Raw genomic sequence first — 230,686 nt, 5'->3', positions numbered from 1 at the left:
CCAACTCGACGAGATTTTCGCCGGCCTGCAAGGGGAAGTCGACGTCGCCGGTCACGGGCTGCGCATTCAGGCCAGCGGCGGCGCGGTGCTGTCACGGGTCAAGGATACCGATGTCGACGCCATGATCGTCAAGGCGGACCTGGCGCTCTACAAGGCCAAGGAGCTCGGCAAGAACAGCTGGCGGCTGTTCGAAGCCTCGATGGATGCCGCCTTCCGCAACCGTCAGCTGATGAAGGCGGACCTGCGTACAGCCGTGGAAAGCAAGAGCTTGAGGGTGGTCTATCAGCCGATCGTGGCGATGAGCACCATGCGTATCGCCAGCTGCGAGGCGTTGTGCCGGTGGGATCACCCCGATCTCGGGCCGATCTCGCCCAGCATCTTCATTCCTTTGGCCGAGGAAATGGGCATCATTTCCGAGATCAGCACCTTCGTGCTGCAGGCAGCCTGCGCCGAATGCGCCAAATGGCCGGACCAGACCAGCGTCTCGGTCAATCTCTCGGCCAAGGATTTCCACAACCGCGACGTCATCCAGAAGGTTCGCGATGCGTTGGCCGCCTCCGGCCTCGCCGCCTCCCGGCTCGAGATTGAGGTCACCGAAACGGCGCTGCTCGACGACAAGTCGCTGACGCGCCAGTATATCGAGGAGCTGAAGCAGATCGGCGTACGCATCGCGCTCGACGATTTCGGCACCGGCTATTCGAGCCTGAGCTACCTGCACAAACTGCCGCTCGACAAGATCAAGATCGACCGCTCGTTCCTGATGGACGTCACCCAGAACCCCCGTTCGCTCGAGTTGCTCAAGGGCATCGTCAATCTGTCGCGGCCGCTGGGGCTTTCGGTCACCGTCGAGGGTGTAGAGACCTTCGAGCAGCTCAAGATACTGGCGCTGCAGGTCAAGCCCGATCTCGTCCAGGGGTTCCTGTTCGGTTCGGCGCTCAGCGCTTCCGGCATCGAGACCATGTCGAACACGGTATGGCCCTTCGCCAAGGACATCAATACAGCCAAGAGAGCCGCACGTCGCTGACCGGTGCCGGAAGAGCGTCGCCTTTTCATAAAAATTTACGGACCGTTAACGTTAATGATCGGTAAACGACGTGCGCTCCATTTTCATCTTTTACATCTCAGGGTCCCGTCATAGGTTGAACTGCGGCGGAAACTTACGAGGGTTGAGTATGGATGTGCAGTTGGAAGCGCTTGGCCATGTGGCGGGCGGGGGTGAAGAAAATTCGCCCGACAGCATGTCGAGTTTCGCCCGCAATGTTTCAGCGATGCTTGAGCGGACGGAATATCGCCGCTGCGACAAGGGCGAGGATCTCGAAGACATCTATAGGTTGCGCTACAAATCCTATATCTTGAATGATATGGTTCCAGAAAACCCGGAACATATAGTGCATGACGAGCTCGACGAAGCTGAAAATTGTTCCAAGTTCGGCGTCTATATTGACGGAATCCTGGTCTCCACGGTGCGCATTCATCATGCCTGCCGGGCCACGCCGCAATCGCCGTCTACAACTGTCTACGGCGACATCCTGCGCCCGATGCTGGCTGCCGGGGCGCACTTTGCGGATCCAAGCCGCTTTGCCGCCGACCCAGACTGGTCGAAGGTCTATCCGCAGATCCCCTACCTGACGCTGCGCCTTGCCGGAATGGCCTGCTTTTACTTCGACGCACCGTACTGTCTCTCGACTATCCGGCCCGAACATGCGGGTTTCTACCGTCGTATCTACAGTTCTGAGCAGATCGGTGAGCTGCGTGACTATCCGGGCCTGAACTACAAGGTCGTGCTCTATCGCGCCAATGTCGCTGCCATTCGCGAGCGGTCGTTCTCACGCTTCCCATTCTTCCGATCCACATCTCTGGAGCAGCGTATGCTGTTCGAGACACCTGGTGCTGGAGAATTGGCGCCGCTGACCATCCTGCCGACTGCCAAATATTTTCGCGAAGCCGCCTGAGATTAGGCGTTTCGCAGAACCACTGGAGCTTTCCGGCCGGATACGCGTTCTGATGGCTCGGCGCGTTGTCGTCCTCGCTATTGGTCGCCGAATCCACGGATATGCCAAAGGAACTCGTCATGACCATTTCCACACTTGCGCTCACCCCGCTCATCTCGCTGATCGCCGGCGTGCTGATCCTGGTCATGCCAAGGCTGTTGAACTACATCGTCGCGCTCTATCTGATCGTCGTCGGGTTGCTCGGGCTATTTCCGCATCTAGCCGGCTGAGGGATTGCAACCGTCCGCCTTAACCGCTTCTGGGGCATCTTTCCGCGTCACGCATTGAGTTCTGCTCCGGCGCGTTGGCCACCGGCTTCAAGTTTCCGTTGAGGCTGTTGTGCGGCAATAGCGCCATTGCTCTCGGCCCGGCTTTTCGCTATGTGCCTGAAAGATGTCTTCGAAAGGGTATTCCTATGGCTGATCACTCGCCGACCGGTCCTGTCGAACTGGGCGCGAAGATGGACTATGCCGAGCATGACCGCACCTATGCGGGCTTCCTCGCGCTGGCCAAATACGGATCGCTTTTCTGCGGAGCCCTGCTTCTGGCGATGGCCTTCGGCTTCTTCGCGGGCGGCTTCTTCTCGGCGACCATCCTGTTCGTGCTGATTATGGCCGTCGGCGCCTTAATCCTCCGATAGATTTTCCGACACCTTGTCCACGGCGCCGCCGCGAGGCCGGCCGGCGTCTTGCGGGAAATAGCTTCCGGCCGAAAGGATCATGCGGTGGGACAGACGGTTTTCATCCCTCGTGAGCTCGATGCCAACGAGCCGCGCGTCGCGGCTTCGCCCGATACGGTGAAACGGCTGGCGGCGCTGGGCTTCGACGTCATCGTCGAGGCCGGTGCCGGTCTGAAATCGCGCATCATTGATGCCGACTATGCGAGCGCCGGCGCTGCCATCGGCAAGGTCTCCGATGTCGCCAAGGCCGATGTGGTGCTGAAGGTGCGTCGGCCTGATAATGCCGAGCTGAAGAGCTACAAGCCTGGCGCGGCTGTGATCGCCATCATGGACCCCTACGGCAACGATGCCGCCGTGGCAGCCTTTGCCAAGGCCGGCGTCACCGCTTTCTCGATGGAATTCATGCCGCGTATCACCCGGGCGCAGTCGATGGACGTCTTGTCCTCGCAGGCCAATTTGGCCGGCTATCAGGCGGTGATCGACGGGGCTTCGGAATATGATCGCGCGCTGCCGATGATGATGACGGCGGCGGGCACGGTGCCGGCAGCAAAGGTCTTCATCATGGGCGTCGGCGTTGCCGGCCTGCAGGCGATCGCCACCGCGCGCCGGCTTGGTGCGGTCGTCACCGCCACCGACGTTCGCCCCGCCGCCAAGGAACAGGTCGCCTCGCTCGGCGCCAAGTTCCTCGCGGTCGAGGACGAGGAATTCAAGGCTGCGGAAACGGCCGGCGGCTACGCCAAGGAAATGTCGAAGGAATATCAGGCCAAGCAGGCGGCACTCACATCAGAGCACATCGCCAAGCAGGACATCGTCATCACCACCGCGCTTATTCCCGGCCGACCGGCGCCCAAGCTGGTGTCGGCGGCGATGGTCGCCTCGATGAAGCCGGGCTCGGTGCTCGTCGATCTGGCGGTCGAGCGCGGCGGCAATGTCGAGGGCGCTGTACCGGGCCAGGTGGTGACAACGGCCAATGGGGTAAAAATCGTCGGCCACCTCAATGTGCCCGGCCGCATCGCGGCGTCGGCCTCGCTGCTCTATGCCAGGAACCTGTTCGCCTTTCTCGAGACGCTGGTCGACAAGGCGACGAAGACGCTTGCCATCAATCGCGACGACGATCTGGTCAAGGCAACGATGCTGACCGATGGCGGCAAGATCGTGCATCCGGCTTTCATAAAGGCCGACCAGCAGCCCCATGTCGAGCCGGCCGCAATCCCGGCCAAGACCATGGTCGCCGACGCTTCGCCCAAGAAAGCCGCGCCCAAGAAGGCGGCCGCACCCAAGTCGCCCTCGTCGAAGCCGAAAGGGATCGCGTGATGGACCAGACCCTGCAGAAAGCCCTCGACCAGCTCGACCAGGCCTCCGCCGCGGTCCGGCTGGCAGTGCACAATCTGGCGACCGCGCCCGGCGGCACTGACGCGGCCGGCGATGCCGCGCATGCGCTCTCCGGCGGCGCCATCGATCCCTTCGTCTTCCGCTTCGCCATCTTCGTCCTGGCGATCTTCGTCGGCTACTATGTCGTCTGGTCGGTGACCCCCGCACTGCATACGCCGCTGATGGCCGTCACCAACGCCATCTCCTCGGTCATCGTCGTCGGCGCGCTGCTTGCCGTCGGCATCGCCGCCTCCGGCATTGCCGCAGGCTTCGGCTTCGTCGCGCTGATGCTGGTTTCGGTCAACATTTTCGGCGGCTTCCTCGTCACCCAGCGCATGCTGGCCATGTACAAGAAGAAGGACAAGTAGAGCGCCATGAACGCCAACTTCGCGTCCTTCCTCTACCTTGTCTCCGGCGTCCTGTTCATCATGGCGCTGCGCGGTCTGTCGCATCCGACCACCAGCCGGCAGGGCAATCTCTACGGCATGATCGGCATGGGCATCGCCATCGCCACCACGCTGGCGCTGGCAACCCCGTCGGCGGGCCGCTTCGGCCTCATCGTGCTCGGCCTCGCCATCGGCGGCGGTGTCGGCGCCGTCACCGCGCGGCGCATCGCCATGACCTCGATGCCGCAGCTGGTCGCCGCCTTCCACTCGCTGGTCGGCCTCGCCGCCGTCATGGTGGCGGCAGCCGCCATCTATGCGCCGGAAAGTTTTGGCATCGGCACGGATGGTGACATCCACGCCCAGGCCCTGATCGAGATGAGCCTTGGCGTCGCCATCGGCGCCATCACCTTCACTGGCTCGGTCATCGCCTTCCTCAAGCTCGATGGCCGCATGTCCGGCAAGCCGATCATGATCGGCGGACGCCACTTCATCAACGCAGCACTTGCCATCGCGCTCGTCGTGCTGATCGTGCTGCTGGTCGCCACCGAGTCGAAGCTGGTCTTCTGGCTGATCGTTGCCGCCTCGCTGGTGCTCGGTATCCTGCTGATCATCCCGATCGGTGGCGCCGACATGCCGGTCGTCGTCTCGATGCTCAACTCCTATTCGGGCTGGGCAGCTGCGGCCCTCGGCTTCACGCTCGGCAATCTGGCGCTGATCATCACCGGTGCGCTGGTCGGCTCATCCGGCGCGATCCTGTCCTACATCATGTGCAAGGGCATGAACCGAAGCTTCATCTCCGTCATCCTCGGCGGCTTCGGCGGCGAGACGGCAGCTCAGGCCGACGACGGCATCGAGCGCACGGTCAAGCAGGGCTCGGCCGACGACGCCGCCTATCTCATGATGAACGCCCAGAAAGTCATCATCGTGCCGGGCTACGGCATGGCGGTTGCCCAGGCGCAGCACGCGCTGCGCGAAATGGCCGACAAGCTCAAGGCCAATGGCGTCGACGTGAAATACGCCATTCATCCGGTCGCCGGCCGCATGCCCGGCCACATGAACGTGCTGCTCGCCGAAGCCAACGTGCCTTACGACGAAGTGTTCGAGCTCGAGGACATCAACTCCGAATTCGCGCAGGCCGACGTTGCCTATGTCATCGGCGCCAACGACGTCACCAACCCGTCCGCGCGCGACGACAAGTCCTCACCCATCTACGGCATGCCGATCCTCGACGTAGACAAGGCGCGCACCTGCCTGTTCGTCAAGCGCTCGCTCGGCTCCGGCTATGCCGGCATCGACAACACGCTGTTCTACAAGGACGGCACCATGATGCTGCTCGGCGATGCCAAGAAGATGACTGAAGAGATCGTCAAGGCGATGGACCACTGATCGGCGATCGGCACTGAGACAAGCCAGGATGCGCCCGGCCTCGTGCCGGGCTTTTTCTTGGCGTGTCGGCTGTTCGGGGCTACGATGACGAATTCCTGTCCCACCGACAGGATTGTCGTCAACGGAGACGTTGGTGCCCGACCCCATCATCGCATCGCCGCCCGTCGGAAAAGCGTTGCGCAAGCCTGGCCAGGCGGTGGTGATCGTGCATGGCATGGGCGAACAGCGGCCGATGGATACGCTGCGCGGCTTTGTCCAGGCTGTCTGGAGCCACGACCCCAGCCGCGCGCCGTTTTATGCCCATGTCGCCGATCCGGCCGACCCCGCCGGCGCGAAGATCAACCAGAGCTGGATCACTCCCGACAGCCGGACCAATTCGTACGAACTTCGCCGCATCACCACGCCCTACGATGTCGATGGCCGTCGCACCGATTTCTACGAGCTTTACTGGGCCGACATCACGCAGGGCACGACGCGGGGCCGGCTTGCCGCCTGGGTGATAAACCTGCTGTGGCGCAAGCCCGCCGACATACCGCCCGACGCCCGAAAGCTCTATCTGGTCACGCTTCTGGCCGTCATCATCGTTCTGGTCGCGGCTCTCGCGCTTGCGACGTCGGTTTGGCAGCAGCAAATTTCGTGGACCGTCGGCGCGCTCGTCACCATCCTGGCCTCGTTCGTCATCTGGTCAGTGGACCGTTTTGGCCTTCCCTATTTCGGCGATGTCGCGGCCTATGTGCGCGCTGAAGCTGCAACCGTCGAGAAGCGGGCTCTGATCCGCAGCCGTGGTCTGAAGCTGCTGAAGCGTCTGATGATGGACGATACCTACGATCGCATCGTGCTGGTCTCGCACAGCCTCGGGTCGATGATCGCCTATGACCTGCTGCAGATCTTGTGGGCCGATTTCAGGCCCCGAAAACTGGAGGCCATCCGCGACAAGGCGAAACTGAAGGCGATCCACGCCATCGACAAGGCGACGCTCGTCGCCGGCTCGGCATGGCCCGGCAGCCTGGACGATCTTGCCGGCTTCAGGCGCCATCAGTGGGAGCTCTATCGCCAACTGCGCACCAAGGACGACAACCATCGGCCTTGGAAGATCAGCGATTTCGTCACGCTTGGCAGCCCGCTGACCCACAGCGAATTTCTGGTGACGCACAATCTCGCCGAATTCAGACGCGGCATCGCCGAGCGTCTGTTCTCGGCATGTCCGCCGGTCGCCGAGGGAGCGGCGGCCGGTAGCACTGTGCTTTATCAGGAAGGGCGCAACCGCTCTTCGGGCAAGCCGCAGCGCGCGGTGCATCATGGCGCGGTGTTTGCTGCGACGCGCTGGACCAATATCTTCGACCGCGGCAACGGTTGGCTGACGGGGGATCCGATCTCCGGGCCGATGGCGGAGAATTTCGGCCCGGGCGTGGAGAACATCCAGGTCGAGCTACGCGGTTCCCTCGGCCGTGTCTTCACCCACACGCTGTACTGGTCGTTGGCGGCGACCGGTGTCGAGGTCGCCGCCGGCGATCGGCCGCGCTCGCATCTTGCCGTGCTGCGCGACGCTGTCGACCTCGGTCGCAAACTGGAGCCGAGCCAAGCGGAAACACCGACGATTCCTGCCCGAAAATAGGAACAGATTTCAGCGAACGCGGCCGAGGCAGCGCCGCATGACAATTCAGAACAATGTCCACTCCGGGCGGTCCGGAGTGGACTCGCCTTGCAAGTGCACTTCAGCGGCTGGTGAGAAAAACCGCTTCCTCATCGTCGCGCTGCCTGCCTCCGAGGGCTGCGGCGGCACTGGCGATAAAGGCGCCGATGGCCAGCGAGAGCGCACCAAGCAGGGCAAACGTCGCACTGGCCTTCCTGGCGGTGTCGGCGGCCTGCTGCGCCTTGACTTTGGCGTCCTGAGCCCTGGCGATGATCGCATCCACCCGCGCCTTGGCATCTGCTTCCGAAAGACCGGTGCGGGCGGCGACGAGTTGCGACAGATACGTTTTGTCGTCTGCGGAAACCTCGCCTGCCGCTGCACCGGCGATCAGGATGCGCGAGGCCTGCCCGGTCGCAGCCGCATCGCTGTCCGGATTGGCGGCAGCCAGCCTGCCCGGATCAGCCGGACGGAACAGCGAATCCACCAGGTAGGAGGTCGCATTGTCTGCCGATGTGCTGTCGGCATTGGCCGAAGCTCCCGCCGATGCGCCCATGGCCGCGCCAGACGCGATGGTGGACACCGCCTGCACGCCTGAGCCTATCGCAGCGGAAAGCGCGGAGCCAAGCACGCCGACGACGAGCAACGTGGCCAGCGCCCAGGCAAGAAAGCCGTGTGCGGTGTCCCGGAAATAGACTTCATCGGTGTGGATGCCGACCCATTTGGTGCGCAGGCGTCCGGCAAGATAGCCGCCGACGCCGGAGGACAGCCATTGCACGATGACAAGCCAGATCGCGGTGGACGCCGCGAAAGTGGTGACAGATGCGCCCGATCCCGACCATGGCGACACCATGGTCAATCCCAGTCCCGAACCGAGCAGCATGAGGATGAGGGTCAATGTCGAGGCCGCGAAGGCTCCGGCGATGATCGGTCCCCAGCTGACGGCGGTGGAGGAGGACTCGGTTGAGGCGGAAACATCGACCGCCGACAGGGTGGACTGCATGGAAGCCCCCTATCGTACGAACAGCATGATCAGAATGATGATCGGAATCGGAATGCCGAGCAACCAGAGCAAAATGCCACGTCCCATGGAGGCCTCCTGTTAGAATATTGTGAATCGATGTTGTCACAATGTTCCAAGGGAACTTCCGTTCCGGCGCGTTGTAAAATGATTTTCTTGCCGCCAGCGGAACATTGGCGCGCCGCAGCGCGCCAATTCAGATTTGATGTCCAGATCAGATGTCCAGATTGGCGACCGACAGCGCGTTGTCCTGGATGAACTCGCGCCTGGGTTCGACCTCATCGCCCATCAGCCGCGAAAACAGCGAATCCGCATCGGTCGCGTCATTGACCTTGACTTGCAGCAGCGAGCGCACGTTCGGATCGAGCGTGGTTTCCCACAGCTGTTCGGCGTTCATCTCGCCGAGACCCTTGTAGCGTTGCATCGTCAGGCCCTTGCGGCCGGTCGCAAAGACCGCGTTGAGCATCGCCAGCGGGCCCGAGATGGTTTCGGAGACATCCTTGCGGCGCAGCACCGGCGGCGACCCGTAGACCTCGCTGAGGCGCTGTGCGTAGCGGTCGAGCTGGCGTGCGTCGGCCGAATTGATCAGCGCCAGGTCGAGATGCGCGTATTCCTTGACGCTGCGCACCGTGCGCTCGAACACATAGCCGCCGACGCCTTCATTCGAGGTCGACATGCGGCCGGTCCAGCCGCGCTCGGTGTCCTCGGCGATGATGTCGAGGCGTTTTGCAATCCGCTCCGCCATGTCGTTGGCGCGGCCGAGATCGGTGAACACGTCCGGGTTGAGCCCGCCGGCGATCGCCGCCTGCTCGACCACGCCTCTGTTGTAGCGCGTGTGCAGGCCGTTGATCAGCTGGCGCACCGCCAGCGCGTCGTCGATGGCTCCGCGCAGGTCCTGTCCGATGCGAACCTCGCCCGAGCCGAGGGTAAGCGATGCTTCCTCCAGTCCCGAGCCGATCAGGAACTCCTCGAACGCGCTCTCGTCCTTGATGTATTGCGAGCTCTTGCCGCGCGTCACTTTGTAGAGCGGCGGCTGGGCGATGTAGAGATGGCCGCGCTCGATCAGCTCCGGCATCTGCCGGAAGAAGAAGGTGAGCAGCAAGGTTCTGATATGGGCGCCGTCGACGTCGGCGTCGGTCATCAGGATGATCTTGTGGTAGCGCAGCTTGTCGGCGTTGAACTCGTCCTTGCCGATCGAGGTGCCGAGCGCCGTGATCAACGTGCCGATCATGTCGGAGCCGAGCATGCGGTCGAAGCGGGCCCGCTCGACATTGAGGATCTTGCCGCGCAGCGGAAGAATGGCCTGATTCTGGCGCGAACGGCCGCCCTTGGCCGAGCCGCCGGCGGAGTCACCCTCGACGATGAAGATTTCGGACTTCGCCGGGTCGCGTTCCTGGCAGTCGGCCAGCTTGCCGGGCAGGGAAGTGACGCCGAGCGAGCTCTTGCGGGTGATATCGCGCGCCTTGCGCGCCGCTTCACGCGCCGCCGCGGCCTGGATCACCTTGTCGACGACCACCTTGCCTTCGCTCGGATGTTCTTCAAGCCAGGTGCCGAGCGCTTCGTTGACCAGGCCTTCGACGACAGGACGGACTTCCGACGAGACCAGCTTGTCCTTGGTCTGCGAGGAGAATTTCGGATCTGGAACCTTGACTGAAAGCACCGCCGTCAGGCCTTCGCGGCAATCGTCGCCGATCAGCGAGACCTTTTCCTTCTTGGTCAGCCCAGAGGATTCGCCATAGCCGGTGATCTGGCGCGTCAGCGCGCCGCGAAAGCCGGCCAGATGCGTGCCGCCATCGCGCTGCGGGATGTTGTTGGTGAAGGCCAGCACGTTCTCGTGGTAGCTGTCGTTCCACCACATCGCCACTTCGACGGTGATCCCGTCGCGCTCGGCCTTGATGGCGATCGGCTTGTCGATCAGCGGTTTCTTGACCCGGTCGAGATATTTGACGAATTCTTCGAGGCCTCCGTCATAGTGCAGTTCATGGCGCACGACATCGGCGTGACGGGCATCGGTCAAAATGATGCGCACGCCGGAATTGAGGAAGGCAAGCTCGCGCAGCCGGTGTTCCAGCGTGCCGAAGTCGAACTCGACCATGGTGAAGGTCTCAGACGACGGGAAGAAGGTGATCTGGCTGCCGCTGCGGCCCTCATAGGTGCCCGGCTGCTTGTCCTGCTCATAGCTGCCGGTCGCCTTCAGCGGTGCGTCGGCATTGCCATGCGTGAAACTCATCTCGAAGATCTGGCCGTTGCGGCGGATTTTCAGCTTCAGCCACGCCGACAGCGCGTTGACCACCGACACGCCGACGCCATGCAGGCCGCCCGAGACCTTGTAGGAATTCTGGTCGAACTTGCCGCCGGCATGCAGCTGCGTCATGATCACTTCGGCCGCCGAAATGCCTTCTCCGGTGTGGATGTCGGTCGGAATTCCGCGGCCATTGTCGATCACGGTAACCGAACCGTCGGGGTTTAGCGTCACGGTGACGAGGTCGGCGTGACCGGCCAGCGCCTCGTCGATGGCGTTGTCGACCACTTCATAGACCATGTGATGCAGGCCCGAACCGTCGTCGGTATCGCCGATATACATTCCGGGGCGTTTGCGGACAGCATCCAACCCCTTCAAAACCTTGATGGAATCGGCGCCGTATTCGGCTTCAGCGCCGTTGTTGTTGTCGATCTGATCGCTCATGAAAACCTGTTGTCTGGATGCCGCTTGCACAGCGCAAAAAATCCGCGCCGAATCGCGCCTCTGATATCGACTAGATATAGGCGCAAAAGGCGGTTTTTCCAAGGTTTGCAGGCATTTCACGGGGAATCAGCCGGCTGTCCACGACAGGCTCTCGCCAAGCCCTATTTCACCTTGGCCAGCCGGTCCTTGAGAAACTTGATCATGAACCTGTATCGTGGCGCCAGCCGCCCGCTACGGTCGAGCTCCAGCGTCATGTCGAGCGCTTGCGAAAGCACCGTCTTGGGGTTCTTGGCGACCTGAGCGTAGTCGATCATGGCAACCACCAGGTCGCGCTGCCAGGTAGCGTTGTCCGGATCTGCCTCGGCAAGCCGCTGGCGGATGTCCAGGCTGTCCTGGAAAGCCTGCCGCGCGCCTTTGACGTCGCGCTGCTTGGCCTTGAGCATGCCGATCTCGGACAGAGTGATCGACAGGTCGCGTTGCCAGCCGGCATTGGCAGGGTCGAGCTTGGCCAGCCGGTCGGCGATGGCGAAACTATCTATATAGGCCTTGAGTGCTCCGGCGCGGTCGCCCTGTATCGCCCGAATGCCCGCTACTTTTTCCAAGCTGACCGAGAGGTCGCGTTGCCAGTCGGCGTTGGCAGGGTCACTGGCCGCCAGCACGCGGGCTATCGAGAGGGCTTGCCTGTAGGCGGCGAGGGCTGCCGGCCAGTCCTCTTGATCGCTCAGCGCATTGCCGATCTTTGCGTTGCCGACCGACAGGTCGCGCTTCAGCTCACTGTTGTCGGGGTCGCGGCCCACCAATTGTTCGACGATCGCATGGCCCGCTTTATAGGACGCGAGTGCGCCCGCCGCATCGCCGCGCTCGCGCTTGAGGTCGCCGATCGTATCATGGCTGACGGAGACATCGCGTTGCCGCTCGGCGTCCCGCGGCTTCTTCTCGGCCAGCGCCAATCGGACCTTCAGGCTCTCCTCGTAGGCCATCTGGGCGTTGTCCAGTCGCCCCATGACCCGGGCAAGGCCGCCGATCTCGTCATAGGTGATGGTCAGGTCGCGCTGCAGCTCGGCGCGCTCCGGTTCATTATCGGCAAGTTGCTTCTTGATCGACAGGCTTTCCTGGTAGACTTGTGCGGCGCCGGCCAGATCGCCTTGCGTCACCAGCACGTTGCCGATCTTGTCGTCGGCCATGGCGAAGTCCCCGAACCATGGCAGGCGATCAGGCTCGGCCTTGGTCAAATCCCGCAGCATGGTTCTGGCGGTCTGATAGTTTTCCAGCGCTTCCGGCAGGTCCCCTTGCGCCAGCTTGACGTTGCCGAGCTTGATGTGGCTGACGGCAAAATCGCGCTTGACGCTCGTGTCGGTTTCCAGGGCCGAACGCAGCTCGAGATTGGATACCAGCGCTGCAAAGGCGCGGCCTGCCGCATCGGTGCTGCCGACAAGGGTGTAGAGCTTGCCGAGTTCGTCCAGCGTGCGGATCTGGCGGTCGGCCTGGTCCAGGGTCAGATCGGTCTGCCCGGCCTCGCGGTAAAGAGCCAGGACCGATTCATAATCGTTGATGGCCGTGGCGTAGTCGAGGTCGGCGCGCGCCGCACCGCCGGACAGGAAACGCGTCGCCGCCTCGGACAGCGTGCGGCCGACGAAATTGGCCTTCAAGGCGTTGCGCGAAACATTGTCGATGTCGGCGGCCTTTGCGAGGATGGCGCGAGCCCCATCGAAGGCGCCGAGCGAAAGCTGCTCCTCGGCCTGCCGGCGCAATTCCGTCACCTGCGGATCATCGGAGGCCAGCGTCCTCATTTCGCCGCGCACCTTGACGAAAGCGTCGGCCGCCTCGCGCAACCGGGCATTCAGGCTGTCCGCCGAAAGGTGACTGGCGTCGGAGCTGATCAGCGCGCCATAGAGCGGCGCCAGCGGCATGTCGGCATCGCTGGCAACCTGCTCGACCTCACCGCGCATTTCCGGCGTCACGTCGGCCATGGCAAGCAGCAGGCGCTCGCGCTCCGGCAATTGTTCCTTGGCGGCCGCGGCAAAGAACAGCTTCGGCAGGCCGCTCTCGACGTAAGGCAGCTGTTTGCCTCGCGACAAATCGTAGACCTCCTGCTGCACCAGCGTCAGCACCGAGCGGATTTCGAGCCCGCTGGTGCCGAGATATTTGGTCAGCGCCGTGGTGAATGGCGAGTTCTGGCCGGTTCCGTCGGCCGCCGTCTCGCCGGGTGCTGCCGAGAAAGCGAACAGGATGTTTTCGGCGCGGCCAGTCCGGCCGAGACCCGGCTTCACCTTGTCGGCGACATCCTTGGCCAGCGAGATCGCGCCGCGCCCTTCGCCGCTGCTTCCCGAGAAGGGATCGCTGCGGCAGGCATCGAGCATGATCAGGCCGACCTTGGCGGTGGCCGCCACGCTGTCGCGCACCTCCTCCAGCGGCAGGCTGGTCTTCTCCAGCGCATCGAGCGAGGAGGCGTCGGCATCGACCGGGAGCAGCCGGTTGTCGCCAGAGATTTCGACGCCGTGGCCGGAGAAATAGACCAGCGCCACGTCGGCGCCTTTGGCATCCTGGCGAAAATCGTCGAGCGCGCGGCGCATGCGCCTGAGGTCGCGATTGGTTTCGAGGACGACCTCGAAGCCGAGCTTCTTCAGCACCGCTCCCATCGCCTCGCCGTCATGAACCGGGTTGGCAAGCGGCCGGATCAGGCGGTAGTCGTCGTCGGCGATGATCAAGGCCACGCGCCGCTCAGCCGCCGCGGTGGCGGTGGTCATGAGCATCAGCAGCAAGGCAAAAAGCAAACGCAAGTCGAACCGCCCCCCGGCTTGTCCCTTTGCGCGAACATTCCACCTCTTTATGCCATGAGCAAGCCGGGCTTTTTGCGGAAGACCAGCGTTTTCAGGCAGCCCGCATAGGCTTCAAAGCCTCGCTCCAGCGCAACAGCTCGTCGAGCATGGTTTTGGCTCCGCCCTGCACCTGTTCGCCGGCGTTGAAAGCGCCGTTCTCGTCGAGCAGTTTCTGATACATCGGCAGGGCGACGCCTTCCGAGATCGGCATGACACCCACCGAGGTCAGCAGCGGCTTCAGCGCTTGCGCCGCGCGCAGGCCGCCGGAGACGCCGCCATAGCTGAAAATGGCGGCAGGCTTGTACTTCCATTCACGCGAGAGATAATCGATCGCGTTGACGATCGCCGGCGCCACGAAATAATTGTATTCCGGCGCCACGAAGACGAAGGCATCGGCGGCATCGATCGCTTTCGACCAAGCCTTGGTATGGTCGTTCTGGTAATTGCCGAGTCTTGGATGGTGCGGTTCGTCCAGCACCGGAAGCTTGAACGTGTCGATGTCGGTCAGTACCGGCTCGAATTTTCCATGCTCGCGCGCGAACGTCTCCAGCCACTTGGCAAAAACCGGCCCTGCGCGGCCTGGCCGCGTGCTGCCGATGATGATGTTCAACTGGTGCTTCAAGCTGGGCTCCTGCGATAGCGGTATCCATTGGTGACTGCCACCTAGGGCATGCCGCTCGGGGCAACAAGAAGGCACCTCACGGTAACCGGTCACGTTCCGGAGAGCAGGGCCTTGCCGTACGGTCACATGGACGCCTGCTTTGCGGCCCACTACATTGGGTCATCAGCGGAGCACAGCATGGACATCCAGCCCGCCCCCTTCATTCCCCCGGCGCCGAAGCCGCGCACGACGCCGCCCTCGACGCTGGAGATGATCCGCATCGTCTACCGCAACCCGCTCGAATTGTGGGGTGAACACACCTACAACGAGCCTTGGATTTCGGCCAATGGCGTTGGCGGACATCTGATCGTCGCCAACGATCCCGGCCTGATCCGCCATGTGCTGGTCGACAACGCCAGGAACTACAAGATGGCGACGGTGCGCCAGAAGATCCTGCGGCCGATCCTGCGCGACGGCCTGCTGACCGCCGAGGGCGAGGTCTGGAAGCGGTCGCGCAAGGCGATGGCGCCGGTGTTCACGCCGCGCCACATCTTCGGCTTCGCCCAGCCGATGCTGAGACGCACGCTGGACTTCGTCACCCGCTATGAAGACGGCGGCACGTCCGACATCGCTCATGACATGACGCTGCTCACTTACGACATCCTGGCCGAGACGCTGTTTTCCGGCGAGATCGCTGGCGAGCCCGGCAGTTTCGCCAACGAGATCGACCGCCTGTTCGAGACCATGGGACGCGTCGACCCGCTCGACCTGTTGCGCGCGCCCGACTGGCTGCCGAGGCTGACCCGCATCCGTGGCCGCAAGACCATGGCCTATTTCCGCAAGATCGTCACCGACACGGTCAAGATGCGCGAAGGGAAATTCAAGCGCGATCCAGGTGCCGTGCCGCAGGATTTCCTGACGCTGTTGCTCAAGGCCGAGGGCCCCGACGGACTGACGCGGGCCGAGGTCGAGGACAACATCATCACCTTCATCGGCGCCGGCCATGAGACGACCGCGCGGGCTTTGGGCTGGACGCTGTATTGCCTGGCGGAATCACCGTGGGAGCGCAACCGGGTCGAGCAGGAGATTGACCAGGTGCTGGCGTGCGAGCCCGATCCGACGAAATGGCTCGATGCCATGCCGTTCACCCGCGCCGCCTTCGACGAGGCGCTCCGGCTCTATCCGCCGGCGCCGTCGATCAACCGCGAGCCGATCGAACCGGAAATGTGGAAGGATCTTCATATCCCCAAGCATGCCGCCGTGCTGGTGATGCCATGGGTCGTGCATCGCCACAGGAAGCTTTGGGACCGGCCGGATGCCTTCCTGCCGGAGCGCTTCCACCCGGGAAATCGCGAAAAGATCGACCGCTTCCAGTATCTGCCGTTTGGCGCCGGTCCTCGCGTCTGCATCGGCGCCAGCTTCGCCATGCAGGAGGCGATCATCGCGCTGGCGATCATGCTGTCGCGCTTCCGCTTCGACACCACCGCCGAAACCAAGCCCTGGCCGGTGCAGAAACTCACCACGCAGCCACAAGGCGGTCTGCCAATGCGGGTCACGCCGCGATAGGCATGAGACACAGCTTCAGACGGTTGTGATAAATCAAGCCGCAGGCTTGCGTTGCTGGAACTGGCCGGCGGCGCGGTAGCGCCAGAGATAGCTGGGCAGGATCGTCGCGATCGATTGCGGCTGGATGCCGAGCCCTGCAAGCGTCCTGTTGGTCTTGGCGGCCGCGTCCGAAACGACGTTGTGCTCGCGCAACTGCATCACCTGGTCCTTGGTCAGCAGCGGATTGGGCAACAGGCCGAGGATCGAGGCCTGGATGTTGGCCACCCACCACGGCACCGGCACCAGCAGCCGCTTGCGCTCGATCACGTCGAGCAGCTCTTCCATACACTGCTTGAAGGTGAGCACCTTCGGTCCGCCGAGTTCATAGATTTGGCCGCCATCCACCTTACCGTCGACCGAGCGTGCCACCGCTTCGGCCACGTCGCCGACATAGACCGGCTGAAACTTGGTCTGGCCGCCGCCGATCAGCGGCAGCACCGGCGAATAGCGCGCCATGTTGGCGAAGCGGTTGAAGAAGGCGTCCTCGGGTCCGAAATTGATCGACGGCCGCAAGATCACGGCGTCCTTGATCGTCTCCAGCACAGCCTTTTCGCCAAGCGCCTTGGTTCGCGCGTAGTCCGATTCGGAGTCCAGATCGGCGCCAAGCGCAGAAATGTGGGTCAGGCCGGCGCCGACCGAGCGCGCGGCCTCGGCCACTGCGCGGGCGCCGAACTCGTGCACGGCGGAGAATTTCTGCCGGCCGCTCTCATGCAGGATGGCGACCAGATTGACGACATGGTCGGCGCCTTGCACGGCGCGGTCTACCGACCAGCGCACGCGCACATTGGCCTGGACCGGCTGGATCTGGCCGACATTGCCGAGCGGCTGCAGATGGCCGGCGAGATCGGGCCGCCGGCAGGCGACCCGGATGCGATAGCCGCGCTTGGCCAACGCGCGCACGACATGGCGGCCGACAAAGCCTGACCCGCCAAAGACGACGACGAGCTTTGGGGTCTGCAGGATTTCGGTCATGGCTGGCTCCGGCGCTCGCAAGCTTGGCTGAAGCCGTTTCATAATCCGTTTCGTGCCAAAGGCAAAGGGCGACGCGTCGTCGCTATCAGCCTGTCAGAACGCTTTGCCGATACGGGCGTCGACCGAATGGCGGTTGCCGCCGCGAATGACGAAGAAGAGCAGGATCGCCGCCCACAGCAGCGACTTTTCCGCGCCCGAATAACCTTGGCCCATGGTGACCCAGTGGAACCAGACCGTGACCAGCAGCACGAACAGGCCGGCAAAGGCGGCCGGCCGCGTCAAAAACCCGATGGCGATGAAGATGCCGCCGAAGAATTCAGTGCAGGCCAGAAGCAAGGACCACAACGCACCCGGATAAAAGCCGAGACCCTCGACCATCTCGGCGGCGCCGAAAGGATGGGTGATCTTCTGCGAACCGTGGATGGCTAGAAACCCACCGGCGACGACGCGAAGAACCGTTTCGGCACCATCGTGCAGAGCGGCGTAAACCCTGCCAAGGGCCGGAATGATAAGGGCGTTGCGGGGATTGTCCGTGCTTGCCGACATTGTAGCTCCTCTGTTTTGCTTGATCAGCGCAAACGGCCGATCAGGTCGGACGAAGTCAAATAAACAAAAGTTGACCAAACTACGAATGTTTTAACATTGCGCGGCCAAACGCAGAAAACCCCGCAGAAGCGGGGTTTTCCGGGCGACGTCCATGCGAAGCCAGGGGCCGACGGAGCGGCCTGACCTGAGACGGTATCAGGAGGGCGTGAAGCAAGTACGCCCACCCCAGCCCTGAACATCCGACATGGTGCCACCAACCTTCTTGCAGGCGGCGACGAAATCGGCGCTGCAATTGGCGAATTTTGCATGGCCGTTCTTGCAGTAGTGATCTTCGGTGGCCCCGCCGCTCGGGGCAGTGATGACACCCGGGCTGGACGGCTTGGCCGGCGCGGCCTTCAAGGTGGCTGCCTGTGTGGCACCCATGAACGAGCCGAGCAGAAGGACGGCGGTCAGCATGGTGATCTTGGTGTTGGTCATGACAATTTCCTTTGATTTGGGTTGAGTTTCCGAGGCGCGAAGGACCGGCCATCGCGTGATGCAGGCTTTCGATTTCGGTTTGGTGCTTCCCCCGGTGTGGATCGGGCAAGCTCGCCTTGCCCTGGACAAAGCTGTGTCGCAGCAAGGCGCGGAAAGGTTCAGCGGCGCGCAAAGAAAATCGCACCGCACCGCGCCTGGGGCGGGCTGATTTCAGATAACCAATTGATATTTAATTATTATTCAGGAAGAGTAGCGTGCGGCGAATTCGGAAATGCGCTGCACCACCGCCTTGGATGCGGTGATGCCCCGCGCTTGCGCCTTCTCTGCCGCCTCTGCACGGGCGCGGCCCGGCACGTGCACGCCGAAGCGCCGCCGCAGCCGGTCGAGTTGGTCCTTCATCCGCTGCTCGAAATCCGGATCGAGCAGCTTGGGCTCGACGGCAAGCACGAACAGGCCGGTGCCGGGACTGTCCGGCCCGCCGCTGAACCATGGCGCGTCGAGCGACCAGTTGGCGCCTGACAGGCCGGCTGCCAGCACTTCGACCATCAACGCGATGTTGGCACCGCGCTGGCCGCCGAAGGCAAGCATGGCGCCCTTCATGGCGGCGGCCGGATCGGTGGTCGGGTTGCCGCTGGCGTCCAGCGCCCAGCCTTCCGGGATTGTCTTGCCCTCTTCGGCCGCTTTGCGGATGTTGACGAAGGCGGTGGCGCTTGACGACTGGTCGATGACCAGCGGCGCGCCGTCGGCGGCGGGTGCGGCAAACGACATCGGGTTGGTGCAATAGACCGGCTTGACCGAGCCCGAGCCGGCAAGCACGGCCGGGCCGTTGGTGGCGGCGAACGACACCAGTCCAAGTGCTGCCAGCCTTCCGGTGAAATAGCCGAGCGCGCCGCATGTATAGGCGTTCTTCTGCGAGAAGACGGCGACACCGAACAGCTTTGCCGCCTTGGCGAGGTCGTCGATGGTGCGGTCGAAGCCGGTATGCGCCAGCCCGCCGCGTGCATCGGAGAGATAGACCGCAAGCGCCGGCCGGGTGATCACCGGATCGGCATTGCCGTCGATGCGTCCGGCTTCCAGCGCCTCAAGATAGTCGATGAAATGCGACAGACCGACCGAGGAAAGCCCTTCGGCCTCGGCTGATATGATCGAAGCAGCGAGCGATTGTGCCGCTTCCTCATTGGCGCCGGCGCCAAGTGCCGCCATCCGGCACAGTCCTTTTGCCTGGTCGAGACTGAGTTGCATCATGGCCGTCCTAGGGGAGTAAGGGAATAGGGGAGTACGGGAGTAGGGGACAGTGAGCAGTGAATAGCGAATGGGGATGGAAATGTGAATGTGGATAGTAGCCGGATACTCCCCTACTCCCCTACTCCCCTACTCCCCTACTCCCCTACTCCCCTACTCCCCTACTCCCCTACTCCCCTCTAACCAATCTTGTTGGGGATCCGCGCTTCTATCCTGCTGAACGCAAAGACCAGAATACCGGTGATCATCATGTAGATCAGCGCCAGCAGCAGCAGGGGTTCATAGGTGAGATAGGTGTCCTGCCGCACCTTGGACGAAACGGCGAAGATGTCGATGACGCTGATCGTCGCCACCAGCGGCGTCGATTTCAACTGCAGCACGGTCTCCCCGGTCAGCGTCGGCAACGCCCGATAGATGGCTTGCGGCAGCCAGATGCGCCGGAACGCCTTCCAGCGGCTCATGCCGAACGCGCGGGCGGCTTCGAGTTGCCCCTTCGGCACGCCCGCAAAGGCGCCGCGCATCACCTCGCCCTCATAGCCGGCGAACGACAGGGTCAACGCCAGCACGCCATAGGGCCAGGCTTGCCGCAGATATGGCCACATCCAGGATTCGCGGATCCAAGGATATTGCGGGAACAGCGAGCCCAGGCCGTAATAAAGCAGCCATAGCTGGATCAGCAGCGGCGTGCCCCGGATCACCGTGCAGAACACCTTGGCGGGCGCGGCGAACCAGAATGAGCCGGCGGCTTGCGCCAGCCCTAGCGGCACGGCCAGCAGGAAGCCCAGGACGCAGGTGACGGCCAGGATCCACAGCGACCGCCAGATGCCGATCAAGCCCATTTCATAATATTGCGGCAGCCAGTCCCAGCGCATGAAAAAGGCGGCCGACAGAACCAGGCCGAGTGCGATCAGGATCAGCACGATGCGGTGCGGCTGCAGCCACAGCGACGTTCGCGCGACGACATTGATGATGGCGGCCTCGTTGGCCATCAGCGCGCCTCCTTGAGCGAAGGCATGCCGCGCCGCGACCATGCCTCGACCCGGCCGATGATGAGATTGGAGACCAGCGACAGCAGCAGATAGAGCACGCCCGCCGCGAAAAAGAAGGTGAAATAGGCTTTGGTGACGCCCGCCGCCTGCCGCGTCGCCAGCGCCAGTTCGTAGAAACCGACGACCGCCAGCAGCGCGGTGTCCTTGGTGGCGATCAGCCAGAGATTGGCGAGGCCCGGTATGGCGAAGGGCAGCATTGACGGCAAGGTGATGCGCCGCAACATCAGGCCCGGAGACATTCCATAGGCGCGGGCGGCCTCGATCTGGCCCTGCGGAATGGCCAGGATCGCGCCGCGTATCACCTCTGTCGAATAGGCGCCCTGGACAAAGCCGAGCACGGCGATGCCGGCGGCAAGGCCACTCACGTCGACGCGCTGATAGCCCATGGCCGTCAGCGCCTGATTGATCAGGTCGGTTCCGGCGTAATAGAGCAGCAGGATCAGCACCAGTTCGGGCACCGCGCGCACGATGGTGGTGTAGACCGCCAGGAGATCGCGCACCACCGGCCCGCCATAAAGTTTGCCATAGGCGCCGCCGGTGCCGATCAGAAGGCCGAGGCACGTGGCGCCCAGCGCGATCTCGATCGAATGGAGCAGCCCAACCAAAAGAGCCCCGCCCCAGCCTGGCGGGTAGGGCGAGAGAAGCTCGGTGATGCCGGCCGCGGAGGCCGAAAGAAGTGCGTCGATCAGCGTCGCCCCCGAAGTGCTGGCCAACCGCCGACGGCTGCGTCGGCGGCAAACATGCCTGGGAAAGATCGAGCAGGGGGCATGGCGCTGGCGCCATGCCCCACCGCTCATACGAGGATCGTCAGTTCGACTGTGCGCCGCCACCGCCGTAAATGTCGAAATCGAAGTATTTCTTCGAGATCTCGTCATATTTGCCGTTGGCGCGGATCGCCTTGATGCCGGCGTTGATTTTGCCCTTCAGTTCGGTGTCTTCCTTGCGCACGCCGGCGCCGACGCCCGGTCCGAGCACTTCGTCGTCAGGAGCGACCATCCCCTTCAAGTCGCAGCAGGCCTTGCCCTGGTCGGATTTCAGGAACTCGCCAAGCGCGATGGAATCGGCCTGAACCGCATCGAGGCGGCCGGCGGCCAGATCGTTGTTGGCCTCGTCCTGGGTCTGGTATTCCTTGATCTCCGAGGCTGTGCTGCCAAAGTGCTTCTTGGCGTAGACAGCGTGCACCGTCGAAACCTGCACGCCGACGATCTTGCCCTTGAGGTCGTCCGGGGCGGAGCCGAATTTCTGGTCCTTGGGGCCGATGATCGCGGTCGGCGTGTTATAGTACTTGTCCGAGAAATCGATCGTCTTCGCGCGTTCGGCGGTGATCGACATCGAGGAGACGATGAGGTCGATCTTCTTGGTCGTCAGTGCCGGGATGATGCCGTCCCAGGCGACCGGGGTAATGACGCAATCGAGCTTCTCCTCGGCGCAGACGGCATTGATGAAGTCGATCTCCCAACCGACCCACTTGCCCGAAGCATCGGGCGAGGTGAAGGGCGGATAAGGCTCGGCGGCGACGCCGATCTTGACCGGATCGGCCTTGGCCACGCCCATGGCGGCGACGCCGAGCAGCAGCGCTGCGGCGAATGTTTTCAGAACAGTCTTCATGTCACGACTCCCAGTTTGTTGTTGGTTCCCGGTTTTCTTCCGTCCCGGCCTGTCCTAGCCGATGTTGCGGATGAACTGCTTCAGCCTTTCGGATTTGGGAGCGCCGAAGATCTGCTCCGGCGGGCCTTCTTCCTCGACCAATCCATTGTAGAGATAGACGACATGCGTCGCGACCTCGCGGGCGAACTTCATCTCGTGGGTGACCAGCACCATGGTGCGGCCTTCGCGCGCCAGGTCGCCGATCACCTTCAGCACCTCACCGACCAGCTCGGGATCGAGTGCGGAGGTGGGCTCGTCGAACAGCATGACGCGCGGATTGATGGCCAGCGCCCGGGCGATCGCCGCGCGCTGCTGCTGGCCGCCCGACAGATAGGCCGGATAGACGTCGCGCTTTTCGGCCAGACCGACACGGGCGAGCAGTTTCTCGGCCTCGCCGATCGCCACATCGCGCTTGATGCCAAGCACATGTACGGGAACCTCGATGACGTTTTCGATCAGCGTCATGTGGCTCCACAGGTTGAAGTTCTGGAACACCATGCCGAGCTTGGAGCGGATGCGCTCGATCTGCTTGCGGTCGGCCGGGACCGTGTGGCCATGGCTGTCGGCCTTGAGCTTGATCTCCTCGCCATTGACGCGGATGATGCCGCTGGTGGGGTTTTCCAGGCAGTTGATGCAGCGCAGCAGGGTCGATTTGCCTGAGCCCGAGCCGCCGATGATGGCGATGACCTCGCCGTCGCGCGCCGACAGCGAGACGCCCTTCAGCACATGCAGCTCACCGAATCTCTTGTGCAGGTTCTCGACATGGATGGCTTCGGCGGCGCCGTCCTGCGCCGTATGTTTCAATGCGGGTGCGGCGCTTTGCGCTGTCATCCCGGATGCGGCGCTTATGGCCGTCATTCCTTCCACGCTCCGCGGAGCGTTCGAGCTCGTCGCTGCTGGTATCTTTTACCCATTACCCGTCACTGGACAGAGTTCCCATGCTCAGGATGGACCGTTCCGCTTGCCTCCGTCAACCATGGTTTTTGGACTATTGATCACAGCTTGCTGTAGTGGTTAGTGGCGCCAACCGACGTTCAGGGAGAATTTAGTGGGCAAATCATACGGGTCGCAGTCCATGGCCGGACCCCTGAAACGCGTGTTGATGCGATCCGCCACGAGCGCCATGCGTCATGCCAGGGCACAGGAATGGCACTATGGTCCGGGGTTCGATCCGCAGAAGGCGGCGGCCCAGCATGAGCAGTTGACCAGCATGGTCGCGGCTTCCGGCGCCGAGATCGAATGGCTGACGGACGCCGATGACGGGCTGGCCGATTCCGTCTTCACCCATGATCCGTCGCTGATGACCGATCATGGCGCGATTATCCTTTCGATGGGCAAGGCGCTGCGCCGTGCCGAGCCCGGTCTGCACGAGGCAGCTTACAAGCGCATGGGGATCCCCATTCTCGGCCGGATCGACGATCCGGGCCAGGTGGAAGGCGGCGACTGTGTCTGGGTCGACGCAACCACGCTGGCCGTCGGTCGTGGCGTACGCACCAACCAGGACGGCATCCAGCAGCTTTCGAACCTGCTCTCGCCTAAGGGCATTTCGGTCTTCGGTTTCGATCTGCCGCTCTGGCACGGCGAGGAAGCCTGCCTGCATCTGATGTCGGTGATCAGCCCGCTCGCCGACGATCTGGCGCTGGTCTATGCGCCCTTGCTGCCGGCCGCCTTCTACCAGATGCTGCGGGCGCGCGGCATCAAGCTGGTCGAGGGCGATGCCGACGAGTTCTTCGCCTCCAGCGGGCTCAGTCTCAATGTGCTGCCGACCGCGCCGCGCCAGATCATTGCCGTTGCCGGCTTTCCCAGGACGGCGGCCGCCATGGAAGCGGCCGGCTGCACGGTCGCCACCTTCGATGCGGATGCGCTCTGCATCGCCTGCGAGGGCGGTCCGACCTGCCTGACGCGCCCGGTGCTGCGCCAATGATCGCCACTGGGGCCACCACTGGGACGACGGTCGGGGAGGCGTTGATTTCGCTGCTCGAAGCGCATGGCGTCGACACGGTGTTCGGGATTCCGGGCGTCCACACGGTCGAGCTCTACCGCGGGCTGGCGCGCTCGAAGATCCGCCACGTCACGCCGCGTCACGAACAGGGCGCCGGCTTCATGGCCGATGGCTATGCGCGCGCCAGCGGCAGGCCGGGCGTCGCCTTCGTCATCACCGGACCGGGGCTCACCAACACCATCACCGCCATGGGGCAGGCACGCGCTGATTCGGTGCCGATGCTGGTCATATCCGGCGTCAACGCCATGCCGACGCTGGGCAAGGGCCTCGGCCATCTGCATGAACTGCCGGATCAGCGCGGCATGATGGAGAAGGTGGCGCTGTTTTCGAAGCGCGTCACCGAGGCCAGCGAATTGCCCGCTGCTCTGGCGCAGGCCTTCGCCCTGTTTTCATTGGCCCGGCCCGGCCCGGTGCATATCGAGATCCCGACCGACGTCATGGTCAAGCCGGCGGATGGCATCGCTGCCATGCTGAGCAATGTGACGCCACCCGCGCCGGAAGGTGCCGCAATTGCCAGCGCGGCCAAACTCATCGCTGCCGCGCGCCGCCCGCTGATCCTGGTCGGCGGCGGCGCCAAACGCGCCGGGGCGCCATTGCGGCGTCTGGCCGAGCGGCTGGGAGCGCCGGTCGTCCAGACCACCAATGCGCGCGGCCTGCTGCATGGTCATCCGCTTTGCGTGCCGGCCAGTCCCAGCCTGAAGACAGTACGGGCGCTGATGGCCGAAGCCGATCTGGTCATTGCCGCCGGCACCGAATTCGGCCCGACCGACTATGACGGCTACAGCGATGGCGGCTTCGTCCTGCCCGCCAATCTGATCCGCATCGATATCGGCGCGGACCAGATTGCCCGCCGCCCGGCAACCGTTTCGATCCAGGCCGATTGCGCCGAGGCGCTCGAAGCGCTGCTTCTGGAAACGGGCCATGTCCGGGCAAGCGAGGGCGGTCCGTCGCGCGCCGCTACTACACGAAAAGCAGCCTTTGCCGAGCTCAATCCGACCCTGCAGGCGCAAGTGCGTGCCGTCGAGATGATCCGCGACACCTTGCCGGGCGCGCTCATCGTCGGCGATTCGACGCAGCCGATCTATGCGGCCAACCTCTATTACGACCACGACCGCCCAGGCGGCTGGTTCAATGCCGCCACCGGCTTCGGCGCGCTCGGCTATGGCCCGCCGGCGGCGATTGGCGCGGCCCTTGCGATACCCGATGCGCCGGTTGTCTGCCTGACCGGCGACGGCGGCTTCCAGTTCACGCTGCCGGAGTTGGGCGCCGCGCTCGATGCGCGGGCGCCGGTCATCTTCATCGTCTGGAATAACAGAGGCTACCGCGAGATCGAAACCTCCATGCTCGATGTCGGTGTCGAGCCCGTCGGCGTATCGCCGGCGCCGCCCGATTTCTGCAAGCTGGCCGAGGCCTATGGCATCGGCGCCGAACGGCTTGCCGATATCGACGCTCTCGCGGACGCGTTGAAGCGCGCCCGGGCCACCGGACTGCCGCGCGTCATCGAAATCACGGTTGACTGAAGGACGGTGCTACGTATTTCCCGTCTCGACGGCCCTGAACCACGGCCGGCCGGTGGGCGGACGCATGCAAAGACGCGACAACTGCCATGTCGAGATGTCAATTGAGTGATGGCGCAAAAGGCGCGACGCTTCGCGTCGGCGGCACAGAAACGACCTAACGACAAAAAAATGACAGGAGCGTCCAAGATGACGGAAACACTTGAAGGCAAGCATATCGTCGTGACCGGTGGAACCGGTGCGCTCGGCGGTGCGGTTGTCGGCAAACTGCTGAGTGACGGCGCGATCTGCCATGTGCCCAACGCCCATGCTGCCGCCCCCACGCATTTCCCCTTTACCACGCATGACCGTGTCCAGCTGGTGCACAACGTCGATCTCTCGGACCCTGCCAAGGTCGAAGCGTTCTACAGCCAGGTTCCAGGCCTTTGGGGCTCGATCCATCTGGCCGGCGGCTTCACCTCGGCACCTGTTGAAAAGATCGAGTCGGCGTCCTTTGCCGAGATGATGGACACCAATGCGCGCACAGCCTTCCTGTGCTGCCGCGCCGCGGTACGCTCTATGCTCGCATCGGATACCGCGGGCCGTATCGTCAACGTCACCGCGCGCGCCGGGCTCGATCCGCGACGCGGCGCCGGCATGGTCGCTTACGCCGCCAGCAAGGCGGCGGTGGCAGCCATGACGGTGGCGATGGCCGAAGAGCTGAAGCACAAGGGCATCCTGGTCAATGCCGTGGCGCCGTCGACACTCGATACGCCGGCAAACCGCGCCGACATGCCGGATGCCGATGTCACCAGATGGGTCAGCCTCGAAGCCGCCGCCGAGGCCATCGCCTATCTGGCATCGCCGGCCAATCTGGCGATGAGTGGTACGCTGGTGCCGCTTTACGGCAGGGCGTAACCTTCCACCCTTTACCGCGGTCAAAGAAAAACCCCGCCGGATTGTTCCGGCGGGGTTTTGTTTTCGAGCCTGTGCGAAAACTTCGCTTCGAAGGGCTTCGCGGTGCGAAGGGCTTAGCTGCCCTGCTTCTTCAGCGCGGCACCCAGGATGTCGCCCAGCGAAGCGCCGGAGTCGGTCGAGCCGTACTGAGCGACCGCTTCCTTCTCTTCGGCGATTTCCAGCGCCTTGATCGAGACCTGCAGCTTGCGGGTCTTCTTGTCGAAGGCGATGACGCGCGCGTCGACCTTCTGGCCGACGGTGAAGCGCTCGGGGCGCTGCTCGTCGCGGTCACGGCTCAGATCGGAGCGCTTGATGAAGGTTTCGATGCCGCTGTCGACCAGCCGCACTTCCAGACCGCCATCCTTGACGCCGATGACTTCACAGGTGACGACCGCGTTCTTGCGCAGTTCGCCTGAAGTCGCCGCTTCGCCGACCGTATCCTTGGCCAGCTGCTTGATGCCGAGCGAGATGCGCTCCTTGTCGATGTCGACGTCGAGCACCTGCGCCTTGACCATGTCGCCGCGATTGTACTCTTCGATGACCTGCTCGCCCGGACGCGTCCAGTCGAGGTCGGAAAGGTGCACCATGCCGTCCACGTCGCCTTCGAGGCCGATGAACAGGCCGAACTCGGTCTTGTTCTTGACCTCGCCCTCGACCTGGCTGCCGACTGGATGGCTCGAGGCGAAAGCCTGCCACGGATTCTCGAGCGTCTGCTTGAGGCCGAGCGAGATGCGGCGCTTGGCCGGATCGACCTCGAGCACCACCACGTCGACTTCCTGGGTCGTCGACAGGATCTTGCCGGGATGCACGTTCTTCTTCGTCCACGACATTTCCGAAACGTGGATGAGACCCTCGATGCCCGGCTCCAGCTCGACGAACGCGCCGTAGTCGGTGATGTTGGTGACGGTACCCTTGATCTTCTTGCCGATCGGGAACTTGGTGCCGATCTCGGACCACGGATCGCTCTCGAGCTGCTTCATGCCGAGCGAGATGCGGTGGGTTTCCTGGTTGATGCGGATGATCTGCACCTTGACCGTCTGACCGATGTTGAGGATTTCGGTCGGATGGTTGACGCGGCGCCATGCCATGTCGGTGACATGCAGCAGGCCGTCGATGCCGCCGAGGTCGACGAACGCACCATAATCGGTGATGTTCTTGACGACGCCTTCGACAACCTGGCCTTCTTCGAGGTTCTGCACGATTTCCGAACGCTGTTCGGCGCGGCTCTCCTCAAGCACGGTACGGCGCGACACCACGATGTTGCCGCGGCGGCGATCCATCTTGAGGATCTCGAAGGGCTGCGGGTTGTGCATCAGCGGGGAGACGTCGCGGATCGGGCGGATATCGACCTGGCTGCGCGGCAGGAAGGCCACGGCGCCGTCGAGGTCGACGGTGAAGCCGCCCTTGACCTGGTTGAAGATGACGCCTTCGACGCGCTCACCCTTGGTGAACTTCTCTTCGAGACGGACCCAGCTCTCTTCGCGGCGGGCCTTTTCACGTGAAAGCATCGCTTCGCCAAGCGCGTTTTCGATGCGCTCGACATAGACTTCGACGGTGTCACCGACCTTGAGGGTGGTGTCCTTGCCCTTGACGCCGAATTCCTTCAGCGGCACGCGGCCTTCGACCTTGAGGCCGACGTCGATGATAGCCATGTCTTTTTCAATGGCGGTGATGATGCCCTTGACGACCTGACCTTCGCCGGAATGGCCGGCGGTAAAAGATTCTTCGAGCAGGCTCGCGAAATCGTCGCGAGTGGGATTTGCAGCTGACATTGTTTCTCCTGGAGTGCCCCGCATCTAAAAGCGGGACGGGCGCCGTGGGTTAGCGTTGCGTTGGCCTGCCGGCGTTCCGGGCTACAAAAACCCTGGGCCGCTCTTTAAGCGGCAATTCCGGCGCATGAAGAATGCTGGCAGGCTGGTTCGTGCCCGATATGGGTATTTTCTTCGCCTCCGACAACGGAATACGAGGGAAAACCCGGATCAGGCCTTGTCTCTTTTGGCCAGCACGTCGTCTATGATCGCCATGGCTGCAAGAAACGCGGCTTCTATAGCCATTTCGCTGGTATCAAGCAAGTGCGCGTCGGCCGCCGGCTTCAACGGTGAGTCCGCTCGACCCATGTCGCGCTCGTCGCGGCGCACGATATCGGCGAGGATCTCGGTGAAATCAGCGGTGCCGCCGATGCTTTCGATCTCCGACAGCCGGCGCTGTGCCCGCACCTCCGCGCTCGCTGTCACATAGAGTTTGATGTCGGCGTCGGGGCACACGACGGTGCCGATGTCGCGCCCATCGAGCACCGCACCCGGCGGCGTCTTGGCGAAGTCGCGCTGCTTTTCGACGAGGATGCGCCGCACCGTCGGGTACACCGCGACCTTGGAGGCAGCCTCGCCGACGGCATGCGCCGACAGCACCGCGCGGTCGAGCTTCGCCAGATCGACCTGGCGGGCAGCGGTTTCGGCCGCCGAGACATTGTCGAGCGGCAGCGCGTGCTGGATCAGCGCATAGGCGACGGCGCGATAGGTGAGGCCGGTGTCGAGCAGGTTCAGCCGGTAATGGTCGGCGAGTCGGCGGGCGAGGGTGCCTTTGCCGGCGCCGGCCGGGCCGTCGATAGCGATGGTGAAGGTGTGAGTCATTGGCGGGCCGCCGCGATTGACAGGTGCGATGAAGAAGACGGGCGCCGAGATTCTTCACCCCCTCTGTCCTGCCGGACATCTCCCCCGCAAGGGGGGAGATCAGCCATCACCGCTGACTTAGCCAATCGCCAATATTGCAGGATTGAATGGAGCGCCAAAGCCGCCAATCTCCCCCCTTGCGGGGGAGATGTCCGGCAGGACAGAGGGGGGTGCTGTCCCGCCAGCGTTGCAGTCTGGTCCCAAGCCATCGACTAGCCGATCTCCGCGCCCAGCCCCGTCATCAGCCCCATGAACTCCGGAAAGCTCGTCGCAATCATCGCGGCGTCATCGATCGTCACCGGCTTTTCCGTCGCCAGCCCCATGACCAAGAAACTCATGGCGATGCGGTGGTCGAGATGGGTCTGCACGGTCGTGTCCTGGCCGTTCGGATGGCCACCCAGCCCCTTGCCGCCCGGTTTTCCGCGCACGGCGAGCGAGGCCTCGCCCTCGGTGCAGTCGACGCCGTTGAGCTTCAGCCCGTTGGCGACGGCCGACAGCCGGTCGGATTCCTTGACGCGCAGCTCTTCCAGTCCCTGCATCAGCGTTTCGCCCTCGGCGAAGCTGGCAGCGACCGCAAGCACGGGGTACTCGTCGATCATCGACGGCGCCCGCTCGGGCGGCACGGTGACGCCCTTCAACTCGGAGTAGCGCACGCGCAAATCGGCGACATCTTCGCCACCGGCGTTGCGCGGGTTCAAAATGTCGATCTTGCCGCCCATTTCCTGGAGCGTCAAAAGCAGGCCGGTGCGGGTCGGGTTCATCAGCACGTTTTCGATCACAATGTCCGATCCCGGCACGATCAGCGCGGCCACCAGCGGGAAGCCGGCTGAGGAGGGGTCACCCGGCACCGCGATGGTCTGGCCGGTCAGTCTGCCCTGGCCTTCGATGAAGATGTGGCGCACGCCGCGTTCGTCGGTTTCGACCGACAGATTGGCGCCAAAACCCTTTAGCATCTTTTCCGTGTGGTCGCGTGTCATTACCGGCTCGATCACCGTGGTAATGCCGGGCGTGTTGAGGCCGGCGAGCAGCACCGCCGACTTTACCTGCGCCGAGGCCATCGGCACACGATAGGTGATCGGGGCGGCATGCTTTGGCCCATGCAGCGTAATCGGCATGCGGTCGCCCGGCGTCGCCTTCAACACCTGCACGCCCATCTGGCGCAAGGGTTCGAGTACGCGGCCCATCGGCCGGCCGGACAGCGAGGCGTCGCCGATGAAGGTCGTTTCCATATCATAGGTGCCGACGAGGCCCATGGTGAGCCGCGAGCCGGTGCCGGCATTGCCGAAATCGAGCGGCCCTTCCGGTTGCAGCAGCGCGCCGTTGCCGGTGCCGCGGATCACCCACTCGTCGCCGTTCTTCTCGATATGTGCGCCCATAGCCTTCATGGCAGCACCTGTGCGCATCACGTCCTCGCCTTCGAGCAGGCCGGTGATGCGGGTCTCCCCGGAGGCGAGGCCGCCGAACATGAAGGAGCGGTGCGAGATCGACTTGTCGCCCGGCACGCGCGCGATACCGCAAAGGGCTGGGGATTGGCGGGCGGTGGCCGGCTTGGGCGCGGCGGCGTGAGACATGGAAATTCCCTGGACGGAATGCCGGCAGGCCGGCGCTTTTCATTTGTTGCGGCGGTCTCGTATCACGGCGGGCCGAAATGGTCATCCCCCATGGTCGTCACTGACGCGACGCCTTTCAACGTATGGTTTTGTGACGCCGGCTTTTCGCTTTGACAGCGCTGCAAACTGTGGTTAAGGGGACCACTCTTTTATTGACGAGGCTTGCCGTGGCAAAAACCGAACTTGGCACAAAACGTATCGACCCGGAGACGGGCCGAAAATTCTACGACCTGAACAAGGACCCGATCGTCTCGCCCTACACCGGCAAGACCTATCCGCGTTCCTATTTCGAGGAAGGCAAGATTGCCGCCCTCGAGGAGGAAGAGGAAGTGGCCGAGAAGGAAGTGGACGCCGAGGAAGAAGAGGGCGTCGAGGTCGTCTCGCTTGAAGAGGCCGACGAGGACGCCAAGGGCGACGACCTGCCGGATCTCGGCGACGACGAGGATGACGTCGACCTCGGCGACGACGAGGATGACACCTTCCTCGCCGACGAAGAGGAAGAAGATGACGACGTTGCCGACATGATCGGCGTCGGCGACGACGACGACGAGGTCTGATCGGCCTTGAAAGCGGGCGTTTGCGGGCTTTCGTAGCCTGCGAAGAAAAAGCGGCTCTTGAAGGCTTGATATTGACGAAAGGCGGGGTTAGAAGCCGCCTGCACTAACGGCGCGGTCTCCAACCCGCGCCGGATCTCTTCGCCGGAAACGGCGCCGGTTGACTGCCGGAAGTGGGGCCATAGCTCAGTTGGGAGAGCGCTTGAATGGCATTCAAGAGGTCGTCGGTTCGATCCCGATTGGCTCCACCAAACAGTCCCTCTGCAATTCGCAGCCGATGAATGTGTGGTACTGCGGTCATCTGCGTTTGATGGTCAGTTCAGGCAACGCCGCTGAAAGCGCCCCCATCAAACGGAACGAACCAGCCATTTCTCGAGAGCAACTGTTCGCCGGACAAAGTCTTCACTGTTCATGGAGCGCTTAGAGACTGGAAGCCGGCCCGATCACCACTCGGCGAAGGAGCCGTCTTTGTGGCGCCAGACAGGGTTGCGCCAGCGGTGGCCTTCCTTGGCGCGTTCCTTGACATACTCCTCGTCGATCTCGACACCCAGGCCCGGGCCGTCGGGAATGGCGACATAACCATCCTCGTAGCGGAAGACATCCTTGTTGGCGGCATAGTCGAGCAGGTCGTTGGCGGCGTTGTAGTGGATGCCGAGGCTCTGCTCCTGGATGAAGCAGTTGTAGCTGACCGCGTCGAGCTGCAGGCACGCGGCAAGCGCGATCGGCCCGAGCGGGCAGTGCGGCGCCACGGCCACATCATAGGCTTCCGCCATCGCCGCGATCTTGCGGCATTCGGTGATGCCACCGGCATGCGACAGATCAGGCTGGATGATGTCGACGACGCCTTCCTCGAACACGGATTTGAAGTCCCAGCGGCTGTAGAGCCGCTCGCCGAGCGCGATCGGCGTCGAGCCAAGCGCGGCGATCTCCTTCAGCGCCTCGCGGTTTTCGCTGAGCACCGGCTCCTCGATGAACATCAGCCTGTAGGGCTCCAGTTCCTTGACAAGGGCACGCGCCATCGGCCGGTGCGCGCGGCCATGAAAATCGACGGCGATGCCGATGTTGGGTCCGACAGCCTCGCGCACCATGGCGACGCGTTCGACAGCCGCGTCGATCTTGTCGTGGCTGTCGACGATCTGCAACTCCTCGGTGCCGTTCATCTTCAACGCCAGGAAACCGCGTGCAACCATTTCCTTCGCACCAGCGGCCACTTCGGCCGGCCGGTCCCCTCCGATCCAGGAATAGACCTTGATCGTGTCGCGCAGCTTGCCACCGAGCAACTCATGCACGGGAACGCCGAGCGCCTTGCCCTTGATATCCCACAGCGCCTGGTCGATGCCCGCAATGGCGCTCATCAGGATCGGCCCACCGCGGTAGAAGCCGCCGCGATGCATCACCGTCCAGTGGTCCTCGATCAGGCGCGGGTCCTTGCCGATGAGATAATCGCCAAGCTCCTTGACCGCTGCCTCGACGGTCAGCGCCCGGCCTTCGACGACCGGCTCGCCCCAGCCGGTGACGCCGGCATCGGTTTCGATCTTCAGGAACAGCCAGCGCGGCGGGACGATGTAGGTGGTGAGCGAGATGATTTTCATGCGCAGTCTCAGTTGCTTTTGAGTTTCTTGGCGCTGACGAGGTCGCGCGCCGCGAGGTCGAGGATCTTGTTTGCGGCCCCACGCGCCGCCTCGGCATTGCGCATGCGCAGCGCTTCGACCACCTCGCGGTGCGCCGCCACGGCCTCCATGCGCCGGTCGAGCGAAATCACCGCCGTCGCCTCGAGTGAGAATTTCAGCCCGGTGTCGATGAGATTGCCAATCTGGCGAAAGATCGGGTTGTGGCTCGCGGCATAGACGATCTGGTGGAAAGCGATGTCGCTGCGCGAGAAGGCGGCGAGATCCTCGCCGGCGCTGGCCATGCCGCGCCATGCCGCTTCGAGATCGGCTATTTCCTGCAGCGTTGCGCGCGTGGCCGCCAGTTCGGCGACCAGCGGTTCGATGGCGCGGCGCGTTTCAAGAATGGCGTCGAAGAGCTTGTCGTCCAGCGCGTGCGGCGCGTGCCAGGCAAGCACCTGCGGGTCGATGATGTTCCAGTCGTCCTCGTTGCAGACGATCGTGCCAACGCGCGGCCGCGACAGCACCAGCCCCTTTGCCGCCAACACTTTCAGGGCCTCGCGGATGACAGTGCGGCTGACACCATATTCGACGCCGAGTTCGTTTTCGGTCGGCAAGGAGGATCCGGCCGGGTAGCGTCCGGAAAAGATGTCCGAGGCCATTGCCTTGGTCACATCGGGCATGACGCGCGGGCGGCGAGTGGCTGTGTCGCCTTGCGGTTTCTTCAAAGTCCCGGTCACCTCAGCCCTCCTCCAAGGCGGCGAACCGCTAGTTTCGCACAACCGGTCCGGCCTTAACGGATGCGGATCAATTGCGCCAGCGATCACTGGTCAGAGCATGTACATTAATTATCATACCAGATCAATTGACGAGTATGATAAAAGCGATTAGAGACTCCGGCGTCCGGGCTGAGCGCCCGGTCTATCGCTGGGAGGTAATCATGCGACTTTTGAAGACCGCGCTCGTCGTGGGCGCGCTTGCCGTGCTGTCCGTCACGACCATCGCTGCATATGCTCAGGACACCAAGATCGGTTTCATCGTCAAGCAGCCCGAGGAGCCGTGGTTCCAGGACGAATGGAAGTTCGCCGACCAGGCCGCCAAGGAGAAGGGCTTTACCCTGGTCAAGATCGGCGCCGAGGACGGTGAGAAGCTGATGTCGGCGATCGACAATCTCGGCGCCCAGGGCGCCCAGGGCTTCATCGTCTGCACACCGGACGTGAAGCTTGGCCCCGGTATCGTCGCCAAGGCCGCCGCCAACAATCTCAAGCTGATGACTGTCGACGACCGTTTGGTCGGCGCTGACGGCAAGGCGCTGGAAGACGTGCCGCATATGGGCATTTCGGCCACCAAGATCGGCGAAGCCGTCGGCCAGGCGATCGTCGACGAAATGAAGGCGCGCGGCTGGAAGGCCGGCGAGGTCGGCGCGATCCGCGTCTCGTATGACCAACTGCCGACCGCCGTTGACCGCGTCGAAGGCGCCATCTCGGTGCTGAAGGCAAACGGCTTCAAGGCCGAGAACATCTTCGACGCCCCTCAGGCCAAGACCGACACGGAAGCTGCCCTCAACGCGGCGACTGTCGTGCTCAACGCCCATGCCGACATCAAGAAGTGGGTCTCCTTCGGCCTCAACGACGAGGCGGTGCTCGGCGCCGTGCGTGCAGCCGAAAGCGTTGGCATTCCGGCGGACGCCATGATCGGTGTTGGCATTGGCGGCGCGGATTCGGCGATCAACGAGTTCAAGAAGCCGACGGCCACCGGCTTCGTCGGCACCGTGATCATCTCACCGAAGCGTCATGGCTACGAGACGGCGCTCAACATGTATGACTGGGTTGCCAACAACAAGGAACCGGAGAAGCTGATCCTGACCTCGGGTGCACTCGCCAAGCGCGACGACTACCAGAAGGTCCGCCAGGGCCTCGGCATCGAATAATCCTCCCTGTACAAACAGGCGGCGGCTCATCCCGTCGCCTGTTTACCATTCCATAAGAGGATCGCTGCCCGTGTCCTTTCTCGACTTCTCGCACGTCACCAAGACCTATCCGGGCGTCAAGGCGCTGTCGGACGTCTCGTTCGGTGTCGACAAAGGCGCCGTGCATGGCCTGATGGGCGAGAACGGCGCCGGCAAATCCACCCTGATCAAGATCCTGTCCGGCGACCAGCATGCCGATGAGGGCGAGATCCGCATCGACGGCAGGGTTCAGGCCTATACCTCGACCCGGGATGCCTTCGACAATGGCGTCATTGTCATTCATCAGGAACTGCAACTCGTTCCTGAACTCACCGTTGCCGAAAACCTCAGCCTCGGTCGTTTCCCCGCCAACGCCGGCATCATCGCCGGCCGCCGGATGCTGGACGACGTCGGCGCCAAGCTGAAATCGGCGGGTATCGACATCGACATGCGCCGCAAGATCAAGGCGCTGTCCATCGGCGAACGCCAGATGGTCGAGATCGCCAAGGCGGTCATGCTCGACGCACGCGTTATTGCGCTGGACGAACCGACCTCGTCACTGTCCTCGCGCGAAAGCGAAATCCTGTTTGCCCTGATCGACCGCCTGCGCGGCGAGGGCAAGGTCATCATCTACGTCTCGCACAGGCTCGACGAAGTGTTCCGGCTCTGCGACAGCCTGACCGTGCTGCGCGACGGCAAGCTCGCGGCGCACCATGCGTCGCTGAAAGGCGTCACCCGCGACCAGGTCGTCGCCGAAATGGTCGGCCGCGAAATCTCCGACATCTGGGGTTTTCGCCCACGCAAGGCAGGCGATATCAGACTGAAGGTCGAGACCCTGTCCGGAGCCAAGTTGAAGACACCGGCCAGCTTCGAGGCTCGCGCCGGCGAGATCGTTGGTTTCTTCGGCCTGATCGGCGCCGGGCGCTCGGAACTGATGCGGCTGGTCTATGGCGCCGATCCCCGCTCGGGCGGCACCATCACCGTCGACGGCAAGCTGGTCCGCGCCACCGATCCGCGCGGCACGATCCGGGCCGGCATCGTGCTGTGCTCCGAGGATCGCAAGCATGACGGCATCATCCAGGGCCGCTCGATCCAGGAGAACATCAACATCTCGTCGCGGCGCCATCACACGCGCTTCGGCGTGCTCAACCGCGCCAGCGAGATCGCCACCGCCGAAACCTTCATCAAGAAGCTCAAGGTGCGCACGCCGTCGCGCAAGCAGGACATCATCAATCTCTCCGGCGGCAACCAGCAGAAGGTCATCCTTGGCCGCTGGCTGTCCGAACAAGGGGTGCGGGTTCTCATTGTCGACGAACCGACGCGCGGCATCGACGTAGGGGCCAAATCGGAAATCTACGAATTGCTCTACCAGCTTGCGCAGGACGGCATGGCGATCGTCGTGGTCTCGTCCGAACTGCCGGAAGTGATGGGCATCTGCGACCGTATTCTGGTGATGTGCGGTGGCCGCGTCAGCGCTGAACTCACCCGCGACCAGTTCGCCGAAAGGGCGATCCTGGCCGCCGCTCTCCCCGATCAGAAAACTCCCGACGCGATCGCATCCTGAGGACTTTGGCATGACCGACCAGTTGAAAAAAATCCTGCTCGGCGAACAGGGCCTCGTCGTCATCTTCGTCGTCGCCTTCGCGCTGGTGTCGGCTCTGGTGCCGAACTTCCTTACGGACCGCAACATGCTCGGCCTGCTGCAGTCGGTGGTCACCGTCGGCATCGTCGCCTGCACCATGATGTTCTGCCTCGCCGCGCGCGACTTCGACCTGTCGGTCGGTTCGATCGTCGCCTTTGCCGGCATGGTCGCTGTGATGGCGTCGAATTACACCGGCTCGATCCTGCTCGGGTTGCTGGCGGCGGTCGCCTGCGGCGGTTTCGTCGGCTTCATCAACGGCGTCGTCATCGCCAAATTCCGCATCAACGCGCTGATAACGACGCTGGCCACCATGCAGATCGTGCGCGGCCTCGCGCTGATCGCGTCCGACGGCCGCGCCGTCGGCATCAACAGCTCGGATTTCTATCAGCTGGCGCTGTCGAAACTGCTCGGCATACCGACGCCGGTCTGGGTGCTCGCTATCCTGTTTTGCATCTTCGGCTTCGTCCTCAACCGCACCGTCTTCGGCAAGAATACGCTGGCCATCGGCGGCAATCCGGAGGCCTCGCGTCTTGCCGGCGTCAATGTCGACCGGACGCGCATCTGGATTTTTGCGCTGCAGGGCGTCGTCTGCGGCATCGCCGGCATCCTGCTGGCGTCGCGCATCACCTCCGGCCAGCCCAACGCGGCGGTCGGGCTCGAACTCTCGGTCATCTCGGCCTGCGTGCTCGGCGGTGTTTCGCTTGCCGGCGGCCGCGCCACCATGTCGGGCGTCATCGTCGGCGTGCTCATCATGGGCATCGCCGAAAACGCCATGAACCTGCTCAACATCCCGGCCTTCTACCAGTACATCGTACGTGGCGTGATCCTGCTGCTGGCCGTGCTGCTCGACAATCTGCGCTCGTCGGCACTGGGCCGGCGCTAAGCTGGAGGGACAAAAATGGCTGAGCGCCTTTCCGGCAAACGCATCTTCCTGACCGGCGCCGCGCAAGGCATCGGGCTGGCCATCGCCGAGGCCTGCCTTGCCGAAGGTGCAAGACTGTTCCTCGTCGACCGCGACGGCGCACTGCTGGACAAGGCCGTCGCCGGCCTTGCCGCGCCGCACGGCCATGTCGGGCATGCGGCAGCCGACATCAGCGACGGAGCCGCGATTGCCACTGCCGTCGGCCAAGCGACCGACGAAATCGGCCACATCAACGCGCTGATCAACAATGCCGGGGTCAATGTGTTCTCGACGCCGCTCAAGGCGACCGAGGAAGAGTGGAACCGCAATTTCGACGTCAACGTCAAGGGCGCCTGGAATTGCAGCAAGGCTGTGCTGCCGGGCATGATTACAAGCGGCGGCGGTGCCATCCTCAACATCGCCTCGACGCACAGCTTCACCATCATTCCGCACACCTTCCCCTATCCCGTCGCCAAGCACGCGCTGCTCGGCCTGACCAAATCGCTGGCGCTCGAATATGCGGCGCAAGGCGTGCGCGTGAACGCGCTGGCCCCCGGCTATGTCGAGACGCAGAAGGCGATCGACTACTGGAACAGCTTTGCCGATCCGGCCGCAGCACGCGCCAACACCATGGCGCTGCACCCCGGCGGCCGCATCGCCACGGCGCGCGAGATCGCGCGGGCTGCGGTGTTCATGATTTCCGACGAGTGCCCGTTCATGAACGCGGCGACGCTCGTCGTCGATGGCGGGCTGAGCCAGCTGCAGCATCCCGCCTGAACGCCGGAAAGACCATGACCAAGAGACGATCGCAGCACTGGTTCGGCGGGCTGGGCAAGGATGCCTTCATCCACCGCAGCTGGATGAAGAACAACGGCCTGCCCGACGATGCTTTCGACGGCCGGCCGGTGATCGGCATCTGCAACACATTCTCCGAATTCACGCCTTGCCACGTCCATTTCCGTGGCCTGATCGAGCACATCAAGGCGGGCGTCCTGGAAGCCGGCGGATTGCCGCTGGAATTCCCGGTCTTCTCCTGCGGCGAATCCAATCTGCGGCCGACGGCGATGCTGTTTCGCAACCTCGCCTCGATGGATGTCGAAGAAGCGATCCGCGGCAATCCGATGGATGGCGTGGTGTTGATGGCCGGCTGCGACAAGACCACGCCGTCGCTGGTCATGGGTGCGGCATCCTGCGACCTGCCGTCGATCGTCATCTCCGGCGGGCCGATGCTCAATGGCCGCTTCCAGGGCCGCGAGATCGGCTCCGGCACCGATGTGTGGAAATTCTCGGAGGATGTCCGCGCCGGCGTGATGAGCGAGCAGGACTTCGCCAATGCCGAGAGCGCCATGTCGCGCTCGCCCGGTCACTGCATGACCATGGGCACGGCCTCGACCATGGCCTCGATGGTCGAGGCGCTCGGCCTGGCGCTGCCGGGCAACGCCGCCTATCCGGCGGTCGACGCGCGCCGCAGCCGCATCGCCCGCATGACGGGCCGGCGCATCGTCGAGATGGTCGATGAGGATCTCTGCCTGTCGGCCATCCTCAAGAAAGAAGCCTTCGCCAACGCTATCCGTGTCAATGGCGCGATCGGCGGCTCGACCAATGCGGTCGTGCATCTCATCGCCATTGCCGGCCGCGTCGGCACCGAACTGACGTTGGACGATTGGGACAGATATGGCCGCGACGTGCCGACCATCCTCGACCTGATGCCGTCCGGCCGCTTCCTGATGGAGGATTTCTGCTACGCCGGCGGCATTCCGGCCGTCATGAAAGAGATCGCCGATCTGCTCGATCTCGACGCGCTGACGGTCACCGGCAAGACTGTGCGCGACAACATCGCCGATGCCCAAAACTACAATCCGGAGGTGATCCGCCCGCGCGACAAGGCGCTCACTCCCAATGGCGGTATCGCGGTGCTGCGCGGCAACCTGGCGCCGGACGGCGCCATTATCAAGCCGTCAGCCGCTTCGCCAGCCCTGATGAAGCATCGTGGCCGCGCCGTCGTGTTCGAGGACTTCGACGACTATAAGGCGCGCGTTGACGATCCCTTGCTCGACATCGACGAGACGTCGATCATGGTGCTGAAGAATTGCGGCCCCAAGGGCTATCCGGGGATGGCCGAGGTCGGCAACATGGCTCTGCCTCGGAAGCTGCTGAAGCAAGGCGTCCGCGACATGATCCGCATCTCCGATGCCCGCATGTCCGGTACCGCCTTCGGCACCGTCGTTCTGCACGCTGCACCGGAAGCCGCCGTCGGCGGTCCGCTGGCGCTGGTCAGGAGCGGCGACTTCATCGAACTCGATGTCGAAGCAAGAAAGCTGCATCTCGACGTGTCGGAACAGGAACTGGCGCGGCGTCGTGAGTCCTGGCTACCGCCCGTCCCAGCGATGCGCGGCGGCTATCAGGGTCTCTATGTCGACCATGTTCTGCAGGCGGATCGCGGCGCCGATCTCGACTTTCTCGTCGGATGCCGTGGCCATGCTATCCCTCGCGAAAGCCATTGAGGCCGACCTGCATGCCCAATTTCCAGCCTGACGATTTCCACGGCATTCACGCCATTCTCTACGCGCTGTTCGACAGCGACGAAAAACTCGACCGCGCAGCGATGCGCAGGCAGGTCGAGATTTGCCTGGCGAGCGGCGTGCACGGCATGGCGGCGCTCGGCCTGGCGACGGAAGTCGCCAAGCTGACCGACGCCGAGCGCCGGACGATCATGGACTGGACAGCCGAAGACACCGCCGGAAAAGTGCCGCTCGCCTTCACCATCTTTGGCTCTTCGGTGGCTGAGCAGGTGGCACAGCTTCGCCATGCTGAAAGCGTGGGAGCGGATTGGGTGATCCTGCAGCCGCCGCCGGTTGGGTCCTATGGTGCGCCGGAATACATCAAGTTCTTCGGCCGCGTTGCCGAGGCGACCGATCTGCCGGTGGCGATCCAGAACGCGCCGGCGTTTTTCGGGCGCGGCCTTTCATCAGACGAAATCCGTGACCTCGTCACGCTGTATCCCAACGTAAGGCTGATCAAGGGCGAGGGTCCGGTTACCGACATCGCCGGGCTGATCGAGCGCACCGATGGCCGGATACCGGTTTTCAACGGGCGTGGCGGCCTGGAACTGATCGACAATTTCCGCATCGGTTGCCGCGGCATGATCCTGGCGCCGGATTGCGCCGACTATGCCGTGCGCGCCTATCATGCGTTCCGCGCCGGAGGCGAAGCCACGGCCGAGGCTGAATATGCAAGAATGTTGCCGGCAGCGGTCTTCGTCATGCAAGGCATCGAAAACTTGATCTGCTATGGCAAGCGGCTGTTCGGCGCCCGCGCAGGCATCCCGATACACGACCGGGCTCCGGCGATGCGGCCCAGCGAGCCTGGCCTCGCGATGGTGGAGCGCTTTGCGGTTGATCTCGGTCGGTTGCCTGGCTGAACGGCAACTGCCTTTCAATAGGTCGTCCGCCCACCCGACAGGTCGAACGTGGAGGCGGTTGTAAAACTGTTCTCCTTGGAGACGAGCCAGGCGACCATGGCGGCGGCCTCGTCGACCTCCAGCAGGCGGCCGCGCGGAATGCGCGAGCGCATATATTCGATATGCTCCGGCGTCAGCTGTTCGAGAATGCGCGTCTGCGCCGTGGCTGGCGAGATGCAGTTCACCGCGATGTCGTACTGCGCCAGTTCCTTGCCGAGCGACTTGGTCAGGCCAATGACCGCCGCCTTCGAGGCCGAATAGGCTGATGCGTTGGGGTTGCCCTCTTTGCCGGCGACCGAGGCGATGTTGACGATGCGCCCGTAATTGCGCTCCTTCATTCCCGGAACCACCGCCCGGTTGACGTAGAACGTGCCGTTCACATTGACGTCGATGACCTTCTTCCACGTCTCGATGTCGTAGACGTCGAGCGGGGCGGCCGGGCCCGCGATCCCGGCGGAATTGACCAGAATGGAAATCTTGCCGGCGCGCTCTTCGGTCCTGGCGCGCGCGGCATCCACCGACGCCCAGTCGGCGACATCCACCAATTCTGTCGAAGCGGCGCTGCCGAGTTCTTCTCGTGCGGTCTCGAGACGTGCCTCATCGAGGTCCCACAAGCTGACCGTCGCGCCGGAGGCAACGAAGCGTCTGGCCATCGCGAAGCCGAGGCCCTGGGCGGCGCCGGTGACGACAGCGTGCTGGCCGTCAAGATCGATGCTGTTCATGTCGAGCGGTTCTTTCCGTTTGAGATTTTTCGTGGGCGCCCGCCGGCCTGTGCAGGCGGGCGATATCGCTACATGGTCGCGCCAAGGCTCCACGGCACGAACTCGTTGTCGCCATAGCCGAGCGCTTCCGACCTGGTGCGCCCGCCGGATGCCACGCGCAGGATCTCGGCGAAGATTTCCCGGCCCTTCTCGGCCAGCGAGACGCCGTCCAGTACATCCCCGCAATTGATGTCCATGTCCTCGCGCATCTGCTCGAAGATAAAGGTGTTGGAGGCAAGCTTGATCGAGGGCGTCGGCTTGCATCCGAAGGCCGAACCGCGGCCGGTGGTGAAGCACAATATGTTGGCGCCGCCGGCGACCTGCCCGGTGGCCGAGACCGGGTCGTAGCCGGGCGTGTCCATGAAGACGAGGCCGCGCTCGTTGATCGGCTCGGCATATTCCAGCACCGCGCGCAGATTGGTGGTGCCGCCCTTGGCGGAGGCGCCGAGCGATTTCTCCAGGATGGTCGTCAGCCCGCCCAGCTTGTTGCCGGGCGAGGGGTTGTTGTTCATCTCCATGTCGTGCCTGGCGGTATAATCCTCCCACCAGCGGATGCGTTCGATCAGCTTTTCACCCACTGCGCGGCTCTCGGCGCGCAAGGTGAGGAGATGTTCGGCGCCATAGATCTCCGGCGTCTCCGAAAGCACGGCCGTGCCGCCTTGCGCGACAAGCAGGTCCACCGCCGCGCCAAGTGCCGGATTGGCGCTGATGCCGGAATAGCCGTCCGAGCCGCCGCATTGCAGCGCAAGCACCAGTTCGGAGGCCGGCTGCGGCGTCCTTTCGGCAGCGTTCACCGTAGGCAGCATGTCGACGATCGCCTTGACGCCGGCCTCGACTGTCTTTCGCGTGCCGCCGGTTTCCTGGATGGTCATCGTGCGGAAAATCGTGCTCTCCTCGATGTTGTACGACTGCATCCAGCGTGGGATCTGGAACGCTTCGCAGCCGAGTCCGACCATCAGCACGCCGCCGATATTGGGGTTCGTGGCAAAGCCCCATTGCGTCCGTTTCAACAGGTCGTAAGCGGGGCCCTTGGTGTCGATGCCGCAGCCGGTGCCGTGGACGAGGGCGATGATGCCGTCGACATTGGGATAGTCGCGCAGGATGCCAGACCGGTTGACCTCGTCGGCGATGAACCGGGCGACGCTTGCAGAGCAGTTCACCGAGGTCAGGACGGCAATGAAGTTGCGCGTGCCCACCTTGCCGCTCGGCCGGCGGTAACCCATGAAAGTAGCGCGCTCGGCCTCGGCAACGACCTCGGTTTGCCTGGTATTGGTGCCGAAGACGTAGTCGCGTTCGAAATTGCGCAGATACACATTGTGCTCGTGAACCCAGTCGCCGGCGACGATGGATCCCCGCGCAAAACCAATGGTCTGGCCGTATTTCACGATCGGCTCGTCCGAGCCGATGTCGCGGAAGGCCATTTTGTGCCCGCGCGGTATGCGTGCCCTGGCCGCCACGTCCCCGGCTTTTTCGCCGATCTTCAACGGATCGACCGCCAGAAGAATGTTGTCGATATCCGACAGCTTGATGAACCGTGCCATGAACCCAAACTCTGAAAAAGGCCTCCCCGACAAGGAGCGTCGAGAGGCAAAAGTGATTTAGAATACTAATATAACAGAATGTCAGCGGTCAAGGTGCGGTTGCGAAAGGCTTGGACTGCAGGGGCGTAGTGGCGGATCGGTTAGGTGAGCGTGCAATGAGTGCGCCTTGCGGCGCAGTTTGAGGGCGGCAAACGGCTGGATGAAACTACGGACCGCCGCACGCCCGGGACACGGTCAATCGAGATGGAAGACCTCTTGCATGGCCGCCCACCATTCGCCGTCGGCGCGCGTCGGTAGCGGCGTCTGCATGGGGTCGCACAGTTCCCACCATTTGCGCATGGCCGGCGACTCGCTCATCCGCGCCGCATCCCTGGCGAAGTCGGTGCCGTGATACTCCCAGGAGGCGAACAGAAGGTTCTCCGGTTCGCGCAGGAAGATCGAATAGTTGCGGATGTCGGCGCGACTGATGACGTCCAGCACCTCGGGCCAGACGGCGGCGTGGACGCGCTTGTAGTCCGCGATCGCCTCGGCTTTCACGCCGATACAAAGCCCCATTCTTTGCATGCCGGTTGCTCGCGAGGCTTCAGTCGAGAAGGTCGGCGGCGACTTCGAGCGTGTTGCGGAACGACGTCTCGAGATGATGTTCCATGGCCCTTGCCGCCCCCTCGGCGTCGTGGCGCTTCAGCGCGTCGAAAATGGCCTCGTGCTGCTCGATCGTCTGTTCGCCATAACCCGGTCTTGGGATGGCGAGATAGCGTCCGCGGTCCATCTGTGCCTTCGAGATGTCGACGGCTCTCCAGATCATCGGCAGGCCGCAGATCTCGGCTATGGTGCGGTGGAAGACATCGTCGAGTTGTATCGCGGTGGCATATCTGCCGCGCGATATGGCAAGCCGGTGCGCCGCCATGTTGTCTTCCAGCAATTCGCTGGCTGCCGCTGTGAACTTGGCGGCCGCGCGTCGGGCGCTTTCCATCTCCAGGGCCCGCCGGATGACATAGGCTTCTTCCAGGTCGGCCCGGCTGATCGGAGCGACATAGGTGCCGGTCTGTGCCAGGATTTTGACCAGGCCCTCGTCGCTGATGCGCTTGACCGCTTCGCGAACGGGGGTGCGAGACACCCCCAGGGCCTCCGCGATGGCGACCTCGTTGATCACCTCCCCCGGCTTCAGCTGCCCGACGACGATCAGGTTGCGGATCTTGTGGTAGATCTGATCGCGGAGCGGAAGAGCCCGATTGAGCGTCGAAGGATCCAGGTCCATTGCAAATCCGTGTCTTCGTTCACCAGAAATGGCCAGATAATACTAGAATGTCAATTGGAACGCATCCAATGGAAGCGTCGGGTGTCGGTGACACGATGCCCATAACGACCGCCGGAATCCAGCTTGCCAGAACTGTTATATTAGTGCAATAGTCATCGTCCGCGGTGAGAAATTCAATCCGCAACCGAGAGCCTGGACTGAGTCGCGTGTTCAAAAGCCCGGACGTTCAAGCCAGTTCGAAGAGGGGTCGAGCTGCGTTGAAGAAACTATTATACTAACATATCGATGGCCGATACCGAGGACGATCGGCCAGCCGCCAGGAGGAACCTAGCCAGATATGACTGTCGCCGCCGATTGCGCCTTGGACATGCGAGGCATCAGCAAGACGTTCCCGGGCGTGAAGGCTCTGTCCAACGTCAATTTCGCCGTGAAATTCGGTACCGTTCATGCGGTCGTGGGTGAGAACGGCGCCGGCAAATCGACGCTCATGAAAGTGCTCAACGGGTCCTACGCACCCACCAGCGGCACAATCAGGGTCGGCGGCGCCGAAGTGCGCATGCGCCGGCCCGCGGACGCCCAGGCGCTGGGCATCCGCATGGTGCATCAGGAAATCAATCTGGTCCCCGACCTGAGCGTCGCCGAAAACGTCTATCTCGGCCGCATGCCGGGCAAGTGGACCTTTCTGCGCAAGGGCGAGATGATCCGGGCTGCAGCCGCCGTTCTCGATGAGCTCGGAGCGGCCATCAACCCACGTGAACGGCTCGGCAACCTGTCGATCAGCCAGCAGCAGCTCGTCGAGATCGCCAAGGCCTACGCGGCGCAGCCCAGGATCATCGTCCTGGACGAACCGACATCCAGCCTCAGCGAGCATGAGACGGCGGCGTTGTTCCGGATCCTGCGCAAGATGCGCGATGACGGCATCGCCATCATCTACATCAGCCACCGACTGAAGGAGGTGCTCGAAATCGCCGACGAGGTGACTGTGCTGCGCGACGGCTCAATGATCGAGACGCGTCCGATCGAAGGCATAAATGCCGCTCACATGATCAGGCTGATGGTCGGTCGCGAAGTCAGCAATGTCTTCCCGAAAAGCCCGGCCGAGATCGGCAAGTCGGTGCTGCGCGTCGAACGCATCAGCGACGGCACGCGCTTCCGCAATGTCAGCTTCGATGTACGCGCCGGCGAGATACTGGGCTTGACGGGGCTGGTGGGCGCTGGCCGCACCGAGGTCGCCCGCGCAATCTTCGGCCTGTCGCGGCTTGTCGAGGGCTCGGTCAGCGTCAACGGACGCGAGGTCTCGATCAACTCGCCATCCCAGGCGGTCAGGGCAGGCATTGCCTATGTTCCGGAAGATCGCAAGGGCGACGGCGTCGTGCCTGGAATGTCGATCCGGGAAAACATCAGCCTGCCCATACTGCGCCGCCTGAGCCGTTTCGGTCGCATCAGCCGCAGCGCCGATCACTCGCTTGCCGCGGACTCGGTCAAGCAGTTTTCGATTTCACCGCCCGACGGCGAACGGCGCATCAGCCTTCTGTCGGGCGGTAACCAGCAGAAGGCGGTCATCGCCAAATGGCTTGCCGCCAAACCTTCGGCCTTGATCCTCGACGAGCCGACGCGGGGCGTCGACGTCGGCGCCAAGGCCGAGATCCACCACATCATCGGCCAACTCGTCGCCGGCGGCATGGCCGTCGTGATGATCTCGTCGGAGCTGCCCGAAATCCTCGGCGTCTGCGACCGCGTGGTGGTGATGCGCGATGGCTATGCCTCCGAGCCTCTCCTGCGCAGCGAATTGAGCGAGGAGCGCATCATGGCGCTAGCCACGGGGGAGGAGACGGCGTGACCGAAGCTGCCACGGAGATCGGCGGCGTGAACCGCAACGACCGCTTTACGCGTGGCAGCAGGCTTGTCGATGTCCTGTCGAAGGCGGGGCTGGCCTTCGCTATCCTCGCCGTGATGCTCTACGGCTCCTTCGTCAGCCCCGCCTTCTTCACATCAGGCAATTTGCTCAACGTCCTGACCTCGATGTCCATCGTCGGCATCGTCGTCGTCGGCATGACCTTCGTGCTCGTGGTCGGCGGCCTGGCCGACCTGTCGGTGCCGGCCACCATCGCCTGCGGCGCCATCCTGTCGCTCGGGCTGCAGCCGATGATCGGACCGCTGCCGGCCTTCGTGCTGGCGGTTGGTCTCGCGGGCCTCATAGGCCTGCTCAACGGGGTCCTGGTCGGATATGTCGGCATCAATCCAATCATTGCCACGCTCGGCATTGGCACGATCGGACTGGGCATCGTCCAGGCGGCTGTCGGCGGGGTCATCGTCTATGGCAGCAATCCCGCCTCCGCCGAATTCGCCAAGGGCCGGCTGTTCGGCATTCCGGTCGTGGTGCTGATCTTCCTGGTCATTGCTCTTGTCGGCCATTTCGTCCTGTCCCGCTCCTTCTGGGGCAGATGGACGCTCGCCACCGGAGGCAATTACAGCGCCGCCGAGGCGAGTGCCGTTCCGGTGCAGGCCGTGAAGGCCGGCGCTTTCGTGATCACGGCACTCGCTTCCGGCATCAGCGGCGGCCTGCTCGGGCTGACGCTGCAGAGCGCGCGACCGCTCATCGGCGGCGGCTACGAATTCAGTGCCATCACGGCGGTGGTGGTCGGCGGCGTGTCGATCGTCGGCGGCTTCGGATCGGTGCCACGGGCCATCGCCGGCCTCATCTTCGTGCATCTGCTGACCAACGTCATGGTGCTCGACGGTGTGCGCACGCCGATCCAGGGTTTCGTGCTCGGCATCCTGATCGTCGGCGCCGTCGGCATGGATGCGGCGCTGCGCAAGCGGGGCGTGTCGTGATGCGTTTTCTTTCGCTTGTCTCGCAGTATCGCGTCATCGTCATTCTCGGTCTGACGCTGGTCATTTCCGCGCTGGTGGTCCCCGGCTACCTCTCGGCATCGACCCTCGGCCTCGGCCTCGATCGGGCGGCGACAATCGGCCTGATCGCGATCGGCCTGACGGTGCTTTTGATATCGGGCCAGATCGACCTCTCCGGTGGCGCGGTGTTTGCCCTGGCCGGCATCGTATCGGTCATCCTGCAGCGAGAGATCGGCATCCTCCCTGCCGCGATCGTCGGCATCCTGGTCGGTACCCTGGCAGGCGCCGTCAACGGCATGCTGGTCGTCGGCCTGAAGGTGAATTCGCTCGTGCTGACGCTCGCGACGATGCTGATCTTCCGCTCGCTCGCGCACTGGATCACCAACAGCCAGCCGGTGACCGGAACCGACATCATGCTCTCCCTGGCGCTGGCCAAGATCTATCTCGATGTCTTCACCCTCCGTAGCGCGCTGTTCATCGCCCTGATCGTGCTGCTGCATTTCTGGCTGACGCGCACCATACCTGGGCGCAACGTCTTTGCGGTGGGGTCCAACCCGGCGGCTGCCAAGGAAAGCGGTATCGCCTCGGACCGTATCGTCTTTCTCGGCTTTGTCTTTGCCGGCACGCTTGCCGGCCTGGCGGGGGTTCTCCAGAGCCTCGTCACTAACACCGGCTCGCCCGTCTTCGGCTCGGAACTGACGGTCGCCGTCATTGCCGCGGTCGTTGTCGGCGGAACTCGTCTCGAAGGCGGCAGGGGATCCGCGCTCGGCACGCTCGGCGGCGTGCTGACAATCGGCTCGCTGACCATCGCGATGGAGTTCCAGTCCGTTCCCGCATACGTCCAGCAGGTCGTGTCCGGGCTTATCCTGATCCTGCTCGTCGTGCTCGATCGGGCCGTTACCACCAAGGGGAGGGCTCCGGGCACGCGCCCGGCGCTCGTTCGCGACAATCCAATCACTCAAGGAGGAACCACATGATTGGGAGGAAACACATGATTGGCAAGAAAAGCATGCTTCACGTCGCCGCTATGGCGGCTGTGCTGGCATCGACGGGCTGGGCCAGCGCCAAGACGGTCTGCTACGTGACGGCAGCGGATTCGCATGCCTACGCGACGCCGGCCAACAAGGCGCTTCAGGCGCGCGCCGCGGAACTCGGCATCGAGATCCTGAGCCTCAGCCAGGATTTCGACGTCCAGAAAGGCACCGAGCAGCTCAACACCTGCGTTGCGCGCAAGGTCGACGGCATCATCCTGTGGCCGCTCGACCCGCAGGCATACATACCGGGGCTGGCGCGCGCACAGCAGGCGAACATTCCGGCGATCCTCATCAATTCGCCGATGAGCGACGATGCCAAGCCGTTCATCAAGTCGTTCACCGGGCCTGATGTCTACGAGGAAGGCAAGCTGGCGGCGGACTCGCTGAGCAAGGCGCTCGGCGGCAAGGGCTCCGTCGTCATCATCGCCGGCCAGGCCGGCAACGGCACCACGATCGGACGTGTCAGCGGCTTCACCGACCGTCTCAAGGAAACCAATGCCGACATCAAGGTGCTCGACACGGTCAATGCCGACTTCGACCAGCAAAAGGCGCTGGTGGTCAGCCGCGATCTGATCACACGCTTCGGCGACCAGATCAGCGGTGTCTACGCCAATGACGACACGATGGCCCGCGGCTTCATCGACGCATGGAAGGAGGCCAACCCCTCCAAGGCCGCACCGCCGATTGTCGGCATCAATGGCCAGAAGGATGCGTTCGAATCCATCCGCACCAATGAGATGTACTCGACCATCGTCCAGTCGCCCGTCGAGGATGGCCGCCTGGCGATCAACACGATGGCCGAGATCATCGACGGGAAGCAGGTCAAGGACCGGCTGCCCATCCCGCTGACCGTCGTCACCAAGGACAACGTCAACGCGGTCGAACCCGCGTTCTGATACGAAGGGGGCCGGCCCGGTGTATTCGGGCCGGCCCCCTTTCCTTGCCAGAGAGAGAAATTCTAATAGCGGCGACAGAATTGGAATAAACTAACTCTACAGAGTTTGTGGAATAAGCAATCTGCACTGGCGATCTGGTTTCCACCCGGACAGGACCACGCCATGCCCACTCTTTCGCATCAGCTACTCACCAAAGCAGGCATATCCGGCCGCCTTCGCCAGGCAGCGGGAGAAAGGCCATGAGCCGGGTCGTGCCAGACCGCATCAAGGTGCTCTGGTTTCTGCCTACGCATGGCGACAGCCGCTACCTCGGCACGGCCGAGGGCGGCAGATCGGTCGATCTGCCGTATCTGACGCAAGTGGCGAAGGCGGCCGACACGCTCGGCTACTATGGCGTGCTGTTGCCGACCGGCCGCTCGTGCGAGGATTCCTGGGTGATCGCATCGGCTCTTGTGCCGATTACCGAGCGCTTGCGTTTCCTTGTCGCCGTGCGGCCCGGTTTGCAGTCGCCGACGCTGGCCGCGCGCATGACTGCGACGCTGGATCGCATCTCCAATGGCCGCCTGCTGATCAACGTCGTCACCGGCGGCGATCCGCTGGAGAACAAGGGCGACGGCATCTTCCTGTCGCATGCCGAACGCTATGAGGTGACGCAGGAGTTCTTGCAGATCTACAAGCGGGTGCTGAGCGGCGAGACGGTGGGGCACGAGGGCAAGCATTTCCACATCGAGGACGGCCGGCTGCTGTTTCCGCCGGTGCAGACGCCATATCCGCCATTGTATTTCGGGGGCTCGTCCGACGCTGGGTCCGTGGTGGCGGCGCAGGAGATCGACAAATATTTGACCTGGGGAGAGCCGCCAGCCGATGTCGAGCGCAAGCTGGACGGCATGCGTGAACTGGCGCAGAAGGCTGGCCGCAAGCTCTCCTTCGGCATTAGGCTGCATGTCATCGCCCGCGAAACCACCGAGGAGGCCTGGGCCGCTGCCGACAGGCTGATCAGCCGGCTCGACGACGCGACGATCGCCTCGGCGCAGAAGGTCTTTGCCCGCATGGATTCGGTCGGCCAGGCGCGGATGAGCGCATTGCATGGCGGCAATCGCGCCAAGCTCGAGATCGCCCCCAACCTCTGGGCCGGCGTCGGCCTGGTGCGCGGCGGCGCAGGTACCGCACTTGTCGGCGATCCCGACACGATCGCCGAGCGCATCGACGAGTACCGGCGCCTCGGCATCGATACCTTCATCCTTTCCGGCTATCCACATCTCGAAGAAGCCTATCGCTTCGGCGAGCTGGTGCTGCCGAAACTGCCGACCGACCATCCGGTCAAGGCAGCCGGCTCGTCCGTAAACACCGGTCCGTTCGGCGAAACCATCGCCGGCGACCACCGGCCGAAGTCGCTCGCCAGCGCCTCGTGAACTTGCTTCCTGCGTCCTCGCGGTTGCGCGTCGCCATTATTGGCGGCGGCTTTTCCGGTGCGGCGGTGGCGTGGCACCTGGCGCAAATGCCTCGACCGGAGCGCATTTCCATTTCCGTGATCGAGCCGCGACCCTTGATTGGCGGTGGCCTTGCCTATTCCAGCGAGGAACCCTCTCATCGGGTCAATGTTCCCGCGGTCAGGATGAGCATGGCTCCCGACGACCCGCAGCATTTTGCACGCTGGTTGACTGGCAGCGGAGAACTCGAACACGACCCGGATGCGATCTGGATGAACGGCGACGCTTTTCCGCGCCGGCGCGTGTTCGGTCGCTATGTTGCCGAGCATCTGGCGCCGCATCTCAATTCCGGCCTTGTCCATCATGTTGAAGGTTCCGCCACACGCGTGACACGCGATGCCAGTGGCGCGGGCTGGACCGTGCACACCTCTGCCGGACCGGTCGCCTCCGACATCGTCGTTCTAGCAGCAACGCATCCGCAGCCTGCAATTCCAGCCGCGTTGATCCACCTGACGGAAGCGCCGGGTTTCATCGCCGACCCATACGCAGCCGCGGCGCTTGCCGGGATCGGGCCGGACGCCTCGGTGCTGATCGTCGGCTCCGGGCTGACCTCGGCCGACATGGTCGCCGAACTTGACCGTCGTGGCCATCGTGGCCGCATCCTCACGCTGTCGCGCCGCGGCTTACGCTCGCGCGGACACCCCGATGTCAGGGGCGAGCCTTTTGGCGATTTTGCATCCGCGCCGGCGACGACGGCGCTCGGCCTGCTCAGGACCATTCGCGCGACGCTGGCAGCGGCAAGAGCGGCCAATGTCAACTGGCAGTCGGTCTTCGATCAGCTGCGCCTGCAGGGGCCGGTGCTGTGGGCCGCACTTGCCCCGCCGGAGCGGGCAAGGCTGGTCCGCCAGCTGCGCGTGTTCTGGGACGTGCATCGTTTCAGGATCGCCCCGCAGGTCGCCGCCGTGCTCGACCGGCGCCATGCCGCCGGTACAGTCGACACCATTGCCGCCAGGCTTGTTGCGTCGAACGATGAGGACGGCAGCCTGGCTGTCAGCTTTCAACGGCGCGGGCAGACCCGGATCGAGACGGCGCGCTTCGTTGCCGTCATCAACACCACCGGTCCGGCCCATGGGCGGGCGCTGCAGCTGAACCCGGCGCTAAGCTCGCTGGCGGAAACCGGCTTGATCAGGACGGACCAGTATGGGCTTGGCATCGAGACAGGTCTCGACAGCCGCGCGATCGGCCGGGACGGTGAGGCGGTCGCGACACTCCTGGTCGCCGGCCCGCTGGCACGAGGGACTTTCGGCGAGCTCATGGGTCTGCCGGAAGTCGCCCGCCATGCCCAGGCGGTCGCGGTTGAAATTGCCAAGCTGCTGGAAACGCTGCCGTCAGCGCAGGCCATCGGCGCCAATGCCGCGCAGGGTCCGGTCATGAGCTGACACCGGCAAACCGGGTTGGCCGAGCAAAATTGGTATTTCCGTCCCAAGAGGGGCTCAAAAACGGAAAATCCTTCTTTGTATATAGATTCCATAAACATAATAAATACCGACGAAACCGGCTGCGGTCGGATCGATCAACGAGATGGCCTGAATGGGAGACAGTTCATGGCACACGCAGAGACCGACTCGATCAAGTTTGCTTACTGGGTGCCGAATGTTTCGGGCGGCCTTGTGATCTCCAACATCGAGCAGCGCACCAACCATTCGGCCGAGTACAATCGCAAGCTGGCGCAGATCGCCGAGAAGTCCGGCTTTGATTACGCACTCAGCCAGATCCGCTTCACCGCCGGCTACGGCGCCGACGAGCAGCATGAATCGGTGGCGTTCAGCCATGATCTGCTGGCGGCGACCACAACGCTCAAGGTCATCGCGGCGATCCTGCCCGGACCGTGGAACCCGGCGCTGGCGGCCAAGCAGATCGCCACCATCAGCTATCTCACCAATGGCCGCGTCGCGATCAACCTCGTCTCCGGCTGGTTCCGTGGCGAGTTCCATGCCATCGGCGAGCATTGGCTCGACCATGACGAGCGCTATCGCCGCTCGGAGGAATTCATTCGTGCGCTGCGCGGAATATGGACCGAGGACAGCTTCACCTTCCGTGGCGATTTCTACCGCTTCAACGAATATTCGCTGAAGCCGAAACCGCCGCATCCGCTGCCCGAAATCTTCCAGGGCGGCTCGTCGCGCGCCGCGCGCGACATGGCATCGCGGGTCTCGGATTGGTACTTCACCAACGGCAACACGCCGGCCGAAATCGCCAAACAGGTCGACGACATCCAGGCCAAGGCGAAGGCCAACAACCATTCCGTCAAGGTCGGCGTCAATGCCTTCGCCGTCGTCCGCGAGACCGAGGATGAGGCCAGGGCGGTGCTCGCCGAGATCATCGCCAAGGCCAACCCCGAGGCGGTCAACGCTTTCGGCCACGAGGTCAAGAACGCCGGCAAAGCTTCGCCGGAAGGCGAGGGCAATTGGGCGAAATCCTCCTTCGACGATCTGGTCCAGTACAATGACGGCTTCCGCTCGAACCTGATCGGCACGCCAAGGCAAGTCGCCGAGCGCATCGTCGACCTGAAGCGCGCCGGCGCCGATCTCATCCTGCTCGGCTTCCTGCACTTCCAGGAAGAGGTCGAGTATTTCGGCAAGCATGTCATCCCGCTGGTCCGCGAACTGGAAAACGCCGAGGCGGCGGCGTCGCTGGCGGCGGAGTAGCCATCCCGCAGCCTGGCCCGCCACGGTCCGGCCAGCACACGCATGAAGGTTGCCGGCGCGCTCGATCCGTCGAGCGGCAATGAGGTTTTGCGCGCCTAATCAAGGACGATTGGAATGCCGTTGCCCAGTTATACTCTCGGAGTGATGGACGCTTCGGTCTATGCGCCGGAAGTCTTTGCGCGCGGCCTGCCGTCAAGCCCGCGGGAGCAGCAGTCCGAAGCCGGCAGCGAGGCGATCGGCTCCGTTACTGGTGTCGCCGCTCCGCTGCTTTCGCTCCAGGGCATCGGCCTGTCGTTCGGCGGCGTCGTCGCACTGGCCGATATCGACCTGTCGGTTCACCCAGGCGAAATTCGCGCCATCATCGGCCCGAACGGCGCCGGCAAAAGCTCGCTGATCAACGTCATCAGCGGCGTCTATCGGCCGGATCGCGGCCACGTCCGGCTCGACGGCACCTTCTATGCCCAGGTGCCGACGCAGCAGTTGGCTCACCTCGGTGTCGCCAGAACCTTCCAGAACCTTGCACTGTTCAAGGGTCTCAGCGTCCTCGACAATGTCGCTTCCGGCCTCGCCTACAAGGTTCGCTCCAACTTTGCCGGCCAGGTGCTCGGCATCGGCCGCTCGCGCGGCGAGCAGCGCGAAACACGCAGCCGCGCGGAACAGATCCTCGAATTTCTCGACCTCACCGCCATTCGCGACCGTCTTGTCGGCACCTTGCCTTACGGACTGCAGAAGCGTGTCGAACTGGCCCGCGCACTGGTGGCCGAGCCGCGTCTGCTTTTGCTCGACGAGCCGATGGCCGGCATGACCGCGAGCGAAAAGAGCGAGATGGCGGCTTTCGTCCGTGCCGCGCGCGATCGTTTCGCCACCACCGTGGTGTTGATCGAGCACGATGTCGGCGTCGTCATGGGCCTGTCCGACCGCATTGCCGTTCTCGACTACGGCCGCAAGATCGCCGACGCCACGCCAGACGAGGTCAGGAACGACCAGCGCGTCATCGATGCCTACCTCGGCGTCGCCTCGGACAATGAGGACGGGGCAGGCATATGATCGCCGATTTCGACTACCAGTTCTTCATCGAAGTGCTCGTCGGCGGCCTGCTCTCCGGCGTCATGTACTCGCTGGTCGCGATCGGCTTCGTGCTGATCTACAAGACCTCGGGCGTGCTCAATTTCGCGCAAGGCGCGATGCTGTTGTTCGCGGCACTCACCTTCGTCAGCCTTATCGAGCGCGGCATCCCGTTCGCGCTGGCGCTGGTGATCACTTTCGCCATCATGGTCGCCATGGGTGTCGCCATCGAGCGCACGGTGCTGCGGCCGCTGACCAACAAGCCGCCGATCACACTGTTCATGGCGACGCTCGGCCTGTCCTACATCATCGAGGGCGCCGCCCAGCTGATCTGGGGCACGCAGGTCCACGGCCTCGATCTCGGCATCGAGGACGTGCCGCTGGAAATCGGCGGCGTGCTGATCAGCCAGTTCGACATTTTTGCCGCAGTGATTGCCGCCGGCATGGTCCTCTTGCTGTCGCTGTTTTTCCGCTACACCCGCATCGGCCTCTCCTTTCGCGCCGTCGCCGACGATCAGTTCGCGGCCCTCGCGGTCGGTCTCAGGCTGCCGCTGATCTGGGCCACCGTCTGGGCTGCTGCCGGTCTTGTCGCACTGGTGGCGGGACTGCTCTGGGGTGCGCGCCTCGGTGTGCAGTTCTCGCTGTCGCTGGTGGTGCTCAAGGCGCTGCCGGTGCTGGTGCTCGGCGGCTTCGATTCCATCCTCGGTGCCATCGTCGGCGGGTTGCTGATCGGCGCCAGCGAGAAGCTCGCCGAGGTCTATATCGGCGACTATTTCGGCGGCGGCATAGAGAGCTGGTTCGCCTATGTCGTCGCGCTGGTCTTCCTGCTGATCCGTCCTTCCGGCCTGTTCGGCCAGAAGCTCGTCGAGAGGATCTGAGCCATGACCGCCATAACAAGCGATTTCTCGTCCGCGCCGGTGCTGCCGAAATGGGTTGTGCCCGTGTTGCTGCTCGCCTTCGCCTATGGCGTCGTGCCGCTGATCGGCTCGAGCTATCTGTTCGAGGCCATCCTGCTGCCGTTCCTGGCGCTCAGCCTCGCCGGCGTGGGCTTGAACATCCTGACCGGCTATGCCGGCCAGGTTTCGCTGGGTAGTGCTGCCTTCATGGCGGCGGGCGCCTTCGCCGCCTATAATTTCAACCTGCGCGTCGAAGGCCTGCCGCTGATCGGCAGCATTTTCCTGGCCGGCATCGTCGCCGCCGCGATCGGCATCGTCTTCGGCCTGCCTAGCCTGCGGCTCAAAGGCTTCTACCTCGCGGTTTCGACGCTCGCCGCGCAGTTCTTCGTGCAATGGGCGCTGACCAAGTTCAGCTGGTTCTCCAACAACTCGGCTTCCGGCGTCATCGACGCGCCGAGATTGTCGATTTCAGGCTTCGCGCTCGACGGCGCCATCGGCCGCTATCTCTTCGCGCTAACCATCGTCACCGTTCTGACCATCCTCGCCCATCGGCTGGTCTCGTCGCAGACCGGGCGCAACTTCATCGCCATCCGCGACAATGAAACCGCTGCCCGCATCATCGGCATCCCGGTGCTGAAGACCAAGCTGCTGGCCTTCGCCATCTCGTCCTTCATCATCGGCGTTGCCGGCGTCATCTGGGCCTTCGCCTATCTCAGAACCGTCGAGCCGGACGGCTTCGATCTCGACCGGTCGTTCCAGATCCTGTTCATCATCATCATCGGTGGCCTGGCTTCGATCCGCGGCGCGTTTTTCGGCGCCGCCCTCATCGTGGTCTTCCCGCTCGCTCTGTCGCGCCTCGGCGGCTTCCTGCTTGGCGATCTCTTCGATTCGGGCGTGCTCGACATGAGCCAGCGCATCGTGCTGGGCGCGCTCATCATCCTGTTTCTGATCCTTGAACCCGACGGGCTGGTGGCGCTGTGGGACAGGGTCCGAAGACGGCTCGTGTTCGCCTGGCAGTCGACCTGAGCCCATGCATCCACTCCGAACCGACGTTTGAAAATGAACCAGAGGCCGAACCCAAGACGGCCCATACCGGGAGTAACTCAACCATGAATTTCCTGAGCACAATCAAGGCGGCGGCGCTGTCCACGGCGATGATCGTGTCGGTGGCCTTGCCCGCCGCGCACGCCGACGAACAATATTTCCCGCTGCAGAGCTATCGCGTCGGGCCTTATGCGGCCGGCGGCACCGGCTTCTTCGGCGGCTTCATCGACTATCTCAACCTCATCAACATCCGCGACGGCGGCGTCAACGGCGTCAAGCTGACCTGGGACGAATGCGAAACCCAGTACGAGGTCGAGCGCGGCGTCGAATGCTACGAGCGGCAGAAGAGCCATGCCGGCGCCGCCGCCTGGAACCCGCTCTCGGTCGGCATCGCCTATGCCATGATCGACCGCATCACCGCCGACAAGGTGCCGCTGATCACCGTCAACCACGGCCGCACCGACTCCACCGACGGGCGTGTCTTCCCTTACGTCTTCCCGCTGCTGCTCAATCCCTACAGCGAGACGTCAGGCATCGTGAACTACATCGCATCCAAGGAAGGCGGCATCGACAGGCTGAAGGGCAAGAAGATCGTCGTGCTCTATCACGGCTCGCCCTACGGCAAGGAAACCATCCCGATCTATGAATTGCTGGCGCAGAAATACGGCTTCACCGTGCAGCAGATCGAGGTGCCGCATCCCGGCAACGAGCAGCAGTCGCAGTGGCTGACGATCCGCCGCGCCAAGCCGGACTTCGTCGTCCTGCGCGGGTGGGGCGTGATGAACCCGGTGGCGCTGAAAACGGCGGTCAAGGTCGGCTATCCCGTCGATCACATCCTCGGCAATGTCTGGTCGAATTCTGAAGAGGATGTCATCCCGGCCGGCGACGCCGCCAAGGGTTACACCGCCATCACCACGCAGGCTTCCGGCAACTCCTACCCGGTGGTTCAGGAGATCGTGAAGACGGTCTACGGCGCCGGCAAGGGTAACCTCGAAGACAAGGCGCGTATCGGCTCGGTCTACCACAATCTCGGCATCGTCAACGGCATCCTCAATGTCGAGGCGATCCGCGTCGCGCAGGAGAAGTTCGGCCACCGCACGCTGACCGGCGACGAGGTCCGCTGGGGCTTCGAACACCTCAAGCTCGATCCGGCCAAGGTCGAGGCGCTTGGCGCCAAGGACCTGTTCCACTCGATCAATGTCAGCTGGGACAATCACGAAGGCGAAGGCTACGTGACCTTCCAGCAGTGGGACGGCAAGAAGTGGAACGTCGTCTCCGACTGGATCGCGCCGGACTGGGCGCTGCTGCGGCCGATCATCGAGAAGTCCGCCGAGGCCTACGCCGCCGAGAAGGGCATCAAGCTGCGCACCGCGGATGATGCCAACGCAGTGACCACCAACTGATCAGGGCAGAGCCGGGCGCAGCGGATAGGGTTCCGCAGCGCCCGGCCTGTTCGGTTCATCGAACCACAAAATGAGAGCCCCATGCCGGACGATGACGTCATTCTTGCCGTGGATACGGTTCATGCCACCTACAACCACGCCATCACGGCGCTGCACGGCGTCAGCTTCGAACTTCGGCGCGGCCAGATCCTGGCATTGCTTGGCGCCAATGGCGCCGGCAAGACCACGACGCTCAAGGCCGTCTCCAATTTGCTGCCGGCCGAGCGTGGCCAGGTCAATGCAGGCACCATCCGCTATGAAGGCTCGGATGTCTCGCGCCGCAAGCCGGGCGATCTCGTGCGCGCCGGCCTGGTCCAGGTGCTGGAAGGCCGGCATTGCTTCAAGAGCCTCACCGTCGAGGAAAATCTGGTTGCCGGCGGCATTGGCCGCAGTGGCCGCCGCGCCGAGATCAACGAAGATCTCGAGCGGATCTACGGCTATTTCCCGAGGCTCAGGGAAAAGCGCCGGACATCGTCCGGCCTGACTTCTGGCGGCGAACAGCAGATGACCGCCATCGGCCGGGCGCTGATGTCGCGGCCGCGCCTGCTGGTCCTCGACGAACCGTCGATGGGTCTCGCGCCGCTCATCGTCCAGAACATCTTCCAGACGCTCAGAAAGCTGAACCGCGAGACCGGCCTGTCGATCCTGGTCGCCGAGCAGAATTCGGCGGTGGCGCTCCGTTATGCCGACCACGCCACTGTGCTCGAAAACGGCGTCTCCGTTCTCACTGGTGCGGCCGCCGAGCTTCGCCAGCGCGAGGACATCAGGGCCTTCTACCTCGGTCAATCGACCGCCGGGCAACAGCCTTCGCCCGCCGTCAAACCAGCCCATCTCCATGCCGTTGCCTGAAATGAAATCCCAAGGAGCAGTGAAATGACCGTTTCGACCGTCAAGACCGACCAGGCTTCCGCCGCCGTGCCGGCAGTCGCAAGACCGACCGCGCCGGCGCACATCATCAAGGACGCCGCCGAGGCGATTGCTATCGCCCACGCGCTCGCCGCCGAATTCGTCAAGGACTCCTCAAGGCGCGACCGCGAGCGGATCTGGCCGGTTGCCGAACTCGATGCCTTTTCGCAAAGCGGCCTGTGGTCGATCAACGTGCCCAAGGCATTCGGCGGGCCGGAATTGTCCTATGCGACGCTGGCGAAGGTGATCGAGATCATCTCGGCGGCCGATTCCTCGATCGGCCAGATTGCCCAGAACCATCTCGGCGTGGTCGCCGCCATCCGCACCGTGTCCGACGCGGACCAGCAGAAGCTGCTGTTTGCCGAAGCGTTGAAAGGCACGCGGTTCGGCAACGCCTTTTCCGAGTTCGGCTCCAAACGCGCCGCCGATTTCGAAACCCGCTTCACCGATGCCGGCGACCATGTCGTCGTCAATGGCCGCAAATTCTATTCGTCCGGCGCGCTGCTCGCTCATCTCGTGCCGATCGTCGCGCTCGATGACCAAGGCCGTGCCTGGTATGCGATCGCCGACCGCGGCGCGCCCGGCCTGACCGTCATCGACGATTGGTCGAGCTTCGGCCAGCGCACGACGCTGTCCGGCACCGTCATCATCGACAACGTCAAGGTGCCGAAGACGCATCTGGTGCCAGGCTACAAGGGTTTTGACAGGCCAACCGCCGACGGCGCCATCTTCCAGATCATCCAAGTGGCGGTCGACACCGGCATCGCCCAGGCAGCGATCGACGAGACGGTCAATTTCGTCAGGACCAAGAGCCGAGCCTGGATCGACAGTGGCGTCGACAATGCCTGGGACGATCCCTACACCATCCAGGCCATCGGCGACCTGACGCTGCGCCTGCACGCGGCGCAGGCGCTGCTGGAAAAGGCCGGCCTGGCAATCGACCGGGCGGTGATCGAGCCGACCGCCGACACGGTGGCGCACGCCCAGATCGTCACCGCCGAGGCAAAAATCCTGTCGACCGAGATCGCCATTGCCGCCACCAACAAGCTGTTCGAACTTGCGGGGACCCGCTCAACGCTGGCCGAACACAATCTCGACCGGCATTGGCGCAACGCGCGCACGCACACGCTGCACGATCCGGTGCGCTGGAAATATTCGATCCTCGGCAAATATTTCCTCAACGGCGAAAACCCGCCGCTGCACGCCTGGAGCTGATTTCTCACCGGCGGGCGAGAGGCTCGCCACAGCAAAATTTTTCGGCCACTATACCCCAAGAGGTTCACTGCCATGTCAAATCCAACAGTCGTCGGCTTTTCCGGCAACATCACCCGGCCGTCAAAGACGCGCGCCTTCGTCGATCTGGTCACCAGGGACATCGCCGCCAGCCACAGTCTGTCGGCGACCACTTATGATATCGAGGATCTCGGCCCGTCGCTCGGCACGGCAAGATGGGCCCGCGACCTCGATAGCCAGGCCCGGGCGATCCTGGACGAAGTCCTCGCTGCCGACGTGCTCGTCGTCGGCTCGCCGACCTACAAAGGCAGCTATACCGGCCTGTTCAAGCACTTCTTCGACCTGATCGATCCGGCAGCGCTGCGGGGGAAGCCCATCGTGTTGACGGCGACCGGCGGTGGCGAGCGCCACGCCTTGATTGTCGAACATCAGCTGCGGCCGCTGTTCGGCTTCTTCGAGGCCTTTGCGCTGCCCACCGCCGTCTACGCCACCGACAAGGATTTCACCGACGGCGTGCTACACTCCGAGGCGATCCTTAAGCGTGCCGCGCAGGCGGTCGACGAGGTCGGCTTCGTGCTGGCCAACCGCTCGGCAGGCAGGATCGCCGCCGAATAGACGCCGTCGGCGGATTACGCCGCAACCGAAATTCGCGTAATGATTGATCTCGCTTACGCAATTTACGACTGCCCGCTAAAAACGTTCCTGTCTGATTCGTCTGGGACAGGAACGTCATGAGCAAAGCCCTCACATCCTTCGCATTGGTCGCCGTGCTGACCGCCTTGCTCATGGCGTTGAGCCTGGCTGTCGCCAGGCACGGCTATCCCTATGGTGCCATCGGCGTCAGGCGCCTTGACGGCATCGCCGACGCCGGCGTGTTCATCCCGATTGCCGCTGTCTATTTCTTCAGCGCAATGCTGATGATGATCCTGCCGATCAGGGCGGCCGGCATCGTCCTGACCCATGCCGCCGATGCCCTCTTCTGGACCGTGATTGCACTGTTTGCGACCATCGTCGGCTGTCTTGTCGCCAGATGGGCGTTCGGGCAGGGCAGCGCCGTGTGGGCATTGCTGAACTGGCGGTTCCTGTTTGCGGCGGCGATCGTAGGTTGTCACTTCGTCATGAACGAGCTGCGCCGCAACGTGCTGCTGCGCAGCCTGTTCTTCGTGGTCTTTGCCGCCGCGACGCTGGCCTGCCTGTTCTGGTCGTTCACGCTCTGACCGGATCGCACTGCCGCCGGCTAATCGGCTGATCCGGCGGCGATGTTGCCGATGGCAATTTCCATCCATGTCCAGAGATAGGCGGCAAGACCGCGATCGACATGGATGCGCAGCTTGCCGTCATGGCAATAGACGACGGCGCTGATGCCGGCGAAGGAAAGCGCTGCACTGGCACTTGGCTGGCTGGGATCGAGCGTCGTTCCACGCGCGATGAAAGCATCGAGCGCCGTGCCCTCGGCCTCGAATATTTGCAACCCGGCGCTGATCGCCGTCGCCGCGAACCCGTCTGCATGCCAGCCCGTGGGGATGGGGAGCGGGCTCTTCGACACGACGAGCAACCGGTCGCGCGCCAGCCGCGCCGCATAGCGGTCGCCCTGTGCGGTACCAAAAGCACCCACGCCAGTTCCGTCGACACCGGAAGCCCTTGCCCACGCGTCGAGGTCGCCACTGACCAGAAGCTGGTTGAGGCCGCAGATCGCGCTGACCGCAAGGCCCGGCGTGGCGATGACCGCACCCTGCCAGTCCGGTGCAACGGACCATTTTTCCGCGAGATCACGCATGCAGCCGCTCTCCTGCCGGGTCGAAGGCGCAAGGGGCGGTAATCGTCGCCTTGCTGATCTTGCCGAGATGCTGGATGTCGATCGTCTCGCCGTGCCGCGTCGCGCCGCGCTCGATCAGCCCAAGCGCAACCGGGCGGCCGAGCGTCGGGCTCTGGTAGCTCGAGGTGACAAAGCCCTGGCTGCGCAATCTGCCGTCGCTCCGTTTGATGCCGTGCGCGCCGGTCGGCAGCGGCGCTTCGCCTTGCGGCACCGCCAATCCGACAAGCTGCATGCGGTTGTCACGCGAGGCCTCCTCTGTGAACAGCGAGCGGCGGCCGACGAACTCGGTCTGGCGCTTGGCGCGCGGACCGTCGACGCCGAGATCATGCGGCAACGTGGTGCCGTCAGTGTCCTTGCCGATGACGATAAAGCCTTTCTCTGTCCGCAGGATCATCAGCGCCTCGAGTCCGATGACGACGGCCTCGAGCGCCTGGCCGGCCTCGCGCAGATGCGCCCATAACGGCTCGGCGCGATCGGCCCGGATGGAGATTTCGTAGCTCCTGTCGCCAGTGAAGCTGACGCGGGCAATACGGACATCGTCGCCGGCATAGGTGCCATGAGCGATCGCCATATGCGGCAGGTCGGCATCGTCGAGCGAGAGGCCGAGGCCAAGCGTTTCGAGCAGTTTTCGGGAGTTTGGCCCCGAGACGGTCAGCGTCGCCATGTCTGATGTGGCGTTGTGGATGTAGACGGCGTCGCGCCCAAAACGGTCCTGACGCCATTCCTCCAGCCGGGCGTGCACGGCAGCGACATGCGAGGACGAGCACGAGACGACGAAGCGATGCTCGTCCAACCGCACCAGAACGCCGTCGTCGAAGACCACGCCGTTCTCCGACAGCATGAAGCCGTAGCGGCAGCGGCCGGGCTTCAGCGTCGACATGGTGTTGTAGTACAGAAAATCCACGAATGCGGCCGCCTGCGGCCCGATCACCTCGATCTTGCCGAGCGTCGAACCATCGAACAGCGCCACGGATTGACGGGCGCGCCGTGCCTCGTCCGCGATCGAACGCTCCGCGTCCGCATTGCCGCCATAATGAGCCGGGCGCAGCCAGCCGCCATATTCCTGAAAGATGGCGCCGCTGGCGCGATGGACGTTTTCGAGCGGCAACCGGCGCACCGGCGCCATCAATTCGCCGACGTGCGCCCCGGCAAAGCTTGCCAAAGGCACCGGCGTGAACGGCGGCCGATAGGTGGTGGTGCCAACCTCCGGCACGGTGCGGCCGGTGATGCCGGCCATCAGCGCCAGGCCCGGCAGGTTGGAGGTCTTGCCCTGGTCGGTCGCCATGCCAAGCGTGGTGTAGCGCTTCAGATGTTCAACCGAGACGAAGTTTTCGCGCGCTGCCAGTTCGACGTCCTTCACCGTCACGTCGTTTTGATAGTCGATCCAGATGCGTCCCTTCGAGCCCGGCATTGGCCATGCCGCGACTATGCCGTCCGTTGCCTCCGGCCCGGTGCTCCGCGGTAGGGGAGCCTTCGTCTGGCCGAGCGATGCAACGGCGGTGCTGGCGCCAGCAAACACCTCCGACAAGGAAACCGCGCCGGCAGCCGCACCTGCCACCGCGATGTTATCGACCGGATCGCCCGGCAGAAAGGCCGCGCGCGCCTCGCTCCAGGCGAGCTTGCCCCTGGCCTGGCCGAAGAGATGGATGGTCGGCGTCCACCCGCCGGAGACCAGAACGCAATCGGCATCGAACCTCGTGCCGTCGTCGAGCGTTACGCCGTCGACGCGCAGCCTGCCGCTGGCGGATATGAGAGAACGCCCTTTGGCCAGCCGGACATTGGCCGGCGCGGCAGGCGTGCCGTCGCGCCGGATGTCGACAAGCCTGACTTCGGCGCCGGCCTCGGCAAGCGCCCCCGCCACCTCATAGGCGCTGTCATTGTTGGTGGCGACGACGATGCGGCGGCCGACCAGCACAGCGTGGCGCCGGAGATAGGCGAGCGCCGCATCCGCCGATAGGATGCCCGGCAAGTCGTTGTTGGCGAAGGGCAGCGACCGCTCGATGGCGCCGGCCGCCAGCACGATCTGGCGCGGCCTGACCCGCCACAGCGTATCCGGCCGGCCGTCGAGATGACGCTGGTTCAGCCCGACCAGATTGTGGTCGTAAATGCCGAAGGCGGTGGTCGAAGGCAGGATGAGGTGACCGCCAGCGGCAAGCTCGGCAATCGTCTCCTTGACCCATACGGCCGCCGGCTTGCCGTCGATCTCCGCGGCACGATGGCTGAGCGATCCGCCGGGGCTATGCTGGTCGTCAACCAGTGTGACGGTCAGGCCAGCACCAGACGCCAGCCTTGCCGCCGCCAGCCCGGCCGGTCCCGCGCCTACAACCAGCACATCGCAATGATGGTTTATCTGGTCCGCCGTGCCCGGCGAGATCCAGTCGGCCTCGACTGTGCCCAATCCCGCCATGGCGCGGATGCGCGGCTCGAACCTGTGCCAGTCCGGCCACATGAAAGTCTTGTAGTAGAACGCCGCCGGTATGAAGCGTGCGAAACGGTCGAGAAAGGCGTTGCGGTCGGCCAGCGCGCTGGGCGTGGCGTTGACGCTTTTCGCCACCAGCCCGTCGCGCGCCGGCTCGGTCGTGGCGCGCGTGTTGGGCTTCGCTGGCACGCTGCCGCCGAGATCGACCAGCGCGTTCGGCTCCTCGACGCCGGCACCCCAGATGCCGCGCGGCCGGTGATATTTGAAGCTGCGGCCGACGACCGCGACGTCGCCGGCCAGCAGCGCCGAGGCGATGGTGTCGCCGGCAAAGCCATGCACGGTGGCGCCGTCGAAGCTGAAGCGGATCGGGCGCGAGCGGTCGATAGCGCTGCCGCCGGTGGCAAGACGCGAGGCGGTCACGCGGCATGCTCCCCGTCGAGAGCGGCCGAAGACAGCACCTTGTGGGTGATGGTGTCCCGCTCCATGACGAAGAACTCGCCGCAAATCATGTGAACCCAGATCTCGCGCGCCGCGCCTTTCGGGTTGCTGCGCAGATAGAGATAGTTTGCCCAGCGATCGATCGGCACGTCGGCACCGTCAGGCCTGATGTTGCCGGCATCGCCGCCATAGTGGAATTCGGTCTCGTCACGCGGGCCGCAAAATGGGCAAGGGAACAACTGCATGATTGCCTCTAATGCGCGATGCCGGAGCCGGCCGCTTCGTCGATCAGCCGCCCGCTGGCGAAGCGGTCAAGGTCGAACGGACGGCTGATGTCGTTGTGCTTGCCGGTCGCCAGCAGGTTTGCCAGCAGCGTGCCGCCGGCGGGAATGGCCTTGAAGCCGCCCGTGCCCCAGCCGCAATTGAGGAACAGGCCGGGCAGCGGCGATTCGCCGATGATCGGCGAGGAATCCGGCACCACGTCGACGATACCTGCCCATTGCCGCATCAGCTTGAGCTGGCCAAAGATCGGGAACATCTCCAGCACGCCGGCAATCACCGCCTCCAGCGTCGGCAAATTGCCGCGCTGCGCATAGGAAGGAATGCGGTCGAGGCCGCCGCCGATGACGATCTCGCCCTTGTCCGACTGGCTGACATAGACGCCGCAGCCGGGCGACAGCACCACCGTGTCGAGGATCGGCTTGACCGGCTCGGACACGCAGGCTTGCAGCGCGTAGGAATTGATCGGCAGCCGAAAACCGGCCTTTGCCGCCAGCACCGAGGAATGCCCGGCTACCGCCATGCCGATGCGCTCGGCACGGATCGCGCCACGCGAAGTCTGGACGCCGCGGCAGCGGCCGCCCTCGATGATGAAATCGGTGATCTCGCAGTTCTGGATGATGTCGACACCGAGCCGGCTCGCGGCCCGCGCATAGCCCCAGGCGACGGCGTCATGGCGCGCCGTTCCGGCCCTGCCTTGCCAGATGCCGCCGAACACCGGGAAGCGCGCGTCCGGCGAAAAATTGTAGATCGGCGCCACCCGGCGCACATCGTCAGGTGAAAACAGTTCCGCATCGATGCCGTTGATCTGCATGGCGTTGACGGTGCGCGCGCCGATCTCCATCTCGGCGGTCGAGTGGCACAGATTGACCATGCCGCGCTGCGACAGCATGACGTTGTAGTTCAAATCCTTGGCCAGCCCCTCATAGAGCCGGTGCGCCAGCCCGTAGAGCTCGACGCTTTCGGGATAATAATAGTTGGAGCGCACCACGGTGGTGTTGCGGCCGGTGTTGCCGCCGCCGATCCAGCCCTTTTCCAGCACCGCCACCCTGGCGATGTTGTGGTTTTTTGCCAGATAATAGGCGGTCGCGAGTCCATGGCCGCCGCCGCCGATGACGATCGCGTCGTAGGACGGCTTCGGCTCGGGCGAGCGCCAGGCCGGCTGCCAGCCGGTCTGGCCGGCCAAGCCCTCCTTGAAGAGCGACAGAGCGGAATAGCGTCGGGTCATGGCGTGCCGGACAGGCCTGATTTTCGGAAAGGAGCGTGGATCATCGAATGGTCTTTTACAGGGATGGCGCCGGTTCGATCGGTCATGCCCGCATCGCCTTGCCCAGTGGATCGTATGGCGACGAAGCGATGACGCGCGCACCTCTTTCGACGCCGACGATGTGGGTTGTCAACTCAGTATCGATATCGGCCGCCTCGCGCTCGACCAGCGCCATGACGAGGCTCTTGCCGACCGTATGGCCGTAGCCGCCGGAGGTGACGAATCCGGCCAGCTTACCCTTGTTCCAGACCGGCTCGTAGCCGCTGGCATCGGCATCCGCCGCGTCGATTTCGAGCGTCACCAGCGTGCGCCTGGATGGAGCCTTCTGCTCTTTCAGCGCCGCCTCACGGCCGATGAAATCGCCCTTGTCGAAGGCAATCCAGCGGTCCATGCCGGTCTCATCAGGCGTATAGTCCTGCGTGAACTCGCGCGACCAGATGCCAAAGCTCTTTTCGAGCCGCAGCGAATTGACCGCGCCGAAGCCGTATTCGGTGACGCCCAGATCGTTGCCTGCGGCAAGCAGCGCGCGGCGCAGGCCCGCGTGCTCATTGGCCTGGCAATGGATCTCGTAGCCGAGCTCGCCGATGACCGACAGCCGACCGGCCTTGGCCCGCACCAGGCCGACATCGAGCGTCCTGCATGCAAGAAAGCCAAAGGCCTCGTGCGAAACATCCTGATGTGTGAGGCGCTCAAGCAGCATTCGCGCATTGGGACCGGCGAGGGAGAAACCGACTACCGCATCGGAAATGTCGCGGACGGTGACGCCGTCGCCCAGATGCTGTTCGAACCAACGCATATGCCACTGGCGCAGATAATAGGAGCCCATGACCCACCAGGAGCCATCTCCCCAGTTGAAGACGGTGAGGTCGCCCTTGAGCTTGCCGTTCTCGCCCAGCATCGGCGCGAGTTTCGCACGGCCGGGCTTCGGCAGCGCACAGGCAAGCAGCCGGTCGAGCCAGGCCTCCGCCTGAGGCCCAGAAATCTCATAGCGCGAGAAGGCTGATATATCGAGCAGGCCAACGCCTTCGCGCACCTTGCGGCATTCCTGTGCGACGATGTCGAAGGCGTTGGAGCGCTTCAGCGTCGGTGTCTCGACGAAGCCTTGCGGCGCGAAATAGAGCGGCACTTCCATGCCCCATGAATTGCCCCAGCGCGCGCCTGCGGCCTCCATCGCGTCATGCGCCCCGGCCGTCTTCAAGGGCCGTCCCGCCGGCAACTGCTCGTTGGGATAGCTCATGACAAAGCGGCGCGAATAGAACTGCCCGGTGGTCTGCCTGATGTATTCGCGGTTGGAGGCGAAATCGCCATAGCGGGCGATGTCCATGCCGTAGACGTCGGCTTCCGGCTCGCCATGGATCATCCATTCGGCAAGCGATTTGCCGACGCCACCGCCTTGCAGGAAACCGGCCATGACACCGCACGCCACCCAGTAGTTGGGAACGCCGCGCACCGGGCCGACCAGCGGATTGCCGTCCGGCGAGAAGGTGAAGGCGCCGTTCACCCAGCGCTTGATGCCGGCATTCTCCAGGCAGGGGTAACGGCTGAAGCCGAGCGCCAGCTCGTCGGCGATGCGGTCGGTATCTTCCTGGATCAGTTCGATGCCGTAGTCCCAGGGCGCCCCGTCCATGTTCCAGTGCTTGTGGTTGACCTCATAGATACCAAGCAGAAGGCCTTTCTGCTCCTGGCGCATGTAGGTGAAGCCTTCGAGATCGACGATCAGCGGCAATTCCATGTCCAGCGCCTGGATTTCGGGCAATGCCTCGGTGACGAGATAATGGTGTTCCATCGGCGATACCGGCAGGTCGATGCCGGCCATCCTGCCGACCTGCTTGGCCCACAGTCCGCCGGCATTGACGACGTGCTCGGCAATCACCGTGCCCTTCTCGGTGACCACGTCCCAGCCGCCATCGGCGCGGCGGTTCAGTTCCAGCACCCGGTTGTGCTCGATGATGTCGGCGCCGCGCAGCCTGGCTGCCTTGGCATAGGCGTGCACCACGCCTGAGGGATCGATATGGCCCTCGCGCGCGGCATAGAGGCCTCCCAGCATGCCGTCGGTGTTGAGGATCGGGCAGCGCTGCTTGATCTCATCGACACCGACCAGGTGGACATCGTCGATGCCCATGGTCTGGAAGATGCGGTAGGAGGCCTTGAGCCATTCCCAGCGCTCGGGCGCCGAGGCGACCGAGATGCCGCCGGTCATGTGCATGCCGATGCTCTGGCCCGATTCCTTCTCGACCTCGGAGAGCAGGTCGATCGTATAGGCCTGCAGGGCGGCGATGTTGGGATCGGCGTTCAGCGCATGGAATCCGCCGGCCGCATGCCAGCTCGATCCCGCTGTCAGTACCTCGCGTTCGATAAGCGCGACGTCGCTCCAGCCGAACTTCGCCAGGTGATAGAGCACCGAGGCTCCAACCACGCCGCCGCCGATGACGATCGCCCTGTATTGGGATTTCATCCTGTCGCACTCCACCCAGTCAGTGTGGCGTACCCTATCGGTATTGTACATATGTGTCCAGAGCTTGGCGGAGGACGGAATGAACGGTCCATGATGTCGCTTTGCGCCGATGCGGCAGAGGGGCGCCTCCGCTGCTATCGGCAGCAAACGTGCTTGCTATTTGGGCCGATGCGCGCCCGCGAAGTCGCCAGCCGCGGGGGCCGAACGGGCCGTACTATCGGTTGCGCGAAAGCGTTTTCTCGACATAGCGCGAGAAGTCTTCGACATCCTCCGCCGGAGGCTCCTGGCCGGTGAAGCTGCGCAGATAACCGGCGACGTGAGGCAGGCGGCTGCTCATCGGCTCGTTGAGCTCAAGCGAGTAATAGCCGATCTGCATGAAATACAGCACACGGGCTCGCACGAACGCGTCTTCTTCCTCATAGCCGTGGCGCAGGAACATGTCGCGGATGGCGTTGACGCGCTCCTCGTCGGCCTCGTCGAGCGCGCGCCTGATGGCGGGCGAGCGGCGGGCCCAGGCCCTGATCGCGAAATCCAGCTGCGGATCGAACAGTTTTTCGTCCACCCAGCATTCGAAAATGCTCATCACCCCGCGGATGACGGTCGCGGAAGGCCGCCTGGCCCTTTCGACGATGAACCTGGTGTTGGTCTGCCGCCAGTAATCCAGCAATTGATCGAGCAGATCCTGTCGGCTCTTGAAATACCAGTAGAAGCTGGAACGCGACACATCGAGCTTCTGTCCAAGCGTCAGCACGCGGACGCGTTCGACCCCGTCAGAGATCAACGTTTCAAGCGCAAGCTTCAGCCAGTCTTCGCGAGTGGCCTTGATATTGCCGGTGGCGCCGGCGCGCTGAATCGTCGTTTCGAGAGCTGCCATCGACACGACGCATGACACGCTGCCTCAGGCAAATCAAGGCTATGGACATTTGTGTACAGACCAAATCGGCCCCAAGCCGAACGATACATCGTGGCTGTTGGCTGCATCGAGGCTCGATGGGGCATTGTCGTCGCCCGCCATCCGCGCGGCGCAAGCGGGGATTTTTGTCGCGGCTGCTGGTTCACTGTTTGCTTTCCCGCGAGGCAATTGTCTGGCAAATACCAGTTCAGACAGATGCCCGCGCGGCCAACAAGCAGGAACATACGATATGACGCTGTTTCGAAAGAACCTCATCGATGGCGAGTGGGTCGGCGACGCCGGTTCGCGCAACATCAACCCCTCGGATACCGGTGACATCGTCGGCGATTATGCCTCGGCGGGTGTCGAACAGGCCAAGCAGGCGATCGCCGCGGCCAAGGCAGCGTTCCCGGCTTGGTCCCGCTCCGGTCCGCTGGCGCGTCACGCGGTGCTGAAAAAGGCCTCCGACGAGATTTTGGCGCGCAAGGACGAGATTGGCCGCAACCTGGCGCGTGAGGAAGGCAAGACGCTGGCCGAAGGCATCGGCGAGACCATTCGCGCCGCCCAGATTTTCGATTTCTTTGCCGGCGAAACCTTGCGTTTGACCGGAGAGGTCGTGCCGAGCGTGCGACCGGGCGTCGGCGTCGAGATGACGCGCGAGGCGGTCGGCGTGGTCGGCATCATCACGCCGTGGAATTTTCCGATCGCCATTCCGGCCTGGAAGATCGCTCCGGCGCTGACACACGGCAACACCGTCGTCTTCAAGCCGGCGGAGCTGGTTCCCGAGAGCGCCTGGACCATTGTCGACATCCTGCATCGCGCCGGCCTGCCAAAGGGCGTGCTCAATCTCGTCATGGGCAAGGGTTCGGTGGTCGGTCAGGCGATGCTCGACAGTCCCGACGTCAACGCCATCAGCTTCACCGGCTCGGTCGGTACCGGCAAGCGCGTTGCCGCGGCAAGCATCGAACACATGCGCAAGTTCCAGCTTGAAATGGGCGGCAAGAACCCACTGGTCGTGCTCGACGATGCCGATCTTGCGATCGCCGTCGATTGCGCGCTCAATGGCGCCTTCTTCTCGACCGGCCAGCGCTGCACCGCGTCGTCCAGGCTGATCGTGACCGAGGCCATCCATGACCGTTTCGTCGATGCCCTCAAGGATCGCATGAGCAAACTGGTCATCGGCGATGCGCTCGACGCGCAGACCCAGATCGGTCCTGTCGTCGACGCGACGCAGCTGAAGCAGGACGAGGACTATATCGCCATCGGCGTCAGGGAAGGTGCCACGCTCGCCTTCGGCGGCGAGCGGCTCGACCGCAAGACGCCAGGCTTCTATCTGCAGCCGGCATTGCTGACCGAGGCCACCAATGCCATGCGCAGTTCGCGCGAGGAGATTTTCGGACCTGTCGCCAGCGTCATTCGCGTCAAGGACTATGACGAGGCGCTTTCCGTCGCCAACGACACGCCCTTCGGCTTGACCTCCGGCATCTGCACCTCGAGCCTCAAGCATGCCACGCACTTCAAGGGCAATTCGGAGGCCGGAATGGTGATGGTCAACCTGCCGACGGCGGGTGTCGATTTCCATGTTCCCTTCGGCGGTCGCAAGGGTTCGAGCTATGGGCCGCGCGAGCAGGGCCACTATGCGGCGGAGTTCTACACCACGGTGAAGACGGCCTATACGTTCGCAGGCTGATCGGCAGTGACCGATCAGCCTGACTGATCGGTCACTGCCGACCATGCCGGCAACACCGCCATGCACATCTGGATTGGAGGGGCGCGAAAGGATGACAGTGCAAGATCTGATCTGGCTTAACCCGCCGCCGCACCATTCTATCGACGGCGACAGCGTTCGTGTGCGCACCGGTAAGGAGACCGATTTCTGGCGCGAGACCTTCTACGGTTTCTGGCGCGACAACGGCCACTTCCTGCACCGGCCGGTCGAAGGCGATTTCAGCGCCGAAGTCACGGTCAAAGGCGACTACGAAGTCCTCTATGATCAGGCCGGGCTGATGGTCCGGCTCAGCGAAACGCACTGGATCAAGGCCGGTATCGAGTACACCGACGGCCTTGCCTATTTCTCCGTTGTCGTCACCAACGACACGTCAGACTGGTCGCTGGTCGCCATTCATGCCGATCCGAACGGCGTCAGGATCCGGTTGACCCGTCACGCCGAGGCGATCCGCGTCCAGTACCTCGATGCTTCCGACGGCCACTGGAAGCCTGTGCGGCTTGCCTATTTCCCGACCTCGAAGACGGTCGATATCGGCATGATGTGCTGTTCGCCGCAACGCGAGGGCTTTGAGGTAACGTTCTCCGATTTCTCCCTCGGTCCGCCGATATCGCGGGAATTGCACGATTGAGATGTGCGGTCTTGCGCTGAACCGCAAGCACTTCGACCTTTGCCGCGATCAAGTCTGTAGACCGCCGCGTGCTTCCGGCCGTGCCGGGAGTTGGTCGCGGCACTGCAGCCGGCGAGATCGTCAGCCAGTTGCGACGCCGCCAGACGGCTCGAAATTTTTGGCCCGGGTTCGGCTCAAGGCGAATATGCCAGGCAGGACGTTGCAACACTATTGGCATCCGCGCTAGGAGTTGCCGATGGGCAGGTTTCGAAGGGCTGTCAAAAGAGCCGTCTATTCCAGGGCGCTAAGGTTTCTTGACGTTCCGCCCGTGCTGTGGTCGCAGGGCATCGGGCATTTCTGCGATTTCGCCGGGCCGCGCTGGTATCGCAACGCGCCAACTGCATCGACGCAGAGCGAGGCATTTTTCCGCCAACATTACAGCGGCGCGCATGGCATTGTCTGGCTGCGCCTGAGCACCTTGTCCAGGGATGCGCAAACCTGCGACCTCGACACGTTCGTCAGGATCGTGCTGCCGACGATCACGGCACCGTTCACGCTGCTGACGACCGACGGAGATGCTTCGGTGCCGTCGGATCTGGCGAAGGACACCGTCGACCAACTTCTCGCCAACGCTTTCCTGGTCTCCTGGTACAGCCAGAATTGTGACGGCACTCACCCCAGAGTGAAGCCTTTCCCGATCGGGCTCGATCTTCACACGCCTCGGTCCCTTGCCACGCCGGCAGGGCTTGTGAAGCAACTGGAAATCATACGCGCCCGGCAGGATCATGTGGACCGCCGCCCGCCCAGGCTGTTCTCTGATTTCAGCATCAGCAATGGCTCGAGGCAGCGCCGGGAACTGCTTGATGCCCTGGGCGGATGTCCGCACGTCGATTTCCTGACGAAACGGGTCTCGCAGCGCTCGATCTGGCAACTATACTCGCAATACCCGCTCGTGCTGTCCACCGAAGGCAATGGCCTGGACTGCCATAGGACATGGGAGCTGTTTTATCTCGGCTGCATCGTCGTCACCAGGACCTCGCCGCTCGACCCGCTCTACCAGGGCCTGCCTGTCATTATCGTCGACGACTGGCATGAGGTGAGGGACCCCGATGCGCCGAGACGCTGGATAGAGCAGGTCGCGCATCTGACCGACCGTGGCCATGTTTGGGGACGCTTGCATCCGCAAACCTATCTCGGCCCCATTCGGCAAGAGCTTCAGCACGCATCCTGATAGGGCAGACCACGAAATTCCGGCTGGACGTCGTGCGAAGCGGGCTCCTGCAAGCGATGTGGAACGATGTGGCTCCTCCATATCTGGTGGAGGGACGGATCATGTGCCAGCCTCGTCCAGCCCCAGCCCGCCGCGGACGGCATTGCGGATGGCTTCTGGGCCGAACCTTGCCCAAACCGCTTGATGCGCGCGGATGCGCTGCCGTGCCCTGCGGTCGGCATCCAGGCAGAGTCCGACAGCCATTCCGGCAAGCCCTTCATCGGTATCCGACAGCAGCAGTTCCTCCCCGTCGACCAGATCCAGGCCCTCGGCCGCCAGAGGCGTGGCGATCACCGGCACGCCCCACGCCATCGCCTCCAAAATCTTGATGCGGGTGCCGCCGCCTGCCGCAAGCGGGATGATGGTGAGATGCGCTCTCGACAGAAGCGGCGCCATGTCTTCGGGGTCTTCGACGAGCTCCACGCCCCGCAATCCTGCCAGCGCTTGCACGGCCGTTGTCGGGTTGCGCCCAGCGAGAATCAGTGTCGCGGTCGGCAAGGCCAGTCGGATGCGCGTAAGTATGGAGCCGGCTAATCTCTGGACGGCGTCGACGTTTGGCGGATAGCCGAGATGGCCGACGAACAGGATCACCGGAAAGCTTTCGCCGGATCCGGGCTCGTCGGGCAGCGTTTCGGGGCTGTGCCCGGCGTGCGGAATTCCGTTTGGAACGACATCGATCGGCAACTTATGCCGGGAAAGCGCCATCAACCGCTCTCGATCCTGGCTCGAGCAGACCCAGACCCGGTCGACAAGGGCAATCGCTTTTCTCTCGAGACGCCTGATGCCAAGGCCCGCGCTGATCGTCGCCACCGCAGGCCGCTTCACATCGACGTGCCGCAACTGCCCCGCCAAGTCGGACTCGACGTTGTGCATGTCGAGGATGAGATGTTTCGTCAGTGCCCGCAAAGGCCGCAGCAGCTTGAACAGGCCGATGCCCTCGATCAGCACCGTATCGGGGCGGAAGTCCCGAACCAGTGCCTCCAGCCGCGTCAAGGCGACGCGCGAGATGCGACGCTCCGCCCTTATGCGCCACCACCCGATCGAGGCGGAGCGGGCCTCTCCCTTGATCGACAAGGCTTCGGTGCGGATCGACGGATCGGTTGTTTCCGTCGCCTGCGGCAGCACAGACACCAGGCAGACCGGGCCGAATTGCGCAGCAGACTCAGCATTGCGGTAGTTCCGCAAATCCGCGCCGGAGATCGGCGGAAAGGCCGGATCGTGGGACACAACCAGCACACGTCGCCCGGCTTTCGCCGCGGAGACAGCGTCGAGCGGTTGTGCGTCCGCGGGTTTCAAAGCGGACGCTCCGGGCTTTGCGCCTGAGACTTCATTCCAGACGACATGCGCGACGGCCCCAAAACCACAACAATCGGCTTCGACTTGTTCAGCCGAACGCCGCTTTCATCAAGCGCCGCATCGTCGCTGAATGTCAGATGCACCAACTGTGCCAGGCTGCCGGAATATCACCACCGCCTGGACCACGCCAACCAGCGGCCCGCCAGACGCTTCCACGATGAGGTGAGCCTTGTCCGCCGATAGGCGTCACCGGCCATCTTGATGCCTTGCGCCTGCGTCGGGAATGGATGGATGACGTCGGCCAGCGCACGCAGTCCCATGCCCGATTTGATCGCCAGCGACACCGCATTGATCATCTCGCCGGCATGGCTGGCGACGACTGTGGCGCCCAGAATGCGGTCGGACCCCTCCCTGACGTGGATTTTGACAAAACCCTCCTCCTCGCCGTCCATCACCGCACGGGCGACATCGTGCATCAGCACCGTATAGGTCTTGACCGGAATGCCGCTCTGGCGCGCCTCCGCCGGATAGAGGCCGACATGGGCGATCTCCGGATCGGTATAGGTGCACCACGGAATGACCAGTTCGCTCAGTTTCCCGCGTCCGAGAAACAGGGCATTGCGCACGACCATGCGGGCTGTCGCCTCGGCGGTGTGGGTGAATTTGTAGACGAGACAGACATCGCCCGCCGCATAGATGCGCGGATTTGTGGTGCGGAGATAATCGTCCACCTTGATACCGTCGGCATCATATGCCACCCCGGCGTTTTCCAGGTCGAGGCCGTCGACATTGGGCGATCGGCCGATGCCGGTGATGATCTCGTCGACGGAAATCGTCGTCGTGACGTCGTCGCACACCAGGTCGGCGAGCTTCTTGCCGCCTTCCGTCCGCACCGCCACCACCTCGGTGTTGAGGCGAACCTCGACACCTTCGCGCGCCAGCGCGTCCGAAAGAATTTGGGCGGCATCGCGTTCCTCACCGGGCAGGAACATCGGTTCGCGCTGCGCCTGGATGACCTTCGCGCCCAGCAGGCAGAAGGCCTGCGCCGCTTCGCAACCGAGTGGTCCGCCGCCGATGACCAGAAGCCGCTTCGGGCACTCCGTGAGATCGAACATGGTCTCGTTGCTGAGATAGCCGGCGTCGGCAAGCCCCGAGATCGTCGGCAGCCTCGGGCGCGCGCCTGTCGCGATCAGCGCCTTTCTGAAACGCAAGGTTTGTCCGGCGACCGTGACAGCGTCCCTTCCGGAAAACCGCGCTTCGCCGAAATAAAGGTCGATGCCTTCGGAAATCAGGCTATCGGCGGCATCGGCGCGGCTGATCCGCTGCCGGATCTGCCGCATCCGCGTCATGGCGCGCCGAAAGTTGACGTGAAGACGGTCCGGCATGTCGCCGCCGAAATTCTCGGCGTCGCGCATGTCGGCATAAAGCCTTGCGGTGCGGATGATCGACTTCGACGGGATGCAGCCGACATTGACGCAAGTTCCGCCGATCAGGTTGCGCTCGATGAGCGCGACCTTTGCGCCGAGGCCGGCCGCTTCGTAGGCGGCGGTCAGTCCAGCCGGTCCGGCACCGATGACGACGAGGTTGTAGGGACCGTCCGGCTGCGGGTTCTTCCAGTGCGGCGGATGGGCGCCCTTGATCAGCTCAATGTCGTTGTGATCGACAGGAAAGGCGGCAGCCCTGGTCCGGTCACGCGACATCGCCGCCACCCGACGCCGGGCTTGCCGGCTGAGACAGCCAGCCGCCATTGAATCCGGCCTTGCGCAAGCCGTTGCGGATGTGTTGATTTGACCGCATCAGTCTCCAGATCAACCCTGACCGATGATTCTCGATCATCATCACCACGATGCCTTGGTCCAGCCCATAGTGGCCTTCCGACACCCAGCCGTGCCTCCCGAATTTACGCCGGTTCGCCAATGTCGGATTGAAACCGCTCGGCAGTCGGAAATTGTCGATCACCTCGGGGTAGCGATCACCGAGATGGCGCAACGCCGCCAGGCAGATCTCCGGGGCGAAAGGCAGTGATGCCGGATAGGACCAAGGCGCGATCGTCCCGTCATCGGGCCCGAACGGCGCGCCGCGCGCGGCATAGCCGGAAAACCGCCGGCGCTGTCGCTCCACGCTGGTGCGAAAACCGCCTGGCCCGTCGCCCGCCGAAAGACCCCAAAGGTTCTCGTCGTAGCCGCCATAGCCGTAAGGGTTGTGGCGTGCATAGTCGCGATGCAGATAGGTCGAGCGGCGGCTGTTTTCGAAATAGTCCGAGTTCTTCTCGCGCATGAAGGCGTCGCGGATGCCGGCGAAATCGATCCAGGCATGCGAGAACTGGTGCATGAACAGCGGACCGCCATACAGCACGTCGTAGCCGTAAATGTTCTCCCACTGATAGGTCGCCGTCCAGCCCTCGTAGCTGTTGTCCGAGGTCGGGCTGTCGGGCGAGGCCATCGACAGGACGTAGAGGATCGTGGCTTCGTTGTAGCCCTCCCAGCCATAGTGGAGAAAGCCGCTCCTCGGCTTCCAGCCTTGTCGCAAGGTCGGGCTTGAGCCTTGTGCCCACCGCCAGTCGACGCGCCGGTAGAGCGCCTCGGCCAGTTGGCGGATTTCGGCTTCCTCGTCATCATCACCGGAGAAATAGGCGCCCGCCACCAGCATGCCCGATATCAGCAATGCCGTATCCACCATCGACAGTTCGCAGCGCCAGACGCGCAGGCCGGTCCGCATGTCGAGGAAATGGTAGTAGAAACCCTTGTGGCCGGTGACCTCCTCGCCATTGCCTTGCGAGCCGGCCGAGAAGAAACGCAGCGCTGCCAGCGTCAGCTTCGCGGCGGCATCGCGCGCCATCCAGCCGCGCTCGACGCCGACCGGATAGCTGGACAGCGCGAAGCCGACGACAGCGATGCTGGCCGGCGAATTCGGCCGCGAGGTGTCGGCGACCAGTCCGTTTTCGGGGTTCACGTTCTCAAGGAAATAGTCGAAGGCGGCGCGCTGATAGCGGTCCAGAAGCTCGTCGTCGGACAGCGCGCCAGGCTCGGCTCTAAGCAAAGCAAGCAAGCTCCCGCCGGATGGCTGCAGCGTCCGTCAACCGCCAACCAGTTGCCCCGGGCCGGCAGGTCATCACGCATGCTGAACTGTCATGCCGCGTCATAGCTTTCCCGCATAGCTTTGTTGCGTCAACGTCGATTCGACGTCTGGACTATACGCCCCTACGCTCCAGTTCGTTGCGTCGTCACGCGGAATTGAGATGCGTCCTGCCTCAGTAGGTGGCGCGGCCGCCGGAAACGTCGAACACGGCGGCGGTCGTGAACGAACACTCTTCCGAGGCGATCCAGCAGATCAGCGCCGCCACCTCGTCGACCTCGCCGAAGCGCGCCATCGGTATCTTGGACAGCATGAAGTCGATGTGCTCCTGGCTCATCTGCCTGAAGATCGCGGTGCGCACGGCCGCCGGTGTGACGCAATTGACCGTCACCTTGGTCTTGGCCAGCTCCTTGCCGAGCGACTTGGTCAGGCCGATCACCGCGGCCTTCGAGGTGCTGTAGGCCGAAGCGTTGGGATTGCCTTCCTTGCCGGCGATCGAAGCGATGTTGACGATGCGGCCATAGTTGCGCTCGAGCATATGCGGGACAAGCGCCTTGTTGCAATAGAAGACGCCATTGATGTTGATGTCGATGACCTTCTGCCAATCTTCGACCGAGTAATTCCAGGTCGTCATGTTGGGTCCGGTGATCGCCGCACTGGTGACCAGGATGTCGACACCGCCAAGCGCTTCGATCGCCGACTGTTTGGCGCGTTCCACGCCGGCCGCATTGGCGACGTCGATGGCAACACCGTGGAGGCCGGGAAGGGTAGTCCTGGCCTGTTCGATCTGAGCAGGATCGCGATCCCAGACTGAAACCCGTCCGCCCTCTTCGACAATCCTCTGAGCCACTGCCAGACCGATGCCCGATGCGCCGCCGGTGATCACCGCCGCTCGACCGCTGAACCGTCCTGCAAAATTCATCGGCATCTGATTCTCCCCCCGTCACCTGAACCCGATGGACGCCAACCACGCGCGACCGCCATACCATCGACGGCGACTGTGCGGTCACGATCAGGCAAGTTCAAGCCGGCATGCGAGTGCGATCGTCTGGGCCAATCCCGTTACCCGGGACTCCCCTCGAGCTCTCTGCCCAGCGCCTTCACCATCGCCACCAGCGCCGGTCCGATCTCGGCATGCGCGCGCTCTTCCGTGATGATCTCGCCGATGCCGCCGCAGGTGATGGCAACCAGCGGCGAGCCGTCACTCGGACGGAACGGCACGCCGACTGCATGGATGTAGCTGTGCCAGGCGCCGAACGACGTCACATAGCCCTTGTCGGCATACTGGGCGATCGCATCGTCGATCGCCGCCGCGATCATCGCCGCCCTGTCCGGCTCGGCCTCCTGCAAAGCCCCCACAAGGCTGGCACGCTCCTCGGATGAAAGTGCCGCCGCATAGGCCAGCCCCATCGATGTCTTCCAGATCGGCAGATAGGAGCCCGGGTTGAGGCGCAGCGTGACAAGGCTCTCCGACCGGCAGTTGGCGAGATAGACCATGTTGAGGCTGTCGCGGGTGCCGAGCGCCACCGCCGCCCCCGTCAAATCGGCCAGCGGCTGCATCAGCGGCCGGGCGACGTGGACAACCGCACTGGAACTCAGTGCCGAATAACCCAGCGCCACGGTGGCTGGTCCCAGGCTGTAGCGGCCAAGGTCCTTGTCGTAGAGGAGATAGCCGAGCGCGCTTAGCGTATAGGTGATGCGCGAAACCGTGGCCTTGGGCAGGCCGGTGCGGGCAATGATGTCCTGATTGCCGAGTGAGGCATCGCCCGGGCGGAAAGCGCGCAGGATGCCGAGCCCGCGCACCAGCGACGACGAAAGCTGCGCGCCTTCGACTTCAAGCTCCGTCTCGTCCCTGGTGGCTCGCTTGCGCACGCTGAGGTCTTTCTGGCGTCGTCGTCCGCCTGTCGGGCCGGTGTCGCCGGCGCTGTCTCAAAAGTGAAATTAAATTCCATTTATATTGACAGGCGCTTTCACCCACTGTCAATATGCTTCCCTCGATGGCATCTCCAAGCGCCTTGTGCCATCTTACGAAGCCCCTCCTTGTGAAGGTAGCCACGTGTCTCGCTATATTTTGCGCCGGCTTATCGCCATGCCGTTTCTGGTGCTCGGCATCGTCACCATTGCCTTCCTGATCACCACGGTGACCAAGGGCGATCCGCTGACCGCGATTGTCGCCGAACAGCAGATGAGCAACCCCGAAGTGGTGGCCGCCGCCAAGGCGCGCTGGGGTCTCGATCGTCCTTTGCCGGAACGCTATATGATATATCTCAGTAATCTGCTGAGCGGCGATCTTGGCACCTCGTTCATCACCAAGCGCAATGTCGGCACCGACATTCTCTACCGCTTGCCGGCAACGCTCGAACTGGTTTGCGCTGCGATGATCTTCGGCACCACGCTCGGCATTGTGCTTGGTGTGCTGGCCGCCTATTTCCGCAACAGCCTGATTGACCATGGCGCGCGGCTGTTCGCCTTGTTCGGCTCTTCGCTGCCGGTGTTCTGGTCGGGGCTCGGCCTGTTGTTCATCTTCTCCGTCATGCTGAACTGGCTGCCGGGGCCGGGCAGGGTCGATGCCCGCCTGGCATTGCCGCCCGGCATCACGGGCTTCCTGACCATCGATTCGCTTCTTGCTGGCGACTGGACCGTCTTCAAGGACGCGCTCTGGCACCTGCTTCTGCCGGCCTTCGTGCTCGGCTGGACGGTTTCGGGCACCATATCGCGGCTGGTGCGCGCCAACATGCTGGATGTGATGAGCCGCGAGTTCGTGCTCACCGCGCGCGCCAAGGGGGCGAGCGAATTCCGCGTCGTCATTGTCCACGCGCTGCGCAACACCATGGTGCCGACCTTGACCGTCATCGGCTACTCCTTCGCCTATCTGATCACCGGCGCGGTGCTGACCGAGACCATCTTCTCCTGGCCGGGCATGGGTTCCTATGCCGTCGAGGCGGCGCGCGCGCTCGACTTCCCGGCAATCATCGGCGTTACCATCGTTGGCGGCCTCGCCTTCCTGGTCACCAACCTCATCACCGACATACTCTATGTCGTGGCCAATCCGCGGGTGAGATTAAGCTGATGGCAGTCGTCGTCACCAAGTCCCGCTCCTCGACGGTTCCCGAATGGCTGACCGCGCCTTTGGTCATCGGCACGATCGTCATCCTGTTTTGGCTGTTCATGACCGTGTTCGCCAATCTGGTCGTGCAGTTCGATCCGCTCGAAATGGTGGCGCGCCGGCTGCAGCCGCCGAGCTGGGCGCACTGGCTGGGCACCGACGCACTCGGGCGCGATGTGCTGGCCCGCACTCTGCACGGGGCCGCGCATTCGCTGCCTATCGCGGTACTGGTCGTCGTCTCCGCTGTGATCATCGGCTCGCTGCTCGGCGCCATTTCCGGCTTCGTCGGCGGCCTGACCGGCGCGGCGATTATGCGGCTTGTCGACGTCACTCTGTCCTTTCCGCCGATGCTGCTGGCCATGGCCGTCGCGGCGTCGCTCGGCCCCGGCCTCGGCAATGCCGCCATCGCCATGGTGCTGGTCTGGTGGCCGGTCTACGCCCGGCTGATGCGGGCGCAGGTGCTGGAGGTGAAGGAGCGCGAGCACGTCGAGGCGGCGATCGCTGCCGGCGCCAGGCCTCGACGCGTGCTGTTCACGCACATATTGCCGCTTTGCTGGACCCCGGTGCTGATCAGCGCGACCATGGATCTCGGCCAGGTCGTGCTGCTTGCCGCGTCGCTCAGCTTCATCGGGCTCGGCGCCACGCCGCCGACGCCTGAATGGGGGTCGATGATCTCCGATGGCGCCGTCCATTTCTACCAATGGTGGATCGCCTTCGGTCCCGGCGTCGCCATCCTCACCATCGTGCTCGGCTTCAACTTCATCGGCGACGGCTTGCGCGACATTCTCGATCCAAGGTCGGATTAAGCGATGAGCGCACAGATATCTTCAGCGCCACCGGGCGCAGTCGACAAGGCGGGCAGAGGTGAGCCGCTGCTGTCCATACGCGGCCTGCGGGTAGGCTTCCGACGGGCAGGCGATCAGTTCGAAGCGGTGCGCGGCATCGACCTCGACGTCGCCAAGGGCGAAGTGGTCGGCATTGTCGGGGAGTCCGGCTCGGGCAAGTCCGTTGGCATGCTCGCCGCGCTCGGCCTGACGTCGAAGAATGCGGTGGTCACCGGTTCGGTCCGCTTCAACGGCGACGAACTGGTCGGCAAATCGTCACGCGAAATGCGCAAGATCAGGGGCGCGCGGATAGCCATGATTTTTCAGGACCCGCTGTCCTCGCTAAACCCGGTGATGACTGTCGGCGCCCAGATCGCCGAGGCGGTCAGGCTGCATCAGCGCGTCACCCGCAAACAGGCCATGGCGCGCGCGGTGGAATTGCTCAATCTGGTGGCGATCCCGCAGCCGGAGCGCCGGGTGAACCAGTATCCGCATGAATTCTCCGGCGGCATGCGCCAGCGCGCGGTCATAGCCATGGCCGTCGCCAACGATCCCGATTTGCTAATCGCCGACGAACCGACCACGGCGCTCGATGTCACGGTGCAGGCGCAGATCCTGTCGGTGCTGCGTTCGCTGCAGGAGCGGCTCGGCCTTGGCCTGGTGCTGATTACCCATGATCTCGGCGTCGTCGCCGGTCATGCCGACCGCGTCGCGGTCGTCTATTCCGGCCGCGTCGTCGAACAGGCTGGCGTGTCCGAGCTGTTCGCCGACCCGCGCCATCCCTACACGCGCGGCCTCATTGCCTCGATCCCCAACCTCGAGGAAAGCCGCGAGCGGCTGTTCTCGATCGACGGTTCGCCGCCCGCACTTGGCCGCTTGCCGGGCGGCTGCGCCTTCCATCCGCGCTGCATCTATGCCGAGGCACGCTGCCGGACCGAGGATCCGCCTTTGCACGATATTGGCGGCCGGTTCTCGGCCTGCCATTTCGCGACGACCTTGCCGCCCTTCCACAGCGCTGCGCTGGTGGCGGCCAGCCTGGACAATGGAAGCGTGAGCCCATGAGCGCAGCGGAGCAAATTCAAGTCGAAACCAAGCCGGCGGCAGCGCTTTCGGTACGCCATCTCGTCAAGGACTTTCCGGTTCGCGGCGGCCTCGTCTTCGACCGTGCCGTTGCCCATGTCCGTGCGGTCGCTGACGTCTCGTTCGACGTAGCCCCCGGCGAAACGCTGGGCCTCGTCGGTGAATCCGGTTGCGGCAAGTCGATCCTCGGGCGCTGCCTGATGCGGCTGATCGAGCCGACCAGCGGCGAAAGCTGGTTCCGGGGCCAGAACCTGCTCGCCCTCAATCACGAAGACATGCGCCTGATGCGGCGCTACATCCAGCTGGTCTTCCAGGATCCGTACGGGTCGCTGCATCCGCGCATGCGCATCGCCGACAACATCGCCGAGCCGCTGCGCATGAGCGACATGTCGGCGGCCGACCGCCGCGCGCGCGTCGCCGAACTGCTCGAACTCGTCCGGCTCAATCCCGATCACGGCAAGCGCTATCCGCACGAGCTGTCCGGCGGCCAGCGCCAGCGTGTGGTCATCGCCCGCGCGCTGGCCCTCAACCCGCAAGTGGTGATCCTCGACGAACCGGTTTCGGCGCTCGACGTTTCGGTGCAGGCTGGCGTGCTCAATTTGCTTAGGGATATTCAGCAATCCTTCGGCACCTCCTATCTGTTCATCGCCCATGATCTGTCCGTCGTGCGCCACATCTCGCACCAGGTCGCGGTGATGTATCTCGGCAAGATCGTCGAGATCGCGCCCGCGGCCGAGCTCTATTCCAGTGCGCTGCATCCCTACACGCAGGCGCTGCTGTCGGCGGTGCCGCTCGCCAATCCCGAGAAGGAGCGCAGGCGCGAGCGCATCGTGCTGACCGGTGACGTGCCGAGCCCGCTCAACCCGCCGTCAGGCTGCCGCTTCCGCACGCGCTGCTTCAAGGCGCAGGCGATCTGCGCTGCCGTCGAACCGCCGCTCGATCCGCCTGGCGGTTCGCATCGGGTCGCCTGTCATTTCCCGGAGCCGGTCAACACTTTAAAGGCTGTCTGACCGGTCCTCACGATTGCTGTACCCACGAAGGATATTATCGTGACTGAAGCCCAAACTGACGATGCCAGCACGGCGGGCCGTGGGCGCCTGCCGCTCGAAGGCATCAAGGTTCTCGATCTTTCGCGCGTGCTGGCCGGTCCGTGGGCGACGATGAGCTTGGCCGATCTCGGCGCCGAAGTCTGGAAGATCGAGAACATCGACGGCGGCGATGACACCAGGGCGTGGTCGGTGCCGAGCTACAAGGGTGTCTCGACCTACTATCTCTGCGCCAATCGCGGCAAGCAGAGCATCGCGCTCGACATGAAGAGCCCGCAGGGGCTGGCCATCGTGCGCGAGCTGGCGGCGAAGGCCGACATCGTCGTCGAGAATTTCCGCTCCGGCACCGCCGATCGCCTTGGCGTTGGTTTCAAGGAGCTCAGTGCCTCAAACCCACGGCTGATCTATTGCTCGATCTCCGGTTACGGCCAGACCGGCCCCGATGCCGGACGGCCCGGCTATGATTTCGTCATGCAGGCCGAAAGCGGCCTGATGGCCATCACTGGCGAGAGCAATGGCGAGCCGATGCGTGTCGGCGTCGCCATCACCGACATCGTCTGCGGCATGGTCGCCACGCAGTCGATCCTGGCAGCGCTTTTCGAGCGAACGACGACCGGCAAGGGGCAGTTCCTCGACCTGTCGCTGATCGACTGCGCGCTCAGCCTGCTGATCAATGTCGGCAGCGGTTATCTCAACACCGGCCGAGAGGTCGCCCGATACGGCAATGCCCATCCGACGGTCGTTCCCTATCAGATATTCGAAGCCTCCGATGGCAGCTTTGCGCTGGCGGTCGGCAATGACCGCCAGTTCGCGGCGCTGTGCGAGAAGGTCGTTGATCTGCCACATCTGGCTGGGGATGCGCGCTTCATCAAGGCAGGGGCGCGCGCCACCAACCGCGAGGCGCTGATCCCGCACCTCACCGCCGTCTTCAAGACCAAGCCGCGTGATCACTGGATGTCGGCCTGTGCCGCCGCCAGCGTGCCGGCCGGCACGGTAAAATCGATACCGGAAGTCTTCGATAGTCCCAATGTGCGCGAACGTGGCCTCGTTCAGACCTTGCCGCATCCGCATCTCGGTTCCGTCGCCATGGTGCGCCCGGCGCAGGGACTTGCCGCGCAGTTGACCGCCGACTTCACCGCGCCACCGATGCTGGGCCAGGACACAGCTGCCGTGCTGGCCGACGTGCTCGGCTACAGCGCCGAGACCATCTACCAGTTGGTCGGCACTGGGGCTGTCAGCGTCTATGCGCCTGCCGCCGAACCGATCCCCGCCTGATCTTTCACGGAGCGTGACAGCCCTCGTCGCATTTGTGGGGTCGACTGAGTGGTTCTCTACTTCAAGAGCGCGAAGAGCCGTTCCTTGTTTTGGCGCTATTCCCAAGGGAAAGCGCTATGCGGTTTTCCCGGGAAAACCGCTTCACACTTTTCCTGGAATTGCTCGGCCGGTTATTTCTGCTGGCCGTAGCTCTTGTAGCGCCCGCGAATGGCGGCGAGTTCGCTGCCCTCGATGAGCACCGGCGTGCCGGCGCTGCGCGCCAGCAGATATTGCCGCGCCAAGGTTTCGAGCTTGATGGTGCGGATGAGCGCCATGTCGAGATCGCCGCCGAAAGCGATCATGCCATGATTGGCGAGCAGGCAGGCCGACCTGTCCTTGAGCGCGACGACGGCAACCTTGGCCAGGTCGCTTGACGCGAACAGCGCATAGTCCGAACAGCGCACATCATCGCCACCGAAACCCGCGACCATGTAATGGAACAGCGGCAGTCCCTCGCGCAGGCATGATAGCGCCACGCAATGGTCGGGATGGGCATGGACGACGGCGCCGGCCTCGGGAAAGGCCTTGTAGATCTCGGCGTGCATTTCCCATTCGCTCGATGGCCTGAACGCACCGTCCCAGGCTCCATCGAGCTGCATCGCCACCATCTGCTCCGGCCGCAAGGCGCTCGTGGCTATTCCCGTCGGCGTGATCAGCATGCCGGCTGTCGTGCGCACGCTGATGTTTCCGGTGGTGCCGACATTCATCCCACTAGCGTCCAGCGTCTGCGTCGCGGTGATCAGGCTGGCGCGTGCAGTCTCGGTATCCATCACGATGCCTTTCCTGTGGTTGGCCGCATGACAGGTTTTGCCGGTGGCCATATATCGATCGCCGGCGCGACGGTGGTCGCCCGTGTCATGTCTTGCAGGACGTCGGCGAAAATATCCGGGCCGCCGAGCTTTCCCGATTTCAGCATCAGCGCCAGCGGATCGGATGGCAGGTCGGGGAGGTGGGCGATGGCGCGCGACAGTCCCGGGCCCTCATAGGCGCCCATGGCGATCCGGTCGATGCCGAGCGCCTTGACCACCGAACCGGCTGTCTCGCCGCCGGCGACGACGAGCCGGCGGACGCCGAGTTCACGCACCAGAATCTGTGCAATCCCGGCCAGGATCTCTTCCGCCCTTGCTGCCACCACATCGCGGCCGTGCGCCTGCTGCAGCGCTTCGACCGTCGCTTGCGGCGCGGTCGTGGCAATGGCGATCATCGCACCGGGCAAATGCCGCTCGGCAAAGGCACGCGCTTCGGCCATGATATCGGCGCCGGCAAAGGCGCTGGCAAGGTCGATCGTCAGCAGTGGATTGTTGCGCGCAAAACGCTCGAGCTGTTCGATGGTGCGGTCGGCGACGCTGCCGGCCAGCACCGCTGCCGGCCCTTCGACGGCCGGCAGGCTGGCGGCAACGAGATCGCCTGAATTCAGCAGCCCATGCGTGAGCCAGGCCGGCGGCAGATGCGCGGCGACCGAGGAATTGCCGGTCATCAGCGGCAGGTCGAAGGTCGCTTCCGCGGTCGCAACCAGGTCGCGCTCGCGGATCGTGTCGGTGATCAGCAGCGTCTCGCCGCCCGCGCTGTGCTCTCGTATGGCGTTGCGGATGGCCTCCGCCCCGGCATCGACGACGAGATAGGGCACCAGCCCGACCTTGCCCTTGCTCTGCGCCTGCAGCACGCGAACCAGATTGGAATCGGTCATCGGCGTCAGCGGATCGAAGCGCTTGGGCGATTCACCCAGCAATTGGGCGCCGCCGAACATGTGTCCCTGATAGACGGTGCGGCCGGTCTCACACAGCGCCGGGGCGAACAGCGTGACGCCGCCGCCAAGCCGCTCGAGCAGCGCCTCGGCGCAAGGACCGATGTTGCCGGCAGGTGTCGAATCGAAAGTGGCGCAATATTTGAAGAAGATCTGCCGGGCACCAGCTTCAAGCAGCCGGTCCGCCGCCTCCAGAACCTGGCGCACCGCATCGCTGGCCGCGATGACGCGTGTCTTGAGCAGGATCACATGGGCAAGATTGCCTGGTGGGATCGGCGCACTCAGTCCGACCGTGCATCCCGTTGGAATGCCGCGCGCCACCAGCATCGACGCCAGCTCGGTGCCGCCGGTCAGATCGTCGGCTATGGCGCCGAACAGGAGTGAAGGCGTCGCGGTCATGCGCCCCGTCTCATATCCGTCTGCACCATGGCTGCCCATCTCACAGTTGCCTGTCTCATGTCGGTGGTCAGGCCATTCGTGGTATCATATACACAGCCCATGCGACGCAGGCGACGCCTGCGCCACTGCAAGAACGGAGAGCGGATGTGACTGCTTCTATCGCGCCGATCGCGCGCGACAATCTGACGACGCGCGTCTACGAGGAGCTTCGCCGCGCCATGATGGAAGGCCGTTTCTGGCCGGGCCATCGCTTCAAGATCCGCGACCTCGCCGCCAGCCTTCAGGTTTCCGAAACGCCGGTGCGCGAGGCACTGATGCAGCTGGTGCGCGAAAAAGGCCTGGAGATGGAGGCCGGTCGTTCGATCACCGTCGCCCAGTTGTCGCTGGCCCAATATCTGGAACTGCGGAGCATAAGATTGCATCTCGAAGGCATGGCCGGTGCCGCGGCAACGACGCGCATCGAGCCGCGCGAAATCGACCGTCTGGCTGCGGTGCATGAGAAACTGATTGCCAACGAGGACAATGGCCATTGGTTCGAAGCCGTCCGCGACAATTGGGAATTCCACCACTCTATCTACGAGGCGGCGCAAATGCCGGAGCTGCTGGCCATCATCGAGGGCATCTGGCTGCGCAACGGTCCGCTGGTGAACTATCAGTACCCGCACGCGAGGCCGACCTATGACGGCCGCCACCGGCATCTCGACATCCTCGACGCGCTGCGCGCGCGCGACGAGAACGGCGTGCGCAAGGGCATTCAGCAGGACATGATCGAAGGCGGCCGCCTGTTGGTCAAGGTGCTCGAGCGGCTGAACGACGGTGCGGTCACGCCCGAGGAACTGCGCCGCGCGGCGCAGAACGGCCGACTGGTGTCGGCCGCCGGCTGAACGAACTTTTTCTCCGAACCGCATCGGCGCCGGTCACGCCACCTGCGCCGCGGCAGCCATGCCCGCATCGGCAGCCTGCAGGGCGAGATCTATGTCTTTTGCGGTGTGCGCGGCGCTCAGGAACATGTTGTGCCGGGGATGGAAATAGGCGCCTTCGCGCAAGGCGGCCGAGCAGAAGGCATTGGCCAGCTTGAACTCGGCATCGCAATCGAAAAGCACCATCGGCATCGACACCGGGCCGGTCTGGCGAAGCGACAGGCCATGCTTCCTGGCAGCCGCATCGAGGCCTGAGCGCAGCCTGTCGCCGGCTTCAGTCATGCGGGCAATCGCGTCGGTGTCGCGCAGCGTGTTGATGGTGGCGATCGCGGCGGCCATGGCGACGGCGCCGTACCAGAACGAACCCGTCACATAGACCTTGGTCGCGGCCTCGCGGAACCGGTCGGTGCCGGTGATCGCGGCAAGCGGGTAGCCATTGGCGATCGCCTTGGAGAAGGCGGACAGGTCCGGCCGTACGCCGAGTGGCTCCCAGCTGCCGGCGAGGTCGATGCGGAACCCGGCCCTGACATCATCGACGATCAGCGCCGCATCGGCGGCGGTGGTGAGTTCGCGCGCCCGTCTGGCGAAGGCGGCGGTCGGCAATTCCTGGTCGCGGGCGATGTCGTGCCGGAAGGCGGTCACTACGACCGCCGCAAGATCATCCCCGGCCTGCTCGACGGCTGCCTCCAGGCTGGCAACGTCATTGTAGTCGAAATGGATCAGATGGGCGCGGTCTTCGGCGGTGACGCCGGCGAGCGAAGGCGTGCACCACGGCACGGCGCCGTGATAAGAGCCACGCGCGACCAGCACCTTGCGTCGGCCGGTGCCGGCGCGCGCGATCGTCACGCAGGCCGTGGTGGCGTCGGTGCCGTTCTTCTGCAGCATTGCCCAGTCGGCATGCGCGACGGTCTTGACCAGCAACTCCGCCAGCTCGACCAGAACTTCACCCGGGCCGTTCATCGCATCGCCCAGGCGACGTTGCTTCTCGGCTGCCTCTTCGACGGCCTGGTGATGGTGGCCGAGGATGTTGGGACCCCAACTGCACATCAGGTCGATGTATTCGCGCCCATCGACGTCCCAGACCCGGCAGCCGTCGGCACGCTCGAAGAACTGCGGATAGGCGGAGCCGAGATAGCGCGTCGCCATGTGTCCCCACATGCCGCCCGGAATGACCGAGGCCGCACGCTCGCGCAGCAGCTGGTCCTTGGAGTTGATCAGGGAAGGCATAACGAGGTCTCCACGCGTTGATATATCATATATTGGTTTTGGTGCTGGAAGAACAAGATTGCTGATCGTCCAGAATGAAGAAGCGGGAGACGGCTGGCCGCCTCCCGCATCTTTTCGCTCAGTGGCTGAGTTCCGCCAGCGGCAAGTTGCAGCAGGCGCTGTAACGCACGCCCTTGACGTCCGACTTGTAGGCCAGGATCAGGTTCGGGCTGATCAACGGCAGGATGATCCTGTCCTTGATCATCTCCTCGCCGGCCTGATGCCACAGCTTGGCGGCCTCGTCGCCGCTTGCCGCAAGGGCTGCCTTGTAGATATCCGCTTCCTTCGGATTGAGTACCGACGGGTCGCGCTCCGCGCCGGCGCGGCGCGCCCACGGGCTGCCCTTGGTCATGGCGAAATAATCGATGTATTGCGACGTGCCGTAATAGTCCGGCGCGTAGAACACCGCCGTCATCGGGATGCCGTCGCCATTGACGCGTTCGCGCCAGTTGGCGAAGGGGATCGGCTGCAGATCGAGCTTGATGTTGATCTTGGCCAGATCCTGCTGGACCTTCTGCATCAACAGCGAGAGATCGACGCCGTAGACGTTCATGCCGGGAAACGCCGCTTCCATCTCGAAGCCGTCGGCATGGCCGGCCTTGGCCAGAAGTTCCTTTGCCTTGGCGACGTCATAGGGCTGCGCCTCGAAGCCCGAGCCGCCGGGGAAGCCGAGCGGGATCGGCGCGCTGATCAACTGGCCTTCGGAGCCGATGGTGAAATCCAGGATGCTCGGACGGTCGAGACCGAGCGAGATGGCCTCACGCACTTCGGGCGTCAGCGGAACCTTGTTGGCCTTGGCGCCGGGCGACAGCGCCACATAGATGAAGTTGTAGGACGGCACGGTCTCGATCTTCACGTCGCTGCCGGTCATCGTCTTGGCCGTGTCCGGGTCGATCTGCATGGCGATGTCGGCGGTGCCGCTCTGCAGCATCTGCGCCTGCGCCACCGCATCCTTGGTCTGGCGGATGACGACTTCGCTCAGCGCCGGCGCCGTGCGCCAGTATTTGTCGTTGCGTGCCAGCCGCAGCTCCGAATTGGGCTCATAGGATTTCAGCACGAACGGCGCGCTGCCGGCCGAATGCGCCAGGAACCAGGCCTCGGCATTGTCTGTCGTCGAGGCTTCCGCATCGGCCTTGGCGCCGGCTTCGGAAGCAACCTTGCTGTTGACGACCGCTGCGTAGGGCGCCGCCGCGATGTTGAGGAATTCGGAGCTCGGCGCGACCATCTTGACGACCACCGTATGCGCGTCCGGGGTCTCGATCGAGGCGACATTGTCCATCAGGAACGAGGCGCTGCCCTTGAGGTTCTTCAGCCGCTCCCAGGACCATTTGACGTCCTTGGCTTCAACCGGCGAACCGTCCGAGAATTTGGCGGCCGGGTCGAGTGTGAAGGTGAAGCTGCTCTGGTCGGCATTGCCTTCCCACTTCGAGGCGAGCAGTGGGATCAGCTTGTTGTCCTTGTCGAGCGTCAGCAGGGATTCATAGACGCTGGAATTGTAGATCTGGCAGGTGTCGCAGAAGGCGCGGTGCGGGTCGAGCGAGTTGAGGTCGATGTTGCGTGCGATGACCAGCGGCTTGCTGTCCTGCGCGAACGTGGCCGGTGCCCAGAAGGCGCTGGTGGCCAGCAGCACGGCTGCCAGCATCGTCGCTCTGGTCTTGCTTCTCGGTAGGATGGTCATGTCAGTTCTCCCATTTTCTTGTCGGATCTTTGTGGCAATGCGTTCGCTCTATCCGCCCACGCCAGTGAGGGATTGAAGCGCGGCCTTGAGCTTTTCAGCGCCGCCCAGTGCGGCGCGGTTGAGCGGGGCCGATACGACGGGAGCAGAAAGGCTTCCCGTCACATGCAGGATCTCGTGATCGAGATAATCGAACACGCGATCCTGAATCTCCTGTGTCAGTCGTCCGCCAAGCGATAGCCCACGCTGCACCTGCTCGATGACGGCCACTCGGTTGGTCTTGCGGATCGAGGCTTCCACCAGCGGCCAGTCGAGCCCGGTCGGGTCGAGGCTGCGCAGGTCGATGATCTCGGCATCGGCGCCGGTCTCCTCGACCACCTGTCTGGCGACGGCAACCATGCTGGCGCTGGTGAGCAGTGTGCAGGCGCTGCCCGGCCTGACTATCTTCGCCTTGCCGAGCCGCACGCAATAGTCGCGGTCGTCCGCAGGCACAGGGCCTTCGCTCGGGAACAGTTCGACATGCTCGATGACGACGACCGGATCGTCGCATTTCAGCGCTGAATTCATCAGGCCGATATAGTCGAAGGGCGTCGTCGGCGCGACGATGCGCCAGCCGGGAAACAGGGCGAACAGGCCGGACGGATCACCCGAATGCTGCGAGCCGTAGCCGGTGTGCGGCGAGACGCGCACCCTGACCACGATGGGCACCGGAAAACCGCCGCCGAACATGTGACGCACCTTGCTGACCGCGTTGAACAGCTGGTCGGCGGCAACCAGGCAGAAGTCGCCGAACATGATCTCGACGATCGGCCGCAAGCCGCAAAGCGCCGCACCCAGCGCCACCCCGACAAAACCGTTCTCGGCGATCGGCATCGCCAGCACGCGCTCCGGCCAGCGTTCCAGCGCACCTTTTGTGGCGCCCGAAACGCCGCCGCGCAGCCGGTGCACGTCCTCGCCCATGATGATGATGCGCGGATCCTGCTCCATGGCGCGAGCGATGACCTCGGACGCGGCAACCATGAATTTGACCGGCTTGGTCTCGGCCGGCGGCACGTCCTCGATCTCGAGGAAGCGCTCGCTCTTCAGTTCGGAAAGATCGCCGCGGATCTGGTTGTCGACGTCGCTTGGGTCCGGCCACAGATGATCAGGAATGCGCAGCGCGTTGCCGCTCATTTCGGTCAGCGAATCGGCAGCGGTGTTGACCACCTCCATGACGCGCTGGTCGAGTGTGCCGAGGTCCGAATCGTTCAGGATGCCCATCGTCTTCAGGCGAGCCGCCATGGTGGCAAGCGGGTCGCGCGCTTTCCAGGCGTCCTCTTCGGCCCGCGTGCGGTAGCCGAATTCGCTGCCCGGGCGGGCGCCGCTCTGATGCAGGAAGCGGTAGCAGAGCGCCTCGACCAGCACCGGGCCGCCGTCTTCCTCGATCGTCCGGCGCGCCTTGCGCATGGCATGGTGGACGGCCACCACATCCATGCCGTCGCATTCGATGCCGCGAAAGCCGAGCATAGGTCCGCGCGAGGCCAGCCGCGTCTCGCGCGTCTGCTCGTTGATGTGCGTCGAGACGGCATAGAGATTGTTTTCGGCGAAAAAGATCACCGGCAGCCGGTAGAGCGCGGCAATGTTCATTGCCTCGTAGGCCGGCCCTGCCATCATCGTACCGTCGCCGAAGAAGGCGACCGAGATGTTGCCGGTTCCGAGCAGCTTGTCGGCCAGCGCGTAGCCTGCCGCATGCGGCAGGTTGCCACCGATGATGGCGCTGGTGCCAGGAATCCCTGAGCTATCGTCGCGCATATGCATCGAGCCGCCACGGCCGCCGCAATAGCCTGACTTGAGGCCCATGATCTCGGCCATCAGGCCGCGCACCGAGCCCTGCATGTCCGGGTTGAAAGCGTCATGCAGCGGGTCGAATCCGCCGGGCGTCTGCGCGTTGACAAGCTTGGCCAGCACCTGGTGATGGGCGCGGTGGGTGCCGTTGATGCGTTCACCCGTGCCGAGCACGGACATGGCGCCGACCGCCGTCGCCTCCTGGCCGATGCTGGCATGCGCCGGACCATGCACCAGCCCCGCATTGGCGAGATCGAGCACTTTTTCCTCGAAACGGCGGATGAGCAGCATCTGGTGGTACCAGCGCACCAGGCCCGAAACCTCGGCGTCGTTCCAGTCCGAATCGTCAACCTCTAGCCGCAACCAGGGCGCCGATGGCTGGATCGATGTCTGCTGGACCATGTCAGCTATTTCCGTTCTGGTAGATGATATATCAAATATTTTCTCAGTCGATTAGGCCGTTCATTTTTCCTGGGGCACGATGCTGGCTAGAAGGTTTGCACACAAATGGAATTAAATTTCATTTTTGTGACGAGGCAGAGACTAAGCCGGGACGGCGCGGTTCCGCAAGAGGAATTTTGAGACTGCTAGCAGGCCCCATGTCGGTTCTTCGCCCGACAGATTTTCTAACGCTATTTGATATTGGTATGATATAATCACACCGACATTATAGGAGAAATCATGGCTGCCACCGAAAAGCGCACCTTCAGCCTGCCAACAGAGCAGGCTGCTTTCATCGACCGTCTCGTTGAATCAGGAACCTATGCGACCAGCAGTGAAGTGATCCGCGCCGGGCTTCGTGCCCTGCAAGAGCGCGACGCGGCCGTAGAGCGTTGGCTGCGCGAGGAAGTCGTGCCGACCTATGACAGATGGAAGGCAGACCCTTCCCGAGTTATCCCAGCCAACCAGGCTTTTGACGACATCCGCGCTCACCACGCCGCCCGCTTTAAGAGGGATGTGTGAAGCGCCGGCATATTGTTCTGTTGCCGGAAGCCCTAGCGGACTTAAGATGGATATACGACACCATCGAGATCGCCGCCGGCAACGTCACGGCCATACGCTATATCGAGCGTATCGAAGCCTACTGCCAGGGTCTCGACTACGCCTCGGAGCGCGGAACACGCCGTGACGATCTGCGGCCGGGGCTTCGGGTTGTCGGTTTTGAGCGCCGTGTAACGGTGACCTTTACCGTGGAATCCGACCAAGTGGTGATTTTCCGTGTGTTCTATGGCGGCGCCAATTGGGAGGATGAGCTCTAACCTGCAACGGGAAAAAGCGTAAACCGCCTAGCTGTCCGAACCCCGGCTGTCAGTCGACCAGATGCTGGAAGAACTGCAAAAACAATTCCCGCTCGGTGGTGATGTCGAGCTTCTCGTAGATACGCCGGCGGTGGTTCTTGACCGTGCCGACGGTGATGCCGAGGCGCTCGGCGATGTTCGCCGTCGGGTGGCCGGCGAGGATCAACTGGACCAGCTCCCGCTCGCGCAGCGACAGCTCCGGCCACAGGCTGGCCGGAATGGTCGGCTCCTGCCGGGGCGAGGCGCCGGGGCTGGTCGGTGCCGATGTGCGGGAGAATTCGGTTCCGCGCGCCTTGATGTCGAGCGCATGCAGCGCCTCGAACACCGGCAGCCGCTCGTCCAGCAGGGCGATCTCGCTGTCCTTGAAAGAAGCGGTCGAGCGATCGAGGAAGATGCCGAGGCACCAGTCACCGCCATCGGCCAGCATGATGCCGACCTCGTCGCAGATCTCCGACTGTGCCAGGAAGCCGGCAATGTACTGGCCGCGCTTGGCCTCGTCGTCGGCGAGCCGCTTCAGCGGCATGATGCCCAGCCTTCGCTCGCGCCGCCACGAGGCATAGAACGGGTCGAAGACGTAGTAGTTGTCGAGATAGCGCCGGACCATTTCATCCGAGAAGCGCCGGTGCTTGACGAATTCCGGCGTCTGCGTCGCCGAATAGCGCGTCACCGTGACGAGGTCGTGCTCGATGTCGGCGCCGATCAGGTCAATCAGGCAGTCGACATGCCTGTCGGTGCCGGTGGCGGCGATCGCTTTGGCGAGCGGCCCCCAGATATTGTCCATGCGCATGCCCTTTTCTCGGCGATGTCAGCCCAGCCGTCATTATGTCTTTAGGCATATGGCGCGAAGCCGCCTGTCGAATCTAGCCTAGCGTCAACCTAGACCAGATCCCGAGGCGACCGTGACCCAACCCAATCTCACCGCCCCCATCGTCGGCAATCCAATCGTCATCGGTATCGACGCCGGCGGCACCATGACCGACACGATCCTTGTCGATCAGGACGGCCACTTCAAGATCGGCAAGTCGGCGACCACGCCGAAGAACGAAGCCGAGGGCTTCCTCGCGTCTGCTGAGGACGCGGCGGATGCCTGGGGCATCTCGCTGGAATCATTGTTTTCCGGCGTCAACGTCGTGCTCTATTCCGGCACCGGCATGCTCAACACACTGTTGTCGCGCACCGGCCGCAGGCTCGGCCTGATCACCACCAAGGGCCTCGAGGACATGATCCTGATGGGCCGAGGGCTGCAGGCCTGGGCCGACTATTCCTACGCCGACCGGCTGCATGCGGTCACCCATCATCACCCCGATCCGCTGGTGCCGCGCCGCCGCACGCATGGCGTCACCGAGCGAATCGACCAGTTCGGCGACATCGTGCTGCCGCTCTACGAACACGAGGTCTCCATCGCCGCCAAAAAACTGATCGCCGACAAGGTCGAAGCGATCTGCATCATGACCATCTTCTCGCACGTCAATCCCGTGCACGAGAAGCGCATCGCCGAGATTTGCCGCGAAGAGGTGGAGGAGGCCGGCGCTGACATCATCGTCTACACCAGCCACGAGGTTCGTCCGGTCATCCGTGAGCAGTCACGGCTGAACTCGGTGCTGATCGAGGCCTACGCGACTTCGCGTGGCCGCAAGCAACTTAGGGGTATCGAGGACGTCTCGAAGAAATACGGCTTCAAGTATGGCGTGCAGACGCTGCTCTCCTTCGGCGGCCTGACCTCGATCAACCATCCGCGCCTGCATGAAACCATGATCTCCGGCCCGATCGGCGGCATTCTGGGCGCTGCCTATGTCGGCAAGCTGATCGGCAACGACTCACTGATCTGCTCGGATATGGGCGGCACCTCCTTCGACATGGGCGTCATCACGCGCGGCCAGACCCGGATCGAGAACGAGCCGCTGATGGACCGTTTCAAGCTCAACGTGCCGACGTTGCATCTCGACACGATCGGCGCCGGCGCCGGCATGATCCTCAAGGTCGACCCGCTGACCAAGAAAGTTTCGCTCGGGCCTGAAAGTGCGGGCGCCGATCCGGGTCCGATCTGCTTCGCCAGGGGCGGCACCGAACCGACCATCGCCGATTGCGACGCCATTCTCGGCCGGCTGAACCCGCACTATTTCCTTGGCGGCAAGGTCGTGCTGCAGGTCGAAAAGGCCCGCCGCGCCTTCCAGGAGAAATGCTCCGACATCCTTGGCGTCGGGCTGGAGGAAGCCGCCGAAGGCATGATCGACATGTTGGAGTCCGACGCCAACAACGCGTTGCGCCGGGTCATCTCGGGTCAAGGCATCCACCCCTCTGAGTTCACGCTGCTGTCCTATGGCGGCTCCGGCCCGTTGCATCTGGCCGGCTGCTCCAGGGGCATCGGCTTCAAGGACATCATCACCTTCCAGTTCGCGGCCGCCTTCTCCGCCTTCGGCTGCACCACGGCCGATTTCATGCGGCGTCATTCCGTCTCGACGCAGCACGACATCCCGTCACGCCCCGACGAGGCTACGCTGGCCGCCTTCGGCGCCAAGGTCACCACTGTCTGGGACGACCTGACCAGGGCCGCGGTCGACGAGATGATCGCCGACGGCCATGCCAGGGAGAAGATCAGGACCGTGCCGTTCCTGATGATGCGCTACACCGGCCAGCTCGAGGACGTCGAGGTCATGGCGCCGCTTGCCAAGGTCGATTCGGCCGACGAGATGCGCAGGGTTCTCGACGAGTTCGAGGCGGTCTATGCCAAGGTCAACCATCGCGTGTCGCGCTATGGCGAAGCCGGCTTCACCATCACCGAACTCGGGCTGATCGCCACCGCTGACAAGGTCAAGCCGGTGCTGCTCAAGCGACCCCTCGGCGCTTCCAATCCTGCTTCCGCCCACAAGGGTGTGCGCGAGGCGTATATCGGTGGGCGCTGGCACAAGGCCAATCTCTACGAGATGGACCTTTTGCAGCCCGGCCATGAAGTCATCGGCCCGGCCATCATCGAACATCCCGCCACCACGCTCGTCGTTCATCCGCAGGACCGCGTCCATGTCGATGAATGGACGCTGCTGCACTACACCCACGCTTGAGAGGGCGACCGCCATGTTGGATAAACCTGCCTCGGCCCTGCGCCTCCGCGAAAGACTGCTCGATTCCGAGCAGCTGATGGAGGAAACCGGCTGCTATGACGGCATCACCGAACTGACGCTGCGCAACCAGGATCCGCTGAAATTCGAGACGCTGCACACCAAGCTGCGCGCCTATTGCGTCTCGGCCCGCGAAATGGCCCGCCGCATCTCGGCCTCGCCCGGCGTGCGCGAGGTCGGCGAAATGGTGGTCGCCATCTACACGCCCGAGGGCGACGCCATTGCGCTCTCCAACGGCATCATGGTGCATGTCCATACGATGAGCCGCTTCATCAAATGGATGATCAAAAACGGCTACGAGGACAACCCTCGCATCCGCGAAGGCGACATCTTCGCCAACAACGATGCCTTCATAGGCACCGTGCAGGTGCCCGACGTCATGGACGTCGTGCCGATCTTCCATGAAGGCACGCTGGTCGGCTGGGCCGGCGCTGTCTGCCACGAGCTGGAAGCCGGCGGCATCACGCCGGGCGGTGACGTGTGTCTCGCGCAGGAGCGCTTCACCGAAGGCCTGTTCGTCTGCGCCGAGAAGATCGGCGAGAATGACGAGATCCGCCGCGACTACGTCATCCGCTGCGAACGTAATCTGCGCATGCCGATCTACTGGGTGCTGGACGAAAAGGCCAAGGTCGCCTCCTGCATCGACATGCGCGAAAGCGTCAAGCAGCTGATCTCGGAGATCGGCCTAGACTACTGGATGAAGGTCTCGAAGGAGTTCATCGAGGAAGGCCGCCGCGCCCAGCTCGCCCGCGCCCGCCAGCTTACCGTGCCCGGCATCTATCGCGGCCACACTTTTTACGGCCATGTCACGGCGGGAAAGCCCGGCTTCCAGCTGCTCGGCGATCCCGACTGGCTCTATAATATCCCGATCGAGATGGAGATCACCACCGACGGCAAGATCACCATGGACTTCGAGGGCACGCAGCCCTGGGGCTACCATTCGATGAACTGCACGCCGGCCGGCATGGATGGCGGCATGTTCGTGACGCTGACCCAGCACATGAATTTCGAAGGGCTGGTCAATGACGGCGCCTGGATGGCAACCGAACTGAAACTGCCGCACGGGACCTGGACCAACCCCGACAACGAGATGGTGGCGACCGCCACCTCGTGGGCGCTGCTGCTGCCAGCCTATGGCGTCTTCCAGCGCCTGCTGTCGCGCGGCTTCATCGCCCGCGGCTTCGTCGAGGAGGCCTTTGTCGGCCAGGTCAACAGTCCTATGATCGAAATGGGTGGCGAGAGCCAGTACGGCACGCCGTTCGGCATGGCCCATTTTGAATGCGCCGCCGCCGGCTCCGGCGCGCTCGCCATCAAGGATGGTCTCGACACCGCCTATGTCGGCTGGAACCCGGAATCCGACATGGGCAACATCGAGGTCTGGGAACAGTCGATGCCGATGGTCTATATCGGCCGCTCGATCGTGCCGAATTCCGGCGGTGCCGGCAAATATCGCGGCGGCTGTTCCTTCGTCTCGACCTGGCTGATCAACAAGACCTCGCATCTGCGGCTCCACACCTCCGAGCACTCCTCGCGTGTGTTCGACAACGCCGGCATGTGCGGCGGCTATCCGGCGCCGACCTGCCAGAAGCATCGCGCGGTGCGCAACTCAGACATTCACGAACTCGCCGCAAAAGGCGAACCGCTGGCGCATGCGCCCGGCATCGATCCGCATGTCTCCGACTACGAGCGGAACATCGGTGGCGACCATGTCGTGGTCGAGGGCCCCTACATCACCTCGCCGCACAAGTCCGGCGACATCTTCAGCCATTCCTACAATGGCGGCGGCGGTTACGGCGACGTTCTGGAGCGCGATCCGATCAAGACGGCCTGGGATGTCGAGAACGGCTTTCTCACCCGGCAAGCGGCGGACCAGGTGTTCGGCATCGTGCTGAAGGACGATGAGGACGGTTATCCCATCGCCGATATCGACGCCACGGTCGAGCGCCGCGCCGCCATGCGCAAGCAGCGTCTGGCGAAAGCAGTACCGGTGGCGGATTGGATCGCCAAGGAGCGCGGCCGCGTCAAAAAGGCCGATTTCGCCCCCGAGGTGAAGAAAATGTACGCCAGCGCGATCAAGCTGTCGCCGCGCTTCACCAGCGAATTCAGCGAGTTCTGGAACGTCGATGCCAGATCGATCTTCATGCCGGGAGCAAAACCATGACCTCGTACAGCAAGGAAGTCCTGGGCGATCTGGCGGCAGGCAAGCTGCCCTGGCCACAGACAAGGCGGATCATGAGTGCCTACAAGGACGATGACCGTTTCTTCAAGATGGTTGCCGTCTATCAGGATCGCGTTGCCTGGAAGGACCCGATCCTGCTGCCGGTCTCGGACCATCTGTTCATCTGCCAGAGCGGCGATGAGCGGATAACCCGCTGCGAATGCGGCCACTCCTTCGGCGACTATCGCAAGAACTGGAAGCTCAAGGCTGCGATCAACGTGCGCAACACCGAGGAGGCGCTGCGCGAAATCTATCCCAACAGTGATCTCCCCGATCCCGAATGGATGGAAATCCGCGAGTTCATCTGTCCTGAGTGCGGCACGCTGCACGAGGTGGAAGCGGCGGCACCTGGTTATCCCATAGTCCACGATTTCGAGCCCGACCTCGAAGGCTTCTATCGCGAATGGCTGGGCAAACCGCTTGCGCCGGTGTGATTGCCAAATCCGGTCAGGCCTGATTGCCTGTCCGGAACGCAGCGGAGACCGTGCGCCATGAAGAACCTTTCCGGCCGCAGTGCCATCGTCACCGGCGGTTTCTCGGGCATGGGCTTTGCCATTGCCACGGCTTTGGCTGAAGCCGGCGCCAATGTCGCCGTCGGCTCCTACATCGCGCCGTCCGGCGCCGACAGGTCCGACGCCGCTTACTATCCCGGCGCGGACGAAATCGAGCGCGTGCATGCGGCCCTTGCCGCCCACGGAACGAGGGTTCACGCCGCTCATCTCGACGTGCGCGACAGCGACGTCACCAATCGGTTCGCGGCTGACGCCGAGGCGGCAATCGGCCCCGCCGACATCCTGGTCAATGCCGCTGGGACGACCGCGGAGCAGCCGGTCTGCGGTCATCCCGATGCGTTATGGGACAAGATCGTCGATACCAACCTGACGGGCGCCTTCCGCGTCACGCGTGCGGTACTGCCGGGCATGATCGAACGCGGCTGGGGCCGCATCGTCAACATCGGCTCAACCGCCGCCTCGGTCGGCTGGAAGGACAACCCAGCCTACTGCGCGTCCAAGGCCGGCCTTCTCGGCCTCACACGCTGCGTGGCGCTGGAAGGGGCAGCGCATGGCGTCACCTGTGTCATGATCAGCCCGACCTGGGTCGAGACCGAACTGATGCGCCGCAATGTGGCGCAGGTCGTCGAGCGCGAAGGCAAGGGGCGCACCGCTGAGGAAGCGATGGCCGAGATCGCCAAAGGCAACCCGCAGCAGCGCATGCTGCAGCCGCAGGAGATTGCGGCTCTGGCGGTATTCCTGTGCTCGGATCTCGCCAAGGGCATCACCATGGAGAACATCCAGATCACCGGCGGAGCGCTTTGGTAGCGTCTCGGACGCGCAACCAGCCGATCTCTCCGCAGATGCCTCGCTGTAAGACAAGGTGACCGGATTTGCCATTGAGCGCCGGGCGCAATAGGTTATATTGCACTGCACAATGGAGACGCCGTTTATTGCAGGCCCATATTTGCGAAGATTCCGGCCGGCTCATGGCTTGCCGGCCCTGGGTCGTGTCGGCGGGACTCTGAGATGAAGATTCCAAAGTCCCTGCTGATCGATCCCGAGAAGAATTCGGTCTATGGCGCCTTTGCCGTAGTCGTCTCGATCTGGGCGTTTTCCTATTCGGTCATTTTCGGCCAGGTGCTGATCCTGGCCTACTATGCGGTCTGGCTTCCGCTCATCCTGGTCGACTACCGGCGGTTTTTGCGACATCTGTCCAGCGCCTGGCTGCCGCTGCTGTTTGCGGCCTATGTCTGCTTCTCGGTTTTCTGGTCGCAGGCTCCCGGCGTCACCGCAAGGACGTCGGTCCAATATTTTTCCCATATTGCCTGCGCCTACATAGCTGCGCGCACCGTCAGCGTGCGCACGTTGACCATAGGGGCGCTGGTCGGGATATTCGTCGTCCTTCTCTATTCTGTGAAGGTCGGGAATTATTCCGAGGATGTCCTCGACGGCACCGTGAACTTCGTCGGCGCCTTCGCCTCCAAGAATCAGATCGGCTTTGTCGGCTCGCTTGGCATCTATTTCTGCGTTGTCTTCCTTGCATTCTACAGACGCGGCCGGCTGAGCTTCATACTGGCGGTGCCCGTCGTGCTGCTGTCGGCCTATGTACTGGTCGCCTCGCATTCCGCCACCTCGATGGCCTCGATACCCGCGGTTCTGGCGCTGGTGGCGCTTCTTGCGATGAGCAAACTTCTGTCACGCCGCTATCGCCGGGTCATCTTCCTGATCGGCGCCGGCCTGCTGGTCGTGACGGCCTTCGTCGCCTTGAATCTCGGGCTGATGGACTTCGTCCTCGGCCTCTTCGGCAAGGATTCGACGCTCACCGGGCGAACCTATCTTTGGGAGCAAGGCTGGAACACGGTGCAGAAATCGCCGATTCTCGGCGTCGGCTATGCCGCCTATTGGGTGCAGGGCTTCGCTGAAGCCGAGCGGCTGTGGAACGAATTCTACATCACCACCCGCACCGGCTTTCACTTCCACAACACCTACATCGAGGCCCTCGTCGAACTCGGCTTCGTCGGAGCGACGCTGGTGTCGCTGATCATGCTGCGCACGCTCTACGGCCACGTCTCGGCGGTGATCTTCAAGGCATGGCAGGCGGACTCGGTGATCCTTTTCGGCGTGATGGTGCTGCTGCTGATCCGCTCCTTCGTCGAGGTCGAGATTCTCAACCCCTACATCATGGGTTCTTTCCTGATGTATTTCAGCTTCTTTAAGCTGGCGCGGCTGCCCGTTACCCGCAGGCGGCGGTCGCCGCGTCCCGAGCCGGCTGACGCGGCCGGGGGCGAGGCTGACTGGCCTCGGCATGCCGGCCGTCCGGCGGTCGCCGATCAGGCGTGAGCTATCGTCTCGGGACCTGAAGTCGCGTCAATACAAATTCCCCTGATCGAAGGCTCAAGCAGGCCGGGCGCGAGGCGGGAAATCCATGCCTCCGCGAAATAGACTGAAACGCTGGATTGTCAGACTCGCGTGCTCCGAGCGACCAGGACGTCCGGCGCGCAGCTGTTACTGTCCAAAAGCCGTGCTCCAGAAGCGCCAGCGCGTCCGGCCGGCACTTCCAGTTACGGCGCCGCGAAAACCAATCTCAGAACGTGCAAATGGGAATATCCGCGGACCATCCGCTCACAGAAGGCGACGAGCGTATGAAGCGGTTCTGCATTTCTGTAAAATGATGAACCGCTCAGCGCTTAGCAAGTCTACTGGCTGGCCAGCGGCGCCAGCTTGACCTTGATCACATCGCCAGGCAGCACCGGGGTTTCTTCCTTGGCGGCTATCTCGGTGGTCTTGCCATCGAGATTGCGCACCAGTGAATAGAGCAGGGTAGGTTGCTGATCGTTTGTTATAGCGGCCGCCATCGCGGGATCGCTGGCCTGGGCTATCAGGCCTTTCTGCATGTTCACCTTCAACGCGGCCTCGTTCAGGTCGGCTTCGGTCTGCTGCCGGTCAGTGGCGAGACTTGAACTCAAGGTGTTCTGGGCATCGATAGCATCCTGCTTCGCCTTGCTGATCGCCTGCTTGGCGGTGAGGATGGCGGTTTCGTAGTCCAGGATCTTGCCCTGCAGGTCGGCCACGGACTGGCGCGAATCCAGCAGACGGGCATTGGCGATCAGGCCCTTTTGCGCCAGCGGACCGATACTGGCGAGTTGCTGCTGCGCCAGGTCGACCTGCTGCTGCTGATTGACGATCTTCTTCTGCAGCGATTCGATCTCGGACTCTAAGACACCTTTCAGATCGTCGAGCGCCTCGAGTTTCAGCTTCAACGCCTTTTGGTCGGCCGTCAGGATCGTCATCTCGTCCGCGACGATGGCTGGCAGCCTTGGATCGCCCTCGACTTCCTTCGGCACGTCGAAACTCGCCTTGCCGGCCATGTCCGCATCGATGCGGGCGCGCCTGACGATCAGTCGAATGCGCTGGTCGTCGGAGATGTCGAACATGCCCTTGGCGGTGACAAGGTCCTTGCCGAGCTGGGGGCCGTAATCGGCGTTGCGCCTGATGCCGCCCGCGACGCTGATCGCCTTCAACACCGTCAGGTCTGGGACATAAGGAAATTGACCTGGGTTCTGGACTTCGCCCGAAATGTAGAATGGCCTGAACTGCGCCATCTCGACCGAGGCTTCCGGTCGGTCTGACAAAGCGAGCTTTTTCTGCAAAGCCTCGCCGATCGCCGCCGCGATTTCGGACGTGGTCTTGCCGGATGCCGGCAACTCGCCGGCGAACGGCACCGACAGCGTACCGGATGGACCGACCGTGTACTCGCCATTCACCGCCGACCAGTCACGAAATGTGCCTTCGACGGTCTGCCATTCGGCGACGCGGATGGTGAGCTTGTCTTGCGAGCCGAGGCGATAGTCGCCGGCGGCGGCGATATGCGGGACGACGAGCGCCATGGCAAGGCATGTGGCCAGCAAACGCGCCCGCCGCAGCCGGCCGGAATCCGGGCCGCTGCGAAAGGCTTCGAACAAATCTGTTTTCAACTCAACGTTCCGATCCGCTATAGCCCCATCGCCCGATGAGCTTGCGTCGAATGGCCGATGCCAATGTCTGGCATTGGCCACCGGCCGGTCAGTAAGAACCGCGCGACATCCAGACGGCCGGGACGGTCTTGATGATGATGCGAACGTCCTCGAACAGCGACCAGTTCTCGACATAGTGGCGATCGAAGGCGACGCGGCTGTCATAGGACACATCGTTGCGGCCGCTGACTTGCCACAGGCCAGTCAGGCCCGGGCGGGATTTCAGGTAATAGACGGCGGACGTGCCATAGATCTCCAGCTCGTCGCGCACGACCGGACGAGGGCCGACAAGGCTCATGTCGCCCTGCAGGATGTTGATGATCTGCGGCAGCTCGTCGAGGCTGAGTTTCCTCAGCACTGCTCCGACACGGGTAACGCGCGGATCGTTCTTCAGCTTGCGGGTGGCGATCCATTCCGCGTTGGCGTCCGGGTTGGTGGCGAGATAGGTTGCCAATACCCTGTCGCCGTCCGGAACCATGGTGCGGAACTTCAGGCAAGGAAAAATCCGCCCGCCGCGTCCAATTCGCCTGTGACCGTAGAAAATCGAGCCGCCGTCGGAAAACTTGACCAGCAGCGCTATCATGACAAACAGCGGGCTGAGTGCGATCAATCCAATCAGTGAACCGGCGATATCGAAGCTGCGTTTGAGCAAGCCGCCGATCGGTGGCGGAAAATCGATGTCAGCCTGCGAAAAGCTCGCCGTGGCCGACTTGGCAACGTCCCTCATGCCGTAAACTCCATGCGTTGAACGAATGGTTCAGCGCACGATACCAAAAAAATGTTGCAGCGCAACACACAATTTACCACCCCATTGAAATAGTCACGTCATGAATTGACTAAATAATAAGCTTGTCATGCACAAATTTCGGCGTATTTAGCACATTTGTGACAATAAATGGGCACGGCCGAAAAAATAGGGGCCTTTGTGGGGCCGTTTTTAGGCAGACCTACCTATCTGTCAAGGCAAGCTGCAAACTAGTGCTTTATCCTGCCCTAATGCATGGTGAAAACCGTATAAAATACTACTTAATATTGTCTATCTTACTGAAAATGCCGAGGAGAGCAGATCGGCTTAGCTCCCGTCGCGTGCATTGCAGCATGGCAGAGTCGATCGCAAAAGCTCGATCAAAAATATCCGAAGTTGCCCTTGCCGCCTATTGCTCGCCTTAATAGAATTGCAAATTATACCTGTCACGGTGACGACAGGTGGAAAAGGCCGGAAGCAACCGGTCGAGAGTGGGCGACCTTAACAAGCCCACATGACAAGGGACGGCGCTCGGGTGGGGCAATCGTGATAAATACCCGAGCCGGTTTATGGGCTGTTGGGCATGGCACTTCCAAAATTCATCCTCGGGATGATTTTCGCTCTGGCGATCGTCGTCGGCTGGTCCTGGCTGGGCGGTGCGTCGATAGGCACGATATTGGTGCGCGTCATCATCTGCGCCGTGATCATTCAGGCCGGCTATTTCGTGCTCATCTACACCATGATCGCCAGGAGCGCTCCGACGCCTGCCGACATAGCCCGTGACGCCGAGCGCAAACTGAACGCACCAGAGGTCGCCGAAAGCGAGAAGCTGGGCGGTGCCAGGCGCGGCCTGCATTGATGCAGATTGCTCAAACCTGCCCCCGGTTTGGAGGCATGCTTCGAAACAAGAGACCAGGCGCCGCGTGAATCCGTTTCGGCGCGTCTTGGTCGCCGGCTCACGCGACATCGGCGGGTTCGCTCTCTGACTGTTCCCCCGACAGCATCCTCGACAACCGGCTGCCGGTTTTTTCCTTCAACCGCCGATATTGGCCGACCTCGACGATACGGCCGTTTTCCATCGCCACCACCCAGTCGGCGAAGGCGATCATCGAAGGCCGGTGCGCGATGGTCAGGATCGTCATCGTGCCGCGCAATCCGTCGATCGACCTGGCGATCAGCGACTGGTTCTGCCAGTCGAGCGCGCTGGTCGCCTCGTCCAGGATGAGCAGCGACGGCTTGCGCAGCAGCGCGCGTGCGAGCGCGATGCGCTGGCGTTCGCCGCCCGAGAGCCGCACGCCGCGATCGCCGACCACCGTCTCGAGCCTGAGGTCGAGCCGTTCGACAAACTCGCCGGCGTGTGCCTGACGCAGCGCGGCCCACAGGTCGCCATCGCTGGCCCGTGGCGCGGCGAGGCGCAGGTTCGCCGCGATCGTGTCGTGCAGGAGGAACACGTCCTGCGGCACATAGGCCACCTGGTCGCGCCAGCGACGGCGATTGCTGGCATCGATCTCGACGCCGTCGACAAGCATCATGCCGGTGGTAGGCTCCAGCAGGCCAAGCAGCATATCGGCGATCGTGCTCTTGCCCGATCCGGACGGGCCGATCAGGGCGGTGACCTTGCCGGCCGGCAGGCCGAAGGTGATGCCGCTCACCACCATCTTGGCGCCAGCATCTCCGTAGGCGAAGGAGACACCGCGAATATTCAATCCCGTATTGAGGGAGAGTGTCCCGGCGTCGGCGAACTCGGTATGGCCTGGTTCGCGTTCGGCGTCGAAACGTGCCTGCAGGCTGCGCATTGCCGTAAAGGCGGGCAGGTTGATCAGCACTTGCTGGGCTTGCGTCTGCATGTCCATGAAGCGCGGCGCGATGCGCATGAAGACCAGGAGCAGGACGACGATCTCGGCCAGCGACAGGTTGAAGCGGACCAAAGCCACATAGATGAACAGGCTCAGGCCCACCACGCTCGCCACCTGGAATACCGCGGTGCCGATGGTGCTGTTGCGCACATAGTCGATGTTGTCGGCTTTCATCCTCTCAAGCGTCGACCGCAGTTGCGCGAAATAGCTGTCCTCGACATTCAGGCTCTTGGCCACCTTGATGCCGCCGAGAAATTCCGAAACCGTCCGGTACTGATCCTGGCGATTGGCAGTCAGCACACGGCCGAAGGCAGTGGCCCGTGCCCGGAAGGGCCGCAGCGCCACGAACATCAGGATGCCGATGACGACGGCAAACAGCGTCATGACCGGTGAGATGAACACGGAAACCAGGAGATAGCCGGCCAGAAGAACGGCGATCTGCACCAGCATCAGCAGTGCGAAAGCCGCGCCCTGGACGCGGTCGATGTCGCCGGTCAGGGCATGATCGAGATCGGAACTGCGCATGCGGGTAAAAACGCCCCAGCGCGCCTTGCCGATGCTTTCGAACAGGTTCATGCGAACGCGGTTGACGAAATCGAACAGCAATTTGGCCATGTAGACCGACTTGAAGCGATTGAACGCCGCCTGCGCTGCAACAAGCCCGACCAGCGCGCAAAGCACGGTCGTCAGCTGCAGCGTGCCGTCAGGCACCAGCCAGCGCACGAAATCATTGTTGGGCAGCCGAACAGCGAAATCCTGGTCGGCGCGTCCGACCAGATGCAGCAGCGGGATGAGCAGCAGGATGGAGATGCCCTCGGTCAGGCTGCCGAGGATGAGGAAGAACAGCGCCGTCCATGTTCGCCGGCCGCCGATCCGGGCAATGGCGGCGCCGAATGCGGCAATTTCTCGAAACAGCGACAGGCGAAGGATTGGCTTCGACATGGTTGCGCTCACGGCCGCCGACTGCCAGCCGACAGATCCTTTTCGATCAGATCCACGGCTTCGCCGATCCTGTCCAGGCCCGTCGGGATTTCCAGCCGGTACACGCCGATATGGTTAGCAATCCATGAACATTGCTGAAGATGCGCCGCCGCGAAGTCGTCGGGCAGCGCCGCACGGCCAAAGCGCGTCACATAGGAGAATTTGATGATGGCCGGCAGGGCGGCAATGGCGGGCAAGGGCGTGATGTCAGCCCTTTCGCCGCGCTCGAGGATATAGATCCTGGTCGCCGGCACCTTGTCGCCCGAAAAGTCACCGTTCAGGCGATGCTGCATTTTGTCGATCGCCGGATGCACTTGCGGCCGCACTTCCGCTCCCCCGAGCGAGATCGCCGCAGCGGCGTCGGCCGCCAGCTTGATCTGCGGAAAGCCCGGAACGGTCATTGGCTCACTCGGATTGGCAAGGTCCAGCGCCACCACGTCATCGGTAAGCAGTCGATGCCCGGCCCGGATCATCGCGCTTGCCGTCGTCGACTTGCCGGCTCCCTTGTCACCCATGAAGATGGCGCTGGTGCCGGCGGCGGCGATGGCACTGGCATGCAGGACAAGCAGGCCGCGCCGGTGCAAGAGCAGCGCCATGACCGGACCGAGCAGCGGAAACGCGAGCAGCGCATCGTCGACGCCGGGCGCCGGTTCGATGTCGATACGGCTGAAATCGGTGATCAGGAACGCGCCCACGGCATGCCAAGCCAGATATTGCCGGTCCGGCTCGAAACGAAAATCGGTCGCTGCTTCGGGCGCCGGCTTTGGCAGGTCGATCGCGCCGACAGCGATCACGAGATCCGCCGCCCCCGGCGGCGCCGGCTGCAGTTCGGGCAACATCACCTCCGACGCGATGATCAGACCATAGGCGCGGTAGAAGCGGCGTTCTCGCATGGCCCGGCCATGTGAAAAGGCATCATCATTGTATAGAGCGAGCTGCTCGTTGCGCGGCATCACGTGGGGCTCCCGCCGTGCTGGAGTTGCCGCAGCCAGAGCGACAGCGAGGCCGAGCGCCAGACATACTGGACATCCAGGGGGGCTGCCTGATCGGGCTGGCGCAGCAGTCGCGCATAGGCAGCACTCACTTGCGGCAGATTGACATAAGGCGCGATGCGGTTCGCATCCGAGACCAGCAGCTGTTCCAGGAGGTCGCGATGGTTGCGCAGCATGCCGTTGACGAGATTGGCGGTGAAGTCGATCTTGTCGCGCCGCCACTGCACCGCCTCCGGCAATACGCCTTGCATGGCGCGACGCAGCACATAGCGACCAAAGCCGTGGCTCAGCTTCTCCTCGCCCGGCAATGCCAGGCAGAACTCGACCAGCGGCTTATCCCAGAATGGGTATCGCGGCTCGACGCCGAAATTGGCGGCGGCCTTGTCGAGAACCTCGAAAGCATGCGGGACATAGCCGTTCGACAGGATCCAGCGATGGCTCAAGGCGTCGCTGGCCTGAACGCCGGGCGGCATATAGCCGGCCCGGTGAAACCGGTCGACAAGCTCGGTGCGCTTGGCAAGGTCCGGATTGATCAGGTCGCGCCAGCTTCGTGCGCGCTGCACGTGCGCGGGCTTGCGGATCCTGTTAAGGGCACGGTTGGCCAGATGCCTCAGCTTGGCGATGCGCCAGGCCGGCCCGTAGAGGGTCAGGAACTGGAGATAAAGGCCAAGCGTGCTGTCGCCATAGGTATTGGAGGCGCTGCGGACCTCGCGCCACAGATCCATCCATCGGCCGCCATTCGCAAGCTCGTGCAGGTGACCATGGCCTTGGGAAACGACCTCGTCGCCGCCATGGCCGTCCAGCAGCACCTTGATGCCCTTGGCGCCGGCAGTCCGGTAGATACCGCGGGTGAGCGTCAGGCCCGGCGCCAGGAACGTTCCTTCCTGTTCTTCCAGCACGCGTTCGAATTCGGCGAATGGGGCATAGTTGCCGACCGGGATCAGCGTCGCGTCGACCTTCTGCTGGTCGAGAACGGCATCGATGAAGGGCCGCTCGTCCATCGGCGAGCCCCTCTCGAAAATCAGCGAGAAGGTCGGCAGCTTCGGCCTGCGCGCAGCGGCATTCTGCAGGCCGGCGACACAGGCGATAGATGAGGAATCGAGGCCGCCGCTCAGCATTGCGCCGACTGCCGAGGTCCCTCGCATGCGGCTGCGCACCGATTGCGAGAACAGATGGGCGAATTCCTCCGATGCATCCGACCGCAAGGGCCGCGCCGACGGCTCGATCTGCCAGTATCGACGCAACATCACCTGTTGCGCGGTAACGGTCAGGCTGTGGCGGGCCGGCAGGCTGAATATATCGCTGTAGGGGGTCGACTGCGGGTCGTCGGGAAGCCCGGCCAGGAAACCGGAGATCTGGCGCTCGCTGACACGCGCGCGGATACCTTCGACGCCCAGGATCGGCCCGATCTCGGACGCAAAGGCAAAACGCCGGTCCGCCGCGTGGTAGTAGAACGGCTTGACGCCAAAATGATCTCGCGCGCAAAACAGCGATTGCCGCTCGTCATCCCAGATGGCGAACGCGAAATCGCCTTGCAGATGCTCCGGACAGGCTTCGCCCCAACGCAGATAGGCCCGCATCAGCACGATCGCGTCGGCCACCGACTGGTTGCGGATACCGAGCCTGGCCAGCAACTCGTCACGGTTGTCCAGCCGGCAATCGGCGGTGATGGCGAGCCGGCCGCCAGCCATCGTCAAAGGGCCTGGACCGACCTCATCCGATGTGTTGAGCCAGGCGTGGCCAAGGGCGATGCTGGTGTCCAGCCACCATGAACCGCCGTCGGGACCGCGATGGCGCATGCGCGCCAGCATTTGCTGAATGTCTGCCGCCGCGACCGCTGGTGCGTGTGCTCCGCGCAGCAGGATTCCGGCGACGCCGCTCATCGGCTGCCGTGGTCGACGAGATGGGCGAAGCCGTCGATCGATCCGCCAAGCACGATATGGTTGTCGCTGACCAGCCAGGCATGTGCTTTCAACTGCTCGCCCGTACCACGTTCGATGCCGATGCGTATCGTCGATTCATTGCCTTGGCGGGCGAGAATATACTGGCCGGAGAGCGCCTGGGTCAGGCACGTAGCGTAAGGGACGGAACGGGCCGCGGCGGCAACACCCCAGGCGACACGCCGCAGTTCGCCCATCGAGGCGCACTGCCGCGCGTCGAGCCGCGTCACCAGGCTGCGTACACGATTGTAGGACAGCAGGGTCAGCCCCAGCCGAACTGTCGCCACCACCAGCAGGCAATGGCCAAGGAAGATCATTTCCGAGCCGCTCAGGGAGAAAATCCTGACCAGCCCGTGCCGGCTTCCGCCGCGCTTCGACTGCTTGAGGCCTGTTTCCCTCGCGGGTTTCTGCCGTAAAGCCGTGGCCCGCGAAACCAGGGTCCGCGAAACTATGGCCTGCGAAACCAGCGCCTTGTGCTGCGTCGGCTTAGACAAGTGCCTCATGATGCCGTCTCGCAAGCCCATTTTCGGCCAGGCCCTTCAGCAATGCGTAGACATCGGCCTGGCAGCGCACCGGGTCGACATTATAGCGCGCAAGCACGGCGCTGCGGATGTCGCCGATCGACCGGGGCTCCTGGATCAAATCCCAGATGAAGGCGCCGACGCCATTCAGGCTGTAGTAGACATTGGATTTGAGATTGAGCAGCGCCAAGCCATCGCCGAACTCGCAAGCCACGGCATCCTTGGTCGCACTCACGCTATCGTGGTCGGCCAGATCATGGTCGGATTGCTTCCAGTTCATCCCCGCACCTCACTGACAAAACGCTTCGACATCTCCGGTTGGCGCAGGAGAAGTCGGGAGGCTGGCCCCCCGACCCCTCTTACGTCTGCTTTTGAATCCAGAGTCCCAAAATGTCACTCTGGAAACGGCTATAAGTCTCAGGAGAACGTCAGGTCGCCGATCGGCGTGTGCGCGGGGAACGATGCGTCGATCGCCGTGTTGCCGCCGCCACCCTGGGTGATGGTCTCAATCGAACCATGAACCGTCAGGCTTGGTGTCTCGTATTCATGCTTTTCAACATTCTGTTCCATTTTACTCTCCGATTTAGGACTGGAAACGGCCTGTCGAGTGCCGTCAGCACTTTTATGCTGCAATGCAATAGCTGCACGGCAGCATTTATGAGTCAAGACTGTTTTACCTTCCGTTAATCAATTACGTTGCTGGCGTCAGGACATGAGCGGCCATGCCTAAAACTTGTCACTTTTTAGCCGATTCCTTGGGCACGATGGCAGCGCCCGCGCTGATTCTTTAAGCATGTGATTTTGCTTGCATAAGTCGTTTGCTTTGTGCCTATTTTTAGGCCTCGCTAATGGAAAGAATTTTCTGTTTGGAAAATTCGGCCGGGGATCGGCAAAAGACCTGACAAGCATATTTCAGCCGCGGTTCTCACTTCTTTCCGACGCGATCTCGATAGGCGCTCGGTTGCAAAAATTCGCACTGCAAAAGGAAAGGCTTTACGGCACCGAGGTTTTTGGTGATGTTTGCTTCGCACATGCAGCATAAGTGTTCGCGCAAACCGCTTTCTTTGGAGATTGTGCGCTAAATGGCCTTGCCTGACGGCTCATACGAACGATTGCGCGCTGCCGGCTGTGCCGACGAGGTGGCCTACGTGCAGGCCTGCCTGCGATTGTATTTTGCCGGGCCGCACGCCGGCGCGGGCGACATTTCGATGCGTGATCTGGACGGTGCCAAAATTGCCGACATCGCCAGGCTGAACAAGGTCGCCACCTTTGTCCTCAAGGCCCTTTCGCGCGCACCCGCGCTTGAGAGGCCGCCTGAGCTTTTCCGATGGCTCGACACCTACCGCAGGAGAACGGTTTCGATGAACGCGTCCTGCATCATGGATTCCATGGCGGTCCATGATGTGCTGCGCGCCAACGAGATCGATTTTGTTTTTCTGAAGGGTCCGTTCCAGCAGCAGCTTCTCTACGACGACCATTTCATGAAGCCGTCCGGCGATGTCGACATTCTGGTTTCGCCGCTCGGATTTGTCAGGGCGCGTGATGCCCTTCGCAAGATCGGTTATGAGGTATCAGGCAAGTCGAACTCCGTCTGGTGGGTCCGCTTCCTCGGCGAACAGCACATGACCCGGGACGACGGGCCGAGGTCGTCCACGGTAGATCTCCACTACCGCCTCCAGCAGCCCGGCTCGCCAAGCCCGCGCGACGCGGACGGGTTCCTGCGGCGCAAACGACAGGTCGAAATCGCCGGCGCGACGGTGCCGTTCACCTCGGTTGCCGATACTTTGCTTTTGTCCTGCATCAGCGTTGCCAAGGCACTTTTCAACCGGGAACCCTGCGCGGGCTACGTCTGTGATATCGGCGCCAGCGCCGGCCGGCTCGACGAGGCGGATCAGCAGCGTTTGCTCGATGCCGCAACCGTGCAAGGTTTGGACGACACGCTGCTGCTTGGCCTGCGCGCCGCCGATGTGCTACTCGGCGGTGCTGGCACGCTGCTGTCGCAGCGCGCGACCAGGATCCTGTCGCGCATCGGCAATGAGGATCTGCTCAGCATGGTCATCGCGCCGTGGCTGCCGTCGCTCCGGTGGCCACAGCGGCGAACGGTGCTGTGGGAACTGTGCGGCCGCGCGCCGGTCCGCTATCTGGCCGAAGCCGGCTGGGCGGCGTCCGCCGATATCAGCCGCCGTATCTTCGAGCGGCCGGGGAGTCGCTGAATGAAGGCAAATCGGGTGCTGATGGCAATTCTGTAGGGCATCGAAGGAGTACGGGGCGAGGGCAAATCGATATTACCTGTACGAGAGGCAAATCCATGTCGATGACGAAATCCGAGGTCTGCGTGATCATCGCGGCAAAAAACGCCGCAGCGACAATCGCCGTCGCCATCGCATCCGCGTTGCGCGAACCGGAAGTGGCGGAGGTCGTCGTTGTCGATGATGCCTCCACCGACCACACCGCCGATGTCGCACGATCCGCCGATGATGGCAGCGGGCGGCTCTCCGTGATGCGCCTCGATGTCAATCGCGGCCCCTCCTTTGCCCGCAACGCAGCCATCGCCGGCTCGAAATCGCCGTTCATCAGCATTCTTGATGCCGACGATTTCTTCCTCGAAGGCCGGTTTCGCAACCTGTTTGCCGGCGCCGATTGGGATTTCGCAGCCGACAACATCATGCTGATCAGGGATGATGCGACGGGCGACGCGACGAAAATCGTCGCGCCGCAATTTGCCGCCGATCCGGAATTCCTCGATTTCGAGCGCTTCGTCGAAGGCAACATCTCCAGGCGCCGCGTGCAGAGGGGCGAACTGGGCTTTTTGAAGCCGGTGATCAGCCGTGCCTTCCTCGACCGCCACGGGTTGAGCTACGACGAGAGCCTGCGGCTGGGCGAGGACTATGAACTCTACGCCCGCGCGGTCGCATGCGGGGCACGGTTCAAGGTCATTCGCTCCTGCGGCTACGGCGCCGTCGTCCGCGCCGATTCTCTGAGCGGCCGCCACAAGACCCAGGACCTGAAGCGTTTGGCCGATGCGGATCTGGCGCTGCTGGCGATAGACAGTCTGCCAGAAGGCTCGAAGGCGGTGCTAAGGCGGCATGAACGGCACGTGCGCGACAAATATCGGCTGCGCAATTTCCTTGACGTCAAGGCTGAGCGGGGGCTGGCATCGGCTGCGGCTTACGCTTTCGCCAGCCTGTCCAACCTCGTCCCCATCGTCCAGGGCGTGGCTTCCGACAAGCTCGAGGCGCTGTTTCGTCGCGTCGGCCTTATGTCCAGCCAAAAACATGTCCCGCCGCGGCGTTTTCTGATGGCCGGAACCAGCATGGGCAAGGAACGCTGAGAGCGGACCCCGGTGCTTGCAATTTGTCCTCGCGGCACGTCATCACGGAAACCATTTCGGCCGGATTTAAGAGTTTACGAATTGGGTGGTTGCCTCGCGGCTCCGACGATGGCAGTCTATGTTGCGGTGCAGCATAGTGGACAACCAGCCGAACTGGCCCCCGATCGGATTGGTCTGATGTCTCTCCGGAGCAGGACAACGCAACACGAGTTTTTGAGCCCCGGCTGCGGGGATCGGCCAGAAGCCCGGCCCACAAGCCGGCGATGACAGGAACCTGAGTCCATGGCCTCGATATTCGGTTTCAGATCAAGGGATCCGGCCCGCGACCGGCAGGCCGATGTTTCACGTCTTGATCGTCTGGCAAAGCTGTTCGAGCAGATTGCGGCCGAGATCGAGGCCGAGAGAACCGGGCTTGAGAATCGCTACCGGACAACGTCGACCAACGCCGCCTTCCTGGTCGAAGCCATGGAAAACGGCTCAGCTTCCGACAAGCGGTCTTCGGAAGTCAGCGCACTGACACAGTCGATCCTGAATTGCGAACGCCGCATCGCGGCGCTGTCGCGCCAGGACGGCATGATGAAAGAGCTCCGTCATTCGCTGGATATGGTCTTCGACGAGAATGCCGATTCGGCCACCTCGGCGGAATTCGCCTGGCCGGCAGGCGCAGGCAGAGGTTGAACGTGAAGGCTCGGAACTGTTGCAACAGATTTGATGCAGGGCGGGAAGCAATCGAGAGGGTCACAAGGGAGGTCAAGGTTGGCCCGTTCAGGAGCGGTTCGAACGTCGACTTTGGGTTGGGGACACACAGCGCAAAGGTGAGTTTGGTATGAATTCGAATCCGAAACCTACGACAGCAATTGACGCACCGTCTCTCTCATATCGGGCCGGGCAAGCCGCCCGGCGGCGGCTGGGGTCGCTCGGTGCGTTGCTGCTGGCTGCTCTTGGCGCTTTCGTGGCAACCCCTTCCTACGCCCAGGACATTCCGACATCGCCGTCCTTCGTCGATGATTTCAAAAGCTTCGATCGTGCGCGCTGGTATGTTTCCGACGGCTGGAACAACGGCAGCCATCAGAATTGCACCTGGTCGAAAGGCATGGTCGGACTGTCGAATAATGTGCTGTCGCTCGGCTTCGAAAAGCAGACGTTGAAGGATCGCGACTACGTCTGCGGCGAGATCCAGACCAAGCAGCGCTTCGGCTACGGCACCTATGAGGCACGGCTGAAGACCGATACCGGCTCCGGCCTCAACGCGGCGTTCTTCACCTATATCGGTCCCAGCGACAAGCAGCCCTGGGACGAGATCGACTTCGAGGTCCTGACCAAGGACACCTCCAAGGTGCAGGTCAATGCCTATATCGCGGGCAAGGGCAAGAACGAGAAGCTCGTCGACGTGCCGGGCGGCACGGAGAACGCCTTCAACGACTACGCCTTCGTCTGGCAGAAGGACAGCTTGCGATGGTACGTCAACGGCCAGCTGGTGAACACGATTACCGACCCGGCGAAGCTGCCCAGCCATGCACAGAAGATATTCTTCAGTTTTTGGGGCAGCGATACGATGAAGGGTTGGATGGGAGCGTTCGCGGATCCGGGCCGCAAGCTTTCCCTGCAGATCGAGCGGGTTGCCTTCACGGCGCTCGGCGAACCCTGTCAATTTCCGGAATCGCTGGCATGCAGTGTAAAGTAGTTGGGAAAGTCGATTTGAACCGGCGGGACCGAAAACGGTCCGCTGCCTTGCATGGGAATGAAACCGAATGAATTTGACGGTGTTTGGAATTGGCTATGTCGGCCTCGTGCAGGCTGCGGTCCTTGCCGAAGTCGGGCACCAGGTCATGTGCGTCGACATCGACGCCGCCAAGGTCGAGCGGCTCAACCAGGGCCTGGTTCCCATTTTCGAACCCGGTTTGGAAAACCTCGTTAAGGAAAACCATGCTGCCGGCCGCATCAAGTTCACCACCGATGCCGCCGCCGCGGTCAGGCATGGCGAGATCCAGATGATCGCGGTCGGCACGCCGCCGGGCGAGGACGGCTCGGCCGACCTCAAATATGTGCTGGCCGTCGCCGAGACCATCGGCCGCGAAATGGACAAACCCAAGATCGTCGTCGGCAAGTCTACGGTGCCGGTCGGCACCTGCGAAAAGGTGAAAGCTAGGATCGCCGACACGTTGAAGAAAAGAGGCCGCGAGGACCTGGCTTTCGATGTCGCTTCGAATCCCGAGTTCCTCAAGGAGGGGTCCGCGGTCGCCGACTGCATGAAGCCGGACCGCATCATCGTCGGCACCGACAGCGAGGACACCGAGGCTGTGATGCGCGAACTCTACGCGCCGTTCAACCGCAACCACGAGAAGATGATCGTGATGGACGTGCGCAGCGCCGAATTCACCAAATATGCCGCCAACTGCATGCTGGCGACCAAGATCAGCTTCATGAACGAGATGGCCAATTTGGCCGAACAGCTCGGCGCCGACATCGAGGAGGTCCGCAAGGGCATCGGCAGCGATCCGCGCATCGGCTACCATTTCATCTATCCGGGCCTCGGTTATGGCGGCTCGTGCTTCCCCAAGGATGTGCGGGCGCTGATCAAGACCGCCGAAGGCGTCAAGTTCGATGCCAAGCTGCTGCGCGCCGTCGAGGAGCGCAACAACGCACAGAAATCGGTTCTCTTCGACAAGGTGGACCGCTATTTCAAGGGCAACCTCAAAGGCAAGACCTTTGCGCTCTGGGGCCTGGCCTTCAAGCCCAACACCGACGACATGCGTGAGGCGCCGGCGCGCGTCCTGATGGAAGCGCTCTGGAAGGCCGGCGCCAATGTGCAGGCCTATGATCCCGAGGCGATGCAGGAATGCCAGTCCATCTACGGGCTGCGCGACGACCTGCTTCTGTGCGGCACCAAGGAGGCGGCGCTGCGCGGCGCCGATGCGCTGCTGATCGCCACAGAATGGAAGAGCTTCCGTGCGCCGTCCTTCGACGCGGTGAAGGATGCGCTGACCACGCCGGTCATTTTCGACGGCCGCAACCTCTATGACCCCAAGGTCATCGCCCGCCACGGCATCGAATATCACTCGATCGGCAGAATGGCGGCATGAGACCAGGTCCTGGCAGACGGATGCAAGACCGGTCCGCACATGGCCTGCGGGCGCTGGGACTGAGCGGGTATTTCTGTGTGGAGTTGTAGCCGATGGTGCTGGACGTAAAGCCGGGGCAAATCACCAAGGACCATTTCGATCTCGTTGCGATCGGCTCCGGCTTCGGTTCGGCCTTCTTCCTGCATGAGTTCGCCAAGCGCCGAAAGGCGCGCATTCTGGTGCTGGAGTGGGGACGCCACAACACCCATGAATGGCAGCTCGAGCAGAACGTCAACACCGACATCGAAGACGAGACGACCTACAAGACCAATTCCAACAAGCCGTGGAACTACACGATCGGACTGGGTGGCGGGACGAACTGCTGGTTCGCGCAGACGCCAAGATTTCATCCCAATGATTTCCGGCTGAAAAGCACCTACGGCATCGGCAATGACTGGCCGATCAGCTATGACGACGTCGAGCCGTTCTATTGCGACGCGGAAGACATCATGTCGATCTCCGGCGATCCCGACATGGCGGCGATGCTGCCCCGCTCGAAGCCGTTTCCGCAACCGCCGCATCGCATGTCGACACCGGACAGGATGATGAAGGCGGCGCAGCCCGGCCAGCACTTCGTCATGCCAACCGCGCGGGCGCGGCTGCCGACATCGCAACGCACCTCGTGCTGTGCCAATCTGCGTTGCTGGCTGTGTCCGGTCGACGCCAAATTCACCGTCAACAACGGCTTGATGCACGTCTTCGAGCATCCCGACGTTTCGGTCTGCCTCGGTGCGGAAGTGCGCCGGCTCGATCACGTCGGCGGCGCTGTCCGTTCGGTCACGTTCAGCCATGACGGCAAGGAATACCAGGTCAGCGGCGATCTCTTCATTCTCGGCGCCAATGCCATCCAGAGCGCGGCGATCATGCTGCGATCCGGCCTGGGCGGCGAATTCGTCGGCAGCGGCCTGCATGAATCCTACGGCTGGAATTTCGAGGTCTATCTAGACGGCGTCGACAATTTCGACGGCAGCACCATCACCACCGGCCTGAATTTCGGCCTCTATGATGGTCCTCACCGATCGGAGCATGCGGCGGCACTGGTCTATTTCGAGAACCGCTGGCAGCACGGACTGCGTGCCGAAAAAGGGCGGCTACGCCAGGCGCTGCCGCTTGTCGTGGTCACCGAGGACTTGCTCGATCCCGAGAACTTCGTCACGCTTGACGAGGATGAGAATGCCTTCGTCAGCTTCAAGGCGCCATCGGACTATGCGGTGAAGGGCATGGCGCGCGCTCTGGAGAAATTGCCTGGCCTTCTGGCGCCGCTGCCGGTCGAAAAGCTCTTCGATCGCGGCATCCGGCCGACCGAATCGCACGTCCAGGGCACGCTGAGGATGGGTACGGGCGCAGCCGATTCGGTCATCGACAGCGGCATGATCCACCACCAGCTCAGAAATCTGGTCGTCGTCGGCACCAGCACCTATCCGAGCTGCTCCTGCGCCAACCCGAGCCTGACCGCGGCAGCGCTGTCCTTGCGGGCGGCGAGCCGGATCGCGTGAAAGGAGGTATCGCATGATCGAGATTTCCCGACGCTCGGCCCTGGCCGTCATGGCTGGCGGAGTGGTTTCGACAGGGGTCGCCTACGCCGCCGTTTCCTCGTTCTCGGACGAGGATCTGGTGCGCGTCACGCTGGAAAAATACCTTGGCAAGTTGAACATCCGCATCGAGCATCTGCAGCAGTTCGTGCTGGCGTTCCGCGACAGGAATCCATGGAACTTTCCGAGCGAAAAACTGAGTGACGCCGTCACCTTGGTGGAGGAGCTCAAACTGGGGGCCGCGCGCCGCTTGCTGCCCCAGCGGAAGCGGGAAGATCTGCTGCATTTCGACCGCTGGGTCGTCGCCGAATTCCATATGCTGACGGACTACGCCTGGCGCAGTTCGCCCAACGACCCGATCCGATTTACCGGCTGGCAATCCTGTACCAATCCCTTCGCCAATCTGGAGCCGCCGAAACTTGCCTGACGTCGAAAAGAGAGGCGGCGGACTTTGCTGTTGTCTCCGAGCAAGGAATACGAGATGCGACAAGGAGCCCGATCATGAAAGTTCTCTTTGCAGGCGGCAACGGCTACCCGCCTGAGTTCAGCGGCGGCGTTCAGTCGAGCACGCATCATCTGGCCGAACAGCTGATCGAGCACGGTCATGAAGCCGCTGTGCTCGCCGCCCTGTTCGGTGATGGTGTCTTCGGCTTCAAGGCGCGCGCCAAGATGAAGCTGTTGCGGCAGCCGGCGGTTGTCGACAGCTATCCCGGCTATCCGGTGGTGCGGGCCTGGTTTCCCTGGGAAGCGGCGGGCTATGCCGTCGACAGGCTGAAACCCGATGTCGCCGTGGTCCAGTGTCACAAATCGGTTCCGATCGGCAAGGCGCTGCAGGCGGAGGGCGTGCCTCTGGTCGTTTATCTCCGCAATGTCGAGTTCCATGAATTGGGCGGCGATCTGCGCGAATTGCATTCAGCGCTTTACATCGCCAATTCGGACTTCACCGCACGTACCTACAGACAGGAGTTCGGCATCGAGGCGGTGGTAATCCCGCCCACCATCAACCCGGCGCACTACTCGACGCCAACGACGGGCCAGTTCGTCACGCTGATCAACCCTTATGAGGAAAAGGGGTTTGAACTCGCGGTGCGGATCGCCGGCGCCTGCCGCGAAATCCCATTCCTGTTCGTCGAAAGCTGGAAGCTCGACGACGATCACCGGGCGCGGATCGAACAGACGATCGCTCCCTTGGGCAATGTCGTCCTGGAGAGCCGCACCAGCGACATGAAGACGGTCTATGGCCGCACGAAGATCCTGCTTGCTCCCAGCAAGTGGGAAGAGGCGTGGGGCCGCGTCGCTTCGGAGGCCCATTGCAGCGGAATCCCGGTTGTCGGCTCGCGGCGCGGCGGTCTGCCCGAGGCTGTCGGCTCCGGTGGCGTGGTGCTGGATTACGATGCTCCGCTGGCCGATTGGGTCGCGGCCGTCAGGCGGCTGTGGAACGACAACCAGGAATATGACCGGCTTTCAAGCCTCGCCCGCAGCTTCGCCGGGCGCCCGGAACTCGATCCCGATCGCCAGTTCATCACCTTCTTCTCGATACTGGACAGGGCGATGCAGCAACGCGCGCGACAGGCGGCCTAGAGGAGTTCGCCGTGTCACGGAAACGGCGAACTCCTCTAACTCTTTGTTTTGATCAATTCCCAAGGGAAAGCGCTATGCGCTTTTCCCGGGAAAACCGTTCACACTTTTCCTGGAATTGCCCTAACGGCGCCGCCTGAGCAGGTCAGGCCGGGCGTTTGACCCGGCTTTTCAGCGTCTCGTAGCCGCGGGCGCCAAGCAGGGCGCGGGCAATGGTCTTGGCAGCGCTCTTGCGGCCCTCTTGCGACTTGATCTGCCGCAGCCTTGCCGGCAGGTTCCTGGCCGCCTGACCAAGTGCCGGCAGCGACAGCGTGTTGGGAAAGCTGACCATATGCGTTTCCACGCACAGCACCGGCTTGCCTGACAGTTCGGTGATCCTCAGCGCCTGTTCGTGCTCGCTCTCGATGAACAGGATGGCATCGGACTTGCGGTAGAAGTCGGCCTTGAAACTGCCATGCGCGCCGAGCCGTTGCCGTTCCGCCTTGCTCGGCAGATCGAGCATGATCAACTGGTCGTATTTGATCTCATGCTTGGCGAGCCATGCCTCGGTGAGCGCGCGGTATTTCTCCAGCCGGCTGGTGACCAGCCAGCCGATCCTGTGGGTCGCGACATGGAGCGGCCGCGCTTCGCTGAGGAATTTCTCATAGGCCGGGCCGTCGTCGTTTTCCGCCTCTGTCGGATCGAGGCACAGCACGCCGTCAATATCGACGCAGCATTGCGCCAGGAATTTATGATGCATGAAGTTCCACTGGAACATGCGCGGATGCGGCACGACTTCGAAGACGAGGTCGGTTTCCTGGTGCTGGGGCTCAAGGCCGAACACGGCGGCAAAGGTGAACTCCGCCTCGATGCCCGAAGCCTGGATGCGGGCGCGTGCGTCGCGCATGGCGTTGCCGCCGGCGACGCTGTCGTCGATCACCAGCACCTTGCGCATCTCGGAAACCTTGCGGTCGAGAGCGGCACGGCGCTTGGTGACGCCAGACGTATAGATCCGACCTGCCAGGAAGCTGTCGAGATCGGTCATCGGGATGTTCGCGGCAAGGCTGACCAGCGTCGCTGCCAAAACGCCGCTTCTCGGCACACCGACCACGAGGTCGATATCGCGCGGCAGCCGGTGCAGGCCCCTGACGATGGCGTCGTTCATATCGGAGATCGATCGGTAGTGCATGGTTCAGACCTGGTCCTGGAGGAGATGTCCGTAGCAGTCGAAGACGCCCAAATTATTGCGCTTCGCGCGCCGCCGCCGCAGGCAGCCTTGCCGGCAGCATCTTGAGGGCCTCGCGCAAGGCTTCGCGGCCGGAGGCGAATGCCAGTGCGATGACGATGGTGATGAGGTAGGAGAGCACGGCGCCGCTGGCCAGGGCGACGACATGCTGCTGGGGCAGCAGGGGCTTGATGAACCAGATCACGGCCAGCGCCAGATGGGCGCCAAGCACGAACGGCGTTGCCGCGCGAAGCACATGGTGCGCCTGCAGCGGCCCGCTCCTGCCGACATAAAGCCACAGGAACGGCGTCCGCAGATATTCGCTGATCGCATAGGCGATCGCCACGCCCAGCGCGCCATAGGGCAGGCCGAGCATGAAAGCCAGCACCGACGTCACGGCCGTTATGATGCCCCAGCGCATGAAATCGCCGGAGCGGCCCTGGCTGACGAAAAGCCACCCGGCCGGATTGTTGAGCGGCTGCAGCAGCCCGGCAAAGCCGAGCGCCAGGAAAATCGAGCCGCTTGCGCGCCATTGCTCGCCGAGCACGAAGGGGATCAGCACATCCGACATCGCGGTGGCGAAGGCGACGCCGGGAAGCGCCACCAGAAGGATCAGCGGCATGACGCGCAGATAGGCGCTGCGGTAGCGATCCGGCTCGTCCTTAAGCCTGGAAAGCGCCGGAACCATCACCTTCGACAGCGGGTTGGTGATCTGGCTCAACGGAAACAGAAGCAGCTTGTAGGCGCGGTCATAGAGGCCGAGTTGCGCCTCGCCCCAATATTTGCCGATCAGCACATTGTCGAGGTTGCGGGCAAAGAAATTGGCGAAGTTGAAGCCGGTGATGCCGGCGCCGAAATTGATCAGCTCGCCGATGCCGGCGACCTTGCGCGGCAGGCCCGGACGCCAGCGCGAGCTCGCCCAATAGCAGAGCGTCGGCAACACGGCACCGGTCAGCGTACCGGCAAACAGGGCCCAATAGGAGCGATCGATAAAGGTCCAGGCGATCGACACCGCAAGCCCGGCAATGGCGCTGGCGACGTCGATGACGGCCAGCCGGCCGAACTGCATGCGGCGTGTCAAGAGCGCCAGATGCTGGGCGCCCAGCCCATAGGCCATGATCTGCAGCCCGAACGCAGCCACCAGGCCCGTCACGCGCGGCTCGCCGTAGAAGGCAGCAACCAGCGGCGCCGCACCCGCAAGCACGCAAGCCAGGATAGCGCTGACGGCGACATTGATCCAGAAGAGGTAGTTCACCTCCTCATGCCGGATGCCTGATTTCTGGATCGTCGCCTGGGTCAGGCCGAAATCCTGGAACAGGGCGATAAAGGCAAGCACCGGCGCGCACATCGCCACGACACCGAAATCCTGTGGCGACAATAACCGCGACAGCACGATGACGGACAGGATCTGTGTCGCGACCCGCACCGATTGCGCCATGGCCGTGACAACCGCGCCGCGCCCAACCGATTTGCGCAAGGAGCCTTCTGGCGGATCGAATGCATTGGCTTCCAAATTCAGGATTCCTGATTTTTTACGTGGATTTCCGAGCCCGAAATCCACGACCGCCGCCGACCACAAACTACGGCAATAATTTTGCAGTGCAACAGAAAACGTCGATGCGTGCAGCAAAAATGTTGCGATGCAGCAAGAGCTGTACTAGCATTCCCTCGGGTGGGCCAACAGCGGTCGAGTTTTTATGCTGCATGTCTTGTACCTTGTGCACGACGTTTCCGACCCGGCGGTGCGCCGGCGGATCACGATGCTCAGGGCAGGTGGGGCCCAGGTCACTTTGGCCGGCTTCCGTCGCACCGCGAATCCGATTGCGGATATCGAGGGACTGCGGCCGATCGACCTCGGCGCGACGCGTGACGGGCGATTCGGCCAACGCCTCGCGGCCGTCGCCAAAGCAGCCGTTTCGATAGGCTCGAAGCTTGGCGGCATGCCAAAACCGGATCTCATCATCGCGCGCAACCTGGAAATGCTGGCGCTTGCCCGCCGCGCCAGGTCAGCCTTCGGTGCATCGGTCCCGATCGTATACGAGTGCCTCGACATTCATCGGCTTGTGCTGCGCAACGATGTCCTGGGCAAGGCGCTGCGCGCCACCGAACGCTTTCTGGCCAGGGATGTGAAGCTGCTGGTGACCAGTTCTCCTGCCTTTATCGCCAATTATTTCAAGCCGTTCGGCCAGGTCGCGGCACCCATCGAGCTGGTCGAAAACAAATATTTCGAGGCCGCGACGATCTTGCCCGGCGCTCCGGAGGCTGAAGAGAGCCCGGCCGGTCCGCCATGGCGGATCGGCTGGTTCGGTGCGCTGCGCTGCCGCCGCTCGCTCGAGCTGCTGGCCGATTTCTCCCGCCGCATGGAGGGCCGCTTTGAAATCGTGCTGCGCGGACGTCCGGCTTTGTCGGAATTCCCTGACTTTCACGGCTTTGTCGAAGCCGAGCCGTGGCTGTCGTTTCTCGGGCCCTACCGCAATCCGGAAGACATGGCGGCGATCTACAACGATGTCCATTTTTCCTGGGCGATCGATTTCTTCGAAGCGGGGCAGAACTCCGAATGGCTTCTGCCCAACCGGCTCTACGAAGGCTGCCGTTTCGGCGCGGTGCCGATCTCTATGGGCAACACCGAGACCGGGCGGTTCCTCAAACAGCAGGATATCGGCGTGCTGTTGCCGCAGGCGTCGCCCGAAGCGCTCGAAGCCGTGCTCGGCAAGATGGAAGAGCATCGCTTCGCCAGGCTGAAAGGGCGTGTTCTGGCGCGCAATCCGAGGACCTGGAGCTACGATCGCAGCGATTGCCGGGCGCTTGTCGAGCGGCTGCGCAGCCTGACGGCCGTGCCCGGCTCCTTTGCCGCCGAGGCATTGGCATAGGATGGCCAAGGATGGACAGAGGCAAGATGGACAGAGGTTGATGACGCCGACGGAAAAACCCTCATCCAGCCTGATCGTTATCCCGTGCCTGAACGAAGCCGCCCATATCGGTGCGCTGCTCGATCAATTGCGGCCCGCAGCCGCCCGGCTTGGCGCCCGGATCATCGTCGCCGACGGCGGCAGCACCGATGGCACGCTTTCCATCGTAGAGGACGTCATTGCCCGGGACCCGCGGGTTATCCTGCTCCACAACAAGCGGCGCATCCAGAGCGCGGCGATCAATCTCGCCGTCGGTACCTTCGGCGATGGTGCCGACTATCTCATCCGCATCGATGCGCATGGCGGTTATCCCGACGATTATTGCGACCGGCTGGTCGAGGAAGCTTTGGCTACATCAGCGGATTCGGTCGTCGTTTCGATGCTGACCAGCGGCAGCGGTGCCGTGCAGAAGGCGGCCGCCGCGGCGCAGAACTCCAAGCTCGGCACCGGCGGTTCGAAGCACAGGCATCTTTCGCAGGGACAGTGGATCGATCACGGCCATCATGCACTGATGCGGATATCGGCGTTCGGCGCCGTCGGCGGCTACGACGAAACGTTCAGCCACAACGAGGACGCCGAGCTCGATTATCGCCTGCGCAAGGCCGGCTACAAGATCTGGATGAGCGGCAAGACGCAGATGGTCTACTATCCGCGCGCCTCGCTCTCAGGCCTCTATTTCCAGTATCTCGGCTACGGTCGCGGGCGTGCCAAGAATGTGCTGAAGCATCGCGTCATCCCGAAGGTGAGGCAGATGGTGCCGCTGCTGGTGTTCCCGGTGGTGCTGCTGGCGGCCTTCTCCTTCGTGCACTGGCTGGCGGCGGTGCCGCTGCTGCTGTGGGCGTCGGTGTGCCTGGGCTACGGACTGGTGACGGCTATCCGCCAGCGCAAGGCCGACGTGGCGCTGGCCGGCGTCTCGGCCATGGTCATGCATCTTGGCTGGTCGGTCGGCTTCTGGCTGCAGCTTCTCGGCCTCGGCTCGCGACGAGGAGTGGCTTGATGGCGGTGTCGGCAAAGAACCGCAGCATCGACATCGGCGTCTGCACGTTCCGCCGGCCGGAACTGGCCGACACGCTGCGCTCGCTCGACGCCATGGAGATGCCGGCGGGATTCGATATCCGCATCGTCGTCGCCGACAATGACGACACCCCGACGGCCCGTGACCTGGTGGCGGCGCTGTCGCGGGAATTGACGGTGCCGATCCACTATCAGCATGCCCCGGCGCGCAACATCTCGATCGCCCGCAACGCCTGCCTCGATGCGAGCACGGCGGATTTCGTCGCCTTCATCGATGACGACGAGACGGCCACGGCTCCATGGCTCGCCGAACTGGTCGCGATGGCGCAGCAAAGCGGTGCCGCCGCTGTGCTCGGCCCGGTCAGGGCGCGCTATCGCCCGGATGCGCCGGACTGGATGCGGCGCGGCGATTTCCATTCGACCTTGCCCGTCTGGGTGCGCGGCGAGATCCACACCGGCTACACCTGCAACGTTCTGCTGCGGATGGGCTCGGATAGCCTGCGCGGCCGCCGCTTCAGCCTGGCGCGTGGCCAGACCGGCGGCGAGGACACCGAATTCTTCGACCAGATGCACAAGGCCGGCGGCCGCATCGTCTTCTCGCCAGAGGCGTGGGTCGACGAGGTGGTGCCGCGCTCCAGGGCGGTATTCGACTGGCTCGGCCGCCGCCGCTTCCGCGTCGGCCAGACGCATGGCCATCTCCTGGGCAGTAGCGCCAGCGGCATCGGCCTGGTCAAGCAGGTCGGCCTGGCCTCGGCAAAGGCCATCTATTGCTTCGCCTCGGCACTTCCGGTCGTCGTCAGTCCGGTACGCAGGAACCGCAGTGTGCTGCGCGGCATTATGCATGTCGGTGTCGTCAGCGGCCTCGTCGGCATCCGCGAAATCCGCCTCTATGGCCAGCCTTCGCCACAGGAGGGAGGCAAGCGTGCAGCCTGACGTCAGCTCTGTCCCCGATGTTTCCTTCGTTATTGCCGCCTACAATGCCGAGGCGACCCTTGATCGGGCGATCGCCAGCGCCATCGCCCAGAAGGGCGTCAGCGTCGAAATCATCGTCGTCGACGACAAGTCGCGCGATGCGACGCTCGACGTGGCGCGGGCCTATCCCGGGGATATCGTCCGCGTCGTCGCCCTGGCCAGCAATCGCGGCCCCGGCGGCGCCAGGAATGCCGGCCTCGACGCCGCCCGAGGCAGATGGATCGCGGTTCTCGATTCCGACGACGCGGTCTTTCCCGGCCGGCTCGCGGCCATGATCGCTCGTGCCGAAAGCGCGGATGCCCAGATCGCCGTCGATAATCTGCAGGTCGTTCGCGAAGATGGCGTCATCGAGGACGCGATGTTTCCGCAGCAGTATCTGGAAGGCTTGCGCGAGATTTCGCTGGCCACCTACATCGCCGGCAACGTCGTCTTCGAATCCAAGTTCAACCTCGGCTATCTCAAGCCGATCTTCCAGCGCGAGTTCCTGAACGAAAACCGGCTTCGCTACGACGAAAAGCTGAGGATCGGCGAAGACTACGTCCTGTTTGCCGAAGCCCTGGCCAAGGGCGGCAAATGCGTGGTCGAGCCTGATATCGGCTATGCCTATCATATCCGCAGCGGCTCCATTTCGCGCGTGCTCGAGCTTCACCACGTCGAAGCGATGAGCAAGGCGGATGCCGAGTTCGCTCAAACCCATCAGATGGACGAGGCCGCGCAAGCCGCGTTTGCCCGGCGCGGCCGCAGCCTGCGCAAGGCCTCCTCGTTCCTGTCGATGGTTCAGCACATCAAGGCGCGGTCCCCGCTCAAGGCGATCCGGACGGCGCTCAGCGACCCGGCGGCGGTCAGGCATATGGGCATGCCGATCGCCGTGCGGTTGCGAAGAATGGCGGCACAGTTTGCCGTCGGGGTGGGGAGGTGAAGATGCAGGCACATGGAGGGATTTTTCGTGGCCTGTGAATGGATTGAAGTCGATCTCCTCAGAAGGAATTTGCGATGAAGAAAATCAGGAAGGCCGTGATACCGGTGGCGGGGCTTGGAACAAGGTTCCTGCCGGCGACCAAGTCGATGCCGAAGGAAATGCTTCCCGTGGTCGACAGGCCTGTCGTGCAATATGCGGTGGACGAGGCCTTCGAAGCGGGCATCGAGCACATCGTCTTCGTGACCGGTCGCAACAAGGCGGTGATCGAGGACTATTTCGACCTGCATCCGGAATTGATCGGCACCCTGGAGCAGACCGGCAAGAAGACCCAGTTGGAGGCGCTCGAAAGCATGCTGCCTGTGGCCGGTGCCACCAGCTTCATCCGCCAGCAATCGCCGCAAGGCCTCGGCCATGCCGTCTGGTGCGCGCGCGAGGTTATCGGCAACGAGCCCTTTGCCTTGCTGCTGCCGGACATGGTGTCCTTCGGCGGGCGCGGATGCCTAGCCGAAACCGTCGAGCTTTATGAGCGCACGGGCGGCAACGTGATCGCCGTCGAGCGTTGCGAACCGAGCGAGACCAACAAATACGGCATCGTTGGCCGTGGCGCCGAGATCGGTGGCGGTTTCGAGGTGACGGCCATGGTCGAGAAGCCGGCGCCGGCCAATGCGCCGTCGAACTTCTACATCAACGGCCGCTACATCCTGCAGCCCGAGATTTTCGCTCTTCTGGGCAATCAGCAGCGCGGCGCCGGCAACGAGATCCAGTTGACGGATGCCATGGTTCGTCTGTCGAAGGATCAGCCGTTCTTCGCCCAGCCTTTCCTCGGCCGCATGTTCGACTGTGGTTCCAAGGAAGGGTTCATCCAGGCCAACATCGCCTTCGCGCTGGCGCGCGATGACATGAAGGGTCCGGTTTTCGAGATGCTTCAGGAGTTCGTCCGGTCGCATGAACGCCAGGAAGAAGCCGCATAATGCCCATCTTTCGGGAGCATGGTCAGATGGCTGGCGAAGAGGGGCCGGCAGGTTCTCGCCGTCTGGCACGACGCTTGCTTCGCTTCTGGCGATGCTCCCGATCTTCGAGGCGCCTGCAAGCCAAGGCATGATCCCGGAAAGTGGGTCCCGGTTTCCGGAAAAGATCATGTTGAAACAGTGAGATAGAGCCCATTGCGACGGACCGGCTCTAGAATTGGACCGAAGATGAATTATGCCAATTTTCCTCTCGACAAGAGGATGCCATTGCCGAATTCGGACGCAGGAGACGGCGAAGACTTCATCGATATCGAGCGGCTGCTTGGCATGGCCGCACGGCAGGCCAAGGTGGTTGCCGTCTGTGCCGTCATCGGTCTCTTCCTGGGCCTGTTCTATTTGCAGACAACGCCGCCCAAATATCAGTCGGTCGCGAGCGTGCTGATCGACGAAGGCTTGAACAAGATTGTCGACGATATCTCGGCGGCGTCGACAACCATGCAGACCGATTCCGCCATCCTGAGCCAGATCGAGATCCTGACCTCGACGCGGCTTGCCGCCGTGGTCGTCGACAAGCTGAAGCTCGACCAGAACGACACGTTCATGAATCCGCCCCAGTCGGCGCTTGCCCAAGGCATAGGCCTTATCCGCAGCGTGATTCAGTATGTCCGCCCCAGCCCTTCCCTTCCGGGTGGCGCCGACTTCAGCAAGCTCGACCCCGCCGCCCGCGATGCGCTGATCGCCACGTCGCGCCGCGACTACGCTATCCTCAAGCTGCAGAACGAGATCCGGGCGGAACGCGTCGGCCGAAGCTACGTCATCGCGCTCGGCTATCAGGCGACGGATCCGGCCTTGGCAAACGCCATCACCAAGGCCTATGCCGATGCCTATCTCGCCGATCAGCTCGATGCGAGCTTCGATGCCACCGAGCGGGCTGCGGTGTGGCTGCAGGGCCGGTTGACGGAGCTGCGCCAGAGTTCGCAGGCAGCTTCGCTCGCGGTTGAGAAATTCAGGGCCGAACATGGGCTGGCCGCCAACAGCGATGGCCAGCTGATGAGCGACAAGCAGCTTTCCGACCTCAACGCCCAGCTTATCGTGGCGCAGGCCGACACCGCACGCGCCAGCGCCCGCTACCAGCAGTACAAGGCCATTGTCGACAGCGGCTCCGAAAACGCCTTCAAGGATGCCGCCATATCGAGCGACCAGCCAAGCAGTTCGGTCATATCGGCGCTCAAGACCCGCTACCTCACAGTGGCCAAGCGGCTGCAGGACGTCGAGGCGAATTTCGGCCCCGAGCACCCGCAGGCGGTGGCTCTCTCCAAGGAGAAGGCCGACATATCGACGCAGATTTTCGGCGAGCTGAAGCAGCTGACCGAAAGCTATCGCAACGAGTATGAGGTGGCGCAGGCACGCGAGACCGCGCTCAGGGCCAACGTCGCGGCCGCGCAAGGCAAGAGTTCCGTCGACAACCAGACGCAAGTCAAGCTGCGTGAACTCGATCAGCAGGCGACGGCGCTCACCACGCTCTATCAGACATTCCTGGGTCGTTACGAGGAAGCCGCGCAGCAGCAATCCTTCCCGGTCGGCAAAATCCGCATCATCTCGGACGCCTCGATGCCGTTTGCCGCGTCAAGCCCGCGCACCATCGTCGTGCTCGGACTTTCGCTGGTGCTTGGCCTGCTGATGGGCGCCGGCTTTGGTGGTCTGAACGAGTTCAATGAACGCTTCTTCAGGACCGGCGAGGACGTGCGCGACCGCGTCAACCTGAAATTCCTCGGCTATCTGCCGACGATCGGCGGCAAGCTCGGCAAGGAAGAAAAGCCGGGCGATACCCAGGTGGACGCCAAGACCACTCAATCGCTGTCGGCGGCCGAAAGGCGGGCGCGCATGCGGGTCAGCATCGATTCTCCAGCCTCGATGTTCTCCGAAACGCTGCGCAGCGCCAAGATCGCCTTCGACGTCGTGATGGAAGGGCAAGGCAGCCGCGTCATCGGCATTATCTCGGTGCTTCCCGGCGAGGGCAAGTCGACGGTCGCGGCAAATCTCGCGGGCTTGCTTGCCGCCAATGGCGCCAAGACGCTGCTGATCGACGGCGACTTGCGCAATCCCGGCCTCAGCCGGGGCCTTGGCATGGAAGCCGAGCAGGGTTTGATGGAAGCCGTTGTCAGCGGCCAGACTTGGCAGTCTGTCGGCAAGATCGACAGGCAGACGAAGCTGGCGATCATCCCGGCGGTGCTGCGCGGTCACTTCTCGCATACCAGCGAACTTCTCTCCTCGGCCGGCATGCGGCGCTTCATCGAGAACGCCAAGGAGACGTTCGAATACATCGTCGTCGATCTGCCGCCGCTCGGACCGGTGGTCGACGCCAAGGCCTTCGCCCCCTTGGTCGACGGGTTTGTCCTGGTCACCGAGTGGGGGCGCACGCCTCGCGCGATGGTCAGGTCGATGCTGGAATCCGAACCCTATGTCGCCAACAAGATCGTCGGCGCGGTGCTGAACAAGGTCGATTTGAAGAAACTGGCCAAATACGGATCGTTCGGTGGCTCGGAAAAGTTCTTCGATAAATATTCGAGCTACTATCTGGAAAAGTCGGAAGTGCGCGGCAAGGCGCCGGTCTGACATCGGTCATTGCGCGCGTGGGGCCACTTTGAGGTGTATCGATCTTCAGGTCAGCACACCTGAACATCGATGCGTCAGGAGAAGATCAGCCTGCCTTGCTTGTCGGCGATCCTGACGGCGGTCAGGCGTCCGCTCTGGAAGGCGGCTGTGTCGATGCCGAGCCGGCGCCCTTCGAGCTTCGGGACATCCACCGGCGTATGCCCGTGCACCACCCAGCGGTCGAGCAGGTGTGTTGCCTCGAAGAAGTCCGAACGGATGGTAATTAGGTCGTGGTCGGTTTGCGCCGCAAGGTCGACGCCGGGCCTGATGCCGGCGTGGACAAACACGAACTTCCGCGAACGGACCATGATCGGCAGCCCGCGTAGGAAGCTGACGTGATCCTCTGGAATGATCTCCCTTATGCGCCTGTCGATCTGCGCGCTGCTCCCGTAGAGGCTGGTGAGGCGCGCCGGATCGATGCCGTAGGAAAACAGGGTTTGCAGGCCGCCCGTCGCCAGCCAGGGCTCGCGCGACAAATGTCCGTCGAGATAGTTCAGCATGGCCATTTCGTGGTTGCCCGCAAGACAAATGCGCTGAAACCCTTTCGGCGCCGGCGCCAGAAGGTGATCGAGCACCCGCGCCGACTGGAGCCCCCGGTCGATGTAGTCGCCAAGCATGACGATGATCTTGCGGCTCTGGAAGCGCAGCGAATCGAGCAGGATGTTCTGCTCCAGGGCGCGGAGTTCCTTGTAGCAGCCATGCACGTCGCCGATCGCGTAGACAACGGCATCCTGCATGTCGATATCCAGGCGCGGACGCGCCGCGATGCGGGGTTTTCGCTGGAACAGGGTCACGTGCGGCGTCTCGAGGCGAACTCTCATGCGGAAGGCATAAGCGCCTGATATCTTGCCCGAAACGGAGAATTCCGCAATCGTGGAAAATGCAACCACGCCGGGTTGGGACCGCCAATGCATGTCGCCCAAAAATGAGCTCGGTTTTGGAAGAACGGCCTGTGTGGAAACAAAGCCTGAATCCGCTCAGGCGCGACATGCTTTACGTCGGCCGTCCGGCCGGTAATGCCGGATCGTCGTCAGGCTGCCTTGAGCCGATAACGGAACACGGTGTGGTCGAGCAGCAGCCGGATGCGTGGTTCGGCCTCGATCGCCACCAGCCAGCTTGCCGCGATCATCGTCGCGCCGACGACCGCCATCGAGAACAGATGTGGCAGACCGGCGCGGACCAGGATGCCGAGCAGGGCCGCGCCGACGACATCGTGCAGCAGGTAGAGCGGATAGGTCATCAGCCCGATCCGGCGCCAGCCGCTCCAGGAAAGGTCGAGCCGCAGCGACCATGCCATCAGCGCGATGCCGATGAGGAAGATGAGGATCGGCGGCGCGAACGGCATATCCCGCCCGACCTTCAGGATATGAACGTCGACCGAACTGGCGATCTGCAGCACACTACCGGCCAGGAACAGGGCGCAGAAGGCAAGTCGGGCGCCTGTCACCGCCTTGAAGCGCATCAGCCACAGCATGACGCCGGTGGCGAAGAAAACGCCGTGATGCACCAGAAGCAGGGCGAGCGTGCGTGTTTCGGCAAGATCGGCCCAGCCGAGCGGGTAATACAGGCACCAAAACAGCGTGCTGACCAAGCCGATGGCGACGGCCACAATCTCCATCAGATGGAAGCGGCCAAGGCTGAGTAAGATCCAGACGATAGCATAGAAGGCGATCTCGATGCCCAGCGTCCAGTAGACGCTGTCCACCCAAGGCGCGTACGGAACGAACAGGCCGGTGCGTAGGAGCCTGATAACGGCATCGGTCGGCCAACTGAGGCCGACAAGCAGCAGCACCACCGCCGTGACCGGTGCGCAGATCCAAACCGCCGGCGCCAGCCGTTTCACCCTTGCTTCGAAAAACTGTAGGGGTGTCGACCTTTCGGCGCTGAAGGCGATGACGAAACCGCTGATGACGAAGAAGATCTGGACGCCGACCCAGCCGGATTCGACCCAGGCGCCTATTGCCGGCTGCGGGGGAACGCCGCCCGTCGCGCGCGCCGAAACACCGTCCGGATACGCCCACACCCAGAAGCCATAGTGGTAAACCATGACCATGACGGCGGCGAGAAAGCGCAGGATGTCGACGCCGCCAAATGTAATCTTCTTTTGAGCCATGCGACCTGTGTCGATGGCCCCCCGCAAGCACTGTAGGGCGCATTGCTGCGTTGCACAATAAAAGATTGCTCGTCGATCCGAAAAGCGGCCTCGACAAGCCAAAGCCTTCAGCCGCTCAAAGGCCGATCCCACGGTCCTTCAGGGCCTTGGTGATCTCCTCGAGGATGATCGGATCGTCGATCGTCGCCGGCATGGTCCATTCTTCCTTGTCGGCGATCTTCTGCATGGTGCCGCGCAGGATCTTGCCCGAACGCGTCTTGGGCAGGCGCTTGATCGTCACCACCGTCTTGAAGGCGGCTACCGGGCCGATGCGTTCGCGCACCAGGCCGACCACCTCGTTCTCGATGGAGCCGACATCGCGGGTTACACCTGCGTTCAACACCACGAAGCCCAGCGGAACCTGGCCCTTCATGGCGTCGGCAATGCCGATGACCGCGCATTCGGCGACATCGGGATGGGCCGAAAGCACCTCTTCCATGGCGCCGGTGGAGAGCCGGTGGCCGGCGACATTGATGATGTCGTCGGTGCGGGCCATGACGTAGAGATAGCCGTCGTCGTCGACCATACCGGCATCCGCCGTCTTGTAGAAGCCGGGGAACTCGTCGAGATAGGCTTGGCGGAACCGTGCGTCGGCATGCCACAGCGTCGGCAGGCAGCCGGCCGGCAGCGGCAGTTTGACCACCACATTGCCCAGTGTGCCGCGAGGCACCTGATGGCCAGCATCGTCGAGCACGCGGATGTCGTAGCCGGGCATCGGCACGCCGGGCGAGCCGTATTTCACCGGCAACAGGCCAAGGCCGGCGGGATTGATCGTCATCGGCGAGCCGGTCTCGGTTTGCCACCAATGGTCGACCACAGGCACACCTAGCTTCTGCTCCGCCCATTTGATGGTTTCCGGGTCGGCGCGCTCGCCGGCAAGAAACAGCGTGCGGAATTTCGAGAGGTCGTGTTTGGCAATGAACTCGCCCTTCGGGTCCTGCCCCTTGATGGCGCGGAATGCGGTCGGCGCGGTGAACAGCGCGACCACGCCATGCTCCGCTATCACCCGCCAGTAGGTGCCGGCATCGGGCGTGCCGACAGGCTTGCCCTCGAACAGGATGCTGGTGCAGCCATGCAGCAGCGGTCCGTAGACGATGTAGGAATGGCCGACCACCCAGCCGACATCGGACGCCGCCCAGAACACCTCGCCCGGCTTGACGCCGAACTCGTTTTCCATCGTCCATTTCAGCGCGACCATGTGGCCGCCATTGTCGCGCACGATGCCCTTGGGCTGGCCGGTCGTGCCCGATGTGTAGATGATGTAGAGCGGATCGGTGGCCAGCACCGGCACGCAATCGACATTGGCGCCCGCTGCCCGTTCGCGAGCGACCGCATCGGCATAGTCGATGTCGAAATGCTCCTTCATCTCGCAGCGCAACTGGTCGCGCTGCAGGATCAGGCAGGCGTCCGGCTTATGGCGGGAGATCTCTATCGCCTTGTCGAGCAACGGCTTGTAGGCAACGACGCGGCCCGGCTCCAGGCCGCAGGATGCCGAAATGATCAGCTTCGGCCTGGCATCGTCGATGCGGGTGGCAAGCTCATGCGAGGCAAAGCCGCCGAAGACCACCGAATGCACCGCGCCGATGCGGGCGCAGGCGAGCATGGCGATGGCCGCCTCGGCCACCATCGGCATGTAGATGATGACGCGGTCGCCCTTGCCGATGCCGCGATTCTTCAGCACAGAGGTGAGTGCAACCACCTCGCGCTTCAGCTCGGCATAGGTGAACTTCCTGACCATTCCTGTGATGGCGCTGTCATGGATCAGCGCGATCTGATCGGCGCGCCCGCCCGCGACATGGCGGTCGATGGCGTTGTAGCAGGTGTTGCAGGTGGCGCCGGTGAACCAGCGGCCATAGACGCCGGCCGCGGCGTCGAACACCTTGTCCCAGGGCGAATACCAGTCGATGCCGCTAGCCGCGTCCGCCCAGAAGCGCTCCGGGTCGCGCTTCCAGCCTTCATAAACCTCGTGATAGCGTGAAGCCATCCGTACCTCCCCGGGAAATGTTTTCTTCCTTCCAGATAGCGCGCTCTAACCTTGGCCGCAAATCCACGCCATTGTGGCGACGGCATCGACCTGGCGCTTGGGGGCAAGCAGCTATGAATTGCGAGACAGGATTGGGGTTGGTGATGTTTGCTGCTGTGCGGTTCATCGGGCGCTTTGCGCAATCATCGGTCACGGGCGCCCTACTTGCTATGTCCACCGGAACCGCTGAAGCCGGCGATGCCGCGGCACGGCACATCATCGGCTTTTCGCCGGATGGCGCTTATTTCGCCTTCGAGCAATATGGAACGCTCGACGCCGGTGTCTCGGACTCCGGCTGGTCGCAGATCGATATCATCGATACCCGTACGGATCAGGTGGTTGGCGGCAAGCCGATCCTCGTCGTCGACGAGACGGAGGAAGCGACACTGACCCTGGAGCAGGCGAGGGCGCAGGCCGCCGCTCAGGCAGCGCCCGTTCTCGCCCAATATGCGATCACATCTGTGGCCGAGCAGGCCGCTTCCGACAAGTTTACCTTCCCGGGCGAAATGGTTGCCTACAACGACATCTCCCGCCTCGAACAGGTGTCGCGGAAATGGCTGGCGCCGCTCCATGGCGAAACAGGCATTTCGACCATCCAGCTCGACGAAATCCTGGCGGCCAGCGCGACCGATTGTTCGGCGAGTTTCGATGCGACGCAGCAAGGCGACCAGGCACTTCAAGGGGAAAAGCCACTTCAAGGTGAGAAGGCAGGCAAGGCGCTCGGCTTCCGGCTGACGCTCCAAGGCCAGGATGGCAAGCCGATCAAGATCCTGCACGAGGACAAGACCGTGCCGGGCTCAAGAAACTGCCCGACCTCCTACAGCCTGTCGGAATCCTACCAATTCACCCCGGCCGGCAAGCCGGCGGTGATCGTCGTGCTGGTCCAGCGTTTCAGCCAGGGTTTCGAGGGGCGCGATCGTCGCTTCCTCGCGGTGACCGGGCAGCCACGCTGAGAGGTTGCGCCCAGGCGCCGGCAGCCGCTGTGTCTGAAGGTTGTTTCTAGATCGGCAGGGCCACAAGCATGAAGCCAATGCCGCCAGCGATCAAAATGGCTGTAGCCAGCGCTTTTCTGTGACGTTCGAAGCTCGTCGGAGCTCGCTCCCAATTGTAACGCATACGCTATCTCCCCAATACCCGGACAGGTTTTATCTTACTTAGGGGAAGAAATGCAACGTCCGCTGCCGGCAGGCCCGCTGCTTGTCACATTTCACCGATGACTATTTCTGGGACGAATGCGGCCGGGAAGACGCAACCGAGCAGGTTCTAACGCGACTGGGGCGGAGAATCTGTCAGCAAAGCCGTTGGTCCCGTGCACTGGGCTCCCATGATCGGCTGATAGACAGCGCTCCACCTCCGCGCTATCTGATTTCCGGGATGAGCGTGGCTTGGAGGGGCGTGGTGGAAATAGTCTCTGGAACCGTTCTGCGGCTAGCCGAGGATGCCTCCGTGCAGCATGTGGGCGATGGCGCAGTCGTGCTTTTGGCGCGCAGCGGCCAGCTTTATACATGCAACGGCACGACCGAAGCCTTTCTCGACAAGGTGGACGGCGCGCGCAACCTCGACCAGATCGTCGACCTGCTTTGCGAGGAGTTCGAGGTTGACAAGGGGACGCTCGATCAGGACATGGCGGCACTGGCCACGGATCTGATCTCTGAAGGTATCCTCGCCGCGCCAGGTGCTTGATGGCTGACGGCCCGCTCCTGCGCGCTCTGTTTCGCTGCCATCTCTGGGCAAGCGCGCGGCTGATGCCGGTCCTTGTCACCAACCGGAGCTTCGAGGAGGTGCTCAAATGGGCGCCGCTCGCCTCGTCGACGCCCTATCGCGGTCTGCCGTCCGCCTACATCGTCGCGAGTGTCAACCGCGCCGTCCGCCATCCCTGGCTGATGCGTGACCGCAGGTGCCTGAGGGAGGGTCTGCTAGGTCATCGTTTCCTGCGCCTAGCCGGTTTCGATCCGGACCTGCGCTTCGGCGTCGATCCGCAGTCGATGCAAGCGCAGCGCCTGGCAGCGCATTGCTGGGTCTGCCTCGATGGCAGGCCGGTGGTCAGCGACAAGCTTCCCGGCATGGTCGAAATCTATCGTCATCATGCCGATGCCGTAAAGGCGCGCCCCGCTTGACCAGACCTTCAGCCTGCTATGGCCTCAACGGCCTGATCCTTGGCATATCGGCCGAGCGCCCCGAGCTGTGGCAGGATTTCGACCGGATGCTGGGCAGCCTGCGTATCGCGGAACCCGTCGAGCCGGACTTTCGTCTCGAGATCGCCGAGACAGTCACCTTGGACGAGGCACCCAACGGATCCCTCGTCTTCGATGGCGAGGTGCCGGAGGATGGTCACTGCCGGATGATCGAGGATGGTGGTATCATCCATCTGGTCTTTCCCGAGCGTCAGACCGTTGCCATCAATGGCGTGGCGGGCTGGGCCGAACTCCGGATCCGCCCTGGCGCGAAAGCCGCGTGGACACCGGCAATGCTGGTGCTCGACGCCGCGCTCGACGCCGGTGGCCAGCATATGCTGCACACTGCCGGCTTGACGTTGCCGGACAGCGATGCGGTGGTGCTGATCCATGCTCCGAGCGGCACCGGCAAGACCACGACGTCGCTCGCGCTGGCAACACAGGGCTTTGGCCTCTGCTCCGACGACGCCATGATCCTGAATGTCGCTTCTGGCAAGGTCGTCGCCTGGGGCTTGCCGCGCGCCGTAAAAATCCACCAGAAGACTGCCGAAATGATCCCGCAGGTGGCGCGATGCCTTGGCCAGACGTGGGATCGCAACAGCGAACAGCCCGTCCCGCTTGAAAGGCTGAGTGGGATCGTTCGGGTCGAAAACGCGACCGCCCGGCCGGTGGCGGCCCTCCTGCACCTGGCGCGTTCCGCCGACAGCCAGACCCGGCTCGTCGCCATGGCCGGGACCGACGCAATGGTGGCGCTGGCAGTGGACAATGTCCGCACGGGCATGACCGGGCTGCTGCCCATGCAGAAGCGCCGGCTGGCGACCATCGGCGGGCTGGTCAATGCGGTGCCGACCTTCCGGCTGGAGGTGGGCGCGCGCCCGGCTGACGCTGCGGCGCTGATCAGCGCCACCCTGGATTGACGTCAAGTCAGGCTACTTGCGGCCTGGCCTTGGCCAATCTCTGGATCCACCGGAAGGCGTCGCGGCGCAGGCGCGAGCCCAGTCTGTCCCTGGAATTGACGCCGAGCAGCGTATTCGTGGTGATCAACCGCTTGGCCAGCCGTATCGAGAGATCGGGCTTGATCCGGGCGGCGAGTTCAAGCGCTCGGCTCTCCTTGAACAATTGGCCCGTCACATCGAGCACAACAGCCAGTTCGAGTCCGATGCCGGTCATGCGGGCAGCATCGAACAGGCATGTTTCCGCTTCCGGCGACTGCAGCGCCCGCACCCCTTGCAGCACGTCGACGCAAAGCTGCAGCCGGTGGAATTTGTGGCCGCCGGCGGCGTGAACGATGGCGATCGTCAGAAGAGCCGCCGGCGTGTCGGTCGCGTCGCCGTCGATGGCGCGCAATTCTGGGAAACCCAGCGACAGGCGCCGCCGCATGCCGGTGTCATGCACGAGGTCGCCATGCAGTTCGACCAGCAGGCTGGAATTCTCCTTTTCGAGCCATTTGAATTCCTGCAATTCGTAGGATTCGGCCTCGTTGCTGCCAAGCTCGAAGCCGCATGCCGCGATCACCCGGTTTGCCCTGGCCAGATTGGCGGGTTCGACGAGGATGTCGATATCGGTGAACGGCCTGTCGGCGACGTTGCGGTAGAGCTTTCGCGCGAAGGCCGGCCCCTTGACGATCCGCGCCGGAATATTGTCCGCCGCCAGTCCCTTCATGATGCGGTCGCCATGATACTTCAACAGCATCGACTGGCCGGTGGCGATCGTCGCTTTCTGGCGCAGGTCCTCCAGTTTGTCTCCCAACTCCTGATCCGATGGCAGTTGCGCGTCGCCGCTGAGCTTGCGCAGCATGATCGGCAGGACGCCATGGAATTCGGCGTTGTCGAGCAGCGACATCAGCGTCTTTGCCGACAAATTATCGACGTTGACAGTCGGCGCTTCCGGATCTGCGTAGCGCAGCAGCAGCTTTTCTTCGGCAGGGGTAAGGGGTGGCAGCATCAACCCGGACAATGTTGCGATTGAAGGGAAAGATGTTGCAGAAAAGCAGGGTGGAAGCCAGCTTTACATACCCCAGCGCAGCGCTGCCGTGTGTACCGGCGCATCCCAAAATCCGGTCGTCTCGTCGTCGAGCATGGTCAGCGTGATCGAGCAGCCGGCCATGTCGAGCGAAGTGACGTAGGAGCCGACCAGCGAACGGGCCACCGTCACGCCACGCTTCTCGAAGATCAGCCGTGCGCTGTTGTACATCAGATAGAGTTCCATCAGCGGCGTGCCGCCGAAGCCGTTGACGAACAGCAGCGCCGGACCCTTCGCCCTGTCCCCGAGATCGCCCAGGATCGCGGCACAGATCTCCTGCGCGATCGCATCGGCGCTTTTCAACGTGTCGCGCCGGCGGCCGGGCTCGCCATGGATGCCGACGCCGAACTCCATCTCGCCATCGCCGATGCCGAAAGTCGGCTTGCCCGCCGCCGGCACGGTGCAACTTGTCAGCGCCACGCCCATCGAGCGGGTTGCCGTGTTGACGCGGTCGCCCAGCGCCTTCAACGGCGCCAGCGCCAGGCCATGTTCGGCCGCCGCGCCGACGATCTTTTCCACCACCAGCGTGCCGGCGACGCCACGCCGGCCCGTCGTATAGGAAGAATTCTCGACGGCGACATCGTCATTGGTCACGATCTGCTGGACGCCTTCCGACATCTCGGCCGCCATGTCGAAGTTCATCACGTCGCCCTCATAGTTCTTGACGATGAACAGGCAGCCGGCGCCGGTGTCGACGGCTTGCGCCGCCGCCAGCATCTGGTCCGGTGTCGGCGAGGTGAACACCTGGCCGGGGCAGGCGGCGTCCAGCATGCCGTGACCGACAAAGCCGCCATGCAGCGGCTCGTGGCCGGAGCCGCCGCCGGAGATCAGCGCCACCTTGCCCGGCCGCAAGGTCTTGCGCCGGATGAATTTGTGCGCGTCGCCAAGCACCAGGATGTCGGCATGGGCGGCCACGAATCCGTCGAGGCTCTCGGTCAGCACCGTGTCCACCGAGTTCATGAACTTCTTCACGATCGTCTCCTCCCGAAATAGGCCTTCCAAACAATTCCAGGAAAAGCGTGTCGCGTTTTTTCCGGAATTGCGTAAAACAAAGCGTTCGATCAGCTACCCTTGCCGGTGATGCTGGTGATCTTCTGGATGAAGTCGTTTACCGCTTTGTCGAGCGCGGCGTTCTGCTTGTCGTCGCCGAAATCCGGCACGATCAGCGAGACATGCCGCGTCTTGCGCATGCCTGATGCGATCGACATTTTTCCCGGATGCGCCTGATGGTAGGCGGCGAGAAACTGGTCACGCTCGGCCGGGCTGAAATGGCACACCGAAAATATAGCCGGCAAATGTTTTGACGGAATCGGGATCGAATAGGCCGGGCTGGAAATCTGCGTGACGAAGCTGCGGTGCTTGCCGAGCGCATCGGCAAGGCGCTGGCGCATGCCGGATGGGCGCTGGTCGATGACGTGCGACAGGATCGTCTTGTAGGCGCGGATCGCCTCCTCGGAGCCAGGTTCGGGTTTGATGTCGACCATGCCAGCCGCGCCTAGACAGAAACGTCCGCGATGGCTGCCTTGGCCATGGCGAGTTGCGCCGGAGCGACGGAAAGATCGCGCAGGCCGGCCTCGAGCAGTGACGGTATCGAGGCGGGATCGCCGCCGGCATCGCCGCACAGGCTGACCGGTATTTTTTCTCGTTCGCCAAACGCGGTCACGGCAGCGATCAGCCGCAGCACGGCTGGATGACGGACCGAATTGAGATGGGCCACGGCAGCGTTGTCGCGGGCGGCCGCCATGACATATTGGGTGAGGTCGTTGGAACCGATCGAGAAGAAGGCGGCCTCTGTAAAGGCTTCCGGCACGATCGCCACCGAAGGCACCTCGACCATGATGCCGAGCGGCGGCATCTTGTTCGCGATACCGCGCGCGGCAAGTGCTGCCTGTTCCTCGGCGAACATCGCCGCTGCCTGTCGGTATTCCTCCACAATGGCGATCATCGGGAACATCACTTTCAGACTGCCATGCACGGCGGCGCGCAGCAGCGCACGGATCTGTACACGAAACACCTCCGGTCTTGCCAGCGACAGCCTGATTCCGCGTTGGCCGAGGAACGGATTGCTCTCGTCGACCGTGAAGCCTGGCACCGGCTTGTCGCCGCCGGCATCGACGGTGCGGATCGTCACCGGCTTGTCGCCGGCCCACTCCAGCACCTTGCGGTAGGCGCGATACTGCGTCTCCTCATCCGGCAGCGACTTGCCGAACAGGAATTCGGTGCGCATCAGGCCGACACCGTCGCAGGTGGCGATGTCGATGCCGTCGACTTCGGACGGGTCGGCGATGTTGACCTGCACGCGTACCGGCGTGCCGGTCCTGGTCGCCGCCGGCCGCGCCAGGAAAGTCCCGGCTTGGTCGCGGCGCACCGTGAACGACGAAGACAATTGGCGGAAGGCGTCGATTTCAGCCTTGGACGGCAACAGCACGATGCCGCCATGTTCGGCATCGAGCAGTGCAATGCCGGAAAAGTGAGCCGGCAAAGCACCAAGCCCGACTATCATGGGCACGCCGCGCGAGCGCGCCAGCATGGCGACGTGGCTGGCTGTGCTGCCCGCCTTCAGCGCGATGCCGCCGCCGCTGCTCCAGTCGGATTCGAGAAAGCGCGTCGGCGCGATGTCCTCGCCGCAGAGAATGGCGCCGGCTGGAACCTGGACGTCACCAGCCTCGGTCAGTGCCCGCAGCACCTGATCCCTGATGTCGCGTATGTCGGCGGCACGTGCGCGAAAGTAATCCTGGTCGGAAGCATCGTAGCCGGCGATTTCGGCGTCGAGCGCCTGCCGCCATGCCTGATCGGCCGGCTGGCCGGCGTGGATAGCGGCAAAGGCCGGGCTGCTCAGCGCATCATCTTCCAGCATGGCGATCTGGAACTCGAGGATGTCGGCGGCGTCGCCTTCAGCCGCGTCTATCAATGCGGTGAGGCGGCCCGCCGCGATGGCGATTGCGGTTTCGAGCGCCGCCTTCTCGTCGTCGGCCGTTTCTTTGCCGACATAGGAGCCGACAGTCTGGTCGAGATCGAACAGCGGCCCTTCGGCATAGCCGGCCGAGGCCGAAATGCCTTGCAGCCTAAGCGGTTCGGACATGGTCCGTGCCTTCGTCGAAATCGCGGCGCACCAGCTCGACCAGCGCATCGACGGCATCATCGGCGCCGTCGCCGCTGGCCCTGATATGCAGCAGCGTGCCTTTCGGCGCCTTGGCCGCCATCACCTTGACGATGCTCTTGGCGTCGAACCATGGCCCGTTGGCGGCCAGCGCTATTTCCACCTCGGCGGCGAAAGTCTTGGCCAGCTTGGTGAACTTCACCGAAGGACGCGCGTGCAGGCCCACCTCGTGGGTGACGACAACGGTCGCTTTGGCGGATGCGGACATGTCTTCAAGCTTCCCGTTCACTCACGACGGCGACAATTCGTGCGCCGTCGCCACCACTTCCCTGAGCGAGGCGCCGCCTGAGGCCTCGGTCGCCGCCATCACCGCGCCTTCGACGATCGGCGCGTTGCAGACGATGATCTTGTGCGAGCGTGGCTCGCCGATCATCTCCACCGCCATTTCCGAGTTGGTCTCGGCACCGCCGAGATCGACCAGAATGGCGACACCGGCTTCCGACCAGGCCTTGTCGATGGCGCCCATGATCGCCTCGACATTGGTGCCGAGCCCGCCATGGCCGTTTCCGCCGCACCATGCAAGCGGCACTTCGTCGCCCACCATCTGTCGCACCATGTCGGCCGTGCCCTCGGCAACCAGCGGCGAATGCGAAACGATGACGATGCCGACATTGCTCATGGCTGACCTTCCAACGTTTCGACGATCGTGCGCACCAGAAGCGCGGTCGAACGTGCACCGGCATCCATGTGGCCGATCGAGCGGTCGCCAAGGAACGAGGCGCGGCCACGCAAGGCTTTCATAGGCACGGTCGCCTCGGCCGCCGCGTCGGCGATATCGGCGATTTCAAGAGCTGTCTTTCCCTGCGGCAGCGCGTCATGCACCGGCTGCAGCACGTCGAGCAGGGTTTTTTGTCCGATCTGCGATTTGCCCCGCGCGGCCACCGCTTCGATCGCCTTGCCGAACGCTGCCGTCAGATTGGCGCGATTAGGCGCCGCTGAAATCTCCTTGCCGAGCGCCAGGAACAGGGTGCCGAATAGCGGGCCGGAGGCGCCGCCGACCGTCATCACCAGCTTGGTGCCGATCGCCTTCAGGGCATCGGGCAGCGGTTTGGCCGAAAATGCTTCGGCTTCGGCGCGCACGGCCTCGAAGCCGCGCTTCATGTTCAGCCCGTGGTCGCCGTCGCCGATCGCCTGGTCGAGCGCCGTCAACTCCTCGGCGTGAGCGGCAATGGTATCCGCAGCGGCCGCGATCAGCCGGGCAAGGTTCAATGCCGCCATGTCACCCGCATTCCCGGTTTCCATGCCGCCCGCAGTATCGAAAGAACGCTCATTCGACAACTGGAGCATGAATCAGGCCGCTTCGTGGAGCGCGGCCGCCGCCGCGAAAACCTCGGCCACTGCATAGGCGCCGGGGTCGGCCACGCCTTGCAGCTTGCTGCCGACATAGGCGGACCGCCCGGATTTTGCCCTGTCCATGGCAGCGGTGGCCTCGGCACCATGGCGAGCCGCGATAGCCGCTTCGTCCAGGCTCTTGGCATCGAGCGCTCTGAGGGCAGGCTCCAGGGCATCGACCATTGTACGATCCCCCATCCTTGCGCCGCCATAAAAGGTCATCCGCTCAAGGCCGGCAAGCAGCGCCTTGGCCAAGCTCGCGCCGCTATCCAGAGCCTGCGCCGCCGCCGTGAAGAAGATCGACAGCAGCACGCCGCTGGAGCCGCCCATCGAGGCGCTCAGAATGTCGCCCATCGCGCCAAGGGTCGCCGCCGGCTCGGCAAGCGGCAGCGCATCAAGCCGCTCGAGGATGCTGCGCGCGCCGGTCGCCACCGTCGAGCCCGTGTCGCCGTCGCCCGCCTTGGCGTCGAGCCCGTTCAACGTGGTTTCCAGCGCGATCAGTCGTTCGCAGATGGTGACGAGAAGAGAGCGGGTCCGTGCATCCTGGCTGGGCTTGCGTGCCGCGCTCTGTCCGGCCGCTTTCGCCATCGGCACCACGGCAGGCGGCACAACCGGCTTTGCCGGCATCCAGGCGTGCGGACCGACCGGCGCCTGCAAGGCCGTCTCGCGCGCGGGGTCGAGCCGGATCAGCGACAGCGAGAAGCCGTTCATGTTGAGCGCCGTCATCAGCGGGCCCGGGCCGATCGCCAGCTTGATGGTTTTGGCCAGCGGCGAGGCAAGCACTGCGTTGGCGATAACGGACATTTCGAGCGGCGGCACCGAACCGAGATTATTGATCAGCAAGGCGTGGCCGGCCCTGGGATCAAGCCGTGCCGCTAGGCGCGCCGCCATGATCGCCACCAGCCTGTCGGCGCTCTGCACCGCAATCCGCTCGACGCCCGGCTCGCCATGGATGCCGAGGCCGAGCTCGCCATCGTTCTCGCCGAACCTGTCTTCGTGCGGCTGGCCGGGAATCGAGCAGGACGACAGCGACATGCCGAGCGAAACGATATCCTTCGCAGCCGCCCGCGCCGCTGCCGCAACTGACGCAAGATCGTGGCCGGTCTCCGACAAATGGCCTGATATCTTGTGGACGAACAAGGTGCCGGCAACGCCGCGCGGCTGGGCAATGTCGGGCAGCGCGATGTCGTCGGCGACGATCACCATCTCGACGGCAAAACCCTCGGCGCGCGCCTTCTCTGCCGCGAGGCCGAAATTGAGACGGTCGCCGGTGTAGTTCTTGACGATCAGCAGGCAGCCGGCCGAACCGGTGACCGCGCGAATCGCTGCCAGCACCGCCTCGACGCTTGGCGAGGCAAAGATCTCGCCCGAAACCGCCGCCGTCAGCATGCCCTTGCCGACGAAGCCGGCATGGGACGGTTCGTGCCCGGCCCCGCCGCCGGAGACGACGCTGACTTTCGTCCTGTCCCAGTCGGTGCGCAGGATGACCTTGATCTCGGGATAGCCGTCGAGGCGCGCGAGATCGCCGGAGCCAATGGTCCGTAACAGGCCGTCGAGCGCCTCGGTGACGATCGTTTCCCTGCGATTGAAAAAGTGCTTCATCGAATTCGTCCCGTACTGGCAAAGTCAAAACCGGTGCTGAATCACCGAAAACCGCTCACATCAATCGCTGTCCATCGGCGTCGAAATACAGCGGCGCCCGGTAGCGGATCACCACTCTGTCGCCCTGCGCCAGATCCGTGTCGGGATCGGTCAGCGTCACCAGTTTCTTGGTCCCTACCGTCACATGCAAATGGTTCTGATCACCGAGATGCTCCACCCAGTCGACAACGCCGTCGGCGTGACCATTCGCGGCCTTCGCGATCGAAAGATGTTCGGTGCGCGCGCCGATCGTCTTGGTCCCGGCCGGTGCGCCGCCGTCAGGCAGCAGTCCGGTTGGCAGAAGATTGATCGCCGGCTGGCCGAGCCTTGCCGCGACATGCAGGTTTGCCGGCTCGGAATAGATGGTGCGCGGCGAACCGATCTGCACCAGCACGCCATCGGCAAGGATGCCGATACGGTCGGCCATGGTCATCGCCTCGATCTGATCATGCGTGACATAAAGCATGGTGGCGCCGAGTTCGGTCTGGATGCGCTTCAGCTCGAGCCTGAGATCGCCGCGCAGCTTGGCATCGAGCGACGACAGCGGCTCGTCCATCAGGTAGATCGAGGGCTTGCGCACCAGCGCCCGGCCGATGGCAACGCGCTGCATTTCGCCGCCCGAAAGCTTGGTCGAGCGATTGGCGAGCTTGTGATGGATGCGCACCATCCTGGCCACCTCCTCGACCCGGCGGCGGATCTGCTCTTCCGGCATCTTTCGGGCCGGTGAGCGCAGCGGGAAGGCGAGATTGTCGAACACCGACAGATGCGGATAGAGCGAATATTGTTGGAACACAAAAGCCGTGTCGCGCTCCGCCGGCGACAGTGTCGTGGCATTGTGTCCGCCGATCTCGATCGTGCCGGTATCCGGCCGTTCCAACCCGGCGATGAGCCGCAGCGTCGTTGTCTTGCCGGCCCCGGTCGGCCCGAGCAGCACGACGAATTCACCATCTGCTATGTGCAGGTCGAGGCCGTCGACGGCGACATGGTCGCCGAAACTCTTGGTCACGTTCTTGATGTGCACCTCAGCCATGCTGGGCCCTCCGCTCCGAGGCGACATCGTGGATCGCGGTTCTCACCGCGCGGCCGGACCCCTTCTCGAACAGCGACAGCCGCGCGCTGCTCAGCGTCAGGCCGACATGATCGCCGGTCGAGAGCCGGATTTCAGCCGGCACGCGCGCCTTGATGATGCCGTCCGCCGTCTCCACCGCGACGATCTGCGTGGTGCCGAGATATTCGGTGCCATAGATGGCGCCACGCAGCTTGGAGGCGTCGTCGAAGCGTATGTGCTCCGGGCGGATGCCGAGCGCCATGTCGCTCGGTGCGATGTCCTCGCGCACCTCCGGCACCGCCACCTTTGCACCTTGCACGATGATCTCCCTGGCGCCCTTGGCGAGTCCGCCGCCAAATCCCAGAAAGTTCATCGGCGGCGAGCCGATGAAGTCGGCGACGAACATGGTCGCCGGGCGGTCGTAGATTTCGCGTGGGCTTCCGAATTGTTCGATGACACCATGGTTCATCACCGCGATCTTGTCGGCCATCGACATCGCTTCCATCTGGTCGTGCGTGACATAGACCGTCGTGGCGTGGATGCGGTTGTGCAGCTCGCGCAGCTCGCGGACCATCAGATCGCGGAATTCGGTGTCGAGCGTGCCGAGCGGCTCATCCATCAGGAAGCATTTTGGCCGCCGCACGATGGCGCGGCCGAGCGCGACGCGCTGGCGGTCGCCGCCGGCCAGGCCGGAGACGGATTTGTTGAGCAGATGGTCGATGCGCAGCAGCTTCGCCGTCTCCTCGACACGGGTGCGGATTTCGGCCGAAGGCATGCCTTGCGCCAGGAGCGGGAAGCCGATGTTCTTGCGCACATTCATGTGCGGATAGAGCGCGAAGAGCTGAAAGACGAAGGCGATGTCGCGCTCGCGGGCCCGCAGCATGGTGACGTCGTCGCCGCCGAGCAGGATCTGGCCGCCGGTCGGCAATTCGAGCCCCGCGATCATGCGCAAGGTCGTCGTCTTGCCGCAGCCGGACGGGCCGAGCATGACGAAGAACTCGCCATCCTCGACAACGAAGTTGGAATCCTGCACGGCGACGAAATCGCCGAAGGCCTTTCTCAGGTGCTGGACGCGGATTTCGGCCATGATTATTCCGGGAATTTCGAGACGATGATGAACATCACGGTGCCGGCGAGCATGGTGATGAAGGAGTAGGTGTAGAGCGACAGCACGAAGGGCTGGAATAGCATCAGGAAGCCGATGGCGATCAGCGCCGTCGCGATGTTTTCCATCAGCCCGCGCCGTGCCCAGACCGGCCAGCGCGATTTGCGTTTATCAGGCTTGGTCAGGCTCATTTGCGCACCGCGCCGAAGGTGATGCCGCGCAGCAATTGTTTGCGAAGCAGGATGGTGAAAACCAGGATCGGCACCAGGAAGATCGTCGTGCCGGCCGCTACCGCCGGCCAGTCCTGGCCGCCTTCGCCGATGATGGTTGGGATGAAGGGCGGCGCAGTCTGCGCGGTGCCGGAAGTCAGGAGTGCCGCGAACGCATACTCGTTCCAGGCGAAGATCAGGCAGAAGATGGCGGTCGCTGCAATGCCGGTCGTCGCTTGCGGCAGCACCGTGCGCCAGAAGGCCTGCAGCCGCGTGTAGCCGTCGATCATCGCCGCTTCTTCATATTCGCGCGGGATCTCATCGATGAAGCCTTTCAGCAGCCAGACGGCCAGCGACACGTTGACCGCTGTGTAGAGCAGGATCATGCCGAGCGCGGTGTCCGACAAGCCAAGCTCGCGGTACATCAGATAGATCGGAATGGCGACGGCGATCGGCGGCATGAAGCGCGTCGACAGGATGAAGAACAGGAGGTCGTCGGCGAGCGGCACCTTGAAGCGCGAGAAGCCGTAGGCCGACAGCGTGCCGAGGAACACGGCGCAAAAGGTCGAGCCGAAGGCGATGATCAGCGAATTGACGAAGCGCGGCAGGAAGTTGGACGGACCGGCGATCACCATGTTGCGCTTGCGCGTGGTCTCGTCGCAGAAGCCCGTCGCCGGGCCCAGCGAGTTGATGTATTCCGGCGTCTGCCGGGTCCGCGTCGTGAACAAATTGCAGTAGCCTTCGAGGCTGGGCTGGAACAGGATCTTGGGCGGATAGGCGATCGAATCCGGCGGCGTCTTGAAGCTGGTGGCGAAGATCCACAGCAGCGGCACGATCGAGATCAGCGCATAGGCAATGATGATCGCGCCGGCGATGCGCTTCGAGTTGCTGCTCGGTGCGACGACCGAATGGGCTGTGGTCAGGCTCATCTCTGCTTCACCTTGTTGAGCGCTTTGACGTAGATGTTGGCGAGGCCGAACACCGCGACGAACAGGATGATGGCGAAGGCAGAGGAATAGCCCGTGCGCCAGCTCTCGAAGGCCTGCCGCTTCAGCGTTATCGAGGCGACCTCGGTGGTGGAGCCCGGCCCGCCGCCGGTCAACAGATTGACCATGTCGAACATCTTGAAGTTCTCGATGCCGCGAAACAGCACAGCCAGCATGATGAAGGGCAGCGCCATCGGCAGCGTGATCGACCAGAATTGCCGCCAGTTGGAGGCGCGGTCGACCTCGGCCGCCTCGTAGATGTATTCGGGGATGGAGCGTAGGCCCGCGAGGCAGATCAGCATCACGTAGGGTGTCCACATCCAGGTATCGACGATGATGATCGACCAGGGCGCCAGCGAGACGTTGGAGAGCATCTGGATATCGGTTGGCGGGATCCGCGTGACGAAGGATATGGCGTAGGCGAACAGGCCGATCTGCGGCTCGTAGAGGAAGCGCCAGAAATTACCGACCACCGCCGGCGACAGCATCATCGGCACCAGGATCAGCGTCGTCCAGAAGGCATGGCCGCGGAACTTCCGGTCGATCAGCCAGGCCAGCGTGAAGCCGATCAGCGTCTGCAGCAGGATGGTCCAGAACACGAAATGCGCCGTCGTCTGCATGGCGATCCAGATATCCTTGTCGGCGAGGATGCGCTGGTAGTTCGCAAAGCCGAGGTTCTTCACCACCTCGTTCGGGCGGTTGGCCCGGTAGTTGGTGAACGACAGATAGATCGCCCAGAACAGCGGAAAGATGTTGATGGCCAGCAGCAACAGGATCGTCGGCGAGATGAACAGCCAGGCGAGGCCCTTGTCGCTGATGCCCCGGACCTTGCGGGCCAACGGCTCCGGGGTCGCCCGAGCAACGTTCTCCGCGGTCCGATTGAGCATGGTGAGTCCTGCTTCGGTCACTTGGTCGTCTCTGTCATGGAATTTATCTGAACTGCGTCCCGTGCCAAGGGCGGCACGGGACGCTAGGGCCCTAGCTCGGGAGGAGCCGGGGTTACATCTTGCCGTCGTCCTGGAAGACCTGCGTCCAGTCCTTGACCAGGCCGTCGAGCGCATCCTTGGCCGAGCCCTGGCCGGCCACGACATAGTCATGGAAGCGTTTCTGCGAAGCCTGCAGCAGCGGTGCGTAGCTCGGCTCGGCCCAGAAGTCCTTCACGATGGCCATCGAGTCGAGGAAGGTCTGCGCGTAGGGCTGGCTGGCCGGGAACTTCGGATCCTTGACCACCGCGTTGAGGCAGGAATAGCCGCCGAGGGACCACCATTTGGCCTGCACGTCCTTGTTGGCGAACCACTTGATGTATTTCAGCGCCGCCTCCTGCTTGTCGGAATAGGACACTACCGAGATGCCCTGGCCGCCGAGCTGGGCGAACTGCTCACCGTCGGGACCCTTCGGGTTGACGAAGTAGCCGATCTTGTCGCCGCCGACATTCTCGTCCTTCTGCAGGCCCGGCCATGTGAAGGCGAAGTTCATGTGCATCGCCACCTGGCCGGATTTGAAGGCATCGACGCCTTCGCCCATGTAGCTGTTCGACGCGCCCGGAGGGGTACAGCAATCATAAAGCGCCTTGTAGAATTCCAGGCCCTTCACCGACTTGTCGGAGTTGACGAAGCCTTCCATCTCGTAGGGCTTCTTCGGGTTTTCGTACTGGAAGCCGTAGCTGTAGAGCACGTCCATGGCGCCCATGGTGATGCCTTCCGAGCCGCGCTCGGTATAGATCGAGGCGCCGTAGACGGTCTTGCCGTCAATCTCGCGCTTCTGGAAGAACTCGGCGACCTGCTTCAACTGGTCGAAGGTGGTCGGCGGACCGAGATCCCAGCCGTACTTCTCCTTGAATTCCTTCTGCAGCTCCGGCTTGGAGAACCAGTCCTTGCGATAGGTCCAGCCGACGACGTCGCCCATGGCTGGCAGCGCCCAGTAGTTCGGCGTGTTCTTCGGCCATTCCGAATAGCCGACGACGGTTGCCGGCACGAAGTCGTCCATGCTGATCTTCTCCTTGTCGAAGAAGTCGTTCAGCTTGACATAGTGGCCGTTCTCGGCCGAACCGCCGATCCACTGGCTGTCGCCGATGATCAGGTCGCACAATTTGCCGTGCGAATTCAGCTCGTTGAGGAAACGGTCTGCATAATTGGTCCACGGCACGAACTCGAATTTCATGCCGATGCCGGTTTCCTTGGTAAAATCCTTGGACAGTTCGACAAGCGCGTTGGCCGGGTCCCAAGCGGCCCAGCACAGCGTCAGGTCTTCAGCGTGCGCGACATTCGAGACGGCTGTCGACGCTGTGATCGCCGAGGTCAGTCCCAACGCCAGTTTCAAGCTCGATTTCATGACTTCCTCCCATTTGCGAAACGCGCCCGGATGACGGTTTCAAAAAGCCCTCAACCCCTCTCCTCAGGGGCCCAAACATGGCGGCGCGGTCACGCTGCGGATGTTTAGTAATTTGTTTAGTGATGCAATTTTTACTAAACAAGGCAAGCGAATTCGTTGCTGCGCCGCAGCATGCTTATGGCGATGTCTGAAAACCTTGGGAAAAGCGCGGGTCGCTGGTCGGCCTACCGAAGCTCTTCAGGCCGATTCTGACCAGGACGTGGGGCAGCCTCGGTTTTCAATCCACCCTTCTGGTGCTCACCATCACCTTGCGGATTGGCGGCGCCGGCGGCAGCAGCGCGCGGATATCGGCGAACGGGAACGACGGTTCGAAACGGAACGCTTCGGCCGATGAGCCTTGCGCGCTGTTGCACTGGCCGGCGCGAAAGGCGTTCTGTGTCCGCGCGATGTCGACGAAGCGGTCGGGATCCTGCGACTGATGCATTCGGATCGCCTCAGCTTTGACGTCGGCATACCCGGAAATGTCGACGTAGTGCGTCGGCGAAAAACCGGTGCCGCCCATCGTGTCGGCATGCAGCACCGGGACGGCGAAAGACGCCGCGATGCGCACGCCGTCCGACAGCGCGCGATGGTCGGCGTGATAGTCGTTGGGCGCATGCGTGATCACCAGATCCGGGCCGGTTTGACCAATCAGTGCTTTCAGAGCTCCGATCAGCGCTGCATCGGCCACCAACTCGCCGTCCGGGAAGTCGAGGAAGCGTGGCATTGCGCCTACCAGCGCAGCCGCGGCCGTTGCTTCATCGCGACGGACACGAGCGAGAACAGCGGGATCACTCGTGCCGCCCCTGGCACCATCCGTGGCCATGGCAAAAGTGAGCTCTGCGCCTTGCGCGGCATAGGCGGCCATCGTACCGAACATGAAGATCTCGATGTCGTCCGGATGCGCACCGAGCGCTAGGATTTTCAAATCACTCTCTCCCCGGAACTGGAACAACGTGACGAACGGAATCCTGCTCGCCCTGATCGCGCAAGCTATTCGGGCAGCGATGCCGTTGTCAAAAGCCTGGGCGGTCAGCTCACGATCTTCGAGATCGGCTTTTTCATAACCTTGTTCGCGGGCTTCTTCCTATTCTTCACGCGACCTGCGGGCGAACGCTGGCGCGATTTCTGGCGCACCAAAAGGCCATGGGCGGTGCAGGCGCGCGCCTGGGCGGGTATCGCTTCCGGCGTGCTCAGCGTCTACGCCTTCACCACCATTCCGCTGGCCGAGTCCTATGCGCTGATCTTCCTGGCGCCGCTCTGCGTCACCATCCTCTCCACGGTGATCCTCAAGGAGAAGGTCGGCCCCTGGCGCTGGCTGGCGGTGGTCGCCGGTTTTGCCGGTGTCATGCTGGTGGTGCGGCCTGGCTTTCGCGAGCTCAATCTCGGCCATCTTGCCGCCTTCGGCGTTGCCTTCCTCGCCGCCATCAGCGTCATCCTGATGCGCTCGCTGGCGCAGCAGGAAAAGCGCACCACCATGCTCGGCGTGCTGGTCGGTTGCGGCCTGCTGTTCAACGGCATCGGTGCCGCCGCCACCGCCTTCACTGTTCCCAGCGGAAAGCAGTTGCTGTGGCTGGTGATGGCCGGTGCCTTCACCGCAGGTGGACAATTCCTTCAACTGCTGGCCATGAAATACGCGCCCGCCAACCGCGTCGCGCCGACGCATTATTCGCAGATCGCCTGGGCGGTGATCCTCGGCGCGTTGTTTTTCCAGGAATATCCGGACGGACTGTCGCTGGTCGGCCTGGCGGTCGTTGGCGGCGCCGGCCTGTTGACCATGGTGCGGGAGGAGGCGCGGCTGGGCACCGTGCGCTGGAACCCCTTTTCGCGCACCCGGCTTTGAACCGACTCTGGTTGCGCCGTGGCCGTAACCGCTGATATGCGGGCGCCATGACCACAAAACCCCTGCCGGAGCTTCCTGTATCCGCCGTGCTGCCGGCGCTGAGGGAAGCGCTTGGCGATGGCAACAGCGCCGTGCTGGTGGCGCCGCCGGGCGCCGGCAAGACGACGCTGGTGCCGCTGGCGCTGCTCGACGCGCCTTGGCTCGGCGCCGGCAAGATCATCCTGCTTGAACCGCGCCGCCTCGCCGCCCGCGCCGCCGCTCGCCGCATGGCTGAATTGCTTGGTGAGGAGCCCGGCGCCACCGTCGGCTATGCCATGCGCATGGAAAACCGCATTTCGGCAAAGACCAGGATCGTGGTCGTCACCGAAGGCGTGCTGGCGCGGATGATCCTCGACGATCCCGAATTGCCCGGCGTTTCGGCTGTGATCTTCGACGAATTCCACGAGCGCTCGCTCGACGGCGATTTCGGTCTCGCTCTGGCCCTCGACGTGCAAGGGGCGCTCAGGCCGGATCTGCGCTTGGCTGTGATGTCGGCGACGCTCGACGGCGCACGTGTCGCCAAACTCATGTCGGGCGCGCCGGTGATCGAGAGCGAGGGTCGCGCCTTCCCCGTCGACATCCGCTATGACGAGCGTCCCGCCGGCATCGCCATCGAGGATGCGATGGCCAAGGCGATCCGCGCCGCCCTTGCCGACGAAAGCGGCAGCGTGCTTGCCTTCCTGCCCGGCCAGCGCGAGATCGAGCGCACCGCCGAACGGCTGGCCGGCAAGGTCGGCACCGATACCGACATCGTGCCGCTCTACGGCATGCTCGACGGCAAGGCGCAGGACGCCGCGATCAAGCCGCCGCCGGCAGGCCGCCGCAAGGTGGTGCTGGCCACCTCGATCGCCGAGACCTCGATCACCATCGACGGCGTGCGCGTCGTCATCGATTCGGGCCTGTCGCGCCTGCCGCGCTACGAACCGGCCAGCGGCCTCACCCGGCTCGAAACCGTGCGCGTCAGCAAGGCTTCCGCCGACCAGCGCGCCGGCCGTGCCGGACGCACGCAGCCAGGCGTCGCCATCCGGCTGTGGCGGGCCGAGCAGACGGCTGCACTTCCCGCTTTCACGCCGCCGGAAATCCTCGAGGCCGATCTGTCCGGACTGCTGCTCGATTGCGCTGCCTTTGGCGTTGCCGATCCGGCAGGGCTCGCCTTTCTCGATCCGCCGCCTGTTCCGGCCCTTAGTGAGGCAAGGGCACTGCTGCGCGCGCTGGATGCCATCGACGAGACGGGCCGCCTGACGGAGGCGGGTGCAGCGATGCGCAAGCTCGCTCTGCCGGTGCGGTTGGCGCACATGGTTGCCGAGGCAGCCGGCAGCGGCCATGCCTTCGAGGCGGCGATGCTTGCGGTGCTGCTCACCGAACGCGGTCTTGGTGGCGACGGCGCCGATCTGGAGCGACGGCTGATGCGCTTTCGTGGGGAAAGATCTCCGCGCGCTACCGCCGCCAAGCAGCTCGCCGAACGGCTGGCGCGGCAGGCCGGCACCTCTTCACCCTCCCCCTTGTGGGGAGGGTCGATCCGCGAAGCGGAGCGGGGTGGGGGTAGGCCGAGCGCTGCACTCCCACCCCGTCTCCCTCGCCTTGCTGCGCAAGGCGCGCTCGCCGACCCTCCCCACAAGGGGGAGGGTAAGTCAGCCGGTCCCCTGCTCGTCCACGCCTGGCCGGATCGGGTGGCGAAGGCGCGTGGCGAGCGTGGCCGTTTCGTGCTGGCCAACGGCTCCGGCGCCATGCTCGACGCCGGCGATCCGCTGGCGGGCGAGCCGTTTCTGGTCGTCGCCGACCTGCAGGGCAAGGCACAGAATGCGCGCATCACGGCGGCGGCGGCGATCGGCGAGGACGATGTCCGCGCTGCGCTGGCGGACAGGTTCGAGGTCCGCCGTGAAACGAGCTTCGACCGCGACAAGCGCGCCGTGCGCGTCCGCGAAACAGTGCGCCTTGGCGCCATCACGCTTGCCGAGCGCATGCTGCCGCCGCCAATCGGTGCTGACGCTGATCGCGCCGTCCTCGATGCGGTGCGCCAGCACGGGCTGTCGCTGCTGAATTGGAGCAAGGAGGCGCAAACGCTGCGCCAGCGGCTTGGCTGGCTGCATCGCGGCCTTGGCGCGCCCTGGCCCGACATGGCGGATGCCGCCCTCATCGAGCGCCTCGACGACTGGCTGCTGCCTTACCTCGCCGGCGCGGCATCGTTTGCCGCCATCGATGCGGGCGTTGTCTCGGCCGGACTGACCAGCCTCGTGCCGCATGATCTGCAGCGCAGGATCGATACGCTGGCGCCGACCCATTTCGATGCCCCGTCGGGCAGCCATGTGCCGATCCGCTATGACGGCGAATGGCCGGTGCTGGCGGTTCGCGTGCAGGAGCTGTTCGGCCTCGACCGCCATCCTTCGATCGCCAATGGCGCCGTGCCGCTGACGCTCGAACTCCTGTCGCCGGCGCACCGGCCAATCCAGACGACGCGCGACCTGCCCGGCTTCTGGCGCGGCTCCTGGGCCGATGTGCGCGCCGACATGCGCGGCCGCTATCCCAAGCATGTCTGGCCGGAAAACCCGCTGCTCGCCGCCGCCACCGCCCGCGCCAAACCGCGCGGGACCTAGCGTTCCTGGTCCTACGGCTGTAATTCATGGCCATGATCAACGTTTTGCGTTCGCCCGATTTCCAGCAGAGCCAGAGACTGCGCCTCAACACGCTGATCCGGTTGCGCTGGCTTGCCATTGTCGGTCAGAGCCTGACGGTGCTCGTCGTCGCCTATGGGCTGAAGTTTCCACTGCCGGTCAGCCTCTGCTTTGCCCTAATCGCCTGTTCGGCCTGGATGAACCTGTTTCTCGCCTTTCGCTTTCCGGCGGCGCACCGGCTCACGCCGCTTGCGGCCTTCGGCATCCTCATCTTCGACAGCCTGCAGCTTGCCGGCCTGCTCTACATGACCGGCGGCCTCACCAACCCGTTCTCGCTGCTGATGACCGTGCCTGTCGTCATTTCGGCGACATCGCTGCCCCTGCGCCTGACCGCCATCCTCGGTGGGCTGGTCATGTCGGCGGCGACCTTTCTGGTCTTTGTCCATCTGCCGCTGCCCTGGCATGAGGACGCGCCGCTGGCGATGCCTTTTCTCTATGTCGCCGGCATGTGGATGGCGGTGCTGTCCTCGATCGCCTTCACCGCCATATACGCCTTCCGGGTGGCCGCCGAAGCCCGGCTTCTTGCCAATGCGCTCGCCGCAACCGAGCTCGTGCTGCAGCGCGAGCAGCACCTTTCGGCACTCGACGGGCTGGCCGCCGCGGCCGCGCACGAGCTCGGCACGCCGCTCGCCACCATCGCGCTTGTCGCCAAGGAGATGGAAAAGGCGCTCGGCAAGGATCCGAAATACGGGGAAGACGTGACGCTGTTGCGTTCGCAGAGCGAGCGTTGCCGCGAGATTCTCAAGCGGCTGACCAGCCTGTCCTCCGAGGGCGAGGCGCATCTTTCGCGGTTGCCATTGACTTCGCTGGTCGAGGAGGTCACCGCGCCGCACCGGGACTTCGGCATCTCGATCAAGCTTCGGCCCGGCGAACGCATCGGCCCCGAGCCGGTCGGGCGACGCAATCCGGGCGTCATCTACGGCCTCGGCAACTTGGTCGAGAACGCCGTCGATTTTGCCCGCAAAAGCGTCACCGTGCGCTGGAGCTGGGACGAGGCCACCGTCACCTTCTCGATCATCGATGACGGCCCCGGCTTTCCGGCCGAGATCATCGACCGCATCGGCGAGCCCTATATGTCGACGCGCCAGGGCAATGAAACCGGCGGCGGTCTGGGCCTCGGCCTGTTCATCGCCAAGACCCTGCTCGAACGCTCTGGTGCCGTGCTCGATTTCCGCAATTCGAGCGGCCTGGGCGAGGGCGCCATGGTCCAGATATCGTGGCCGCGTGGTGTGTTCCTCAATCCGGAAATCACTTCGGCCAGCATGTTCGACACCGCCTGAGAGCCTTGAAGGACCTCTAAAAATTGGACAAGGAGGCTCAGGAACTATATTTGCGTAAAATTAAGGCAGCAGGAATTTTGAGACTATGACAGGCGACGAGAATATTGGCGCAATGGTTGAAGGCGAGGACACCTCGCTGCTTGTCGTCGATGACGACAAGCCGTTCCTCACGCGTCTGGCCCGCGCCATGGAAGCCAGGGGCTTCGTGGTCGAGACGGCCGAGAGCGTCGAGGAGGCGGTTGCCAAGGCGCGCGCCAATCCACCCGCCTACGCCGTGGTCGACATGCGGCTCGGCGACGGCAACGGCCTCGACGTGGTCGCGGCCATCCGCGAAAAGCGCGAGGATTCCCGCACCATCATCCTGACCGGCTACGGCAACATCGCCACCGCGGTGACCGCGGTGAAGCTCGGTGCGGTCGATTATCTCTCCAAGCCCGCCGACGCCGATGATATCTTCGCGGCACTCACCCGCACCGCCGGCGAGCGCGCGACGCCGCCGGAAAACCCGATGTCAGCCGACCGCGTTCGATGGGAGCATATCCAGCGCGTCTATGAGATGTGCGAGCGCAACGTCTCCGAGACAGCGCGCCGGCTCAACATGCACCGACGCACCTTGCAGCGCATACTGGCCAAGCGGGCGCCGCGTTAAGGCCGCCGTTTGCCATCTTGCGGGATCGAAGCCCGCCAAAACAGACGGCATGACGGAGGCGACATGCAGGACTTGAAGCATCGGCCGGTTTCCGTCTTCCGCGAATTCCTCGATAGTGAAGCGGCTGGCGGCATCATCCTGATGGTGGCGGCGGCACTGGCCCTGATCGTCGCCAATTCGCCGCTCGCCGAAACCTATTTCTCCGCGCTCCACGCCTATCTCGGCCCGCTCAGCGTCTCGCATTGGGTCAATGACGGGCTGATGGCGGTGTTCTTCCTGCTCGTCGGACTGGAGATCAAGCGCGAGATGCTGGACGGCCAGCTCTCCACCTGGCCCCGGCGCGTGCTGCCCGGCATTGCAGCCGCCGGCGGCATGGTGGTTCCCGCACTCGTCTATGTGGCCGTCAACCGCGACAATGCGGCCGCCCTGTCCGGCTGGGCGATCCCGACCGCCACCGACATCGCTTTCGCGCTCGGCGTGCTGTCGCTGCTCGGCAGCCGCGTGCCGGCTTCGCTGAAGGTGTTCCTCACAGCACTGGCGATCATCGACGACCTCGGTGCCGTCATCATCATCGCCATCTTCTACACCAGCGGCCTGTCGCTGGCTTATCTGGGTGCTGCCTTCGCCGTCATTGCCGCGCTTGTCGTGCTCAACCGCATGCGGGTGATGACGCTGGTTCCCTATCTCGTGCTCGGCGTCATCTTGTGGATGCTGGTGCTGAAATCCGGCGTCCATGCCACGCTCGCCGGCGTGGCGCTGGCGCTGACCATCCCGCTTGAGCGCTCCGCCGGCATCGGCCACGATCTCGACCATTCGCCGCTGCACCGGCTCGAGCACGGCCTGCACAAGATTGTGGCCTTCGTCGTCATCCCGATCTTCGGCTTTGCCAATGCCGGCGTTTCGCTGGCCGGCCTCAGCGTCAGTGCGCTGATCGAGCCGTTGACGCTGGGTGTCGCCGCCGGCCTGGTGGTTGGCAAGCTGGTCGGCGTGTTCGGCTCCTCGGCACTTGCGATCCGGCTCGGTCTTGCCGACCTGCCCGCCAATGCCGGCTGGACGCACATGATCGGCATATCGCTGCTGTGCGGCATCGGCTTCACCATGAGCCTGTTCATCGGCCTGCTCGCCTTCGCCGGCGACGTGGCGCTGCAGGACGCGGTCAAGGTCGGCATCCTCGCCGGCTCCTTCATCGCCGCCATTCTGGGTGCTGCCGTGCTGCTCATGGCGACCGCCAAGGGTGGCGTGGAGGACGATGAAGAGCAGAGCCGGTCCATAGACTGAAGGACGGGCCGTTACTCGCTCTCACCCTCCAGCGCCGGCACCGACACGCCGGCAAGCTCTGCCGCCAGCAGCCGCGAAGCGCCGGCCCGCGCGACCCGCAGCATCAGCGCCTTGCGCGTTGCCGCTGCCATGCGGTGCTCGGGCGCATCGCGCAGGATCTCGGCGCCATAGCCGTCGGAAAGGATGAAGCCGCATTCCTGCGGAAAGATTTCCGAGGGCACGCCGGGATGGGTGGCGAAGAAGAAGCGGTCGGAATGCAGCCGGTAGTCGGGCCATTTGCGGTCGACCCTGAAATCCTCGATCGAGGATTTGATCTCGATTATCCAGATATCGCCCTGCCGGGTCAGCGCGACGAGGTCGGCGCGGCGGCCCGTGGCCAGCGACAGCTCGGGCAACACATGTGCGCCCATATCCATGAGCAGCCGCTGTACGCCGCGCCGCACCAGCATGGCGCGTTCGGACTGGCGGCCGTCGATGAGAGGATTGATGGGGATGGGGGAGATGATCGGCATGCCAGGCACCATGCCAGATTCTGTTCACGGTTTGAACCTGTTTTATGTGGGCGCTTTCAGGTAATCGTCGGGCTTCCACTCTTTCATCGCGGGCTACTTCCGCGCGATCCATTCCGCTAAACCGGGCTCAATGTCGTCGCTATCCGTATACTCCCGGATCAAAAGCTCGGCCTCGGCCCGCCATTTGTCCTCTGGAATGTTCTTCTGGATGACGATTTTTATGAACGCGCTGCGCAAAATATCGCAGTCAAAAGCCGATACCGAGCTATCGAACTGAGACATGGCCAACCTCCCATCCATAAGGGCGGGAGCTTAGCGTTACTCTCAATCACCGGTGCGCCGTTAACCCGTAGCCGGTGACCTTGGGATTTTAATACGCTGTGAGGTGGCTTCAATAAGGATTCACTGTACATTTTTAACCAAGCGGCTGGGCCTCAATTGCCGGCCAATTCGCGCGCTCTAGCTCCCGGCAGGCGGCAACCCCTCAAAGAAGCCGCAGTGGCCGGCGCGGATCATCATTCATCCGGCAACCTGCGCCGGCCATTTTGGCGTTGGGCCTGTCAAATACATAACCGCCTTTATGTAGGCGATCGTGTAGTTGTCGGACCTCAATGAACGCCCGTTTGGACAGCAGGTTTAAAACCAGCACTCCAGCCAAGATCAGGCCATGCCGACAAAACCTGCCACGTCGGGCCGTTGCCCGTAGACAATCCAAGCGACCAGCGCGACCAGAACAATGCCGCCGCCCGCCCATACTGCGTAGGCAACGCCGACCGGTATGCGGTCCAGCACCTGGGACAGAAAGAAAAACGCCGTAGCGTAACCGAGCAGCACCAACATCGACGGGCCAAGCCTGGTGAAGCCTTCCGAGGCCTTCATCGCGCTGGTCGCGATGACCTCACCGACAATAGCCAGGGCAAGAATGGCATAAGCTGGCATTCGATGAACCTCCAGTGGCGGGAGGCATCTAATGATCAGAACGCTACGATGGCGTCACGTTCACTTTCCCGTGATCGTGCCTCGCCGCGAGCGGCGCAGGGTCTCGTCGATTGCAAGGGCGCGCGCCTGTCCGATGAGGCCCACCCAGCTACACTCCGGGCTGCGTCGCTCCTGTTAATTAGCTAGAGCGAATATAAATGAAAGGTGATATTTTCGAAGCAGCCGGGGCTCCCCCAATACACCCCGCTCCGGTCAGGCCCGGTGGCGGTCCACCCAAAGGAAGGCTACTGGGCCGATCCCTGCAACCAACCGGTGACCCGCTCGTTGACCCATGCCGGGTTGATCCCCCGGCACTCCAGGACCTGCCCGCTGCCGAGGGGCGGCGGGCCTTTTTACCGATTGGGTTCAAGCCTGCAGCGATAGCGAAGGCGCCGGCGGACTCCGGGACCTTCGCGTTGCAGGTCTCGTCAGAAGTGGATCCAGAAGGATCTGCGGAAACACCTGCGGCGCCAGGAACCGTGGCGCCAATAGCGACGGCAAACCCGCCTCCACCCGCGTCGACGACGGCGGCGGTGCCACCTGCGGTGCCGCACGAACTCGACGCCGTCCTGGACATCGGGACCATCCGGGTCGAGAATGTCGTCGGACGGTTTGTCGAGCTCATCGAGAATGCCCGGCCCCGTATTGGGGATGCCGGCCAAGGCGGTGGCAGGACGCGCGATTGCGACGACGGTCGCAGCCCCTGCCAGCCCAAGCATTCTAGTCAGAAACAATCGCCGATCCATGCCAATCTCCATCGTTGATCATTGCAACAAGGGAAGACATAGCGCGTCAGATTGACGCGCCCAGATGCCGAAGAAAATTGGATCAATCGCTCTGCTGTGCCGGCGGTGGGCCTATTTAGCGATCTCTGACAATCCACGCGGCCAAATGCGCCTGTTCCCGGGGATCATTCCTCCGACAAGCCGGTCGCCGTTGCGTCCGTTTCGATGCTCACCGGCACGCCCTGGCGCAGGGAGTTGCTGACGTGGAAATCGCCGCGGCCCTTGTGATGATCTCCGCCGGGTCGGAGCCGTCCAGCGTCGTGCAGGAAACCGTCATGGTTGACGAAGTCGCGAGCAAAGGCTTGCCTTCGAGGTTCAGCGTCACGGTCACGGCGATCTTGTTGAGCGTTATGCCAATTTCCTCGGCAACGTAGCGAAGGTCGTTGCAGAAGCAGCCGCCGATCGCCAGGGCGAGCAGCTGGCCGCCATTGAAGCCCAGGCCCATGCCGCCGGCCTTGCCTTCGGGCCGGTCGACGATGATCGTGTGGCCGCCGGCCCAGCCCATGGCCGCCTGCGTGCCCCCCATATTGCGCAGTTCGACGCTCATCGAGACCATTTGTGGACGTCCTCCCGGCAGGAGTCGACCAGGCGTCGGGCCTCGTCGACGTAGGGTCATTATGCAGCCGCAGAGGTGCCCCTGTCGCTGAGCAACGCCGCTCCCGCCATGTCATCAAGGATCGGACAATCCGGCCTTTCGTCGCCGTGGCAGACATGGATCAGTTTCTGCAGCGTCGAGCGCATCGACTGCAACTCGCGCACTTTCTCCTCGATCGCCGTGACATGGGCGGCGGCGATTTCGCGCACGTTGTGGCTGGCGCGGCTGCGATCCTGGTAAAGCACCATCAACTGGCGGCAATCGTCGATGGAAAAGCCGAGATTGCGCGCGCGGCGCAGGAAGGCCAGCCGATGGATATCGTCTCCGGAATAATCGCGGTAGCCATTGGCGGCCCGCGCCGGGGCGATCAGGCCGATCTCTTCATAGTAGCGGATAGTCTTGGCCGGCAGGCCGGAGCGGTGGGCGGCGTCACCGACATTCATGACGGTTCTCCTCGATTTCCAGGAGCCCATGGAGCAGGCCCCTTGAATTTGCTTCACAATCCTGTGAGTCCTGTTGCCAAAATGCCATAGTGATACGCTTACCGGTACGTCAAGGCAGGCATATAGGCATCGCGCGCTTGGCAAGCAAAGCAAATGCCAGCATGAATGATGATGAGAGAGCGGCCGACTCGTGCCGCCGAAGTTGGGCGGGGCACCGGATCACCTGATGCGCATGAAGTCGTTTGCAATCATCGCCGCACTGGCGCTCTCCACTGCTATCGCCGGTTGCAGCACCATCGGCTCGCAGATCTTCTCCAACGACTACGGCGCGGTCACCGACGCCGGTTATCAGCTGCCGCGCATCCCGATCGAGAAAGTGCCGATGAAGTACCATCGGCAGGAAGTGAACTACGACAGCCCGGAAAAGCCGGGCACGATCATCGTCGATACGCAGAACAAGTTCCTCTACTTCATCGAGGGCGACGGCAGGGCCATTCGCTACGGCATCGGCGTCGGCCGCGAGGGCTTCGAGTGGCATGGCACCGCCCACATTGCGCTCAAGCGCGAATGGCCGACCTGGACGCCGCCGAGGCAGATGATCCAGCGCCAGCCGGAATTGGAAAAGTTTGCCGGCGGCATGGAGCCGGGCCTGAAGAACCCGCTCGGCGCGCGCGCCATGTACCTGTTCAACAAGGGCGGTGATTCAGGCTATCGCCTGCATGGCAGCCCGGAGTGGAATTCGATCGGCAAGGCTATGTCGTCTGGCTGCATCCGCCTGATGAATCAGGACATTATCGACCTCTATGACCGCGCCTCGGTCGGCGCCAAGGTCATCGTTCTCTAGATTTCGTACGCGGACCGTCTAGGCAACAACGGACGTCCCAAGCAGAAAACCGGGCAATTCGGCCCGGTTTTTTGTTGTTTGCCTCTAATGCGTCGAGAAGGAGGTCTCTACGAGACCTGCTCGACCTGCTGCACTTCCGGCACGAAATGGCGCAGAAGGTTCTGGATGCCGTGCTTCAGCGTCGCCGTCGAGGACGGGCAGCCGGCGCAGGCGCCCTTCATGTGCAGGAACACCGTGCCGTTCTCGAAGCCGCGGAAGGTGATGTCGCCGCCATCCTGGGCGACCGCCGGGCGCACCCGTGTATCGAGCAGTTCCTTGATGGTGATGACCAGCTCCTCGTCGGCCTTGTCGTAGAACTCACCGGTCTGGCTGGTCTCTGCGGCCGGGCCAGCCTTGGCCATGACAGGCGCGCCGGACATGAAATGCTCCATGATGGCGCCGAGGATCGCCGGCTTCAGATGCTGCCAGTCGGGGCCATCCTTGGTCACGGTGATGAAGTCATAGCCGAAGAAAACGCCGGTGACGCCAGGAATTTCGAACAGCCGGCCGGCCAGCGGCGAGGCGACGGCGGCGCTGTCGGCATCGCGGAAATCGGCGGTGCCTTCCAGAAGCACTTCCTTGCCGGGCAGGAATTTCAGCGTCGCCGGGTTTGGCGTCGATTCGGTCTGGATGAACATGGCCGTCTCCGTGCCCGTTTGGGCATCTAGTTTGGAACAATTCTAAATAGGCTCAATTGGATGGACATTCAAGCGAAACGCATCGCCGGAACGGCTGGCTGGCGGAATGTTTTTTCGCGCCCAAAATCGGAGCGGCATCACCTGAAGAGCAAAATCTCAGGCCAGGCTGTCTATTTCCTCGTCCGACAGGTTCTGCGGCACGACAGTCACCGGGATCGGGAAGGCGGCACCCTTGCCGGCCACGGCGCCGACCAGCGGCCCCGGGCCTTCCTTGCCCGCACCGGCGGCCAGCACCAGGATGGCGATGTCCTGGTCTTCCTCGATCAATTTGTGGATCTCTTCCGTCGGCTTGCCTTCGCGCACCACCATCTCGGGCTCGATGCCGAGCTTCTGGCGCACCTTGTTGGCATAGCTGTCGAGTGCGGCGCGCGCCGTGGCGTTGGCTTCCTCGCGCATGATCTTCTCGACACCCAGCCAATGCTGGAAATCGTCCGGCACGATGACATAGAGCAGCACCAGCGTGCCGCTGGTGCTCTGCGCCCGTTTCGAGGCATAGGCGACGGCGCGCTCGCATTCCGGCGTGTCGTCGATGATCGTCAGGAATTTCCTGCGATGGCCGGCTTCGCGGCTGAGGCGTTTGGAGACCATGTCTATCTACTCGGTGTCGTGCGGCCGCAATCTGCCACTGCGGGGGACCGGCGGCAAGCCGCCGGCCTTGTGCCAGTGCACCCGATGTCGCGATCAGCCCTGCAGCAGGCCGATAATGTCGCGCACCGTCTTCATCGTCGCTTCGGCCAGCACGCCGGCGCGCTCGCCGCCATCCTTGAGCACCGCGTCGACATAGGCGCGGTCATCCGAAATGCGGCGCATCTCGCTGGCGATCGGCGCCAGTTTTTCCACTGCAAGATCGGCCAAGGCCGGCTTGAACACGGAAAACTGCTGGCCGGCGAATTCCTTGAGTACATCCGCCTTCGACATCTCGGCGAGACCCGCATAGATGCCGACCAGGTTCTCCGCCTCGGGCCGGCCGGCCAGGCCGTCCAGCTCGCTCGGCAACGCTTCCGGGTCGGTTTTGGCCTTGCGGATCTTCTTCGAGATGTCATCGGCATCGTCGGTCAGGTTGATGCGCGACAAATCCGACGGGTCCGATTTGGACATTTTCTTGGAGCCGTCGCGCAGCGACATGATGCGCGCCGCCGGCCCACCGATGACCGGCTCGGTCAGCGGGAAATAGCCGTTCACGGTCTCTTCGCCGACCTGCATCTCGACGCCGATGCCAAGGGCCGCGATGCGGTCGGAGAAGTCGTTGTTGAATTTCTGCGCGATGTCGCGTGTGAGTTCCAGATGCTGCTTTTGGTCCTCGCCCACCGGCACGTGGGTGGCACGGTAGAGCAGGATGTCGGCAGCCATCAGCGAAGGATAGGCTAGCAGGCCGAGCGACGCGTTCTCGCGGTCCTTGCCGGCCTTGTCCTTGAACTGCGTCATGCGGTTCATCCAGCCGATGCGCGCCACGCAATTGAAGATCCAGGCGAGCTCCGCATGCTGCATGACCCGCGACTGATTGAAGACGATGTGCTTCTTCGGGTCGATGCCCGAGGCCAGGAACGCAGCGGTGATCGACCGCGTCTGGTCGGCTAGGTCTTCATGAACGAGTTGAGCTGTCAGCGAATGCAGGTCGACGACGCAATAGATGCAATCGGAGGTGTCCTGCAGGGCGACGAATTTCTTGATGGCGCCGAGATAGTTGCCGAGGTGCAGATTGCCGGTCGGCTGGACACCGGAAAAGACGAGTGGCTTGAAGGCGGTCATGATTGTCCTCATGGCTTGTGGAGGGCCGTATAAGCGTGATTCCGAAAAGTTGCAGACTTTTCGGAGCCAATCACGCGGCTGGAAACCGCGCGCGGCGAAAGTCTTGCGACGGCGCGCTTATGGACGAGAGCGGTGAGAGGATCAAGAGGCCATTGGGCCTTGGAGCAGACTATAAGGAACAGGGACAAGAAACCGGGAGTGTCTCGGTTTGAAATTTGAAATATGCGAAAGCACCTATATGCTTCGCGGAAAGCAGGGGCCGGAGACTTGGCGCGAGTTTGGAAGATTGTACGCCACGGGGCGCCCGATCAATGGGAGGATTCCATCCCAGAGAAGTCGCTGGCCGAAGGGCAATTAGTCGTGCTTCTATCGCGGCTAGCCGCGAGCCATCTGCCACCCGTCGCCACGACCCCATTGCCACGAAACGCTCCGCGGTTCACTACGTCGCTCACTGTCAAAAACGACCGCTTTGGCAACAAGCACTTCATCATGTACGCGAGCGGCAGCCGGGTGCATTACATAGCGACCTTGGAGGAGACGCCTTGAATGCCCACCGGATCTGAAGGTCAGAAGCGCCCCGCCGGCGTGGTCGGTATGCAAGAGGCACTGCAGCGCAGGCGCAGCCGCGAGACGCCGCTGGAGACCGCGGCACGGCTTCGGGCCGAACTCGGAATTGAACTGAGGGGGCGGGCGCGCAACACCTTGCCACCCTCCGTCTACGACGAATTGTCTGGAGAAGACTAATGTTTGTCGAAGCAGCCGCTATCGTCGCAATGAGGGGTGGGACATTGCAATAAATTCCGGCTCACGGATCTGGAGACTGTTCCCTAGTCGGCGGCGATCCTTTCCGTCCGACATTGCGCCGGATCATCCCGAAATCGGCGCCGCCGGTGGCAAACGCGGTGATGAAATAAAGCAGCGCCCCACCGGCAACCAGCGACAGCAGCGTCGCCGCCTTCACCACCAGCGGCGAGCCCGGCCCAAGCCTGATGGCGAACCAGTGTTCGGCAAAATAGAGCGCAGCGCCCATCACCACGGCGGACAGCACCAGACGTGGGATGCGCTTCATCAGCGGTACGTCGCGGCCCCAATGGCCGCGCCGGATCAAGACGCCGAGCAGCATCACCGCGTTGACCCAGCCGGCGACGGCCGAGGCCACCGCAATGCCGGGCGCCCCCATCCGTGGAAACAGCGTCAGCGCCGTGGTGACGTTCACCGCCACCGAGATGGCGGCAAAGATCATCGGCGTGCGCGTATCCTCACGGGCGAAATAGCCTGGGGTGAACGCCTTGATCAGCACGAAGGCCGGCAGGCCGAGGCCGAAGATGGCCAGGATCGCCGCCACCGTCGGCGTCGATCCGTTGGCGGCGAACGCGCCGCGCTCATAGACCAGCCGCACGATCGGTTCCGACATCACCCAGAGTGCCGCGGCTGCCGGCAAGGTCAGGAACAGCGTGAACTCGACCGAGCGGTTCTGCAGATTGGCCGCCTCGATCAGATTGCCCGACTTCAGCGCCCGCGACAGTTCGGGCAACAGCACGATCGCCACCGCAACGCCGACCACGCCGAGCGGCAACTGGTAGATGCGGTCGGCGTAGGCGAGCGAGGACACCGCGCTGTTCTGCGCCGAGGCGATCGCCGTACCGATCAGTTGGTTGATCTGGGTGATGCCGCCGGTGATGGCCGCCGGCAGCGCCAGGATCAGCAGCCGCTTGACCGCGGGCGTCATTTTGGGACGGCGAAAGCCGATCGAGATGCCGGCATGGCGCACCGCCACCCAGACGATCGCCAACTGCACCAGTCCGGCGGCAAGCACGCCCCAGGACAGCCCGTAGCCGACTGTCAGGGCATCCGAGCCCTTGTACCAGGCATAGGCGAGCACGCCGATCAGGATGATGTTGAGGAACACCGGTGCCACCGCGGCGGCGAAATAGCGGCGCAGCGAATTCAGCATGCCCGCCATCATCGCGCCCAGCGACATGCAGATCAGATAGGGAAACATGATCGTCGCCAGCGTCACCGTGGTGTCGAACTTCCCCGGCGTGCCGGCAAAACCCGGCGCCACCAGATAGCGCACGATCAGCGGCATCGACAGTTCCATGATGATCGTCAGCGCCAGCAGCGCCGTGAACAGCACGCCGAACACTTCCTCGGAAAAGCGCTTGGCGCCTTCGGTACCGTGGGTCTCGATCTCCTTGGCGAACAGCGGCACGAAGGCGGCGTTGAAGGCCCCCTCGGCAAACAGCCGGCGAAAGGTGTTGGGAAACTGGAAAGCGGCGTTGAAGGCATCGGCAACCGGTCCGGTACCGAGTGCAGCAGCCATCAGCATCTCGCGGCCGAAACCGAGCGCGCGGCTCATCAGCGTGCCGGAAGCGACCGTTGCGAATTTCTTGACGAGGCTCATGCTTTTGGGAACTGCCTGCGCAATTGGGACAAAGTGATGGTCGTTGTCACTCGGCCGCCGCCCTGGGCTTGCCGCCGCGTTCGGGCACGATGCCTTCGAGCGTTGCCATCAGCCGATTGCGGATGGTGGCGATGCGGGCCGGGCTATCTATCTTCTGGCCAGTGAGATCGGTGACATAGAAAGTGTCGATGACCTTTTCGCCGAAGGTGGTGATGTGGGCCGATGCGATGTCGAGCGACAGGTCGGAAAGCGTTCCGGTGATCTCCGACAGCAGTCCCGGCCGGTCGAGGCCCTCGACCTCGATGACCGAAAAACGGTTCGACAGCGTGTTGCGGATTTCGGCACGCGGTGGGATCTTGAACACCTTGGAGCCGCGCCGCGGCTTGGTGCGCTTCTCGATCATTTCCGGCAGCCAGCTCTTGCCCGACAGCACGTCCTCGATCAGCCGGCCGACACGTTCGGCGCGCCGGCGCTCGTCCTCGTCGCGATCGAATTCCCTCGAGATCAGGATGGTGTCGAGGGCGCGGCCATCCGACGTCGTGAAGATCTGCGCGTCGACGATGTTGCCGCCGGCCCCGGCGCAAGCCCCGGCGATCACCGACAGCAGGCGGGGATGGTCCTGCGCCAGCACGGTGATTTCGGTCACCGCCTCGAACTGGTGGGTCTTGACCATGGTGGCGAGCTTGTTGCCTGCCACATCCGCCTCGCGGATGAACTCGGCATGGCGCAACTGGTCTGCGAGATCGACGGTCAAAAGGTAATTCTCGTAGTGTTGGCCGACATAGCGCTTGCGGGCCTTGTCCGGCCAGTCGGCAAGCGCCTCGGCCAGGCGCTCGCGCGCCGCCGCCGTGCGCTGCGCGCGCGACACTTCCGAAAACCCGCCGGTCAGCAGCAATTCGGTCTCGTAGTAGAGCGTGCGCAGCAGCTGGCCCTTCCAGCCGTTCCAGACACCGGGTCCGACGCCCCTGATGTCGCAGACGGTGAGGATCAAAAGCAGCTTCAGCCGCTCGACCGACTGCACGATCGCGGCAAAATCCTCGATGGTCTTGCGGTCGTTGAGGTCGCGGGTCTGCGCCGTCATCGACATCACGAGGTGGTTCTCGACCAGCCAGGCCACGGTTTCGGTATCGGCAGGCGACAGCCCCATATGCGGGCAGATGCGACGGGCGATCCTGGCCCCCGCCTCGGAATGGTCCTCCGGCCTGCCCTTGGCAATGTCGTGCAGCAATACGGCGACATAGAGCGCCTCGCGGCTCTTCTTCAGGCCCGGCATCAGCGTGTGCGAGAGGGGGTGGACCTTTTCGCCGTCGCCGCGCTCGATCTCGGCCAGCACGCCGATGCAGCGGATCAGATGCTCGTCCACCGTGTAGTGGTGGTACATCGAGAACTGCATCATGGCGACGATCTTGCCGAAATCCGGGATCAGCCTGCCGAGCAGTCCGGCTTCGTTCATGCGACGCAGATTGAGTTCGGCATTGCGATCCGAGGTCAATATGTCGAGGAACAGCCGGTTGGCCTCCTCGTCGCGCCGCAGCGACTTGTTGACCAGGCCGAGCGAACGGGTCAGCAGCTTCAGCGCGTCAGGGTGGAATTCCAGACCGTGCTTGTCGGCGAACCAGAACAGCCTGAGCAGATTGACCGGATCGCGCTCGAAAACCTGGTCGTCGGCGATGTTGATGCGGTGGTTGTCGACAATGAAATCGGAGGTGCCGGCCAGCTTGCGTTTGCGCCTGGAGAAAGTCAGGAAGATGCGGTTGAAGCCAGGAACGTGCTTGGCCTGCTCCTCCTCGAGCGCCGCGCAGAAGATGCGGGTCAGGTCGCCGACGTCCTTGGCAACGAGGAAGTAGTGCTTCATGAAGCGCTCGACCGCCGACAGGCCGGGGTGTGTGGTGTAGCCGAGACGTTCGGCGATCTCGCGCTGGATGTCGAAATGCAACCGCTCTTCGGCCTTGCCGGTGAGGAAATGCATGTGGCAGCGTACCGCCCACAGGAAATCCTCCGCCTTCTGGAACTCGCGGTATTCGCCCTCGGTGAAGACGCCCTTGTCGACCAGTTCCTCGCCGGTGCGCACCCGATAGAAATATTTGCCGATCCAGAACAGCGTCTGCAGGTCGCGCAGGCCGCCCTTGCCGTCCTTGACGTTGGGCTCGACCAGATAGCGGCTTTCGCCGGCCTTGGCATGGCGGTCATCGCGTTCGGCAAGCTTGGCCTGGACATATTCGGGGCCGGTCGTGCGCACCACCTCATGGTCGAAGCGCAGCATCAGTTCATCATAGAGCTTTTCCTCGCCCCACAAGAAACGTGCTTCGAGGATCGAGGTGCGAATGGTGACATCGGTCCGCGACAGGCGCAGGCATTCGTCGATATTACGGGTGGCGTGGCCGACCTTCAGCCCCAGGTCCCACAGCATGTAGAGCATGTATTCGACTGTCTGTTCGCCCCACGGCGTCTGCTTGTAGGGCAGCAGGAACAGAAGGTCGATGTCGGATCCGGGCGCCAGCGTTCCACGGCCGTAGCCGCCGACAGCGACGACGGCCATGCGCTCCGCCGAGGACGGGTTCTTGACCCGGTAGACATGGGTGACGGCGAAATCGTAAAGCGCCCGGATGATCTCGTCCATGAGATGCGACAGCCGCGCCGCGCAGGCGCTGCCGCCGCCATCGTCCATCAGCATTCGTTCGGCAATGGCGCGCCCTTCCGCCAGTCGTCCCTTGAGCAGTTGGAGCACGCCATTGCGCGCGGCCCGCCCTGAGCCATCATCCGCCGTGGCCGCGGTCAGCGCGGTCATCTCGCGGCGCAAGGCTTCGCCGTCGATCAATTCGTCGAGCTTCAGGGAGATTCTTGCCATATATCCAGTCGGCCTTGCCGTTCGGCGGCGTCTATAGCGCGTTTTCGTGGCGCTGGGTATGGGGCGTTGAAAGCCGGTTCAAGACCCGGTTGAGCTTTGGCTCGGATAAGTAAATGGAATAACCATTCTCCGCTTCAGTCGACAGAAATCGACAATGCGCTTGCCTATCCGCCGAGCCTCGGCTTTGACCTTCGCTATGGCTGTCTTTCTGCGTTTCCCGGTCCCGGCGGCGTACTGGATATCCCGCTTTTCCCTGAGCAGGCTTGGCAATTGGAGCGCCCTGTCGCCAAGGAACTGATCTTGCGCGCAGAGCGCAGGAACAAGCTGATAGATTGTCTCGCCTCGCAAAACCGAAAACTCGGGGTTGAAGACAAGGTCGTCGACAGCGATGCCGATCTCCTCGGTGGCCTTGATCAGGTCGAGCGCGGTTTGCCTGGAGATGATGTAGCCGGCGGTTCCTATATGTCCAGCGTCGAGTTTGGATGTGGAAAAGCCGTGACCGATGTCAATGCGCTTGCGTCGGATCACGGTCTTGCAAAAATAGCTTTCGAGCTTGACGACTTCGGCATCGGCTGGAATCCAGTTGCTGTCGCGAAGCAATGCGCCGGCTTTCGCGGCAAAGACGATGTCGTCCTCGAAGATTGCCCCGTAGCGAGCGTCGCCTTGCGCTATGGCGGCCCAGCAGGCCCGGTGACTGAGCAGGCAGGCGATCTCGCCGTCAGTCAATGGCAGCCTGTTCCGATATCCGACATTTTGCGGCAGCTGGTCCAGGTCCGGCCGATCCCGTGCGTCGATGGCCTGAACGCGTTCGAACGGGACGCCGATGCGGGCAAACTCCGCCGTCACACGGGCAAGGCGATCGGGAGACCGATCGAGATTGATGACCAGACGCTTCATTGCCAAAGAAAATCTCACCCCCGGGACGCTCGCTCTCTAGCAGGCGTGGTGTTGCCGCGTGAGACTTTTTCTGGGGGAGGATGGACGCGCCGTGGACCGGAGAAGAAAAGTCGAAACAGCCCTTGACCTTCCAGTTACTGGAAGCCTTATCTCCACGTCACACGCCGATAAATCAAGGCATTTTCGAATGACGCATTCCGATCACGATCATCACGCGCATGGTAGCTGCTGCTCGACAAAAGGCGCCGTGCCCACCACGAAGAGCGTCGTCCGCGATCCGGTCTGCGGCATGACTGTCGATCCGGTCGCCGGCAAGCCGACGACCGAGCATGATGGCCATCCCTATCATTTCTGCAGCCAGGGCTGCCGCACGAAATTCGTCGCCGAGCCGGAAAAATTCCTGACGGCCACCGATCCGGTCTGCGGTATGAGCGTCGATCGCGCGACAGCCAGGCACTTTGCCCGCCACGAAGGCCAGGGCTTTTACTTCTGCTCGGCCGCCTGCCAGGCGAAATTCGAGGCGGAGCCGCAAAAATATCTCGGCAACAGGCCGGCACCGCAGCCGATGCCCAAAGGCACGCAATACACCTGCCCGATGCATCCCGAAATCATCCGCGACAAGCCAGGATCCTGCCCGATCTGTGGCATGGCGCTGGAGCCGATGGGCGTGCCGACGGGCGATGAAGGGCCAAATCCCGAGCTGGTCGATTTCACCAGGCGGTTTTGGGTGAGCGCTGTCCTTTCGGTCCCCCTTCTGATCATCGCAATGGCGCCCATGATCGGCTTGATGTTTGAAGGCCTGGTCGAGGACCGGACAAAGGTCTGGATCGAACTGGTCCTGGCAAGTCCGGTGGTGCTTTGGGCCGCCTTTCCCTTCTTCCACCGCGGCTGGGACTCGCTGGTCAACCGCAGCCCCAACATGTGGACGCTGATCTCGCTCGGCGTTGGCGCTGCCTATCTCTACAGCGTCGTCGCCACGCTGTTTCCGGACATTTTCCCGCATCAGTTCCGCGGCCATGGCGGTGCGGTGCCCGTCTATTTCGAGGCTGCCGCCGTCATCGTTGCGCTGGTCTTCCTTGGTCAGGTGCTGGAGCTGCGCGCCCGTGAAAAGACCGGTTCGGCGATCCGCGCCTTGCTCGATCTGGCGCCGAAGACCGCGCGGCTGATTGCCGCCGATGGTTCCGAAAACGACGTGCCCCTCGACGCCGTCAAGGCCGGCGATCGCCTGCGCATACGCCCCGGTGACGCCGTGCCGGTCGATGGCACGGTGCTGGAAGGGCGGTCCTCGATCGACGAATCGATGATCACGGGCGAGCCGTTGCCGGTCGAGAAGGTCGAGGGCGATGCGCTGACCGGCGGCACGCTCAACAAGAATGGTGCGCTGATCATGCGCGCTGAGAAGGTTGGCGCCGAGACGACGCTGGCGCGCATCGTCGAGCTCGTCGCCAAGGCGCAGCGCTCGCGCGCCCCGATTCAAGGGTTGGCCGATCGCGTTTCTTTCTACTTTGTCCCGGCCGTCGTCCTTGTCGCGATTGTCGCTTTCACCGCCTGGGCCGTGTTTGGACCCGAGCCCAGCCTGATCTTTGCCATCGTCTCGGCGGTGTCGGTGCTGATTATCGCTTGCCCCTGTGCGCTCGGCCTTGCCACGCCGATGTCGATCATGACCGCCACCGGGCGCGGAGCGCATGCCGGTGTGCTGATCAAGGAGGCCGCAGCACTCGAACGCTTCGCTTCCGTCGACACGCTGATCGTCGACAAGACGGGGACGCTGACCGAAGGCCGGCCGAAGCTGACCGATGTCGTTGCGGCAAACGGTTTTTCCGAGGAGGAATTGCTGGCGCTTGCCGCCGGTCTGGAGAAGGGGTCGGAGCATCCGCTGGCTGAAGCCATCGTCGACGGCGCCGCTACGCGCGGCGTGACAGTTGCCGAGGCCAGCGCCTTCGAGGCGGTCACCGGCAAGGGCGTGTCCGGTTCGGTCTCGGGAAAGACGGTCGCGCTCGGCAATGCCGCGATGATGGCCGACCTTGGCGTCGACATCGCATCCATCTCGGCCAAGGCCGAGGCGTTGCAACTCGAAGGCAAGACGGCGATGTTCGTCGCTGTCGACAAAAAACTGGCCGGCATCGTCGCCGTCGCCGACCCTATCAAGGCAACGACGGCCGAGGCGATCAAGGCGCTGCATGAAAGCGGCTTGCGGATCATCATGGCAACCGGCGACAATGAACGCACGGCCAACGCGATCGCCAGAAGCCTCGGCATCGACGAGGTCCGCGCCGGCCTGCTGCCGGAACAGAAGGCAGCCCTTGTCGAGGAACTGCGCGCAAAAGGCGCCGGCGTTGCCATGGCCGGGGACGGCGTCAACGACGCACCGGCCCTTGCCGCCGCCGATGTCGGCATCGCCATGGGCACCGGCGCCGATGTCGCCGTCGAAAGCGCCGGTATCACTCTGGTCAAGGGCGACCTCAACGGTATCGTGCGCGCCCGCACGCTGGCGCAGGCGACGATCCGCAACATCCGTCAGAATCTGTTCTTCGCCTTCCTCTACAATGTGCTGGGCGTGCCGGTCGCCGCCGGCGTGCTCTATCCGCTCACCGGCACGCTTCTGTCGCCGATGCTGGCGGCCGCGGCGATGAGCCTGTCTTCGGTGTCGGTGATCGCAAACGCATTGCGGCTGAGAACATTGAAACTCTGATCCAAGCCCCCAAATACGAAACCACCCAACAGGAGACCATGAATGACCTTCGCCAAAAAACTCGTGCTGCTGCTGATGGCGGCCGGAATGCTGGTTGCCGTCTTCCTCGAAAGTGTTCCGGCGCAAAGTGAGGAGATGAAACACGACATGGGCGCCATGGCGACGGACGCGACCAGCCCCTCGACCGAGGGCTACAAGGCAGCGATGGACAAGATGCATGCCGACATGATGGCATCTGAATATACCGGCAATGCCGATGTCGATTTCGTCAAGGGCATGATCCCGCACCATCAGGGTGCCATCGACATGGCCAAGGTCGAGCTTGCCAACGGCAAGGATCCGGAAATCCGCAAGCTGGCCGAAGGCGTCATCGCCGCGCAGGAAGCCGAGATCAAGCAGATGCAGGCCTGGCTCGCCGCCCATCCGGTGAAGTAAGTCTTCAGCCATCGCCAGCTCGGCGAGAACGCCTCTGGATTTCTCGTCCAGCCTGTGATGCGATCGGCCCAAATGGAGCCCGCCATGCCGCCGACCATCAGAACCACCAAACTGCCCTCAGGCGAAGCCGTTCAGGTGCTTGGCCAGGGCACATGGAAGATGGGCGAGGATATCAGTCGCCGTGCCGATGAGGTGAATGCCCTCAAGCTCGGCCTCGACCTCGGCATCACACTGATCGACACTGCCGAAATGTATGCCAGCGGCGGCGCCGAGGAGGTGGTGGCAGAGGCTATTGCCGGGCGCCGTGACGAGACCTTCCTGGTCTCGAAAGTTCTGCCATCGAACGCTTCGCGCGCGGGCGTGCAGCGCGCCTGCGAAAACAGCCTGAAGCGCCTGCGCACTGACCGCATCGATCTCTATCTGCTGCATTGGCCGGGCAGCGTGCCGCTGGCGGAAACGGTCGCGGCCTTCGAGGCCCTGAAAAAGGCGGGCAAGATCCGTCACTGGGGCGTCAGCAATTTCGACACCGACGAGATGGAAGAGCTGATCGGCTTGTCGGATGGCGGCAATGTCCAGACCAACCAGGTGCTCTACAATCTGGTCCGGCGCGGCCTCGAATTCGACCTGGCGCCGTGGAGCCGGCAGCGCGGCATTCCGCTAATGGCTTATTCGCCGGTCGAGCAGGGCGCGCTGGCGCGCAATGCCAGGCTGGAAGCCATTGCCGCCCGCCACAAGGCCACGGCGGCACAGATCGCCCTGGCCTGGGTGATGCATCAGGAGGGCGTCATCGCCATCCCGAAGGCCAGCAGCCAAGAGCATGTCCGCCAGAACGTCGCGGCGCTCGACATCAAGCTTACGCCGCAGGACATCGCCGATCTCGACCGTGGCTTTCCGCCACCGACGCGCAAACGCGGGCTGGAGATGATTTAGGCGCGCAGATAGCGAAGGCCGCGTTCCGTCACACCCCCCTCTGGCCTGCCGGCCATCTCCCCCGCAAGGGGGAGATAGGCAGCTTCCGCGCTCCGCTCTCCTTGCATGGTGATTGGCGAAAGCCAAGGTGACGTCCGATCTCCCCCCTTGCGGGGGAGATGCCCGGTAGGGCAGAGGGGGGTGCTGTCCCGCCGACCTTTACTGGCTACGCCAGTCCCTTAAGCCGGTAAAGCGCCTCCAGCGCCTCGCGCGGCGTCATCTCGTCGGGATTGATCGCGCCGAGCGCGTCGCCGAGCGCATCGTTTTTCGTCGGCTTTGGCGCTTCGCGCTTCACCGCCACCGAAAACAGCGGCAGGTCATCCACCAGCCGGTTGGTCTTGCCGGAGACTTCGCCTTCTTCGAGCTGATGCAGCACTTCCTTGGCCCGGTCGACCACCGCTTCCGGCAGCCCGGCCAGCCGCGCCACCTGCACACCGTAGGAGCGGTCGGCGGCGCCCTTGCCGACCTCGTGCAGGAAGACGACGTCGTTTTCCCATTCCTTGACCCGCATGGTGACGTTGTGGAGCCGCGCCAGCTTGCCGGCCAGCGAGGTCATTTCGTGAAAGTGAGTAGCGAAGATCGCCCGGCAGCGGTTCTTCTCATGCAGATATTCGGCCGCCGCCCAGGCGATCGACAGGCCGTCGAAGGTGGCGGTGCCGCGGCCGATCTCGTCGAGGATCACCAGGGCGCGCTCGCCGGCCTGGTTGAGGATTGCCGCCGTCTCGACCATCTCGACCATGAAGGTCGAGCGGCCGCGCGCCAGATCGTCCGAGGCGCCGACACGCGAGAACAGCCGGTCGACGACGCCGATATGGGCCGAGGTCGCCGGCACGAACGAGCCGGTCTGCGCCAGGATGGCGATCAGCGCGTTTTGCCGCAGGAACGTCGACTTGCCGCCCATGTTGGGGCCGGTCAGAAGCCAGATCGCGCCATTCTTGGCGCTGCCCTCCGGCGACAGGTCGCAATCATTGGCGACGAACGGGCCTTCGCCCGAACGGCGCAAGGCCTGCTCGACCACCGGATGCCGGCCCCCCAAAATGTCGAAAGCAAGGCTCGAATCCACCACCGGCCGGCACCAGGCTTCGCTTTCCGAGAGAAGCGCAAGTGCCGCCGAGACATCGAGCACGGCCAGCGCATCCGCACCGGCGCGGATCTTCTCCGCTTCGCCGACCGCTTCCGCCGTCAGCGCGTCGAAGGCGGCAAGCTCGATGCTGAGCGCCCGGTCGGCGGCGTTGGCGATCTTGGTCTCGAGTTCGGCAAGCTCGGTCGTCGTGAAGCGCATGGCGTTGGCCATGGTCTGGCGGTGGATGAAGCGAGCCTTGGCGCCGTCGCTGCCGGTCATGATCGCGTGGTGATTGGCGGTCACCTCGATGTAGTAGCCAAGCACATTGTTGTGGCGGATCTTCAGCGAGCGGATGCCTGTCTCGTCGATCAGCGAGCGCTCCAGCCCGGCGATCACTTTGCGCGACTCATCGCGCAGCGCCCGCATCTCGTCGAGATCGGGGTGATAGCCGCCGCGAACGAAGCCGCCGTCACGCTTGAGCAGCGGCAGTTCGTCGCCAAGCGCCTGTGTCAGGTGCTGGGCCAGCGCCTGGGGCAGCGCGTGGATGGCAGCGAGTGCCGCCGTCAATTCCCTGGGCAGGGCGGTCGCGGCAAAGATCTCGGCGATCGCGCCGGCAGCCTCGAAACCGGCGCGCAGCGCGCCAAGGTCGCGCGGACCGCCCCGGTTGAGCGCCAGCCTGGACAGCGCGCGCGGCATGTCGGCGACGCTCTTCAGGCTCGACCGTACCGCCTGGCACAGCCGCGTTTCGGCACGGAAGAACGAAACCGAGGCCAGCCTGCCGCCGATCGCCACCGGGTCGGTCAGTGGCGCCATCAGCCGGTCGGCGAGCAGCCTTGCGCCGCCGCCCGTCACCGTGCGGTCGATCGCCTTGAACAGCGAGCCTTCGCGGCTACCCGACAGAGTGCGTAAGAGTTCCAGATTGCCGCGCGTGGCCGGATCGATGAACAGGGTCGATCCTTGCTCTTCGCGCTCGGGCCGCGACAGCGGCGGGCGCTCCGCCTTCTGCGTCTTCTCGACATAGGCGATGGCGCCGGAGATCGCCGACAGTTCGGCGCGCGAAAAGGCGCCAAAACTATCCGGTGTCGCCACATCGAAGAAGCGGGCGATGCGTCCCGTGGCCGAGGCCGAATCAAACAGCGACGGCGGCTGCGGGCTGGCGACGCGGCCAAGCACGTCGAACACCGGTTTCAACTCCGGATCGTGGAACACCGGCTCGGCGACGATCAGCTCGCGCGGATCGACGCGGAAAATGTCGGCCAAAAGCCGGTCGGCGGTGGTGTCGGTGACGCGGAAGGCGCCCGTCGAGATATCGATCCAGGCCAGCGCAAAGGAGTGATCCGCTCCGCCTTTCACCCGCCCCAGCGCCATCAGGAAGCTCGATTCCGACGGCGCCAGCAATTTGTCCTCGGTGATGGTGCCCGGTGTCACCAGCCGCACCACGTCGCGGCGCACCACCGATTTGCCGCCGCGTTTCTTGGCCTCGGCCGGATCCTCGATCTGTTCGCAGACGGCAACGCGGAAACCCTGGCCGATCAGCTTTTGCAGATAATCGTCGGCGGCATGCACCGGCACGCCGCACATCGGAATGTCGAGCCCTTGATACTTGCCGCGTTTGGTCAGCACGATGCCCAACGCCCGGCTCGCCTTCTCGGCATCGTCGAAGAACAGCTCGTAGAAATCGCCCATGCGATAGAACAGCAGCGAATCGGGGTTCGCCGCCTTGATCTCGATGAATTGCTCGATCATCGGCGTGGCGCCGGCGTGGGCGGTCGGCACCGGCGTCATCGCCTCGGGGGCGTCTGGCTCGTTCGGGCTGTGCATGTTCATGCGCGGCACGCTAGCAGATGTGATGATGCGGTTTAATGCCAGAGCTTCGAAAAACAGGGGACGACGGGACGGCAGCTTGTCCGCAATTGCCGATGCGGACGGCGATTCCAGCGCGCTGGCGGTTTACACGCGGCGGCGCGTGGTCTTAATTCGGTCCGACACAAAGCACCCGCTTCAACGAGGTGCTGCACCGGTGAGGAAATCAAGAACATCATGGCCAGGAAAACCGAGAACAACGGTCCGTCCGTCAGTGCGCAGGAAGCGCTCGAATTCCACGCCATGGGTCGCCCCGGCAAGCTGGAGGTCGTTGCCACCAAGCCGATGGCGACGCAACGCGACCTCAGCCTCGCCTATTCGCCTGGCGTCGCGGTTCCTGTTCTGGCCATCGCCGAAGACCCCTCGCGCGCCTTCGACTACACGACGCGCGGCAATATGGTCGCCGTCATCTCCAACGGCACCGCCATTCTCGGCCTTGGCAATCTCGGCGCGCTGGCCTCCAAGCCGGTGATGGAGGGCAAGGCGGTGCTGTTCAAGCGCTTCGCCGATGTCGATTCCATCGACCTCGAGGTCGATACCGAGGACGCCGACGAGTTCATCAACTGTGTGCGTTTCCTCGGGCCCTCTTTCGGCGGCATCAATCTCGAGGACATCAAGGCGCCGGAATGCTTCATCATCGAGCAGCGCCTGCGCGAATTGATGGACATCCCGGTCTTCCATGACGACCAGCACGGCACTGCGATCATCTCGGCCGCCGGCCTGATCAACGCGCTGGAAATCACCGGCCGCGACATGAAGACCACAAAAATGGTCTGCAACGGCGCCGGTGCAGCCGGCATCGCCTGTATCGAGCTGATGAAGGCGATGGGTTTTGCCCCCGAAAACATCACTTTGTGCGACACCAAGGGTGTGGTGTTCCAGGGCCGCACCGAAGGCATGAACCAGTGGAAGTCGGCGCATGCGGTCAAGACCGAGGCGCGCAGCCTCGCCGAGGCGCTCGACGGCGCCGACGTCTTCCTCGGCCTCTCCGCCAAGGGCGCGCTGACCACCGCCATGGTGCAGTCGATGGCCAAGAACCCGATCATCTTCGCCATGGCCAATCCCGATCCGGAAATCACGCCGGAGGAGGTCGCCGAAATCCGCACCGACGCCATCATGGCCACAGGGCGTTCTGATTACCCCAACCAGGTCAACAACGTGCTCGGCTTCCCCTACATCTTCCGCGGCGCGCTGGATGTCAGGGCAACCACCATCAATGACGACATGAAGATCGCCGCCGCGCAGGCGCTGGCGGCATTGGCACGCCAGGATGTGCCCGACGACGTCGCCGCCGCCTATCAGGGCAACCGGCCGAAATTCGGCCCCAACTACATCATCCCGGTGCCGTTCGACCCGCGCCTGATCTCGGCCATCCCGATTGCGGTGGCCAAGGCGGCGATGGATTCCGGCGTCGCCCGCAAGCCGATCCTCGATCTCGATCGTTACGCGCAGGAACTGTCGGCCCGCCGCGACCCGATCGCATCGACCCTGCAGCGCATCTACGACCGCGTGCGCCGCCAGCCCAAGCGCATCGTCTTCGCCGAGGGCGAGGAGGAGCAGGTCATGCGCGCCGCCGTCTCCTATGTGAACCAGCGGCTCGGCACCGCCATCCTGCTCGGACGCGACGACGTCATCAAGGAAAACGCCAAGCACGCCGGCATCGACCTCAACAAGCAAGGCATCGAGATCATCAACGCCCGCCTGTCGCGCCGCAACGGCATCTACACCGACTATCTCTACGAGCGCATGCAGCGCAAAGGCTTCCTGTTCCGCGACTGCCAGCGGCTGATCAACAATGACCGCAACCATTTTGCCGCCTGCATGGTGGCGCTGGGCGACGCCGACGGCATCGTCACGGGTGTGACCCGCAACTATTCCACCGCACTCGACGACATCCGCCGCGTCATCGACGCCAAGCCCGGCCACCGCGTCATCGGCGTCTCGATCGTGCTGGCGCGGGGCAAGACCGTGCTCGTCGCCGACACCGCCGTGCACGACATGCCGAACGCCGAGCAGATCGCCGACATCGCCGAGGAGGCCGCGGGCTTTGCCCGCCGCATGGGCTATGAGCCGAGGCTCGCCATGCTCGCCTATTCGACCTTCGGCCATCCGCAGGGCGAGCGCTCCGAGCGCGTCCAGGAAGCGGTGCGCATCCTCGACAAGCGCCGCGTCGATTTCGAATATGACGGCGAAATGGCCGCCGACGTGGCGCTCAATGCGCGGGCCATGGCGCAATATCCGTTCATAAGGTTGACCGGCCCGGCCAATGTGCTGATCATGCCGGCGTTCCACTCGGCCTCGATCTCGACCAAGATGCTGCAGGAACTCGGCGGCTCCACGGTCATCGGCCCGCTGCTGGTCGGCTTGAACAAGCCAGTTCAGATCGTGTCGCTCAACGCCAAGGACTCGGACATCGTCAACATGGCGGCGATCGCGGCGTATACGGCGGGGACTTGAGCGGCGAGCCTTAGCGGTGAGTCTGCGAGGCGTTCAGCCCGGCGCGAATACGCGCGCGGCCTCAACGACCTCGTCGACCTGATCCTGCCGAAGCAGGTCGACGGGAATGCGGCCGTCGAGCTGCGCCGAGGGCCGCGTCAGCCACAGCCATGCGAGCCTTGGATTGGTGATCAGCGACAGCACGTCGCGAATGCCTGCAACCGGCCGTCCGTCGACGAACTGCGCCAGCGGGAAGACATGTTTGCGGCCGCCCTTGCGCAAGGCGATGACCTCACCCCGTCTCTGCCAACGGTGCAGGGTCGAGCGGGCGATGCGCAAATGCTCCTCCAGATAGGTCGAGCCGGCGACGCGGCCCGCCCAGTCCTCGAGCAGCATCGATTCGAGATCGTCCGACTTTGGCAGCGAAGGAGGCTCGACATCGGCCAACGGGGTCATCGGCGGATTGATCACGCCGGCAATACCGGCTTCGCTGCGGCGCGCGGCTTCCGCCGCCAGCGCGCGCACGAATTTCGAGGCCAGGCCGGGCAGGTCGGCATGGATGGCGTCGATGGCGCGCTGGTGCTTCGGTGACAGCAAGGTGACAGCGGACGCTATGCTGCCGGCGATCTTGCCGACCGAGACCATGGTGGGCTTGTTGATGGCCTCGTCATAGTGCGCAAGCGCGCGCTCGACGTCCTCCGCGACCATCTCCGCGAAGTCGTCCTGTTTGAGGCCCTGAATCTGAAATCTGTTCATGCATCTGTCTTCTGGCCGCGCGCTCCCCTCAACTGCGGCCGATTGTTGAATCTCTAGAGCGGAAAGCGGAAATCGCGGCGGCAACGAATCCGGCCGCCCGACAGCATGCTGTCTAGCATTTCTTGACACCCCAACGGACTGAGGGCGCACCGAAATGTCAGTCGCGGGACGCCCGGATTGCGTGTAGGTGCGATGTATGACAGCCGCGCGACGGTGAGAAGCGGTCCGCGCAGCGGACGAAAAGCCAATTGCTTGGCTTTTCGAGCTTCGAACGCCCTGAGCCTGCGAAGGGCAGCGGCGCGACCGGCCGCCTACGGCACAAGCGCCGGGCTTTAAGGTTACAGCAACCCCGCCTGCTCAGCCTCGCGGCGCAGATTCTGCCGTGGCCTGGGGCCGATCTGCTGGATCACCAATCCGGCCGCCAGTGAGCCAAGATCGCCGCAAGTCTGCAGGTCGCGGCCTTGCGTGTAACCATGCAGGAAGCCGGCGGCATAGAGATCGCCGGCGCCCGTCGTGTCGACCAGTTCCTTGATGGCGGTCGCCTTGATGACCACGGTCTCGTCGCCGCGCACGATCACCGAGCCTTTTTCCGAGCGGGTGACGGCGGCGATCCGGCAATCCTTGCGGATCTGCGCCAGCGCCTCGTCGAACGACGATGTCTGGTAGAGCGACTTGATCTCGTGGCTGTTGGCAAAGACGATATCGACCGTGCCCGAACGCATCAGGTCGAGGAATTCGTCTCGGTAGCGGTCGACGCAGAACGAATCCGACAGTGTCATGGAGACTTCGCGGCCTGCCGCGTGCGCCAGCTTGGCCGTCTGCCGGATTGCTTCCTTGGCGCGCGGCGGGTCCCACAGATAGCCTTCGAAATAGGTGACCTTGGCGCCAGACGCCTTGTCGGCTTCGACATCCTCAGGGCCAAGCTCGACGCAGGCGCCGAGATAGGTGTTCATCGAGCGCTCGCCGTCGGGCGTGACGAAGATCATCGAGCGCGCCGTCGGCGGCTCACCCTTGAGCGGCGTGGTGTCGAAGGCGACGCCCTGCGCATGGATATCGTGGGCGTAGATTTCGCCCAGCGCATCGTTGGAGACCTTGCCGAAGAAGGCGGCGCGGCCGCCGAAGCTGGCGACACCGGCCGCCGTGTTGCCGGCACTGCCGCCGGACGCCTCGATCGCCGGACCCATGCGGCTGTAGAGCAGTTCGGCGCGTCGTGTGTCGATGAGGTTCATCGCGCCCTTGATGATGCCGTTGGTCTCGAGGAATTCCTCGTCGCACTGGGCGATGATGTCGACAATGGCATTGCCGATGCAAAGCACGTCATAATCCGGCATCAAAATCTCCGCCAAAACCCGAGCCGGCTTCTTGCCACGCCGGTCCGGCGCGGGTCTAGCGATTTGAAACCGGTTTGCCTAGGGCGTGAGACGCAACTTTGGCGGAACAGGCAAAAGGCGCATCAGCCGGGAGGCGCTATGACAATTCGACCGTGGCCGAAGCATTTCGTCGCCGCACCGCCTACAAGCCTGGTTCAGCCGATCCCGTTTCGAAGGCGAGCCAGCCCCATGTCTACAAAGAAGATCTCGACAAAGAACGAGCCTGCAAAGAACGACATGACCACCGACCTGACACTGCTCGTCGTGCTGGCAGTGCTCTGGGGCGCCTCCTACACCTTCATCAAGATCGGCGTCGAAACCATCCCGCCGGTCACCTTCATAGCCGCCCGCACCCTGATCGCCGGCGGTATCCTGTTCGCCATCATCCGCTGGCGCGGGCTCGCCATGCCGGGCGATGCGGCAAGCTGGCGCCGCTTTGCCTTCCAGGCATGCCTCAACAGCGTCATACCATTCACCCTGATCGCCGCCGCCGAACGTTCGGTCGACGCCGGCCTCGCCACGATCCTGAATGCAACTTCGCCGATCTTCACCTTCCTTTTGACCGCGCTCATCACCCGCCACGAGCCGGTCACCCTACGCAAACTGATTGGCGTCGGCGCCGGCATTGCCGGCATCTGCCTCATCATCGGCACCGAGGCGCTGGGTGGCCTCGGTCACGAGCTGTGGGCGCAGTTGGCAATCGTCGCGGCAACAATCTGCTATGCGGGTGCGGCCATTTTCGGCCGTGGTTTCAAGGGCCTCGACCCAATGCTGCCTGCCGCCGGTTCCATGCTGTGCGGCGCCGTCATACTCGTGCCCCTCAGCCTTGTGTTCGACCAGCCATGGACGCTGGCGCCCTCGACCGCGTCGATCCTGGCCCTGCTCGGCCTGTCGGTGTTTTCGACGGCGCTGGCCTTCGTCATCTATTTCCGCCTCATCCACACGCTGGGTTCGGTCGGCACCACCTCGCAGGCCTATCTGCGCGTACCGATCGGCGTCGGCATCGGCGCTCTCTTCCTCGGCGAAAGCCTTGGTTCGACGGCATGGCTGGGCATGGGTTTCGTCGTGGCCGGGGTCGCTGCCATGACCATCCCGATTCGAAAGCCGGCGTTTGCGCGGTAGAGCAATTCCAGGAAAAGTGTGAAGCGGTTTTCCCGGGAAAAGCGCATAGCGCTTTCCCTTGGGAATTGCGTCAAAGCAAAGAACCAGCCCGCTTGTGCTCATGGCCTGCGCTGCCTATCTCGGAAGCATCCGCCTTTTAGGCGGCGTCCGCTAACCGGGGGTGTGACAAGGTGATTTTCGACGCTGCCCGCACTGCGGCCCTCGAGCTGCTCTCGCCTCCCTTTCGGGCCGTGTTCCTCAAGACATTGGGTCTGACGCTGCTGGCGCTTGTCGCCTTGTGGTTCGGCCTGACCAGCCTCGTCGAGTGGCTCGCCCTGCCGTGGCTACAGACGCTGTTGCCCGGCATACCGTCCTGGGCCGGCTGGCTGGGTGGCATCATCGCCGCGATAGCGCTTGCCTTCGGCATGGCGCTGCTCATCGCGCCGGTGACGGCTGTTGTCGCCGGCCTGTTCCTCGACGATATCGCCGAAGTGGTCGAGCGCACCGACTATCCCGGCGATCCGACCGGCCGCGCCATGCCGGCGCTGCGCTCGCTGGTGCTGTCGGCGCGATTCCTCGGCGTCGTCATTCTTGGCAACATCGTCGCCCTGCTGCTTCTCTTGGTGCCGGGCGTCAACATCGCCGCCTTCTTCATCGTCAATGGCTATCTGCTCGGGCGCGAGTTTTTCGAATTCGCCGCCATGCGCTTTCGCGGGGAAGACGAGGCCAGGGTCTTGCGCAGGCACTATGCCGGCACGGTGTTTCTCGCCGGGCTGCTCATCGCGGCTTTCCTCGCCGTGCCGTTGCTCAACCTGCTGACGCCGCTCTTCGCCGCCGCCATGATGGTGCATCTGCACAAGGCGATCTCGGTGCGGGAAGCGGCCCGACCTGGATATAGGCGCCCCTAACGCAGGAGAAATCCGCGTCCGAGCTCGTCATCGGCCTCGACGATGAATTCGGTCCGCCCGGAATAATAGGCGCGGCCGCCGACGCGGGCGATGATCGCCTCATGCGGGCCAGCCTGCGCCGTCCGCGCCACGGCTCCGGAAAAACGCGAGCCGGCAATGCTTTCGAACATGCGTGTCTGCCCGATCGCGATCTCGCCCTTGGCATGCATGGCCGCCAGCCTTGCGGTGACGCCTGAGCCGGTCGGCGAGCGGTCGACCTCGGCCTCGGCAAAGACGCAGATGTTTTTGGTTACCTCGCCGGAAAACGCGTCGCGGCCATCAGTCAGGATGGTGCCGTAGAGAAGGCAAGGTCGGCGTGGTCGGGATGCGACAGCGGCAGTTCGGCCTTGAGCCTGTTGGTCAGTGCGGTTGCCGCATCGACGAAATCGCGCACCCGGTCGCGGCCGAATTCCAGCCCGAATTGGTGGCAATCGGCCAGCGCGTAGAAAGCGCCGCCATAGGCGATGTCGAAGCCGATCGTGCCATGGCCCGCCAGCTCTATCGTCTGGCTGGCGGCGAACAGGAAGGCCGGCACGCTTTCGAACGACACCGCGCCGGCCTTGCCGTCCCTGACCTCCACCGAGGCGACGACCAGTCCGCACGGCGCCTCGATGTTGACAGTCGTGATTGGCTCCTGTTTCGCCACCAGCCCCTCGTCGACGGCATAGCGGCCGAGCGCGACGATGGCGTGGCCGCACATGGTCGAATAGCCCTCATTGTGCATGAACAGCACGGCAAGGTCGGCGCCGGGTAGATCGGGTTCGACCAGCAAGGCGCCATACATGTCGTAGTGGCCGCGCGGCTCGAACATCAGGATTTTCCTGAGATGATCGAGATGGTCGCGCACATAGGCGCGCTTTTCCAGGATGGTGCCCTTTGGAATACTGGGATAGCCGCCGGTGACGATCCTGAGCGGCTCGCCGCCGGTATGCATATCGACGACGGTAAGCGTCATGCGATGGGCCTCATCTAGGCTGAAGGTTTGGCGAACAGCGCCTGCAATTTGCTGAACGGCATGGCGGCGCGGGTGAAGCCGAACGTGCCGTCCTGCTGGATCTCGCGTGCCGCCGTTTCCAGCATGCCATAGGCGAAATTGGTCAGCCACGGCCCGAGCGAGATACGCTTGACGCCGGCCACGGCGAGGTCGGCGATGGTGAAGCCGGGCTTTGCCATGACATTGACCGGCTTGCTGACCGCCGAGCAGATGGCGCGGATCATCTCGACGTCGCCGATGCCCGGCGCATAGAGCACGTCGGCGCCGGCCTTCTCGAAGGCCTGCAGCCGCTTGATGGTGTCGTCGAGGTCGGACTTGCCCCACAGAAAGTTCTCGGCGCGCGCGGTGCAGACGAAATCGCGCTTCAGCGCCCGCGCCGCTTCCACCGCTGCCGCAACACGTTCGACGGCGTGGGAGAAATCATAGATCGGCTTGTCCGGATCGCCGGTGTGGTCTTCGATCGAGCAGCCGGCAAGACCGGCCGCTTCCGCCGCGAAGATGGTTTCGGCGGCCTGCTCGGCGCTGTCGCCCTTGCCCCTCTCGAGATCGGCCGAGACCGGCAGGCTGGTCGCCGCCGTCACCTCGCGGCAATGATGGATCATCTGGTCGAAGGTCACGGCGCCATCCGGCAGGCCGCGCGAAAAGGCAAAGCCGGCGCTGGTCGTCGCCAGCGCCGTGAAGCCGAACGAGGCCAGCAGCTTCGTCGTGCCGATATCCCAGGGATTGGGCATGACGAAGGTCGAGGCATGCAGGTCGCGAAAGATCTTGCCCTTGTCCATGGTAGTTCCCCCATCATGTGCGCTGCGGTGGCGTGGATTTTATCTTGCCCTCATCGGCCGGGCAAACGAATGCGTTTGGTTTAGAAGCGTTTGGCGTTCTCTCCTGCCAATTTGTCCAGCGCGTCGGAATCCTTGGCGTAGCGCGATGTCCTCTTGTCCCAGTGATAGGTGACGGAGATGTCGTGAGATTCAGACTTGGGCGGCCGGTCATCGCAGCTTTCGCCGTCCACTACGGTGGCATCGGTCACCTTTGCCTTGATCGCCGCATAGCGCCGGCCCTCTGCGATGGCTTTAAAGGCAATGTCCTGCGTCCGGCTATAGGCACACACGTGCTCGTCGAACAAATAGATGATGTCGATCAGCTTCAATTTGTCTCTGGCAATCATAATCAGCGGGACGATCATATAGTTCTGGTTTGAATTGGAATGCGAACTCTCGATCATGAGGACATCATCATTGGCGCCGACGCCGAGCTTGCCGGGCTCGCGGAAATAGGTGTTGCGGTCGAGGGCGACATTGGCGGCGTCGAGCAGCCTTGGCTTGCCCGTAATGTCGTATAGCGCCAGCACCGCATAGCCTTCGGCGCTGTCTGAGGAATCGCCGAGATCGAACAGCATGGTCAGGCGGTCCTTGCCTCCCGCCTTGATGGCAAGCACGGAGGCATTGGAAAAGCCTGAGGTTTCGGGCGGCGAGCCGCCGCTGTCGGGTCCCTCGATATGGCGCATCTTGATCGGCAGCCCGCCCCTGTAAAAGCCATTCTTGTCGGCGGCGAGGTCAGGAATGACCATCCTGGCGAGGTCGAGATAGGTGATGTCTTTTTGGCCGGGCAGTGGGCTGCCGAGCTCCGGAAGGCCGGCGTCTTGCGCGCCGGCCGCGGTCCACAGCAATGGCAGTAGCATCACGGCGAGGATGAAGCGAAGCAGGTTCGTTGGCATGGGTCGCCTCAGGCTGTCGGGCACGCGGAACGTAGCACAGCCTCCCAAGCCGTCCAGTCCGTCAGCCAGCTCAGTGGATCGGCACCAGCCCGGCCAGTTCGCGCATGTCGTCGAACAGGATGCCGCCGGCCTGGATCAGGCCGTCACGGTCGGAATAGGGATCGGCATGATAGGAAAACACCCGCATGCCGGCAGCGATGCCGGCCTGCGTGCCGGCGACGCTGTCCTCGATGACGATGCAGTCGGCAGGTGCAAAGCCCATGGTTTTCGCCGCGTGCAGGAACAGGTCCGGGAACGGCTTGCCGCGACCGACCATGGTCGAAGAAAACATCGCGTGTTCGAACAGCGGCAACAGCCCGGTCTGGCCAAGCGTGATATGCATCTTCGACACTCGGGCCGAGGTGGCGACGCAATAGGCGATGCCGGCGGAACGCACGGCTTCGACAAACTCGCGGACGAAGGGGATCGCCTCGACGCCATGGGCGAACAGGTCCGGCAGGCCGGCATTCCAGCGATCGACGAAATCAGCGCCGAGCCTGACGCTGGTCTCTGCTTCGATCTCTTTCTGCACCGACGCCATGCTGCGGCCGGAGAAATTCTTGCGGCAATATTCGAAGCTTGTCGGATAGCCGGCAGCGGTCAGCCATTCGGCTAGGCGCCGATTGGCCAGGTTCTCTGTATCGACCAGGATGCCGTCGCAGTCGAAGATGACAAGTTTCGGCAGTTCAGACATCAGGCGGTGCCGGTCGATCCGAACCCACCCGCGCCACGCGCCGTGCCACCGGCCAATGTGCGCTCTTCCACGGCCGCCTGGGTCACTGCCGCGAAGACGATCTGGGCGATGCGCATGCCGCGCGTCACGGCAAAGTCCTCGTCGCCGAGGTTGATCAGCAGCACCTTCACTTCGCCGCGATAGTCGCTGTCGATGGTGCCGGGCGTGTTCAGAACGGTTAGGCCATGTTTGAAGGCAAGGCCCGAGCGCGGCCGAACCTGACCCTCCATGCCTTCCGGAATTTCCAGGATCAGCCCGGTCGGCACCAGCGCGCGCTTTCCCGGCAGGATCAGCAGCGGCCGGTCGTCCGGCACCGCCGCGCGCAGATCCATGCCGGCCGCACCGGTGCTTTCATAGGCAGGAAGGGGAAGTCCTTCACCATGCGGCAACCTGACGAAGCCGACGGTCGGACCGATGACGGAGGGAGTTTGAAGGGCTGCGCGCATAAAATCGATCCTATCGGCGCGAACGGCGATTCGGTCAACTCGACTGTAATTCTATCAACGGCTTTCTTTTGGGCGGCACTGTGACCTGGTTCCTCCGCGTAGAAGGTTTGACGATTCGGATGCGCTTGCGTTGACGGACCGCATGCCTTGGCGATTGGGGTAAACGCCCGTCACTTCGTCATCCACGGGTTTTCGCGACGGAGCTTCGCTCCTGCTCCGCCCGTGGATGACGAAGGTGGGGGCACTAATCCCGAATGGTCAAGACGGTGCGCCGGACGAACGATGAGTCTCTAACCTGTCCGCTGCCTATGCACCGCGACTACCTCAGTTCCATCGGAACGATCGTCGTCTCCTTGATTTCCTCCATCACGAACGATGCGGAAACGTCCGACAGCGCCACCTTGGCGATCAGCCGCTGGTAGAGCCGGTCATAGGCCTTCACGTCGGCGACGCGGGCGCGCAAGACATAATCGAGGTCGCCGGACATGCGGTAGACGCCGGTGATCTCGGGAAAGCCGGTCACCGCCGCCCGGAACTTCTGCAGCCAGTCCGGATCGTGGTTGGACGTGCGGATCAGGATGAAGACGGAAAGGCCAAGCCCGAGCTTCTCGGCATCGACCAGCGCCACCCGGCCGGTGATGACGCCGTCTTCCTCCAGCCGCTTCACCCGGCGCCAGCAGGCATTGCGCGACAAGGCCACCCGTTCCGACAGCTGGTCGACCGACAGCGTGCCGTCGCGTTGCAACTCGGTGAGCAATTTTCGGTCGATTTCGTCGATTTCGAGTGCCATGTGGGATGCTTGTCCCAACAATGGGCCGACTACAAGGATAATTTGAGACCGATGAACCGTCGAAGCGTGTCAGGATACTCATATCAGGAACTTCCAGCGCTGAAGGGGACCAGCATGTCGGTCGCAAGGATCTTCACCTCTCATCCGGCCAAGGTCGGCGAAACCTATTTCGGTCATATGGCTTTTGCTGCCTGGTTCTCGTCGCGCCTGTTACTGGCGGCGGGCGCCGCGCTCGTTCATGCTTTCTTGCCATTTCTGTTTGAAACTACAGCCAGCCGAATCGTTCGCGAGCTTTACGAGCGGACGCACAACAGAGGCACACACGCGACCAAGGAGCCTGCGGCTCTTATGGATCGCGCCTAGAGGACGACAGAAGCGATGTGCCGGTGGGCGGCCTATCTGGGTGAAGCGGTCTTTCTCGAAGACATCCTCACCGCGCCCTGTCATTCGCTGATCGCCCAGAGCCATTGCGCCCAGGAAGCGAAGTCGCCGACCAATGGCGACGGCTTCGGCCTTGCCTGGTATGGCGACCGCCCGGAGCCGGGTCTCTATCGCGATATCCTGCCGGCCTGGTCCGATCCCAATCTGAAGAGCCTGTGTCGGCAGATCAAATCCGGCCTGTTCCTCGCCCATGTGCGGGCCTCGACCGGCGGCGCCACCAGCCGCATGAACTGCCATCCGTTCATCTCCGGCTCCTGGTCGTTCATGCACAACGGCCAGATCGGCGGCTTCGAAAAAATCCGCCGCGCGCTGGAGAACTCGCTGTCCGACGCCGTCTTCGACCAGCGCGAAGGCACCACCGATTCCGAATTGTTTTTCCTGCTGATGATCGACGAGGGATTGGCCACCGATCCGCAAGGCGCCGTCTCCCGCGCCACCAGCCGCGTGCTCGACGCCTCGCGCCGCGCCGGCCTCGAACCGGCGCTGAAACTCACGGCCGCCTTCTCCGACGGGCAGGCGCTGCATGCGGTGCGCTACGCCACCGACGCCCACGCGCCGACGCTCTACACTTCTGTCCTGCGCAAGGGCGGCGGCCGCTGCATCGTTTCCGAGCCGTTCGACCGCGAGGGCGGCGACTGGCAAGCGATCCCGCCATCGAGTTTTGTCACCATCACCGGCGATGGCATGGCCATCCGGCCCTTTGCTCCGGGTGTGGCGAAGCTGGCGCTGGTCGGGTAGGTTTCTTCGCCAACTGTAGCGTCGCGGGCCAGCGCCCCCCTCTGTCCTGCCGGACATCTCTCCCACAAGTGGGGAGATTGGCTATTATCGCGGCTTTCGCCAACATCCAATGCCGCAGGACCGAGCGCGGCGCTGAAGCTGCTGATCTCCCCACTTGTGGGGGAGATGTCCGGCAGGACAGAGGGGGGCGCCGTAGAGCGCCGATCTCAAAGGAGCAATTTCGATCAAGCATCACCGAGCTTCAAATGCTGAACTCCGCTTGAAATAGCACCGCTGTCCGCCATCTTGACCAGGGCGATCGCGGCCAAGCCGGAGCCTTGATCATGGACCTCGTCTTTTCCTCAGCCGTCGAACTGGCCGCCGCCATCGCCGCGCGGAAGATTTCCGCCGTGGAAGCACTCGACGCCTATCTGGCTCAGATCTATGCCGTCAACGGGGCCGTCAACGCCGTTATCTCGCTCGACGAGGACGGGGCTCGTGAGCGCGCCAAAAAAGCCGACGCCGCTCAGGCGCGGGGCGCCGCACTTGGGCCGTTGCATGGCGTGCCGTTCACGCTGAAGGACATGCACGAAACATCCGGCATGAAGACCACGGTCGGCTTCCCGCCCTTCGCCGACTATGTCGCCAGGCACGACAGCCCGGTCGTTAGCAGGCTGAGGGCGGCCGGCGGCGTGCTGATGGCCAAGACCAATGTCCCAACCATGCTGTCGGACTGGCAATCAGCCAATCCGCTGTTTGGCCGCACCAGCAATCCCTGGAATCTCCAGCGCACGGCGGGCGGCTCCAGCGGCGGCGCGGCGGCAGCGCTTTGCGCGGGGATGACGTCGTTCGATGTCGGCACCGACATGCAGGATTCGATCCGGCTGCCGGCCGCCTTTTGCGGTGTCTATGGCCTGAAGCCGACGGAGCACCGCGTCTCGCTGGCCGGCGCCTTCCCCGATCCCGGCGAAGCTGCGCGCAGCGTGCGGCTGATGTCCTGCCTCGGGCCGTTGGCGCGCAGCGTGGAAGATTTGTCGCTGATTTATCAAATCATCGCCGGGCCGGACGGAAATGACACCGATCTTGCGCCGGTGCCGGTCGAGGGCATGCCGAAGCTTGACCTCAACACGCTACGCATCGCCTTCGCGCCATCCTTTCCTGGCTTCCCGGTGGCCGGCGACATCAGCGCCGCGGTCGAAAGCCTTGCGAGGCAGTTGCAAGACGCCGGCGCCACCGTCGAAGAGGCAAAACTGCCGAAACTCGATCCGCACGACGATCTGGAGCAGGGCGGTGCGCTGATCGGTATGATGATGGAGGCCGCGCAGCCGGAGCCGCCGGAGGAACCGACACCGGTGTCGCGTTGGTTCGAGGCACTCGCCCGCCGTGACATTTCCATTCTCGCCTGGGACCGGTTTTTCGAAAACTGGGACGCGCTGCTCTGCCCGGTCGCCATGAGCACGGCCTTCCCGCATTGCGAACCGGGCACGCCGATCGAGGTCGATGGTAGGGAGCAGAGCTACTGGATGCTGCCGGCCTATGGCGCCGTCTTCAACTACAGCGGCCATCCAGCGCTTTCGATGCCGTGCGGACTGGACCGCGCCGGCCTGCCGATCGGCCTGCAACTGGTTGGCAAACGCTGGTCGGAGGAGCAGTTGCTCGGCATCGCCAGGACAATCGAACCACTCACCGGCGGCTTTCGCCGTCCGCCGGGCTATTGAGCGAAGCGCGACAATCCATAAGGGGCGAGCAGCGGGTCGCGCTCCCCCTGCAGGATTTCCCGGGCAGCGAACAGGCCGACGGCCGGCGCCAGCGTGATGCCGGAATGCATGACTGCGACATAGACACCGTCCACGCCCTCGGCGCGGCCGATGATCGGAAAGCCGTCGATCGGCGTCGGCCGGTAGCCGACAGTGTGGAAATCGAGTTCCAACCCGTCGCTGTCGCGCAGCATGGCTTTCATGGCCGCAAACAGCGCGTGGGTGGTGGCTTTGGCATCCACACCCGGGTCGGCGCCACCGAAATCCGAGCCGGCGATGATGCGGCCTTCCGCCGTCTGGCGCATATGCAGCCGTTCGGCCAGCACCAGGCCGTTGAGCAGCTTTTTGAAAGGCCGTGAGTGGACGATCAGGCCGGGCGGCGTCTCGATCGGCAGGTTGATCCCGGCCGTCGCGGCAATATCCGGCGAGCCGACGCCGGCCGCGATCACCACCTCGTCGGCTGCAATCAAGCCATGCGATGTGTCGACACCGGTGATCCTGCCACTGGTCTGGACCAGCGCCGTAACCGTGCTGGAGATGATTTTCGCGCCATGTCGCCCGGCGTCTGCCAACAGGGCGCGGGTGGCGGCCACCGGCTCGGCGACGCCTTCCCCAGCCACATGCAAGGCAAAATCCGGAAGCTCGGTGAGATTGGGCTCGATGCGCACAGCACCGGCGCGGTCGACACGCTCGATGCCATAGCCCCAGGCGGAATGCTCGCTGGCATAGGTTTCCATGTCGGCCGCCGACAAATCCCAGCACAGGCCGCCGCACCAGCTCAGCGGTAGGCCGGGCAGGTCCCGCGCCAGCCGCGTCCACTCAGCCATCGCGCGGGTGCGCAGCCGGAAATATGGCTCCGGATTGCCCCAGCTGGCATTGATCCAGGCAAAGGAATTCGGCGTGGCGACCCCGCCGGCAGCACTGTCGGCAATCACCGTCACTTGCGCGCCCGCTCTGCTCAGATGCCAGGCGATGGAGGCACCGATGATGCCGGCGCCGATGACGATCACTTGTTTCGCCGCAGTCATGCTTGCTCCTCTACCTCGTCATCCCGAGGAATGTTCATCCAGTGCCATCCCGGCAGCCACTTGCCAACATCGAGCAGCGCAAAATATTTGGCAATGCGCTGGCCTCAGCCACAGTGTGACGAGCTGCATGGCCGTGACGGAGAGGGTGGTCCGCGCCGGACCGGTCGACAGCCCGGCACTGCGCTGCTAGAAGCCCGGCCTGTCACACGGAAATCCCAGAGAATGCCCGAAGCAATAGAAGAAGAAGTGGCGCGCCGCCGCACCTTCGCGATCATCGCGCACCCAGACGCCGGCAAGACGACGCTGACCGAAAAGCTGCTGCTGTTCGGCGGCGCCATCCAGCTTGCCGGCGAGGTCAAGGCCAAGAAGGACAAGATCCAGACGCGGTCCGACTGGATGAAGATCGAGCGCGAGCGCGGCATTTCGGTCGTCACCTCGGTGATGACCTTCGAGTATGAGGACAATGTCTTCAACCTGCTCGACACGCCCGGCCACGAGGATTTCGCCGACGACACCTACCGCACGCTGTCGGCGGTCGACTCGGCCGTCATGGTCATCGACGCCGCCAAGGGCATCGAGCCGCGCACGCTGAAACTGTTCGAAGTCTGCCGCCTGCGCGACATTCCGATCATCACCTTCATCAACAAGATGGATCGCGAAAGCCGCGATCCGTTCGAGATTTTGGACGAGATCGAGCAGAAGCTGGCGCTGGATACTGCCCCCGTCACCTGGCCGATCGGCCGCGGCAAGAATTTTTCCGGCACCTATCATTTGGCGCTGAATGCCGTGCGCAGGGGCGACGCGGAGAAAGAACGCACCCCGGTCAACGGACCCGATTCCAACCGCGTTGCCGGGCTGCTGCCGGAAAACGAGCGCGAGGCCTTCATCGAGGAGTTGGAGCTCGCGCGAGAAGCGTGCAGACCCCTCGATATCGAAGCCTTCCGCGAGGGTCACCTGACGCCGGTCTATTTCGGCTCGGCGCTGCGCAACTACGGCGTCCGCGACCTGATCGAGGCGCTTGGCGCTTTTGGACCGCCGCCGCGCGCGCAAGAGGCCGACACCCGCAAGGTCGAGGCGACCGAGGAGAAGATGACGTCCTTCGTCTTCAAGATCCAGGCCAACATGGACCCCAACCACCGCGACCGTATCGCCTTCGTCCGCGTTTGCTCGGGCAAGCTCGAGCGCGGCATGAAGGCCAAGCTGGTGCGCACGGGAAAACCGATGTCGCTGTCGGCACCGCAATTCTTCTTTGCCCGCACCCGCGTCACCGCCGACGAGGCCTTCGCCGGCGATGTCGTCGGCATTCCCAACCACGGCACGCTGCGCATCGGCGACACGCTGACCGAGGGCGAGGAGATATTGTTCCGCGGCGTGCCGAATTTCGCCCCGGAAATCCTGCGCCGTGTCCGGCTTGGTGATGCGATGAAGGCCAAGAAGCTCAAGGAAGCGCTGCACCAGATGGCCGAGGAGGGCGTCGTGCAGCTGTTTTCGCCGGAAGATGGCTCGCCTGCCATCGTCGGTGTCGTCGGCGCGCTGCAGCTCGACGTGTTGAAGGAGCGGCTGAACTTCGAATACACGCTGCCGGTCGAATTCGAGATGTCGCGCTTTTCCGTGTGCCGCTGGATTTCGGCCGACGACAAGGCCGAGGTCCTGCGCTTCATCGAGGCGCATCGCGGCGACATCGCCCGCGATCTCGACAACGACCCCGTGTTCCTGGCCCAGCACGCCTTTTCGCTGAACTACGAAGCCGAGCGCTGGAAGGCGATCAAGTTTGCCACGATCAAGGACTATCAGGTCCGCGACAAGGCGGCGTAAGTCGCGCTTTTCCTTCTCCCCGTTCACGGGGAGAAGGTGTCCGAAGGGCGGATGAGGGGCGGCGCGACCCTCGACTATCCTCTAGCCGCTTCCTCGATCTTGGCGATGTCGATCTTGCTCATCTGCATCATCGCCGACATCACGCGGCCGGCCTTGGCCCGGTCCGGATCCAGAAGCAAGCGCGGCAGTTGCTCCGGCACGACTTGCCAGGAGATGCCGAACTTGTCCTTCAGCCAGCTGCATTGCGACGGTTCGCCGCCACCTTCGATGAGCTTGTCCCAGAAATAATCGACCTCTTCCTGCGTCTTGCAGTCGATCGACTGCGACATCGCTTCGGTGTGCTTGAATTGCGGTCCGCCATTGAGCGCCTGGAACTGCACCCCGTCGAGTTCGAACGTGGTCACCAGCACTTTGCCTTCATTGCCGTGGCCTTCGGGCCAACGCATCACGCTCAGCACCTTCGAATTCTTGAAGATCGATACGTAGTGGTTCATGGCCTCTTCGGCCTGGCCGTCGAACCACAGGAAGGTGGTGATCTTTTGCATTGTCTGTCTCCTTGGCATTTCTTTGGGGAAGGGTCAGGCGGCGCCCTTAGCGGCGTCCTGGAGTGAAAAAAGATAGGCGTCGAGCTGGGCGTAGCTGTTGGCCATGCCGCTGGTCATGCCGGTGCCGAGAGCGCCGTCACGGGCTGTTTGCGAAGCGTAGAGCACCGTCTGCGTTAAAAGGGTTTTGCCGGTCTGATCGGTAAAGGTCACCGTTCCGATCGTTTCGCCACCGGTCCAGTCCTCGTCGAACAGTTCGGTTGCGACGATCCGGCTCGGCCGTACGATTTCGCGATAGGCGCCGCTCATACCCATACTGCGACCGTCGCGGTGCTGCCAGACATAACGCGTCGCGCCGCCGACTCTGAGGTCGATCTCGCAGACCGTCAGACGCCAGCCGTCCGGGCCGTGCAGCCAGCCCTTCAGCAGCTCCGGCACCGTCCAGCAGTCGAAGACCATCGGCCGTGGCGCCGCGAAGAGGCGGGTGATCTGGATCTCACGGTCGCTGGGCGTGGTCACTGTCAAGGTGGCGACGGTTGAGCCGGGAAGAATTGTGGTGCTCACGATGATCCTCCTTATGTTGTCCAAGGACGGCCGGCCGGCCGGCGATCCGACACAGGTCCCGATTTTTTCCGGCTATTGGTCTGCCTCGCCGGGAGCTTTTTCGGCTTGCATGGCGCCCAACAGGGCGTCGAGGCGCTGGAAATTGCCTTCCCAGATTTTGCGATAACGCTCCAGCCAGTCATTGGCCTCGGCCAGCGGCTCGGCTTCCAGCCGGCATGGCCGGCGCTGCGCGTCGCGGCCACGAGAGATCAGCCCAGCGTTTTCCAGCACCTTGAGATGCTTGGAAATCGACGGTTGGCTCATCGCGAAGGGTTCGGCGAGCTCCATGACCGAAGCTTCGCCCTGGAGGAGCCGCGCAAGGATGGCGCGCCGTGTTGGATCGGCGAGCGCGGCAAAGGTAGCGTCCAGCTGGTTCATCTGTCATCCATAGCCAATAAGGTATATACCCATTTGGCTATATACAGGTGAATGACCCTCGTCAACCAAGTTGCGCCTTGCGTTCTGGCGCATTGCAAAATTGTGGCCAGACCGGGCTTGCGCGTCTATAACGCCTGCGGTCCGAATTCAGCTCCGCCGCGCCATGCCTGGCTGCGGCCAGCCACCAAGGAAAAAACATGCCTGCCTATCGCTCCCGCACCACCACCCATGGCCGCAACATGGCCGGCGCTCGCGGCCTCTGGCGCGCCACCGGCATGAAGGACAGCGATTTCGGCAAGCCGATCATCGCGGTGGTCAACTCCTTCACCCAGTTCGTGCCGGGCCATGTCCATCTGAAGGATCTCGGCCAGTTGGTCGCGCGCGAGATCGAGAAGGCCGGCGGCGTCGCCAAGGAATTCAACACCATCGCCGTCGACGACGGCATCGCCATGGGCCATGACGGCATGCTCTATTCGCTGCCGTCGCGCGAATTGATCGCCGACTCGGTCGAGTACATGGTCAACGCTCACTGTGCCGATGCCATGGTCTGCATCTCCAATTGCGACAAGATCACGCCCGGCATGCTGATGGCCTCGTTGCGCCTCAACATCCCTACCGTCTTCGTTTCCGGCGGTCCGATGGAAGCTGGCAAGGTGGTGCTCGCCGGCAAGACGCAGGCTCTCGACCTGGTCGATGCCATGGTGGCGGCGGCCGACGACAGAATTTCCGACGAGGACGTCAAGGTCATCGAGCGCTCGGCCTGCCCGACCTGCGGCTCCTGCTCGGGCATGTTCACCGCCAATTCGATGAATTGCCTGACCGAGGCGCTGGGCCTTTCATTGCCCGGCAACGGCTCGACGCTGGCCACGCATGCCGACCGCAAGCGGCTGTTCGTCGAGGCCGGCCACCTGATCGTCGATCTCGCCCAGCGCTATTACGAGCAGGACGACGAAACCGCGCTGCCACGCAACATCGCCTCCAAAGGTGCGTTCGAGAACGCCATGACGCTCGACATCGCCATGGGCGGCTCGACCAACACCGTGCTGCACATTCTCGCCGCCGCGCATGAGGGCGAAATCGATTTCGATCAGGACGACATCGACGCGCTGTCGCGCAAGGTGCCGGTGCTGTGCAAGGTTGCTCCGGCCAAGTCCGACGTGCACATGGAAGACGTCCACCGCGCCGGCGGCATCATGGCCATCCTCGGCCAGCTCGACAATGCCGGCCTGCTCAACCGCGACCTGCCGACGGTGCACACGCGAACGCTGGGCGAAGCGCTCGACCATTGGGATATTTCCCGCACGACCAGCCAGAGTGTGCGCGATTTCTTCCTCGCCGCCCCTGGTGGCGTGCCGACACAGGTCGCTTTCAGCCAGGACCGCCGCTGGGACGAACTCGATCTCGACCGCGAGAAAGGCGTCATCCGCTCGACCGAACATCCCTTTTCCAAGGATGGCGGCCTCGCTGTGCTGAAAGGCAATCTGGCTCTCGACGGCTGCATCGTGAAGACGGCCGGCGTCGATGAATCGATCCTGAAGTTCACCGGCCCGGCCCGCGTGTTCGAAAGCCAGGATTCCAGCGTCAAGGCGATCCTGTCGAACGAGATCAAGGCCGGCGATGTGGTCGTCATCCGCTATGAAGGGCCGCGCGGCGGCCCAGGCATGCAGGAAATGCTTTATCCAACCAGCTATCTGAAGTCGAAAGGGCTCGGCAAGGCCTGCGCTCTGGTCACCGACGGCCGCTTCTCCGGCGGCACGTCGGGCCTGTCGATCGGCCACGCATCGCCGGAAGCCGCCGAAGGCGGGCTGATCGGGCTGGTGCAGGAGGGCGATACGATCGAGATCGACATCCCCAACCGCAGCATCCGCCTGGCTGTCGACGATGCCGAACTGGCAGCGCGCCGTGCTGCTATGGAGGCCAGGGGCGCCCTGGCCTGGAAGCCCGAGGAAAAGCGCAAGCGCAAGGTGACGACCGCCTTGCGCGCCTATGCCGCGATGGCGACCAGCGCGGCCAAGGGCGCGGTCAGGTTTGTGCCGGAATAAGGTTCGCGCCCAGGCCCCCTCATCCGGCCGCTACGCGGCCACCTTCTCCCCGCAGGGGAGAAGAGGCTGGCGCCGGCGCTGACGATCTCTTCTCCCCTCGGGGAGAAGGTGGCCCGAAGGGCCGTATGAGGGCGTCTGGCTCCAACATCCGGAACACCATCACGGCATCAACTGATACTCATAAAGCTTCTGGTAGAGCCCGCCCTGCTTGAGCAAGGTCTTGTGCGGGCCGCTTTCCACCACCTTGCCGGCTTCGAGCACCACGATCGTGTCAGCCTGGTGCACGGTCGACAGACGGTGCGCGATAACGATCGTCGTGCGGCCTTCCGTCAATTGCTGCAGCGCGTCGCGGAACAGTGCTTCCGATTCGGCATCGAGCGCGCTGGTCGCTTCGTCCAGAAGCAGGATCTCGGCATTGCGCAGCATGGCGCGTGCGATCGAGATCCGTTGGCGTTGGCCGCCCGACAGCAGGCCGCCATTCTCGCCGACATCCGTCTCGTAGCCTTTCGCCTGCGCGCTGATGAAGTCATGGGCGTTGGCCGCCTTGGCGGCGGCGATCACCTCTTCGTCGGTCGCACCCTCGCGCCCAAGCCGGATGTTGTGCATGATGGTGCCGGCAAACAGGAACGTGTCCTGGCTGACATAGGCGATCTTTTCCCGCAGCGATGCGAGCGTCGCATGGGAAATATCCTGACCATCGAACAGCACCTTGCCGCTCTTCGGGTCGTACATGCGCATGATCAGGTTTAGAATCGTCGACTTGCCGCCGCCGGAAGGCCCGACCAGCGCCGTCATCTTGCCGGGCGCAAGCGTCAGATCGAACCTGTCCAGCACCGGCGGCCCGTTCTGATAAGCGAAGTCGACCGCGTCGAACCGGATCTCGCCCGGTCCGGCCAGAAGCGGCTTCGCGTCGGGCTTCTCTACCAGAGTCAGCGGCTGGTCGGCGAGCTCGAACATCATGCGCACGCCGACAATGCCGCTTTCCAGCGATATGCGCACGCGCGCAAGGCGCTTTGCCGGCTCATAGGCAAACAGCAGCGCCCCGATGAAGGCCATGATGTTTCCAGGCATCTGGCCGCCTTGCAAGACCAGGAAGCCGCTGACGAAGATGGCCCCGGCAATTGCCAGTCCGGCCAGCGTCTCCATCACCGGGCTTGTCGCAGCCTCCAGCGTCGCGATGTTGTTGGCCCGGTTCTCGACGTCCGACACGGCCTTGTACATGCGGTTGCGCATTGCGCCTTCGAGGTTGAAGGATTTGACGACGCGCACGCCGATTGCCGTTTCCTGCATCACCTGCACGATCTGGCCGACCGAGCGAAACTCCATCGCGGCGAACTTGCGAACACGTTTGAGGATGCGGTTGACCCCGTAGATAGCCAAGGGGCCGACGACAAAGCAGATTATGGACAAGGCTGGCTGCTGCCAGACCATGACCCCTACCAGGACAACCAGCGACAACAGGTCGCGCACATAGGACGTGACAACGAGGTCGAGCACGTTGCGCGCAGCCTGCGCATTGTTGGTCATGCGTGTGATCAGGTCGGACGACGAGGTCGAATGGTAGAATTCGATGCCTTGCGCCAGGATGCGGTCGTAGATCTTGCGCTGGCGATCGGCGATGATGGCGTTGCCGACCCGGCTCATGAAATAGGCCTGGATGAAGTTGGCGAGACCCTTGAGGATGAAGATCGTGGCAACCCCCGCCGCAATCAGGTTGACGCGGTCAATCCGCTTGAAGACCACGAATTCGTCGGTGATCTCTTTGAGAATCCAGGCGCTGGCGCCGGTCGTGGCGGCCACCACAAGCATCGACAAGATCGCGGCGCCGTAGCCAAACCTGTGCTGGTAAAAGGATTCCCGGATCAACCTCGCAACGAGGCGCTGGTTTTCCGTCGAGCGGAAGAAACGAAACAAACGGCGGATCCTTGAAACCGGGACAACGAAGGCGGCTTATAGAGGGAGTTGCGGCCGGATGGAACCATCCGCGGCCGCCGCGGACAAACCGCTGTTGCAAGCGGCATCGACGAGATGCGATTTCCAGCCTCGGCTATATCAGATGATTCTTTTGACGGGATGACGACAGATGGATTTCGACCTTATCGTTCGCGGCGGCACGCTGCCTGATGGCAGCGTTGCCGACATCGGCATCAGCGGCGAGACGATCGCGGCGATCGAGCCCGTTATGCAGGGTTCCGCGCGAACCGAGATCGACGCCCGTGGCAATCTGGTCTCGCCGCCCTTCGTCGATCCGCATTTCCACATGGACGCGACGCTCTCATACGGCATTCCGCGCATCAACGCGTCGGGTACGCTGCTCGAAGGCATTTCGCTATGGGGCGAGTTGAAGCCGCTTTTGACGCATGAGGCGGTGCGTGATCGCGCATTGGCCTATTGCGACTGGGCGGTGTCGATGGGCCTGCTCGCAATCCGCACCCATGTCGATGTCTGCGATGACAGGCTGCTGGCGGTCGAGGCGCTGCTCGAGGTCAAGAAGACGGTCGCCCCCTATATCGACCTGCAACTGGTCGCCTTTCCGCAGGACGGGTTCTACCGCTCGCCGACGGCACGTGAGAACACCATCCGCGCATTGGACATGGGCCTCGACATTGTCGGCGGCATCCCCCATTTCGAGCGCACCATGGCCGACGGCACGCGTTCGGTAACGGAGCTGTGCGAGATCGCGGCCAAACGCGGCCTGATGGTCGACCTGCATTGCGACGAGACCGACGACCCGCTGTCGCGTCACATCGAACAGCTTGCCTATGAGACGCAGCGCCTTGGTCTGCAAAACAGGGTGGCCGGCTCGCATCTCACATCGATGCATTCGATGGACAATTACTACGTCTCGAAGCTGCTGCCGCTGATCGCCGAGGCCGGCGTCTCGGTCATTCCCAATCCGCTGATCAACATCATGCTGCAGGGCCGCCACGACACCTTCCCGAAGCGCCGCGGCCTGACTCGGGTCAAGGAGATGCTGGCGCTCGGCATTCGCGTCGGCTGGGGCCAGGATTGCGTGCTCGATCCCTGGTATTCGCTTGGCACCGCCGACATGCTCGATGTCGCCTTCATGGGTCTGCACGTTGCTCAGATGTCGAGCCCGGCCGAGATGGCGCGCTGCTTCGACATGGTCACCAACGTCAATGCCGCGATCATGGGCCTCGATCATCTCGGCCTGGCGGTCGGCAAGCGCGCCAGCCTTGTCGTCCTCGATGCCGGCAATCCGGTCGAAGCCCTGCGCTTGCGCGCCGAGCGCCTGTGCGTCATCGCCAGGGGCAAGGTGGTGGCGGAGCGGACGAAGCAGGAAACCAGGCTGTCCATCGACGGAAGGCCGGGAATGGTGAACCGGCGGCACATATCCAGCTAGATACAGCCGATTCCTGGCGCTGGTCTTACCCATTGCCCGAATTCTCCTCGTCAAAGCCGCCGCTTCCGTCTACGACGCGGCTTACCAGGGAGGAATCGGGATCGGCATGACGCAGCCCGTGGCGCAGAATTCGACGATCAGGAATGTGCTTCTGGCCGGCATTCTGCTGATGCTGGCCGGCGACTTCCTGTTTGCGCTGAACGACGCCATGGGCAAGTGGCTGGTCGCCAGCTTCTCCGTCGGTCAGGTGGTGCTGATCCGCTCCATCGGCGCCTTTTTCGTGCTTGGCCCGATGATTGCCCATCAAGGCACGGCCAAGCTGTTTCGCATGGAACGCCTGGAGCTGCAGCTGCTGCGGGTGGTGATGACGACACTCGACACCGCGCTCTTTTATGCCGCCGTGGTCTATCTGCCGCTTGCCGATGTCATGAGTTTCTACATGGCCGGGCCGATCTACGTTGCGGCGCTCTCGCACCTCTTGCTTGGCGAAAAGGTCGGTTGGCGCCGCTGGATGGCGATCCTGCTCGGCTTCTGCGGCGTTTTGATCATGCTGAAACCGTCCTCGGCGGCGTTCTCGCTGTCGTCGGGCTTTGCGCTGGTGGGCAGCATCTCCTTCGCCTTCGCCATCATCCTCAACCGCCGGCTGCGCGGCACCAGCGACACCAATCTGGTGACATGGCAGACTATCGGCACGCTGCTGGTCGGGGGTGTGCTGACCATCGGCGCCTGGCAGACGCCGTCGGCGCTCGATCTCGGCGCCATGCTGCTGCTCGGCATCGTCTCCTGCGGCGCGCATCTGATGATCACCAGGGCGCTCAAGCTGGCGCCGGCTTCGACATTGGCGCCGCTGCACTACACGCTGCTGCTGTGGGCGGTGGTGTTCGGACTGGCATTCTTCGGCGACGTGCCAGGCCCGCGCATACTGATCGGCTCGGGCATCGTCGTTCTGGCCGGCCTGTTCATCTTCCACCGCCAGAAAGTGGTCGAGACTGCGGTGCCGCCCGAAAACGTGCCGAAGGGCGTGAATTAGTAGGCTCAGCCCTGACGTATCGCCGCCAGGTGCCGTGAAAACTCCGTCGTCTCCATCAGCGCCTTGCAGCGCGCGAACCGACCGTCGGCATAGGCGCGAAAATCATCGACCGGATTGTTGTTGGCGAGCTGGATCAGCCCCCACAGCGTCCACAACAGGTCGCACATCGCCTTGTAGATGACGATGCGGCCGCGCTCCGCCGGCTTGGCCTCGCCGCCGAAATAGGCGCGCATCATCTCCTCATCCTGCCCCGTGTCGAATTTGCCTTCCACGCTGAGGTCGCCAAGGTCCCAGAGTGGGTCATTCATGCCCGAATACTCCCAGTCGACGATCCACATCCGCTCGCCGGTATCGAGAAAGTTCTCGCACAGCGGATCGCAGTGGCAGGCAACGAGCGGCAGCGGATAGGCGGCCAGCGCCGAGCGCACGCTCTCGGCGTCGCGCACCACGTCATGATAACCGGCGGGCAGGGCGACCTCCTTGGTGGACAGCACCTTGAGGTAATCGTCGATCATCGCGAACAATTCGAAGCGGAAGGGAAACACCGCGCCTGAATCGTGCAGCTTGCGAAAGGCCTCGCCGGCGCGGGCCGGACTGCCCGGACGTGTCCGGAATTTCTCCGGCGACATCGTTTCGGCGCCGGCGATGTAGCGTGTCACCATCACCCCGGTGCCGGGGTCGACATGCAGCACCTCGGGACTGACCCCTGCCTTTGCCGCTTCGCGTGCAGCCACTGCTTCGTTGGCCCGGTTGATGTATTCCTCGGTGCCCTTGCCGGGAATGCGCAGGCAGAAGTCGCCGGCCTTGAAGACGAGGTTGGTGAGGCCGCCCAGCCGTTCCAGCGGCCCGCTGTAGCCGGCCAGCATGGGAATGGCGTCCAGTGCCGCACGCGCCTCGTCAGTCACCATGCCTGCGCCCCCACGCCGTTATTTGTCGCAGCGACGGTTCCACAATTTTCGCGCTTTGGCTATCATCACTGCGAGATCAAAAATTGGCGGACTGGATAAAAGTGGCGGACAGCAAACATCATGGCGCGCTCGGCGCGGCCTACGCGGCAAAGCGGCCCGAAGAGGTGGCCGCACTCTATGATCGCTGGTCGGAAACCTATGACGCCGACATGTCGGCCGCCGGCTATCGCCATCCGACGATCTGCCTTGCCTTGCTGGCCCGCCATCTGCCGCGCGGTTCAGCACCGCTGCTCGATGCCGGGGCCGGCACCGGGCTCATCGGCGAATGGCTTGATATTGCTGGTTACCCGCAAGTCGAGGCACTCGATATTTCACAAGGCATGCTGGATCAGGCGGCCCGCAAGGGCGTCTATTCCGCGCTCCATTGCCTGGCGCTCGGCGGTCATCTGCCCTTTGCCGATGATGCCTATGCCGGGATCATCTCGGCCGGCGTCTTCACCTCGGGCCATGTCGGCGTCGAGGGGCTGGACGAGCTAATCCGCATCTGCCGCCCGGGCGGCGTGATCGTGCTGACGGTCAAGAACACGCTGTGGGATGCCGGCTTTGCCACGCGTGTCGGCGAGATCGAGGTGCAAGGCCTCGTCACCCGCGTCGAGGAAACGCGCCCTTACGTCTCCATGCCGGGCGAAGCCGACACCGTGCCCAGCCGCGGTCTCGCACTGCGCGTGACCTGACCTACGCTTTGACCCTGGCGCCTGCCGGGTCGTACATCGGCTCGAGATGGATCTTGGCCGGTGTCCTCTCCATCGCAACCACCAGTTCATAGTCGCCCGAGACCAGAAAATCGTCGCTCACCCCGTCGGCGTTGCGCACATAGCCGTAGCCGATGGTCTTGCCCAGCGTGTAGCCATAACCACCGCTGCTGAGATAACCGACCGGATCGCCATTGCGCAGTATGGTTTCGCGACCGAGCAGCACGATCTCGGGGTCGTCGACCGTGAAGCCGGCAAAGCGTTTCTTCAGTGCCGCGCCGCTGGTCTTCTCCAGCGCGCGCCGTCCAACGAAATCGGTGTTCTTGCGCAGCTTGACCGCCCAACCGAGCCCGGCTTCCTGCGGCGTGTCGTTGGGGGTGATGTCGGAGCCCCAGGCGCGATAGCCTTTTTCCAGCCTTAGCGATTCCAGCGCCCGATAGCCGACCGGGCGGATGTCATGCTTCTCGCCTGCCGCCAGCAGCGCGTCGAAGACTTCGCCGGTGGCCGCGATCGGCACATGCAGTTCCCAGCCGAGTTCGCCGACATAGGTGACGCGCAGCGCCCGAACCGTGTGGCCGGCGATGGCAATCTCATGCACATGGCCGAACGGGAAGCCGGCATTCGACACGTCGGCTCCGGTCGCCGCCGAGAGCACGTCGCGCGCCCGAGGACCCATCAGCGACAGCGTGCCGAAATCCTCGGTGACGTCGACAAGCCTGGCGTCGAGCCCTTCGCCGATATGATCGCTGATCCATGAGAAATCATGCGTGCGGAAACCTGTGCCGGTGACGATGTAGAATTTCTCCTCGGCCAGCCTCGCCACAGTGAGATCAGCCTCGATACCGCCGCGCGTGTTGAGAAGCTGCGTGTAGGTCAGCCGGCCGACCGGTTTGCTGACGTCGTTGGCGCAGATCCAGTCCAGCGCCTTCAGCGCATCGGGCCCGCTCAACTCGTATTTGGCGAAGGAGGATTGATCGAATATGCCAACCTTTTCGCGCACATGACGGTGTTCGTCGCCGACCGCCGCGAACCAGTTCTGCTGGCCCATCGAATAGATGTCCTGCGGCTCGACGCCTTCGGGCGCGAACCAGTTCGGCCGCTCCCAGCCGAGCTTCGAGCCGAACACAGCATTTTGCTGTTTCAGCCTGTCGTAGAGCGGCGAGAGGATACGGGGCCTCCCGCTGGCATACTCCTCATGCGGGAAGCCGATCGTATAGTGCTTGCCATAGGCCTCCAGCGTGCGGTCGCGGACCCACTGACGGTCGCGGTGCAGGTTGGAAAAGCGCCTGATGTCGACCACCCAAAGGTCGAGCGGTGCTTCGCCGTCGACCACCCACTGCGCCAGCACCCAGCCGGCGCCGCCGCCCGAGGCGATGCCGAAGGCGTTGAAGCCGGCGCCGACGAACATGTTGGCACATTCGGGCGCTGTGCCGAGAATGAAATTGCCGTCCGGCGTAAAACTCTCCGGCCCGTTGATCATCTGCTTGACGCCGACGGTTTCCAGCGCCGGCACGCGCGCGATCGCTTGGCTCATGTGCTGCTCGAAATGGTCGTAGTCGTCGTCGAACAGCCTGAACTCCCAATCATTGGGTACGTCGCCGCCGGGGAGACCAGTCGCCCAGGCCTGCGGGTTCGGCTCATAGCCGCCCATCACCAGCCCGCCGACTTCCTCCTTGAAATAGGTGCGTCGGTCAGGGTCGCGGATGGTCGGCGCGTCGGTCGCCAGACCGTCGATCTTCTCGGTGATGATGTACTGGTGCTTCACCGGCTGAAGCGGCACGTTGATGCCGGCCATGGCCCCCACTTGCCGCGCCCATTGGCCCGCACAGTTGACCACCTTGTCGCAGGCGATGTCGCCCTTGCTGGTCTTCACCGCCGTGATGCGGCCGTCCTTCATTTCGAAGCCGGTGACACGGACATCCTCGAACAGTTTGGCGCCATGCATGCGCGCGCCCTTGGCCAGCGACTGCGTGATGTCGGAGGGGCTCGCCTGGCCATCGGTCGGCAGCCAGGAGGCGCCGACGAGATCGCCGGTCTCCAGCAGCGGCCACATTCTTTTCACCTCGTCCGGCGACAGCAATTGCATGTCCATGCCGAAGCTTTTTGCTGTTGTCGCCAGCCTTTTGTACTCCGTCCAGCGGTCGGCATTGGTGGCGAGCCTGAGGCAGCCGGTCATCTTCCAGCCGGTGGCGAGACCGGTCTCGGCCTCCAGTCCCTTGTAGAGGTCGACGGAGTATTTCAGCACGCGGGTGATAGACGCCGACGAGCGCAATTGCCCGACAAGGCCGGCCGCATGCCAGGTCGAACCCGAGGTCAGCTTGCCCTGCTCCAGCAGCACCACGTCAGCCTTATGGTCGCGCGCCAGATGATAGGCCGTCGAACAGCCGATGATGCCGCCGCCGATGACGACGATGGCGGCCTGGCTCGGCAATGTCATGATTTCTGTATCCCGTATTTTGTCCGGTAGTTTTCAAGTGCCGCGTCGAGCCGGACGAGGTTTTCCTCGGTGTAGGCGACGTAGTCGATGCCTGGCGCGTCGAGATAGAGCTCGGAGACCATGCTCCACATCGCCTCGCGCAGCAGCGAGGCGCATTGCATGGCCGCGTGCGAACGGCGGATCGCATCGTCCGGCTCCTTCATGAAGTAGGCTGTCAGGAAGGCGAAGGATTCCTCGTCGCTCATGCCGGCGTTGGAGGCGGCGCCTGCGAGGTCGAACATCGCCGTGTTGAAACCGGCATATTCGAAGTCGATCAGCCACAGCCTGTTGCCGTCATCGAGAATGTTGGCCGGCAGCAGATCATTGTGGCCAAAGACGATCGGCAGCAGCTTCTGCGCGCGCTCCAGTTCGTCGGCCAGTGTCAAAAGGCGCGGCAAGTCGCTGCGCTTGCGGCTCCCGCCCTCTTCAAGCGTGCGCGCATAGTCGCGGATGACATGGAACACCCAGAACATGAAGCCGGCGCCGGAAACGTGATTGGGCATCTCCCGGTGGAAGGCGCGCATCAGAGCCGCGACGCGGCCGAGATTGGCGCGCACGTCTTCCGCCAGATAGGTTTTCGCACCGAGAAATTCCGTTACCAGTATGCCCGGTTCGGCATGGTGGACGGCTGGCGCGAAACCGGCGGCATGCGCCGCCCGCGCGGTCATAACCTCGCGCTCGCGAAAGACATGGTGGAACGGATAGTCCTTGCCGAAGCGCACGACATGTCGTCCGGCCGCGTCCGTGACCACATAATTCGCGTTGCTCAGGCCGCCGGGCAGCGGTGCGATCTCGATGCCACCGGTCCAGCAGGGCAGGGCGCGGATGCGATCTTCGGCGGTCACGGAATCATCCCTGGTTTGCTGGGCTTCGACAAGGCGCCGTGAACAGCGCAACGACGGCGGGGAGAAACGTAAATACTCTCGTCGGTGCGGGACGCCAGGATCGGTATCCCGCACCGCACCGACGAGCCCCTTGGCCAGGTTTTTGAGCCCGGCATCCGCCCCCGCGGATCTGAAAATTCCTTGTACAGGCACGTTCCAAACGGCCTGACCACTGAGTTGCGTCTCTGCCCCCAGTCGCAGATCTGAAGCCTGTTGATGTCTTTGATTTCACGCCCGGGTTGCCCGCTTGTCAATAAAAAGGTGTGACTTTTTTTGGGTATTTTGCCCGAAAGCATAAGGTAGTTCCTTTAAAAGCACTTGAATTACCTTAGAATCGGTCAGGAGCATCAGTTCGGGAAACCAGATGGCCCAGTCCAAACGACACGGCGAGATCCTGCGTCTCCTGCAGGAAGAGGGCACCGTCACCATCGCCAGTCTGGCCGACCGGCTGGGCGTGTCGCTCGAGACAGTGCGCCGCGACGTCAAGCCACTGACTGGTGATGGCTCTGTCCTCAAGATGCATGGCGCCATCGGCCTGCCGTCGATGATCGGCGAAGCGCCGTTCGAGCGGCGTATGCGTGAGAACGCCGACGCCAAGCGCGTCATTGCCCGCATGGTCGCCGCCACCATACGCGACGGCGAATCGATCATGCTCGACACCGGCACGACGACCTCGTTCCTTGCGCGTGAACTGCTTGGCCACCGGCGCCTGACGGTCGTCACCAATTCCTCGGATATTGCCCGCACGCTGGCCACCATCAACGGCAACAAGGTCTATATGGCGGGCGGCGAGCTGCGCAGCGATTCCGGCGCTGCTTTCGGCGCCTCGGCAATCGATTTTGTCAGTCGTTTTTCGGTCAGCCACGCCATCATTTCCACCGGCGGCGTCGACGCGGTGATGGGCGTCATGGATTTTGATCTGGATGAAGCCGAGTTCGCCCGCATGGTGCTGTCGCGCGGCCAGCGGTCCCTGGTCATCACCGATCACTCGAAATTCGGCCGTCTTGGTCTGGTCCAGGTCTGCGGCTTCGACAGCTTTTCCGAACTCGCCACCGATCGCTCGCCGCCGCACGACCTGGCCGCCGCCCTTGCGCAGGCCGGCGCGCGGCTTAGCATCGCCGACGAGGAAGCCGGGTTTTAGCTAAACACCAGCGACTGGTGGGCGCAGACGCCCGCAAAGGTGCCAGCCGATACCGCAAAGGCGATGTTGTGCATCGAACGTGCCGCGTCGCCGGCGGCGTAGACGCCGGGCACGGTCGTCTGCTGCCTGTCATCGACGGTGATTATCGGACCGAGAAGGCCTTGGGTGAAGCCGCAGCCGAGCTGTTCGGCCAGCGGGCTGGCCATGGTGTTGCGCGGCGCGGTGAACATCGCCCTGACGCCGGCCTTTCGGCTATCGTCGAGGTGGACGATCAACCCGCCGGAGCCGTCTTCCCGCAGCTCGGCAACGCTGGTGGGCTCAAACCGCACCTTTCGGCTCTCCAGCGCGCGCATCTGCTCTGTGTCAGGCTCGAACAGGCCGTTGCCGAACAGCGTGACATCGCCCCAATCGGCGATCAATTGCGCCTGATGCAGGGACATCGGGCCGGTTGCGAGCACGCCGAGCGGCCCGCCGGAAACCTCGTAGCCGTGGCAATAGGGGCAGTGCAGCACTTTTCTGCCCCAGAGCTCGGCAAGACCGGCAACCTCCGGCAGGATATCGCGCACCCCGGTGGCCAGCACCAGCCGTGTGGCGCCGAATGTCTCGCCGCCGTCGGTGGCGATTTCGAAATCGCTGCTGCCAGCAGCAACGGCCTTGTCCGCACGCCTGTCGACAACCCTGGCTGTCGGATAGGCCAGCAGCTGCCGCCTTGCGTCATCCAGGATTGCGCCGGGCGCGCGCCCGTCATGTCCGAGGAAGCCGTGCGAATGCTCGGCAAAGCGGTTGCGCGGCTGGCCGGCGTCGATCACCAGCACCTTGCGTCCTGCGCGCGCCACCTGGATGGCGGCGGACAGGCCGGCAAAGCTGCCGCCGACTACGGCAAGATCATACTGCATGGCTGGAGACTCCAATGAGGTCAAAACGGCGGCGGAAATCGGCGGTCAGGTCGGCCAGCGTGATGCGGCTCAGTTTCTCCGCCAGCAGCTTTTCGGCGGCGATGCGAAAATCGTCGAGCACGGCGATAACCGCCTGCTCGACGAGGCAGCCGGGGCTTTCCGGGTCGGTGCTGAACGGCAGAAGCGACTCGCCAAGCGCTGCGCTGATCTCGGCCAGGGATATTTTCTCGGGCGCCCGCCCGAGCAGCCAGCCGCCACCGTGCCCGCGCGACGAGGTGACGATGCCGGCATCGCGCAAGCCTGCGATGGTGCGACGGACCACAACCGGATTGGTGTGGATGAAGGTGGCAAGCTGCTCGGAGGTCAGCGCCTGTTCGGGCTTCTCGGCCATGTGGACGAGAATGTGCAAGGTCGAGGACAGTCGGCTGTTGCGCTTCATGTAACTTAGTTAGTTACGATTGGCGAAGCCGTCAAGTGTTCGCCGGTTGCCACTTCCCAGCATCGCGTCCGCCGTGTTTAGTCCGGCCATGGCTTTCACCATCCGCCAGTTGCAGTTCTTCATCGCCGTCGCCGAGCAAGGCACGGTCTCGGGCGCCGCGCAGAACCTGTCAATCTCGCAATCGTCGGTCACCGAAGCGATCAAGGAGCTCGAAAGCGATCTCGGCGTCGAACTGTTCGAACGCCATCCGCGTGGCCTCAACATCACCCACAAGGGCCACCAGTTCCTGCGCCACGCGACGAAGATTCTCGCGGACGTTTCCGACGCGCGCCGCACTTTCTCGGGCGAGCAGACGGTGGCGGCCGGCCGGCTGCAGCTCGGCGTCACCTCACTGGTCGCCGGCTATGTGCTGTCGGATCTGCTCGCCCGCTACCGCCGCGCCTATCCCGGCGTCGAGGTCTCTGCCATCGAGGACAATGGCGATTATCTCGAACACCTCCTGATCGGCGGCAAGCTCGACATTGCCGTCATGGTCACCTCCAATTTGCGCGACCGCACCGCGTTGCAGTCGGAAATCCTCGAAGTCTCGGCCTATCGGCTGTGGCTGCCGCTCGGTCATCCGCTCGTCGGCGCCGACATCATCGGCATTGGCGACATTGCCTCCGAAACGCTGATCATGCTGACCGTCGACGAGATCGAGGAGAATACCGGCAAGCTGCTGACGGCGATCGGCGCCAGGCCGCATGTCGCCTTCCGCACCCGTTCCGTGGAGGCCGTGCGCAGTCTGGTCGCCACCGGCGCCGGTGTGGCGCTGCTGCCCGACCTCGTCTACCGGCCCTGGTCGCTGGAAGGCGACCGCATCGAATCGCGCGACATTTCCGGCTCCTTGCCGGTGGTCCAGGTCGGCATGGTCTGGCGGCGCGGCTCCGGTCTGCCGCAGGCGGCGCGCGATTTCATCGGCCTTGCCCAGTCGCAACGGACGGTCCGCCAGCGTCCCTGAGAGATCGGCTGCCCACCTATCGGAAAAACCGATATCGCCCTTCTGATAAATGAATTTGCGAAACCGGAATTTTCGAAGCACTTTCGGTTAGGGACCAAAGCCGCCATCAGAGCGGCATCAAGCCCAACGGACGAACTGACAGTTTTCAGTCCGCGCGTGACCCCTAGCGAAGACCGAAACCGGCTTTCAGGGTCAGGCGCCTAAATGGGAGATCGACAATGAATTCATTCCTGAAGTCGTGCACTGCTCTGACGGTTGCGCTGACCTTTTCCGGTCAGGCCGTCGCCCAGGTCAAGGAACTTGGCAAGGGCGAAGGTCAGGTCAACATCGTTGCCTGGCCAGGCTATATCGAGCGCGGCGAAACCGACAAGGGTTATGACTGGGTGACCTCCTTCGAGAAGGAGACCGGCTGCAAGGTCAACGTCAAGACCGCCAACACCTCCGATGAAATGGTCTCGCTGATGAATGAGGGCGGCTTCGACCTCGTCACGGCTTCGGGCGATGCCTCGCTGCGCCTCGTTGCCGGCAAGCGCGTGCAGCCGATCAACACCGATCTCATCCCGAGCTGGAAGACCGTCGACGAGCGCCTCAAGGACGCGCCGTGGTTCACCGTTGGCGGCGCCCATTACGGCGTTCCCTACCAGTGGGGTCCGAACGTCCTCATGTACAACACCGACGTGTTCAAGGAGGCTCCCAAGAGCTGGAACATCGTCTTCGAGGAAATGAAGCTGCCTGACGGCAAGTCCAACAAGGGCCGCGTCCAAGCCTATGACGGGCCGATCCACGTCGCGGACGCCGCCAACTATCTGATGTTCCACAAGCCGGAACTCGGCATCAAGGATCCCTACGAACTGAACGAGGATCAGTACAAGGCTGCGCTGGAATTGCTGCGCGTCCAGCGCACGCTGGTCGGCCGCTATTGGCACGACGCCGCCATTCAGGTCGACGATTTCCAGAACGAAGGCGTCGTCGCTTCCGGCTCGTGGCCGTATCAGGTCAACACGCTGGTCGCCGCCAAGAAGCCGGTCGCGTCCACCATCCCGGAGGAGGGAGCCACCGGTTGGGCCGACACCACCATGATGGAAGCCGACTCGGCCAACCCCAACTGTGCCTATATGTGGATGGAACATTCGCTGTCGCCCAAGGTGCAGGGCGACGTCTCGGCCTGGTTCGGTTCGCTGCCGGTCGTGCCCGCCGCCTGCAAGGGCAATGAGCTTTTGACCGACGAGGGTTGCAAGACCAACGGCTACGAGAACTTCGACAAGATCAAGTTCTGGAAGACGCCGGTGTCGAAATGCGCCACCCAGAACGATCAGTGCGTGCCCTACTACCGCTGGGTATCCGACTATATCGGCGTCATCGGCGGGCGGTGATTTTTCTTACCCTCCCTCTCGTGGGGAGGGTCGACGCATAGCGTCGGGGTGGGGTCGGCTCGGCGTTTTTCGAGGCACCCCCACCCGCGGCTTCGCCGCGACCTCTCCATAAGGGGGGAGGTAGGACGTCGCGCGACATCAGCACACCAAACCGGCAACGGACTGACAGCCCATGACCTCCGCCGTCTCCTTCCAGAAAGCCTCGCGCCATTTCGGCAGCGTGCGCGCCGTCGACGCGGTCGATCTCGATATCGCGCCGGGGGAATTCTTCGCCATGCTCGGGCCGTCCGGAACGCGCCGAGGGCGTTCCGCCCTATCGCCGCAACGTCAACACCGTGTTTCAGGACTATGCGCTGTTCCCGCATCTGAACGTGCTCGACAACGTTGCCTACGGGCTGATGGTCAAGGGCGTCGGCAAGGCTGAGCGGCACAAGGCGGCGGAAGAGGCGCTGTCGCTGGTGCGGTTGCCGGGCTATGGCGCCCGCCGCCCCGGCCAGCTTTCCGGCGGCCAGCGCCAGCGCGTGGCACTGGCCCGTGCGCTGGTCAACCAGCCAAAGGTGCTGCTGCTCGACGAGCCGCTCGGCGCGCTCGACCTCAAATTGCGCGAGAACATGCAGGAGGAGCTGAAGTCGCTGCAGAAGGCGCTCGGCATCACCTTCGTCTTCGTCACCCACGACCAGGGCGAAGCACTGTCGATGGCCGACCGCGTCGCCGTTTTCAACGACGGCAAGATCATGCAGATCGGCACGCCGGAGGATATCTACCAGCGGCCGAAGACGCGTTTTGTTGCCGATTTTGTCGGCTCATCGAATGTACTGCCACCGGATTTCGTCCAGCGTTATTCCGGCCAGCATCGCTGGGGGAGTCTCCGCCCTGAATCCATTCGCGTCGGCCGCGCGGCCAGCGGGGGCACAAGTGGTGAAGGCGTGTCCGCCCGCCTCGTCTCGACCAACTATCTCGGCGCCACGACAAAACTGGCGCTCGACGCCGACGGCCTGCGACTGCACGCAATCATGCCGGCCGGCACGGCCTTGCCTGGGGAAGGCGAGGCGGTCGTGCTGACTTTCAACCGCGAGCACCTGCATCTGATGGACGAGCCGGCATGATGAAGGTTTGCGCATTGCACCCCCCTCTGTCCTGCCGGACATCTCCCCCGCAATGGGGGAGATTGGCTGTTACCACTGGCTTCGCCAGCTTCCAACGCTGCAGAGCCGGTGAGGCGGACAAGCTGCTGATCTCCCCCCTTGCGGGGGAGATGTCCGGCAGGACAGAGGGGGGTGTGAAGGATCTCGGCCTCTCATACATCCTCCATGAGTACAGAGCTCCATCATGACGACCGCCGCGCTCAGCTCCAATCCCGCGCCCGCCATCCTGCCGGGTAGCGGCGGTCTGCGCGGCGCCCTGTCGGATCTTTTCTGGCGCAAGCCGAAGGTCCTGCTGCTGCTCATGCTGCTGCCGCCGGTGCTGTGGCTCGGCATCGTCTATATCGGCTCGCTGTTTGCGCTTCTGGCGCAGAGCTTTTTCTCCATCGACGAGTTTTCCGGTCTCATCAACCGTGAGTTCACGCTCAAGACCTATGGCGACCTGCTCCAGGCAGCCAACCTAGACATCATCCTGCGCACGGTGACGATGGCGGCCCTGGTCACGCTGGCCTCGGCCGTCATCGCTTTCCCCATCGCCTACTACGCGGCGCGCTATGCGCGCGGTCGCTGGAAGGCTTTGTTCTATCTCGGCATCATGCTGCCGCTGTGGTCGAGCTATCTGGTCAAGATCTACGCCTGGAAGCTCATCCTGGCCAAGGAAGGCATCCTCACCTGGCTCCTCGCCAAGCTGCATTTGTTGTGGGTGCTCGACGCCTGGCTGTCGCTGCCGATCGTCGGCGGCAATTCGCTGTCGGTATCGTTCACCGGCACTTTCATCGTCTTCGTCTATGTCTGGCTACCGTTCATGATCCTGCCGGTACAGGCGGCGCTCGAGCGCGTGCCCGGCAATCTCGTCGAGGCCTCGTCCGATTTGGGCGCTTCGCCCGGCCAGACCTTCCGCAACGTGCTGTTCCCGCTGGCGCTGCCGGGCATCGTCGCCGGTTCGATCTTCACCTTCTCGCTGACGCTCGGCGACTATATCATCCCGCAGATCATCGGCACCTCGCGGCTGTTCATCGGCCAAGCCGTCTATTCGCAGCAAGGCACGGCCGGCAACATCCCGCTCGCCGCCGCCTTCACCGTGGTGCCGATCGTCATCATGGGCTTCTATCTCTGGGGCGCCAAGCGCATGGGGGCCTTCGATGCGCTCTGATGGTTCCCAGTCGGCGCCGCTCGGCCTGAAGATCGCCGCCGCCTGCGGCCTGCTGTTCCTGCATCTGCCGATCCTGCTGATCTTCGTCTACGCCTTCACCACCGAGGAGAAGAGCTTCGTCTGGCCGCCGCCAGGACTGACGACGCAATGGTTCGCCGTGACCTGGAACCGGCCGGATGTCTGGCAGGCGCTGTCGCTATCGGTCAGGGTTGCCTCGATCTCGACTGCGATTGCTTTGGTCCTCGGGACGCTCTGTTCGGCGGCGGTGTCGCGGACAAAATTCTTCGGCCGCGAAACCATCTCGCTGCTGGTCATCCTGCCGATCGCGCTGCCCGGCATCATCACCGGCATCGCGCTGCGCTCGGCCTTTTCGCTGGCAGATATCCCGTTCTCGTTCTGGACGATCGTGCTTGGCCACGCCACCTTCTGCGTCGTTGTCGTCTACAACAACGCCGTCGCCCGTTTCCGCCGCACCTCCGGATCGATGATCGAGGCGTCGATGGATCTCGGCGCCGACGGTTTTCAGACCTTCCGACATGTCGTGCTGCCCAACATTGCCACGGCGCTGCTTGCCGGCGGCATGCTGGCCTTCGCGCTGTCCTTCGACGAGGTCATCGTCACCACCTTCACCGCCGGACAGCAGCAGACGCTGCCGATCTGGATGCTGGAAGAGCTGATCCGCCCGCGCCAGCGCCCGGTCACCAATGTCGTCGCCATGGTCGTCATGCTGGTGACGCTGCTGCCGATCCTTGCCGCCTATTACCTCACCCGCGACGGCGACCAGATCGCCGGAAGCGGGAAATGAAAAACAGCGAATAGCGAGTAGCGAATAGGGAATTTCGGCGGTCAAACCCTACTCGCTACTCCCTATTCGCTCCTGTTAAGGGAGAAACCTTATGGACACCCAGATGCTGATCGGCTCGAAATTCGAGAAGGGCACCGAAACCGAGGAACCGATCCTCAATCCAAAGACCGGGGCGACCATCCTCAGCCTGCCCGAGGCCAGCCAGGCACAGATTGAGGCGGCGATCACTGCCGCCGAACAAGCGTTCGTCTTGTGGTCGCGCACCACGCCGGCGCAGCGCTCCGGCTATTTGCTGAAGATCGCCGACCGCATCGAGGCCGATGCCAAGGAATTCGCCACGCTCGAGGCGCTCAATTGCGGCAAGCCGATCAACGCCGTGCTCAATGACGAAATCCCGGCCATCGTCGACTGCTACCGCTTCTTCGCCGGTGCCGTCCGTTCGATGCCCGGCGTCGTCGCCGGCGAATACATTCCCGGCCACACCTCGATGGTCCGCCGCGACGCCATCGGCATCGTCGCTTCCATCGCGCCGTGGAACTACCCGCTTATGATGATGGCCTGGAAGCTGGCGCCGGCGATCGCCGGCGGCAACACCGTCGTCTTCAAGCCGTCCGAGCAGACACCGCTGACGGCGCTGAAGCTTGCCAAGATACTTGCGGAAATCCTGCCGGAAGGCGTGGTCAATGTCGTGCTCGGCCGCGGCGACAGCGTCGGCAACACGCTGATCAACCATCCCAAGGTCAACATGATCTCGATCACCGGCGATGTCGCCACCGGCAAGAAAGTGCTGCAGGCGGCCGCCAAGTCGGTCAAGCGCACGCATCTCGAGCTCGGCGGCAAGGCGCCGGTCATCGTCTTCGACGACGCCGATCTTGGCGCCGTGGTCAACGGCCTGCGCGCCTTCGGCTATTACAATGCCGGCCAGGACTGCACCGCCGCCTGCCGTATCTACGCCGGCAAGAAGATCTACGACAAACTCGTCGCCGATCTCTCCTCGGCCGTCTCGACCATCAAGTACAATCGTCCCGACGACACTGAAAACGAGATCGGCCCGCTCATCTCCCGCCGCCAGCGCGACCGCGTCTCCAGCTTCGTCGAGCGCGCCTCGGAACTGAACCACATCGAGATCACCACCGGCGGCAAGCCGGGCGAGGGTTCCGGCTTCTACTACCAGCCGACCGTCGTTGCCGGCGCCCTGCAGGAAGACGAGATCGTGCGCCGCGAAGTGTTCGGACCGGTCGTCTCGATCACCCGTTTTTCGGAAGTCGACGAGGCGGTGAACTGGGCCAACGACAGCGACTACGGCCTGGCGTCATCCGTATGGACCAAGGACGTGTCGCGCGCCATGGCGACGGCCGCCCGCCTGCAATATGGCTGCACCTGGATCAACACCCACTTCATGCTGACCAACGAGATGCCGCATGGCGGGCTGAAGCAGTCCGGCTACGGCAAGGACATGTCGCTATATGCGCTCGAGGATTATACCGCCGTGCGCCATGTGATGGTTGCGCATGGGTGAGAGGTGGTCCGCGTAGCGGACGAAAAGCCAATTGCTTGGCTTTTCGAGCTTCGAACGCCCGGAGCCTGCGTAGGGCCGGGCGTGGCTATTTTCTCTTCTCCCCGTTCACGGGGAGAAGAGTCGCTACTCCACAACGCGATAAATATTCCACAGGCTGGTGCCCGACACGACATAGGGCTCGATCTCCTTGCCCCATTTCGCGTGCGCGTCGATCTTGCCGATCTTGGCGAAGAACGCCTCCAACTGGGCCAGGTTTTCGACCTGGTGATGGGACTCGACCGTCGCCTCCCGCGCGCCGATAGAACCGGTCATGATCTGGAACTCCAGCTCGGCGAGGCCGACCTGCGAGCCGATCTCGCGTTCCCATTTCTTCAACAGGTCGAGCACGGTCTGCTTGTGTCCGAACTTGGCGTCGATCTGCCATCTGGCGCTGAACATCGTCTTCTCCTCCAGGTTTGCGGCCCAGGCCGCGGTTGATCCACCGGCTGTTGCCTACTCGTCCCAGGCCTGCACGACGGTCTGCCTTGCGATCCGCCCGTTCTTCAGCTCCAGCATCGCCGCGCAGAACACCTTGGTTCCGTCCGGATAGGCGCAGGCCTGGGTGAAGGCGAGGCTGTCGCCGTCGGCGATGGTGGTGTCGACCTTGTGGGTCATCGCCCGGCTGCAGATGTCGTCCCAGAATGTGGTGATCGCGGCGCGCCCGCGGATTTCACGCGGCTTGCTCGGCGGGTTGTTGCGGTCGATCACCCGCACCAGCGCGTCATCGGCATAGAAGCTCGACAGCATCTTGCCGTCACGGGTCTCGATGGCCTTCTTGATCGCCGCGCCATCCACTGTTCGGGTCTTGGTCAGCATTTCATCCTCCATTGGCCCGTCTTCCGGGCGGTTGATGGTCGAAGTGCTGCCCGGCGCCTGTCGCCGGGCAGTGGTTCTTACTGCGACTTCGCCTTGACGGCCGCGAACACGTCGTCGGCCTGCTTCTTGAAGGTCGTCAGATCGACCTGGCTGCCGTTGAGCATCGTCGACCAGTGGCGCACGATGGCGGCCATCGCCACCGCCTCCTTGATCTCCTCGTCACTGGCGCCGTTGAGCTTGGCCGCCTCGGTGTGGAAATAGATGCAGTACTGGCATGGAATCTGCGACGCTACGGCGAGGCCCAAAAGTTCCTTGGTCTTGCCGTCAAGCGCGGTCTTCGGGTTGAGCTGCACGCCCTTGATCTCGGCCCAGGCGCCGGCGACGGCAACATCCGGCAGCGTCCTGAACATGTCCGGCACCGAGCCGAGCGTTGCCTCGATGTCCTTGTAGGCGGCCGCCGCGGACGCGTCCTCGGCCTTTGCCGGAGCGATGGCGAACAACGCGCCCACGCTTGCAGCGATCACAAGCAATTTGAGTGTCCGGTTCGACTTCAGCATTTCCTCCTCCGTTCGCAGCACCTTTTCCGGCGACATCCGCCTGGCCTGCATGGAGAACACTGATACCGCTTACCCGCCCTTGGCCGCTTCGCCCGAAAGCGCCATGGCTCTCATGGCCCGTGCGGGCCAGGGTGCCTGACCGAGAACGCCGCCGCCGCCGCCCGCGACGGCAGGTCCAGCTTGAGCAGTATGTTGGCGACATGGCGCTTGACCGTATGTTCGCTCAGCCTCAATTCGGCGGCGATCGCGGCATTACTCTTGCCGTCGGCGACGAGGCTCACCACCTCGCTTTCGCGCGCTGTCAATGCAGCCGGCTCGGCAGGCTTGGGTTTCGGCCGGCAGACGGGTTCCAGATGTTGTTCGGACGTCGCGTGGACCAGCGCCAGCGGCTCCTCCAACTCGTCGACGCTGATGCGCCCGGCGTCGGTGAAATGCAGGCCCGACCCAGCCGCCAGGTCGGCGATGAGACGCGACGCGATAATGTCGCCGCGCCCGGCATGGGCGGCCAGTTGCATCGCCACCCGCGCCGTCATCCCGACGGGCGGACCGCGTACTTCGATCTCGCCGACATGCGCCCCTTGCGCGCTTGCCACGCCGATTTCCTGCGCCGCCTCGCGCAGCGCCGCCGCGCAGCGTATGGCGCGTGCCGGGCCGTCGAAGCGCGAAATCATCAACTCGCCATGCAGGCCCACAGAGCGCCCACCATGGCGCCCGACCAGCAGCCGCCAGGTTTCCTGGAAGCGCTGGCTGCGTTCGCTCCACATGCGGTCGCCGAGCCGAGCCGTGTCGTAGATGCGTGTCACCAGAAGTGCCGCCAGCACGCGGTCCACTTCGCCCACGGCGCGCTCGCCGGTCAGAAATTCCTCTATCAGGTCGGCCACCCCTTCGACATCGCCGGTCCAGATCGGATGGTCGCGTCCGGGAATCTCAACGAGCCGGGCACCGGGGATCTTCTGTGCAAGGAAGCGGCTGGCATCGGGGTCGACCCGCGCATCGTTGCGGCGATGTATCACAAGCGTCGGCGCGCTGATCACGCTCAGGATATGGCGGATGTCGACGCCGGCGTTCATGCGCGCCAGCGCCGCCGCCGAAGTCGGGCTCGCCGATAATCGTTCGAAACGTGCCCACCACTGAGCGAAATGCGCGTCGTCGACCCGGCTCGGCGCGAAATGGGGCAGCGTGGCGCCGGTGCCCCAGGCTGTCTCCGCCATCTCGATGAAAGCGTCGAGGCGTTCGCGCGACATCACCCATTTGTGGAAATGCGCATAGCCGCCATAGAGCGCCAGAGCTCGCGTCCGCTCCGGATAGGTGGCGGCGAACAGCATCGCCATCGGCGCGCCTTCGGAGGAGCCGAGCAGGGCTGCACGGCCGCTGCCGGCGGCGTCCATAACCGCGCGCACATCGTCCATCCGCGTTTCGAGACTGGGCAGGTTATGCGCGTCGACGCGGTCGGAAAGACCGGTGCCGCGCTTGTCGAACAGGATCAGCCGCGAGAATGCCGAAAGCCGCTTCAAGAGCCTGGTATAGCCCTCGTCTTCCCAGTGCAGGTCGAGGTTGGAAATGAAACCCGGCACGAAGACGAGATCGAACGATCCCTGCCCGACCACCTGATAGGCGATCCGCACATCGCCGCTACGGGCGTATCGCGTCTCGATCGGCCTCACGAGATTTCCACCCCGGCCTGACGATTTCTGGTCGTCAAACCATAGCAGAACAGCGCAGATTGCGGCAGATAAACTTTAGCGATGGAGAATATAAGCCGGCGCGGCTTGGCGACTATTCCTGCGAGGCGGCGACATCGGCAGGGGAGGGCTCGAGTCCGAGTTTGAGGTCGGCCGCAGCCGGCGTGATCGGCCGCCTGATCCTGGCGGAGGCGGCCACCACCAACTCGTTGAAGTTCCCGGTGCCGTCGTCCAGCATTTCGAAGAACTGCCGCCGCATCCTCGGCTCCCAGAACTTGTTGATGTGCTCGGCGACGCCGGCAATGCCTTCCTCGCGCGGCTTGGAATGGAAGAAATCGGCGATCTGGTTTGCCATGCGCACCAGCTTCTCGGCGGTGCTCATAATGTGTTCTTCGTCATGCGACATGCTTGGCAACTCCGCAAACCACCCGGTCGGGGTGGGTGAAAATATCAAAATCGTCGCCGCGAACCAGCGCCACCAGCGTCATGCCGGCCTCTTGCGCCGTGCGGATGGCAAGTGCGGTCGGCGCCGAGACGGCGATGATGAAGGCCGAGCCGATAGAAGCCGTCTTCTGCACCATTTCAACCGAAACCCTGGATGTCACCACGACAGCACCGGATGCGCCGTCGATGCGGGCTTTGGCCAGCGCGCCGGCCAGCTTGTCGAGCGCATTGTGACGGCCGACATCTTCGCGCGCCATGACGATGCCCTTGCCAGGTACATAGAAGCCGGCGGCGTGCACGGCTCCGGTCTCGGTGTGCAGCGGCTGCACTTTCGACAGAAGCTTGACCGAACGGACAATGTCGTCGGCATCAAGCGTAAGCTTTGAAGCACCAACCGCGTCGACCGAACGCATCGCCTCCTCAATCGACTCGATGCCGCAGAGCCCGCAGCCGACCGGGCCAGCCAGTCGTCTACGTCGCGCCTCGAAACGTGTATTGGCTCGATCCTTCAGCCGGATCTGGATATCGATGCCGGCGCCATGATCCTCGACCTCGATCGCCTCGATCTCGTCAGGTGCGGCGATTATGCCTTCGGTCAGCGAGAAACCGAGCGCGAAATCCTCGAAATCGGCCGGGCTTGCCATCATCACCGCATGGGTGGTGCCGGCAAAGGAGAAGGCCACCGGCGTCTCTTCCGGCACCATGCGGTCGGCAGCAGCCGTGCCGCTGGCGCGATGCGCCAAGCGGGAAATTTGGCTGAGAGGCTGGCGGGTACGCATCAGGTACGCTTCATCCAAACAGGCGCCAATTCGGGAACATCATGGGCAATGGCTTCAAACGCCTCGTAGTGTCCGTTGCCCATTATCTTGCCGACGATGCTCCGAAGCTTTTCGAAATCTTCTTTGGCAGCATGTCCCTGAATATCACTTAGGAAGCGATCCAGATCGGCGCCTTGCTTCTCACAAAGGCGAAGGAGCATTTCGTAGGCCTCCTTTCGAGTCACCTTTGTTCCTTCGTCATTGCAACGTCGCCTTCATTTTATCGAAAGCGAGGTTCCCAAAAGCTATTCCGCCGCTTCCAGCTTCGCGATGCGCCGGCTCTGCTTGGCCTGCTCGTCATAGTCGCGCTGCCATTCCGACGGCCCGTTGGAGGCGCCGACCTGAACCGCCGTCACCTTGTATTCCGGACAGTTCGTCGCCCAGTCGGAGAAGTCGGTGGTGATGACGTTGGCCTGCGTGTCCGGATGATGGAACGTCGTGTAGACGACGCCTGGCGACACCCGGTCGGTGATCAGCGCGCGCAGCGTCGTCTCGCCCGAGCGGCTGGTCAGCCGGACCCAGTCGCCGTCGCGCAAGCCCCGGTTCTCGGCATCGTGCGGATGGATCTCAAGCCGGTCCTCCGAGTGCCACATGCTGTTGTCGGTGCGCCTGGTCTGCGCGCCGACATTATACTGCGACAGGATGCGGCCGGTGGTGAGCAGCAGCGGGAAGCGCGGCCCCGTCCTTTCGTCCGTCGCCACATATTCGGTCCGGATGAACTTGCCCTTGCCGCGCACGAACGCATCGATGTGCATGATCGGGGTGCCGAGCGGCGCCTTCTCGTTGCAGGGCCATTGCACGGATCCTACGCGGTCGAGCAACTCGAAGGAGACGCCGGCGAAGCTCGGCGTCGTCATCGCGATCTCGTCCATGATCTCCGAGGGATGCTGATAGTTCCAGTCCAGCCCGATCGCGCGGGCAAGCTCCTGCGTCGCCTCCCAATCGGCGTAGCGCGCCTTCGGCTCAAGAACCTTGCGCACCATGTTGATGCGGCGCTCGGCGTTGGTGAAGGTGCCGTCCTTCTCCAGGAAAGTCGAGCCCGGCAGGAAGACATGTGCGTAATTTGCGGTCTCGTTGAGGAACAGGTCGTGCACGACGACGCATTCCATCGCGGCAAGGCCGGCGGCGACATGCTTGGTGTCGGGATCGGACTGCAGAATGTCTTCGCCCTGGATGTAGATGCCCTTGAAGCTGCCGTCGACGGCGGCATCCAGCATGTTGGGGATGCGCAGGCCGGGTTCGTCGTCCAGCTTCACGCCCCACAAGGTCTCATAGATATCGCGCACGGCTTCGCCGGAGATGTGGCGGTAGCCGGGCAGTTCGTGCGGGAAGGAGCCCATGTCGCAGGAGCCCTGCACGTTGTTCTGGCCGCGCAGCGGGTTCACGCCGACGCCGGGCCGGCCGATATTGCCGGTGGCCATGGCGAGATTGGCGATTGCCATCACAGTGGTCGAACCCTGGCTGTGTTCCGTCACGCCGAGGCCGTAATAGATCGCACCGTTGCCGCCGGTGGCGTAGAGGCGGGCGGCCCCCCGGATCAGTTCGGGATCGACGCCGGACAATTTGCCGACGGTTTCGGGGCTGTTTTCCGGCAAGGCGACGAACGATGCCCAATCCTGGAACTCCGTCCAGTCGCAGCGTTCGCGGATGAAGGCTTCGTCGAACAGGCCCTCGGTGACGATCACATGCGCCAGCGCCGTCAGCACGGCCACATTGGTGCCGGGCTTCAGCGGCAGGTGGTAATCCGCTTCGATATGGGCCGACTTGACCATCTCGGTGCGGCGCGGATCGAGCACGATCAGCTTGGCGCCCTGGCGCAGCCGCTTCTTCAGCCGCGAGGCGAACACCGGGTGGGCGGAAGCCGGATTAGCGCCGATGATGACGGCGACGTCGGTGAAGTCGACGGAATCGAAATCCTGCGTGCCGGCCGAGGTGCCAAAGGTCTGGCCGAGCCCGTAGCCCGTCGGCGAATGGCAGACGCGTGCGCAGGTGTCGACATTGTTGTTGCGGAAACCTTGCCGCACCATCTTCTGGACTAGGTAAGTTTCCTCATTGGTGCAGCGCGACGAGGTTATGCCGCCGATCGAGGTGCGTCCATACTGGTACTGGATGCGGCGGAATTCCTTGGCCGTATGGGCGATCGCCTCTTCCCAGCTCACCTCGCGCCACGGGTCGGTGACCTTTTCCCGGATCATCGGCGACAGGATGCGGTCCTTGTGGGTGGCATAGCCATAGGCGAAACGGCCCTTGACGCAGGAATGGCCGTGGTTCGCCTTGCCCTCCTTATAGGGCATCATGCGAACGACTTCGTCACCCTTCACCTCGGCCTTGAATGAGCAGCCGACGCCGCAATAGGCACAGGTGGTGACGGCGGAGCGCTCCGGCAGGCCCTTGGCAAGCACCGTCTTCTCACGCAGCGCATCGGTTGGACAGGCCTGGACGCAGGCGCCGCAGGACACGCATTCCGAATCGATGAACGCCTCGTGCATCCCCGCCGAAACCCGGGATTCGAAGCCTCGTCCCTCGATGGTCAGCGCGAAGGTGCCCTGCACCTCTTCGCAGGCCCGCACGCAGCGCGAGCAGACGATGCATTGCGAGGCATCATAGGTGAAATAGGGGTTGGACTCGTCGCGGGCGATGTAGTCGACCGCCAGCGAGCCATGGCCGGGCGCCACGCCACCTTCCGGCTTGACGTGGTTGCGACCTTCGATGCCGTAGCGGTTCTCGATCAGGCCGATCGACTTCGCCACTGCATCGAACTCGCTGGCGCCGGTTCCGGCCTGTTCGTTCCAGCCGGTCGGATGGTCGGAGACGTAGAGTTCCATGACGCCGCGGCGAATGGCGTCGAGTCGCTCGGTCTGCGTGCGCACGATCATGCCTTCGCCGACGGGCGTCGTGCAGGAAGCCGGCGTGCCGCCACGTCCTTCGATCTCGACAAGGCAGACACGGCACGACCCGAAGGAGTCCAGCATGTCGGTGGCGCAAAGCTTCGGGATCTCGACCCCGCCCTCCATGGCCGCACGCATGATCGAGGTGCCTTCCGGCACGGTGATGCTGCGCCCGTCGACGTTCAGCGTGACCTGCTTCTGCGCCTTCGATTGGGGGGTTCCGTAGTCGATCTCTTCGACGAGGGAGGGGAAGTCGGCCTTGATGTTCATCTGCCAGCTCCTATTCGGCAGCCACGCGCACGGGCGCTGGCTTGAAGTCGTCGGGGAAATGGGTGATCGAGCTCATCACGGGATAGGGCGTGAAGCCGCCCAGCGCGCAGAGCGAACCAAACTTCATCGTGTTGCAGAGATCGGTGACCAGAGCGAGGTTCTTCTCCGGCTCAATGCCCGCAACTATTCTGTCGATGGTCTCAACCCCGCGCGTCGAGCCGATGCGGCAGGGCGTGCATTTGCCACAGCTTTCGATGGCGCAGAACTCCATGGCGAAGCGCGCCTGTTTCAGCATGTCGGCGGTGTCGTCGAACACCACGACGCCGGCATGGCCGATCAGCCCGTCCTTGGCCGCGAAGGCTTCATAATCGAATGGCGTGTCGAACAGCGCGCGCGGGAAATAGGCGCCGAGCGGCCCGCCGACCTGCACGGCCTTGACCGGGCGCCCCGTGGCAGTGCCGCCGCCGATCTCGTCGACGATCTCGCCCAGCGTCATGCCGAAAGCGGCTTCGAACAGACCGGCATATTTGACGTTGCCGGCGATCTGGATCGGGATCGTGCCGCGCGAGCGGCCCATGCCGAAATCCTTGTAGTAGGCCGCACCCTTGTCCATGATGACAGGCACCGAGGCCAGCGAGATGACGTTGTTGATCACCGTCGGCTTGCCGAACAGCCCCTTATGCGCCGGCAGTGGCGGCTTTGCCCGAACCATGCCGCGTTTGCCCTCGAGCGAATCGAGCAGCGCCGTCTCCTCGCCGCAGACATAGGCGCCGGCGCCGACCCGGATCTCCATGTCGAAAGCGTAGGGTGAGCCCAGCACGCTGGCGCCAAGAACGCCAGCCTTGCGGGCGATCTCGACGGCCTTGTTCATCACCGCCACCGCATGCGGATATTCCGAGCGGACATAGACGAAGCCCTTCGTCGCGCCCGTGGCTATACCGGCGATCGTCATGCCTTCGATCAGCACGAAGGGATCGCCCTCCATGATCATGCGATCGGCGAAGGTACCCGAATCGCCCTCGTCGGCGTTGCAGACGATGTATTTACGGTCGCCAACGGTATCGAGCACCGTCTTCCATTTGATGCCGGTCGGGAAGCCGGCGCCGCCGCGCCCGCGCAGGCCCGACTCGGTAACCTGGGCGACGATGGCGGCAGGCGTCAGCGCCAGCGCGTTCGTCAGTCCGTTCAACCCGCCATGCTTCTTGTAGGATTCGAGCGAAAGCGGATCCGTGACGCCGCAGCGCGCGAAGGTCAGCCGCGTCTGCTTGGCCAGGAAGGGGATCTTGTCCGGCGTGCCCAGCCAGCGCTTGTGGTGGCCGCCGGTGAGGAAGCCGCTGTCGAACAGGCTTTTGACGTCGGACGGCTTGACCGGCCCGTAGGCGATGCGGCCATTGGCTGTCGCGACTTCGACCATAGGCTCGAGGAAATAGGCGCCGCGCGACCCGTTGCGCACGATCTTGGCTTCGATGCCGCGCTCGGCGAGTTCGCCGGCGATCGCCTTGGCGACCTTTTCGGCGCCAAGCGCCAGCGCACCGGAATCGCCGGGAATGTAGATACGCGGGATCATGAGCGCACCTCTGCAACGATCTCGTCGAGCTTCTCGTCATCGAGCCGCCCGATCACCTCGCCATCCAGCATTGCGGCGGGCGAACAGGCGCACAGGCCGAGACAATAGACCGGCTCCAGCGTCACCGAACCGTCGCGGGTCGTCTCATGGAAACCGATGCCCAGCAATTGCTTCAGCTTGGCGGCGATGGCGTCCGAACCCATCGACTGGCAGGATTCCGCCTGGCAGAGCTTCAGCACATGCCTGCCTGCCGGGTGGCTGCGGTAATCATGATAAAAGCTGACGACGCCGTGCACCTCGGCCCTGGAAATGTTCAGCGCCTCGGCGATGACCGGCAGCGCATCCTTGGGCACATGGCCGAACTCTTCCTGGATGCCGTGAAGGATCGGCAGCAATGGGCCTTCGAGGCCCTTCATCTCCTGGATGATCGCGGCCGTGCGCGACGTAATCTCGGTACTTGCAGGCTGCATTGTCATGCAGCGCCCTCCCTATCGTAGCGACCATACATATCGGCCAAGAGCATCAAGCTGTTTTGGAACAACGACATGCGCGTGCCGCTTTATCGCTAAGTGCTTAAGAAACCAGAGAAAACCTCTGAAATCAATAAAGCGGTTTCGTTGTACGATAGAAATTTTCTATCGTTCCGTTTGACTAACCCTGTCTAGCGGAACGGTTGGCGTGGAAATCGTCCGCCAGCGCCATTGCCTCGTCCAGCAGCGCCGAGACCAAAGGTGTGTGCGGTTCGCGCGGTGTCGCCACCAGGCCGACCGTGTGGCTGGCATCTGGCTCGATGATCGGAATGGCCCGGATCGGCTCGGAAAAGCCGAATGTTTCCGCAAGGTTGAGCGGCATGATCGACGACCATTTGCCGGTGCGGATGTGCGAAAACAGCACGATCATCGAATTGGATTCCAGCGTCGGTCGCACCTGCACGCCGGCTTCGGCCAGATGCTGATCGATGATGCGGCGGTTCTGCATGTCCGGCGTCAACAGACACAGCGGCAGGCTCGAGAGCTCCGCCCATGTCACTTTGTCGCGGTCGGAATAGGGATTTCCCATCGCGGTGATCAGTTGGTAGCGCTCGTCATAGAGCGGCACGCTGGTCACCCGCCCCAGCGGCTCGTTGTCGAGATAGGTGATCCCGGCATCGATGTCGAAATTGCCGAGCAGCGACAGCACCTCGATCGAGGTCCGCGACAGCACCGAAAAGGTGACGCCGGGATGCTTTTCGCGAAACGGCGTCGTCAGCCGCGGCAGCATGGCGAGCGCCGTCGGGATGGCGGCGATGCGGATACGGCCGGAAAGTCCGTGGCGCGCCGCGCGCATTTCCTCGCGCATGGTTCTGGTGTCGCCGACGATGCGGCGTGCCCACACCAGCACCTGTTTTCCCTCCGGCGTCAGCCCCTGGAAGCGTGAGCCGCGCAGAACCAGCATGACGCCAAGCTGGCCTTCCAACTGCTTGATGCCGGCCGAGAGCGTCGGTTGGGTGACGCCGCATACCTCCGCCGCCCGGCCGAAATGCTCCTCCCTGGCGAGCGCGATGAAGAATTCCAGCTTGTCGATCATGCGATCTTTCCGGTCGTTCGCTGCAAGGTCGGGGAAATTGTGCTCTACCGCAAGCACCACGCACAATTGCCCGGCATCCACACCTTTAAGCCGGCTAGCTGTTTCCCGCGGCGCGATGCGGCGCTATGTGGATGAAACTGGGAGATCGACCATGCTGGGCTGGTTCCGCAAGCTTTTGCCGCGCGAAGATCGCTTCTTCGACCTGTTCGAACGACATTCCCGCACCGTGGTCGGCGGCGCCGAGGCGCTGGAGCAGCTTCTCCAGGGCAGGGATATCGACCTATGGTGCCAGAAAATCATCGATCTCGAAGATGAGGCCGACCACATCACCGCGGAAGTCCTGCTGGCGGTGCGGCGCTCCTTCATCACGCCTTTCGATCGCGGCGACATCAAGGACCTGATCCAGTCGATGGATGATGCCATCGACATGATGCACAAGACGGTCAAGACGGTGAAGCTGTTCGAGCGCAAGGAGTTCGATCCGCTGATGCAGGAAATGGGTGGCGTCATCGTCGCCGCCGCCAAGCTGGTGGCCGAGGCGATCCCGCTGCTCAGCAAGGTCGCGACGCATACTGTGCGCCTCAACGCCATCGCCGAAGAGGTAATGCGCGTCGAAAGCCGGGCCGACGACCTGCATGAGCAAGGGCTGAAGGATCTCTTCAGGAAGCACGGCAGCAGCGATCCGATGGCCTATATGATCGGCTCAGAGATTTATGGCCAGCTGGAAAAGGTGGTCGACCGCTTCGAGGACGTCGCCAACGAGATCAGCGGCATCGTCATTGAGAATGTCTAGGTGATGGAAGCCACCATTGCCTTTCCCGTGCTGGCCGGCCTCGTCGCCGTCGCACTGTTCTTCGACTTTCTCAACGGCCTGCACGATGCCGCCAATTCCATCGCCACCATCGTTTCCACCCGCGTGCTGCGGCCGCAATATGCGGTGCTGTGGGCGGCATTCTTCAATTTCATCGCCTTCATGTTCTTCGGCCTCCACGTTGCCGAGACCGTGGGCAAGGGTATCATCGACGTCAGCATCGTCACCCCGGCGGTGATCTTTGCAGCGCTCGTCGGCGCCATCGTCTGGAACATCGTCACCTGGATCGCCGGCATCCCGTCGAGCAGCTCGCACGCGCTGATTGGCGGTCTGGTCGGCGCCGGTGTGGCAAAGGCAGGCGTGGGCGCCATCGTCTGGACAGGGCTTGGCAAGACGGTTGCGGCAATCGTCTTGTCGCCAGCGACCGGCTTTATCCTGGCTCTTGTCCTGATCCTTGCCGTTTCCTGGCTCTTCGTGCGCCAGACACCGTTTGCGGTCGACAGCACCTTCCGCGTCATGCAGTTCTTTTCCGCCTCGCTCTATTCCCTCGGGCACGGCGGCAATGACGCCCAGAAGACCATGGGCATCATTGCCGTGCTGCTCTATTCGCAAGGCATGCTCGGCGCGACTTTCTATGTGCCGCTGTGGGTCGTGCTCACCTGTCAGACGGCGCTGGCGCTCGGTACGTTGTTCGGCGGCTGGCGCATCGTCCACACCATGGGCTCGAAGATCACCCGGCTGAACCCGATGCAGGGTTTTT

Annotated in this window: 202 protein-coding genes, 1 tRNA gene and 5 pseudogenes (2 of these 208 running past the window's edge); 100 read left to right on the top strand and 108 right to left on the bottom strand. The window is 63.4% G+C overall.

Features of this window, described 5'->3' with window-relative positions; all coding sequences use genetic code 11:
• From NKK51_RS03700 to NKK51_RS03665, 8 genes are all read left to right on the top strand, one after another.
• Positions 1-1,024 carry the end of a putative bifunctional diguanylate cyclase/phosphodiesterase gene (locus NKK51_RS03700; protein WP_352551265.1) on the top strand. Its footprint begins 1,289 nt before the window's first position, so 1,024 of the gene's 2,313 nt are visible here — the last part of the coding sequence; its start codon lies off the left edge, out of view; its stop codon occupies positions 1,022-1,024.
• 148 nt (positions 1,025-1,172) lie between these two features.
• Positions 1,173-1,952 (top strand): N-acyl amino acid synthase FeeM domain-containing protein, encoded by a 780-nt coding sequence (locus tag NKK51_RS03695; protein WP_352551263.1) that lies wholly within the window; start codon positions 1,173-1,175, stop codon positions 1,950-1,952.
• A 119-nt stretch (positions 1,953-2,071) separates the two neighbouring features.
• Positions 2,072-2,221: a DUF3096 domain-containing protein gene (locus NKK51_RS03690; RefSeq protein WP_013528205.1), complete on the top strand. Its 150-nt coding sequence runs from the start codon at positions 2,072-2,074 to the stop codon at positions 2,219-2,221.
• Between the two features lie 185 nt (positions 2,222-2,406).
• On the top strand, positions 2,407-2,631 hold the full coding sequence (locus NKK51_RS03685; RefSeq protein ID WP_352551261.1) for an aa3-type cytochrome c oxidase subunit IV: 225 nt from the start codon (positions 2,407-2,409) through the stop codon (positions 2,629-2,631).
• Positions 2,632-2,715: 84 nt separating this feature from the next.
• Entirely contained in the window at positions 2,716-3,984 is a 1,269-nt protein-coding gene (locus NKK51_RS03680) for a Re/Si-specific NAD(P)(+) transhydrogenase subunit alpha (RefSeq protein WP_352551259.1), read from the top strand.
• Complete coding sequence (locus NKK51_RS03675) at positions 3,984-4,409, top strand: NAD(P) transhydrogenase subunit alpha part 2 (protein WP_032809881.1); 426 nt, start codon at positions 3,984-3,986, stop codon at positions 4,407-4,409. The genes NKK51_RS03680 and NKK51_RS03675 overlap by 1 nt, the downstream gene beginning before the upstream one ends.
• Before the next feature lie 6 nt (positions 4,410-4,415).
• Positions 4,416-5,813, top strand: coding sequence for an NAD(P)(+) transhydrogenase (Re/Si-specific) subunit beta (locus NKK51_RS03670; RefSeq protein WP_352551257.1), 1,398 nt, complete (start codon positions 4,416-4,418; stop codon positions 5,811-5,813).
• 133 nt (positions 5,814-5,946) lie between these two features.
• Positions 5,947-7,428 carry a hypothetical protein gene (locus tag NKK51_RS03665; protein WP_352551255.1) on the top strand — a complete coding sequence of 494 codons (1,482 nt, stop codon included), beginning with the start codon at positions 5,947-5,949 and terminating at the stop codon, positions 7,426-7,428.
• 100 nt (positions 7,429-7,528) lie between these two features.
• Here NKK51_RS03665 and NKK51_RS03660 read toward each other — a convergent pair whose 3' ends face one another.
• From NKK51_RS03660 to NKK51_RS03645, 4 genes are all read right to left on the bottom strand, one after another.
• Positions 7,529-8,446 carry a hypothetical protein gene (locus tag NKK51_RS03660; protein ID WP_352551253.1) on the bottom strand — a complete coding sequence of 306 codons (918 nt, stop codon included), beginning with the start codon at positions 8,444-8,446 and terminating at the stop codon, positions 7,529-7,531.
• Between the two features lie 232 nt (positions 8,447-8,678).
• Complete coding sequence (gene gyrB, locus NKK51_RS03655) at positions 8,679-11,150, bottom strand: DNA topoisomerase (ATP-hydrolyzing) subunit B (protein WP_128302797.1); 2,472 nt, start codon at positions 11,148-11,150, stop codon at positions 8,679-8,681.
• A gap of 161 nt (positions 11,151-11,311) precedes the next feature.
• Entirely contained in the window at positions 11,312-13,930 is a 2,619-nt protein-coding gene (locus NKK51_RS03650) for a caspase family protein (protein WP_352551251.1), read from the bottom strand.
• Between the two features lie 91 nt (positions 13,931-14,021).
• Positions 14,022-14,591, bottom strand: a complete 570-nt coding sequence (locus NKK51_RS03645; protein WP_023811502.1) for an NADPH-dependent FMN reductase — start codon at positions 14,589-14,591, stop codon at positions 14,022-14,024.
• Between the two features lie 177 nt (positions 14,592-14,768).
• Here NKK51_RS03645 and NKK51_RS03640 point away from each other — a divergent pair, with 177 nt between their 5' ends.
• Positions 14,769-16,136: a cytochrome P450 gene (locus tag NKK51_RS03640; RefSeq protein ID WP_352551249.1), complete on the top strand. Its 1,368-nt coding sequence runs from the start codon at positions 14,769-14,771 to the stop codon at positions 16,134-16,136.
• Positions 16,137-16,169: 33 nt separating this feature from the next.
• Here the strand turns inward: NKK51_RS03640 and NKK51_RS03635 are convergent, their stop codons facing one another.
• From NKK51_RS03635 to NKK51_RS03600, 8 genes are all read right to left on the bottom strand, one after another.
• A complete protein-coding gene (locus NKK51_RS03635) occupies positions 16,170-17,147 on the bottom strand; it encodes a complex I NDUFA9 subunit family protein (protein WP_352551247.1) in 978 nt (325 codons plus the stop codon).
• Positions 17,148-17,240: 93 nt separating this feature from the next.
• Complete coding sequence (locus NKK51_RS03630) at positions 17,241-17,693, bottom strand: DoxX family protein (protein ID WP_352551245.1); 453 nt, start codon at positions 17,691-17,693, stop codon at positions 17,241-17,243.
• Between the two features lie 195 nt (positions 17,694-17,888).
• On the bottom strand, positions 17,889-18,170 hold the full coding sequence (locus NKK51_RS03625; RefSeq protein ID WP_023811506.1) for a hypothetical protein: 282 nt from the start codon (positions 18,168-18,170) through the stop codon (positions 17,889-17,891).
• A 240-nt stretch (positions 18,171-18,410) separates the two neighbouring features.
• Complete coding sequence (locus NKK51_RS03620) at positions 18,411-19,412, bottom strand: Ldh family oxidoreductase (protein ID WP_352551312.1); 1,002 nt, start codon at positions 19,410-19,412, stop codon at positions 18,411-18,413.
• Positions 19,413-19,591: 179 nt separating this feature from the next.
• On the bottom strand, positions 19,592-20,401 hold the full coding sequence (locus NKK51_RS03615) for an ABC transporter permease (protein ID WP_023811509.1): 810 nt from the start codon (positions 20,399-20,401) through the stop codon (positions 19,592-19,594).
• Positions 20,401-21,066 (bottom strand): ABC transporter permease subunit, encoded by a 666-nt coding sequence (locus NKK51_RS03610; protein ID WP_032909264.1) that lies wholly within the window; start codon positions 21,064-21,066, stop codon positions 20,401-20,403. The genes NKK51_RS03615 and NKK51_RS03610 overlap by 1 nt, the downstream gene beginning before the upstream one ends.
• Before the next feature lie 202 nt (positions 21,067-21,268).
• Positions 21,269-22,069, bottom strand: a complete 801-nt coding sequence (locus tag NKK51_RS03605) for a transporter substrate-binding domain-containing protein (protein ID WP_352551243.1) — start codon at positions 22,067-22,069, stop codon at positions 21,269-21,271.
• A gap of 54 nt (positions 22,070-22,123) precedes the next feature.
• Positions 22,124-22,939: an ABC transporter ATP-binding protein gene (locus NKK51_RS03600; RefSeq protein WP_023811512.1), complete on the bottom strand. Its 816-nt coding sequence runs from the start codon at positions 22,937-22,939 to the stop codon at positions 22,124-22,126.
• Positions 22,940-23,183: 244 nt separating this feature from the next.
• On the opposite strand from NKK51_RS03600, the gene NKK51_RS03595 reads away from it, so the two are divergent.
• The 3 genes from NKK51_RS03595 (at position 23,184) to NKK51_RS03585 (ending at position 26,524) form a co-directional block, all read left to right on the top strand.
• Positions 23,184-24,032 carry a dimethylarginine dimethylaminohydrolase family protein gene (locus NKK51_RS03595; RefSeq protein ID WP_128302804.1) on the top strand — a complete coding sequence of 283 codons (849 nt, stop codon included), beginning with the start codon at positions 23,184-23,186 and terminating at the stop codon, positions 24,030-24,032.
• Positions 24,029-25,630: a 5-guanidino-2-oxopentanoate decarboxylase gene (locus tag NKK51_RS03590; protein WP_352551241.1), complete on the top strand. Its 1,602-nt coding sequence runs from the start codon at positions 24,029-24,031 to the stop codon at positions 25,628-25,630. Before NKK51_RS03595 ends, NKK51_RS03590 begins: the two co-directional genes overlap by 4 nt.
• Positions 25,631-25,816: 186 nt before the next feature.
• The gene (locus tag NKK51_RS03585; RefSeq protein WP_023811515.1) at positions 25,817-26,524 is read left to right on the top strand and encodes an SDR family NAD(P)-dependent oxidoreductase; all 708 of its coding nucleotides are present in this window, start codon (positions 25,817-25,819) and stop codon (positions 26,522-26,524) included.
• Positions 26,525-26,637: 113 nt separating this feature from the next.
• On the opposite strand, the gene rpsA is transcribed toward NKK51_RS03585, so the two are convergent.
• From rpsA to aroA, 3 genes are all read right to left on the bottom strand, one after another.
• A complete protein-coding gene (rpsA, locus tag NKK51_RS03580; RefSeq protein WP_023811516.1) occupies positions 26,638-28,335 on the bottom strand; it encodes a 30S ribosomal protein S1 in 1,698 nt (565 codons plus the stop codon).
• A gap of 207 nt (positions 28,336-28,542) precedes the next feature.
• Positions 28,543-29,193, bottom strand: coding sequence for a (d)CMP kinase (gene cmk / locus NKK51_RS03575; RefSeq protein WP_352439795.1), 651 nt, complete (start codon positions 29,191-29,193; stop codon positions 28,543-28,545).
• Positions 29,194-29,444: 251 nt separating this feature from the next.
• A complete protein-coding gene (aroA, locus tag NKK51_RS03570; RefSeq protein ID WP_352551239.1) occupies positions 29,445-30,803 on the bottom strand; it encodes a 3-phosphoshikimate 1-carboxyvinyltransferase in 1,359 nt (452 codons plus the stop codon).
• Positions 30,804-31,009: 206 nt separating this feature from the next.
• Here aroA and NKK51_RS03565 point away from each other — a divergent pair, with 206 nt between their 5' ends.
• Positions 31,010-31,399, top strand: a complete 390-nt coding sequence (locus NKK51_RS03565; protein WP_023811519.1) for a TIGR02300 family protein — start codon at positions 31,010-31,012, stop codon at positions 31,397-31,399.
• A 172-nt stretch (positions 31,400-31,571) separates the two neighbouring features.
• Positions 31,572-31,647, top strand: a tRNA-Ala gene (locus NKK51_RS03560).
• Positions 31,648-31,839: 192 nt separating this feature from the next.
• Here the strand turns inward: NKK51_RS03560 and dgoD are convergent.
• Positions 31,840-32,988 (bottom strand): galactonate dehydratase, encoded by a 1,149-nt coding sequence (gene dgoD, locus NKK51_RS03555; protein WP_352551237.1) that lies wholly within the window; start codon positions 32,986-32,988, stop codon positions 31,840-31,842.
• 8 nt (positions 32,989-32,996) lie between these two features.
• Positions 32,997-33,743: a FadR/GntR family transcriptional regulator gene (locus NKK51_RS03550; RefSeq protein WP_352551235.1), complete on the bottom strand. Its 747-nt coding sequence runs from the start codon at positions 33,741-33,743 to the stop codon at positions 32,997-32,999.
• A 200-nt stretch (positions 33,744-33,943) separates the two neighbouring features.
• On the opposite strand from NKK51_RS03550, the gene NKK51_RS03545 reads away from it, so the two are divergent.
• From NKK51_RS03545 to NKK51_RS03520, 6 genes are all read left to right on the top strand, one after another.
• Positions 33,944-34,933, top strand: a complete 990-nt coding sequence (locus NKK51_RS03545) for an arabinose ABC transporter substrate-binding protein (RefSeq protein WP_352551233.1) — start codon at positions 33,944-33,946, stop codon at positions 34,931-34,933.
• A gap of 70 nt (positions 34,934-35,003) precedes the next feature.
• Positions 35,004-36,515 (top strand): L-arabinose ABC transporter ATP-binding protein AraG, encoded by a 1,512-nt coding sequence (gene araG / locus NKK51_RS03540; RefSeq protein ID WP_352551231.1) that lies wholly within the window; start codon positions 35,004-35,006, stop codon positions 36,513-36,515.
• A gap of 10 nt (positions 36,516-36,525) precedes the next feature.
• Entirely contained in the window at positions 36,526-37,476 is a 951-nt protein-coding gene (araH, locus tag NKK51_RS03535; RefSeq protein WP_352551229.1) for an L-arabinose ABC transporter permease AraH, read from the top strand.
• A 15-nt stretch (positions 37,477-37,491) separates the two neighbouring features.
• Entirely contained in the window at positions 37,492-38,271 is a 780-nt protein-coding gene (locus tag NKK51_RS03530; protein WP_128302811.1) for an SDR family oxidoreductase, read from the top strand.
• A 14-nt stretch (positions 38,272-38,285) separates the two neighbouring features.
• Positions 38,286-39,998 carry an IlvD/Edd family dehydratase gene (locus NKK51_RS03525; RefSeq protein ID WP_352551227.1) on the top strand — a complete coding sequence of 571 codons (1,713 nt, stop codon included), beginning with the start codon at positions 38,286-38,288 and terminating at the stop codon, positions 39,996-39,998.
• A gap of 11 nt (positions 39,999-40,009) precedes the next feature.
• Entirely contained in the window at positions 40,010-40,915 is a 906-nt protein-coding gene (locus NKK51_RS03520) for a dihydrodipicolinate synthase family protein (protein WP_352551225.1), read from the top strand.
• A gap of 14 nt (positions 40,916-40,929) precedes the next feature.
• Here the strand turns inward: NKK51_RS03520 and NKK51_RS03515 are convergent, their stop codons facing one another.
• The 4 genes from NKK51_RS03515 to NKK51_RS03500 all read right to left on the bottom strand — a co-directional run bounded on the left by NKK51_RS03515 (position 40,930) and on the right by NKK51_RS03500 (position 44,514).
• Positions 40,930-41,676, bottom strand: coding sequence for an SDR family NAD(P)-dependent oxidoreductase (locus NKK51_RS03515; protein ID WP_352551223.1), 747 nt, complete (start codon positions 41,674-41,676; stop codon positions 40,930-40,932).
• A 68-nt stretch (positions 41,677-41,744) separates the two neighbouring features.
• On the bottom strand, positions 41,745-43,256 hold the full coding sequence (locus tag NKK51_RS03510) for a UxaA family hydrolase (RefSeq protein ID WP_352551221.1): 1,512 nt from the start codon (positions 43,254-43,256) through the stop codon (positions 41,745-41,747).
• A 234-nt stretch (positions 43,257-43,490) separates the two neighbouring features.
• A complete protein-coding gene (locus tag NKK51_RS03505) occupies positions 43,491-43,820 on the bottom strand; it encodes an L-rhamnose mutarotase (RefSeq protein ID WP_352551219.1) in 330 nt (109 codons plus the stop codon).
• Between the two features lie 19 nt (positions 43,821-43,839).
• Positions 43,840-44,514 carry a GntR family transcriptional regulator gene (locus tag NKK51_RS03500; protein WP_128287601.1) on the bottom strand — a complete coding sequence of 225 codons (675 nt, stop codon included), beginning with the start codon at positions 44,512-44,514 and terminating at the stop codon, positions 43,840-43,842.
• Positions 44,515-44,851: 337 nt separating this feature from the next.
• Here NKK51_RS03500 and NKK51_RS03495 point away from each other — a divergent pair, with 337 nt between their 5' ends.
• From NKK51_RS03495 to NKK51_RS03425, 15 genes are all read left to right on the top strand, one after another.
• Complete coding sequence (locus tag NKK51_RS03495) at positions 44,852-46,354, top strand: sugar ABC transporter ATP-binding protein (protein WP_352551217.1); 1,503 nt, start codon at positions 44,852-44,854, stop codon at positions 46,352-46,354.
• Positions 46,351-47,349 carry an ABC transporter permease gene (locus NKK51_RS03490; RefSeq protein WP_352551215.1) on the top strand — a complete coding sequence of 333 codons (999 nt, stop codon included), beginning with the start codon at positions 46,351-46,353 and terminating at the stop codon, positions 47,347-47,349. Before NKK51_RS03495 ends, NKK51_RS03490 begins: the two co-directional genes overlap by 4 nt.
• Complete coding sequence (locus tag NKK51_RS03485) at positions 47,349-48,344, top strand: ABC transporter permease (RefSeq protein ID WP_127322263.1); 996 nt, start codon at positions 47,349-47,351, stop codon at positions 48,342-48,344. The genes NKK51_RS03490 and NKK51_RS03485 overlap by 1 nt, the downstream gene beginning before the upstream one ends.
• Before the next feature lie 14 nt (positions 48,345-48,358).
• Complete coding sequence (locus NKK51_RS03480; protein ID WP_128302819.1) at positions 48,359-49,297, top strand: sugar ABC transporter substrate-binding protein; 939 nt, start codon at positions 48,359-48,361, stop codon at positions 49,295-49,297.
• Between the two features lie 239 nt (positions 49,298-49,536).
• Positions 49,537-50,709, top strand: coding sequence for an FMNH2-dependent alkanesulfonate monooxygenase (gene ssuD, locus NKK51_RS03475; RefSeq protein ID WP_128302820.1), 1,173 nt, complete (start codon positions 49,537-49,539; stop codon positions 50,707-50,709).
• The gene (locus NKK51_RS03470) at positions 50,706-52,166 is read left to right on the top strand and encodes an FAD/NAD(P)-binding protein (RefSeq protein ID WP_352551213.1); all 1,461 of its coding nucleotides are present in this window, start codon (positions 50,706-50,708) and stop codon (positions 52,164-52,166) included. The genes ssuD and NKK51_RS03470 overlap by 4 nt, the downstream gene beginning before the upstream one ends.
• Positions 52,167-52,331: 165 nt before the next feature.
• Positions 52,332-53,435 (top strand): dimethylsulfone monooxygenase SfnG, encoded by a 1,104-nt coding sequence (gene sfnG / locus NKK51_RS03465; protein WP_352551211.1) that lies wholly within the window; start codon positions 52,332-52,334, stop codon positions 53,433-53,435.
• Between the two features lie 114 nt (positions 53,436-53,549).
• The gene (locus NKK51_RS03460) at positions 53,550-54,482 is read left to right on the top strand and encodes an ABC transporter ATP-binding protein (protein WP_352551209.1); all 933 of its coding nucleotides are present in this window, start codon (positions 53,550-53,552) and stop codon (positions 54,480-54,482) included.
• Positions 54,479-55,378: a branched-chain amino acid ABC transporter permease gene (locus tag NKK51_RS03455; protein ID WP_352551207.1), complete on the top strand. Its 900-nt coding sequence runs from the start codon at positions 54,479-54,481 to the stop codon at positions 55,376-55,378. The genes NKK51_RS03460 and NKK51_RS03455 overlap by 4 nt, the downstream gene beginning before the upstream one ends.
• A gap of 3 nt (positions 55,379-55,381) precedes the next feature.
• Positions 55,382-56,422: a branched-chain amino acid ABC transporter permease gene (locus NKK51_RS03450; RefSeq protein ID WP_352551205.1), complete on the top strand. Its 1,041-nt coding sequence runs from the start codon at positions 55,382-55,384 to the stop codon at positions 56,420-56,422.
• A gap of 83 nt (positions 56,423-56,505) precedes the next feature.
• Complete coding sequence (locus NKK51_RS03445; protein WP_352551204.1) at positions 56,506-57,843, top strand: ABC transporter substrate-binding protein; 1,338 nt, start codon at positions 56,506-56,508, stop codon at positions 57,841-57,843.
• 81 nt (positions 57,844-57,924) lie between these two features.
• Complete coding sequence (locus tag NKK51_RS03440) at positions 57,925-58,731, top strand: ABC transporter ATP-binding protein (RefSeq protein WP_352551203.1); 807 nt, start codon at positions 57,925-57,927, stop codon at positions 58,729-58,731.
• A 24-nt stretch (positions 58,732-58,755) separates the two neighbouring features.
• The gene (locus NKK51_RS03435) at positions 58,756-60,003 is read left to right on the top strand and encodes an SfnB family sulfur acquisition oxidoreductase (RefSeq protein ID WP_023811543.1); all 1,248 of its coding nucleotides are present in this window, start codon (positions 58,756-58,758) and stop codon (positions 60,001-60,003) included.
• Positions 60,004-60,075: 72 nt separating this feature from the next.
• Positions 60,076-60,636, top strand: coding sequence for an FMN reductase (gene msuE, locus NKK51_RS03430; RefSeq protein ID WP_023811544.1), 561 nt, complete (start codon positions 60,076-60,078; stop codon positions 60,634-60,636).
• A gap of 116 nt (positions 60,637-60,752) precedes the next feature.
• Positions 60,753-61,238, top strand: coding sequence for a hypothetical protein (locus NKK51_RS03425; RefSeq protein WP_023811545.1), 486 nt, complete (start codon positions 60,753-60,755; stop codon positions 61,236-61,238).
• 20 nt (positions 61,239-61,258) lie between these two features.
• Here the strand turns inward: NKK51_RS03425 and NKK51_RS03420 are convergent, their stop codons facing one another.
• The 6 genes from NKK51_RS03420 to NKK51_RS03395 all read right to left on the bottom strand — a co-directional run bounded on the left by NKK51_RS03420 (position 61,259) and on the right by NKK51_RS03395 (position 69,569).
• Complete coding sequence (locus NKK51_RS03420) at positions 61,259-61,798, bottom strand: hypothetical protein (protein ID WP_352551202.1); 540 nt, start codon at positions 61,796-61,798, stop codon at positions 61,259-61,261.
• On the bottom strand, positions 61,791-64,676 hold the full coding sequence (locus NKK51_RS03415) for a sarcosine oxidase subunit alpha family protein (RefSeq protein ID WP_352551200.1): 2,886 nt from the start codon (positions 64,674-64,676) through the stop codon (positions 61,791-61,793). Before NKK51_RS03415 ends, NKK51_RS03420 begins: the two co-directional genes overlap by 8 nt.
• The gene (locus NKK51_RS03410; protein WP_352551198.1) at positions 64,673-64,939 is read right to left on the bottom strand and encodes a sarcosine oxidase subunit delta; all 267 of its coding nucleotides are present in this window, start codon (positions 64,937-64,939) and stop codon (positions 64,673-64,675) included. The genes NKK51_RS03415 and NKK51_RS03410 overlap by 4 nt, the downstream gene beginning before the upstream one ends.
• 8 nt (positions 64,940-64,947) lie before the next feature.
• On the bottom strand, positions 64,948-66,201 hold the full coding sequence (locus tag NKK51_RS03405) for a sarcosine oxidase subunit beta (protein WP_352551196.1): 1,254 nt from the start codon (positions 66,199-66,201) through the stop codon (positions 64,948-64,950).
• 82 nt (positions 66,202-66,283) lie between these two features.
• A complete protein-coding gene (locus NKK51_RS03400) occupies positions 66,284-68,695 on the bottom strand; it encodes a GcvT family protein (protein WP_352551194.1) in 2,412 nt (803 codons plus the stop codon).
• A gap of 214 nt (positions 68,696-68,909) precedes the next feature.
• Positions 68,910-69,569, bottom strand: coding sequence for a TetR/AcrR family transcriptional regulator (locus tag NKK51_RS03395; RefSeq protein WP_352551192.1), 660 nt, complete (start codon positions 69,567-69,569; stop codon positions 68,910-68,912).
• A gap of 268 nt (positions 69,570-69,837) precedes the next feature.
• On the opposite strand from NKK51_RS03395, the gene NKK51_RS03390 reads away from it, so the two are divergent.
• The 3 genes from NKK51_RS03390 (at position 69,838) to NKK51_RS03380 (ending at position 73,154) form a co-directional block, all read left to right on the top strand.
• Complete coding sequence (locus NKK51_RS03390; RefSeq protein ID WP_352551190.1) at positions 69,838-71,277, top strand: aldehyde dehydrogenase family protein; 1,440 nt, start codon at positions 69,838-69,840, stop codon at positions 71,275-71,277.
• Positions 71,278-71,368: 91 nt separating this feature from the next.
• A complete protein-coding gene (locus tag NKK51_RS03385; RefSeq protein ID WP_023811553.1) occupies positions 71,369-71,944 on the top strand; it encodes a DUF1349 domain-containing protein in 576 nt (191 codons plus the stop codon).
• A 235-nt stretch (positions 71,945-72,179) separates the two neighbouring features.
• A complete protein-coding gene (locus NKK51_RS03380; RefSeq protein WP_352551188.1) occupies positions 72,180-73,154 on the top strand; it encodes a hypothetical protein in 975 nt (324 codons plus the stop codon).
• Between the two features lie 99 nt (positions 73,155-73,253).
• Here the strand turns inward: NKK51_RS03380 and NKK51_RS03375 are convergent, their stop codons facing one another.
• The 5 genes from NKK51_RS03375 to NKK51_RS03355 form a co-directional block, all read right to left on the bottom strand.
• The gene (locus NKK51_RS03375; RefSeq protein ID WP_352551186.1) at positions 73,254-74,489 is read right to left on the bottom strand and encodes a glycosyltransferase family 4 protein; all 1,236 of its coding nucleotides are present in this window, start codon (positions 74,487-74,489) and stop codon (positions 73,254-73,256) included.
• A gap of 167 nt (positions 74,490-74,656) precedes the next feature.
• Positions 74,657-76,189 (bottom strand): mercuric reductase, encoded by a 1,533-nt coding sequence (locus NKK51_RS03370; RefSeq protein WP_352551184.1) that lies wholly within the window; start codon positions 76,187-76,189, stop codon positions 74,657-74,659.
• On the bottom strand, positions 76,179-77,528 hold the full coding sequence (locus NKK51_RS03365; protein WP_128302893.1) for a glucoamylase family protein: 1,350 nt from the start codon (positions 77,526-77,528) through the stop codon (positions 76,179-76,181). The genes NKK51_RS03370 and NKK51_RS03365 overlap by 11 nt, the downstream gene beginning before the upstream one ends.
• Before the next feature lie 211 nt (positions 77,529-77,739).
• On the bottom strand, positions 77,740-78,492 hold the full coding sequence (locus NKK51_RS03360; RefSeq protein WP_352551182.1) for an SDR family NAD(P)-dependent oxidoreductase: 753 nt from the start codon (positions 78,490-78,492) through the stop codon (positions 77,740-77,742).
• Positions 78,493-78,626: 134 nt separating this feature from the next.
• Positions 78,627-79,436, bottom strand: a complete 810-nt coding sequence (locus tag NKK51_RS03355; RefSeq protein WP_023811559.1) for an IclR family transcriptional regulator — start codon at positions 79,434-79,436, stop codon at positions 78,627-78,629.
• A 184-nt stretch (positions 79,437-79,620) separates the two neighbouring features.
• Here NKK51_RS03355 and NKK51_RS03350 point away from each other — a divergent pair, with 184 nt between their 5' ends.
• From NKK51_RS03350 to NKK51_RS03330, 5 genes are read left to right on the top strand one after another with little or no spacing between them, the layout of a single operon-like run.
• Positions 79,621-80,634: an ABC transporter permease gene (locus NKK51_RS03350; protein WP_352551179.1), complete on the top strand. Its 1,014-nt coding sequence runs from the start codon at positions 79,621-79,623 to the stop codon at positions 80,632-80,634.
• Positions 80,634-81,476 (top strand): ABC transporter permease, encoded by an 843-nt coding sequence (locus tag NKK51_RS03345; RefSeq protein ID WP_502895274.1) that lies wholly within the window; start codon positions 80,634-80,636, stop codon positions 81,474-81,476. The genes NKK51_RS03350 and NKK51_RS03345 overlap by 1 nt, the downstream gene beginning before the upstream one ends.
• A gap of 3 nt (positions 81,477-81,479) precedes the next feature.
• The gene (locus NKK51_RS03340) at positions 81,480-82,556 is read left to right on the top strand and encodes an ABC transporter ATP-binding protein (protein ID WP_352551177.1); all 1,077 of its coding nucleotides are present in this window, start codon (positions 81,480-81,482) and stop codon (positions 82,554-82,556) included.
• A complete protein-coding gene (locus NKK51_RS03335) occupies positions 82,553-83,584 on the top strand; it encodes an ABC transporter ATP-binding protein (RefSeq protein WP_352551175.1) in 1,032 nt (343 codons plus the stop codon). The genes NKK51_RS03340 and NKK51_RS03335 overlap by 4 nt, the downstream gene beginning before the upstream one ends.
• Positions 83,585-83,623: 39 nt before the next feature.
• Positions 83,624-84,895, top strand: coding sequence for a CaiB/BaiF CoA transferase family protein (locus tag NKK51_RS03330; protein WP_352551173.1), 1,272 nt, complete (start codon positions 83,624-83,626; stop codon positions 84,893-84,895).
• Positions 84,896-85,065: 170 nt separating this feature from the next.
• On the opposite strand, the gene NKK51_RS03325 is transcribed toward NKK51_RS03330, so the two are convergent.
• On the bottom strand, positions 85,066-85,704 hold the full coding sequence (locus tag NKK51_RS03325; protein ID WP_352551171.1) for a class II aldolase/adducin family protein: 639 nt from the start codon (positions 85,702-85,704) through the stop codon (positions 85,066-85,068).
• Positions 85,704-87,077, bottom strand: coding sequence for a 3-oxo-tetronate kinase (otnK, locus tag NKK51_RS03320; protein ID WP_352551169.1), 1,374 nt, complete (start codon positions 87,075-87,077; stop codon positions 85,704-85,706). The genes NKK51_RS03325 and otnK overlap by 1 nt, the downstream gene beginning before the upstream one ends.
• Positions 87,078-87,223: 146 nt before the next feature.
• On the opposite strand from otnK, the gene NKK51_RS03315 reads away from it, so the two are divergent.
• On the top strand, positions 87,224-87,961 hold the full coding sequence (locus NKK51_RS03315) for a GntR family transcriptional regulator (protein ID WP_027039784.1): 738 nt from the start codon (positions 87,224-87,226) through the stop codon (positions 87,959-87,961).
• Positions 87,962-87,994: 33 nt separating this feature from the next.
• Here the strand turns inward: NKK51_RS03315 and NKK51_RS03310 are convergent, their stop codons facing one another.
• The 3 genes from NKK51_RS03310 to NKK51_RS03300 all read right to left on the bottom strand — a co-directional run bounded on the left by NKK51_RS03310 (position 87,995) and on the right by NKK51_RS03300 (position 93,164).
• Positions 87,995-89,224: an aminotransferase class III-fold pyridoxal phosphate-dependent enzyme gene (locus NKK51_RS03310; protein ID WP_352551167.1), complete on the bottom strand. Its 1,230-nt coding sequence runs from the start codon at positions 89,222-89,224 to the stop codon at positions 87,995-87,997.
• Positions 89,225-89,342: 118 nt separating this feature from the next.
• Positions 89,343-90,905, bottom strand: a complete 1,563-nt coding sequence (locus NKK51_RS03305; RefSeq protein ID WP_164892841.1) for an ABC transporter substrate-binding protein — start codon at positions 90,903-90,905, stop codon at positions 89,343-89,345.
• An 84-nt stretch (positions 90,906-90,989) separates the two neighbouring features.
• Positions 90,990-93,164, bottom strand: coding sequence for an alpha-ketoacid dehydrogenase subunit alpha/beta (locus tag NKK51_RS03300; RefSeq protein WP_352551165.1), 2,175 nt, complete (start codon positions 93,162-93,164; stop codon positions 90,990-90,992).
• Between the two features lie 279 nt (positions 93,165-93,443).
• Here NKK51_RS03300 and NKK51_RS03295 point away from each other — a divergent pair, with 279 nt between their 5' ends.
• Both NKK51_RS03295 and NKK51_RS03290 read left to right on the top strand, forming a co-directional pair.
• Entirely contained in the window at positions 93,444-93,725 is a 282-nt protein-coding gene (locus NKK51_RS03295; protein WP_023811572.1) for a type II toxin-antitoxin system ParD family antitoxin, read from the top strand.
• Positions 93,726-93,745: 20 nt separating this feature from the next.
• A complete protein-coding gene (locus NKK51_RS03290) occupies positions 93,746-94,021 on the top strand; it encodes a type II toxin-antitoxin system RelE/ParE family toxin (protein ID WP_348625591.1) in 276 nt (91 codons plus the stop codon).
• Between the two features lie 49 nt (positions 94,022-94,070).
• Here NKK51_RS03290 and NKK51_RS03285 read toward each other — a convergent pair whose 3' ends face one another.
• Positions 94,071-94,847 (bottom strand): helix-turn-helix transcriptional regulator, encoded by a 777-nt coding sequence (locus NKK51_RS03285; RefSeq protein ID WP_352551164.1) that lies wholly within the window; start codon positions 94,845-94,847, stop codon positions 94,071-94,073.
• Between the two features lie 112 nt (positions 94,848-94,959).
• Here NKK51_RS03285 and NKK51_RS03280 point away from each other — a divergent pair, with 112 nt between their 5' ends.
• The 5 genes from NKK51_RS03280 (at position 94,960) to NKK51_RS03260 (ending at position 102,228) form a co-directional block, all read left to right on the top strand.
• Complete coding sequence (locus NKK51_RS03280) at positions 94,960-97,119, top strand: hydantoinase/oxoprolinase family protein (RefSeq protein ID WP_352551162.1); 2,160 nt, start codon at positions 94,960-94,962, stop codon at positions 97,117-97,119.
• Positions 97,120-97,132: 13 nt separating this feature from the next.
• Positions 97,133-99,337: a hydantoinase B/oxoprolinase family protein gene (locus NKK51_RS03275; RefSeq protein WP_352551161.1), complete on the top strand. Its 2,205-nt coding sequence runs from the start codon at positions 97,133-97,135 to the stop codon at positions 99,335-99,337.
• Positions 99,334-99,828 carry an acetone carboxylase subunit gamma gene (locus NKK51_RS03270; RefSeq protein ID WP_352551160.1) on the top strand — a complete coding sequence of 165 codons (495 nt, stop codon included), beginning with the start codon at positions 99,334-99,336 and terminating at the stop codon, positions 99,826-99,828. The genes NKK51_RS03275 and NKK51_RS03270 overlap by 4 nt, the downstream gene beginning before the upstream one ends.
• A gap of 57 nt (positions 99,829-99,885) precedes the next feature.
• Complete coding sequence (locus tag NKK51_RS03265) at positions 99,886-100,713, top strand: SDR family NAD(P)-dependent oxidoreductase (RefSeq protein WP_352551158.1); 828 nt, start codon at positions 99,886-99,888, stop codon at positions 100,711-100,713.
• A 201-nt stretch (positions 100,714-100,914) separates the two neighbouring features.
• The gene (locus tag NKK51_RS03260) at positions 100,915-102,228 is read left to right on the top strand and encodes an O-antigen ligase family protein (protein ID WP_127289871.1); all 1,314 of its coding nucleotides are present in this window, start codon (positions 100,915-100,917) and stop codon (positions 102,226-102,228) included.
• Positions 102,229-102,584: 356 nt separating this feature from the next.
• Here the strand turns inward: NKK51_RS03260 and NKK51_RS03255 are convergent, their stop codons facing one another.
• Together NKK51_RS03255 and NKK51_RS03250 are read right to left on the bottom strand one after the other, a co-directional pair.
• Positions 102,585-103,850, bottom strand: a complete 1,266-nt coding sequence (locus NKK51_RS03255; RefSeq protein ID WP_164892842.1) for a polysaccharide biosynthesis/export family protein — start codon at positions 103,848-103,850, stop codon at positions 102,585-102,587.
• A gap of 100 nt (positions 103,851-103,950) precedes the next feature.
• Positions 103,951-104,628: a sugar transferase gene (locus NKK51_RS03250; protein WP_023811581.1), complete on the bottom strand. Its 678-nt coding sequence runs from the start codon at positions 104,626-104,628 to the stop codon at positions 103,951-103,953.
• A 601-nt stretch (positions 104,629-105,229) separates the two neighbouring features.
• On the opposite strand from NKK51_RS03250, the gene NKK51_RS03245 reads away from it, so the two are divergent.
• Positions 105,230-105,505, top strand: a complete 276-nt coding sequence (locus tag NKK51_RS03245) for an exopolysaccharide production repressor protein (RefSeq protein WP_023811582.1) — start codon at positions 105,230-105,232, stop codon at positions 105,503-105,505.
• Between the two features lie 97 nt (positions 105,506-105,602).
• Here the strand turns inward: NKK51_RS03245 and NKK51_RS03240 are convergent, their stop codons facing one another.
• From NKK51_RS03240 to NKK51_RS03215, 6 genes are all read right to left on the bottom strand, one after another.
• Positions 105,603-107,444 carry an ABC transporter ATP-binding protein gene (locus NKK51_RS03240; RefSeq protein WP_352551156.1) on the bottom strand — a complete coding sequence of 614 codons (1,842 nt, stop codon included), beginning with the start codon at positions 107,442-107,444 and terminating at the stop codon, positions 105,603-105,605.
• Between the two features lie 8 nt (positions 107,445-107,452).
• Positions 107,453-108,439: a phosphoenolpyruvate carboxykinase (ATP) gene (locus NKK51_RS03235; protein WP_352551154.1), complete on the bottom strand. Its 987-nt coding sequence runs from the start codon at positions 108,437-108,439 to the stop codon at positions 107,453-107,455.
• Positions 108,436-110,358: a lasso peptide isopeptide bond-forming cyclase gene (locus NKK51_RS03230; RefSeq protein ID WP_352551152.1), complete on the bottom strand. Its 1,923-nt coding sequence runs from the start codon at positions 110,356-110,358 to the stop codon at positions 108,436-108,438. Before NKK51_RS03230 ends, NKK51_RS03235 begins: the two co-directional genes overlap by 4 nt.
• Positions 110,355-110,918 (bottom strand): lasso peptide biosynthesis B2 protein, encoded by a 564-nt coding sequence (locus NKK51_RS03225; RefSeq protein WP_352551150.1) that lies wholly within the window; start codon positions 110,916-110,918, stop codon positions 110,355-110,357. The genes NKK51_RS03230 and NKK51_RS03225 overlap by 4 nt, the downstream gene beginning before the upstream one ends.
• Positions 110,902-111,216, bottom strand: coding sequence for a PqqD family protein (locus tag NKK51_RS03220; protein ID WP_352551149.1), 315 nt, complete (start codon positions 111,214-111,216; stop codon positions 110,902-110,904). The genes NKK51_RS03225 and NKK51_RS03220 overlap by 17 nt, the downstream gene beginning before the upstream one ends.
• Positions 111,217-111,353: 137 nt before the next feature.
• On the bottom strand, positions 111,354-111,506 hold the full coding sequence (locus tag NKK51_RS03215; protein WP_013891488.1) for a lasso peptide: 153 nt from the start codon (positions 111,504-111,506) through the stop codon (positions 111,354-111,356).
• Positions 111,507-112,018: 512 nt separating this feature from the next.
• On the opposite strand from NKK51_RS03215, the gene NKK51_RS03210 reads away from it, so the two are divergent.
• The 8 genes from NKK51_RS03210 (at position 112,019) to NKK51_RS03175 (ending at position 120,502) form a co-directional block, all read left to right on the top strand.
• Positions 112,019-113,149, top strand: coding sequence for a nucleotidyltransferase family protein (locus NKK51_RS03210; protein WP_352551147.1), 1,131 nt, complete (start codon positions 112,019-112,021; stop codon positions 113,147-113,149).
• Positions 113,150-113,244: 95 nt separating this feature from the next.
• The gene (locus NKK51_RS03205; RefSeq protein WP_023811589.1) at positions 113,245-114,267 is read left to right on the top strand and encodes a glycosyltransferase family 2 protein; all 1,023 of its coding nucleotides are present in this window, start codon (positions 113,245-113,247) and stop codon (positions 114,265-114,267) included.
• Positions 114,268-114,549: 282 nt separating this feature from the next.
• Positions 114,550-114,945, top strand: coding sequence for a single stranded DNA-binding domain-containing protein (locus NKK51_RS03200; RefSeq protein WP_023811590.1), 396 nt, complete (start codon positions 114,550-114,552; stop codon positions 114,943-114,945).
• Positions 114,946-115,093: 148 nt separating this feature from the next.
• Entirely contained in the window at positions 115,094-115,951 is an 858-nt protein-coding gene (gene exoK, locus NKK51_RS03195; RefSeq protein ID WP_127289886.1) for an endo-1,3-1,4-beta-glycanase ExoK, read from the top strand.
• Between the two features lie 67 nt (positions 115,952-116,018).
• Entirely contained in the window at positions 116,019-117,350 is a 1,332-nt protein-coding gene (locus NKK51_RS03190) for a UDP-glucose dehydrogenase family protein (RefSeq protein WP_352551145.1), read from the top strand.
• 92 nt (positions 117,351-117,442) lie between these two features.
• Positions 117,443-118,885, top strand: a complete 1,443-nt coding sequence (locus NKK51_RS03185; protein ID WP_023811593.1) for a GMC oxidoreductase — start codon at positions 117,443-117,445, stop codon at positions 118,883-118,885.
• Between the two features lie 13 nt (positions 118,886-118,898).
• The gene (locus NKK51_RS03180; protein ID WP_023811594.1) at positions 118,899-119,348 is read left to right on the top strand and encodes a hypothetical protein; all 450 of its coding nucleotides are present in this window, start codon (positions 118,899-118,901) and stop codon (positions 119,346-119,348) included.
• Between the two features lie 74 nt (positions 119,349-119,422).
• Positions 119,423-120,502, top strand: coding sequence for a glycosyltransferase (locus NKK51_RS03175; RefSeq protein ID WP_023811595.1), 1,080 nt, complete (start codon positions 119,423-119,425; stop codon positions 120,500-120,502).
• Positions 120,503-120,644: 142 nt separating this feature from the next.
• Here the strand turns inward: NKK51_RS03175 and NKK51_RS03170 are convergent, their stop codons facing one another.
• Positions 120,645-121,667, bottom strand: a complete 1,023-nt coding sequence (locus tag NKK51_RS03170; protein ID WP_023811596.1) for a phosphoribosyltransferase family protein — start codon at positions 121,665-121,667, stop codon at positions 120,645-120,647.
• Positions 121,668-121,719: 52 nt separating this feature from the next.
• Positions 121,720-123,216: a lipopolysaccharide biosynthesis protein gene (locus tag NKK51_RS03165; RefSeq protein ID WP_352551143.1), complete on the bottom strand. Its 1,497-nt coding sequence runs from the start codon at positions 123,214-123,216 to the stop codon at positions 121,720-121,722.
• 184 nt (positions 123,217-123,400) lie between these two features.
• Here NKK51_RS03165 and NKK51_RS03160 point away from each other — a divergent pair, with 184 nt between their 5' ends.
• The 6 genes from NKK51_RS03160 to NKK51_RS03135 all read left to right on the top strand — a co-directional run bounded on the left by NKK51_RS03160 (position 123,401) and on the right by NKK51_RS03135 (position 131,101).
• On the top strand, positions 123,401-124,573 hold the full coding sequence (locus NKK51_RS03160) for a glycosyltransferase (RefSeq protein ID WP_352551141.1): 1,173 nt from the start codon (positions 123,401-123,403) through the stop codon (positions 124,571-124,573).
• A gap of 40 nt (positions 124,574-124,613) precedes the next feature.
• Positions 124,614-125,609: a glycosyltransferase family 2 protein gene (locus NKK51_RS03155; protein WP_352551139.1), complete on the top strand. Its 996-nt coding sequence runs from the start codon at positions 124,614-124,616 to the stop codon at positions 125,607-125,609.
• Positions 125,609-126,559 carry a glycosyltransferase family 2 protein gene (locus NKK51_RS03150; RefSeq protein WP_352551137.1) on the top strand — a complete coding sequence of 317 codons (951 nt, stop codon included), beginning with the start codon at positions 125,609-125,611 and terminating at the stop codon, positions 126,557-126,559. Before NKK51_RS03155 ends, NKK51_RS03150 begins: the two co-directional genes overlap by 1 nt.
• On the top strand, positions 126,549-127,517 hold the full coding sequence (locus NKK51_RS03145) for a glycosyltransferase family 2 protein (RefSeq protein WP_352551135.1): 969 nt from the start codon (positions 126,549-126,551) through the stop codon (positions 127,515-127,517). Before NKK51_RS03150 ends, NKK51_RS03145 begins: the two co-directional genes overlap by 11 nt.
• Positions 127,518-127,591: 74 nt before the next feature.
• On the top strand, positions 127,592-128,488 hold the full coding sequence (locus tag NKK51_RS03140; RefSeq protein WP_013528099.1) for a UTP--glucose-1-phosphate uridylyltransferase: 897 nt from the start codon (positions 127,592-127,594) through the stop codon (positions 128,486-128,488).
• Positions 128,489-128,713: 225 nt separating this feature from the next.
• On the top strand, positions 128,714-131,101 hold the full coding sequence (locus NKK51_RS03135; RefSeq protein WP_023811602.1) for a polysaccharide biosynthesis tyrosine autokinase: 2,388 nt from the start codon (positions 128,714-128,716) through the stop codon (positions 131,099-131,101).
• Between the two features lie 74 nt (positions 131,102-131,175).
• Here NKK51_RS03135 and NKK51_RS03130 read toward each other — a convergent pair whose 3' ends face one another.
• The 3 genes from NKK51_RS03130 to NKK51_RS03120 all read right to left on the bottom strand — a co-directional run bounded on the left by NKK51_RS03130 (position 131,176) and on the right by NKK51_RS03120 (position 135,276).
• Positions 131,176-131,934 (bottom strand): metallophosphoesterase family protein, encoded by a 759-nt coding sequence (locus tag NKK51_RS03130; protein ID WP_502902438.1) that lies wholly within the window; start codon positions 131,932-131,934, stop codon positions 131,176-131,178.
• 236 nt (positions 131,935-132,170) lie between these two features.
• Positions 132,171-133,253: an acyltransferase family protein gene (locus NKK51_RS03125; protein ID WP_352551131.1), complete on the bottom strand. Its 1,083-nt coding sequence runs from the start codon at positions 133,251-133,253 to the stop codon at positions 132,171-132,173.
• Positions 133,254-133,368: 115 nt separating this feature from the next.
• Entirely contained in the window at positions 133,369-135,276 is a 1,908-nt protein-coding gene (locus NKK51_RS03120; RefSeq protein ID WP_023811605.1) for a propionyl-CoA synthetase, read from the bottom strand.
• 209 nt (positions 135,277-135,485) lie between these two features.
• Between NKK51_RS03120 and NKK51_RS03115 the strand changes: the two genes are divergently transcribed.
• The 4 genes from NKK51_RS03115 (at position 135,486) to NKK51_RS03100 (ending at position 138,406) form a co-directional block, all read left to right on the top strand.
• Complete coding sequence (locus tag NKK51_RS03115) at positions 135,486-136,268, top strand: DUF2259 domain-containing protein (protein ID WP_031213397.1); 783 nt, start codon at positions 135,486-135,488, stop codon at positions 136,266-136,268.
• Positions 136,269-136,713: 445 nt separating this feature from the next.
• A complete protein-coding gene (locus NKK51_RS03110) occupies positions 136,714-136,998 on the top strand; it encodes a PqqD family protein (protein WP_013528093.1) in 285 nt (94 codons plus the stop codon).
• The gene (locus tag NKK51_RS03105) at positions 136,998-137,432 is read left to right on the top strand and encodes a lasso peptide biosynthesis B2 protein (protein WP_023811607.1); all 435 of its coding nucleotides are present in this window, start codon (positions 136,998-137,000) and stop codon (positions 137,430-137,432) included. Before NKK51_RS03110 ends, NKK51_RS03105 begins: the two co-directional genes overlap by 1 nt.
• Positions 137,429-138,406: a phosphoenolpyruvate carboxykinase (ATP) gene (locus NKK51_RS03100; RefSeq protein ID WP_023811608.1), complete on the top strand. Its 978-nt coding sequence runs from the start codon at positions 137,429-137,431 to the stop codon at positions 138,404-138,406. Before NKK51_RS03105 ends, NKK51_RS03100 begins: the two co-directional genes overlap by 4 nt.
• Positions 138,407-138,413: 7 nt before the next feature.
• Here NKK51_RS03100 and NKK51_RS03095 read toward each other — a convergent pair whose 3' ends face one another.
• The 15 genes from NKK51_RS03095 to NKK51_RS03025 all read right to left on the bottom strand — a co-directional run bounded on the left by NKK51_RS03095 (position 138,414) and on the right by NKK51_RS03025 (position 152,290).
• Positions 138,414-139,433 (bottom strand): nucleotidyltransferase family protein, encoded by a 1,020-nt coding sequence (locus NKK51_RS03095; RefSeq protein WP_352551129.1) that lies wholly within the window; start codon positions 139,431-139,433, stop codon positions 138,414-138,416.
• 63 nt (positions 139,434-139,496) lie between these two features.
• On the bottom strand, positions 139,497-140,483 hold the full coding sequence (gene dhaK / locus NKK51_RS03090) for a dihydroxyacetone kinase subunit DhaK (RefSeq protein ID WP_352551127.1): 987 nt from the start codon (positions 140,481-140,483) through the stop codon (positions 139,497-139,499).
• 89 nt (positions 140,484-140,572) lie between these two features.
• Complete coding sequence (locus NKK51_RS03085; protein WP_128302874.1) at positions 140,573-140,995, bottom strand: hypothetical protein; 423 nt, start codon at positions 140,993-140,995, stop codon at positions 140,573-140,575.
• 11 nt (positions 140,996-141,006) lie between these two features.
• Positions 141,007-142,593, bottom strand: a complete 1,587-nt coding sequence (ptsP, locus tag NKK51_RS03080) for a phosphoenolpyruvate--protein phosphotransferase (RefSeq protein WP_352551125.1) — start codon at positions 142,591-142,593, stop codon at positions 141,007-141,009.
• Positions 142,577-142,879: an HPr family phosphocarrier protein gene (locus tag NKK51_RS03075; protein ID WP_352551124.1), complete on the bottom strand. Its 303-nt coding sequence runs from the start codon at positions 142,877-142,879 to the stop codon at positions 142,577-142,579. Before NKK51_RS03075 ends, ptsP begins: the two co-directional genes overlap by 17 nt.
• A 21-nt stretch (positions 142,880-142,900) precedes the next feature.
• Positions 142,901-143,290 (bottom strand): dihydroxyacetone kinase phosphoryl donor subunit DhaM, encoded by a 390-nt coding sequence (gene dhaM, locus NKK51_RS03070; protein ID WP_013528085.1) that lies wholly within the window; start codon positions 143,288-143,290, stop codon positions 142,901-142,903.
• The gene (gene dhaL / locus NKK51_RS03065; protein WP_352551122.1) at positions 143,287-143,889 is read right to left on the bottom strand and encodes a dihydroxyacetone kinase subunit DhaL; all 603 of its coding nucleotides are present in this window, start codon (positions 143,887-143,889) and stop codon (positions 143,287-143,289) included. The genes dhaM and dhaL overlap by 4 nt, the downstream gene beginning before the upstream one ends.
• Positions 143,890-143,961: 72 nt before the next feature.
• Complete coding sequence (locus NKK51_RS03060) at positions 143,962-145,605, bottom strand: dihydroxyacetone kinase subunit DhaK (protein WP_352551120.1); 1,644 nt, start codon at positions 145,603-145,605, stop codon at positions 143,962-143,964.
• A 55-nt stretch (positions 145,606-145,660) separates the two neighbouring features.
• Positions 145,661-146,674, bottom strand: a complete 1,014-nt coding sequence (locus NKK51_RS03055) for an ABC transporter ATP-binding protein (RefSeq protein WP_023811616.1) — start codon at positions 146,672-146,674, stop codon at positions 145,661-145,663.
• Positions 146,667-147,779 (bottom strand): ABC transporter ATP-binding protein, encoded by a 1,113-nt coding sequence (locus NKK51_RS03050; RefSeq protein ID WP_023811617.1) that lies wholly within the window; start codon positions 147,777-147,779, stop codon positions 146,667-146,669. Before NKK51_RS03050 ends, NKK51_RS03055 begins: the two co-directional genes overlap by 8 nt.
• Before the next feature lie 2 nt (positions 147,780-147,781).
• Positions 147,782-147,988, bottom strand: a complete 207-nt coding sequence (locus tag NKK51_RS03045) for a hypothetical protein (protein ID WP_352439744.1) — start codon at positions 147,986-147,988, stop codon at positions 147,782-147,784.
• Positions 147,985-148,935, bottom strand: a complete 951-nt coding sequence (locus NKK51_RS03040) for a carbohydrate ABC transporter permease (protein ID WP_352551118.1) — start codon at positions 148,933-148,935, stop codon at positions 147,985-147,987. The genes NKK51_RS03045 and NKK51_RS03040 overlap by 4 nt, the downstream gene beginning before the upstream one ends.
• Complete coding sequence (locus tag NKK51_RS03035; RefSeq protein WP_352551116.1) at positions 148,932-149,879, bottom strand: carbohydrate ABC transporter permease; 948 nt, start codon at positions 149,877-149,879, stop codon at positions 148,932-148,934. Before NKK51_RS03035 ends, NKK51_RS03040 begins: the two co-directional genes overlap by 4 nt.
• A 112-nt stretch (positions 149,880-149,991) precedes the next feature.
• Positions 149,992-151,323 (bottom strand): ABC transporter substrate-binding protein, encoded by a 1,332-nt coding sequence (locus NKK51_RS03030; protein ID WP_023811621.1) that lies wholly within the window; start codon positions 151,321-151,323, stop codon positions 149,992-149,994.
• A 277-nt stretch (positions 151,324-151,600) separates the two neighbouring features.
• Positions 151,601-152,290, bottom strand: a complete 690-nt coding sequence (locus NKK51_RS03025; protein WP_023811622.1) for a PIG-L deacetylase family protein — start codon at positions 152,288-152,290, stop codon at positions 151,601-151,603.
• A gap of 28 nt (positions 152,291-152,318) precedes the next feature.
• On the opposite strand from NKK51_RS03025, the pseudogene NKK51_RS03020 reads away from it, so the two are divergent.
• From NKK51_RS03020 to nhaA, 5 genes and pseudogenes are all read left to right on the top strand, one after another.
• Positions 152,319-153,205 (top strand): annotated as a pseudogene (locus tag NKK51_RS03020) (DMT family transporter).
• Positions 153,206-153,252: 47 nt separating this feature from the next.
• A complete protein-coding gene (gene hrpB / locus NKK51_RS03015) occupies positions 153,253-155,838 on the top strand; it encodes an ATP-dependent helicase HrpB (RefSeq protein ID WP_352551114.1) in 2,586 nt (861 codons plus the stop codon).
• 26 nt (positions 155,839-155,864) lie between these two features.
• A complete protein-coding gene (locus NKK51_RS03010; protein WP_128302879.1) occupies positions 155,865-157,196 on the top strand; it encodes an ActS/PrrB/RegB family redox-sensitive histidine kinase in 1,332 nt (443 codons plus the stop codon).
• Between the two features lie 85 nt (positions 157,197-157,281).
• A complete protein-coding gene (locus tag NKK51_RS03005) occupies positions 157,282-157,845 on the top strand; it encodes an ActR/PrrA/RegA family redox response regulator transcription factor (RefSeq protein ID WP_352551111.1) in 564 nt (187 codons plus the stop codon).
• Between the two features lie 63 nt (positions 157,846-157,908).
• Positions 157,909-159,123: a Na+/H+ antiporter NhaA gene (gene nhaA / locus NKK51_RS03000; RefSeq protein WP_352551109.1), complete on the top strand. Its 1,215-nt coding sequence runs from the start codon at positions 157,909-157,911 to the stop codon at positions 159,121-159,123.
• 11 nt (positions 159,124-159,134) lie between these two features.
• Here the strand turns inward: nhaA and NKK51_RS02995 are convergent, their stop codons facing one another.
• The 5 genes and pseudogenes from NKK51_RS02995 to cueR all read right to left on the bottom strand — a co-directional run bounded on the left by NKK51_RS02995 (position 159,135) and on the right by cueR (position 162,436).
• The gene (locus NKK51_RS02995; RefSeq protein ID WP_023811626.1) at positions 159,135-159,635 is read right to left on the bottom strand and encodes an MmcB family DNA repair protein; all 501 of its coding nucleotides are present in this window, start codon (positions 159,633-159,635) and stop codon (positions 159,135-159,137) included.
• Between the two features lie 93 nt (positions 159,636-159,728).
• On the bottom strand, positions 159,729-159,917 hold the full coding sequence (locus tag NKK51_RS02990) for a hypothetical protein (RefSeq protein WP_127289952.1): 189 nt from the start codon (positions 159,915-159,917) through the stop codon (positions 159,729-159,731).
• A gap of 340 nt (positions 159,918-160,257) precedes the next feature.
• A pseudogene (locus NKK51_RS02985) lies at positions 160,258-160,574 on the bottom strand (SMR family transporter); the annotation flags it as partial.
• Between the two features lie 949 nt (positions 160,575-161,523).
• A pseudogene (locus NKK51_RS02980) lies at positions 161,524-161,954 on the bottom strand (OsmC family protein).
• A gap of 59 nt (positions 161,955-162,013) precedes the next feature.
• Positions 162,014-162,436, bottom strand: coding sequence for a Cu(I)-responsive transcriptional regulator (cueR, locus tag NKK51_RS02975; RefSeq protein WP_352551106.1), 423 nt, complete (start codon positions 162,434-162,436; stop codon positions 162,014-162,016).
• A 226-nt stretch (positions 162,437-162,662) separates the two neighbouring features.
• Here cueR and NKK51_RS02970 point away from each other — a divergent pair, with 226 nt between their 5' ends.
• Entirely contained in the window at positions 162,663-163,280 is a 618-nt protein-coding gene (locus NKK51_RS02970; RefSeq protein ID WP_013528066.1) for a L,D-transpeptidase, read from the top strand.
• A gap of 107 nt (positions 163,281-163,387) precedes the next feature.
• Here NKK51_RS02970 and NKK51_RS02965 read toward each other — a convergent pair whose 3' ends face one another.
• The 3 genes from NKK51_RS02965 to trpS form a co-directional block, all read right to left on the bottom strand.
• Complete coding sequence (locus NKK51_RS02965) at positions 163,388-163,957, bottom strand: NifU family protein (protein WP_023811631.1); 570 nt, start codon at positions 163,955-163,957, stop codon at positions 163,388-163,390.
• Between the two features lie 156 nt (positions 163,958-164,113).
• On the bottom strand, positions 164,114-164,605 hold the full coding sequence (locus NKK51_RS02960) for a universal stress protein (RefSeq protein WP_013528063.1): 492 nt from the start codon (positions 164,603-164,605) through the stop codon (positions 164,114-164,116).
• A gap of 93 nt (positions 164,606-164,698) precedes the next feature.
• Positions 164,699-165,766: a tryptophan--tRNA ligase gene (gene trpS, locus NKK51_RS02955; protein ID WP_023811632.1), complete on the bottom strand. Its 1,068-nt coding sequence runs from the start codon at positions 165,764-165,766 to the stop codon at positions 164,699-164,701.
• A 546-nt stretch (positions 165,767-166,312) separates the two neighbouring features.
• On the opposite strand from trpS, the gene NKK51_RS02950 reads away from it, so the two are divergent.
• The gene (locus NKK51_RS02950; protein WP_352551103.1) at positions 166,313-166,510 is read left to right on the top strand and encodes a hypothetical protein; all 198 of its coding nucleotides are present in this window, start codon (positions 166,313-166,315) and stop codon (positions 166,508-166,510) included.
• 61 nt (positions 166,511-166,571) lie between these two features.
• On the opposite strand, the gene murJ is transcribed toward NKK51_RS02950, so the two are convergent.
• From murJ to NKK51_RS02935, 3 genes are all read right to left on the bottom strand, one after another.
• Positions 166,572-168,170, bottom strand: coding sequence for a murein biosynthesis integral membrane protein MurJ (murJ, locus tag NKK51_RS02945; RefSeq protein ID WP_023811635.1), 1,599 nt, complete (start codon positions 168,168-168,170; stop codon positions 166,572-166,574).
• 46 nt (positions 168,171-168,216) lie between these two features.
• Entirely contained in the window at positions 168,217-171,018 is a 2,802-nt protein-coding gene (locus NKK51_RS02940; RefSeq protein ID WP_352551102.1) for a [protein-PII] uridylyltransferase, read from the bottom strand.
• Between the two features lie 78 nt (positions 171,019-171,096).
• Positions 171,097-171,915: a glycosyltransferase family 25 protein gene (locus tag NKK51_RS02935; protein WP_352551100.1), complete on the bottom strand. Its 819-nt coding sequence runs from the start codon at positions 171,913-171,915 to the stop codon at positions 171,097-171,099.
• Between the two features lie 187 nt (positions 171,916-172,102).
• Here NKK51_RS02935 and NKK51_RS02930 point away from each other — a divergent pair, with 187 nt between their 5' ends.
• The 3 genes from NKK51_RS02930 (at position 172,103) to NKK51_RS02920 (ending at position 175,972) form a co-directional block, all read left to right on the top strand.
• Complete coding sequence (locus tag NKK51_RS02930) at positions 172,103-174,607, top strand: heavy metal translocating P-type ATPase (protein ID WP_352551098.1); 2,505 nt, start codon at positions 172,103-172,105, stop codon at positions 174,605-174,607.
• A gap of 42 nt (positions 174,608-174,649) precedes the next feature.
• On the top strand, positions 174,650-175,042 hold the full coding sequence (copM, locus tag NKK51_RS02925) for a CopM family metallochaperone (RefSeq protein WP_352439733.1): 393 nt from the start codon (positions 174,650-174,652) through the stop codon (positions 175,040-175,042).
• An 84-nt stretch (positions 175,043-175,126) separates the two neighbouring features.
• Positions 175,127-175,972: an aldo/keto reductase gene (locus tag NKK51_RS02920; RefSeq protein ID WP_023811640.1), complete on the top strand. Its 846-nt coding sequence runs from the start codon at positions 175,127-175,129 to the stop codon at positions 175,970-175,972.
• A gap of 205 nt (positions 175,973-176,177) precedes the next feature.
• Here the strand turns inward: NKK51_RS02920 and mutS are convergent, their stop codons facing one another.
• Positions 176,178-178,901, bottom strand: coding sequence for a DNA mismatch repair protein MutS (gene mutS / locus NKK51_RS02915; protein ID WP_352551096.1), 2,724 nt, complete (start codon positions 178,899-178,901; stop codon positions 176,178-176,180).
• 213 nt (positions 178,902-179,114) lie between these two features.
• Between mutS and NKK51_RS02910 the strand changes: the two genes are divergently transcribed.
• A complete protein-coding gene (locus tag NKK51_RS02910; protein ID WP_023811643.1) occupies positions 179,115-181,394 on the top strand; it encodes an NADP-dependent malic enzyme in 2,280 nt (759 codons plus the stop codon).
• Positions 181,395-181,427: 33 nt separating this feature from the next.
• Here the strand turns inward: NKK51_RS02910 and NKK51_RS02905 are convergent, their stop codons facing one another.
• Positions 181,428-182,129: an antitoxin Xre/MbcA/ParS-like domain-containing protein gene (locus NKK51_RS02905; protein WP_352551094.1), complete on the bottom strand. Its 702-nt coding sequence runs from the start codon at positions 182,127-182,129 to the stop codon at positions 181,428-181,430.
• A 338-nt stretch (positions 182,130-182,467) separates the two neighbouring features.
• The gene (locus tag NKK51_RS02900; RefSeq protein WP_352551092.1) at positions 182,468-183,460 is read right to left on the bottom strand and encodes an adenosine kinase; all 993 of its coding nucleotides are present in this window, start codon (positions 183,458-183,460) and stop codon (positions 182,468-182,470) included.
• A 228-nt stretch (positions 183,461-183,688) separates the two neighbouring features.
• Between NKK51_RS02900 and NKK51_RS02895 the strand changes: the two genes are divergently transcribed.
• Both NKK51_RS02895 and NKK51_RS02890 read left to right on the top strand, forming a co-directional pair.
• On the top strand, positions 183,689-184,621 hold the full coding sequence (locus NKK51_RS02895) for a DMT family transporter (RefSeq protein ID WP_352551090.1): 933 nt from the start codon (positions 183,689-183,691) through the stop codon (positions 184,619-184,621).
• A 170-nt stretch (positions 184,622-184,791) separates the two neighbouring features.
• Positions 184,792-185,508 carry a sulfate transporter family protein gene (locus NKK51_RS02890; RefSeq protein ID WP_352551089.1) on the top strand — a complete coding sequence of 239 codons (717 nt, stop codon included), beginning with the start codon at positions 184,792-184,794 and terminating at the stop codon, positions 185,506-185,508.
• Here the strand turns inward: NKK51_RS02890 and NKK51_RS02885 are convergent.
• The 6 genes and pseudogenes from NKK51_RS02885 to NKK51_RS02860 all read right to left on the bottom strand — a co-directional run bounded on the left by NKK51_RS02885 (position 185,505) and on the right by NKK51_RS02860 (position 190,263).
• Positions 185,505-186,502 (bottom strand): annotated as a pseudogene (locus NKK51_RS02885) (proline racemase family protein). The gene NKK51_RS02890 and the pseudogene NKK51_RS02885 sit on opposite strands and share 4 nt — an antisense overlap.
• 14 nt (positions 186,503-186,516) lie before the next feature.
• The gene (locus NKK51_RS02880) at positions 186,517-187,320 is read right to left on the bottom strand and encodes an isocitrate lyase/PEP mutase family protein (protein ID WP_352551088.1); all 804 of its coding nucleotides are present in this window, start codon (positions 187,318-187,320) and stop codon (positions 186,517-186,519) included.
• A gap of 80 nt (positions 187,321-187,400) precedes the next feature.
• Positions 187,401-188,255: a hypothetical protein gene (locus tag NKK51_RS02875; protein WP_352551087.1), complete on the bottom strand. Its 855-nt coding sequence runs from the start codon at positions 188,253-188,255 to the stop codon at positions 187,401-187,403.
• Between the two features lie 70 nt (positions 188,256-188,325).
• Positions 188,326-188,988: an HAD family hydrolase gene (locus NKK51_RS02870; RefSeq protein ID WP_352551085.1), complete on the bottom strand. Its 663-nt coding sequence runs from the start codon at positions 188,986-188,988 to the stop codon at positions 188,326-188,328.
• Complete coding sequence (gene dut, locus NKK51_RS02865; RefSeq protein WP_056588233.1) at positions 188,988-189,473, bottom strand: dUTP diphosphatase; 486 nt, start codon at positions 189,471-189,473, stop codon at positions 188,988-188,990. The genes NKK51_RS02870 and dut overlap by 1 nt, the downstream gene beginning before the upstream one ends.
• 319 nt (positions 189,474-189,792) lie before the next feature.
• Positions 189,793-190,263, bottom strand: coding sequence for an Lrp/AsnC family transcriptional regulator (locus NKK51_RS02860; protein WP_352551083.1), 471 nt, complete (start codon positions 190,261-190,263; stop codon positions 189,793-189,795).
• A gap of 114 nt (positions 190,264-190,377) precedes the next feature.
• Here NKK51_RS02860 and NKK51_RS02855 point away from each other — a divergent pair, with 114 nt between their 5' ends.
• From NKK51_RS02855 to NKK51_RS02845, 3 genes are all read left to right on the top strand, one after another.
• Positions 190,378-190,626: a DUF6356 family protein gene (locus tag NKK51_RS02855; protein ID WP_095787189.1), complete on the top strand. Its 249-nt coding sequence runs from the start codon at positions 190,378-190,380 to the stop codon at positions 190,624-190,626.
• A gap of 15 nt (positions 190,627-190,641) precedes the next feature.
• Positions 190,642-191,442 carry a class II glutamine amidotransferase gene (locus NKK51_RS02850; RefSeq protein WP_352551081.1) on the top strand — a complete coding sequence of 267 codons (801 nt, stop codon included), beginning with the start codon at positions 190,642-190,644 and terminating at the stop codon, positions 191,440-191,442.
• Between the two features lie 323 nt (positions 191,443-191,765).
• Entirely contained in the window at positions 191,766-193,139 is a 1,374-nt protein-coding gene (locus tag NKK51_RS02845) for an amidase (protein ID WP_352551079.1), read from the top strand.
• Here the strand turns inward: NKK51_RS02845 and NKK51_RS02840 are convergent.
• Positions 193,133-194,206: an NAD(P)/FAD-dependent oxidoreductase gene (locus NKK51_RS02840; protein ID WP_352551077.1), complete on the bottom strand. Its 1,074-nt coding sequence runs from the start codon at positions 194,204-194,206 to the stop codon at positions 193,133-193,135. The two genes, NKK51_RS02845 and NKK51_RS02840, sit on opposite strands and share 7 nt — an antisense overlap.
• A gap of 222 nt (positions 194,207-194,428) precedes the next feature.
• Here NKK51_RS02840 and NKK51_RS02835 point away from each other — a divergent pair, with 222 nt between their 5' ends.
• Complete coding sequence (locus NKK51_RS02835; protein ID WP_352551075.1) at positions 194,429-196,021, top strand: peptide chain release factor 3; 1,593 nt, start codon at positions 194,429-194,431, stop codon at positions 196,019-196,021.
• Positions 196,022-196,095: 74 nt separating this feature from the next.
• On the opposite strand, the gene NKK51_RS02830 is transcribed toward NKK51_RS02835, so the two are convergent.
• From NKK51_RS02830 to NKK51_RS02820, 3 genes are all read right to left on the bottom strand, one after another.
• Entirely contained in the window at positions 196,096-196,566 is a 471-nt protein-coding gene (locus NKK51_RS02830; protein ID WP_352551074.1) for a VOC family protein, read from the bottom strand.
• A 33-nt stretch (positions 196,567-196,599) separates the two neighbouring features.
• Positions 196,600-197,127, bottom strand: coding sequence for an SRPBCC family protein (locus NKK51_RS02825; RefSeq protein WP_245273228.1), 528 nt, complete (start codon positions 197,125-197,127; stop codon positions 196,600-196,602).
• Positions 197,128-197,199: 72 nt separating this feature from the next.
• Positions 197,200-197,544: an ArsR/SmtB family transcription factor gene (locus tag NKK51_RS02820; protein ID WP_352551072.1), complete on the bottom strand. Its 345-nt coding sequence runs from the start codon at positions 197,542-197,544 to the stop codon at positions 197,200-197,202.
• A gap of 197 nt (positions 197,545-197,741) precedes the next feature.
• Between NKK51_RS02820 and ilvD the strand changes: the two genes are divergently transcribed.
• The gene (ilvD, locus tag NKK51_RS02815; RefSeq protein WP_023811662.1) at positions 197,742-199,586 is read left to right on the top strand and encodes a dihydroxy-acid dehydratase; all 1,845 of its coding nucleotides are present in this window, start codon (positions 197,742-197,744) and stop codon (positions 199,584-199,586) included.
• 159 nt (positions 199,587-199,745) lie between these two features.
• Here the strand turns inward: ilvD and NKK51_RS02810 are convergent, their stop codons facing one another.
• Positions 199,746-201,500, bottom strand: a complete 1,755-nt coding sequence (locus NKK51_RS02810) for an ABC transporter ATP-binding protein (protein ID WP_128363991.1) — start codon at positions 201,498-201,500, stop codon at positions 199,746-199,748.
• A gap of 169 nt (positions 201,501-201,669) precedes the next feature.
• Between NKK51_RS02810 and NKK51_RS02805 the strand changes: the two genes are divergently transcribed.
• Both NKK51_RS02805 and NKK51_RS02800 read left to right on the top strand, forming a co-directional pair.
• Positions 201,670-202,950, top strand: a complete 1,281-nt coding sequence (locus tag NKK51_RS02805) for an amidohydrolase family protein (protein WP_352551070.1) — start codon at positions 201,670-201,672, stop codon at positions 202,948-202,950.
• A gap of 106 nt (positions 202,951-203,056) precedes the next feature.
• Complete coding sequence (locus NKK51_RS02800) at positions 203,057-203,980, top strand: DMT family transporter (RefSeq protein WP_023811665.1); 924 nt, start codon at positions 203,057-203,059, stop codon at positions 203,978-203,980.
• Positions 203,981-203,985: 5 nt separating this feature from the next.
• Here NKK51_RS02800 and NKK51_RS02795 read toward each other — a convergent pair whose 3' ends face one another.
• Positions 203,986-204,888, bottom strand: coding sequence for a phosphotransferase family protein (locus tag NKK51_RS02795; protein WP_023811666.1), 903 nt, complete (start codon positions 204,886-204,888; stop codon positions 203,986-203,988).
• Between the two features lie 101 nt (positions 204,889-204,989).
• Between NKK51_RS02795 and NKK51_RS02790 the strand changes: the two genes are divergently transcribed.
• Positions 204,990-205,622, top strand: coding sequence for a class I SAM-dependent DNA methyltransferase (locus NKK51_RS02790; protein ID WP_352551068.1), 633 nt, complete (start codon positions 204,990-204,992; stop codon positions 205,620-205,622).
• A gap of 1 nt (position 205,623) precedes the next feature.
• Here the strand turns inward: NKK51_RS02790 and NKK51_RS02785 are convergent, their stop codons facing one another.
• Both NKK51_RS02785 and NKK51_RS02780 read right to left on the bottom strand, forming a co-directional pair.
• On the bottom strand, positions 205,624-208,077 hold the full coding sequence (locus NKK51_RS02785) for a GcvT family protein (RefSeq protein ID WP_352551067.1): 2,454 nt from the start codon (positions 208,075-208,077) through the stop codon (positions 205,624-205,626).
• Positions 208,074-208,961 carry a phosphotransferase family protein gene (locus NKK51_RS02780; RefSeq protein WP_128304831.1) on the bottom strand — a complete coding sequence of 296 codons (888 nt, stop codon included), beginning with the start codon at positions 208,959-208,961 and terminating at the stop codon, positions 208,074-208,076. Before NKK51_RS02780 ends, NKK51_RS02785 begins: the two co-directional genes overlap by 4 nt.
• A gap of 403 nt (positions 208,962-209,364) precedes the next feature.
• Here NKK51_RS02780 and NKK51_RS02775 point away from each other — a divergent pair, with 403 nt between their 5' ends.
• A complete protein-coding gene (locus NKK51_RS02775; protein WP_127290028.1) occupies positions 209,365-210,141 on the top strand; it encodes a DeoR/GlpR family DNA-binding transcription regulator in 777 nt (258 codons plus the stop codon).
• On the opposite strand, the gene NKK51_RS02770 is transcribed toward NKK51_RS02775, so the two are convergent.
• Positions 210,138-211,037, bottom strand: a complete 900-nt coding sequence (locus tag NKK51_RS02770) for an NAD(P)/FAD-dependent oxidoreductase (protein WP_352551064.1) — start codon at positions 211,035-211,037, stop codon at positions 210,138-210,140. The two genes, NKK51_RS02775 and NKK51_RS02770, sit on opposite strands and share 4 nt — an antisense overlap.
• Positions 211,027-211,476, bottom strand: a complete 450-nt coding sequence (locus NKK51_RS02765) for an RrF2 family transcriptional regulator (protein ID WP_352551062.1) — start codon at positions 211,474-211,476, stop codon at positions 211,027-211,029. Before NKK51_RS02765 ends, NKK51_RS02770 begins: the two co-directional genes overlap by 11 nt.
• Before the next feature lie 88 nt (positions 211,477-211,564).
• Here NKK51_RS02765 and NKK51_RS02760 point away from each other — a divergent pair, with 88 nt between their 5' ends.
• Positions 211,565-212,476, top strand: coding sequence for a LysR family transcriptional regulator (locus NKK51_RS02760; protein ID WP_352551061.1), 912 nt, complete (start codon positions 211,565-211,567; stop codon positions 212,474-212,476).
• A 218-nt stretch (positions 212,477-212,694) separates the two neighbouring features.
• A complete protein-coding gene (locus tag NKK51_RS02755; RefSeq protein WP_352551059.1) occupies positions 212,695-213,849 on the top strand; it encodes an ABC transporter substrate-binding protein in 1,155 nt (384 codons plus the stop codon).
• 138 nt (positions 213,850-213,987) lie between these two features.
• Here NKK51_RS02755 and NKK51_RS02750 read toward each other — a convergent pair whose 3' ends face one another.
• The gene (locus NKK51_RS02750) at positions 213,988-214,125 is read right to left on the bottom strand and encodes a hypothetical protein (protein WP_352551321.1); all 138 of its coding nucleotides are present in this window, start codon (positions 214,123-214,125) and stop codon (positions 213,988-213,990) included.
• Here NKK51_RS02750 and NKK51_RS02745 point away from each other — a divergent pair.
• The 4 genes and pseudogenes from NKK51_RS02745 to NKK51_RS02730 all read left to right on the top strand — a co-directional run bounded on the left by NKK51_RS02745 (position 214,070) and on the right by NKK51_RS02730 (position 218,468).
• Positions 214,070-214,955, top strand: a pseudogene (locus tag NKK51_RS02745) (ABC transporter ATP-binding protein). The gene NKK51_RS02750 and the pseudogene NKK51_RS02745 overlap by 56 nt on opposite strands.
• A 223-nt stretch (positions 214,956-215,178) precedes the next feature.
• Positions 215,179-216,144, top strand: a complete 966-nt coding sequence (locus tag NKK51_RS02740) for an ABC transporter permease (RefSeq protein ID WP_352551057.1) — start codon at positions 215,179-215,181, stop codon at positions 216,142-216,144.
• Positions 216,134-216,949, top strand: a complete 816-nt coding sequence (locus tag NKK51_RS02735) for an ABC transporter permease (protein WP_127320604.1) — start codon at positions 216,134-216,136, stop codon at positions 216,947-216,949. Before NKK51_RS02740 ends, NKK51_RS02735 begins: the two co-directional genes overlap by 11 nt.
• 91 nt (positions 216,950-217,040) lie before the next feature.
• The gene (locus NKK51_RS02730) at positions 217,041-218,468 is read left to right on the top strand and encodes a gamma-aminobutyraldehyde dehydrogenase (protein WP_352551055.1); all 1,428 of its coding nucleotides are present in this window, start codon (positions 217,041-217,043) and stop codon (positions 218,466-218,468) included.
• A gap of 123 nt (positions 218,469-218,591) precedes the next feature.
• Here the strand turns inward: NKK51_RS02730 and NKK51_RS02725 are convergent, their stop codons facing one another.
• The 11 genes from NKK51_RS02725 to NKK51_RS02675 all read right to left on the bottom strand — a co-directional run bounded on the left by NKK51_RS02725 (position 218,592) and on the right by NKK51_RS02675 (position 229,115).
• The gene (locus NKK51_RS02725; protein ID WP_352551054.1) at positions 218,592-218,906 is read right to left on the bottom strand and encodes a hypothetical protein; all 315 of its coding nucleotides are present in this window, start codon (positions 218,904-218,906) and stop codon (positions 218,592-218,594) included.
• 54 nt (positions 218,907-218,960) lie between these two features.
• Positions 218,961-219,323 (bottom strand): nuclear transport factor 2 family protein, encoded by a 363-nt coding sequence (locus NKK51_RS02720; RefSeq protein ID WP_352551052.1) that lies wholly within the window; start codon positions 219,321-219,323, stop codon positions 218,961-218,963.
• Between the two features lie 77 nt (positions 219,324-219,400).
• The gene (locus NKK51_RS02715) at positions 219,401-219,880 is read right to left on the bottom strand and encodes a carboxymuconolactone decarboxylase family protein (RefSeq protein ID WP_352551050.1); all 480 of its coding nucleotides are present in this window, start codon (positions 219,878-219,880) and stop codon (positions 219,401-219,403) included.
• A gap of 110 nt (positions 219,881-219,990) precedes the next feature.
• A complete protein-coding gene (locus NKK51_RS02710; protein WP_352551048.1) occupies positions 219,991-221,544 on the bottom strand; it encodes an alpha/beta fold hydrolase in 1,554 nt (517 codons plus the stop codon).
• Between the two features lie 112 nt (positions 221,545-221,656).
• Complete coding sequence (locus NKK51_RS02705; protein WP_023811684.1) at positions 221,657-221,968, bottom strand: formate dehydrogenase subunit delta; 312 nt, start codon at positions 221,966-221,968, stop codon at positions 221,657-221,659.
• Positions 221,958-222,785 (bottom strand): formate dehydrogenase accessory sulfurtransferase FdhD, encoded by an 828-nt coding sequence (fdhD, locus tag NKK51_RS02700; protein WP_031213420.1) that lies wholly within the window; start codon positions 222,783-222,785, stop codon positions 221,958-221,960. The genes NKK51_RS02705 and fdhD overlap by 11 nt, the downstream gene beginning before the upstream one ends.
• A complete protein-coding gene (locus tag NKK51_RS02695) occupies positions 222,785-222,985 on the bottom strand; it encodes a thioredoxin domain-containing protein (protein ID WP_155930580.1) in 201 nt (66 codons plus the stop codon). The genes fdhD and NKK51_RS02695 overlap by 1 nt, the downstream gene beginning before the upstream one ends.
• Positions 222,986-223,069: 84 nt before the next feature.
• Positions 223,070-225,982: a formate dehydrogenase subunit alpha gene (gene fdhF / locus NKK51_RS02690; RefSeq protein ID WP_352551047.1), complete on the bottom strand. Its 2,913-nt coding sequence runs from the start codon at positions 225,980-225,982 to the stop codon at positions 223,070-223,072.
• Positions 225,983-225,992: 10 nt separating this feature from the next.
• Positions 225,993-227,549 carry a formate dehydrogenase beta subunit gene (locus NKK51_RS02685; RefSeq protein WP_352551045.1) on the bottom strand — a complete coding sequence of 519 codons (1,557 nt, stop codon included), beginning with the start codon at positions 227,547-227,549 and terminating at the stop codon, positions 225,993-225,995.
• The gene (locus tag NKK51_RS02680; protein ID WP_023811689.1) at positions 227,546-228,025 is read right to left on the bottom strand and encodes a formate dehydrogenase subunit gamma; all 480 of its coding nucleotides are present in this window, start codon (positions 228,023-228,025) and stop codon (positions 227,546-227,548) included. The genes NKK51_RS02685 and NKK51_RS02680 overlap by 4 nt, the downstream gene beginning before the upstream one ends.
• A gap of 175 nt (positions 228,026-228,200) precedes the next feature.
• Positions 228,201-229,115: a LysR family transcriptional regulator gene (locus NKK51_RS02675; RefSeq protein WP_013528010.1), complete on the bottom strand. Its 915-nt coding sequence runs from the start codon at positions 229,113-229,115 to the stop codon at positions 228,201-228,203.
• A gap of 151 nt (positions 229,116-229,266) precedes the next feature.
• Here NKK51_RS02675 and NKK51_RS02670 point away from each other — a divergent pair, with 151 nt between their 5' ends.
• Together NKK51_RS02670 and NKK51_RS02665 are read left to right on the top strand one after the other, a co-directional pair.
• Entirely contained in the window at positions 229,267-229,908 is a 642-nt protein-coding gene (locus tag NKK51_RS02670; RefSeq protein WP_023811691.1) for a DUF47 domain-containing protein, read from the top strand.
• 3 nt (positions 229,909-229,911) lie between these two features.
• Positions 229,912-230,686 carry the 5' portion of an inorganic phosphate transporter gene (locus NKK51_RS02665; protein ID WP_023811692.1) on the top strand. 230 nt of this gene lie beyond the right edge of the window, so only the first 775 of its 1,005 coding nucleotides appear in the window; it begins with the start codon at positions 229,912-229,914; its stop codon lies beyond the right edge, outside the window.

Source organism: Mesorhizobium sp. M0011 (assembly GCF_040324155.1).
Lineage (GTDB): Bacteria > Pseudomonadota > Alphaproteobacteria > Rhizobiales > Rhizobiaceae > Mesorhizobium.
This window is presented reverse-complemented; position numbering and strand designations above follow the sequence as displayed.

Coding starts and splice junctions, on each gene's coding strand:
- NKK51_RS02760 (WP_352551061.1), top strand. CDS start 211,565: ATGGCTTTCACCATCCGCCAGTTGCAGTTCTTCATCGCCGTCGCCGAG.
- dgoD (WP_352551237.1), bottom strand. CDS start 32,988: ATGAAAATCATCTCGCTCACCACCTACATCGTCCCGCCGCGCTGGCTG.
- aroA (WP_352551239.1), bottom strand. CDS start 30,803: ATGTCTCACGCCGCCGCGCCCAAGCCGGCCACCGCCCGCCAATCCCCA.
- NKK51_RS03010 (WP_128302879.1), top strand. CDS start 155,865: ATGGCCATGATCAACGTTTTGCGTTCGCCCGATTTCCAGCAGAGCCAG.
- NKK51_RS03245 (WP_023811582.1), top strand. CDS start 105,230: ATGGCACTTCCAAAATTCATCCTCGGGATGATTTTCGCTCTGGCGATC.
- NKK51_RS03095 (WP_352551129.1), bottom strand. CDS start 139,433: ATGCTGCCACCCCTTACCCCTGCCGAAGAAAAGCTGCTGCTGCGCTAC.
- NKK51_RS03150 (WP_352551137.1), top strand. CDS start 125,609: ATGGCGGTGTCGGCAAAGAACCGCAGCATCGACATCGGCGTCTGCACG.
- NKK51_RS02750 (WP_352551321.1), bottom strand. CDS start 214,125: ATGGCGAAGAATTCCCCCGGCGCGATATCGAGATCGACCGCGTCGACG.
- NKK51_RS03450 (WP_352551205.1), top strand. CDS start 55,382: ATGACCGCCATAACAAGCGATTTCTCGTCCGCGCCGGTGCTGCCGAAA.
- NKK51_RS03510 (WP_352551221.1), bottom strand. CDS start 43,256: ATGGCACGGTTCATCAAGCTGTCGGATATCGACAACATTCTTCTGGCG.
- NKK51_RS02875 (WP_352551087.1), bottom strand. CDS start 188,255: ATGCCAACGAACCTGCTTCGCTTCATCCTCGCCGTGATGCTACTGCCA.
- NKK51_RS02830 (WP_352551074.1), bottom strand. CDS start 196,566: ATGCAAAAGATCACCACCTTCCTGTGGTTCGACGGCCAGGCCGAAGAG.
- NKK51_RS03250 (WP_023811581.1), bottom strand. CDS start 104,628: ATGAGGGACGTTGCCAAGTCGGCCACGGCGAGCTTTTCGCAGGCTGAC.
- NKK51_RS03105 (WP_023811607.1), top strand. CDS start 136,998: ATGGCTGACGGCCCGCTCCTGCGCGCTCTGTTTCGCTGCCATCTCTGG.
- NKK51_RS02785 (WP_352551067.1), bottom strand. CDS start 208,077: ATGACATTGCCGAGCCAGGCCGCCATCGTCGTCATCGGCGGCGGCATC.
- NKK51_RS03155 (WP_352551139.1), top strand. CDS start 124,614: ATGACGCCGACGGAAAAACCCTCATCCAGCCTGATCGTTATCCCGTGC.
- NKK51_RS03420 (WP_352551202.1), bottom strand. CDS start 61,798: ATGCGTGATCTCGCGGAAAAATGGTCCGTTGCACCGGACTGGCAGGGT.
- trpS (WP_023811632.1), bottom strand. CDS start 165,766: ATGACCGCCTTCAAGCCACTCGTCTTTTCCGGTGTCCAGCCGACCGGC.
- msuE (WP_023811544.1), top strand. CDS start 60,076: ATGTCAAATCCAACAGTCGTCGGCTTTTCCGGCAACATCACCCGGCCG.
- exoK (WP_127289886.1), top strand. CDS start 115,094: ATGAATTCGAATCCGAAACCTACGACAGCAATTGACGCACCGTCTCTC.
- NKK51_RS02895 (WP_352551090.1), top strand. CDS start 183,689: ATGTCTACAAAGAAGATCTCGACAAAGAACGAGCCTGCAAAGAACGAC.
- NKK51_RS02840 (WP_352551077.1), bottom strand. CDS start 194,206: ATGACTGCGGCGAAACAAGTGATCGTCATCGGCGCCGGCATCATCGGT.
- NKK51_RS03635 (WP_352551247.1), bottom strand. CDS start 17,147: ATGACCGAAATCCTGCAGACCCCAAAGCTCGTCGTCGTCTTTGGCGGG.
- NKK51_RS03390 (WP_352551190.1), top strand. CDS start 69,838: ATGACGCTGTTTCGAAAGAACCTCATCGATGGCGAGTGGGTCGGCGAC.
- mutS (WP_352551096.1), bottom strand. CDS start 178,901: ATGAACATGCACAGCCCGAACGAGCCAGACGCCCCCGAGGCGATGACG.
- NKK51_RS03085 (WP_128302874.1), bottom strand. CDS start 140,995: ATGGTCGACATCAAACCCGAACCTGGCTCCGAGGAGGCGATCCGCGCC.
- NKK51_RS03480 (WP_128302819.1), top strand. CDS start 48,359: ATGATTGGCAAGAAAAGCATGCTTCACGTCGCCGCTATGGCGGCTGTG.
- sfnG (WP_352551211.1), top strand. CDS start 52,332: ATGGCACACGCAGAGACCGACTCGATCAAGTTTGCTTACTGGGTGCCG.
- NKK51_RS03620 (WP_352551312.1), bottom strand. CDS start 19,412: ATGCAACTCAGTCTCGACCAGGCAAAAGGACTGTGCCGGATGGCGGCA.
- NKK51_RS03115 (WP_031213397.1), top strand. CDS start 135,486: ATGTCCACCGGAACCGCTGAAGCCGGCGATGCCGCGGCACGGCACATC.
- NKK51_RS03545 (WP_352551233.1), top strand. CDS start 33,944: ATGCGACTTTTGAAGACCGCGCTCGTCGTGGGCGCGCTTGCCGTGCTG.
- NKK51_RS03120 (WP_023811605.1), bottom strand. CDS start 135,276: ATGGCTTCACGCTATCACGAGGTTTATGAAGGCTGGAAGCGCGACCCG.
- NKK51_RS02910 (WP_023811643.1), top strand. CDS start 179,115: ATGGCCAGGAAAACCGAGAACAACGGTCCGTCCGTCAGTGCGCAGGAA.
- NKK51_RS03385 (WP_023811553.1), top strand. CDS start 71,369: ATGACAGTGCAAGATCTGATCTGGCTTAACCCGCCGCCGCACCATTCT.
- araH (WP_352551229.1), top strand. CDS start 36,526: ATGACCGACCAGTTGAAAAAAATCCTGCTCGGCGAACAGGGCCTCGTC.
- NKK51_RS03050 (WP_023811617.1), bottom strand. CDS start 147,779: ATGGCCGAAATCCGCGTCCAGCACCTGAGAAAGGCCTTCGGCGATTTC.
- NKK51_RS03180 (WP_023811594.1), top strand. CDS start 118,899: ATGATCGAGATTTCCCGACGCTCGGCCCTGGCCGTCATGGCTGGCGGA.
- NKK51_RS03175 (WP_023811595.1), top strand. CDS start 119,423: ATGAAAGTTCTCTTTGCAGGCGGCAACGGCTACCCGCCTGAGTTCAGC.
- NKK51_RS02965 (WP_023811631.1), bottom strand. CDS start 163,957: ATGTTCATCCAGACCGAATCGACGCCAAACCCGGCGACGCTGAAATTC.
- murJ (WP_023811635.1), bottom strand. CDS start 168,170: ATGAGCCTCGTCAAGAAATTCGCAACGGTCGCTTCCGGCACGCTGATG.
- NKK51_RS03160 (WP_352551141.1), top strand. CDS start 123,401: ATGCTGCATGTCTTGTACCTTGTGCACGACGTTTCCGACCCGGCGGTG.
- NKK51_RS03060 (WP_352551120.1), bottom strand. CDS start 145,605: ATGAAGCACTTTTTCAATCGCAGGGAAACGATCGTCACCGAGGCGCTC.
- NKK51_RS02775 (WP_127290028.1), top strand. CDS start 209,365: ATGGCCCAGTCCAAACGACACGGCGAGATCCTGCGTCTCCTGCAGGAA.
- NKK51_RS02930 (WP_352551098.1), top strand. CDS start 172,103: ATGACGCATTCCGATCACGATCATCACGCGCATGGTAGCTGCTGCTCG.
- NKK51_RS03685 (WP_352551261.1), top strand. CDS start 2,407: ATGGCTGATCACTCGCCGACCGGTCCTGTCGAACTGGGCGCGAAGATG.
- NKK51_RS03520 (WP_352551225.1), top strand. CDS start 40,010: ATGCCCAATTTCCAGCCTGACGATTTCCACGGCATTCACGCCATTCTC.
- NKK51_RS03260 (WP_127289871.1), top strand. CDS start 100,915: ATGAAGATTCCAAAGTCCCTGCTGATCGATCCCGAGAAGAATTCGGTC.
- NKK51_RS02905 (WP_352551094.1), bottom strand. CDS start 182,129: ATGAACAGATTTCAGATTCAGGGCCTCAAACAGGACGACTTCGCGGAG.
- NKK51_RS03370 (WP_352551184.1), bottom strand. CDS start 76,189: ATGTCGCGTGACCGGACCAGGGCTGCCGCCTTTCCTGTCGATCACAAC.
- NKK51_RS03425 (WP_023811545.1), top strand. CDS start 60,753: ATGAGCAAAGCCCTCACATCCTTCGCATTGGTCGCCGTGCTGACCGCC.
- NKK51_RS02770 (WP_352551064.1), bottom strand. CDS start 211,037: ATGCAGTATGATCTTGCCGTAGTCGGCGGCAGCTTTGCCGGCCTGTCC.
- NKK51_RS03660 (WP_352551253.1), bottom strand. CDS start 8,446: ATGCAGTCCACCCTGTCGGCGGTCGATGTTTCCGCCTCAACCGAGTCC.
- NKK51_RS03525 (WP_352551227.1), top strand. CDS start 38,286: ATGACCAAGAGACGATCGCAGCACTGGTTCGGCGGGCTGGGCAAGGAT.
- ssuD (WP_128302820.1), top strand. CDS start 49,537: ATGAGCCGGGTCGTGCCAGACCGCATCAAGGTGCTCTGGTTTCTGCCT.
- NKK51_RS02990 (WP_127289952.1), bottom strand. CDS start 159,917: ATGTCTCAGTTCGATAGCTCGGTATCGGCTTTTGACTGCGATATTTTG.
- NKK51_RS03285 (WP_352551164.1), bottom strand. CDS start 94,847: ATGCGCATGGACAATATCTGGGGGCCGCTCGCCAAAGCGATCGCCGCC.
- NKK51_RS03295 (WP_023811572.1), top strand. CDS start 93,444: ATGGCTGCCACCGAAAAGCGCACCTTCAGCCTGCCAACAGAGCAGGCT.
- NKK51_RS03200 (WP_023811590.1), top strand. CDS start 114,550: ATGGCCTCGATATTCGGTTTCAGATCAAGGGATCCGGCCCGCGACCGG.
- NKK51_RS03140 (WP_013528099.1), top strand. CDS start 127,592: ATGAAGAAAATCAGGAAGGCCGTGATACCGGTGGCGGGGCTTGGAACA.
- dut (WP_056588233.1), bottom strand. CDS start 189,473: ATGCGCGCAGCCCTTCAAACTCCCTCCGTCATCGGTCCGACCGTCGGC.
- NKK51_RS02740 (WP_352551057.1), top strand. CDS start 215,179: ATGACGACCGCCGCGCTCAGCTCCAATCCCGCGCCCGCCATCCTGCCG.
- NKK51_RS03485 (WP_127322263.1), top strand. CDS start 47,349: ATGCGTTTTCTTTCGCTTGTCTCGCAGTATCGCGTCATCGTCATTCTC.
- NKK51_RS03410 (WP_352551198.1), bottom strand. CDS start 64,939: ATGCAGTTGTTCCCTTGCCCATTTTGCGGCCCGCGTGACGAGACCGAA.
- NKK51_RS03670 (WP_352551257.1), top strand. CDS start 4,416: ATGAACGCCAACTTCGCGTCCTTCCTCTACCTTGTCTCCGGCGTCCTG.
- NKK51_RS02845 (WP_352551079.1), top strand. CDS start 191,766: ATGGACCTCGTCTTTTCCTCAGCCGTCGAACTGGCCGCCGCCATCGCC.
- NKK51_RS03270 (WP_352551160.1), top strand. CDS start 99,334: ATGACCTCGTACAGCAAGGAAGTCCTGGGCGATCTGGCGGCAGGCAAG.
- NKK51_RS03515 (WP_352551223.1), bottom strand. CDS start 41,676: ATGAACAGCATCGATCTTGACGGCCAGCACGCTGTCGTCACCGGCGCC.
- NKK51_RS03440 (WP_352551203.1), top strand. CDS start 57,925: ATGCCGGACGATGACGTCATTCTTGCCGTGGATACGGTTCATGCCACC.
- NKK51_RS03215 (WP_013891488.1), bottom strand. CDS start 111,506: ATGGAACAGAATGTTGAAAAGCATGAATACGAGACACCAAGCCTGACG.
- NKK51_RS03185 (WP_023811593.1), top strand. CDS start 117,443: ATGGTGCTGGACGTAAAGCCGGGGCAAATCACCAAGGACCATTTCGAT.
- otnK (WP_352551169.1), bottom strand. CDS start 87,077: ATGACCGCGACGCCTTCACTCCTGTTCGGCGCCATAGCCGACGATCTG.
- gyrB (WP_128302797.1), bottom strand. CDS start 11,150: ATGAGCGATCAGATCGACAACAACAACGGCGCTGAAGCCGAATACGGC.
- dhaL (WP_352551122.1), bottom strand. CDS start 143,889: ATGGCGGCATTGAACCTTGCCCGGCTGATCGCGGCCGCTGCGGATACC.
- NKK51_RS03400 (WP_352551194.1), bottom strand. CDS start 68,695: ATGAAATCCCAATACAGGGCGATCGTCATCGGCGGCGGCGTGGTTGGA.
- NKK51_RS02805 (WP_352551070.1), top strand. CDS start 201,670: ATGGATTTCGACCTTATCGTTCGCGGCGGCACGCTGCCTGATGGCAGC.
- NKK51_RS03640 (WP_352551249.1), top strand. CDS start 14,769: ATGGACATCCAGCCCGCCCCCTTCATTCCCCCGGCGCCGAAGCCGCGC.
- NKK51_RS03135 (WP_023811602.1), top strand. CDS start 128,714: ATGAATTATGCCAATTTTCCTCTCGACAAGAGGATGCCATTGCCGAAT.
- NKK51_RS03035 (WP_352551116.1), bottom strand. CDS start 149,879: ATGCTCAATCGGACCGCGGAGAACGTTGCTCGGGCGACCCCGGAGCCG.
- NKK51_RS02735 (WP_127320604.1), top strand. CDS start 216,134: ATGCGCTCTGATGGTTCCCAGTCGGCGCCGCTCGGCCTGAAGATCGCC.
- NKK51_RS02730 (WP_352551055.1), top strand. CDS start 217,041: ATGGACACCCAGATGCTGATCGGCTCGAAATTCGAGAAGGGCACCGAA.
- NKK51_RS03690 (WP_013528205.1), top strand. CDS start 2,072: ATGACCATTTCCACACTTGCGCTCACCCCGCTCATCTCGCTGATCGCC.
- NKK51_RS03380 (WP_352551188.1), top strand. CDS start 72,180: ATGGGCAGGTTTCGAAGGGCTGTCAAAAGAGCCGTCTATTCCAGGGCG.
- NKK51_RS02695 (WP_155930580.1), bottom strand. CDS start 222,985: ATGCTCCTTCGCCTTTGTGAGAAGCAAGGCGCCGATCTGGATCGCTTC.
- NKK51_RS03125 (WP_352551131.1), bottom strand. CDS start 133,253: ATGGCTCAAAAGAAGATTACATTTGGCGGCGTCGACATCCTGCGCTTT.
- NKK51_RS03225 (WP_352551150.1), bottom strand. CDS start 110,918: ATGAGGCACTTGTCTAAGCCGACGCAGCACAAGGCGCTGGTTTCGCAG.
- NKK51_RS03305 (WP_164892841.1), bottom strand. CDS start 90,905: ATGCTGGCAGCCGTGCTGCTGGCCACCAGCGCCTTCTGGGCACCGGCC.
- rpsA (WP_023811516.1), bottom strand. CDS start 28,335: ATGTCAGCTGCAAATCCCACTCGCGACGATTTCGCGAGCCTGCTCGAA.
- NKK51_RS02850 (WP_352551081.1), top strand. CDS start 190,642: ATGTGCCGGTGGGCGGCCTATCTGGGTGAAGCGGTCTTTCTCGAAGAC.
- NKK51_RS02960 (WP_013528063.1), bottom strand. CDS start 164,605: ATGGTCTCCAAACGCCTCAGCCGCGAAGCCGGCCATCGCAGGAAATTC.
- NKK51_RS03335 (WP_352551175.1), top strand. CDS start 82,553: ATGAGCGCAGCGGAGCAAATTCAAGTCGAAACCAAGCCGGCGGCAGCG.
- NKK51_RS02685 (WP_352551045.1), bottom strand. CDS start 227,549: ATGATCCCGCGTATCTACATTCCCGGCGATTCCGGTGCGCTGGCGCTT.
- dhaM (WP_013528085.1), bottom strand. CDS start 143,290: ATGAGCAATGTCGGCATCGTCATCGTTTCGCATTCGCCGCTGGTTGCC.
- NKK51_RS02970 (WP_013528066.1), top strand. CDS start 162,663: ATGCGCATGAAGTCGTTTGCAATCATCGCCGCACTGGCGCTCTCCACT.
- fdhF (WP_352551047.1), bottom strand. CDS start 225,982: ATGAACATCAAGGCCGACTTCCCCTCCCTCGTCGAAGAGATCGACTAC.
- NKK51_RS03695 (WP_352551263.1), top strand. CDS start 1,173: ATGGATGTGCAGTTGGAAGCGCTTGGCCATGTGGCGGGCGGGGGTGAA.
- NKK51_RS02755 (WP_352551059.1), top strand. CDS start 212,695: ATGAATTCATTCCTGAAGTCGTGCACTGCTCTGACGGTTGCGCTGACC.
- NKK51_RS03360 (WP_352551182.1), bottom strand. CDS start 78,492: ATGCCGATGAATTTTGCAGGACGGTTCAGCGGTCGAGCGGCGGTGATC.
- NKK51_RS03495 (WP_352551217.1), top strand. CDS start 44,852: ATGACTGTCGCCGCCGATTGCGCCTTGGACATGCGAGGCATCAGCAAG.
- NKK51_RS03220 (WP_352551149.1), bottom strand. CDS start 111,216: ATGAACTGGAAGCAATCCGACCATGATCTGGCCGACCACGATAGCGTG.
- NKK51_RS03615 (WP_023811509.1), bottom strand. CDS start 20,401: ATGGCCAACGAGGCCGCCATCATCAATGTCGTCGCGCGAACGTCGCTG.
- NKK51_RS02935 (WP_352551100.1), bottom strand. CDS start 171,915: ATGAAGCGTCTGGTCATCAATCTCGATCGGTCTCCCGATCGCCTTGCC.
- NKK51_RS03240 (WP_352551156.1), bottom strand. CDS start 107,444: ATGTCGAAGCCAATCCTTCGCCTGTCGCTGTTTCGAGAAATTGCCGCA.
- NKK51_RS03210 (WP_352551147.1), top strand. CDS start 112,019: ATGGCCTTGCCTGACGGCTCATACGAACGATTGCGCGCTGCCGGCTGT.
- NKK51_RS03500 (WP_128287601.1), bottom strand. CDS start 44,514: ATGGACCTGGATCCTTCGACGCTCAATCGGGCTCTTCCGCTCCGCGAT.
- NKK51_RS02680 (WP_023811689.1), bottom strand. CDS start 228,025: ATGACAATGCAGCCTGCAAGTACCGAGATTACGTCGCGCACGGCCGCG.
- hrpB (WP_352551114.1), top strand. CDS start 153,253: ATGACCACAAAACCCCTGCCGGAGCTTCCTGTATCCGCCGTGCTGCCG.
- NKK51_RS03055 (WP_023811616.1), bottom strand. CDS start 146,674: ATGGCTGAGGTGCACATCAAGAACGTGACCAAGAGTTTCGGCGACCAT.
- ptsP (WP_352551125.1), bottom strand. CDS start 142,593: ATGTCCGAACCGCTTAGGCTGCAAGGCATTTCGGCCTCGGCCGGCTAT.
- NKK51_RS02820 (WP_352551072.1), bottom strand. CDS start 197,544: ATGAACCAGCTGGACGCTACCTTTGCCGCGCTCGCCGATCCAACACGG.
- NKK51_RS03435 (WP_023811543.1), top strand. CDS start 58,756: ATGACCGTTTCGACCGTCAAGACCGACCAGGCTTCCGCCGCCGTGCCG.
- NKK51_RS03170 (WP_023811596.1), bottom strand. CDS start 121,667: ATGCACTACCGATCGATCTCCGATATGAACGACGCCATCGTCAGGGGC.
- NKK51_RS03600 (WP_023811512.1), bottom strand. CDS start 22,939: ATGACAGCGCAAAGCGCCGCACCCGCATTGAAACATACGGCGCAGGAC.
- NKK51_RS02920 (WP_023811640.1), top strand. CDS start 175,127: ATGCCGCCGACCATCAGAACCACCAAACTGCCCTCAGGCGAAGCCGTT.
- NKK51_RS02675 (WP_013528010.1), bottom strand. CDS start 229,115: ATGATCGACAAGCTGGAATTCTTCATCGCGCTCGCCAGGGAGGAGCAT.
- NKK51_RS03590 (WP_352551241.1), top strand. CDS start 24,029: ATGATCGCCACTGGGGCCACCACTGGGACGACGGTCGGGGAGGCGTTG.
- cmk (WP_352439795.1), bottom strand. CDS start 29,193: ATGACTCACACCTTCACCATCGCTATCGACGGCCCGGCCGGCGCCGGC.
- NKK51_RS03005 (WP_352551111.1), top strand. CDS start 157,282: ATGACAGGCGACGAGAATATTGGCGCAATGGTTGAAGGCGAGGACACC.
- NKK51_RS03045 (WP_352439744.1), bottom strand. CDS start 147,988: ATGAGCCTGACCAAGCCTGATAAACGCAAATCGCGCTGGCCGGTCTGG.
- NKK51_RS03445 (WP_352551204.1), top strand. CDS start 56,506: ATGAATTTCCTGAGCACAATCAAGGCGGCGGCGCTGTCCACGGCGATG.
- NKK51_RS02715 (WP_352551050.1), bottom strand. CDS start 219,880: ATGCTGAAGTCGAACCGGACACTCAAATTGCTTGTGATCGCTGCAAGC.
- NKK51_RS03190 (WP_352551145.1), top strand. CDS start 116,019: ATGAATTTGACGGTGTTTGGAATTGGCTATGTCGGCCTCGTGCAGGCT.
- NKK51_RS03275 (WP_352551161.1), top strand. CDS start 97,133: ATGTTGGATAAACCTGCCTCGGCCCTGCGCCTCCGCGAAAGACTGCTC.
- NKK51_RS03605 (WP_352551243.1), bottom strand. CDS start 22,069: ATGAAGACTGTTCTGAAAACATTCGCCGCAGCGCTGCTGCTCGGCGTC.
- NKK51_RS03405 (WP_352551196.1), bottom strand. CDS start 66,201: ATGACCCGACGCTATTCCGCTCTGTCGCTCTTCAAGGAGGGCTTGGCC.
- NKK51_RS03625 (WP_023811506.1), bottom strand. CDS start 18,170: ATGACCAACACCAAGATCACCATGCTGACCGCCGTCCTTCTGCTCGGC.
- NKK51_RS02835 (WP_352551075.1), top strand. CDS start 194,429: ATGCCCGAAGCAATAGAAGAAGAAGTGGCGCGCCGCCGCACCTTCGCG.
- NKK51_RS02855 (WP_095787189.1), top strand. CDS start 190,378: ATGTCGGTCGCAAGGATCTTCACCTCTCATCCGGCCAAGGTCGGCGAA.
- NKK51_RS02880 (WP_352551088.1), bottom strand. CDS start 187,320: ATGGACAAGGGCAAGATCTTTCGCGACCTGCATGCCTCGACCTTCGTC.
- NKK51_RS02900 (WP_352551092.1), bottom strand. CDS start 183,460: ATGCCGGATTATGACGTGCTTTGCATCGGCAATGCCATTGTCGACATC.
- NKK51_RS03205 (WP_023811589.1), top strand. CDS start 113,245: ATGTCGATGACGAAATCCGAGGTCTGCGTGATCATCGCGGCAAAAAAC.
- NKK51_RS02800 (WP_023811665.1), top strand. CDS start 203,057: ATGACGCAGCCCGTGGCGCAGAATTCGACGATCAGGAATGTGCTTCTG.
- NKK51_RS03300 (WP_352551165.1), bottom strand. CDS start 93,164: ATGGTCCAGCAGACATCGATCCAGCCATCGGCGCCCTGGTTGCGGCTA.
- NKK51_RS03310 (WP_352551167.1), bottom strand. CDS start 89,224: ATGCCTTCCCTGATCAACTCCAAGGACCAGCTGCTGCGCGAGCGTGCG.
- NKK51_RS03675 (WP_032809881.1), top strand. CDS start 3,984: ATGGACCAGACCCTGCAGAAAGCCCTCGACCAGCTCGACCAGGCCTCC.
- nhaA (WP_352551109.1), top strand. CDS start 157,909: ATGCAGGACTTGAAGCATCGGCCGGTTTCCGTCTTCCGCGAATTCCTC.
- copM (WP_352439733.1), top strand. CDS start 174,650: ATGACCTTCGCCAAAAAACTCGTGCTGCTGCTGATGGCGGCCGGAATG.
- NKK51_RS03325 (WP_352551171.1), bottom strand. CDS start 85,704: ATGGATACCGAGACTGCACGCGCCAGCCTGATCACCGCGACGCAGACG.
- NKK51_RS02670 (WP_023811691.1), top strand. CDS start 229,267: ATGCTGGGCTGGTTCCGCAAGCTTTTGCCGCGCGAAGATCGCTTCTTC.
- NKK51_RS02995 (WP_023811626.1), bottom strand. CDS start 159,635: ATGCCGATCATCTCCCCCATCCCCATCAATCCTCTCATCGACGGCCGC.
- ilvD (WP_023811662.1), top strand. CDS start 197,742: ATGCCTGCCTATCGCTCCCGCACCACCACCCATGGCCGCAACATGGCC.
- NKK51_RS03530 (WP_128302811.1), top strand. CDS start 37,492: ATGGCTGAGCGCCTTTCCGGCAAACGCATCTTCCTGACCGGCGCCGCG.
- NKK51_RS03075 (WP_352551124.1), bottom strand. CDS start 142,879: ATGTCCGCATCCGCCAAAGCGACCGTTGTCGTCACCCACGAGGTGGGC.
- NKK51_RS03595 (WP_128302804.1), top strand. CDS start 23,184: ATGGCCGGACCCCTGAAACGCGTGTTGATGCGATCCGCCACGAGCGCC.
- NKK51_RS03455 (WP_352551207.1), top strand. CDS start 54,479: ATGATCGCCGATTTCGACTACCAGTTCTTCATCGAAGTGCTCGTCGGC.
- fdhD (WP_031213420.1), bottom strand. CDS start 222,785: ATGCGTACCCGCCAGCCTCTCAGCCAAATTTCCCGCTTGGCGCATCGC.
- NKK51_RS03460 (WP_352551209.1), top strand. CDS start 53,550: ATGCCGTTGCCCAGTTATACTCTCGGAGTGATGGACGCTTCGGTCTAT.
- NKK51_RS03040 (WP_352551118.1), bottom strand. CDS start 148,935: ATGAGCCTGACCACAGCCCATTCGGTCGTCGCACCGAGCAGCAACTCG.
- NKK51_RS03505 (WP_352551219.1), bottom strand. CDS start 43,820: ATGCAAAGAATGGGGCTTTGTATCGGCGTGAAAGCCGAGGCGATCGCG.
- NKK51_RS03585 (WP_023811515.1), top strand. CDS start 25,817: ATGACGGAAACACTTGAAGGCAAGCATATCGTCGTGACCGGTGGAACC.
- NKK51_RS03230 (WP_352551152.1), bottom strand. CDS start 110,358: ATGAGCGGCGTCGCCGGAATCCTGCTGCGCGGAGCACACGCACCAGCG.
- NKK51_RS03340 (WP_352551177.1), top strand. CDS start 81,480: ATGAGCGCACAGATATCTTCAGCGCCACCGGGCGCAGTCGACAAGGCG.
- NKK51_RS02795 (WP_023811666.1), bottom strand. CDS start 204,888: ATGGTGACTGACGAGGCGCGTGCGGCACTGGACGCCATTCCCATGCTG.
- NKK51_RS03395 (WP_352551192.1), bottom strand. CDS start 69,569: ATGGCAGCTCTCGAAACGACGATTCAGCGCGCCGGCGCCACCGGCAAT.
- NKK51_RS02765 (WP_352551062.1), bottom strand. CDS start 211,476: ATGAAGCGCAACAGCCGACTGTCCTCGACCTTGCACATTCTCGTCCAC.
- NKK51_RS02860 (WP_352551083.1), bottom strand. CDS start 190,263: ATGGCACTCGAAATCGACGAAATCGACCGAAAATTGCTCACCGAGTTG.
- cueR (WP_352551106.1), bottom strand. CDS start 162,436: ATGAATGTCGGTGACGCCGCCCACCGCTCCGGCCTGCCGGCCAAGACT.
- NKK51_RS02940 (WP_352551102.1), bottom strand. CDS start 171,018: ATGGCAAGAATCTCCCTGAAGCTCGACGAATTGATCGACGGCGAAGCC.
- NKK51_RS02870 (WP_352551085.1), bottom strand. CDS start 188,988: ATGTCTGAACTGCCGAAACTTGTCATCTTCGACTGCGACGGCATCCTG.
- NKK51_RS03345 (WP_502895274.1), top strand. CDS start 80,634: ATGGCAGTCGTCGTCACCAAGTCCCGCTCCTCGACGGTTCCCGAATGG.
- NKK51_RS03265 (WP_352551158.1), top strand. CDS start 99,886: ATGAAGAACCTTTCCGGCCGCAGTGCCATCGTCACCGGCGGTTTCTCG.
- NKK51_RS02725 (WP_352551054.1), bottom strand. CDS start 218,906: ATGTTCAGCGCCAGATGGCAGATCGACGCCAAGTTCGGACACAAGCAG.
- NKK51_RS03630 (WP_352551245.1), bottom strand. CDS start 17,693: ATGTCGGCAAGCACGGACAATCCCCGCAACGCCCTTATCATTCCGGCC.
- NKK51_RS02705 (WP_023811684.1), bottom strand. CDS start 221,968: ATGTCGCATGACGAAGAACACATTATGAGCACCGCCGAGAAGCTGGTG.
- NKK51_RS02720 (WP_352551052.1), bottom strand. CDS start 219,323: ATGCTGACCAAGACCCGAACAGTGGATGGCGCGGCGATCAAGAAGGCC.
- NKK51_RS02950 (WP_352551103.1), top strand. CDS start 166,313: ATGCCCACCGGATCTGAAGGTCAGAAGCGCCCCGCCGGCGTGGTCGGT.
- NKK51_RS03030 (WP_023811621.1), bottom strand. CDS start 151,323: ATGAAATCGAGCTTGAAACTGGCGTTGGGACTGACCTCGGCGATCACA.